General features: G+C 73.3%; 206 protein-coding genes, 3 tRNA genes and 1 pseudogene (2 of these 210 cut by a window edge). 113 read left to right on the forward strand and 97 right to left on the reverse strand.

Features of this window, described 5'->3' with window-relative positions; translation table 11 throughout:
- On the forward strand, positions 1–1048 hold the 3' portion of the coding sequence (gene araA, locus CRP30_RS11665) for an L-arabinose isomerase (RefSeq protein ID WP_235003347.1). Its footprint begins 461 nt before the window's first position; only the last 1048 of its 1509 coding nucleotides appear in the window; its start codon lies off the left edge, out of view; the stop codon is at positions 1046–1048.
- An 84-nt stretch (positions 1049–1132) separates the two neighbouring features.
- Here araA and CRP30_RS11670 read toward each other — a convergent pair whose 3' ends face one another.
- The 9 genes from CRP30_RS11670 to CRP30_RS11715 all read right to left on the reverse strand — a co-directional run bounded on the left by CRP30_RS11670 (position 1133) and on the right by CRP30_RS11715 (position 12498).
- Positions 1133–2566, reverse strand: coding sequence for a M20/M25/M40 family metallo-hydrolase (locus tag CRP30_RS11670; RefSeq protein WP_200814710.1), 1434 nt, complete (start codon positions 2564–2566; stop codon positions 1133–1135).
- Entirely contained in the window at positions 2563–4062 is a 1500-nt protein-coding gene (locus tag CRP30_RS11675) for an MFS transporter (protein WP_097184184.1), read from the reverse strand. The genes CRP30_RS11670 and CRP30_RS11675 overlap by 4 nt, the downstream gene beginning before the upstream one ends.
- 117 nt (positions 4063–4179) lie before the next feature.
- Positions 4180–4758, reverse strand: coding sequence for an excalibur calcium-binding domain-containing protein (locus CRP30_RS11680; RefSeq protein ID WP_200814711.1), 579 nt, complete (start codon positions 4756–4758; stop codon positions 4180–4182).
- A gap of 537 nt (positions 4759–5295) precedes the next feature.
- Complete coding sequence (locus tag CRP30_RS11690; RefSeq protein ID WP_097184911.1) at positions 5296–6525, reverse strand: arginine deiminase; 1230 nt, start codon at positions 6523–6525, stop codon at positions 5296–5298.
- A 64-nt stretch (positions 6526–6589) separates the two neighbouring features.
- A complete protein-coding gene (locus CRP30_RS11695; protein ID WP_200814712.1) occupies positions 6590–7666 on the reverse strand; it encodes a LacI family DNA-binding transcriptional regulator in 1077 nt (358 codons plus the stop codon).
- Complete coding sequence (yjfF, locus tag CRP30_RS11700; protein ID WP_097184186.1) at positions 7663–8715, reverse strand: galactofuranose ABC transporter, permease protein YjfF; 1053 nt, start codon at positions 8713–8715, stop codon at positions 7663–7665. The genes CRP30_RS11695 and yjfF overlap by 4 nt, the downstream gene beginning before the upstream one ends.
- The gene (locus CRP30_RS11705; RefSeq protein ID WP_097184187.1) at positions 8712–9890 is read right to left on the reverse strand and encodes an ABC transporter permease; all 1179 of its coding nucleotides are present in this window, start codon (positions 9888–9890) and stop codon (positions 8712–8714) included. Before CRP30_RS11705 ends, yjfF begins: the two co-directional genes overlap by 4 nt.
- Entirely contained in the window at positions 9887–11431 is a 1545-nt protein-coding gene (locus CRP30_RS11710; protein WP_200814713.1) for a sugar ABC transporter ATP-binding protein, read from the reverse strand. The genes CRP30_RS11705 and CRP30_RS11710 overlap by 4 nt, the downstream gene beginning before the upstream one ends.
- 77 nt (positions 11432–11508) lie before the next feature.
- Positions 11509–12498 carry an ABC transporter substrate-binding protein gene (locus tag CRP30_RS11715; RefSeq protein ID WP_200814714.1) on the reverse strand — a complete coding sequence of 330 codons (990 nt, stop codon included), beginning with the start codon at positions 12496–12498 and terminating at the stop codon, positions 11509–11511.
- 492 nt (positions 12499–12990) lie between these two features.
- Here CRP30_RS11715 and CRP30_RS11720 point away from each other — a divergent pair, with 492 nt between their 5' ends.
- Positions 12991–13758, forward strand: a complete 768-nt coding sequence (locus CRP30_RS11720) for an SDR family oxidoreductase (protein WP_097184189.1) — start codon at positions 12991–12993, stop codon at positions 13756–13758.
- Between the two features lie 67 nt (positions 13759–13825).
- Here CRP30_RS11720 and CRP30_RS11725 read toward each other — a convergent pair whose 3' ends face one another.
- The gene (locus CRP30_RS11725; protein WP_143278451.1) at positions 13826–17182 is read right to left on the reverse strand and encodes an ATP-binding protein; all 3357 of its coding nucleotides are present in this window, start codon (positions 17180–17182) and stop codon (positions 13826–13828) included.
- A gap of 251 nt (positions 17183–17433) precedes the next feature.
- Between CRP30_RS11725 and CRP30_RS11730 the strand changes: the two genes are divergently transcribed.
- Positions 17434–18876: an FAD-binding oxidoreductase gene (locus CRP30_RS11730; RefSeq protein WP_200814715.1), complete on the forward strand. Its 1443-nt coding sequence runs from the start codon at positions 17434–17436 to the stop codon at positions 18874–18876.
- 120 nt (positions 18877–18996) lie between these two features.
- Here the strand turns inward: CRP30_RS11730 and CRP30_RS11735 are convergent, their stop codons facing one another.
- The gene (locus CRP30_RS11735) at positions 18997–20658 is read right to left on the reverse strand and encodes an FAD-binding oxidoreductase (protein WP_097184191.1); all 1662 of its coding nucleotides are present in this window, start codon (positions 20656–20658) and stop codon (positions 18997–18999) included.
- Positions 20659–20693: 35 nt separating this feature from the next.
- Here CRP30_RS11735 and CRP30_RS11740 point away from each other — a divergent pair, with 35 nt between their 5' ends.
- The 3 genes from CRP30_RS11740 to CRP30_RS11750 all read left to right on the forward strand — a co-directional run bounded on the left by CRP30_RS11740 (position 20694) and on the right by CRP30_RS11750 (position 23790).
- Positions 20694–22214, forward strand: coding sequence for a glycerol-3-phosphate dehydrogenase/oxidase (locus tag CRP30_RS11740; RefSeq protein WP_097184192.1), 1521 nt, complete (start codon positions 20694–20696; stop codon positions 22212–22214).
- Between the two features lie 60 nt (positions 22215–22274).
- Entirely contained in the window at positions 22275–23072 is a 798-nt protein-coding gene (locus CRP30_RS11745) for a methyltransferase domain-containing protein (RefSeq protein ID WP_097184193.1), read from the forward strand.
- An 88-nt stretch (positions 23073–23160) separates the two neighbouring features.
- Entirely contained in the window at positions 23161–23790 is a 630-nt protein-coding gene (locus CRP30_RS11750) for a TMEM175 family protein (RefSeq protein WP_097184194.1), read from the forward strand.
- Between the two features lie 52 nt (positions 23791–23842).
- Here the strand turns inward: CRP30_RS11750 and CRP30_RS11755 are convergent, their stop codons facing one another.
- The 3 genes from CRP30_RS11755 to CRP30_RS11765 all read right to left on the reverse strand — a co-directional run bounded on the left by CRP30_RS11755 (position 23843) and on the right by CRP30_RS11765 (position 26830).
- Positions 23843–24595 (reverse strand): MerR family transcriptional regulator, encoded by a 753-nt coding sequence (locus CRP30_RS11755; protein ID WP_097184195.1) that lies wholly within the window; start codon positions 24593–24595, stop codon positions 23843–23845.
- 67 nt (positions 24596–24662) lie between these two features.
- Complete coding sequence (locus CRP30_RS11760) at positions 24663–26126, reverse strand: sensor domain-containing diguanylate cyclase (protein WP_143278452.1); 1464 nt, start codon at positions 26124–26126, stop codon at positions 24663–24665.
- Between the two features lie 107 nt (positions 26127–26233).
- A complete protein-coding gene (locus CRP30_RS11765; RefSeq protein ID WP_097184197.1) occupies positions 26234–26830 on the reverse strand; it encodes a TMEM165/GDT1 family protein in 597 nt (198 codons plus the stop codon).
- Between the two features lie 303 nt (positions 26831–27133).
- Between CRP30_RS11765 and CRP30_RS11770 the strand changes: the two genes are divergently transcribed.
- Both CRP30_RS11770 and CRP30_RS11775 read left to right on the forward strand, forming a co-directional pair.
- Entirely contained in the window at positions 27134–28243 is a 1110-nt protein-coding gene (locus CRP30_RS11770; RefSeq protein WP_097184198.1) for an MFS transporter, read from the forward strand.
- An 89-nt stretch (positions 28244–28332) separates the two neighbouring features.
- Positions 28333–29013 (forward strand): alpha/beta hydrolase, encoded by a 681-nt coding sequence (locus CRP30_RS11775; RefSeq protein WP_097184199.1) that lies wholly within the window; start codon positions 28333–28335, stop codon positions 29011–29013.
- A 4-nt stretch (positions 29014–29017) separates the two neighbouring features.
- Here the strand turns inward: CRP30_RS11775 and CRP30_RS11780 are convergent, their stop codons facing one another.
- A complete protein-coding gene (locus CRP30_RS11780) occupies positions 29018–29878 on the reverse strand; it encodes a helix-turn-helix domain-containing protein (RefSeq protein WP_097184200.1) in 861 nt (286 codons plus the stop codon).
- Between the two features lie 27 nt (positions 29879–29905).
- Here CRP30_RS11780 and CRP30_RS11785 point away from each other — a divergent pair, with 27 nt between their 5' ends.
- Positions 29906–30379 (forward strand): VOC family protein, encoded by a 474-nt coding sequence (locus CRP30_RS11785; protein WP_097184201.1) that lies wholly within the window; start codon positions 29906–29908, stop codon positions 30377–30379.
- Here CRP30_RS11785 and yczE read toward each other — a convergent pair.
- From yczE to CRP30_RS11800, 3 genes are all read right to left on the reverse strand, one after another.
- Complete coding sequence (gene yczE / locus CRP30_RS11790) at positions 30324–30968, reverse strand: membrane protein YczE (protein WP_200814716.1); 645 nt, start codon at positions 30966–30968, stop codon at positions 30324–30326. The genes CRP30_RS11785 and yczE overlap by 56 nt on opposite strands.
- Positions 30969–31044: 76 nt before the next feature.
- Complete coding sequence (larC, locus tag CRP30_RS11795; protein WP_097184203.1) at positions 31045–32217, reverse strand: nickel pincer cofactor biosynthesis protein LarC; 1173 nt, start codon at positions 32215–32217, stop codon at positions 31045–31047.
- Positions 32218–32246: 29 nt separating this feature from the next.
- Positions 32247–33059, reverse strand: coding sequence for a putative hydro-lyase (locus CRP30_RS11800; protein ID WP_097184204.1), 813 nt, complete (start codon positions 33057–33059; stop codon positions 32247–32249).
- A 156-nt stretch (positions 33060–33215) separates the two neighbouring features.
- Here CRP30_RS11800 and CRP30_RS11805 point away from each other — a divergent pair, with 156 nt between their 5' ends.
- The 4 genes from CRP30_RS11805 to CRP30_RS11820 are packed head-to-tail and all read left to right on the forward strand — an operon-like array spanning position 33216 to position 36706.
- A complete protein-coding gene (locus CRP30_RS11805; RefSeq protein WP_097184205.1) occupies positions 33216–34454 on the forward strand; it encodes an NRAMP family divalent metal transporter in 1239 nt (412 codons plus the stop codon).
- A gap of 7 nt (positions 34455–34461) precedes the next feature.
- A complete protein-coding gene (locus tag CRP30_RS11810) occupies positions 34462–35223 on the forward strand; it encodes a LamB/YcsF family protein (protein WP_097184206.1) in 762 nt (253 codons plus the stop codon).
- Complete coding sequence (locus CRP30_RS11815; RefSeq protein ID WP_097184915.1) at positions 35223–35849, forward strand: 5-oxoprolinase subunit B family protein; 627 nt, start codon at positions 35223–35225, stop codon at positions 35847–35849. Before CRP30_RS11810 ends, CRP30_RS11815 begins: the two co-directional genes overlap by 1 nt.
- Complete coding sequence (locus CRP30_RS11820) at positions 35846–36706, forward strand: 5-oxoprolinase subunit C family protein (RefSeq protein WP_097184207.1); 861 nt, start codon at positions 35846–35848, stop codon at positions 36704–36706. The genes CRP30_RS11815 and CRP30_RS11820 overlap by 4 nt, the downstream gene beginning before the upstream one ends.
- Here the strand turns inward: CRP30_RS11820 and CRP30_RS11825 are convergent.
- Both CRP30_RS11825 and CRP30_RS11830 read right to left on the reverse strand, forming a co-directional pair.
- Positions 36690–39392, reverse strand: a complete 2703-nt coding sequence (locus tag CRP30_RS11825) for a diguanylate cyclase domain-containing protein (protein WP_235003349.1) — start codon at positions 39390–39392, stop codon at positions 36690–36692. The two genes, CRP30_RS11820 and CRP30_RS11825, sit on opposite strands and share 17 nt — an antisense overlap.
- A 125-nt stretch (positions 39393–39517) precedes the next feature.
- A complete protein-coding gene (locus tag CRP30_RS11830) occupies positions 39518–41254 on the reverse strand; it encodes a GGDEF domain-containing protein (protein ID WP_097184209.1) in 1737 nt (578 codons plus the stop codon).
- A gap of 122 nt (positions 41255–41376) precedes the next feature.
- On the opposite strand from CRP30_RS11830, the gene pheA reads away from it, so the two are divergent.
- A complete protein-coding gene (gene pheA / locus CRP30_RS11835) occupies positions 41377–42312 on the forward strand; it encodes a prephenate dehydratase (protein ID WP_097184916.1) in 936 nt (311 codons plus the stop codon).
- 16 nt (positions 42313–42328) lie between these two features.
- Here the strand turns inward: pheA and CRP30_RS11840 are convergent, their stop codons facing one another.
- Both CRP30_RS11840 and CRP30_RS11845 read right to left on the reverse strand, forming a co-directional pair.
- On the reverse strand, positions 42329–43207 hold the full coding sequence (locus tag CRP30_RS11840; RefSeq protein WP_235003350.1) for a ketopantoate reductase family protein: 879 nt from the start codon (positions 43205–43207) through the stop codon (positions 42329–42331).
- Between the two features lie 92 nt (positions 43208–43299).
- Entirely contained in the window at positions 43300–45450 is a 2151-nt protein-coding gene (locus tag CRP30_RS11845) for an MMPL family transporter (protein WP_097184210.1), read from the reverse strand.
- Positions 45451–45527: 77 nt separating this feature from the next.
- Between CRP30_RS11845 and CRP30_RS11850 the strand changes: the two genes are divergently transcribed.
- Entirely contained in the window at positions 45528–45986 is a 459-nt protein-coding gene (locus CRP30_RS11850) for a MarR family winged helix-turn-helix transcriptional regulator (RefSeq protein ID WP_097184918.1), read from the forward strand.
- 67 nt (positions 45987–46053) lie between these two features.
- Here the strand turns inward: CRP30_RS11850 and CRP30_RS11855 are convergent, their stop codons facing one another.
- Genes CRP30_RS11855 through CRP30_RS11865 form a run of 3 tightly spaced genes read right to left on the reverse strand, consistent with a single transcriptional unit; the run spans position 46054 to position 48219 of the window.
- A complete protein-coding gene (locus tag CRP30_RS11855) occupies positions 46054–46392 on the reverse strand; it encodes a GroES family chaperonin (protein WP_235003351.1) in 339 nt (112 codons plus the stop codon).
- 55 nt (positions 46393–46447) lie between these two features.
- The gene (locus CRP30_RS11860) at positions 46448–46795 is read right to left on the reverse strand and encodes a metallopeptidase family protein (protein ID WP_097184211.1); all 348 of its coding nucleotides are present in this window, start codon (positions 46793–46795) and stop codon (positions 46448–46450) included.
- Positions 46792–48219, reverse strand: a complete 1428-nt coding sequence (locus CRP30_RS11865) for a GuaB1 family IMP dehydrogenase-related protein (RefSeq protein WP_097184212.1) — start codon at positions 48217–48219, stop codon at positions 46792–46794. The genes CRP30_RS11860 and CRP30_RS11865 overlap by 4 nt, the downstream gene beginning before the upstream one ends.
- A gap of 195 nt (positions 48220–48414) precedes the next feature.
- Here CRP30_RS11865 and CRP30_RS11870 point away from each other — a divergent pair, with 195 nt between their 5' ends.
- A complete protein-coding gene (locus CRP30_RS11870; protein ID WP_097184213.1) occupies positions 48415–49269 on the forward strand; it encodes a hypothetical protein in 855 nt (284 codons plus the stop codon).
- Positions 49256–49672 carry a hypothetical protein gene (locus CRP30_RS11875; RefSeq protein WP_097184214.1) on the forward strand — a complete coding sequence of 139 codons (417 nt, stop codon included), beginning with the start codon at positions 49256–49258 and terminating at the stop codon, positions 49670–49672. Before CRP30_RS11870 ends, CRP30_RS11875 begins: the two co-directional genes overlap by 14 nt.
- On the opposite strand, the gene CRP30_RS11880 is transcribed toward CRP30_RS11875, so the two are convergent.
- Genes CRP30_RS11880 through CRP30_RS11890 form a run of 3 tightly spaced genes read right to left on the reverse strand, consistent with a single transcriptional unit; the run spans position 49669 to position 52609 of the window.
- Positions 49669–51162 carry a glycosyltransferase family 2 protein gene (locus CRP30_RS11880; RefSeq protein ID WP_097184215.1) on the reverse strand — a complete coding sequence of 498 codons (1494 nt, stop codon included), beginning with the start codon at positions 51160–51162 and terminating at the stop codon, positions 49669–49671. The genes CRP30_RS11875 and CRP30_RS11880 overlap by 4 nt on opposite strands.
- A complete protein-coding gene (locus tag CRP30_RS11885; RefSeq protein WP_097184216.1) occupies positions 51162–52226 on the reverse strand; it encodes a HEAT repeat domain-containing protein in 1065 nt (354 codons plus the stop codon). The genes CRP30_RS11880 and CRP30_RS11885 overlap by 1 nt, the downstream gene beginning before the upstream one ends.
- The gene (locus CRP30_RS11890; RefSeq protein ID WP_097184217.1) at positions 52223–52609 is read right to left on the reverse strand and encodes a response regulator transcription factor; all 387 of its coding nucleotides are present in this window, start codon (positions 52607–52609) and stop codon (positions 52223–52225) included. Before CRP30_RS11890 ends, CRP30_RS11885 begins: the two co-directional genes overlap by 4 nt.
- Before the next feature lie 245 nt (positions 52610–52854).
- Here CRP30_RS11890 and CRP30_RS11895 point away from each other — a divergent pair, with 245 nt between their 5' ends.
- The 6 genes from CRP30_RS11895 (at position 52855) to CRP30_RS11920 (ending at position 62257) form a co-directional block, all read left to right on the forward strand.
- Complete coding sequence (locus CRP30_RS11895) at positions 52855–55563, forward strand: response regulator (RefSeq protein ID WP_143278453.1); 2709 nt, start codon at positions 52855–52857, stop codon at positions 55561–55563.
- A gap of 40 nt (positions 55564–55603) precedes the next feature.
- Positions 55604–56905, forward strand: a complete 1302-nt coding sequence (serS, locus tag CRP30_RS11900) for a serine--tRNA ligase (protein ID WP_097184219.1) — start codon at positions 55604–55606, stop codon at positions 56903–56905.
- Positions 56902–57834, forward strand: coding sequence for an HAD family hydrolase (locus tag CRP30_RS11905; RefSeq protein WP_097184220.1), 933 nt, complete (start codon positions 56902–56904; stop codon positions 57832–57834). Before serS ends, CRP30_RS11905 begins: the two co-directional genes overlap by 4 nt.
- Positions 57827–58630 (forward strand): HAD family hydrolase, encoded by an 804-nt coding sequence (locus CRP30_RS11910; protein ID WP_097184221.1) that lies wholly within the window; start codon positions 57827–57829, stop codon positions 58628–58630. The genes CRP30_RS11905 and CRP30_RS11910 overlap by 8 nt, the downstream gene beginning before the upstream one ends.
- A 116-nt stretch (positions 58631–58746) precedes the next feature.
- The gene (locus tag CRP30_RS11915) at positions 58747–60402 is read left to right on the forward strand and encodes a methyl-accepting chemotaxis protein (protein ID WP_097184920.1); all 1656 of its coding nucleotides are present in this window, start codon (positions 58747–58749) and stop codon (positions 60400–60402) included.
- 205 nt (positions 60403–60607) lie between these two features.
- The gene (locus CRP30_RS11920) at positions 60608–62257 is read left to right on the forward strand and encodes a methyl-accepting chemotaxis protein (protein WP_097184222.1); all 1650 of its coding nucleotides are present in this window, start codon (positions 60608–60610) and stop codon (positions 62255–62257) included.
- Positions 62258–62359: 102 nt separating this feature from the next.
- Here CRP30_RS11920 and CRP30_RS22505 read toward each other — a convergent pair whose 3' ends face one another.
- The 3 genes from CRP30_RS22505 to CRP30_RS11935 all read right to left on the reverse strand — a co-directional run bounded on the left by CRP30_RS22505 (position 62360) and on the right by CRP30_RS11935 (position 64362).
- Positions 62360–62653 (reverse strand): hypothetical protein, encoded by a 294-nt coding sequence (locus CRP30_RS22505; RefSeq protein ID WP_097184223.1) that lies wholly within the window; start codon positions 62651–62653, stop codon positions 62360–62362.
- A 122-nt stretch (positions 62654–62775) separates the two neighbouring features.
- On the reverse strand, positions 62776–63324 hold the full coding sequence (locus CRP30_RS11930; protein ID WP_097184224.1) for a bacterial proteasome activator family protein: 549 nt from the start codon (positions 63322–63324) through the stop codon (positions 62776–62778).
- Positions 63325–63369: 45 nt separating this feature from the next.
- The gene (locus CRP30_RS11935; RefSeq protein WP_097184225.1) at positions 63370–64362 is read right to left on the reverse strand and encodes an NAD(P)H-quinone oxidoreductase; all 993 of its coding nucleotides are present in this window, start codon (positions 64360–64362) and stop codon (positions 63370–63372) included.
- Positions 64363–64594: 232 nt separating this feature from the next.
- Between CRP30_RS11935 and CRP30_RS11940 the strand changes: the two genes are divergently transcribed.
- A complete protein-coding gene (locus tag CRP30_RS11940; protein ID WP_097184226.1) occupies positions 64595–65458 on the forward strand; it encodes a hypothetical protein in 864 nt (287 codons plus the stop codon).
- On the opposite strand, the gene CRP30_RS11945 is transcribed toward CRP30_RS11940, so the two are convergent.
- The gene (locus tag CRP30_RS11945) at positions 65359–66111 is read right to left on the reverse strand and encodes an NAD(P)-dependent oxidoreductase (protein ID WP_097184227.1); all 753 of its coding nucleotides are present in this window, start codon (positions 66109–66111) and stop codon (positions 65359–65361) included. The genes CRP30_RS11940 and CRP30_RS11945 overlap by 100 nt on opposite strands.
- Positions 66112–66263: 152 nt before the next feature.
- Between CRP30_RS11945 and CRP30_RS11950 the strand changes: the two genes are divergently transcribed.
- Complete coding sequence (locus tag CRP30_RS11950; RefSeq protein WP_097184228.1) at positions 66264–67226, forward strand: AraC family transcriptional regulator; 963 nt, start codon at positions 66264–66266, stop codon at positions 67224–67226.
- 85 nt (positions 67227–67311) lie between these two features.
- Here the strand turns inward: CRP30_RS11950 and CRP30_RS11955 are convergent, their stop codons facing one another.
- A complete protein-coding gene (locus CRP30_RS11955; RefSeq protein ID WP_097184229.1) occupies positions 67312–68907 on the reverse strand; it encodes a 4-coumarate--CoA ligase family protein in 1596 nt (531 codons plus the stop codon).
- 83 nt (positions 68908–68990) lie between these two features.
- Entirely contained in the window at positions 68991–69416 is a 426-nt protein-coding gene (locus CRP30_RS11960) for a PaaI family thioesterase (RefSeq protein WP_097184230.1), read from the reverse strand.
- A gap of 75 nt (positions 69417–69491) precedes the next feature.
- On the opposite strand from CRP30_RS11960, the gene CRP30_RS11965 reads away from it, so the two are divergent.
- A complete protein-coding gene (locus tag CRP30_RS11965) occupies positions 69492–69992 on the forward strand; it encodes a cupin domain-containing protein (protein WP_097184231.1) in 501 nt (166 codons plus the stop codon).
- A 157-nt stretch (positions 69993–70149) separates the two neighbouring features.
- Here CRP30_RS11965 and folP read toward each other — a convergent pair whose 3' ends face one another.
- Positions 70150–71010, reverse strand: coding sequence for a dihydropteroate synthase (gene folP, locus CRP30_RS11970; RefSeq protein ID WP_097184232.1), 861 nt, complete (start codon positions 71008–71010; stop codon positions 70150–70152).
- 68 nt (positions 71011–71078) lie between these two features.
- Here folP and CRP30_RS11975 point away from each other — a divergent pair, with 68 nt between their 5' ends.
- Entirely contained in the window at positions 71079–71540 is a 462-nt protein-coding gene (locus CRP30_RS11975) for a MaoC family dehydratase (protein ID WP_097184233.1), read from the forward strand.
- A gap of 60 nt (positions 71541–71600) precedes the next feature.
- Here CRP30_RS11975 and CRP30_RS11980 read toward each other — a convergent pair whose 3' ends face one another.
- The 5 genes from CRP30_RS11980 to CRP30_RS12000 all read right to left on the reverse strand — a co-directional run bounded on the left by CRP30_RS11980 (position 71601) and on the right by CRP30_RS12000 (position 75399).
- Positions 71601–71933 (reverse strand): hypothetical protein, encoded by a 333-nt coding sequence (locus CRP30_RS11980; RefSeq protein ID WP_097184234.1) that lies wholly within the window; start codon positions 71931–71933, stop codon positions 71601–71603.
- A gap of 102 nt (positions 71934–72035) precedes the next feature.
- Positions 72036–73292 carry a serine hydrolase domain-containing protein gene (locus tag CRP30_RS11985; RefSeq protein WP_097184235.1) on the reverse strand — a complete coding sequence of 419 codons (1257 nt, stop codon included), beginning with the start codon at positions 73290–73292 and terminating at the stop codon, positions 72036–72038.
- Positions 73293–73482: 190 nt separating this feature from the next.
- Positions 73483–73767, reverse strand: a complete 285-nt coding sequence (locus CRP30_RS11990) for an HU family DNA-binding protein (RefSeq protein ID WP_097184236.1) — start codon at positions 73765–73767, stop codon at positions 73483–73485.
- Positions 73768–74064: 297 nt separating this feature from the next.
- Positions 74065–74238: a DUF1059 domain-containing protein gene (locus CRP30_RS11995; protein ID WP_097184237.1), complete on the reverse strand. Its 174-nt coding sequence runs from the start codon at positions 74236–74238 to the stop codon at positions 74065–74067.
- A 63-nt stretch (positions 74239–74301) separates the two neighbouring features.
- Positions 74302–75399, reverse strand: a complete 1098-nt coding sequence (locus CRP30_RS12000) for an EAL domain-containing protein (protein ID WP_097184238.1) — start codon at positions 75397–75399, stop codon at positions 74302–74304.
- Positions 75400–75588: 189 nt separating this feature from the next.
- Between CRP30_RS12000 and CRP30_RS12005 the strand changes: the two genes are divergently transcribed.
- Complete coding sequence (locus CRP30_RS12005; protein WP_097184239.1) at positions 75589–78318, forward strand: SpoIIE family protein phosphatase; 2730 nt, start codon at positions 75589–75591, stop codon at positions 78316–78318.
- Here CRP30_RS12005 and CRP30_RS12010 read toward each other — a convergent pair.
- The 3 genes from CRP30_RS12010 to CRP30_RS12020 form a co-directional block, all read right to left on the reverse strand.
- Complete coding sequence (locus CRP30_RS12010) at positions 78315–79013, reverse strand: trimeric intracellular cation channel family protein (RefSeq protein WP_097184240.1); 699 nt, start codon at positions 79011–79013, stop codon at positions 78315–78317. The two genes, CRP30_RS12005 and CRP30_RS12010, sit on opposite strands and share 4 nt — an antisense overlap.
- 166 nt (positions 79014–79179) lie before the next feature.
- Entirely contained in the window at positions 79180–81231 is a 2052-nt protein-coding gene (locus CRP30_RS12015) for an acyl-CoA dehydrogenase family protein (protein WP_097184241.1), read from the reverse strand.
- The gene (locus tag CRP30_RS12020) at positions 81228–81923 is read right to left on the reverse strand and encodes a TetR family transcriptional regulator (RefSeq protein WP_255407342.1); all 696 of its coding nucleotides are present in this window, start codon (positions 81921–81923) and stop codon (positions 81228–81230) included. The genes CRP30_RS12015 and CRP30_RS12020 overlap by 4 nt, the downstream gene beginning before the upstream one ends.
- Positions 81924–82041: 118 nt before the next feature.
- Between CRP30_RS12020 and CRP30_RS12025 the strand changes: the two genes are divergently transcribed.
- The 7 genes from CRP30_RS12025 (at position 82042) to CRP30_RS22770 (ending at position 89377) form a co-directional block, all read left to right on the forward strand.
- Positions 82042–83340: an acetyl-CoA C-acetyltransferase gene (locus tag CRP30_RS12025; RefSeq protein WP_097184243.1), complete on the forward strand. Its 1299-nt coding sequence runs from the start codon at positions 82042–82044 to the stop codon at positions 83338–83340.
- A gap of 73 nt (positions 83341–83413) precedes the next feature.
- Complete coding sequence (locus CRP30_RS12030; RefSeq protein ID WP_097184244.1) at positions 83414–84769, forward strand: 3-oxoacyl-ACP reductase; 1356 nt, start codon at positions 83414–83416, stop codon at positions 84767–84769.
- 1 nt (position 84770) lies between these two features.
- Positions 84771–85625, forward strand: coding sequence for a MaoC family dehydratase (locus CRP30_RS12035; protein ID WP_097184245.1), 855 nt, complete (start codon positions 84771–84773; stop codon positions 85623–85625).
- A 37-nt stretch (positions 85626–85662) separates the two neighbouring features.
- Entirely contained in the window at positions 85663–86877 is a 1215-nt protein-coding gene (locus tag CRP30_RS12040; RefSeq protein WP_097184246.1) for an acyl-CoA dehydrogenase family protein, read from the forward strand.
- Between the two features lie 256 nt (positions 86878–87133).
- The gene (locus CRP30_RS12045; RefSeq protein ID WP_097184247.1) at positions 87134–88312 is read left to right on the forward strand and encodes a fibronectin type III domain-containing protein; all 1179 of its coding nucleotides are present in this window, start codon (positions 87134–87136) and stop codon (positions 88310–88312) included.
- 144 nt (positions 88313–88456) lie between these two features.
- A complete protein-coding gene (locus CRP30_RS12050; RefSeq protein ID WP_235003353.1) occupies positions 88457–89206 on the forward strand; it encodes a class E sortase in 750 nt (249 codons plus the stop codon).
- Positions 89207–89218: 12 nt separating this feature from the next.
- Positions 89219–89377, forward strand: coding sequence for a hypothetical protein (locus CRP30_RS22770; RefSeq protein ID WP_097184248.1), 159 nt, complete (start codon positions 89219–89221; stop codon positions 89375–89377).
- A gap of 20 nt (positions 89378–89397) precedes the next feature.
- Here CRP30_RS22770 and CRP30_RS12060 read toward each other — a convergent pair whose 3' ends face one another.
- A complete protein-coding gene (locus CRP30_RS12060; protein WP_097184249.1) occupies positions 89398–90585 on the reverse strand; it encodes a hydroxymethylglutaryl-CoA reductase in 1188 nt (395 codons plus the stop codon).
- Positions 90586–90790: 205 nt separating this feature from the next.
- On the opposite strand from CRP30_RS12060, the gene CRP30_RS12065 reads away from it, so the two are divergent.
- From CRP30_RS12065 to CRP30_RS12085, 5 genes are all read left to right on the forward strand, one after another.
- On the forward strand, positions 90791–92317 hold the full coding sequence (locus tag CRP30_RS12065) for an ABC transporter substrate-binding protein (RefSeq protein ID WP_200814719.1): 1527 nt from the start codon (positions 90791–90793) through the stop codon (positions 92315–92317).
- Positions 92318–92325: 8 nt separating this feature from the next.
- A complete protein-coding gene (locus tag CRP30_RS12070; protein ID WP_255407360.1) occupies positions 92326–93255 on the forward strand; it encodes an ABC transporter permease in 930 nt (309 codons plus the stop codon).
- Between the two features lie 19 nt (positions 93256–93274).
- The gene (locus CRP30_RS12075) at positions 93275–94168 is read left to right on the forward strand and encodes an ABC transporter permease (protein WP_235003355.1); all 894 of its coding nucleotides are present in this window, start codon (positions 93275–93277) and stop codon (positions 94166–94168) included.
- Positions 94165–95193 carry an ABC transporter ATP-binding protein gene (locus CRP30_RS12080; protein WP_235003356.1) on the forward strand — a complete coding sequence of 343 codons (1029 nt, stop codon included), beginning with the start codon at positions 94165–94167 and terminating at the stop codon, positions 95191–95193. The genes CRP30_RS12075 and CRP30_RS12080 overlap by 4 nt, the downstream gene beginning before the upstream one ends.
- A 79-nt stretch (positions 95194–95272) precedes the next feature.
- Complete coding sequence (locus CRP30_RS12085) at positions 95273–96313, forward strand: ABC transporter ATP-binding protein (protein ID WP_097184253.1); 1041 nt, start codon at positions 95273–95275, stop codon at positions 96311–96313.
- A 71-nt stretch (positions 96314–96384) separates the two neighbouring features.
- Here the strand turns inward: CRP30_RS12085 and CRP30_RS12090 are convergent, their stop codons facing one another.
- Both CRP30_RS12090 and CRP30_RS12095 read right to left on the reverse strand, forming a co-directional pair.
- The gene (locus CRP30_RS12090) at positions 96385–97575 is read right to left on the reverse strand and encodes an MFS transporter (protein ID WP_097184254.1); all 1191 of its coding nucleotides are present in this window, start codon (positions 97573–97575) and stop codon (positions 96385–96387) included.
- On the reverse strand, positions 97572–98408 hold the full coding sequence (locus CRP30_RS12095; RefSeq protein WP_097184923.1) for an IclR family transcriptional regulator domain-containing protein: 837 nt from the start codon (positions 98406–98408) through the stop codon (positions 97572–97574). Before CRP30_RS12095 ends, CRP30_RS12090 begins: the two co-directional genes overlap by 4 nt.
- Positions 98409–98687: 279 nt before the next feature.
- On the opposite strand from CRP30_RS12095, the gene CRP30_RS12100 reads away from it, so the two are divergent.
- The 12 genes from CRP30_RS12100 (at position 98688) to CRP30_RS12155 (ending at position 109612) form a co-directional block, all read left to right on the forward strand.
- Positions 98688–99548: an ABC transporter permease gene (locus tag CRP30_RS12100; RefSeq protein WP_097184255.1), complete on the forward strand. Its 861-nt coding sequence runs from the start codon at positions 98688–98690 to the stop codon at positions 99546–99548.
- The gene (locus tag CRP30_RS12105; RefSeq protein ID WP_097184256.1) at positions 99545–100321 is read left to right on the forward strand and encodes an ABC transporter permease; all 777 of its coding nucleotides are present in this window, start codon (positions 99545–99547) and stop codon (positions 100319–100321) included. Before CRP30_RS12100 ends, CRP30_RS12105 begins: the two co-directional genes overlap by 4 nt.
- A gap of 20 nt (positions 100322–100341) precedes the next feature.
- Positions 100342–101178 carry an ABC transporter ATP-binding protein gene (locus tag CRP30_RS12110; protein ID WP_097184257.1) on the forward strand — a complete coding sequence of 279 codons (837 nt, stop codon included), beginning with the start codon at positions 100342–100344 and terminating at the stop codon, positions 101176–101178.
- Positions 101179–101315: 137 nt separating this feature from the next.
- Positions 101316–101403: transfer RNA gene (locus CRP30_RS12115), tRNA-Ser, on the forward strand.
- A 324-nt stretch (positions 101404–101727) separates the two neighbouring features.
- Positions 101728–102558, forward strand: a complete 831-nt coding sequence (locus tag CRP30_RS12120) for a hypothetical protein (protein ID WP_097184924.1) — start codon at positions 101728–101730, stop codon at positions 102556–102558.
- 175 nt (positions 102559–102733) lie between these two features.
- Positions 102734–103432, forward strand: coding sequence for a PIG-L deacetylase family protein (locus tag CRP30_RS12125; RefSeq protein ID WP_097184258.1), 699 nt, complete (start codon positions 102734–102736; stop codon positions 103430–103432).
- Positions 103429–104835, forward strand: coding sequence for a glycosyltransferase family 2 protein (locus CRP30_RS12130; RefSeq protein WP_097184259.1), 1407 nt, complete (start codon positions 103429–103431; stop codon positions 104833–104835). The genes CRP30_RS12125 and CRP30_RS12130 overlap by 4 nt, the downstream gene beginning before the upstream one ends.
- Complete coding sequence (locus CRP30_RS12135; RefSeq protein WP_097184260.1) at positions 104832–106049, forward strand: exosortase/archaeosortase family protein; 1218 nt, start codon at positions 104832–104834, stop codon at positions 106047–106049. The genes CRP30_RS12130 and CRP30_RS12135 overlap by 4 nt, the downstream gene beginning before the upstream one ends.
- Positions 106046–107119: an ATP-grasp domain-containing protein gene (locus tag CRP30_RS12140; protein WP_097184261.1), complete on the forward strand. Its 1074-nt coding sequence runs from the start codon at positions 106046–106048 to the stop codon at positions 107117–107119. The genes CRP30_RS12135 and CRP30_RS12140 overlap by 4 nt, the downstream gene beginning before the upstream one ends.
- The gene (gene wecB, locus CRP30_RS12145; RefSeq protein ID WP_097184262.1) at positions 107116–108264 is read left to right on the forward strand and encodes a non-hydrolyzing UDP-N-acetylglucosamine 2-epimerase; all 1149 of its coding nucleotides are present in this window, start codon (positions 107116–107118) and stop codon (positions 108262–108264) included. Before CRP30_RS12140 ends, wecB begins: the two co-directional genes overlap by 4 nt.
- Positions 108261–109007 (forward strand): HAD family hydrolase, encoded by a 747-nt coding sequence (locus CRP30_RS12150; protein WP_097184925.1) that lies wholly within the window; start codon positions 108261–108263, stop codon positions 109005–109007. The genes wecB and CRP30_RS12150 overlap by 4 nt, the downstream gene beginning before the upstream one ends.
- An 89-nt stretch (positions 109008–109096) precedes the next feature.
- A complete protein-coding gene (locus CRP30_RS12155) occupies positions 109097–109612 on the forward strand; it encodes a hypothetical protein (RefSeq protein ID WP_097184263.1) in 516 nt (171 codons plus the stop codon).
- Positions 109613–109735: 123 nt separating this feature from the next.
- On the opposite strand, the gene CRP30_RS12160 is transcribed toward CRP30_RS12155, so the two are convergent.
- Positions 109736–109984, reverse strand: a complete 249-nt coding sequence (locus tag CRP30_RS12160; protein WP_097184264.1) for an STAS domain-containing protein — start codon at positions 109982–109984, stop codon at positions 109736–109738.
- Positions 109984–110337 carry an STAS domain-containing protein gene (locus CRP30_RS12165; RefSeq protein WP_097184265.1) on the reverse strand — a complete coding sequence of 118 codons (354 nt, stop codon included), beginning with the start codon at positions 110335–110337 and terminating at the stop codon, positions 109984–109986. The genes CRP30_RS12160 and CRP30_RS12165 overlap by 1 nt, the downstream gene beginning before the upstream one ends.
- A 130-nt stretch (positions 110338–110467) precedes the next feature.
- On the opposite strand from CRP30_RS12165, the gene CRP30_RS12170 reads away from it, so the two are divergent.
- The 3 genes from CRP30_RS12170 to CRP30_RS12180 are packed head-to-tail and all read left to right on the forward strand — an operon-like array spanning position 110468 to position 113192.
- A complete protein-coding gene (locus CRP30_RS12170) occupies positions 110468–111172 on the forward strand; it encodes a response regulator (protein WP_097184926.1) in 705 nt (234 codons plus the stop codon).
- Positions 111169–112527, forward strand: a complete 1359-nt coding sequence (locus CRP30_RS12175; RefSeq protein ID WP_235003357.1) for a sensor histidine kinase — start codon at positions 111169–111171, stop codon at positions 112525–112527. The genes CRP30_RS12170 and CRP30_RS12175 overlap by 4 nt, the downstream gene beginning before the upstream one ends.
- Positions 112524–113192 (forward strand): GerMN domain-containing protein, encoded by a 669-nt coding sequence (locus CRP30_RS12180; RefSeq protein WP_097184266.1) that lies wholly within the window; start codon positions 112524–112526, stop codon positions 113190–113192. Before CRP30_RS12175 ends, CRP30_RS12180 begins: the two co-directional genes overlap by 4 nt.
- 37 nt (positions 113193–113229) lie before the next feature.
- Here the strand turns inward: CRP30_RS12180 and CRP30_RS22775 are convergent, their stop codons facing one another.
- The gene (locus CRP30_RS22775) at positions 113230–114144 is read right to left on the reverse strand and encodes an SHOCT domain-containing protein (protein WP_200814720.1); all 915 of its coding nucleotides are present in this window, start codon (positions 114142–114144) and stop codon (positions 113230–113232) included.
- Positions 114145–114355: 211 nt separating this feature from the next.
- On the opposite strand from CRP30_RS22775, the gene CRP30_RS12200 reads away from it, so the two are divergent.
- The 6 genes from CRP30_RS12200 (at position 114356) to nagB (ending at position 120665) form a co-directional block, all read left to right on the forward strand.
- Positions 114356–115528, forward strand: a complete 1173-nt coding sequence (locus CRP30_RS12200; RefSeq protein WP_200814721.1) for an ROK family transcriptional regulator — start codon at positions 114356–114358, stop codon at positions 115526–115528.
- 93 nt (positions 115529–115621) lie between these two features.
- The gene (locus CRP30_RS12205; protein ID WP_097184267.1) at positions 115622–116953 is read left to right on the forward strand and encodes an extracellular solute-binding protein; all 1332 of its coding nucleotides are present in this window, start codon (positions 115622–115624) and stop codon (positions 116951–116953) included.
- A 98-nt stretch (positions 116954–117051) separates the two neighbouring features.
- Positions 117052–118056 (forward strand): carbohydrate ABC transporter permease, encoded by a 1005-nt coding sequence (locus CRP30_RS12210; RefSeq protein ID WP_200814722.1) that lies wholly within the window; start codon positions 117052–117054, stop codon positions 118054–118056.
- On the forward strand, positions 118053–118904 hold the full coding sequence (locus tag CRP30_RS12215) for a carbohydrate ABC transporter permease (RefSeq protein WP_097184268.1): 852 nt from the start codon (positions 118053–118055) through the stop codon (positions 118902–118904). The genes CRP30_RS12210 and CRP30_RS12215 overlap by 4 nt, the downstream gene beginning before the upstream one ends.
- On the forward strand, positions 118901–119878 hold the full coding sequence (locus CRP30_RS12220; RefSeq protein WP_200814723.1) for an ROK family protein: 978 nt from the start codon (positions 118901–118903) through the stop codon (positions 119876–119878). Before CRP30_RS12215 ends, CRP30_RS12220 begins: the two co-directional genes overlap by 4 nt.
- Before the next feature lie 4 nt (positions 119879–119882).
- Positions 119883–120665, forward strand: a complete 783-nt coding sequence (gene nagB, locus CRP30_RS12225) for a glucosamine-6-phosphate deaminase (RefSeq protein ID WP_097184269.1) — start codon at positions 119883–119885, stop codon at positions 120663–120665.
- A gap of 6 nt (positions 120666–120671) precedes the next feature.
- On the opposite strand, the gene nagA is transcribed toward nagB, so the two are convergent.
- Together nagA and CRP30_RS12235 are read right to left on the reverse strand one after the other, a co-directional pair.
- A complete protein-coding gene (gene nagA, locus CRP30_RS12230; RefSeq protein WP_097184270.1) occupies positions 120672–121805 on the reverse strand; it encodes an N-acetylglucosamine-6-phosphate deacetylase in 1134 nt (377 codons plus the stop codon).
- On the reverse strand, positions 121802–123271 hold the full coding sequence (locus CRP30_RS12235; protein WP_097184271.1) for a glycoside hydrolase family 3 protein: 1470 nt from the start codon (positions 123269–123271) through the stop codon (positions 121802–121804). Before CRP30_RS12235 ends, nagA begins: the two co-directional genes overlap by 4 nt.
- A 261-nt stretch (positions 123272–123532) precedes the next feature.
- On the opposite strand from CRP30_RS12235, the gene CRP30_RS12240 reads away from it, so the two are divergent.
- On the forward strand, positions 123533–124603 hold the full coding sequence (locus CRP30_RS12240; protein WP_097184272.1) for an ABC transporter ATP-binding protein: 1071 nt from the start codon (positions 123533–123535) through the stop codon (positions 124601–124603).
- A 9-nt stretch (positions 124604–124612) separates the two neighbouring features.
- Here the strand turns inward: CRP30_RS12240 and CRP30_RS12245 are convergent, their stop codons facing one another.
- Entirely contained in the window at positions 124613–126535 is a 1923-nt protein-coding gene (locus CRP30_RS12245) for a helicase-related protein (RefSeq protein ID WP_235003358.1), read from the reverse strand.
- A gap of 125 nt (positions 126536–126660) precedes the next feature.
- Entirely contained in the window at positions 126661–127230 is a 570-nt protein-coding gene (locus tag CRP30_RS12250; RefSeq protein WP_097184274.1) for a hypothetical protein, read from the reverse strand.
- Positions 127231–127470: 240 nt separating this feature from the next.
- On the opposite strand from CRP30_RS12250, the gene CRP30_RS12255 reads away from it, so the two are divergent.
- Positions 127471–129165, forward strand: coding sequence for an alkaline phosphatase D family protein (locus CRP30_RS12255; RefSeq protein WP_200814724.1), 1695 nt, complete (start codon positions 127471–127473; stop codon positions 129163–129165).
- A 21-nt stretch (positions 129166–129186) separates the two neighbouring features.
- Here CRP30_RS12255 and CRP30_RS12260 read toward each other — a convergent pair whose 3' ends face one another.
- The 4 genes from CRP30_RS12260 to CRP30_RS12275 are packed head-to-tail and all read right to left on the reverse strand — an operon-like array spanning position 129187 to position 132381.
- Positions 129187–130317, reverse strand: a complete 1131-nt coding sequence (locus CRP30_RS12260; protein WP_097184276.1) for an NAD(P)/FAD-dependent oxidoreductase — start codon at positions 130315–130317, stop codon at positions 129187–129189.
- Positions 130318–130344: 27 nt separating this feature from the next.
- Complete coding sequence (locus CRP30_RS12265; RefSeq protein WP_097184277.1) at positions 130345–131280, reverse strand: alpha/beta fold hydrolase; 936 nt, start codon at positions 131278–131280, stop codon at positions 130345–130347.
- A 60-nt stretch (positions 131281–131340) separates the two neighbouring features.
- Positions 131341–131916, reverse strand: coding sequence for an LOG family protein (locus tag CRP30_RS12270; protein WP_097184278.1), 576 nt, complete (start codon positions 131914–131916; stop codon positions 131341–131343).
- Positions 131917–131919: 3 nt separating this feature from the next.
- The gene (locus CRP30_RS12275; RefSeq protein WP_097184279.1) at positions 131920–132381 is read right to left on the reverse strand and encodes a MaoC family dehydratase; all 462 of its coding nucleotides are present in this window, start codon (positions 132379–132381) and stop codon (positions 131920–131922) included.
- A 139-nt stretch (positions 132382–132520) separates the two neighbouring features.
- Between CRP30_RS12275 and CRP30_RS12280 the strand changes: the two genes are divergently transcribed.
- The 5 genes from CRP30_RS12280 (at position 132521) to CRP30_RS12300 (ending at position 135899) form a co-directional block, all read left to right on the forward strand.
- Positions 132521–132997 (forward strand): NUDIX domain-containing protein, encoded by a 477-nt coding sequence (locus tag CRP30_RS12280; RefSeq protein ID WP_097184280.1) that lies wholly within the window; start codon positions 132521–132523, stop codon positions 132995–132997.
- 83 nt (positions 132998–133080) lie between these two features.
- Positions 133081–133827, forward strand: coding sequence for a hypothetical protein (locus CRP30_RS12285; RefSeq protein ID WP_097184281.1), 747 nt, complete (start codon positions 133081–133083; stop codon positions 133825–133827).
- A 39-nt stretch (positions 133828–133866) separates the two neighbouring features.
- Positions 133867–134754 carry a 1,4-dihydroxy-2-naphthoyl-CoA synthase gene (locus CRP30_RS12290; RefSeq protein WP_097184932.1) on the forward strand — a complete coding sequence of 296 codons (888 nt, stop codon included), beginning with the start codon at positions 133867–133869 and terminating at the stop codon, positions 134752–134754.
- A gap of 53 nt (positions 134755–134807) precedes the next feature.
- A complete protein-coding gene (locus CRP30_RS12295; protein ID WP_097184282.1) occupies positions 134808–135140 on the forward strand; it encodes a hypothetical protein in 333 nt (110 codons plus the stop codon).
- Positions 135141–135287: 147 nt separating this feature from the next.
- Positions 135288–135899, forward strand: coding sequence for a TetR-like C-terminal domain-containing protein (locus CRP30_RS12300; protein ID WP_097184283.1), 612 nt, complete (start codon positions 135288–135290; stop codon positions 135897–135899).
- Positions 135900–135909: 10 nt separating this feature from the next.
- On the opposite strand, the gene CRP30_RS12305 is transcribed toward CRP30_RS12300, so the two are convergent.
- Both CRP30_RS12305 and CRP30_RS12310 read right to left on the reverse strand, forming a co-directional pair.
- Entirely contained in the window at positions 135910–136623 is a 714-nt protein-coding gene (locus CRP30_RS12305; RefSeq protein WP_097184284.1) for a TetR/AcrR family transcriptional regulator, read from the reverse strand.
- Positions 136624–136708: 85 nt separating this feature from the next.
- Positions 136709–137137, reverse strand: a complete 429-nt coding sequence (locus CRP30_RS12310; protein ID WP_097184285.1) for a DUF5946 family protein — start codon at positions 137135–137137, stop codon at positions 136709–136711.
- Between the two features lie 125 nt (positions 137138–137262).
- Between CRP30_RS12310 and CRP30_RS12315 the strand changes: the two genes are divergently transcribed.
- Both CRP30_RS12315 and CRP30_RS12320 read left to right on the forward strand, forming a co-directional pair.
- Complete coding sequence (locus tag CRP30_RS12315) at positions 137263–138381, forward strand: NDMA-dependent alcohol dehydrogenase (RefSeq protein WP_097184933.1); 1119 nt, start codon at positions 137263–137265, stop codon at positions 138379–138381.
- 39 nt (positions 138382–138420) lie between these two features.
- The gene (locus CRP30_RS12320) at positions 138421–139086 is read left to right on the forward strand and encodes an HAD family hydrolase (protein ID WP_097184286.1); all 666 of its coding nucleotides are present in this window, start codon (positions 138421–138423) and stop codon (positions 139084–139086) included.
- Positions 139087–139284: 198 nt separating this feature from the next.
- Here CRP30_RS12320 and CRP30_RS12325 read toward each other — a convergent pair whose 3' ends face one another.
- Together CRP30_RS12325 and CRP30_RS12330 are read right to left on the reverse strand one after the other, a co-directional pair.
- The gene (locus CRP30_RS12325; protein WP_097184287.1) at positions 139285–140127 is read right to left on the reverse strand and encodes a glycerophosphodiester phosphodiesterase; all 843 of its coding nucleotides are present in this window, start codon (positions 140125–140127) and stop codon (positions 139285–139287) included.
- Between the two features lie 115 nt (positions 140128–140242).
- Complete coding sequence (locus CRP30_RS12330) at positions 140243–141226, reverse strand: glucosyl-3-phosphoglycerate synthase (protein ID WP_097184934.1); 984 nt, start codon at positions 141224–141226, stop codon at positions 140243–140245.
- Between the two features lie 200 nt (positions 141227–141426).
- Here CRP30_RS12330 and CRP30_RS12335 point away from each other — a divergent pair, with 200 nt between their 5' ends.
- From CRP30_RS12335 to galE, 5 genes and pseudogenes are all read left to right on the forward strand, one after another.
- Complete coding sequence (locus tag CRP30_RS12335; RefSeq protein WP_097184288.1) at positions 141427–141618, forward strand: hypothetical protein; 192 nt, start codon at positions 141427–141429, stop codon at positions 141616–141618.
- A gap of 9 nt (positions 141619–141627) precedes the next feature.
- Positions 141628–141990, forward strand: coding sequence for an iron chaperone (locus tag CRP30_RS12340; protein WP_097184289.1), 363 nt, complete (start codon positions 141628–141630; stop codon positions 141988–141990).
- Positions 141991–142086: 96 nt separating this feature from the next.
- Entirely contained in the window at positions 142087–143064 is a 978-nt protein-coding gene (locus CRP30_RS12345; protein WP_097184290.1) for an intradiol ring-cleavage dioxygenase, read from the forward strand.
- A gap of 11 nt (positions 143065–143075) precedes the next feature.
- Positions 143076–143246 carry a twin-arginine translocase TatA/TatE family subunit gene (locus tag CRP30_RS12350; RefSeq protein ID WP_200814725.1) on the forward strand — a complete coding sequence of 57 codons (171 nt, stop codon included), beginning with the start codon at positions 143076–143078 and terminating at the stop codon, positions 143244–143246.
- 39 nt (positions 143247–143285) lie between these two features.
- A pseudogene (gene galE / locus CRP30_RS12355) lies at positions 143286–144224 on the forward strand (UDP-glucose 4-epimerase GalE); the annotation flags it as partial.
- 24 nt (positions 144225–144248) lie between these two features.
- Here the strand turns inward: galE and CRP30_RS12360 are convergent.
- The 6 genes from CRP30_RS12360 to CRP30_RS12385 form a co-directional block, all read right to left on the reverse strand.
- Complete coding sequence (locus CRP30_RS12360; RefSeq protein ID WP_097184292.1) at positions 144249–146387, reverse strand: phage holin family protein; 2139 nt, start codon at positions 146385–146387, stop codon at positions 144249–144251.
- Positions 146384–147019 (reverse strand): DedA family protein, encoded by a 636-nt coding sequence (locus CRP30_RS12365; RefSeq protein WP_097184293.1) that lies wholly within the window; start codon positions 147017–147019, stop codon positions 146384–146386. Before CRP30_RS12365 ends, CRP30_RS12360 begins: the two co-directional genes overlap by 4 nt.
- Positions 147016–147828 carry an MBL fold metallo-hydrolase gene (locus CRP30_RS12370; protein ID WP_097184294.1) on the reverse strand — a complete coding sequence of 271 codons (813 nt, stop codon included), beginning with the start codon at positions 147826–147828 and terminating at the stop codon, positions 147016–147018. Before CRP30_RS12370 ends, CRP30_RS12365 begins: the two co-directional genes overlap by 4 nt.
- A 138-nt stretch (positions 147829–147966) precedes the next feature.
- On the reverse strand, positions 147967–148428 hold the full coding sequence (locus CRP30_RS12375; protein WP_097184295.1) for a hypothetical protein: 462 nt from the start codon (positions 148426–148428) through the stop codon (positions 147967–147969).
- A gap of 368 nt (positions 148429–148796) precedes the next feature.
- On the reverse strand, positions 148797–151376 hold the full coding sequence (locus CRP30_RS12380; RefSeq protein ID WP_097184296.1) for a diguanylate cyclase domain-containing protein: 2580 nt from the start codon (positions 151374–151376) through the stop codon (positions 148797–148799).
- A complete protein-coding gene (locus CRP30_RS12385) occupies positions 151373–153262 on the reverse strand; it encodes a putative bifunctional diguanylate cyclase/phosphodiesterase (protein WP_159961710.1) in 1890 nt (629 codons plus the stop codon). Before CRP30_RS12385 ends, CRP30_RS12380 begins: the two co-directional genes overlap by 4 nt.
- Before the next feature lie 283 nt (positions 153263–153545).
- Here CRP30_RS12385 and CRP30_RS22160 point away from each other — a divergent pair, with 283 nt between their 5' ends.
- The 3 genes from CRP30_RS22160 (at position 153546) to CRP30_RS22510 (ending at position 155253) form a co-directional block, all read left to right on the forward strand.
- Positions 153546–154433 carry a hypothetical protein gene (locus CRP30_RS22160; RefSeq protein ID WP_143278455.1) on the forward strand — a complete coding sequence of 296 codons (888 nt, stop codon included), beginning with the start codon at positions 153546–153548 and terminating at the stop codon, positions 154431–154433.
- 61 nt (positions 154434–154494) lie between these two features.
- Complete coding sequence (locus CRP30_RS12395; protein WP_097184299.1) at positions 154495–154680, forward strand: hypothetical protein; 186 nt, start codon at positions 154495–154497, stop codon at positions 154678–154680.
- A 435-nt stretch (positions 154681–155115) separates the two neighbouring features.
- On the forward strand, positions 155116–155253 hold the full coding sequence (locus CRP30_RS22510; protein WP_159961712.1) for a hypothetical protein: 138 nt from the start codon (positions 155116–155118) through the stop codon (positions 155251–155253).
- Positions 155254–155558: 305 nt separating this feature from the next.
- On the opposite strand, the gene CRP30_RS12400 is transcribed toward CRP30_RS22510, so the two are convergent.
- Entirely contained in the window at positions 155559–156389 is an 831-nt protein-coding gene (locus CRP30_RS12400) for an SGNH/GDSL hydrolase family protein (RefSeq protein ID WP_097184300.1), read from the reverse strand.
- A 417-nt stretch (positions 156390–156806) separates the two neighbouring features.
- On the opposite strand from CRP30_RS12400, the gene CRP30_RS23470 reads away from it, so the two are divergent.
- The 6 genes from CRP30_RS23470 to CRP30_RS22280 all read left to right on the forward strand — a co-directional run bounded on the left by CRP30_RS23470 (position 156807) and on the right by CRP30_RS22280 (position 165029).
- Positions 156807–157379 (forward strand): molybdopterin-binding domain-containing protein, encoded by a 573-nt coding sequence (locus tag CRP30_RS23470; protein WP_097184301.1) that lies wholly within the window; start codon positions 156807–156809, stop codon positions 157377–157379.
- Positions 157380–157391: 12 nt separating this feature from the next.
- The gene (fdh, locus tag CRP30_RS12410; protein ID WP_097184302.1) at positions 157392–160109 is read left to right on the forward strand and encodes a formate dehydrogenase; all 2718 of its coding nucleotides are present in this window, start codon (positions 157392–157394) and stop codon (positions 160107–160109) included.
- On the forward strand, positions 160106–161176 hold the full coding sequence (locus CRP30_RS12415; RefSeq protein ID WP_097184303.1) for a 4Fe-4S dicluster domain-containing protein: 1071 nt from the start codon (positions 160106–160108) through the stop codon (positions 161174–161176). Before fdh ends, CRP30_RS12415 begins: the two co-directional genes overlap by 4 nt.
- Positions 161177–161181: 5 nt before the next feature.
- Positions 161182–162249 (forward strand): NrfD/PsrC family molybdoenzyme membrane anchor subunit, encoded by a 1068-nt coding sequence (nrfD, locus tag CRP30_RS12420; RefSeq protein WP_097184935.1) that lies wholly within the window; start codon positions 161182–161184, stop codon positions 162247–162249.
- A 735-nt stretch (positions 162250–162984) separates the two neighbouring features.
- Positions 162985–163725, forward strand: a complete 741-nt coding sequence (locus tag CRP30_RS22515) for a glycosyltransferase (RefSeq protein WP_255407361.1) — start codon at positions 162985–162987, stop codon at positions 163723–163725.
- Positions 163726–163769: 44 nt separating this feature from the next.
- Complete coding sequence (locus CRP30_RS22280) at positions 163770–165029, forward strand: hypothetical protein (RefSeq protein WP_143278456.1); 1260 nt, start codon at positions 163770–163772, stop codon at positions 165027–165029.
- Here CRP30_RS22280 and CRP30_RS23355 read toward each other — a convergent pair.
- From CRP30_RS23355 to CRP30_RS23365, 4 genes are all read right to left on the reverse strand, one after another.
- Positions 164991–165800, reverse strand: coding sequence for a glycosyltransferase (locus tag CRP30_RS23355; RefSeq protein ID WP_097184305.1), 810 nt, complete (start codon positions 165798–165800; stop codon positions 164991–164993). The two genes, CRP30_RS22280 and CRP30_RS23355, sit on opposite strands and share 39 nt — an antisense overlap.
- Positions 165766–167169 (reverse strand): O-antigen ligase family protein, encoded by a 1404-nt coding sequence (locus tag CRP30_RS12435; protein WP_097184306.1) that lies wholly within the window; start codon positions 167167–167169, stop codon positions 165766–165768. The genes CRP30_RS23355 and CRP30_RS12435 overlap by 35 nt, the downstream gene beginning before the upstream one ends.
- 20 nt (positions 167170–167189) lie before the next feature.
- Positions 167190–168146 (reverse strand): glycosyltransferase, encoded by a 957-nt coding sequence (locus CRP30_RS23360; RefSeq protein WP_159961716.1) that lies wholly within the window; start codon positions 168144–168146, stop codon positions 167190–167192.
- A gap of 68 nt (positions 168147–168214) precedes the next feature.
- On the reverse strand, positions 168215–168430 hold the full coding sequence (locus CRP30_RS23365) for a hypothetical protein (RefSeq protein WP_369406765.1): 216 nt from the start codon (positions 168428–168430) through the stop codon (positions 168215–168217).
- Here CRP30_RS23365 and CRP30_RS23025 point away from each other — a divergent pair.
- The 3 genes from CRP30_RS23025 to CRP30_RS12455 all read left to right on the forward strand — a co-directional run bounded on the left by CRP30_RS23025 (position 168335) and on the right by CRP30_RS12455 (position 172273).
- On the forward strand, positions 168335–168598 hold the full coding sequence (locus CRP30_RS23025) for a hypothetical protein (protein WP_235003359.1): 264 nt from the start codon (positions 168335–168337) through the stop codon (positions 168596–168598). The genes CRP30_RS23365 and CRP30_RS23025 overlap by 96 nt on opposite strands.
- A 590-nt stretch (positions 168599–169188) precedes the next feature.
- Positions 169189–170565 (forward strand): tyrosine-protein kinase domain-containing protein, encoded by a 1377-nt coding sequence (locus CRP30_RS12450; RefSeq protein WP_097184309.1) that lies wholly within the window; start codon positions 169189–169191, stop codon positions 170563–170565.
- Between the two features lie 202 nt (positions 170566–170767).
- Positions 170768–172273, forward strand: coding sequence for a sugar transferase (locus CRP30_RS12455; RefSeq protein ID WP_097184310.1), 1506 nt, complete (start codon positions 170768–170770; stop codon positions 172271–172273).
- 33 nt (positions 172274–172306) lie between these two features.
- Here CRP30_RS12455 and CRP30_RS12460 read toward each other — a convergent pair whose 3' ends face one another.
- Positions 172307–173437 (reverse strand): LCP family protein, encoded by a 1131-nt coding sequence (locus CRP30_RS12460; protein ID WP_235003360.1) that lies wholly within the window; start codon positions 173435–173437, stop codon positions 172307–172309.
- 87 nt (positions 173438–173524) lie between these two features.
- Positions 173525–173698, reverse strand: coding sequence for a hypothetical protein (locus CRP30_RS22520; protein ID WP_159961718.1), 174 nt, complete (start codon positions 173696–173698; stop codon positions 173525–173527).
- Between the two features lie 276 nt (positions 173699–173974).
- Between CRP30_RS22520 and CRP30_RS12465 the strand changes: the two genes are divergently transcribed.
- Both CRP30_RS12465 and CRP30_RS12470 read left to right on the forward strand, forming a co-directional pair.
- Positions 173975–175294, forward strand: coding sequence for a UDP-glucose dehydrogenase family protein (locus tag CRP30_RS12465; RefSeq protein ID WP_097184311.1), 1320 nt, complete (start codon positions 173975–173977; stop codon positions 175292–175294).
- A 6-nt stretch (positions 175295–175300) separates the two neighbouring features.
- Positions 175301–176089 (forward strand): 3'(2'),5'-bisphosphate nucleotidase CysQ, encoded by a 789-nt coding sequence (locus tag CRP30_RS12470; protein WP_097184312.1) that lies wholly within the window; start codon positions 175301–175303, stop codon positions 176087–176089.
- 505 nt (positions 176090–176594) lie between these two features.
- Here CRP30_RS12470 and CRP30_RS12475 read toward each other — a convergent pair.
- The 4 genes from CRP30_RS12475 to cysC all read right to left on the reverse strand — a co-directional run bounded on the left by CRP30_RS12475 (position 176595) and on the right by cysC (position 180073).
- Positions 176595–176936, reverse strand: a complete 342-nt coding sequence (locus CRP30_RS12475; RefSeq protein WP_235003361.1) for a cupin domain-containing protein — start codon at positions 176934–176936, stop codon at positions 176595–176597.
- 143 nt (positions 176937–177079) lie between these two features.
- The gene (locus tag CRP30_RS12480; protein ID WP_143278458.1) at positions 177080–177904 is read right to left on the reverse strand and encodes a DMT family transporter; all 825 of its coding nucleotides are present in this window, start codon (positions 177902–177904) and stop codon (positions 177080–177082) included.
- Between the two features lie 199 nt (positions 177905–178103).
- Positions 178104–178853 carry a GAF and ANTAR domain-containing protein gene (locus tag CRP30_RS12485; protein ID WP_097184314.1) on the reverse strand — a complete coding sequence of 250 codons (750 nt, stop codon included), beginning with the start codon at positions 178851–178853 and terminating at the stop codon, positions 178104–178106.
- Between the two features lie 191 nt (positions 178854–179044).
- Entirely contained in the window at positions 179045–180073 is a 1029-nt protein-coding gene (gene cysC / locus CRP30_RS12490; RefSeq protein WP_097184315.1) for an adenylyl-sulfate kinase, read from the reverse strand.
- A gap of 225 nt (positions 180074–180298) precedes the next feature.
- Between cysC and CRP30_RS12495 the strand changes: the two genes are divergently transcribed.
- The 5 genes from CRP30_RS12495 to CRP30_RS12515 all read left to right on the forward strand — a co-directional run bounded on the left by CRP30_RS12495 (position 180299) and on the right by CRP30_RS12515 (position 184545).
- Positions 180299–180913 carry an arsenate reductase/protein-tyrosine-phosphatase family protein gene (locus CRP30_RS12495; protein WP_200814726.1) on the forward strand — a complete coding sequence of 205 codons (615 nt, stop codon included), beginning with the start codon at positions 180299–180301 and terminating at the stop codon, positions 180911–180913.
- A gap of 64 nt (positions 180914–180977) precedes the next feature.
- Positions 180978–181973, forward strand: a complete 996-nt coding sequence (gene rfbB / locus CRP30_RS12500) for a dTDP-glucose 4,6-dehydratase (RefSeq protein WP_097184316.1) — start codon at positions 180978–180980, stop codon at positions 181971–181973.
- Entirely contained in the window at positions 181970–182812 is an 843-nt protein-coding gene (locus tag CRP30_RS12505) for an SDR family oxidoreductase (RefSeq protein WP_097184317.1), read from the forward strand. The genes rfbB and CRP30_RS12505 overlap by 4 nt, the downstream gene beginning before the upstream one ends.
- Before the next feature lie 347 nt (positions 182813–183159).
- Positions 183160–183546: a YciI family protein gene (locus tag CRP30_RS12510; RefSeq protein ID WP_200814727.1), complete on the forward strand. Its 387-nt coding sequence runs from the start codon at positions 183160–183162 to the stop codon at positions 183544–183546.
- A gap of 87 nt (positions 183547–183633) precedes the next feature.
- Positions 183634–184545, forward strand: coding sequence for a hypothetical protein (locus CRP30_RS12515; RefSeq protein ID WP_097184318.1), 912 nt, complete (start codon positions 183634–183636; stop codon positions 184543–184545).
- A gap of 46 nt (positions 184546–184591) precedes the next feature.
- Here CRP30_RS12515 and CRP30_RS12520 read toward each other — a convergent pair whose 3' ends face one another.
- The 7 genes from CRP30_RS12520 to CRP30_RS12550 all read right to left on the reverse strand — a co-directional run bounded on the left by CRP30_RS12520 (position 184592) and on the right by CRP30_RS12550 (position 192659).
- The gene (locus CRP30_RS12520; protein WP_097184319.1) at positions 184592–184930 is read right to left on the reverse strand and encodes a hypothetical protein; all 339 of its coding nucleotides are present in this window, start codon (positions 184928–184930) and stop codon (positions 184592–184594) included.
- A 114-nt stretch (positions 184931–185044) separates the two neighbouring features.
- Positions 185045–186124 carry a glycosyltransferase family 4 protein gene (locus tag CRP30_RS12525; RefSeq protein WP_159961720.1) on the reverse strand — a complete coding sequence of 360 codons (1080 nt, stop codon included), beginning with the start codon at positions 186122–186124 and terminating at the stop codon, positions 185045–185047.
- Entirely contained in the window at positions 186121–187533 is a 1413-nt protein-coding gene (locus tag CRP30_RS12530) for a sugar transferase (protein ID WP_159961722.1), read from the reverse strand. Before CRP30_RS12530 ends, CRP30_RS12525 begins: the two co-directional genes overlap by 4 nt.
- Before the next feature lie 250 nt (positions 187534–187783).
- Positions 187784–188839 carry a hypothetical protein gene (locus tag CRP30_RS22780; RefSeq protein WP_200814728.1) on the reverse strand — a complete coding sequence of 352 codons (1056 nt, stop codon included), beginning with the start codon at positions 188837–188839 and terminating at the stop codon, positions 187784–187786.
- A 347-nt stretch (positions 188840–189186) separates the two neighbouring features.
- Complete coding sequence (locus tag CRP30_RS12540; protein WP_159961724.1) at positions 189187–189876, reverse strand: arsenate reductase/protein-tyrosine-phosphatase family protein; 690 nt, start codon at positions 189874–189876, stop codon at positions 189187–189189.
- Between the two features lie 135 nt (positions 189877–190011).
- The gene (locus tag CRP30_RS12545; protein ID WP_097184323.1) at positions 190012–191403 is read right to left on the reverse strand and encodes a tyrosine-protein kinase domain-containing protein; all 1392 of its coding nucleotides are present in this window, start codon (positions 191401–191403) and stop codon (positions 190012–190014) included.
- Positions 191404–191501: 98 nt separating this feature from the next.
- On the reverse strand, positions 191502–192659 hold the full coding sequence (locus CRP30_RS12550) for a hypothetical protein (RefSeq protein WP_097184324.1): 1158 nt from the start codon (positions 192657–192659) through the stop codon (positions 191502–191504).
- A gap of 175 nt (positions 192660–192834) precedes the next feature.
- On the opposite strand from CRP30_RS12550, the gene CRP30_RS22295 reads away from it, so the two are divergent.
- The 4 genes from CRP30_RS22295 to CRP30_RS12565 all read left to right on the forward strand — a co-directional run bounded on the left by CRP30_RS22295 (position 192835) and on the right by CRP30_RS12565 (position 197950).
- Positions 192835–194367, forward strand: a complete 1533-nt coding sequence (locus tag CRP30_RS22295; RefSeq protein ID WP_143278461.1) for a right-handed parallel beta-helix repeat-containing protein — start codon at positions 192835–192837, stop codon at positions 194365–194367.
- A 76-nt stretch (positions 194368–194443) separates the two neighbouring features.
- Entirely contained in the window at positions 194444–195685 is a 1242-nt protein-coding gene (locus tag CRP30_RS12555; RefSeq protein WP_159961726.1) for a GNAT family N-acetyltransferase, read from the forward strand.
- Positions 195678–196817, forward strand: coding sequence for a GNAT family N-acetyltransferase (locus CRP30_RS12560; protein ID WP_097184325.1), 1140 nt, complete (start codon positions 195678–195680; stop codon positions 196815–196817). Before CRP30_RS12555 ends, CRP30_RS12560 begins: the two co-directional genes overlap by 8 nt.
- Positions 196814–197950, forward strand: coding sequence for a GNAT family N-acetyltransferase (locus CRP30_RS12565; protein ID WP_097184326.1), 1137 nt, complete (start codon positions 196814–196816; stop codon positions 197948–197950). The genes CRP30_RS12560 and CRP30_RS12565 overlap by 4 nt, the downstream gene beginning before the upstream one ends.
- 87 nt (positions 197951–198037) lie before the next feature.
- Here the strand turns inward: CRP30_RS12565 and murJ are convergent, their stop codons facing one another.
- From murJ to CRP30_RS12595, 6 genes are all read right to left on the reverse strand, one after another.
- Positions 198038–199648: a murein biosynthesis integral membrane protein MurJ gene (gene murJ, locus CRP30_RS12570; RefSeq protein ID WP_097184327.1), complete on the reverse strand. Its 1611-nt coding sequence runs from the start codon at positions 199646–199648 to the stop codon at positions 198038–198040.
- 139 nt (positions 199649–199787) lie between these two features.
- Positions 199788–200216 (reverse strand): VanZ family protein, encoded by a 429-nt coding sequence (locus tag CRP30_RS12575; RefSeq protein WP_097184328.1) that lies wholly within the window; start codon positions 200214–200216, stop codon positions 199788–199790.
- 11 nt (positions 200217–200227) lie between these two features.
- Positions 200228–201403, reverse strand: a complete 1176-nt coding sequence (locus CRP30_RS12580; RefSeq protein WP_097184329.1) for a glycosyltransferase — start codon at positions 201401–201403, stop codon at positions 200228–200230.
- Complete coding sequence (locus CRP30_RS12585) at positions 201400–202140, reverse strand: polysaccharide deacetylase family protein (protein WP_200814729.1); 741 nt, start codon at positions 202138–202140, stop codon at positions 201400–201402. Before CRP30_RS12585 ends, CRP30_RS12580 begins: the two co-directional genes overlap by 4 nt.
- Positions 202141–202236: 96 nt before the next feature.
- The gene (locus CRP30_RS12590) at positions 202237–203286 is read right to left on the reverse strand and encodes a PHP domain-containing protein (RefSeq protein ID WP_097184942.1); all 1050 of its coding nucleotides are present in this window, start codon (positions 203284–203286) and stop codon (positions 202237–202239) included.
- Between the two features lie 10 nt (positions 203287–203296).
- The gene (locus CRP30_RS12595; RefSeq protein ID WP_097184330.1) at positions 203297–203845 is read right to left on the reverse strand and encodes a DoxX family protein; all 549 of its coding nucleotides are present in this window, start codon (positions 203843–203845) and stop codon (positions 203297–203299) included.
- 197 nt (positions 203846–204042) lie between these two features.
- Between CRP30_RS12595 and CRP30_RS12600 the strand changes: the two genes are divergently transcribed.
- Positions 204043–205182 carry an acyltransferase family protein gene (locus CRP30_RS12600; RefSeq protein WP_097184331.1) on the forward strand — a complete coding sequence of 380 codons (1140 nt, stop codon included), beginning with the start codon at positions 204043–204045 and terminating at the stop codon, positions 205180–205182.
- A gap of 28 nt (positions 205183–205210) precedes the next feature.
- Here the strand turns inward: CRP30_RS12600 and CRP30_RS12605 are convergent, their stop codons facing one another.
- Both CRP30_RS12605 and CRP30_RS12610 read right to left on the reverse strand, forming a co-directional pair.
- Positions 205211–206647, reverse strand: coding sequence for a bifunctional phosphatase PAP2/diacylglycerol kinase family protein (locus tag CRP30_RS12605; protein WP_097184332.1), 1437 nt, complete (start codon positions 206645–206647; stop codon positions 205211–205213).
- A 63-nt stretch (positions 206648–206710) separates the two neighbouring features.
- Entirely contained in the window at positions 206711–207241 is a 531-nt protein-coding gene (locus tag CRP30_RS12610) for a CGNR zinc finger domain-containing protein (protein WP_097184333.1), read from the reverse strand.
- Between the two features lie 103 nt (positions 207242–207344).
- On the opposite strand from CRP30_RS12610, the gene CRP30_RS12615 reads away from it, so the two are divergent.
- From CRP30_RS12615 to CRP30_RS12630, 4 genes are all read left to right on the forward strand, one after another.
- A complete protein-coding gene (locus CRP30_RS12615) occupies positions 207345–208550 on the forward strand; it encodes an MFS transporter (RefSeq protein ID WP_097184334.1) in 1206 nt (401 codons plus the stop codon).
- A 149-nt stretch (positions 208551–208699) separates the two neighbouring features.
- Positions 208700–208788: transfer RNA gene (locus tag CRP30_RS12620), tRNA-Ser, on the forward strand.
- A 20-nt stretch (positions 208789–208808) separates the two neighbouring features.
- Positions 208809–208881 (forward strand) — tRNA-Arg (locus CRP30_RS12625).
- Positions 208882–209165: 284 nt separating this feature from the next.
- Positions 209166–211412: an MMPL family transporter gene (locus CRP30_RS12630; RefSeq protein WP_097184335.1), complete on the forward strand. Its 2247-nt coding sequence runs from the start codon at positions 209166–209168 to the stop codon at positions 211410–211412.
- 334 nt (positions 211413–211746) lie between these two features.
- On the opposite strand, the gene CRP30_RS12635 is transcribed toward CRP30_RS12630, so the two are convergent.
- On the reverse strand, positions 211747–213060 hold the full coding sequence (locus CRP30_RS12635) for an alpha-hydroxy-acid oxidizing protein (RefSeq protein WP_097184336.1): 1314 nt from the start codon (positions 213058–213060) through the stop codon (positions 211747–211749).
- A gap of 87 nt (positions 213061–213147) precedes the next feature.
- Here CRP30_RS12635 and CRP30_RS12640 point away from each other — a divergent pair, with 87 nt between their 5' ends.
- The 10 genes from CRP30_RS12640 (at position 213148) to CRP30_RS12685 (ending at position 223911) form a co-directional block, all read left to right on the forward strand.
- A complete protein-coding gene (locus CRP30_RS12640) occupies positions 213148–214437 on the forward strand; it encodes an Nramp family divalent metal transporter (RefSeq protein WP_097184337.1) in 1290 nt (429 codons plus the stop codon).
- Between the two features lie 213 nt (positions 214438–214650).
- Complete coding sequence (locus tag CRP30_RS12645) at positions 214651–215616, forward strand: hypothetical protein (RefSeq protein WP_143278463.1); 966 nt, start codon at positions 214651–214653, stop codon at positions 215614–215616.
- 25 nt (positions 215617–215641) lie between these two features.
- Positions 215642–216142 carry a MarR family winged helix-turn-helix transcriptional regulator gene (locus tag CRP30_RS12650; protein ID WP_097184339.1) on the forward strand — a complete coding sequence of 167 codons (501 nt, stop codon included), beginning with the start codon at positions 215642–215644 and terminating at the stop codon, positions 216140–216142.
- A gap of 110 nt (positions 216143–216252) precedes the next feature.
- The gene (locus CRP30_RS12655) at positions 216253–217722 is read left to right on the forward strand and encodes an HAD-IIIA family hydrolase (protein WP_235003362.1); all 1470 of its coding nucleotides are present in this window, start codon (positions 216253–216255) and stop codon (positions 217720–217722) included.
- Positions 217719–218726, forward strand: coding sequence for a glycosyltransferase family 9 protein (locus tag CRP30_RS12660; RefSeq protein ID WP_235003363.1), 1008 nt, complete (start codon positions 217719–217721; stop codon positions 218724–218726). Before CRP30_RS12655 ends, CRP30_RS12660 begins: the two co-directional genes overlap by 4 nt.
- The gene (locus CRP30_RS12665) at positions 218723–219703 is read left to right on the forward strand and encodes a glycosyltransferase (protein WP_097184341.1); all 981 of its coding nucleotides are present in this window, start codon (positions 218723–218725) and stop codon (positions 219701–219703) included. Before CRP30_RS12660 ends, CRP30_RS12665 begins: the two co-directional genes overlap by 4 nt.
- Complete coding sequence (locus tag CRP30_RS12670; protein ID WP_097184342.1) at positions 219700–220914, forward strand: glycosyltransferase; 1215 nt, start codon at positions 219700–219702, stop codon at positions 220912–220914. Before CRP30_RS12665 ends, CRP30_RS12670 begins: the two co-directional genes overlap by 4 nt.
- A complete protein-coding gene (locus CRP30_RS12675; protein WP_097184343.1) occupies positions 220911–221594 on the forward strand; it encodes a D-sedoheptulose-7-phosphate isomerase in 684 nt (227 codons plus the stop codon). The genes CRP30_RS12670 and CRP30_RS12675 overlap by 4 nt, the downstream gene beginning before the upstream one ends.
- Positions 221591–222964, forward strand: coding sequence for a D-glycero-beta-D-manno-heptose 1-phosphate adenylyltransferase (gene rfaE2 / locus CRP30_RS12680; RefSeq protein ID WP_097184344.1), 1374 nt, complete (start codon positions 221591–221593; stop codon positions 222962–222964). The genes CRP30_RS12675 and rfaE2 overlap by 4 nt, the downstream gene beginning before the upstream one ends.
- An 8-nt stretch (positions 222965–222972) precedes the next feature.
- Complete coding sequence (locus tag CRP30_RS12685; RefSeq protein ID WP_304528902.1) at positions 222973–223911, forward strand: glycosyltransferase family 9 protein; 939 nt, start codon at positions 222973–222975, stop codon at positions 223909–223911.
- Between the two features lie 78 nt (positions 223912–223989).
- Here the strand turns inward: CRP30_RS12685 and CRP30_RS12690 are convergent, their stop codons facing one another.
- From CRP30_RS12690 to CRP30_RS12700, 3 genes are all read right to left on the reverse strand, one after another.
- Positions 223990–225627, reverse strand: a complete 1638-nt coding sequence (locus CRP30_RS12690; protein ID WP_097184346.1) for a VWA domain-containing protein — start codon at positions 225625–225627, stop codon at positions 223990–223992.
- A 97-nt stretch (positions 225628–225724) separates the two neighbouring features.
- Complete coding sequence (locus tag CRP30_RS12695) at positions 225725–226717, reverse strand: UDP-glucuronic acid decarboxylase family protein (RefSeq protein ID WP_235003364.1); 993 nt, start codon at positions 226715–226717, stop codon at positions 225725–225727.
- Positions 226718–226922: 205 nt separating this feature from the next.
- Positions 226923–228056, reverse strand: partial view of an ABC transporter substrate-binding protein gene (locus tag CRP30_RS12700; RefSeq protein ID WP_235003365.1) — the 3' portion only. 228 nt of this gene lie beyond the right edge of the window; only the last 1134 of its 1362 coding nucleotides appear in the window; the start codon falls outside the window, past its right edge; it ends in the stop codon at positions 226923–226925.

A 228056-nucleotide genomic window follows, 5' to 3' on the forward strand; every position in this document is an offset into this window, starting at 1 on the left:
CCCGCGCGTCCGTGCCCGGGTCGGCTCCTGGGCGCGCGCGGCCGCCGGTGCGGCCGCCGCCCGCGGGCTGAAGCTGGCCCGGTTCGGCGACAACATGCGCAACGTCGCGGTGACCGAGGGCGACAAGGTGGAGGCGGAGATCCGCTTCGGCATGTCGGTCAACACGTGGGGCGTCAACGACCTGGTGGCCGTCGTGGACGCGGTGCAGGACTCCGCGGTCGACGAGCTGGTCGCGGAGTACGCCGACCTGTACGACATGTCCGCCGACGTCCTGCCGGGCGGGGACCAGCACGAGGCGGTGCGCTACCAGGCCCGCATCGAGGCCGGGCTGCGCTGGATCCTCGAGGAAGGTGGCTTCGGGGCCTTCACCACGAACTTCGAGGACCTGGGCGGTCTGCGCCAGCTCCCCGGCCTCGCCGTGCAGCGGCTGATGGCCGACGGCTACGGCTTCGGCGGCGAGGGCGACTGGAAGACCTCGGCGCTGCTCCACGTGCTGAAGGTCGCCGGCGCGGGCCTGCCGGGCGGGACGTCGTTCATGGAGGACTACACCTACGACCTCGAGGTGGGCAGCGAGAAGATCCTCGGCGCCCACATGCTCGAGGTCTGCCCGACCATCTCCGGCGGGAAGCCGCGGCTCGAGGTGCACCCGCTGGGGATCGGCGGCCGCGAGGACCCGGCCCGCCTGGTCTTCGACGCGGACCCGGCTCCCGGCGTCGTCATCGGGTGGTCCGACCTCGGTGACCGGTTCCGCTGGGTGGCCAACGAGATCGACGTCGTCGAGCCGGACGAGCCGCTGCCGAACCTGCCCGTGGCGCGCGCGGTCTGGGAGCCCCGGCCGGACTTCGCCACGGCGACCGAGGGCTGGCTGACGGCCGGCGGCCCGCACCACACGGTGCTGACCACCCAGCTGGGGGCCGACGAGCTGACCGACCTGGCCGAGGTGTTCTCCACCGAGCTGGTGCTCATCGACGCCGACACGACGCGTCGCTCGCTGGCCAAGGAGCTGCGCTGGAGCGCGGCGTACCACCGCCTCAACCAGCGCCTCTGATCCAAGGGCCAAAGTGGCCATTTCGGCCCGTCTCGTCGGACGTTCCGCTCCGGCAGATGGCCAAAATGGTCACTTTGGCCGCTCTCAGAGGTGGCGGATCAGGTACCGGTAGAAGCCGGCGCCGCGGTGCAGGGCCGCCACGGACAGCCGCTCGTCGGCGGCGTGCAGGGTGGCGAGCTCCTCGCGGCTCAGGTCGAACGGCATGAAGCGGTAGACGCTGTCGCACACCTGGCTGAAGTGGCGCGCGTCGCTGGCCTGCACCATCACGTACGGCGCCACGGCCGCGTCGGGGTAGACCGACCGGACGGCGGCGCCGATGAGCGCGAATGCCTCGTTGTCGGCCCGCGACACCGGTGAGGGGTCGTTCCCCGCGACCACGCGCAACTCCACCTCCGGGTCGTCCACGATCCGGCGCAGCCGCTCGAGGGTCGACTGCACCGTCTCGCCGAGCGCGATCCGGATGTTGGCGTGCGCCCGGGCGCGGGTCGCCAGCACGTTGCGCGCCTTGCTTCCCTCGAGCTGGGTGATCGCCACCGTCGTCCGGACCAGCGCGTTCGCCTCCCGGCTCGCGCGGGAGAGCACCGCCGCCAGGGCCGGCCGCAGGTACTCCGCGTGGGCGAACAGCGCCCGGTAGCCGGCGGGGGAGTGCCGGCCGAGCGCGTCCACCATCCCGAGGACGACGTCGTGCAGCCGGGCCGGGAAGGGGTGGTCGTCGATCCGCGTGATCGCCCTCGCCAGCCGGGCGGGGGCGCCGCCCCGCGCCGGGGACGAGGCGTGGCCACCGGCGTCGGTGGTGATGAGCTCGACGTCGAGCAGGCCCTTCTCGGCCAGCCCGACGACGGCGGTGGGGCGGGGCACGCCGGGGAAGACCCCGCGCACCACCGCGCCGCCCTCGTCGATGACCGCCCAGGGGCGGATGCCGCGGGCACCCAGCGCCTCCACCGCCAGCTGCGCCCCGACGCCGAAGACCTCCTCGTCGTTGCCGAAGGAGAGGTAGACGTCGCGGGCGGGGCTGACGCCGGCGGCGACCAGGGACTCCACCGCCTCGAGGACCGCGACCAGCGCGCCCTTGTCGTCGATGGCGCCGCGGCCGTGCACGACCCCGTCCTCGACCAGGCCGGAGAAGGGGTCGCGCGACCACTTCTGGCCGGCCACCGGGACGACGTCGTAGTGGGCCATGAGCACCAGCGGAGGGAGGTCGACGCCGCTGGACCACCGGTAGAGCAGCGCACCGTCGCCGAGCACCTCGCGCTCCAGCACGCGATGGGTCTCGGGATACAGCTCGGTGAGCCGCTGCCGGAAGAGCTCGAAGGCCTCGGTGTCCACCTCGCCGGGGGTCCGCGAGGAGATGGTCGGGATCCGCACCAGTTCGGCGAGCCGTTCGGCTGCGGCCTCGGCGTCCAAGCCGTCCAGGTCGGCCGGGTCCGGGTGCACCTCCGGCGGGCGGAAACGGGCCACCCTCCGCGCCGCGGCGGTCACGGCGGCACCGCAGGCCGCGGCCACCAGCGCCGCCCTCATGGCCGGAGCTCCGTCGCCGGCGCGACCGAGCGCAGGTCCGCGGCCGCCGGATCGTCGGAGAAGGCGAGCCGGGGGACGACGACGAGCGCGACGGCCGCGAGCAGCGCCGTGACGCCGCAGACCACCCAGACGGTGATGTAGCCGCCCAGCGAGCCCGCGGTCCCCTCGGAGCCGTCGACCATGGTGGGCGCGCCCGCGACGAGGGCGACGGCGAACGTCGCGGAGGCGAAGCTGCCACCGAGCACTTTGGTGGTGTTGGTCAGGCCGGTGGCCACACCGGTGCGGCCGGCCGGGGCGGCAGCGGCGGCGGCGGCCGGGAGCGCGGCCACCAGCGCGCCGGAGCCGAGCCCCGCGACCACCATGCAGGCGAGCACCTGGGGCAGGGAGCCGTGGAGCGGGACGAGCAGCAGGTAGCCGGCGCCGACCAGGAGCGCCGCGCCGATGAGGGTCGTCCGAGGGCTGGTGCGTGCGGAGATCCGGGAGAACTGGCTGGCGCCGATCAGCATGGAGATGACGTAGCCGCCGATGACGATCGACACCATGCTCGTCGAGAGACCCAGCCCGTAGCCGTACTCGTCCGGGTCGGTGCGCGCGAAGGTCGACAGCGGACCCTGCGCGCCCAGGACGCTGATGCCGAAGAGCCCGGCGGTGAGCTGCACCGGCCACATCGACGGGCTGCGGAGCACCCGGAAGTCGACCAGCGGGTCGGGGCGGCCGAGCTCGTAGCGGACGAACGGGATCACCAGCAGCAGGCCCAGCGCCGTGACCAGCCACGGCCAGGCCTCGCCGGCGCCGTTGATCCGCACGAAGGTCAGCCCGCCGGTGATGACGAGCAGGACGACGCTGAGCAGTGCCGCGCCGGTGGCGTCGACGCTGCCGGCCTGGCGGTCCACGCTCTCCGGCACCCGCAGTGCGACGACGGCGCAGACCCCGACGACGAGCAGCCCGGGGACGAGCAGGACGAGCCAGAACTGGTCGGCGAGGACGCTCCCCACCTGCCCACCGCCGAGGGCGCCGACGATCGCGCCGAACTGCAGAGCGGCGACGATCAGGCCGGTGGCGCGGCGGGTCTGCGCGGCCGGGTCGGCCAGCCCCCGTGACCGGTTGTAGATCAGCGCCACCTGCAGGGGCAGCCAGGCCGCGTAGATGCCCTGGACCGCCCAGGCCAGGAGGAACACCGGGAAGCTCTGCGCGAAGGCGAGGACGACGGTCGCCGCGGCGACCAGCGCCGCGGAGACGAGCAGCATCCGGCGGTGGCCGTGCAGGTCGCCGAGCTTCGCCAGGATCGGGACGGCGATCGCCGACAGCATCAGCTGCGCGGCCTCGAGCCAGTTGACGTCGGCGTCGTGGATGTCGAGGTGGCGTGCGACGTCGGTGAGCAGCGGGATGTAGTAGCCCTGGAGGACGCCGCTGGTGAACTCGACGAACACCAGGAAGCCGACCAGGCCCCCGCCGATGCCCGCGATCCGCCCGCTCGCCCGGTCCGTTCCCGTCACCCGTCGTCCTTTCCCGCTGCACCATCGGCGATGGCGCGGAGGGATCGGAGCGTAATGGCCGAGCCGTCCGGGCGGACCCCCTGAGCCTGGGGTCCGCCCGGACGGATTGCGGAGTGGTCAGGCCCGGCGGCGTCCGGAGAGGATCAACCACGCGCCGGAGGCCAGCAGCGCCGCACCCCACGCGACGAGCGGCTCGGTCGCCACACCGGTGTACGCGAGCTTCCCGCCGTCGCCGGAGTAGGCGACCGGCTGTGCCACCGGGGCTGCGGTCTCCTCGCAGCCGGTCCCGTCGGAGTCGCTGTCGAGGTGGCTGCCGTAGCCGTAGGTCCCGGCGTACACGGGTGCGGCACCGTGCGCGCGGGCCTCGTCGCAGTTCTTGTACTGGAAGGCGGCCGGCTGCTGGGCCGGAGGCGTGTAGTAGCCCGAGGACTTCGTCGGCGCGGTGGTCTGCGTGCCGCCACCCGTCGGGGGCGTGGGCAGGCACTTCTGCAGGTCCTCACCCGCCTTGGTCAGGATGAGCTCGCCTTCCGTGGACAGGTCCTCTCCCTGCTCGGCGAGCAGGTCGGGCAGCGTCGCGAGGAAGGCCGGAAGGTTCGCCGCATTCGCCGGGTCGAGGGCGTCCTCGAGCAGGCCGGCGAATTCCTCACCGTTGGCGCCGAGAGCCGCTTGCAGGTCGGTCGCCAGCTTCTGCACCACGCCCGCGATGCAGGTCCCGGGATTTGCCGGGCTGCTCGAGCTGGTCGAGGAGCTGGAGCTGGAGCTCGAACTGGAACTGGATGAGCTCTCGCCCTCGACGAGAGCGCCGGCACCCTCACCCAGCCCTGCGATTCGGCCGGCCGGCGGCGGTGGGGCGGTCCGGGTAGCCGTCGCAGCGCCGCTGCTCTCCGACTCCGTGGAGCTGCCGGTGGCCCCTGGGCCGCTCGTCTCCGCCGTCCCACTGGCCGTGGTGCCGGTGAGGGAGTCGAGGATCTCCGAGGTCGTCGGGCCTGCGGGCTCCGTCTCGTCCCCCGGCAGAGCGCTCGCGGGCACCACCCACAGCAGGGCCATCGCGAATGCGGCGATCAGGACGAGTGGTGCTCTGACGTGCTTGGACATCTATCCCCCGGGGGTTCACTGCAGCAGTGCAGTGAGCTGTATCACGGGTAACAGTTAATCGCCGGCACGAGTTCCAGGTACCGAGCGAACCGGTCCGTCACCACGCCGCGCGCCGCAACGCGGAGTAGCGCTTCGACCTCAAACCTGGTCGCGCGCCACCGGACAGGACATGCAGCGCGGCCCGCCGCGACCACTGCCGAGTTCCGACCCCGCGATGCGCACGACCTCGATGCCGGCCGCCTCCAGCGCCGCGTTGGTGACCGTGTTCCGCTCGTAGGCGACCGCCAGCCGGGGGGCCAGCGCGAGGGTGTTGTTCCCGTCGTCCCACTGCTCGCGTTCGGCCGTCACCGGGTCCAGGCCGGTGTCGATGACCCGCAGCCGGTCGATCCCCATGGCGGCCGCGGCCGCGGTCAGGAAGGGCTGCGGGCCGCTCACCGCGAGCTCGGTTGTGTCGGCGTCGTCGGCCGGGTGGGCGGGGGAGCCGTCGGGCGCGGTGACGGTCCAGGCGACGAGGGAGTCGGCGACCGCGGGGTACATGACCATCGCGTCGACGTCGACCATGGTCGCGATGGTGTCGAGGTGCATCGTCGCCCGCTGCTGGGCGATCGGGACGACCAGCACCGTGTGCGCCAGTCGGCGTGCGAACAGCCGGCGGGCGAGCCGCTCCGCTCCGCCGGGCGTCGTCCGCTCCCCGACCCCGACCGCCACCACCCCCGCGGCCAGCAGCAGGACGTCCCCGCCCTCCAGGTGCTCCAGGCGCGCCCCGTACAGCTGCTCGACCCCGGCGAACCGGGGGTGGTGCGCGTAGACCGCGGCGGTGATCGTGCTCTCCCGGTGGCGGGCCGGCATGGCCAGCGAGGTCACGGCCACCTCGTCGGCCACCCAGACCGAGGAGTCGCGGGTGAACAGCAGATTGGGCAGCGGGGGGACGACGAAGTCGCCGCGGTCCATGACCTCGTAGGCGAGCCCCTTGCCACCGCGCAGCTCGTCATGGGCGAGCCCGGCGATCAGCGTGTTGGCCAGCACCTCGGGATCCATGTCGGACAGGTGCGCCGTGGTGGACCGCTGCAGGGTGGCGCCCAGCCGCGGGTCGTCGACCGCCGCCGAGATGAGCTCCGTCCGCGCCGAGGGGAAGGACAGCACCTCGGCCAGCAGCCGGTCCAGGTGCAGCACCTCGACCCCGCGGTCGGTCAGGGCCTGGGCGAACGCGTCGTGCTCCTCCTGCGCGCGGTCCACCCACGGGACGCCGTCGAAGAGCAGCTGGTCGTTGTTGCGCGGGGTCAGCCGGCGCAGCTCGGCACCCGGTCGGTGGAGCAGCACCGTGCGCAGCCGGCCGACCTCGCTGGTGACGGAGCAGGGGGCGGTCATGCGACGAGCCTCGCCGATGGCCTCCGAGCCGGCCAACCCGGGTCGCCGTCGCGCGGGCACCCGCTCAGGGCTGCGGAGGTGGGTTCCGCGGCGGCGCGGTGGAGTCGCGGACGAGCAGCTGCGCCGGGACGACCACCGGTGGACCGTCGAACCAGGTGACCTCGGTGGCGATCCGGGCCAGCAGGACGTCGACGCAGCGCCGTCCCACCTCGGCGAAGTCCTGCCGCACCGTGGTCAGCGGCGGGCGGAGGAACTCGGCCTCCGCGATGTCGTCGAACCCGACCACGCTCATGTCCTCCGGAACCCGTATCCCGGCCTCGGACACCGCCCGGATCAGCCCGAGCGCCATGTGGTCGTTGGCGACGAACACCGCCGTCGTGTCCGGGAGCTCGGTGAGCAGCCGGCGACCCGCCTCGTAGCCCGATCGCGGACTCCAGTCCCCGGCGAGCGGAGGGGGCACCGCGAGGCCGGCCGCCGTCAGCGTCTGCTCCCATCCGCGACGCCGGGCGTCGGCCTCGATCCAGTCCTCCCGGCCGGAGACGTGGGCGATCCGGCGGTGGCCGAGCTCGATCAGGTGCCGCGTGGCCGCCATGGCGCCCCCAACCTGGTCGACGACCACCGACGGGATCCCGGGGGCGGCCCCGCCCTCCACGGCCACGGCCGGCAGGTGCGGGGGCAGGCCGGTCATGACGCGGACGGCGGCGCGTTGCGGGGCCAGCACGACCACGCCGGTCACCGACTGCTCGAGGAGCCGGTCGACCGCTTCGGCGAAGGCGTCCTCGTCCGGGTCCTGAACGGTCACGACGCTCACCCGGTAGTCGCGGGCCCGGGCCGCCTCCTCCATGCTGAACAGGGTGCTGGCCGGCCCGTGCAGCGTGGTGTCGAAGGCGACGACACCGATGGTCGCGGTCGACCGGGTGACCAGTGCGCGCGCCGTGAGGTTGCGCCGGTAGCCCAGCTTGACCATCGCCTCGAGGACCCGCTCCCTCGTCTCCTGGCGGACGTGCGGATGGCCGTTGAGCACCCGGGACACCGTCTGGTGGGAGACCCCGGCCAACTGGGCGACGTCGGTCATGACCGCCGGGCGGGCCGCGCGTGCGGGCGTGCGACCGCCGTCGGTCCGCGGCAGCGTCCCGCTCACCCGCTGGACCCGGCGCTGCGGGTGGACAGCCGCTGGACGACGACGAAGGCCAGCAGCAGGACGCCGATGGTGATCCGGGTCCACCACGAGCTGAGGCCGCCGTCGAAGGAGATCAGCGCCTGGATGGTGCCCAGGACCAGCACGCCCAGCAGGGAGCCGAAGACGTAGCCGGCCCCACCGGTCAGCAGCGTGCCGCCGATCACCACCGCGGCGATGGCATCGAGCTCCATGCCGATCCCGTGCAGGCTGTAGCCCGACAGCATGTAGAGGCTGAACAGCAGGCCGGCCAGAGCGGAGCACGTGCCGCTGATGACGTAGACGCCGACCTTGGTGCGGCTGACCGCCAGGCCCATCAGGGCGGCGGAGTTCTCGTTCCCGCCGACCGCGTAGACCGTGCGGCCGAAGCGCGTGCGGTGCAGCACCCACATCGCGGCGATCAGGACCGTCAGCGCGATGAACACGCTGTAGGTGAGGAAGGTGCCTCCGGGGAGCTCGACGAAGTTCGTGGCCAGCGACGTGAACGCGGGATCGCGGATCGGGATGGACGGCACGCTGATCACGAAGCACAGGCCGCGGGCGAGGAACATCCCGGCGAGCGTCACGATGAACGGCTGGAGCTGCAGGTGGTGCACCGCGGCGCCCATGGCCCAGCCCAGCAGGGCGCCGGTGGCCAGCACCGCGAGGACGGTGAGCGGCGCCGACCAGCCGGCCTCGAGCATGCGCGCCGCCATGACCGTGGACAGGGCCACGACCGCCCCGGCGGACAGGTCGATGCCGCCGGTGAGGATCACGAAGGTCATGCCGACCGCGAGGACGATCAGGTGCGCGTTGTCGACGAACAGGTTCAGCACGACCTGCGGCGTCCCGAAGTTCTCGTACCGCACCGAGCCCGCGCCGAAGAGCACGACGAGCAGGACCGCGGTGACGAGCACCGAGAACGTCCGCGACCCCGTGGTGCTGGCCCGCAGCCAGGTCTGCCACGCGGGCGGCGGTGCGGGCGCGGTCGAGCCGGCCCCCTCGCTCGCGGGGCGGGTGTCGGAGACCGTCATCGGAGCGCTCCCTCGGCCGGGTCGTTCCCTGCTCCCACCACGGTCGAGCCGGACGGCTCCCTGCCGGTCGGGACCGCCGGTGCGCCGACGGCCGTCGGGGTGGGGCCGAGGTCAGTGCCCACCGGCACCGGGCCGGAGGGCAGGCCGCCGGAGGCGGGCGGGGGTGGTGCCGGGCGCCGACGCCGGCGCAGCGCCGCCCGCAGCCGCGGTGCCTGGAGGAGGAAGACCACGATGATGACGACGGCCTTGAACAGCGTCGAGTACTGCGACGGAATGCCGACGCTGTAGACCGTCGTGGTCAGCGTCTGCAGGACCAGGGCGCCGATGACCGTGCCGGTCAGCGAGTAGCGCCCACCGGCCAGCGAGGTGCCGCCGATCACCACCGCCAGGATGGCGTCGAGCTCGATGAACAGGCCCGCGCGGTTGGCGTCGGCGGCGTTCACCTGCGCACTGATCATCAGCCCCGCGACGGAGGCCGCGAAGGCGGCGAAGACGTAGACGGTCCAGGTGATGCTGCGCGAGCGGACGCCGGCGAGCCGGGCGGCGGCCGGGTTGATGCCGACCGCCTCGACCAGCATGCCCAGGGCGGTCCGCCGGGTGAGCACCGCGACCAGCAGCAGGATCAGCCCGGTCACCACCACCTGGGCCGGGAGGCCGAGCACGTGCCCACCGCCCAGCCACGAGTAGGTCTCGTTGTTCACCGTGATGATCTGGCCGTCGGTGATCAGCATGGCGATCCCGCGTCCGGCGGTCATCAGCACCAGCGTGGCGATGATCGGCTGGATGCCGAAGACCGAGACCAGCAGCCCGTTCCAGGCGCCGAGCAGCAGGCCCACCCCGATCGCCGACGTCATCGCGACGATGGCCGCGCCGGGGGAGGACGGGTCGTCGGCCGACGCGATGGAGGTGCAGGCGATCGCCGCCGAGATCGCGACGACGGCGCCGACGGACAGGTCGACCCCGCGACTGGCGATGACCAGCGTCATGCCCAGCGCGATGAGCAGCGTCGGGGAGCCGTTCTTGAGGACGTCGACGAGGGAGCCGAACAGGTGTCCGTCCTGGATGCGGACGGTGAAGAACCCCGGATTCACCACGAGGTTGAACAGGAGCAGCGCGAGCAGCGCCGCCAGCGGCCACAGCAACGGGGAACGGCTGATCCGCACCGGAAGCGTCATGACCGTCCTCCACGGGCGATGAGGTCGACGACATCGTCCACCGAGGTGTCGGCACCGTCGAGTTCGGCGATCTTGTGCCGGTCGCGCAGCACCACCACCCGGTCGCAGATCCGCACCACCTCCTCCAGTTCGGCCGAGACGAAGACCACCGACATCCCCTCGCCGGCGAGCTCGGCGACGAGTTGCTGGATCTGCGCCTTGGCGCCGATGTCGATGCCGCGGGTCGGTTCGTCGAGCAGCAGCAGCCGCGGTTCGGTGAGCAGCCACCGGGCGAGCAGGACCTTCTGCTGGTTGCCGCCGGAGAGGTTGCGCAGGAGCGCCTGCGGGTCGGCGGGGCGGATGTCGAGGGCGCGGATGTAGCGCTGGACCAGTTCGTCGCCGGTGCGTCGGGGGATCGGCCGCAGCCAGCCGCGGCGGGCCTGCATGGCCAGCAGCAGGTTGTCGCGGACGGTGAGGTCCCCGACGACGCCCTCGCCCTTGCGGTCCTCCGAGGAGAAGCCGATCCGCCGGGCGATGGCCGACCGGGGGGTGCGGAAGCGGACGGGTCGTCCGTCGACGTGCAGGTCACCGGTGCTGATCCGGTCGGCGCCGAAGAGCAGCCGGGTGAGCTCGGTGCGGCCCGAGCCGAGGAGGCCGGCGAGGCCCACGACCTGACCGGCGTGGACGTCGACGTCCACCGGAGCCAGGGCCCCGGCGCGTCCGACCCCGCGCGCGGACAGCCGGGGGACGGCGCCGGGCGGCACCTGGCGGGTGGCCGCGCGCTCGAGGTCCTCGAGCGTGGTCAGCTCGCGGCCGATCATCTCCTGGATGAGCTGCAATCGGGGCAGGTCGACGGTGCGGTGCTCGCCGACCAGCTGGCCGTTGCGCAGCACCGTCATCCGGTCGGAGATCTCGTAGACCTGGTCCAGGAAGTGGGAGACGAACAGGATCGCCACCCCCTCGTCGCGCAGGGCGCGGACGACCCGGAAGAGCTCGGCCACCTCGTCGGCGTCCAGGCTGGACGTCGGCTCGTCGAGCACCAGGACCCGGGCGTCGGTGTCGACGGCGCGCGCGATGGCGACCAGTTGCTGGACCGCGATCGGATGGGTGGCGAGCGTGGAGTCCGGGTCGATCCGGAGGTTGAGCCGCGCGAGGACGGCCCGCGCCCGCTCCCGTGCGGCGCGACGGTCGATGCGGCCCAGCCGGCGGGGCTCCCGGCCGAGCGTGATGTTCTCGGTCACCGAGAGGTTCGCGCAGAGGTTGACCTCCTGGTAGACCGTGCTGATCCCGGCCGCCTGGGCGTCGGCCGGCGAGCTGAACTCCCGCTGCTCGCCCGCCACGGTCACCGTCCCGGTGTCGTACGCGTAGACGCCGGTCAGGGCCTTGATCAAGGTGGACTTGCCGGCACCGTTTTCGCCCATGAGGGCATGCACCTCGCCGGGGAACAGCCGCAGGTCCACCGCCTGCAGGGCCTTGACGCCGGGGAACTCGACGGTGATGGCGGACATCTCCACGACGGGGGCATCGCGCCCGTCGGACGGCTGGAGCCTGGCTGAGGTCATCGGGCGCCCCTTCGGCGAGGTGCCCCGCCGCCCGCCTGGTCGCAGGCGGGCGGCGGGACGGGGTGGAGCGGTGCGGGTCAGTACTGCCGGTCGGGCAGTGCTTCCTTCGCCTGCTCCTGGGTGAAGGTCGTCTCCTCGGTCACCACCCGGCTCTCGACCTCTTCCCCGGCCACCACCTTCTTCGCCAGCTCCATCAGCTGGTCACCCAGCAGCGGGTTGCACTCGACGATGAAGTTGATCTTGCCGTCGGCGAGTGCCTGCATCCCGTCCTTCACCGCGTCGACGGTGATGATCTGGATGTCCTTGCCGGGCACCTTGCCCGCGGCCTCGATGGCCTCGATCGCCCCGAGTCCCATGTCGTCGTTGTGGGCGTACACGGCGTTGATCTCCGGGTTGGAGTTGAGCATCGCCTCCATGACCTCTCGGCCGCCGGAGCGGGTGAAGTCGCCCGTCTGGGAGGCGACGATCTTCAGGTTCGGGGTGTCGGCGATGGCGTCGGCGAAGCCCTCCTGCCGGTCGAGGGCCGGCGCTGCGCCCGTCGTGCCCTGCAGCTCGGCGATGTTGACCTGGCCCAGGGGACCCCAGTTCTCCACCGCCCACTCGCCGGCCTTGCGGCCCTCCTCGATGAAGTCCGACCCCAGGAAGGTCACGTAGAGGGACTCGTCCTCGGTGTCGACGGAGCGGTCGGTGAGGATGACGGGGATGTTGGCCCGCTTGGCCTCCAGCAGGACGGCGTCCCACCCCGTCTCGACCACCGGGCTGAAGGCGATGACGTCGACCTTCTGCTGGATGAACGAGCGGATCGCCGAGATCTGGTTCTCCTGCTTCTGCTGCGCGTCGGAGAACTGGAGCTCGATACCGGCGTCCTCGGCGGCCCGCTGGATGTCGGCGGTGTTGGCGGTCCGCCAGCCGCTCTCCGCGCCGACCTGGGCGAAGCCCATCGTGATCGTGTCGCCGCCACCACCACCGCCGCCGCTGCCGCTGTCGTCACCGTCGCCGCTCCCGCAGGCCGCGGTGCCCAGGGCCACCGCCGCCGCCATCGCGGCCACCATCGTCTTCTTGAACACAGGTCCTCCTCGTCGAGGTGTGCCGTGCGGGTCGTCCCGTCCGGTCCGGGGTGGTGCACGAACGCGCGGGTCGCAGCGAGGCGTGCCGCCGATGGCGGATGGCGCCGTGTACAGGGCGTCTCCGGCCGGGTCGCGCGACGTTGCTGGCTCGTTCGAGGCGGAAGTGTGAGCGCTATCACTCTGAGGTGTCAAGGCACCGGTGCGCCTCCTGATCGACCGCGTTTTCGCAGGTCACAGGTGTGTTGTGATCCTTGACACAGCGCTGTTATCGCTCACATAATGCGGTCCGGGTGCGAACGAGGCCGGCCGGCTGCCGGCCCGCTGCCGCGCGGGCCGGGGACCACCGGATCAGGCGTCGGCGGCGTCACCCATCGGCCCCCGTCGGGCCGTGCGGGCCGATGGCTTCTACACGCCGATGGCCCTCGCGCGCGGCTGGCTACAGTGCGGGCCGGGTCCTGCGGCGCGGCCGGACCCCCTGGACGGAGGCAGCTCGTGGACCTGTTCGATCTGACCGGCAAGGTGGCCGTCGTCACCGGTGGCACCCGCGGCATCGGGCTGATGATGGCGCGCGGACTGCTCCAGGCGGGGGCGCGCGTCTACATCAGTTCGCGCAAGGCCCAGGCCGGCGACGCCGCCGTCGCCGAGCTCGCCGAGTTCGGGACCGCCGTCTCCATCCCCGCGGACCTCTCCACCGAGGCCGAGTGCGTCCGGCTGGCCGAGGAGGTCGGCCGCACCGAGGAGCGGGTGCACGTCCTGGTCAACAACGCCGGGGCCACCTGGGGCGAACCGCTGGAGACCTTCCCCGAGTCGGCGTGGGACAAGCTGCTCGACCTCAACCTGAAGTCCCCGTTCTTCCTCACGCGCGCCTTCCTGCCGATGCTCGAGGCGGCGGCGGGCGAGGGTGACCCGGCGCGCATCGTGAACGTCGGCAGCATCGACGGCCTGCACGTCAACCCGATGCCGACCTACTCCTACGCCGCCAGCAAGGCCGGCCTGCACCAGCTCACCCGCGTCCTGGCCAAGGAGCTCGGCCCGAGGGGCATCACGGTCAACGCCGTCGCCCCCGGGCCGTTCGAGTCGAAGATGATGGCCGCCACCCTGGACGCGTTCGGTGCCGAGATCGCCGCCAAGTCACCGCTGGGCCGCATCGGCCGCCCCGACGACATGGCCGGCGTCGTCGTCTACCTGGCCAGCCGTGCCGGTGCCTACGTCACCGGCGCCGTCATCCCGGTCGACGGCGGGATCGCCACCACGGCGTAGCGGGTCGACCGCGCCGTACGGCTGCCGTCCGCGGGGTCTGCGGCGTGGTCGGCCGCCGTCCCCGCGGTCAGGGCGCGGTGGAGAGCGGTTCGGTCGGCCGCCGCGGGGCAGGGACGCCGTCGATCCGGGCCAGGTGCGAGTCGGCCAGTGCCACCTGGTGCGGCGAGCCGACCAGCACGCCCTGCTCACGGGCCGCGTCCCACCACTCGCGGGCGGCGGGCAGGTCGCCGCGGCGCTCGGCGATCCGGCCGAGCAGCTCGTCGTAGGCACCCAGCGAGAGGGCCGGCGTTCCCAGGACCGCCTGCCGTCCTTCGTAGGGGAGCAGCGCCTGGACCGCCGACGCCCACTCGGGCTCGTCGCCCAGCCGCAGGGCGGACTCGGCCTGCAGCAGGACGGCCACGTCGCTGGCCCAGTCGCGGATCCGGGTGCGTCCCCACCGCGCCCGCAACCGCCGGGCCTCGTCGACGTCTCCGGACTCCGCCGCCGCGAGCACGGCCATCTCCTGCAGCAGCGGGCTCCCTTCGTCGCCGGTCTCGACCAGCAGCGGGATGACGTCGCCCAGCCGGCCGTCGGCGCGGCGCAGGGTGAACTGGTGCGCGGCGTAGGCGTGCCGCGCGTGCGGGGTGACGCGGCGGTAGAGCTCGTACGCCTCGGTGGTCAGCTCCTCCGCGCGATCGGCGTTGCCCCGCAGCCAGGCCAGGCCGCCGGCCTGCCACAGCACGTGCGGCCGCACCTCCGGCCCGCCCAGCGACACCGCCAGTCGCCGGGCCTCGGCGTGGTCGGCCTCGAAGCCGGCGAGGTCGGTCAGGTGCAGCCGGATCGCCGCCCGGTGCAGCCGCGCGACGAACTCCGTCCACCGCGGCAGGCCGGAACCGGCCATCGCGAGGGACTCGTCGGCGGCAGCCAGCCGCAGCTCCGCCGCTCCCGGGCGACCCCAGACCGCGAGGCAGAAGTTGTTCAGCGTCCGGCCGAGCAGCTCCGGGTCGCCGGTGCCGCGGGCGATCCCGACCGCCTGCCGGGCGGCCTGCACGCCGCGGTCGTCCGGGCTGAAGGCCAGCTCCACGCCGAGCGTGCCGAGCAGCTGGGCGGTGGTCCGTTCGTCCGCGTCGTCGGCGAGCAGGTCCTCGAGCAGCGCGACCATGTCGTCGTCCACCACGCCGTGCGGACGCCAGTTCCAGACGGTGACGCTGCCCCACACCGCCGCGGCCCGAGCCAGGCAGGCCCGGTCGTCCAGCTGCCGGGCGACCGTGATGGCCTGGGCGACGACGTCGCGGGCCTCGGTGCGGGAGCCGCTGCGCAGCAGGTCGTTGCCGAGCGCGGTCAGCAGGTCGTGCCGGGTGCGCGCGGCGTCGGGCTCGGCGGGGTCGACGAGCTCCAGCGCACGGCGGGTGTGCACCGCGGCTTCGCCGTGGGCCAGACGAGCGCGGGCGGCACGGGCGGCGGCGGTCGAGTACATCCGCGCCGGCGCCGGGCCGGTGACCGGCAGCGCCTCGACGAAGTGGTGCGCCAGCCGCTCCACGAGGGCGTCGTCCGTGGTCGTGGCGATCCGGCGCTCCAGCGCCTCGCCCAGCCGGGCGTGCAGCCGCGCCCGGCGCAGCGCGGGCAGGTCGCCGACCAGCACCTCCTGGACCAGTGCGTGGGCGAACCGCCAGCTCCACGGCCGCCGGCCCTCGACGACCAGGCCGACCGCGACGGCGGAGTCCAGCGCGCCGAGCGCGTCCTCTGCGGGCATGCGTGCCGCCTCGAGCAGGTCCAGCGTCACCTCGCGGCCGGCCACCGCGCACAGCTCGAGCACCTCGCGGGTCGCTGCCGGTAGCCGGGCCACCCGGGTCCGCAGCACCTCGCCGACGGACGGCGGCACGGGCACGTGGTCCAGGTGCAGGTCGTGGGCGCCCACCATCCACCGGGAGAGCTCCACGACGAAGAACGGGTTGCCGCCGGTGCGGTCGTGCACCGCGGAGGCCAGCGACCGGTCGCCGGGGGAGCCCAGCTGGGCCGCCAGCAGCGCGGCGACGTCGTCGGCGTCCAGACCGGACAGCTGCAGGCAGGTGGCCGACGGCTCCCGGGCCAGGCGGGCGAGGCAGTCGGTGACCGCCTCCGGCAGCCGCTCGCCGACGGTCCGGGCGGTGACCACGAGCAGCACCGGGGCGCGCGGGAGGTGCCGGGCGAGCAGCCCGAGCAGCTGCACCGAGGTCGTGTCGGCCCCCTGCAGGTCGTCGAGCACGACGAGCACCGGACCCGTGCCGGCCGCGGCCTTCAGCCGGCCGCGGAGGTCCTGGAACAGCCGGAAGCGGGCGGCGTCCGGGTCGTCGTCGGTCTGCGACAGCGGGGTCAGCTCCTCCTGGCCGAGCTGCTCGAGGACCTGCGTCCACGGCCACAGTGCCGGCGCGCCGGTGTCGTCGGCGCAGCGGCTCCAGGCGACGGACCAGCCGGCCGCGCGGACGGCCTCCGCGGCGGCCTCGGCCAGCCGCGTCTTCCCGATGCCGGCCTCGCCCTGCAGGACGACGACGGCGCCACGTCCCGAGCCGACCTGCTCGGCCACGGCCTGGAGCCGGGACAGCTCGGCGCGTCGACCGACCAGCAGCTCGCTGCCGGGGGCGAGGGACGGGGCGGGCGGCTGGGCCTTGGTCGCGGGGAGGACCGGGCGCGGCACCCGCTCCAGCAGCCGCGGATCCTGCCGCAGCACGGCCTGCTCGAGGTCGCGCAGTTCCGGGCCGGGGTCGATGCCCAGCTCGTCCCGCAGCAGCTCGGCGCACCGGCGGAGGGCTTCCAGCGCCTCGGCCTGCCGGTCGGCGGCGTAGAGGGAGGTGACCAGTCGCGCCCAGAGCCGCTCGCGCAGCGGGTGCTCGGCGACCAGGTGCTGGAGGTCGGTGACGGCGGCGTCGGCCCGCCCCGCGGCGAGCAGGGCGTCGCACCGACGCTCGCGGGCCCGCACGTGCAGCTCGGTGAGGCGCAGCCGGTCGGTGGCCGCGGCGGGCAGGTCGCCCAGCTCGGCGAGCGGCTCGCCCCGCCACAGGCCGAGGGCCTCGTCCAGGAGTGCGATGCCCCGCTCCGGGTCGCCGGCGCCCACGGCCCGGTCGCCCGCCTCGACCAGCTCCGGGAACCGCAGCAGGTCCAGATCCGCGGCGTCGGTACGGATCAGGTAGCCGGGCGGACGGGTCAGCAGCACGGTCGGCGCCTCGCGCGGGCCGCGTTCCGGCTCGAGCACCCGTCGGAGGTGGGAGACGTATGCCTGCAGCGTGCCGGTCACCGTCGGGGGCGGGTCCTCGCCCCACAGCGCGCCGACGATGCGGTCGATGCCGACCACGCGCCCGGGCTCGGCCAGCAGGAGGGTCAGCAGGGCGCGCGGTTTGGCCCCGCCGACGTCCAGCGGGCTGCCGTCGGGCCCCGTGACCTCGAGCGGGCCGAGGACGCGGAATGGCACGGCCGGCGATGCTCCCAGTGCCGGCGCCCGGGCGGCACCCCTTTGCGTGCGCTGATGTGCGGCCCCCTGCAGGGTCCCGGGCGCGAGCTTGCGAGCGCTTGGGGGGCAGGGGGTCCTTTCGCAAGTCGGCCGCAAGTATCCGCCAAGGGGTCGTCGCGACTCTTCCTCCGTCCGAACGAGCTGCGCGGTCACCGCCGCGAGCCATCCGATCCGCGGTCACCGCCGCGGCCGCGAAGAGGAAAACCCCGCTGATGAGCCTCACCGAGAAGTCCGGGCCCCTGCCGTCCGCCGTCATGGGCGACGCCGTCCTCGACACCCTCGTGCCGTCGTTCCCGGCCGGCGCGATCGACGAGCTGCGCAGCCAGGTGCACGGCCCGGTCTACGCGGCGGGCGACGACGGCATGGCCGCCGAGGTCGCCACCTGGAACGTCGCGATCCAGCACACCCCCGCCGTCGCCGTCGGTGCCACCTGCGCCGAGGACGTCTCCGCCGCCGTCACCTGGGCCGTCGCGCACGACCTGCACGTCGCCGTCCAGGCCACCGGCCACGGGCCGGTCCGGAACGCTGCCGGCTCCCTGATGATCACCACCCGGCGGATGCAGGGCACGAGCGTCGACCCCGAGCGGCGCGTAGCCCGCGTCGAGGCCGGGGTGAAGTGGAAGAAGGTCCTCGAGGCCGCCGCCGACCACGGCCTCGCCGGGCTGTGCGGCTCGACCTCCGACGTCGGCGTCGTCGGCTACACCCTCGGCGGTGGCATGGGCTCGCTCGGCCGGCGGTTCGGCTTCGCGGCCGACCACGTGCAGGCCGTCGAGCTCGTCACCGCCGACGGCCGGCTGCGCCGTCTCTCTGCCGACAGCGAGCCCGAGCTGTTCTGGGCGGTGCGCGGCGGGAAGGGGAACTTCGGCATCGTCACCGCCATGGAGATCGACCTCGTGCCGGTCGGCTCCCTGTACGCCGGTGGCATCTTCTTCACCGGCGACGACGCCCCTGCCCTGCTGCACCGGTTCCGCCAGTGGGCGCCGACGCTGCCCGAGGAGGTCGGCACGTCGATCGCCGTCATGCGGATGCCTCCCATGGAGGAGCTGCCCCCGCCGCTGCGCGGGCAGACCGTCGTCCACCTGCGCTACGCCTACTCGGGCACCGACCACGCCGAGGCGGAGAAGCTGCTGTCGCCGATGAAGATCCTGGGCACGATCGTCATGGGCTACGTCGGACCGATCCGCACCGACGAGATGGACTCCATCCACATGGACCCGGTCGACCCGATGCCCGCGTGGGAGAAGGGCATGCTGCTCACCGACCTCCCCGAGGAGGCGGTCGACGCCCTGCTCGAGGCAGCCGGACCGCAGGTCGACATCCCCCTCTTCATGACCGAGATCCGGCTCATGGGTGGCGCGCTCGCCCGGCAGCCCAGGGTGCCGAACGCGGTGCCGGGCCGGAGCGGTGCCTTCGCCGTCGAGGTGGTCGGCCCCGGGATCCCGGAGCTCGCCCAGGTCGTGCCGATGGTCGGCAAGGGGGTGCTCGGGACGCTCGCCCCGTGGAAGGCCCCCGAGACGATGATCAACTTCCTGGGCGAGGTCTCCGGCCCGGAGGAGGTCGCGGCGGCCTACCTGCCCGAGACCATCGAGCGGCTGCGCGCGGTCAAGAGCCAGGTCGACCCGGCCGGGGTCTTCTCCTTCGGCCACGCCTTCTGAGGACGCCGGTGCCGTGGACCCCTGACCCCGGTCCGCGGCACCGGAAGGATCGACAGGACGAGATCTGCACACTCGCCCGCATCAGCGCGCTGAAGGCGGCGAGTGTGCAGATCTCGTCGGTCACTCGGGGAGCAGGACGCCCGGGTTGCAGATGCCGTTGGGGTCGAGCCGCTCCTTGACCGCGCGCAGCACCTCGACGCCCAGCGGGCCGATCTCGCGCTCCATCCACGGGCGGTGGTCGGCCCCGACGGCGTGGTGGTGGGTGAGCGTTCCGCCAGCGCCCAGCAGTGCATCGGTGGCGGCGCGCTTGGCCGTGAGCCACTGCTGGATGGGCAGCGTCTCGTCGCGGTCGGCCAGCACGGTCACGTACAGCGAGGCGCCGGTCGGATACCCGTGCGAGACGTGGCTCATGATCAGCGGCCGCCGCCCCGCCCGGGTCAGCGACTCGCGCAGGGCCCGGCGGACGGCGTCGTAGACGGTGGGCAGCGCCGACCACGTGGCCGCCGTCTCCAGCGTCTCCACCAGCAGGCCGCCGTCCATGAGCTGGTCGCGCAGGTAGGGGCCGTGGAACCGGTTCTTCTTCCACGCCTGGCCGACCTTCGGACCGAGCCGGATCGCGCCGCCGTCCCGGAGCGAGGCAGCGGCCGCCTTCATCCGCGCGCGCACCAGCGGAGGCAGGCCCTCCCAGCCGAGCACGAGCAGGCAGCCGTCCGCGTGACCCCGGGCCCGCAGGCTGCCGCGCAGCAGCTTCGCCCCCGTGCCGGATGCCATGAGCAGGTTGGCCCGCGTCTCGTCGGCGTCGGAGAGCCGGACGACGTCGGGCAGCAGGTCGTGGCGGGCGAGCTGCTGGAGCGCGGCGAGCCCGGCCACCCAGGAGCGGAACGACCAGCCCTCGTAGGAGCTCGTCGCCGGCTTCGGCCGCACCCGCAGGGACAGCTCGGTGATGATGCCGAGGGTCCCCTCCGACCCCAGGGCGACGCCGAGCAGGTCCGGGCCGGCCGCCGTCGCCGGGGGATGCCCCAGCTCCAGGACACCGGACGGCGTGGTCAGGGTCAGACCGGCCACCAGCTCGTCGAAGCGGCCGACGCCGGTGCTGCTCTGCCCCGCCGACCGCGTGGCCGCGTAGCCGCCGAGGGTGGCGAACTCCCAGCTCTGCGGCAGGTGGCCGAAGGTGAGCCCGTGCTCGTCGAGCGCCTGCTCCAGCGCCGGGCCGCGCATGCCGGGGCCGACGGTCACCAGGGACGACGGCACGTCGAGCGACTGCACCGACGACATGCGGGACAGATCGACGGAGATGGACGGCCGGTCGTCGGGGTCCACGCCCGCCAGCCCGCCCACGACGCTGGTGCCCCCACCGAACGGGACGACGACGATGCCGAGCTCGCTGCAGAGGCTCAGCAGTGCGGCGGTCTCCTCGGTGCTGCCCGGCAGGACGACCGCGCACGGTGCGTCGGACGCATCGCCCTCTCGACGGCGGAGGAGGTCCAGGTAGCTCTTGCCCCCGGCCCGGCGCAGCCGCGACTCGCGGTCGGTGCGGACGTTGTCCTCGCCGAGCAGCTCGACCAGCCGGGTCCGGGCCTGCTCGGGGAGGCGGGACGGCCCCAGCCGGATGTCGGCGACGGCGACCGGCGGTGTCGGCCGAGGGGACCAGCCCAGCTCGCGGGTCAGGTAGCGGCGGGCGGCCTTGGGCAGCGTGTCGCTCAGGTCGCTGTCGGGCGCGCTGGACGGCAGGGGGTCGGCCGGACCCCAGCCCTGGATCGTCAGTTCCGGCTGCGTTGCCACGGCTACAGTCTGCCGGTGCTGCTCCCCGAGCGATCATGGTGACCGCCGCGCTGCCCGGGACGCTGTCCCCGGCCCGCCGCGCGGAGGACCTGGCCGAGCTCGCCGGTGGCTCCGTCGACGTCCTCGTGGTGGGTGGGGGAGTGACCGGCGCCGGGGTCGCCCTGGACGCCGCGAGCCGCGGCCTTTCGGTGGCCCTGCTCGAGCGCACCGACCTCGCGGCCGGCACCAGCCGGTGGTCGTCGAAGCTGGTGCACGGCGGCCTGCGGTACCTCGCGCACGGCGAGATCGGCCTGGCGCGGGAGAGCGCCCGCGAGCGCGCCGTCCTCATGGGATCGACGGCGCCGCACCTGGTCCGGCGGCTGCCGTTCCTGGTCCCCGACGTCGCAGGGCGGGACGTGACCGCCCTGGCCGCGGCGGGCGGCCGGCTGGGCGACGCGGTGCGGCTGTCGGTGCCCGGCGGCCGCGGCTCGCTGCCCTCGACCCGGCGGGTGTCCGCCGACGAGGTGTCGCGGCTCGTCCCCGGTGTGCGGGCCGGCCGCGGCGGCGTCGTCTTCTGGGACGGGCAGCTCGTGGACGACGCCCGGCTCGTGGTCGCGCTGACCAGGACTGCCGCTGCGTACGGCGCGCGGGTGCTCACCGGCGCGACCGTGACCGCGGTGGACGGCGCTGAGGTGCACGCGGTCGTGGACGGGGTCTCGCTGACGCTGCGGGCCGGGGTGGTCGTGAACGCCGCCGGGGTGTGGGCGCAGCGCCTGGCGCCGTCGATCCGGCTGGTGCCGTCGCGAGGGTCGCACCTGGTGGTGCCGGGGACGCTGCTCGGCTCGCCGACGGCGGCGCTGACCGTGCCGCTGCCCGGCTCGCGGTCCCGCTACGTGTTCGCGCTGCCGCAGGCCGACGGGCTGGTCTACCTCGGCCTCACCGACGAGCCGGTCGAGGGCCCGGTGCCCGACGAGGACCCCGTGCCCAGCGACGCCGAGGTCACGCAGCTGCTCGAGACGGTCAACCAGGTGCTGGCGACGCCGCTGACCCGTGACGATCTCGTCGGCGCCTACGCGGGGTTCCGGCCCCTGGTGCTGCCCGCGTCGGCCGGCACCGGTCCCGGGGACGCGACCGCGGACCTCTCGCGCAGGCACCTGCTGACGTGGGACGGAACGGTCCTGTCCGTGGTGGGCGGGAAGCTGACCACCTACCGGGCCATGGCCGAGGAGGCGGTGGACGCCGTGGTCGCGCGCCTGGGCCGCGGTGCCGCGCGCTCGCTGACCGGTCGGCTGCCGCTGGTGGGCGCGGCGCCGCGGTCGGCGCTCGAGCGGGTGCACGCGCCCGGACGGCTCGTGGCCCGGTACGGGACGGAGGCGCCGGTCGTGGAGGCGCTCGGGCCGGCGGCCGTCGTCGCCGGGCGGCCCGAGACGGTGGGGGAGCTGCGGTTCGCCGTCCGGCACGAGGGTGCCCGGACCGTCGACGACCTGCTGGACCGGCGGACCCGCTTCGGCCTGGTGCCGGCCGAGCGGGCGCGGGCCGTGCCCGAGGCCGAGAGGGTTCTGGCCGAGGAGCTGTAGTCGTCCCATCTCCTGGGAAGGCGGTTCCACTTTATGGGATAACGGGTCCACACTGCCGTCGTGGACACGTACACGCACGGCCATGCGGACTCGGTGCTGCAGTCGCACCGATGGCGGACGGCGGAGAACTCGGCCGCCTACCTGCTGTCCTCCCTGCGCCCCGGGCTCGACCTGCTCGACGTCGGCTGCGGGCCCGGGACCATCACGGTCGACCTCGCCGGTCGCGTCGCCCCCGGCCGGGTGGTGGGCCTCGACGTGTCAGCCGATCCGCTCGTGGAGGCCCGCGCGGCTGCCGAGCGCGCCGGTGTGGACGTGACCTTCGAGGTCGGGAGCGTCTACGCGCTGGCCGCCGCGGACGACTCCTTCGACGTGGTGCACGCCCACCAGGTGCTGCAGCACCTCACCGATCCGGTCGCGGCGCTCCGCGAGATGGCGCGGGTCTGCCGCCCGGGCGGTGTGATCGCCGTCCGGGACGTCGACTACGCCGCCTTCGTCACCTTCCCCGCCGACCCGGGCCTGGACCGATGGCTGGACCTGTACCACCGCGTCGCACGGGCGAACGGCGCCGAGCCCGATGCCGGGCGGCGGCTGCTGTCGTGGGCGCACGCGGCCGGGCTGCGGGACGTCACCGCGACCGCGAGCACCTACTGCTACGCCTCGGCCCGGGAGCGGGAGTGGTGGGGCCGGTCGTGGGCGGGCCGGGCGACGTCGTCGGCGTTCGCCGAGCAGGCGCTGGGCTACGGCCTGGCGACGGCGGACGACCTGGACGAGATCGCCGCGGCCTGGCTCCGGTGGTCCGAGGCCGACGACGGCTGGCTCGGCATGCTGCACGGCGAACTGCTCATCCACATCTGGTGAAGGACCCCGTCCTCCCCACCCCTCGCAAGCTCGGCGCGGGCCCCTGGACGGGGCCGACACGGACGACGCGCCCCTAGGCTCGCGGCGCATGGACGGCGGAACCGACACCCCCAGCCGGGACGTGACGCGGCTGGTCAACCTGAGCGATGCGGTGGTGGCCATCGCGGCCACGCTGCTCGTCCTGCCGCTGGTCGACCAGATCGACTCGATGCCCGGCGCGACGGTGGCGGAGATGCTCGGCGACGCCGGCCGGCAGTTCGGCGCCTTCGTGCTGAGCTTCGTCGTCGTCGGCCGGTTCTGGCTCATCCATCACGGCGTCTTCAACGACGTCCGCGAGATGACCGGGACGCTGTTCTGGCTGAACCTCGTCTGGCTCATCGGCATCGTGTTCCTGCCGTACCCGACCGAGCTCATCGGGGTCGTGGACTCCGACGACGTGTGGGCGCCGGTGCTCTACATCGGGACGTTGGCCGTCACGACGCTGGCGGGGCTCGGCATGGACGCCGTCATCGCGCGGTCGCCGGAGATCCGGCACCCCGGAGCGGTCGGGGACCGCGACCTCGTGTCGGGGCTGGTGACGGTCGCGGTGCTGCTGCTGGCGCTCGTCCTCGCCCTCGTGGCGCCCCGTGTCGGGATGGCGTCGCTGCTCCTGCTCGTCGTCGCACCGGCCGTCAGCCGCCTCCTGTCACGCGGGCGGCGTCCCGACGGGGGGCGCTGATGCGCAGTTCCGGGCCCGGGAACTGCGCATCAGCGCACAGTGGTGCCGTGCATCAGCCCTGACGGGCGGCGTTGGCCTGGACGGCGGTGCTGACGTACTGCGCCAGGCCGGGTGCGATCCGCTCGTAGTACGCGGTGAACCGCTCGTCCTCGACGTACATCCGGCCCAGGCCGGCGTGCATCTCGGGAGAGCAGTCGTAGAAGTTCCGGCTGATCTGCTGCCGGTGCTCCTCCGCGGCGTCCATCGCCCGCTCCGAGTCGGCCGGGACGCCGGCGTGCAGCGCCTCGGCGAAGCGACGCTCGACGGCGTCGCTCTCCGCCTTCACGCGCAGCCAGTCGTCCTTGGTCATGGCGCGGGTCCGCTGCTGGGACTGCGCCCAGGCCGCGGTGTCCCCCCACTTCTCCTCGGCCTCCGCGGCGTACTCCTCCGGCAGCCAGTCGCCGAACACCTCGAACCGCTCCTCCGGGGTCAGTGACATCCCCATCGATCGTGCCTCCATCTCCTTCTCGACGGCCGCCACCATCGCCGACGTCCGGTCCAGCCGGTCCCGCAGCAACCGGTGCTGCCGGCGCAGGTGCGCCTCGGGATCGGCGGCCGGGTCGTCGAGCAGGGTCGCGACCTCCTCGAGGGGAAACCCGAGCTCGCGGTAGAGCAGCACCTGGTGCAGCCGATCCAGATCGGACGGCGAGTACTGCCGGTAGCCCGTCGCCGTCCGCCCGGACGGCGACAGCAGCCCGATCCGGTCGTAGTGGTGCAGCGTGCGCACCGTGACGCCGGCGAGTGCGGCGACCTGACCCACGTTCACTCCGGTCCTCCCTCCTGTTGACGAGGAGAAGGGAACAGCCTGACGCAACGTCAGGGTCAAGCAGGATTCAGGCGCGCGAGGTCCGCGTGCGCCGACGGGAGGCCTTGACGAGGTACATCGCGGCGTCGGCGGCGTGCAGCGCGGACTCCGGGGTGTCGTCAGCCGAGCAGACGGCGACGCCGATGCTGATGCCGACGGCGTAGCCGGTGCCGTCCGTGGTGCGCAGCGGTTCGGCGAACGCCGCGGTCACCCGGTCGGCGATCTCCTGCGCCACCTCCTCGTCGCGCACGCTGGGGCAGAGGACGACGAACTCGTCCCCGCCGATGCGGGCCACCGTGTCGCCGGGGCGCACGGCCGACTCCAGCCGCCGCCCGGCCTCGGCCAGCACCTCGTCCCCGACCGCGTGGCCGGCCGTGTCGTTCACCGGCTTGAAGCCGTCGAGGTCGCAGTAGAGGAGCGCGGCCGGCTGGAGCGCCCGGCGGGCGGCGGACAGCGACTGCTCGAGCCGGTCGAGCAGCAGGCTGCGGTTGGGCAGCCCGGTCAGCGGGTCGTGCAGGGCCGCGGTGCGCAGGGCCTCCTCCAGCTTCCGCTGGGCGGTGATGTCGATCATGGTGACCAGGGCCCCGAGCAGCTGGTCGTCCTCGTCGCGGATCGTGGCGCCCGAGGCGGACAGGAGCCGGAGGGGCTGACCGGGGGCGGAGAGCCCCATCTCGGCGTCGGAGACCCGGCCCTCGCGGTAGACGCGGGTCAGGGGCACGCGGTCGGCGGGGAGCGGATCGCCCTTCCCGTCGGTGATGCAGAAGCTCGTGGGCAGGTCCTCGACGGCCACGGTCGGGTCGGCGTCGAGACCGTGCCATTCGCGGCTGACCTGGTTGAACAGCTCGACGCGCCCCTCGGCGTCGCCCGCGACGATCCCGACGGGCAGGGCCTCGAGCAGCGCACGGATGAACGCCTCGGACCGGACGAGGTCGGCGTGCGCGCGCTCCATGCCGACCCGGGCCACCTGGGCGGCGGCCGCCACGTCGGCCAGCTGCCCGGCCTGCTGCCGGGAGCGGAACAGCGAGACGGTGACGGCGGCGAGGTCGTCGAGGCGGTCGCACTCGGCCTGGGTGAACTCGTGCGGCTCCTCGTCGAAGACGCTCAGCGCCCCCAGCAGGACGTCGTCCACCACGATCGGCGCGCTCGCGTAGGCGCGCACGCGGCCGCGACGGCCGTCGACCCAGGGGTTGCCGGCGAACTCCGGTTCGGCGGCGAGGTCGGCCACGGCCTGGGTGCCGGAGCCGCGCTGGGCCAGGGCCGCGCCGATGGACTCGTCCCGCGGCGAGGCGGCGCCGCGGAAGCCGTGGGCGGCGAGCGCGTGCTTGACCGGCGTGTCGAGGGTGTTGACGGCGGCGCAGCGCAGGCCGGCCACCGCGGCGGCGATCCGCACGATGCCGTCCAGTTCGGCGTCCGCGCTCATGCCGGGGACGCCGAACTCGTGCACGAACGCGGGCTGGCGTGCCCGCGCGTGCTGCCGTCCGGTCGTCGTCACGTCCACTGCCTCCTGGCACGGCACCCCTCGTGGGTCCGTCTCGGTTCCGGGAACGGCAGGACTCGGTGTCGAGTTGAGGCGAGTCCCCCCATGGGGTGCCTGGCCGCTCAGCCGGTGAGGGCGCGGACGGTCTCGACGACGGCGAAGACCGCGAAGACGACGAAGAGCACGGCGGCGACCCGGCGGATGAGCGCGATGGGCAGCCGGTCGGCGAGCTTCTTCCCCAGGAAGACGGCGAGGCCGGAGACGACGAGCAGCGCGGCCCATGCGCCGATGAACACCGACAACGGCTCGTCGTAGCGCGCCGCGAGGCCGGCGGTGGCCAGCTGCGAGAGGTCGCCCCACTCGGCGGCGAACAGGACGCCGAAGGAGATGGCGGCCACGCGGAGGAACGAGGTGCCCTCCCTGGTCTCGTCCAGGTCCTCGTCCTCGGGCCCGCTGTTCGCGCTGCGCCACAGGATGACCGCGCCCACGAGGAAGAGCACCGCGACGACACCGCTCACCAGCGCCTCGGGAAGCAGGGAGAGCAGCGAGCCGGCGGTGACCGCGATCGCGACCTGGAGGCCGAACGCCGCGCCGACGCCGACGAACACCGGCAGCGGTGGGAAGCGGGTGGCGAGCACCAGGCTGGCGAACAGCGTCTTGTCCGGCAGCTCGACGGGGAGCACCAGGATGAACGCCGTCGCGATGACGGACAGGACCACGGGACTTCTCCTCCGCTGGGCGCTGCCGGGCGGAGACAGGGACGGCCTCCGACCGGGCAGCGCAGGGCTGCTGGTCGAAGGTCTCGCCCATCCACGAGGACGTGGACCCGCTGACCGGGCGCCCCGGGGGGCGCCAGCATGTCGACCAGCGGACGGGGGGCTACTCCCCTTCGCCACGTGAGGGTAGCGAGAAAACGGCTGCGGGAGCGCCGCTGCCGGAGTTAGCCTCCGCACATGCCGTTCCGTTGACGCCTCGCACCGAACACCCTCCCGCCCGCTGCCCGGCCGCTCGCCCGCCTGGCCGTGGGCTGGGCCGCGCTGTCCGAGCTGGTGCCCCTCTATCCGCTCTACGCACTGCTGTTCCTCGACACCGGGCTCTCCGGCGCGCAGATCTCGCTGCTCTTCGCCGTATGGTCGGTGACCTCCTTCGTCACCGAGGTGCCCGCCGGGGTCCTCGCCGACCGGTGGTCGCGGCGGGGCGTCGTGGTGCTGGCCGGGGTCCTGCAGGCGGCCGCGTTCGCCGTCTGGACGGCGGCGCCCGAGGCGTGGGCCTTCGCGGTCGGCTTCGTCGTCTGGGGTGTCTCCGGCGCGCTCGTCTCCGGAGCGAGCGAGGCGCTGGTCTACGACGGCCTGGTCGCCGTCGGCGCCGGGGACAGCTACGCCCGGGTCAACGGCTGGATGACCTCCGCGGAGCTGCTCGTCCAGGTGCCGACGGCGTTCGCCGCCGGCGCCCTGTTCGCCGTCGGCGGGTACGAGCTCGTGGGCTGGGCGAGCGTGGTCGCCTGCCTGGCCGCCGCCGCGCTCGCGCTGCGGTTCCCCGAGGCGCCCCGGACGACGGACGACGACGAGGAGGAGGAGCCGCTGCGCCGGGGCGTCGTCGAGGCGCTCCGGTCCCCGAGCCTGCGGGTGCTGGTGCTCGCCGTGGCGCTGGTCGGCGGCCTGGACGCGATCGAGGAGTACTTCCCCGTCCTCGCCGGCGACTGGGGCGTCCCGACCACCGCCGTCCCGGTGGCGGTCCTGGTGATCGCCCTCGCCGGTGCCGCCGGTGCGGCGCTGGGCGGCCGGGCCGACCGGCTCCCCGGGAACGCGTTGCTCGGGCTGCTGGTCGCCGCGGCCGGCTGCCTCTCCCTCGCCGCGGTGTGGGCCCGTCCGGCCGCGCTCGGCGCGGTCGCGATCTTCTACGCCCTCTACCTGGCGGTGCTCGTCGTCGCCGAGGCGCGGCTGCAGGAGGGCATCGCCAGCCGGCACCGGGCGACGATCACCTCCGTCGCGGGGCTGGGCATCGAGGTCGCCTCGCTGCTGGTCTTCGCCGCGTGGGCACTGGCGGGACCGTTCGCGGTGGTGGCGCTGGTACTGGCCGTGGTCCCCGTCGTCCGGGCGGGCCTGCGGACGAGCGGCCCCGTCCACCGCTGAGCCCGCCGGACGGGTGTGCGCGGGCGAGGTGCCGTGCCAGACTCCCCGCGGCCGGGGCCCCGGCCCTGATCCCGACGGAGGGAAGTGCGATGACCGCCACGCTGGTCCTCGTCCACGGTGCCTGGCACGGCTCCTGGTGCTGGGCGGAGCTCCTCGACGCGCTCGGGAACGTGCCGGTCACGACCGTCGACCTGCCCAGCGTGGGGGACGACCCGACCGCGCTGGGCGACCTGTACGCCGACGCGGCGGCGGTCCGGTCGGTGCTGTCCGGGATCGAGGGGCCGACCGTGGTGCTGGGGCACTCCTACGGCGGAGCGGTGATCACCGAGGCGGTCACCGCCGACAGCGGCGTCGCGCACCTGGTCTACCTGTGCGCCTTCCTCCTGGACGAGGGGGACTCCCTGCTCGGTGCCGTCGGTGGGAACCCGCCCCCGTGGTGGGACGTCCGTGGCGACCACGTCGCGGTGAGGACGCCGGCGGAGGTCTTCTACAACGGGGTCTCCCCAGAGCTGACCGAGCGGTCGGTCGCCCGCGTCGCGTCGCACTCCCTGGCCGCCTTCGAGCAGCCGCTGACGAACGCCGCGTGGAAGGTGGTGCCCAGCACCTACGTGGTCGCCGAGCAGGACCAGGCCATCCCCGCGTTCGCGCAGGAGGCGATGGCCCAGCGGGCCGGCGAGGTGCTCCGGATGGACACCGGCCACTCGCCGTTCCTCGCGCAGCCCCAGGCGCTCGCGGCGCTGCTGCGCCCGATCCTCGACCGGGCCGGCTGAGCCGCTAGGGAGCCGCTCGCGCCCGCTGGAGGTAGGCCGACGGCGTCATGCCGACGACGGCGCGGAAGTCGCGGCTGAAGTGCGCCTGGTCGAACCAGCCTAGGGACGCCGCCAGGCCGGCCAGGTCCTGCACCTCCCCCGCGTCCATCGCGGCGGCGGCGTCCTGCAGCCGGTAGCGGGCCAGCACCGCCTTGGGGCTCACCCCGACGTAGCCGGCGAACAGCCGCTGGAGCGAGCGCACGCCGAGGCCGCCCAGCGCCGCGACCTGGTCGACGCGGACAAGCCCGCGGTCGGAGATCATCGCGCCGATCAGCCCCAGCAGGTCGAGGTAGGCGTCCGGCGGATCCGTCGCCAGCGGCGCGAGGGCGCTGTCGAGGGCGGCGGCGCGGTCGTCGTCGTCCTCCGGTGCGGTCACCTCGGCCAGCAACCGGGCTGCCGGGACCCGGAGCTGGTCGCCCAGCGGCGCCACGGTGTTGCGCCCCGGAAGGGCGCCGGTGAGGGCGGTGAACCCGCCGGGGCGGAACTTCACCGCGGTCACCCGGCCGGCACCGGTCAGGTCGACGGTGAACCGCCGGGTGACGACGCCGTGCACGAGCACCGCGGGCATCTCGAAGCCGAAGCGCGGTTCGGTGCCGGACTCCACCGACACGTTCACGCTGGGGTGGCTCAGCACCTCCGACCGGAAGGGCGGCCTGCCGGTCAGGTCCCAGCGCACCGACCAGTACCGCTCGACGAAGGGCCGCAGCCCCTCGCTCACCGGCGCGTCGCGGCGCAGGTCGGCCTGCTCGGCGGTCTCGGCCGGGCGGAGGACGCCGCGCAGGGACGACGCCCGGTCGAGGGTTGTCGCGTTCTTCCAAGACGCCACGGCAGCAGCCTAGGCAGCATCGGGGACATGACGATCACGAATGGCAAGCCCGAGGGCTACACGACCCTGACCCCGTTCCTGGTCTGCTCCCCGGCGGCCGAGGCCATCCGCTTCTACGAGGACGTGTTCGGCGCGACGCTGGTCAGCCGGATGGACGGTCCCGGTGACACGGTCATGCACGCCGAACTCGACCTCGGGGACGGCCGCCTGCAGCTGTCCGACCCGAACGAGCAGTTCGGCCTCGTCGTCCCGGACCGGTCGGGTGACGCCGTCAGCGGCTCGACCTGCATCTACGTGCCCGACGTGGACGCCGTCTTCGCGAAAGCCGTCGAGCGCGGGGCAACCGTCCGCGAGAAGCCCGACACCTTCGTCACCGGCGACCGGTTCGCCTCCATCTACGACCCGTTCGGCCACCGCTGGGCGGTCATGACCAAGGTCGAGGACGTCAGCCCCGAGGAAGCGGAGCGGCGGCTGGCCGAGTGGGGCGCCCAGCAGGGCTGACAGAGAGCAGCGGCAGCAGGACCTGCACCAGCGGACCGATCGCCACCGCGTAGAGGACGGTGCCGATCCCGAGCGTGCCGCCGAGCAGCCAGCCGACGGCCACGACGGCGACCTCGATGGACGTACGGACCAGCCGCACCGACCGGCCGGTGCGCCGGACGAGACCGGTCATCAGCCCGTCGCGGGGACCGGGGCCCAGGTGCACCCCGATGTAGGCCGCGGTGGCGACGCCGTTCAGCAGGATCCCGGCGACCAGGAAGCCGGCCCGAGCGGGGAGGGACGTGGGGTCGGGCAGGACCGCGAGCGTCGCGTCCAGGACGAGCCCGAGGACGACGACGTTGCTGACCGTCCCCAGGCCCGGTCGCTGGCGGAGGGGGAGCCAGGCGAGCAGCACCAGCGCCCCGACGGCGATCGCCACGGTGCCGATGGACCGGTCCAGCCGGTCCGCGAGCCCCTGGTGCAGCACGTCCCACGGCATGTTGCCCAAGGTCGAGGTGACGATCAGCGCCATCGAGACGCCGTAGAGCGCCAGACCCGCGTAGAGCTGGACGAGGCGGCGGGGCAGTTGCCGACCGGTGGACTGGAGCACCTCCCGAGTTTCGCGCATGAGTGGCCTGCCGGCTCCGGGCCAATCGGCCCAGTGGCCTGGTCGTCGTGGCCTGACCTCAGCCGACGGGGTGGGCGGCCTCCGCGGCCGCGGTGGCGGCTCGGAGGACCTCCTTGACCGGCAGGCCGCGCTCGCGGGCCAGCGCGGCGACGTCCTCGTACTCGACGCTCACGTTGACCACCCGCCCGTCGTGGACGGCGACCTTGGCCCCCACGGTGCCCCCGAGCACCGCCACCGACGTGTGCTCCCGCTCGAGGGCGACCTTGCCGACCGGGACCATCCGCAGGCCGATGCTCGTCGTCGTCGCGAAGACCGCGGCCTGGACGGCCGCCACGGCGTCGGGGCGGCACAGCGCCGACAGGGTGTGCGCGGCGCGCCCCTTCTTCATCAGGATCGGCGTCAGCCAGGCGTCGGACGCCCCGGCCGCGAACAGCGCCTCGAGCACGCCGGGCCACAGGCGGGGATCGAGGTCGTCGACGTTGGTCTCCAGCACCACCGGGCCGGCCGGCTGCGGCCCGGCCGGTGAGCCCAGGACCAGCCGGACGACGTTCGGCAGCTCGACCGGATCGCGGCCACCGGCGCCCATGCCCACGCGCTCGACCCGCATGGGCGGCAGCGTCGTCCACTCGTGCACCCGGGCGGCGACCAGCGCGGCCCCGGTCGGCGTGCACATCTCCGCCGGGACGGGCCCCGCCACCACCGGGACGCCGGCCAGCAGTTCCAGCACGGCCGGGCCCGGGACCGGCACCACACCGTGCGCGCCGCGGGCCGACCCGCTGCCCAGCGCGACCGGGGAGGCGGTCAGCCGGCTCAGTCCCAGGTGCTCGAAGCCCGCGACCACCCCGACGACGTCGGCCAGGGCGTCGAGCGCGCCGACCTCGTGGAAGTGCACGTCCTCGGGGGAGACCCGGTGCACGCGGCCCTCGGCGACGGCGAGCCGCTCGAACACGGCCAGCGCGCCGTCCCGGACCGGCGTCGCGAGGTCCGCAGCGAGCAGCAGCTCCCGGACGGAGGCCCAGGTGCGGTGCTCCGAGGACGGCGGCGCGTGCACGTGCACCCGCGTGGCGCCCAGGCCGTGCCGGCTCGTCTGCTCGGTGACCAGCCGGATCTGCTCGACCGGCAGGGCGGCGACCGCGCCGGTGAGGACGTCCAGCGGCACCCCGACGTCGACCAGGGCACCCAGGAGCATGTCGCCCGAGGCGCCCGCCGAGAGGTCGAGCCAGCCGATCATGCGGTGATGATCGCGCACCGGCGGTCCGGTCAGGCTTCCTGGTAGGCAGCGTCCGGGACGTCGGTGACGAACATGTGGCCCGGCGCGTGCGTGATCGCGAACGGTGGGCGGGAGGCCATCAGCGCCGCCTGCGGGGTCACGCCGCATGCCCAGAACACCGGGACGTCACCCTCGGCGAACTCCACCGGGTCGCCGAAGTCCGGCCGCCCGAGGTCGGCGATGCCCAGGGACGCGGGTGCGCCCACGTGCACCGGCGCCCCGTGCACCTGCGGCATCCGCCCGGTGACCTGCACCGCGGCGACGACGTGCTCGGCCGGCACCGGGCGCATCGACACCACGAGCGGCCCGGAGAGCCGCCCGGCCGGTCGGCAGGCGCGGTTGGTCCGGTACATCGAGACGTTGCGACCCTGCTCGATGTTGCGGACCGGCACGCCGGCGTCCAGCAGGGCGGTCTCGAAGCTGAAGCTGCAGCCGATCAGGAAGGCGACCAGGTCGTCGGTCCACAGGTCGGTGACGTCGGTCGGCTCGTCGGCGAGTTCGCCGGCGCGCCAGACGCGGTACCGCGGCAGGTCGGACCGGAGATCGGCATCCGGGGCGAGGACGGTGCGGAACGAGCCCGGGTCGGTCACGTCGAGGAGTGGCACCGGCCGCGGGTTCCGCTGCCCGAACAGCAGCATGTCGAAGGCCCAGTCCCGGGGCACCACCACGAGGTTGGCCTGGGTGAAGCCGGGTGCCTCACCGGAGCTCGGCACCGCCAGGCCGGCGCGGTAGCGGGCACGGGCGTCGGCCGGCGTCCGGCCCGCGGACGTGCGGGCGGGCGCGGCAGCGCTGGTGGCGGTCACAGGAGGCTCCTCGGCAGGCTCGAATTGCCCGGCGTCCCACTCGAACCTACGGTCGGCGACGACGAGGCGAAAGCGCACAGTCGTCCCCGGCACCGGCGCCGGACCCGGAGATGCCGAACCACCCGGACCGCCGGCCGCGAGCTCTCAGGAGCGCCCATGTCGCACCCCCCGGACCAGCCGACCGCCACCGCGCCGTCGGGGAAGTTGGCCTCGAGCACCCGTTCCACCCTGCTGGGCGCCATGTTCCTCATGGCCACCTCGGCCATCGGACCGGGCTTCATCACCCAGACGACGGCGTTCACCGTGCAGCTCGGGGTCGCGTTCGCCTTCGCGATCGCCGTCTCCATCGTCATCGACATCGCACTGCAGCTGAACGTGTGGCGGGTCATCGGGGTCTCCGGCCGACGCGCCCAGGAGCTGGGCAACCTGGTCCTGCCGGGGCTCGGCTGGGTCATGGCCGCGTTCCTGCTCGTCGGCGGCCTGGTGTTCAACATCGGCAACGTCAGCGGCGCGGGCCTGGGCACCGACGCGATGTTCGGGCTCGACCCGAAGATCGGCGGAGCCCTGTCGGCCCTCATCGCGATCGGCGTCTTCCTCAGCAAGCGGGCAGGGGTCGCCGTCGACCGGATCGTCGTCGTCCTCGGGCTGCTGATGATCGTGCTGACCACCTACATCGCGATCACCTCCGGCCCGCCGGTGGGGGAGGCGCTGAAGAACGTCGTCCTCCCCGAGGAGGTGTCCTTCCTGGCGATCACGACGCTGGTCGGCGGCACCATCGGCGGCTACATCGTCTACGCGGGCGCCCACCGGCTGCTCGACTCCGGGGTCGCGGGACCCGAGCACGTCCGTGACATCACCCGGGGCTCGATCACCGGGATCGTCATCACCGGGATCATGCGCGTCGTCCTGTTCCTGGCCATCCTCGGCGTGGTCACCGGCGGTGCCGACCTCGGTGCCGAGAACCAGGCGGCGAACGCGTTCCAGCAGGCGGCCGGCGAGGTCGGCCTGCGCGTCTTCGGCGTCGTCCTGTGGGCGGCAGCGATCACCAGCGTGATCGGCGCCTCGTACACGTCGGTGTCCTTCGTGACGTCCCGTACCCGCACCAGCGACCGCACCCGGACGATCCTGGTGTGCGCCTTCATCGCGGTCACCACGCTGGCGTTCGTGCTGGCCGGCGCCGCGCCCACCACCCTCCTGGTGTTCGCCGGCGCTTTCAACGGGCTGCTCCTGCCGATCGGCATCGCCGTGCTGCTGTGGGTGGCGACGCGTCGGACCGACCTGCTGAACGGCTACCGGTACCCGCGGTGGCTGCTGGTCATCGGCTGGGCCGCCTGGCTGCTGACGCTCTACCTGGCGGTCAACTCGATCCGCCCCGTCATCGAGCTCTTCTCGTGAGCGCGCGATGACCGCCGTGGACCTGAACTCCGACCTCGGCGAAGGGTTCGGGCAGTGGATGCTCGGCGACGACGACGCCCTGCTCGGGATCGTCACCAGCGCCAACGTCGCGTGCGGATTCCACGCGAGCGACCCCTCGATCATGAGCCGGGTGTGCGCGCGGGCCGTCGAGTCCGGCGTCGCGATCGGCGCCCAGGTCGGCTACCGCGACCTGGCGGGGTTCGGCCGCCGGTTCATCGACATGGAGCCCGACGCGCTCACCGCCGACGTCATCTACCAGATCGGCGCGCTGGAGGCCTTCGCCCGCGTCGCCGGCGACCGGGTCCGCTACGTCAAGCCGCACGGCGCCCTCTACAACGCGATCGTCTCCCACGAGGAGCAGGCGGCCGCCGTCGTCCGGGCCGTCGTCGACTACGACCGGACGCTCCCGGTGCTGGGGCTGCCCGGCTCGGCCTGGCTCCGGCAGGCGGCCGACGCCGGGCTCACCGTGGTCCACGAGGCGTTCGCCGACCGCGCGTACACCCCCGAGGGCACCCTGGTGTCGCGGCGGCTGCCCGGTGCGGTCCTGCACGACCCGGACGAGATCGCCCGGCGCTGCGTCGCGATGGCGGCCGGCGAGCCGATCGCGGACGTCGAGGGCGGTCCCCTGAGCCTGCGACCGGGCTCCATCTGCGTGCACGGCGACACCCCGGGCGCGGTGGAGATCGCCCGGCAGGTGCGGGAGGCGCTCACCGCGGCCGGCGTGACCCTGACCCCGTTCGCAGCGTGATGCGGGTCCTGCCGAGCGGCACGACGGCGCTCCTCGTGGAGCTGGACGACCTTGATGCCGTGCTGGCCCTCTACGCCGCGCTCGCCGAGCAGCCGCCGGACGGCGTCGTCGACATCGTCCCTGCCGCGCGCACCGTGCTGCTGATCACCGATCCGGCCCGGTCCTCCCTGTCGGACGTGGCTGACGCGGTCCGGCGGACAGCGAGGTCCGGGCCGCGTCCCGATGCCCGGACCGGCGGAGATGTCGTCGAGCTGCCGGTGCACTACGACGGGGAGGACCTCGAGGAGCTCGCGGGCCTCCTGGACCTGACCCCGGAGGAGCTCGTGCGACGGCACACCGGCGGTGAGTGGACCGTCGCCTTCGGCGGGTTCGCCCCCGGCTTCGGCTACCTCACGCAGTCCGGCGGGGCGTGGGACGTGCCGCGCCGGTCGACGCCGCGCACCAAGGTGCCGCCGGGATCGGTCGCACTGGCCGGTGAGTTCAGCGGCGTCTACCCGCGCGAGTCGCCCGGCGGCTGGCAGCTCATCGGCCGGACCGACGTCGCGGTCTTCGACCTGGACCGCGACCCGCCCGCGCTGCTGCGGCCCGGGGCCCGGGTGCGCTTCGTCGAGGCGGGCCCGCGATGACGCGTGCCCTCACCGTCCTGGCCGCGGGCCCCCTGACCACCGTGCAGGACGCCGGCCGGCCCGGGCAGGGCGCGCTCGGCGTCGGCCGCTCCGGCGCCTGCGACCGCGCCGTGTACCGGCAGGCCAACCGGCTCGTGGGCAATCCCGAGGACCTCGCGGTCCTCGAGGTCACCTATGGCGGCCTGGCCCTGCGGGCGGAGGCCGACCTCCTGGTGGTGACGACGGGCGCGCGATGCGCGGGGCCGTTCCCGCATGCCGCGCCCACGTCGCTCCGGCGCGGAGCCGAGTTGCGACTGGGAGCCCCGGAGACCGGGCTGCGCACCTACCTCGCCGTCCGCGGGGGCATCGACGTCCCCCCGGTACTCGGGTCCCGCGCCACCGACGTGCTGTCCGGCCTGGGGCCGGCGGTGGTCGCCGACGGCGACGTGCTGCCGGTCGGTCCGCCGGTCGATCCGATGCCCGGGGTCGACGTCGCGCCGGTCCCCGGCATACCTGGCGGGGAGGTGACCGTGGCGGTGCTGCCCGGCCCGCGTGCGGACTGGTTCGGCGACGCGGGGTGGGCGGCGCTGACGGGGCAGGCCTGGACGGTCACCGACGAGAGCAACCGGGTCGGGCTGCGCCTGGCAGGCGTTCCCCTGGAACGGGTGCGGAACGGTGAGCTGCCGAGCGAGGGGATGGTCCGGGGGGCGCTGCAGGTGCCGCCGTCGGGAACGCCGGTGCTGTTCCTCGCCGACCACCCGGTCACCGGCGGCTATCCGGTGATCGGCTACGTGGCGGACGAGCCCGTCCGCAGCGACGTCGACCGGTGCGGGCAGCTGCGTCCAGGTCAGACGCTGCGTTTCAGGGCCTCGCAGTAGTCATCGCGCGGCGGGCCACGCGGGCGGCGAACACGCCGGCCGAGTAGCCGTTGTCGATGGCGCTGACCGCGACGCCCGGCGCGGCCGAGTTCAGCATCGTCATGAGCGCGCCCAGGCCGGCGAAGGCGTTGGGCGCACCGGTCGACGTCGGCACCGCGACCACCGGGACGTCGGCGGTCGCGCCGACCAGCGCGGCCAGCGAGGCGTCCATCCCGGCGACGACGACCAGGCAGTCGGCGTCGGCGAACAGCGAGCCGTCGGCCAGCAGCCCGCGGATCCGGCTGCCGGCGACGTCGTCCACGCGGACCACCTCCGAGCCCGCGATCCGGGTGACGAACGCGGCCTCGGCCGCCACCGGACCGTCGGCGCCACCGGCGCACAGCACGTGCACGCGCCCCACCGGTTCCGGGAGCGGCCCGACGGCTGCGGCCATCGCGGCGGCGTCCATCGTCGTGTAGGCGTCGTGCTCCGAGGCCACGGCGACGAGCGTCTCGGCGGCGGCCCGCAGCACCAGCGCCGGGCGGTCGGGGTGTTCGCGACGGGCCTCGCGGACCAGCGCGAGGACCTGCTCGGTGGTGCGGCCGGTCGCCCAGATGACCTCGGGCTCGACCGCCGGGGGACGGGGCGCCGCCACGTGCGCGACGACCTGCTCCGGCACCTGCTCCAGCACGACGGCGGGCTCGAGCACCGGCCCGAGCAGCGGCTCGGACGGTGTGCCCGAGCCGAGCGGCGGGTCGACCAGCACGGGGGCGAACGCGGCGGTCTCGGACGGCGCGGGGCGGGGATCCAGCGGGGAAGGCTGCACGGCCGCGACGGTAACCGCCGCGTCGTCCTCCTCCGGGGACTCCACCGGGGCCGTGTCGTCGGCCGGCCCGGTCGACGGAGGCGGGCCGAAGAGGGCGTCGAGCGGGCTGGTGCCGGGGGCCCGGGTCTGGGTCACGCCGGAGAGCCGTACGACGCGGTCGCGGCCGCTGCGCTTGGCGTCGTAGAGGACGCCGTCGGCGGCCGCGAACAGCGTCCGGCGGTCGTCGCCACGGGCGGCGGAGGCGATGCCGACGCTGATCGTGACCGGGATGTCGATGCCGAGCCGCGACCAGTCGTAGGTCGCCACGGCCCGGCGGATGCGCTCCAGCGCCCGCTCGCCCTGCTCGGCGGTCGTGTCGGGCAGCAGGATGACGAACTCGTCGCCGGCCCAGCGGCAGACCTCGTCGGTGTCGCGGACCCCGTCGACCAGCAGGTCGGCCACGGTGCGCAGGGCGGCGTCCCCGGCCGGGTGCCCGAAGGCGTCGTTGATCGTCTTGAACCGGTCCACGTCGACCACGGCGAGCGCGGGCGCCCCGCCGGTGGCGAGCAGGCCGTCCAGCCGGGCCTCGGCGTAGCGGCGGTTCGGCAGGTGGGTGAGCGGGTCCTCGTACGCCTGGCGGCGGAGCTGACCGGCGGCCCGCTCGGTCTCCAGCAGGCTCTTGCGCCGGCCGAAGAGCTCGACCCAGCGGGTCCGGCGCTCGTCGACCCGGTCGAGCTCGTCGGAGAGGTAGGCCTGCAGGTAGGGCAGCGCGCGGCCGGCGTCGTCCAGCTCGGCGTGCAGCGTGCAGAGCTCGCGCAGCGCGGCCCGGCGCAGGCGGGGGAGGCCGTGCTCGGTGGCCAGGTTCAGCGCGGAGACCAGGTGCTCGTCGGCCCCGCCGACGTCCCCCTGGCGGCGCAGCGCCCGGCCGAGGGCGAGCTGCGCGGAGGCGAGCTGGGCACGGTCGGCGGTCGCGGAGGTGATGCGGACGGCGGCGCGGAGCGGGCCGACGGCGGCGGCGTGCTCGCCGAGCCCGACGAGGGCCCAGCCGTGCACCACCTGTGCGGTGACGATGCCCGGGTGCTCCGGCGGCAGCAGGGCCAGGGCCTGCTCGGCGAGCGCGCGGGCCTCGGCGAAGTGCGGGACCGCCGACTCGGGGACGCCGTCGTCCAGCAGGCCCTCGCCCAGCTCGGCGCAGAGCTCGCCCAGGCTGGTGGCCGTGGTGGCGACCAGCACGTCGGGATCGCCGTCGTCCGGTCCCAGCGTGCCGGGCTCGGCGGCCGCGGTGATCGCGACCTCGTGGCCCCGGCGCTGGTAGTCCAGCGCCAGCGGCATGAGCTCCAGGTCGGCGAGCACGCCGGCGAGGGTGCCGAGGGTGTCCACGAGCAGCGCGCTCGGCGGCAGGACGGGGTCCAGGAGGCTGGCGGCCTCGACCGCCTCGTCCATGGCGGCGTCGATGCGCCGGGAGAGCAGCTCGATGCGCGCGTGCCGGGCCAGGCCGGCGGCGCGCTGCAGGTCGTCGTCGGTGGCGTCGAAGGCGGCCTTCGCCGACCGGACCAGCGCGATCGCGAGCGCGGCCCGGGAGGCGGACTCGGCGCGCGGGTCCTCGCCGCCGCCGTCGCCGTCGATCAGCTTCTCGACCCCGGCGTGCAGGTCCAGGGCCTCCTCGGAGGAGTCGCCGCCGGTGACCGGGTCGCCCACGAGCGTGAAGCCCGCGACGCGCAGCCGGCGGACCAGCAGCTCGGCGCGCAGCGTGTCGGCCCAGGCCTTGCCGAGCGAGACGGGGGCGTCGTCGGGCGCGTCGGCGCCCGGGTCCGCGGCCACGTAGGGCGACGGCTCCTGCTCGACGTCGGCGAGGAGGTCCTCGGCGTCGTCGAGCTGCCAGTTCGCCAGGGCGGCGGTCACCCGATGATGCAGAGCTCCGGGCGGCACGAGCGCACTGTGCACGGCGGGGGGAGCGGTGTCGAGCACCTGTTCGGGAACGCGCCGCAGGCCGCCCGATGCGTCCCACGCGTCCCACGCCGAGCGCGTCACGCGGGTGCCTCGTCGTCGGTCGGGTCGTCGGTCGGGTGGTCGTCGGTCGGGTGGTTGTCGGTCGGGTGGTGGCCGGACGGCTCCTCGCCGGCCGACGCCCCGGGGGCGCGGACGCGGTTGCGACCGCTCCGCTTGGCCGAGAACAGGTGCAGGTCGGCGGTGTCGAACAGCGCCTTCCAGCCCACGACGGTGGCCGGCTGGCCCTCGTCGACCGCCGGTGCTGTCGCGACGCCGATGCTGACCGTGACCGGGCCCGGGATCAGGTCGCTCCAGTCGGCCGCGGCGACCGCGGCGCGGAGCCGCTCCATCACCACGACGGCCTGTGCCTCCGTCGCGGTCGGGAGCACGACGAGGAACTCGTCGCCGGCCCAGCGGTAGACCTCGTCGCCGGTGCGGATGTGCTCGCGCAGCAGGTCGGCGACCCGGCGCAGGACGGCGTCCCCGTGGGTGTGGGAGGCCTCGTCGTTGACCTTCTTGAACCGGTCGACGTCCACGACCGCCAGCGACAGCGGCTCGTCGCCCAGCCGCATCGCCCCCAGGCGCCGCTCGGCGCTGCGGCGGTTGCCCAGCCCGGTCAGCGGGTCCTCCAGCGCGTGCCGGCGCAGCAGGGCCGCCTGGCGCTCGGCCTCCCGCAGCCGGCTGCGGCGGACGAACATCTCCGCCCACATCTCGCGGGAGCGCGAGTGCGCCCGGCCGCTGTCGGCGCGGTAGGCCTCCAGCCAGTGCAGCGCTTCGGCGGGGCGGCCCAGGTCGGCGGAGTTCTGGCCGAGTTCCAGCAGGCACTGCCGGTAGCGACGGCGGTCGCCGGAGGCGACGAAGCCACCGGCGGCGTCGACCAGCAGGCCGATCGCCTCTTCCCCGTACTCCTCGTCCTCGTCGCGCCGGGCCACCCGCACGAGCAACCGGGCCAGCACCAGGTCGGTGTAGGCGCGCAGCCACAGGCCGCCGTGCTCCTGCACCCGGCGGCGGACGCGGCGCAGCGGGCCGACGGCGCCGTCCAGGTCGTCGGAGCTGTTCAGGGCCCACGCCTGGACGACGTCGAGCAGGTCGGCGTCGGCGGGGTCGGGCTCCCACGCCATCTCGCGGGCCTCGGTCGCCTGGGCGATGGCGACGGCGGCCAGCGCCCGGGCGCGCTCGGAGTCCCCGCGACGGCGGAGGGTCTGGGCGAGCTCGGCGTGCTGCTGGGCGGAGAGCTGCAGCATCTGCCACTGGTCGGCCAGGTCGGGCAGCACGGCGGCGATCCGGTGGCCCCGGCCGGCGTGGCTGACGGCCAGCTCCTCGAGGTCCAGGCCCGACAGGGAGAGGGACAGCCAGCGGTGGGCCTGGTGCAGCGCCCGGGTGGGCTCCCCGGCGTTGGGGCCCTCCGTGAGCAGGCTGGCGTCGACGGCGAGGAGCATCGCGGCGTCGAAGTGGTCGGCGGTGACCTCGACGTGGGCCAGGTAGGCGAGCGTGAGCGCGGTGTCCGCCGACGGCGGGCACTTGTCGAGCGCCTCACGGGCGGCGGCGACCGCCTCGGCCGCGCCCTCCGGGTCGCTCTCGATCAGCGCGCGCCGGGCCGTGAACGCCTGACCCCAGGCGGTCCACCGGGGTTCGGTCGACTCCGCGAGCGCCCCGTCGGCGTCGTCGAGGAGGGTCAGGAAGGCGGTGGAGTCCTCGCGCGAGCTGGCATCGAGCAGGCGCCACAGCACGGCGGTCAGGTCGCCGGAGGCGACGCGTGCCGGGCCGGAGTTCAACGCTTCCCTCCACTGACGGGTCGGGCCGGCCGTCGCGGGCCGGGCGTGTCGGTGACGACGCAGTTCCCCCGGGCCGCCACCGTCGCCGACCCGCCCGCACTACCCTCCTCGGAATGTCCGGGATGCCACCCAGAACGCCCCCGACGAGGTTCGCCTATCTCGGGCCCGAGGGTACCTTCGCCGAAGCGGCGCTCCGCAGCGCCGTTGCCTCCTCCGAGGGAGCCCGGTACCCCCACCCGAGTGTGGCCGCCGCACTGGCCGCCGTCCGATCGGGCGACGCCGACGCCGCGCTGGTTCCGCTGGAGAACTCCGTCGAGGGTTCGGTGCCCGCCACGATGGACGGGCTGGCCGACGGCGAGCCGCTCGTCGTCACCCGCGAGGTGTTCCTGGACGTCGCGTTCGTCCTCGCCGTCCGGCCCGGCACCGCGCTCGGCGACGTGCGCTCGGTGGTCAGCCACCCCCACGCGCTGGCGCAGACCGCCGGGCGGCTGGCGGACCTGGTCCCCGACGTCGTCCCGCTGCCGCTGTCGTCCACCGCGGTCGCGGCCGCGGCCGTCGCCGCGGGGGAGTACGACGCCGCCGTGTGCGCCCCCATCGCGGCCGAGCGCTACGGGCTGGTGCCGCTGGTCGAGGACCTCGCCGACACCCCCGGCGCGGTGACCCGCTTCGTCCTGGTCGAGCCGGCCGGCGCGCTGCCGGCGCCGACGGGCAACGACAAGACCTCGCTGGTGGCGGTCGTGGAGGACCGCACCGGCGCGCTGCTCGACGTGCTGCGGGAGTTCGCCGTCCGCGGCATCAGCCTCTCCCGGATCGAGTCGCGCCCCACCCGGGACCGGCTCTGGGTGTACTCGTTCTCGCTGGACTGCGAGGGCCACGTCGCGGAGCGGCGGGTGGGCGAGGCGCTCGCCGCGCTGCACCGGGTCTGCGAGGACGTCCGCTTCCTCGGGTCCTACGCCCGCGCCGACGGCCGGGAGAACCGCCCCGTGCAGCCGGGGGCGGACGACGCGGCCTTCACCGAGGCCGACGCCTGGCTGGCCGCCATCCGCGGAACCGCCTGACCGGCTGCCCCGCCCGTCAGGCCGGCTGCGCGCGGAGGTGCTCGACGACGCGGGTCGTCACCGGCACGTCCACGCCGTGCCGGGCGGCCGCCCGCAGCACCGCGCCGCCGATGGCCTCCAACTCGGTCTCGTGGCCGGCCGCGGTGTCGCGCTGCAGCGACGACGTCATGGCGGCGGGGACGGTCTCCATGAACGCGAGCGTCGCGGCCGCGTCGGCCGGCGCGCCCTCGGCCCGGGCGACCGCCGCCACCTCCTCGACCAGGGCCCGCAGGTCGTCGCCGAGCTGCTCGCGGACGGCGCCCAGCGGCGCGTCGAGGGTCGTCGTCAGCAGGGCGACCGGAGCGAGGAAGGCGAGCTTGGCCCAGAGCAGGCCGGCCTCGTCGGGGCGGACGGTGACGTCGAGCCCGGCGTCGGCGAGGGCGTCGGCCAGCGCCTCGGCCCCCGGCGCCAGCTCGACGGCGGCGAGGGTGCCCTCGTGGCGCGCGACGCCCGGCGCCGGCCGGCTCGCGACCACCCGGATGGCACCGGCGACGACGCGGGCGTCGGGGTAGCGCCTCCGCAGCACGTCCATGTGCTCGACCCCGTTGAGCAGCGGCACCACGACGGCCTCGCCGAGCACGGGCGCGGGCACCCGCTCGAGGGCCTCGGTGAGCCGGGTGGCCTTGGGCGTCACCAGGACGACGTCGACCGGGTGGGTGAGCACCTCCGCACCGGAGGCGGGCGCGGTCACCTCCCCGTACCGGTCGCTGTCCAGCCGGAGCCCGTGCCGCTCGATGTGCGCCGCGGTGTCCGGTCGGGCCAGGCAGGTGACGGCGTGCCCCTGCCGGGCGAGCAGCGTGCCGAGCAGGCCACCGACGCCGCCCGGTCCCAGGACGGCCACGCGCAGGGTGCTCACAGCTGCCACCTTCCCCAGCGGGTCAAGGGGCCGAGTGATCGGTTGCGGTCGCCGCGCTCGGCGCGCCGGCGCGTGTCGGCGACACCGACTGCTCAGTCGGCGCGCGGTGTGCCGCGGAGCAGCTCCCGTTCCCGCTCGGGTTCCGGCGCGGTCGGGCCCTGCGCGAGCGCGCTGGGCCACCAGACCCGGTCCCCGAGCAGGTGGACGGCCGCCGGAACGAGCAGCGTGCGGACGACGAAGGTGTCCAGCAGGACGCCGAAGCCGACCAGGAAGCCGAGCTGGATCAGGATGACCAGCGGCAGCACGGTCAGCGCGCCGAAGGTGGCCGCGAGGACCAGCCCGGCCGACGTGATCACCCCGCCGGTGACGGCGAGCGCCCGCAGGACGCCGTCCCTCGTGCCGTGCCGGATCGACTCCTCCCGGGCCCGGGTCATCAGGAAGATGTTGTAGTCGATGCCCAGGGCGACCAGGAACACGAACCCGATGAGCAGCACCTGCGGATCGCTGCCCGGGAACCGGAACAGGTGGTCGAACACCAGCGCGCTGACGCCGACGGTCGCCGCCGTGCTGAGTGCCACCGTCGCGACGAGCAGCAGGGGCGCCAGGATCGCCCTCAGCAGCAGGGCCAGCACGACCGTGATGACCAGCAGGACCAGAGGGACGATCACCAGCAGGTCGCGGGCCGCGGTCTCCTGGGTGTCCAGGTCCCCGGCGCTGGAGCCACCGACGAGGGCGTCCGCGTCCACGTCGCCGACCGCCGTCCGCAGCGCGCCGACGGTGGCCTGTGCGGCCTCGCTGTCCGGGGCGTCGTCCAGCGTGGCGTCCAGCCGGACCAGGCCGTCGACCTCGATCGGCTGGGCCGCGCCGGCGCCGGGCGGTCCGCCCTGCTGCCCGGTGAAGGGCTCGACCCCGGCCACGCCGTCGGTCGCGGCGGCGGCATCGGCGACGTCCCGCCAGCCGTCGGCCGGGGTGATGATCACCGCGGGGCTGGCGGCGCCGGCCTCGTAGTGCCGGGCGAGGGCCTCCTGGCCCGCGCCGGACTCCGATCCGCCGCGCACGCCCTCCGACAGCGGGATGCCGCCGGAGTCGAACGTGGGCAGGAACAGCGCGAGGACGACGAGCGCGCCCACGCTGCCGAGCAGGTACCGGCCCGGGCGGCGTCCGACCGAGGCCGAGATGCCCTCCCGGCCGCGGCCGTGGGCGTGCTCCTCGCCGTGCTTCGGGCGGAACGGCCAGAACGCGGCCCGGCCGAACAGCACGAGCACCGCAGGCAGGAAGGTGAGGGCGGCCAGCATGGCGAACGCGATGCACACCGCGGAGATCGGGCCGAGGCCCCGGTTGGACCCGAGGTCGGAGAACAGCAGGCAGAGGACGCCGAGGATCACCGTGCCGCCCGAGGCGAGGACCGGCTCCCACGACTGCCGGAGGGCCACCCGCATCGCGGTGTACGCCGACTGCTCCCGGCGCAGCTCCTCGCGGTAGCGGGCGACCAGCAGGAGGCCGTAGTCGGTGGCCGCGCCGACGACCAGGATCGAGGCGATGCCCTGGCTCTGGCCGTTGACCGCGATCCAGCCCTGCTCCGCCAGGAAGTACGCCACGGCGAGCGAGACGACCAACGCCATGCCGGCGGTGCCGATGACCAGCAGCGGGAGGAGCGGGCTGCGGTAGACCACGAGCAGGATCAGCAGGACGACGCCGAAGGCGGCGAGCAGCAGCAGGCCGTCGATGCCGGCGAAGCCCGCCGCGAAGTCGGCGAACACCGCGCCGGGGCCGGTCACGAACGAGGTGGTGCCGTCGATCCCGGGCAACTCGCGGAGCTCGGCGATCACGTCGGGCAGCGCGTCGCCGAGGTCGGGGTCGAACGGCAGGACGGCCTGGACGGCCTCGCCGTCCTCCGACGGGATCGCCGGGGACGGGTCGCCCTCCAGGGCGTCGGCGTCCTCGGCGATGCCGACCGCCTCGTCGACGCGCTCCTGCGCCTCGGCCAGCGCGGCGGGGTCGAGCGCACCGTCCTCGCTCTCCCAGAGGAGGATCACCGGCAGCGTGCGCTCGGTCTGGAAGGTCCGCTGGAGCTCGGTGACCCGCGTGGACTCGGCGCTGTCGGGCAGGAAGGCGGCGGAATCGTTCTCCGAGACCTCCGCGAGCTTGCCGCCGAACGAGCCCAGCGGACCGGCGAGGGCCAGCCAGGCCACGGCGACGAGGGCCGGGACCAGCCAGCGGAGGACGGACGTCCGGCGAGGCATGAGTTTCCTTGATGGTCGATAATCTCGATTGTCGAGAGATTATGACGGAACGGGGCGCAGGGCGAATGGAGGCGGGCATGGCGGACGCCGACGAGCGGCGGGAGCTGGCACTGCTCCTTCGCCGGCTGAACGTCGAACTGGATGCAGTCGGTCAGCGATTCGCCGATCTGCACGGCCTCAACCGCACCGACGTGCGCGCGCTGGTGGCGATCATGGACGCCGCCCGGCGAGGGGAGGCGCTCACCGCGGGCCGGCTCGGGGACGCCGTGGACCTGCGGTCCGCGTCGGTCACCGCGCTGGTCGACCGGCTGGAGAAGGTCGGTCACGTGCGGCGCGTGCGCGACCCCCAGGACCGGCGCCGGGTGGCCCTGGAGATGTCGGACACCGCGATGGCGGCGGGGGCGGAGCACTTCGGCGCCCTCGCGCAGGACCTGACCGCCGCGATGGAGGACTACTCCGACGAGGAGCTCGCCGTCGTCCGCCGGTTCCTGACCGACATGACCGACGTGATCACCCGCCACTCCCGCGGGTCATGACCACTGTGCGCTGATCCACCTCATCCGACGCAGATGGGGTGGATGAGCGCACAGTCGCGCGGCCCCCCTACAGGTAGAGGCCGGTCGATTCCTCGATGCGCTCCGCGGCGACGGCGTGCACGTCGCGCTCGCGCAGGATGATCAGGTCCTCGCCGTGCACCTCGACCTCGTGCTGGTCCTCGGGGGAGAAGAGCACCTGGTCGCCGACCTTCACCTGGCGGACGCCCGCCCCCACGCCGCGGGCCTCGCCCCACACCAGCCGCTTGGCGACCTGTGCCGTCGCCGGGATGAGGATGCCGCCGGTGGAGCGGCGGTCGCCGTCGTCCTTGCGCAGCGCCACCAGGACGCGGTCGTGCAGCATCTTGATCGGCAGCTTGCCGACAGCGGGGGCGATGTCGTCGGGCACGTCGTCCCACGTTACGCGCGGGCGTCGAGGGCCTTCATGGCCACTATGGCCCTGATCAGCCCCAGCCGAGCTCGTGCAGGCGCTCCTCCTCGATGCCGAAGTGGTGGGCGATCTCGTGCACCACGGTGATCGTCACCTCGTCGACGACGTCCTCCGCGGTATCGCAGACGGCGCAGATCGCCTCGCGGTAGATCATGATCCGGTCCGGCAGCGCGCCGCCGTACTCCCAGCCGCGCTCGGTGAGCGCGAACCCGTCGTAGAGGCCGAGCAGGTCCGGCTCCTCGGGGTTCCGGTCCTCCACCAGGAAGACGACGTTGTCGACCAGGGCCATGAGCTCCGGGGGGACGGCGTCGAGGGCGTCGGCGACCAGGTCCTCGAAGACGGGCAGGGGGAGGGGCTTCACCAGCTGGTCGGCAGCGGGCGGCCCTCCTCGTACCCGGCCGCGCTCTGCACCCCCAGGACCGCGCGCTCGTGCAGCTGGTCGATCGTCCGGGCCCCGGCGTAGGTGCAGGAGGAGCGGACGCCGGCGACGATCTGGTCGACGAGGTCCTCCACCCCGGGCCGGGCGGGGTCCAGGTACATGCGGGACGACGAGATGCCCTCCTCGAACAGGCCTGCCCGCGCGCGCTCGAACCCCGACTGCGACGACGTCCGTGCCTTGACCGCCCGCGCCGACGCCATGCCGAAGCTCTCCTTGTAGAGCCGTCCCGAGCCGTCGTCGTGGATGTCGCCGGCGCTCTCGTAGGTGCCGGCGAACCAGGAACCGACCATCACGTTCGCCGCGCCGGCCGCCAGCGCCAGGGCGATGTCCCGCGGGTGCCGCACGCCGCCGTCGGCCCACACGTGCTTGCCCAGCGAGCGGGCCTCCGCGGCGCACTCCTCGACGGCGGAGAACTGCGGCCGGCCGACGCCGGTCATCATCCGGGTGGTGCACATGGCGCCGGGGCCCACGCCGACCTTGACGACGTCGGCGCCGGCCTCGATGAGGTCGCGGGTGCCCTCCGCCGTCACCACGTTGCCGGCGACGACCGGCGCCGACCCGGCCACCGAGCGCACGGCGCGCAGCGCCTCGATCGCCTTCTCCTGGTGGCCGTGCGCGGTGTCCACGACCAGCACGTCCACGCCGGCGGCCAGGAGCGCGCCCGCCTTGCCCGCGACGTCGCCGTTGATGCCGACCGCCGCGGAGGTGAGCAGCAGGCCCTCGTCGTTCACGGCCGGGGTGTAGATCGCCGAGCGCAGCGCGCCCTTCTTCGTGATGACGCCGACCAGCCGGTCGCCCTCGACGACGGGGGCGGCGCTCACCCGCTCACCGGACAGGACGTCGAAGATCTTGGGCAGGTCGGTGCCGGCGGGAATGGTGAGCGGCTCGCGGGTCATCACCTCGGACAGCTGGGTGAAGCGGTCGACGCCCTGGCACTGCCCGTCGGTGACCACACCGACCGGTGCGCCGCCCTCGACCACCACGACGATCCCGTGCGCCCGCTTCGTCAGCAGGGCCAGCGCCTCGCCGACCGTGGACGTCGGGGAGAGCGTGATCGGGGTGTCGTAGACCGGGTGCCGCGACTTCACCCACGACACGACCTCGCTGACGACGTCGACCGGGATGTCCTGCGGCAGGACGGCGAGCCCTCCGCGGCGGGCCACGGTCTCGGCCATGCGCCGCCCGGAGATCGCCGTCATGTTGGCGACGACGAGCGGGATGGTCGTGCCCACGCGGTCCGGCGTGGTCAGGTCGACCTCGAGCCGGGAGCCCACCGTCGAGTGGTTGGGCACCATGAAGACGTCGGCGTAGGTGAGGTCGTGATCGGGCCGCTGCAGGAAGCGCATGGCCCCATTGTCCCTGAACCGGCGCCGGGGGCGGGGCGGTCGGATGCGGTGCGCTGCGTCGGCGTCCCGATCGGCGGGTTCCATTTCGGCAGGAATTGCCCGCCGCGTGATCCGGTCGCGAGCAATCCGATCGCTACGGTTCCGCGACGAACGGGCTCCCACCGAGGTCTCCCGTCGGGGTGGACAGGGGGCAGCGTGGCGCTCGCGCGCAGATCCGGACGTCGGCGGGGTGCCGGTCTCGTCGTCGCGCTCGCCGCGGCCCTGGCCGCACCCCTGCTCGGCACGTCGCCGGCGGCCGCGGACGTGGACAGGACCGGCGTCCGCGCCGTCACCACGCAGACCGCCGCCGTCGTCCCCGGGCAGACGGCCTGGCTGTCGGTCGTGTGGACCAGCGACCAGACCGTGACGAACTGGTCGACGACGGTGAGCGCACCCGCCGGCGTGACCGTCAGCTACCCGACCACGCGCGGCGGAGCGGACACCTCGCTGTACGGCTCGGAGAGCCTCGTGGGCAGCACGCGCGACTTCACCGCGTTCAAGCTGCAGGTGCCCTACACGCAGCGGACGTCGTTCCCCCTCACCGTCGTGTCGACCTACACGAGCACCTGCGGCGACAACGGCCAGTGCAAGGAGGTCGGCGGCGGCAACGACGACAAGGCGCGGGACTTCAGCACCACGGTCACCGTCACGGTGCCGGTCGTCCCCGCCACCGGACCGGACTTCATCCAGGACACGACCAGCCTGACGGTCCCGGCCTCCAGCGACGCCTTCGCGCAGCTGGCCTTCAGCGCCGGGCAGGCGGACCTCGCGGACTTCACCGTCCGCGCCGGGCGGCTGCCCGCCGGGCTCGTCGTCGGCTATCCCGGCGATGCGCCGGCGAGCCGACCGGCAGGGGGCGCAGCGCTGATCGGGCGCTCCACCGACCAGGTCGCCCTCCGCCTGGACACCACGGGCATGGCCCGCGGGACCTACACGCTGCCGCTCGTCATCTCCTACACCGCCGCCACGCCGCGGACCGCATCCGGGACGGTGACCCTTGTCGTGCAGTGACCGCCGTCCGGCGCGGACCGTCGTCGCCCTGGCCGCGCTGGCGGTCCTCGGGACCACGGCCGCCTGCGGCGCCGAGGAGCCGGCGACCGGGCCCGCAGCGGCGACGCCGTCCAGCACGCCGTCCAGCACGCCGGCCGACGCGACGACCGGCCGGATCGCCGAGATCGAGTTCGCGCGGCAGTGCACGGTCGCGTCGGTGAACTACGCCGACGAGGCGCAGTTCACCATCGAGCTCGACACCCACCTCGCCGCCGCCGGCTTCTCGCACGAGCAGTGGAAGCAGTGGCACGACGCGCTCGTCGTCTCACCGGAGCTGGTCACCCAGTTCGCGGAGATCAGCGCCGCGGGCTGCCCCGCCGAGCCGACCGGCCGGACGCCGGCGGACGAGGAGCCGGCCGGCTAGGAGCCGACGGGCACCAGACGTTCGGCGGGCACCAGCACGTCGGCGGGCACGGGTCGTCCGGCGGATGCCGGGTGCCCGGAGAAGCCCACCCGGGGCATCGCCGTCCACACCGGCGACCGGCGGGTGAGCGCGGCCACCAGGCCCCGCAGCCGGTACCAGGAGTGCGCCCAGCGGAACCAGAGGTGCTCCACGAGGGCGGCGGCCATCAGTCCGAGCAGGTCCCGGCCGCGGCCGTAGCGGTGGTAGGTGAGCTCCTCGACCGCGATCGCGGTGGCCGAGAGCAGCACGCCGAGCGCGATGGCGAGGACCAAAACCGCTCCCGCGATCGCCGGCTCGACCAGCCCGAGGACCATCGAGGTCACGACGGCGGCGACACCCACGATCTCCACCACCGGCCCGAGCAGCTCGAAGAGCAGGAAGAACGGCAGGGCCAGCACGCCGATGGGGCCGTAGCGCGGGTTGCCGATCATCCGGCGGTGCTTCCAGAGCAGCTGACCGAGGCCGTGCGACCAGCGCTTGCGCTGCCGGCCCAGCACCTGCCAGCTCTCGGGCACCTCGGTCCAGCAGACGGTCTGGGGGACGAACACCACGCGGTGCGGGCGCCGCCGGCGGCGCAGGTGCTCCTGGATCGTGACGACGAGCTCGGCGTCCTCCGCGAGGGAGTTCGGGTCCATGCCGCCGACCTCGAGGACGACGTCGCGCCGGAAGAGCCCGAAGGCCCCGGAGATGATGAGCAGGGCCTGCGCGTCGGCCCAGCCAGTGCGCCCGAGCAGGAACGAGCGCAGGTACTCGATCACCTGGACCCGGACGACCCAGCGCCGGGAGAGCCGCGGCTCGAGCATCGTCCCGCGGTCGGTGAGCGCGCCGTTGGCGGCCCGGATGACCCCGCCGGCCGCGACGACGTTGTCCGGGTCCTCGACGAAGGGCCGGGAGACCTGCAGGAGGGCCTCGGTCTCCAGGAGCGAGTCGGCGTCGACCATGCACACCAGCGGGTGACGCGCGTGGTTCAGGGCGGCGTTGAGGGCGTCCGAGCGCCGGCCGACGCTGTGCTTGCGGAGAACCAGCAGCGGGTCACCGGTGGTGGCGCGGTGGACGGAGAGGATCTCGCCGTCGACCGGCAGGTCGGCGGTGGGCCGCGGCGCGACCTCGCGGAGCGCGTAGCGCGCGGCGACGAGGGCGAACGTGCGATCGGTGGAGCCGTCGTCCACGAGCACGACCTCGAGGGCCGGGTACTTCTGGCCCAGCGCCGCGGACAGCGTGTCCAGGATGCCGGCCTCCTCGTCGTGCGCGGGCACGAGGATCGAGACGGCGGGGGTCAGCGGGCTGGCGAAGGTCTCGTCGTGCCCCTCCACGCCGCGCCAGTGCCGGTTGCGCCAGACCCGCCGGGCACCCGCGAGGACGAGCAGCAGCGTGACCAGGTGGAACAGCGCGACGTGGGCGGTGAGGACCCAGCCGGCGGTGAGCAGGGCGTCGACGAGGAACTCGCGCATCAGGAGGCTCCGGCCAGCGAGCGCGGGGCCGCCGAGGAGACCGCGTCGAGAGCGGCGCGGGCAGCGGGGGCCGCGGGGCCGTCGAGGGCGCCGAGGGCGCGGAGCCGGTCCCGGCCCTCGGGCGTGATCGAGGCCAGCGCGTCGGCGCAGGCGGTCCGCACGCGCAGGTCGGACGCCGACATCCCGGCGGCCAGCGCCGGGACGCAGTCCGGGTCGCCGATGCGTCCCAGGGCCTCGGCCGCCGCCTGACGCAGCGCGGGATCGACGGCGAACACGGTCACCCGGCTGAGGGCGTCACCGGCCTGCGGGGCGCCGATGCGGCCCAGCGCTCCGGCCGCGGCGCGGCGGACGTGGGGAGGGGCGCCGGGATCGTCGAGGGCGGCGGTGAGCGCGGCCACGGCGGGGAGGTCACCGTGCAGGCCGAGCAGGCTGGCCGACAGCGCCCGCGCGGACGCGGTGCCGGAGTCCAGCGCGGTGCGCAGGGCCGGCAGGGCGGGCGTGCCGAGGTCGAGGACGGCCATGCCGACGATGCCGGAGGGCACCGGCCGGAACGTGGTGAGGGCCGCCAGGAGGTACGGCACGGCGGCGACGTCGCCGGCCTTGCCCAGCGCGCGCGTGGCGGCGGAGCGGACGTCGGGGGAGCGGTCCTCCAGCAGGGTGACCAGGTCCGGGGTGTGCCGCGTGCTGCCGGTGGCGCCGAGCAGCATCGCGGCGCGCCCGCGGCGCCACGGCGCACGGGCGGAGAGCTGCTCCGCGGCGCGGTCGACCACGCCGCGGGCGACGAGGAGGTCGCGCAGCACCTGACGGTCGTTGCCGCGCAGCTGCGGGAGCAGGTGCAGGACGACGTCGTCGAGCACGGCGGGGGCGTCGGCGAGCGACTGGGCGGTCTGCTCGCCGTCGAGAAGGTTGTAGACCAGCGGCGTCAGCGCCGCGCGACGGGACGCGTCCCGCTGCTCCCGGCGTCGGCGGGCCAGGTGGGCCCCGCCGACCGAGAGGAGCAGGAGCACGACCAGGCCGGTCACCCCGGTGCTGAGGAGCAGCACGGGGCCCGGCAACGCGGTCACGCCGGGATGCTGCCGGGCGGCAGCGCAGCGGTGACGCGGCTGATGAGCTCACGGGTGCTGAACGGCTTGGCGACGAAGTCGGTCGCCCCGGCGGCGAAGCCGCGCTCGAGGTCGGGCTCCTGCGCCTTGGCGGTGAGCAGCAGCACCGGCGTACGGGCGAGCCCGGCGTCGGCGTCGGCGCGCAGGGCGGCGCAGACCTCCAGGCCGTTCATCCGCGGCATCATCCAGTCGAGGACGACGAGGTCGGGGTGCAGTGCTCGGGCGGCCGCCAGGCCGGCCTCGCCGTCGGCCTCGACCGAGACCTCGAGGCCGAGCCGGCCGAGCCGGAAGGCGACGAGGTCGGCGATCACGGGATCGTCGTCGACGACCAGGACGTGGGGCATGGGGCTCCGATCAGAAAAGGTGTGGCACAACCAGCATCGGCACGTTGCTGGTGTCCCTGTAGCCCCGTGCGTCACACGGGCGGCCGCGCCGGCACCGGTTCGGGTGGAGGCGGCCCTGCACCGGTCGAGACAGAGGTGTGGCATTCCGGAACAGCGCTCACGACCGTGGTCTCCCCCGCCCGCTCGGAGTGCTGCTCCGCCGGCCCCTCGCCGTCGGCCTCGCGGCCCTCACGACGGTCGCGCTGATGACGCTGGGGCTGGCCCTCGTGGTCGTCACGGTCATCGGACCGCGCGTCGACCGGGCCAACGACATGCTCAGCGCCCTGCAGGACGGCCACATCGCCATGCTCAACCAGGAGACCGGCGTGCGCGCCTTCCTGGTGACCCGCGAGCCCCGCTTCCTCGAGCCGTACGTGAAGGGCGTGGAGGACCTCGAGCGGGCCGATGCGGCGCTGCGGGAGCTGCGGAACGACGTGCCGGACGTGGCCGAGCACCTCGTCGAGCTCGAGGAAGCGGAACGGGCCTTCACGCAGGGCTGGACGGTGCCCACGCTGGCCGCCCAGCCGGCCATCGGGGACATCGCGGCGCTGAACGAGCTGCTGCGCGAGGACAAGCGACTGTTCGACCGGTACCGCGAGGTCGAACTGCGCGTGCGGGGGCTGGTGGAGGAGGAGCGGAACGAGGCAGGCGCCCAGCGGACGTTCATGGTCGTCGCCGCCGCGCTCGCGGCGCTGGCCGTGGCCGCGGCCGTCGCGGTGGCGGTCCGGCGGGCCAACCGCCGACTCGCGGAGGAGCTGCTGCCGCCGATCGGGCAGGTCCGCGACACCCTCGCCGCGCTGACCACCGGGCAGATGGACCGCCGGGCCGTCGCGGCCGGCCCCGAGGAGCTGCGGGACATCGCCGAGGACGTGAACGCCCTGGGCGACGTCCTGCAGGAGCGCGTCGCCCTGGTCGAGGCGCGCGAGGAGGAGCTGGTCCGGGCCCGGGACGAGGCCGAGCGCGCCGGGCAGGCCAAGACGGCGTTCCTCGCGACCATGAGCCACGAGATCAGGACGCCGCTGAACGCCGTCCTCGGCCTCACCGACCTGCTGCTGACCACGGAGCTGACCGAGGAGCAGCGCGGCCACCTCGACACCGTGTCGCGCAGCGGGGACAGCCTGCTGATGCTGATCAACGACATCCTCGACTTCTCCAAGATCGAGGCCGGCGAGCTGGACCTCGAGGAGGCCCCGTTCCAGCTCGACGACGTCGTCTACGACGTCGCCCAGCTCCTGGCGCCGCAGGCGGCAGGCAAGGGCCTGGACCTGCTGGTCGACATCCCCGGCGACTGCGCCTGGCGGGTGGTGGGCGACGCCGGACGCCTCCGGCAGGTGGTGATGAACCTGGTCGGCAACGCCGTGAAGTTCACCTCGACCGGCCAGGTCGTCGTCGTCCTCACCAGCGACGACGGCGACCTCGACGACGACGGCACGCTGATGTGCCGGCTCTCCGTGATCGACACCGGCATCGGGATCACCCCCGAGCAGCAGCAGCGGCTCTTCCGGTCCTTCAGCCAGGGGGATGCCTCGATCACCCGGTCCTACGGCGGGACCGGGCTGGGCCTGGCCATCAGCCAGCGGATCGCCGAGGCCATGGGTGGCGGCATCAGCGTGTACAGCGACCTCGGTGCGGGCTCGACCTTCACCGTCAGCGTGCGACTGACCCCCGCGGCCGCCGACCGGGACCGCGCCGTGTCCACCGACCTGACGGGCCGCCGGCTGCTCGTCGTCGACGACAACGTGACCAACCTGCGCATCCTGGAGCACCAGCTGGGGCGCTTCGGAGCCACCACCGTGCTCGTGTCCTCCGGGGCCGAGGCGCTGGCCCGCTTCGATGCCGGCGAGCGGTTCGACGCGTGCCTGCTGGACCTGCACATGCCCGGCATGCCCGGCGACGTGCTGGCCACCCGGCTGCGGGCCCACCCGCGAGCGGCCGGCACGCCGTTGGTCCTGCTCAGCAGCTCCACCCGCCTGCACGCCACGGAGGCGGCGTCGTTCGCGGCGCGGATGCACAAGCCGGTCCGGCCCGAGCGCCTGCTCCTGACGCTGCTGTCCGTGCTGCACCCCGACGACGCACGCACGGCCGCACCGGCCGGCGGTCCGGCGGAGACCCCCTCCGGGGGCCGGCTGCGAGTCCTCGTCGCCGAGGACCACGCGGTCAACGCCCAGCTGATCGGGCTCTACCTCGCGCAGCTGGGGCACGACTGCGAGCGGGTCGTCAACGGGCGCGAGGCGGTCGAAGCCGTGCAGCGGTCGCGCTACGACGTCGTTCTCATGGACGCGCAGATGCCGGTGATGGGCGGCGTGGACGCCACGGCCGCCATCCGGGCGCTGCCGATCCCGCAGCCGCGGATCGTCGCCGTCACCGCCAGCGTCCTCGCCAGCGACCGCACGGCCTTCATGACGGCCGGCGCCGACGAGTTCCTGACCAAGCCGGTGCGCCTGGCCACGCTGGACGCGACGCTGCAGCGGTGGGCGTCGGCAGGCGCGAGCGCTCCGCTCCGGTCCGCGGTGGTCGTCCCTCTGCCCCGCGCCGGTGAGCCGGCGGGCCGGCTCCCGCACACCGACGTCCTGGACGCCGAGACCGTCGACGAGCTCCGGGACCTCGGGGACGAGGCCTTCGCGCACCTGTACGGGAAGTACGCGCACGGCCTGCCCGACACGCTCGCGGCCCTCGCCGCCGCCGCGGACGGCGGGTCCTGGTCCGAGGACGACGAGCTGTCGGTCCCCCGGCTCGCCCACCGGCTCAAGGGCAGCAGCGCAGCCATGGGCGCCGCCCGGATGGCCGAGCTCTGCGAGCTCCTGCAGACCGCCACCGGCGGAACCCCCGAGCTGGACCGCGCACTGACCGAGCTGCAGGAGGAGAGCCTGCGGGTGCAGGTGGCCGTCTCGGCCCTCCTGGGGACGGAACGCTGACCCCGGGCAGGCGGTACCGGCCCCTCCGTACGATCGGGTCGTGATCGACCTCCGGCTCGTGCGTGAGAACCCCGACCTCGTCCGTGCCAGCCAGCGGGCCCGGGGTGCCGACGAGTCCCTGGTGGACGCGCTGCTCGCCGCCGACGCCGCCCGCCGCGAGGTGGTGAAGCGGGCCGACGACCTGCGGGGCGAGCAGAAGAACGCGTCGCAGGCGGTCAAGAAGGCCACCCCCGAGGAGCGCCCCGCCGTCCTGGAGCGGGCCAAGGCCCTGGCCGCCGAGGTCAAGGACGCCGAGGAGGCGCAGCGGACCGCCGACGCCGCGCTGCGCGAGGCGCACCTGAGGATCCCGAACGTCGTGGCCGACGAGGTGCCGCCCGGCGGTGAGGACGACGCCGTGACCCTGCGGACGGTCGGCGAGGTCCCCGCGTACGACTTCCCGGTGCGCGACCACATCGAGATCGGCGAGGCGCTGGGCGCCATCGACATGGAGCGCGGGGCGAAGGTCTCGGGGGCCCGCTTCTACTTCCTCACCGGCCCCGGCGCGCTGCTGGAGTTCGCGCTGGCGCAGCTGGCCATCAGCCGGGCGGTCGCCGCGGGCTTCACGCCGGTCATCGCGCCCGCGCTGGTGAAGCCCGAGGCCATGGAGGGCACCGGTTTCCTCGGCGAGCACGACGAGGAGGTCTACCGGATCGAGCGCGACGACCTCTACCTCGTGGGCACGTCCGAGGTCGCGATCGCGGGCATGCACGCCAAGGAGGTGCTCGACCTCTCCGCCGGTCCGCGGCGGTACGCGGGCTGGTCCTCCTGCTTCCGCCGGGAGGCCGGCTCCTACGGCAAGGACACCCGCGGCATCATCCGCGTGCACTGGTTCGACAAGGTCGAGATGTTCAGCTTCTGCCGGCCGGAGCAGACCGAGGCGGAGCACCTGCGGCTGCTGCAGTGGGAGGAGGAGTTCCTCCAGGCCCTCGAGCTGCCCTACCGGGTGGTCGACATCGCGGCCGGTGACCTGGGCACCAGCGCCACCCGCAAGTACGACATCGAGGCGTGGTTCCCGACGCAGGGCACCTACCGCGAGCTCACCTCCACGTCGGACTGCACGACGTTCCAGGCCCGGCGGCTCAACATCCGCTACCGGGACGAGGACGGGAAGCCGCAGACGGCGGCCACGCTCAACGGCACCCTCTGCGCCATCGCCCGCACCATCGCCTGCCTGCTCGAGGTGCACCAGCAGGCCGACGGCTCGGTGCACGTCCCCGTCGCCCTGCGGCCCTGGCTCGGTGGCGTCGAGCGGCTCGCCCCCGGGATGACCCTGGTGCCGCCGGTCCCGGTGCCCACCGCATGACCGCGGAGCGACCGAAGGCACTCAAGGCGTACGGCGTGCTCGCCGACGCCGACCGCGTGGTCGAGCTGGACGCCGCCGCGGTCGGCTCCTGGCGTCCCAAGCTGGTCGCGACCGACCTCGACGGCACCCTGCTCGACTCCGACGGCGAGGTCGGCCCGCGCACCCGCGCCGCCCTGGAGGCGTGCTGGGACGCCGGCATCCCGGTCGTGGGTGTGACCGGACGCGGACCGCGGCTGCTCGAGAGCGTCCGCGCCGCCCTCGACGGCCGCGGCATCGCCGTCCTGGCGCAGGGCGGTTTCGTCGTCGACCTCGAACGCGACGAGGTGCTGCGCACCGTCGGGCTGCCCCGCGACCAGGCGCAGGCGGTGATCGAGCGCATCGAGGCGGTTGCCGGAGAGCTGATCGTCGCCGTCGAGGACGCCGCCGAGCAGAGCGAGGTCGCCGGTCCGCTGCGCGTGCAGCACGGGTTCGACTGGCCCTATCCCGAGCCGGCGCACCTGCTCCCGCGGCAGGAGGTGCTCCCCGAGGGCGCCGTCCTCAAGGTGTTCCTGCGCTCGGCGACGGTGGGCCAGGACGAGCTCCTGGCCCGCGCGAAGCGCGTCGTCGACCCGGTCGACGCGGAGGTGACCCACGCGGGGCTCGGCTTCATCGAGGTGCTGCCGCCCGGGATCACCAAGGCCACCGGCCTGGCGATCGCGTTGGAGCGGTACGGCGTGGGCTTCGGCGACGTGCTCGTCTTCGGCGACATGCCCAACGACCTGCCGATGATCGGCGCGGTGGCCGAGGCGGGCGGGCGGGCGATCGCCGTCGCCAACGCGCACCCGACCGTCCGCGCGGCAGCGACGGGCCTCACCAGCGGGCACGACGCCGACGGGGTGGCGCGCTACCTGGAGGCCCTGCTGTTCGACGGCGGGCCCAGCGATGTCTGACTGGAAGCCGCGGCTGATCGCCAGCGACATGGACGGCACGCTGCTGCGCTGGGACGACACGGTGAGCGACGCCACGGTGGCCGAGCTCGAGCGGTGGCGGGCCGACGGCGTCCCGGTGGTGCTGGCCACGGGCCGGCCGCCGCGCTGGATGTACCGCATCCGCGACGTCCTGGGCTCCGGGACGGCGGTCTGCTGCAACGGTGCGGTGATCATGGACCTGGAGCGGTTCGAGATCGTGCACGAGGAGCTCCTGCAGGCCGACGTCCTCCGCTCGGTCACCGACGGGCTGCGCCGGCGCCAGCCGGACACCTGGTTCGCGGTCGAGTACGGGCTGGAGTTCCGACACGAGCCGATCTACAAGCCGCGCTGGGACGTCGACGCCCCCGGGGTCGCGGAGGCGACCCTGGACGAGCTGGTCGCCCAGCCCGTGGCCAAGCTCCTCGCCCGGCACGAGGAGCTCCCGCGGGACGAGTTCGTCGCGCTGGTCGAGGACGTCGTCGCCGGGCGCGCGACGGTCACCCACAGCTCCACCGACGCCCTCGCCGAGATCTCCGCGGCCGGGGTCACGAAGGCGTCCGGCCTGGCGCGGGTCGCGGCGAGCCACGGCCTCGGTCCCGAGGACGTCGTCGTCTTCGGGGACATGCCCAACGACATCGCCGCCTTCGAGTGGGTGCGGGCCGCCGGTGGGCGCGCCGTGGCGATGGCGCACGCGCATCCCGACCTCCTGGCCGTCGCCACCGACGTCACCGGTACCAACGAGGACGACGGCGTCGCGTCCTTCCTGGCCTCCCTGTAGTCACTCCTCCGCTGGACCCGCTCCATGGATGGATCGACTCAACATCGACCGGAAGGTGCCGTCAATCCGGACAGATGACCGCCGAGGGGGCGGTCCAGGTTCGGAAGAGGGTCGGCATGGCCGCCGCCGTCACATCCCCGCACGACCCGGCGCTCGATGGACGGGAGAAGACCACGGAGGGGCTGTTCGCGCGCGTCGGCCTGCAGGGGCGGCTGCTCGTGGCCATCCTCCTGGTCGCCCTGACCACCCTCGCGGTCGGGCTCATCGGGGCCTCTCGCATGACCGTGCTCAGTGAGCGGGCCGAGCAGGTGTACGAGGAGGGGACGGTGCCTCTCGACGACATCCGGCTGCTGCAGTCGTACTGGTGGGAGTACCAGACGCATTCCGCGCGAGGCGCCATGACGACCCTCTCGCCGGACCTCCTGGCGGCGTCGCAGGCGAAGGGGGTCGAGGTGCAGGCCATCATCGAGGAGCTCACCGCGACCGTCGGCGCCGCGCCCCTCGGCCCCGAGGCCAGGGCGGCCTTCCAGCGCTTCGAGCCGGCGGTCGCCCGGTACTTCGAGGCGCTCGGCCGGCTGATCCAGGCGTCGCAGTCGGGCGCCCCGGCCCAGCTCGCCCAGGTCGGCACGTTCATCGCCGACCTGCAGGCTGCCGAGGTGGAGGCGGTCGCCGCGCTGACGGAGGCGGCTGACGCCCAGTCCGAGTCCGCCCACCGGGTGGCCGACGAAGCGATCGCGGCCGCGAAGTCCGCACGCACGCTGACCTTCCTCGTGATCGGCGTCGGCCTGGCGGTGTCGGTGGCGCTGGCAGTGCTGGTGGCGCGCAGCGTCAACCGGCCGGTCCAGCGGATCAGCGAGGTCCTCGACCGCGTCGCGGACGGCGACCTCACGGTCCGCGTCGGTCCCACGGGGGGCGCCGAGCTGTCCCGGGTCGCGGCGTCGCTGGACCGCACGCTGGACGCGATCAGCGGGATCCTCACCTTGGTCTCGGACTCTGCCGGGCGCCTCGGTGACGCCTCCCAGAAGCTCGACGGCGCCGCTGCCGGCATCGCCGCGAACGCGCGCACGGCCGCAGGCCAGGCCGAGGACGTCGTCGCCACGGCCGGCGCGGTGGCCACGAGTGTGGACACCGTGGCGACGGGCTCGTCGCAGATGGAGTCGGCGATCCGGGAGATCGCGCAGAACGCCAGCGAGGCCTCCCGGGTGGCCGGCCAGGCGGTGTCGGTCGCCGAGGACACCACGCGGACCGTCGGCAAGCTGGGCGACTCCTCGCAGGAGATCGCGACGGTGGTCAAGCTGATCAACGGGATCGCCGAGCAAACCAACCTGCTGGCGCTCAACGCCACCATCGAGGCGGCGCGGGCCGGTGAGGCCGGCAAGGGCTTCGCGGTCGTGGCCAGCGAGGTCAAGGAGCTGGCGCAGGAGACCGCGCGGGCGACCGAGGACATCTCCAAGCGGGTCGAGGCCATCCAGGCCGACACCGCCGGCGCCGTCGAGGCGATCAGCCGGATCTCCGGTGTGATCGGCGAGATCAACGACTTCCAGGCGACCATCGCCGCGGCGGTCGAGGAGCAGACGGCGACGACCAACGAGATGAACCGCAACGTGGCCGAGGCCGCCAGCGGCTCGCAGGACATCGCGGCCGCCATCACCGGGCTGGCAGCAGGAACGCAGGCCACCAACGAACGGGTCGAGGAGGCGCAGCGCGCCGCCGGCGAGCTGGCCCGCATGAGCGGGGACCTCCAGGAGGCCGTCAGCCGCTTCACCGTGTGAGGAGCTCGCTGCTGCGGCAGCGAGGCAGGACAGCGCGACGGCGCCGGACCCCGGGTGGGGTCCGGCGCCGTCGCGCTTCCGGCAGGTGAGCCGCCCGACTGGAGTGCGAGGTCGCGCTGCCGAAGAAGCTCAGGACGACAGGCGCGTCCTCCTGCACGGCGTGGGCGGACAGATGCGTCCTTCTACCGATGGAAGCGAGCAGGCGATGGATGACGAGCGCAATCCCGGGATCCCGGCGGCGGAGCAGCCGCCGGACGAGTCCCCCCGGCGGACCCTGGCCGACGTCGGTCTCCGCGCGCGGCTGCTGGGGGCCATCCTCGTCGTAGCCCTCACGACGGTCGCCGTCGGCGCGTTCGGCATCCAGCGGATGTCGGTCCTCAGCGACCAGGCGCAGGTGGTCTACGACGACGGCGCCCAACCCCTGGACGCGCTGCGCACCCTGCAGGCGGACTGGTGGCAGATGTCCACCAACACCGCGCGCGCGAACATCCCGTCGCTGCCGGCCGAGAGCCGCGTCCGGGCCCAGCAGGCAGCCCAGGAGCTCGGCCAGAAGCTGGTCGAGAACCGAGCCGCCGTGGCCGACATGCCGCTCTCCGCGGAGACCCGCGCCCACTTCACCGAGTTCGAGGGCGCCGTCGACACCTACCTCGGCGTTCTCCAGCAGCTGATCGCCAGTGCCGCAACGCCCGCCGCCCCGGCTCAGGTCGGCCAGCTCGTGGGGCAGCTGAGCGAGCAGGAGCTGATCATCGCCGACTCCATCGCGGCGGCCACCGAGTCGGCCTCGGTCACGGCCCAGGAGACAGCCACGGAGGCGCAGAACGCCTACGAGACCGCCCGCACGCTGACGCTGGTCATCATCGTCGCCGGCCTGCTGCTCTCCCTCGTCCTCGCTGTCCTCGTCTCCCGCAGCGTCACCCGCCCGGTCCAGCGGATCCGCGAGATCCTCGGTCAGGTGGCCGCCGGTGACCTCACCGTCCGCGCCGGCCGCACCGGCGGCGGGGAGCTCGGCGAGATGGCCGAGTCCCTCGACCAGACCCTCGACGCCCTCGGGTCCGTGCTGACCCTGGTCGGCGACTCCTCCACGCGGCTGGCCGCAGCGTCCTCGCAGTTGAAGAACGCCGCCGAGGGCATGCGCGTCAACGCGCAGACCGCCGCAGGCCAGGCCGACGAGGTCGTCACCTCCGCCGGCGCCGTCGCCTCCAGCGTCGACACCGTGGCCACGGGCTCCTCGCAGATGGAGTCGGCCATCCGCGAGATCGCCCACAACGCCACCGAGGCCGCCCGTGTCGCGGGTCAGGCCGTGGCGGTCGCGGAGAACACGACGAAGACCGTCGGCAAGCTGGGCGACTCCTCGCAGGAGATCGCGACCGTCATCAAGCTGATCAACGGGATCGCCGAGCAGACCAACCTGCTGGCGCTCAACGCCACCATCGAGGCGGCGCGGGCCGGCGAGGCGGGCAAGGGCTTCGCGGTCGTGGCCAGCGAGGTCAAGGAGCTGGCGCAGGAGACCGCGCGGGCGACCGAGGACATCTCCAAGCGGGTCGAGGCCATCCAGGCCGACACCGCCGGCGCCGTCGAGGCGATCAGTCAGATCTCCACCGTCATCGGCGAGATCAACGACTTCCAGGCGACCATCGCCGCGGCGGTCGAGGAGCAGACCGCGACGACCAACGAGATGAACCGCAACGTCGCCGAGGCCGCCACCGGCACCCAGGGCATCGCCGCGGCGATCTCCGGTCTGGCCGCGGGCACGCAGGAGACCAACCAGCAGGTCGCCGACGCCCAGCGCGCCGCCGGTGAGCTGGCCCGCATGAGCGGGGAGCTGCAGGAGGCCGTCGGCCGCTTCACCGTCTAGCAGGACCCCGCCGCCCCACCGCTCGCGGCGGGACCCATGCAGCGGGCCGTACACGACGGCGCCGGGCCCCCGCAGGGGTCCGGCGCCGTCGTGCGTCCTACCTCAGCTGGTGGTGGCGACGACCGCGGCGACGACGAGGATCGCCACGACGACGGCCAGCACGCCGAGGACCACGCCCGCGATGGCCAGGCCGGTCTTGGCCCCGGTCCGGCGGCCCTGCGAGATGCCGACGCCACCGAGGACCACGCCGAGGACACCGAGGATGATGCCGACGATCGGGATCACCCAGGACAGGCCGAGGCCCACCAGGCCGGTCACGAACCCGGCGACGGCCATGCCGTTGGGCCGGGTGCCGCTTCCCGTGGTCGTGGACGTGGTCGAGTGCTCTGTGGTCACGGTTCCTCCGCTTCCTGGTGACCGGGGTCTCCGGCCGGACGCCCCAGAGGGTGCGGACGCCGGGAACGGCGGGCAACCGGTGTTGCGGCCTTTCACCTGGTCGAGGGAACCGGTGCGTCTCGTTAGAGGTACTGACCCCCACCGGGGCGGAAGTCGGGCTGCTGTCCGGGCGCCTGCCCCCCGGGCAGGGCCTTGCGGCGGACCTCCTCGAGCTGCGCGCGGGCGGCCATCTGCTGGGCGAAGATCGCCGTCTGGATGCCGTGGAAGACGCCCTCCAGCCAGCCCACCAGCTGGGCCTGTGCGATGCGCAGCTCCGCGTCCGACGGCGTCTCGCCCTCGGTGAAGGGCAGCGTGATGCGCTCCAGCTCCTCGCGGAGCTCCGGCGCCAGCCCGTCCTCCAGCTCGCGGATCGAGGCGGCGTGGATGTCGCGCAGCCGGTTGCGGCTGGCGTCGTCCAGGGGAGCGGCGCGGACCTCCTCGAGCAGCTGCTTGATCATCGTGCCGATGCGCATGACCTTGGCCGGCTGCTCGACCATGTCGCCCACGCCGGCCGACCCGTCCCCGTCGCCGTCGTCGCCCTGCGGCATGGCGAGGGCGCCGACCGGCTGCCCGTCAGGGCCCACCACGACGACCTGCTGGGGGCGCTCGCTGCCGTTCCCGGGTGCAGTCATGCCTCCATCCTGCCCCGGCGCCGCCACCGCCGAACGGGGGGCCGGTCAGGCCTCCGGGAGGAGCAGCACCTTGCCGACGTGCTCGCTGGCCTCGACGACGCGGTGCGCCTCCGCCGCCCGCGACATGGGCAGCCGGCGGTCGATGATCGGGCGGACCACGCCGCGCTCGACGTCGGGCCACACGTCGTGGCGGACCGCCGTCACGATGTCGGCCTTCCCGCCCCGCCCGGTCGCCGGTCGCGACCGCAGGGCGGTGGCGTGCACCGAGGCGCGCTTGCCGAGCAGCGTGGCGATGTTCAGCTCCGCCTTGGTGCCGCCCTGCATGCCGATGATCACCAGGCGGCCACCGACGGCCAGGGCGTCGACGTTGCGGGCGAGGTACTTCCCGCCCATGTTGTCCAGGACGACGTCCACCCCACGGCCGCCGGTCTCCTCGCGGACGCGGTCGAGGAAGTCCTCGTCGCGGTAGTTGATGCCCACGTCGGCGCCCAGCTCCCGGCAGACGTCGAGCTTGGCCGCCGTCCCCGCGGTGGTGAGCACCCGGGCGCCCGCGCGGGCCGCGAGCTGGATCGCCATCGTCCCGATGCCGCTGGAGCCGCCGTGCACCAGGAACGTCTCCCCCCGCTGCAGGCCGGCGAGCTGGAAGACGTTGGACCAGACCGTGCAGGTGACCTCCGGGAGCCCGGCGGCGGTGGCCAGCTCCACCCCCGACGGGCGGGGGAGCAGCTGACCGGCCGGGACGGCGACCCGCTCGGCGTAGCCGCCGCCGGAGAGCAGCGCGCACACCTCGTCGCCCACGGTCCAGCCCTCGACCCCCGCGCCGACCTCGCTGATCACGCCGCTGCACTCCAGGCCGAGGATCTCGCTGGCGCCCTTCGGCGGCGGGTAGAAGCCCTGTCGCTGGAGGAGGTCCGCCCGGTTCACGGCGGTGGCCGCGACGTCGACGATCACCTCGCCGGGCCCGCAGACCGGGTCGGGGACCTCCGACCAGCTGAGCACCTCGGGTCCGCCGGGCTCGGTCACCGTCACCGCACGCATCCCCCGACCCTAAGGCCCGGTCCCTGGCCCGGTCCCGGCCCGGTTGCCCACCGGCGACGCGGCCGCTGACGGTCATGCCCCCTCACCGTCCGCGGCGACCGGCCGTCCGCGCCCGGCCCGGGTCGCCGGCCGGGACACCGGCACTGACGGGTACCCCTGCCGGTGCCAGGGTGGACGGACCGCCGGCACGCGCCGCGGCATCCGCGGCCCGGCGGCCGCCAGGAGGTGCCGCATGGCCGCCAACCCGTCAGCTGCGTGGGTCCCGCCACCGCCGCCGGCCCGGATGGGCGCCGGGCGGGTGCTCGCCGTGGTCCTCGGCGCCCTGGTGCTCCTGCCGGCGATCGGCCTGCTCACCGGCGGTGGGGTCCTGCTGTGGGCCGACACCTGGGGGCGCGAGGACGACGACTACCTGTTCACGGCCACCGATGAGTTCTCCACGGCCGGGCACGCGATGCAGAGCGACCGGATCGACCTCGAGACGGACGCCGACTGGGTGCCGTTGTCCGCGGCGCTGGGCACCGCACGCGTCGAGGTGACGAGCGCCGACGCCGGCGAGGACGTCTTCATCGGCGTCGGTCCGACCGCCGACGTCGAGGCGTACCTGGGCGGGGTCGAGCGCACCGTCATCGACGACCTGGGGCTGGACACGTCGGCCGGCCAGGAACTCCTCCCGGGAGGCGCCCCGTCCGGGCCGCCGACCCAGCAGGACTTCTGGACCGTGGAGGCCAGCGGTCCGGGCACGCAGCAGCTGAGCTGGGAACCGGCGGACGGTTCCTGGACGCTCGTCATCATGAACGCCGACGGCTCGGCGGGCGTCTCCGTCGACGCCCGCATCGGGGCGACCGCTCCGGCGCTCGGTGGACTGGCGTGGGGAATCCTGGCCGGGGGGCTGTTCCTCGGCCTCGTGTCCGTGCTCGTCCTGGTGCTCGCGGCCCGTCGTCGTCCGGCTGCCGCAACCGGGTCGACGTACGGCATGTCGCCCGGCGGTCCGCCTCCCTACTGGACCCCGCCCGCGCCGGTCGACCGGACGACGGCGGCCGACGCCGCGTCGTCGCCGGTTCCCGACCCGGCCGCCCGGCGGCCGCCGGACGCCTGACCTCCGGCCCCGGACACGGAGACGCAGGAACCGACGTCGTCGCTGCCGGTCGCGAGACGGGCGAGGACCCCGCCGACCGCGCGTCGGGACACCTTCATCCCCTCCACCGACCCGTCGATCGACACGGTGGCCCCCTCGTCGCCGTCGGTCAGGTAGACCGGCTGCACCAGGGTCCAGTCGAGCCCGCTGCGGCGGACCGTTCGCTCCTGCACCTCGTGATCGGCGATCTGCGGCTTGAGGAGGAGGCCGAAGACCACGCGGGAGGCGAACGGCAGCAGGCCGCGCGTGTCACCGACGCCGTAGGACGACTGCACCACCAGCCGGCGCACCCCGTGCTCACGCATCGCCGCCACCACGGCCGCGGTGCCCGGCGACCGCACGTCCAGCGGCGTCCCGGACGGCCCGCGCAGCCGGACCCGCACCGCGCTCTCGGCGATGCCCAGCGTCACCACGACGGCGTCCTGGCCGTGCACGGCCCGGGTCACGTCCGCTGCCGCCGTCGCGTCCCCGTCCACGGTGCGCACGCCCGGCAGTCCGCCGAGCGCCTCGCCGGCCCGCCGGGCGAGAGCGGTGACGTCGTGACCTCCCGCGAGCAGGGCGTCGACCGTCGCCCGTCCGGTACCGCCTGTTGCTCCGACCACGAGCACCTTCATGATCCGCTCCGTCCCTCGCCGGCTGCCGGCGATCGCCGGCAGACCCAGCCTGCGCGGACGACCAGTGCGTCGGAATGCCTGTGCCACCAGTTTCCATGACCGTTCGTCCACGGCGGGTGGACGGGCGGACGTCAGGGCGCAACCATCACGACATGACGGCGGACCGCGTCCTGCCCTGGAGCCCGAGCGACCCGCTCGGTGGCGTGCTCGGTGATCTGCGCATGCGCGGGACGTTCTACTGCCGGGCCGAGGGCGCCGCCCCCTGGGGCGTGGAGATGCCCGCGCTGGACGGCTGCATGAGCTTCCACGTCGTCACCGAGGGCAGCTGCCTGCTCGAGGTGGACGACGCGGTGCACGAGCTGCGGGCCGGGGACCTGGCGCTGGTCCCGCACGGCCGCGGGCACCTGCTCCGCAGCGGCCCGGGTGCCCCGATCGCCGGCCGCGCCGACCTGCTGCCGCAGGACTACCTCGGTGAGCACTACTCGGTGCTGCGGATCGACGGCGGCGGGGCGGAGGCCCGGCTGGTCTGCGGCGTCCTCGAGCCCGAGCGGCACGGAGCGGCGCACCTGCTGGACCTGCTGCCACCCGTGCTGCTGGTCGAGGCCGACGACGCGGCTCGCGGCGGCTGGCTGACCGTGCTGCTGGGGATGATCACCGACGAGGTCCGCCGCGACCGCCCCGGCGCGGAGGCCGTCGTCACCCGGCTCGCCGACGTGGTGGTCATCCAGGCGATCCGCGGTTGGCTGGACACCGGCGGCACCGGTCCCGGGTGGCTCCGCGCGCTGCGGGACCCGCAGGTCGGCGGGGCGGTGGCCCTGGTGCACCAGGACCCCGGCGCACCGTGGACGCTCGACCGGCTGGCGCGGGAGACCCGGATGTCCCGCTCGGCGTTCGCGGCCCGCTTCACCGAGCTCGCCGGCGAGCCCGCGCTGCGCTACGTCACCCGGTGGCGGATGCACCTCGCCACGGTGGAGCTGGCCCGCGGCGCCCGGGTGGGTGAGCTCGCCCGACGGCTGGGCTACGACTCGGAGGCGGCGTTCTCCCGGGCCTACAAGCGGGTGTCGGGCGTCCCCCCGGTGTCCGTCCGCGGCCGGCAGGACGCGGCGGCGGGCTGACACCCGACGCCGGACGACGACGGCGCCGGGACCGCCGGACGACGCTGTCCGGTGGTCCCGACGCCGTGGTCGGGTCTGCGCCGCGTCAGCGGGCCTTGAGGTCCTTGCGCAGGATCTTGCCGGCGGCCGACTTCGGCACCGCGTCGATGAACTCGACGAAGCGCACCTTCTTGTGCGGCGCGACCTTGACGGCCATGTACTCCATGACCGCCTCCTCCGTCAGCTCCGAACCCGGGGCGCGGACGACGAACGCCTTGGGCAGCTCCTCGCCGCTCTCCTTGTCCGGCACACCGATGACCGCCGCGTCGGCGATCTCGTCGTGGCCGATCAGCACGGCCTCGAGCTCGGCCGGGGCCACCTGGTAGCCCTTGTACTTGATCAGCTCCTTGACGCGGTCCACCACGGTGTAGCGGCCCTCGTCGTCGACGATCGCGACGTCCCCGGTGTGCAGCCAGCCCTCGCCGTCGACCGTGTTCGTCGTCGCCTCGGCGTTGTTGAGGTAGCCCTTCATCACCTGCGGGCCGCGGATCCACAGCTCACCGCGCTCGCCCGGGGCGGCGTCCTCGCCCGTGCCCGGGTCGATCAGCCGGCACTCGGTGTTGGGCACCGCGTAGCCGACCGAGCCCTTGGGGACGTCGGTCTGCGAGCCGGGCGGCTCGCAACCGGGGTCGGGGGACGTGTGCGAGACCGGGGACAGCTCGGTCATCCCGTAGCCCTGACCGACGTTGACGCCGTCCGCCGCGCCCTTGCGCAGCCGGTTCTGGGCGGCGAGCGCCAGCTGCTCGTCGAGCGGGGCGGCACCGGAGAGGATCGACGTCAGCGACGACAGGTCGTACTGGTCGACCAGCGGGTGCTTGGCCATGGCCAGCAGGATCGGCGGGGCGACGAATGCCCGGGTGATCTTCTGGTCCTGGATGGTGCGCAGGAAGTCCTCGAGGTCGAAGCGGGGAAGGGTCACCACCGCGCCGCCCCACGCCAGGCCCTGGTTCATCAGCACGGTCAGGCCGTAGATGTGGAAGAACGGCAGGACGGCGATGATCCGCTCGTCCTCGCCCAGGCTGATCAGCGGCCGGCACTGCGCCACGTTGGCCACCAGGTTGCGGTGGGTGAGCATGACGCCCTTGGGCAGGCCGGTCGTGCCGCTCGAGTAGGGCAGCGTGACCAGGTCGTTCGCCGGGTCGATGTCCACCTGGACCGACGGAGCGTCGGCGCCCAGCAGGTCGAACAGGTTGGCGTGCCCCTCGGCGCCGTCCAGCACGACGATTTCGTCGAGCGGCGACTTCTCGGCCGCCGCTTTCGCGCGGTCGAGGAACAGCGAGATGGTGATCAGGACCTTCGCGCCGGAGTCCTTGAGCTGGAACGCGATCTCGTCGGGCGTGTAGAGCGAGTTGATCGGGCTCATCACGCAGCCGGCGGCGGCGATCCCGTGGAAGACCACCGGGAACCAGGGCGTGTTGGGGCAGAACACCGCGACGACGTCGCCCTTGCGCAGGCCGCGGGCGTGCAGGTTCGCGGCGACCCGGTCGACGTAGGCGGCCAGCTGACCGTGCGTGATCACGTCACCCTTGAGGCCGTCGATCAGAGCGGGCGCGTCGGGCCGGTCCTTGCCGGCCGCGAGCACGAACTCGGGCACCGACAGGTTCGGGATCTCGACATCGGGATACGGGCTGGCCAGGGCCACGGTGGTCCTCCTCAGTGCTGGTGTGGCGCCAGTCTCACACCTGGAGTGTCCGCCGCCACAGGGGGGTTACCCGCCAGTTCGGTTCATCGGGGCCAGAGCACCGACTGCGTGCAGCGGAACAGCGCGAGCGTCTTCCCCGACTCCGCGTTCGTCACCACGGCGTCCCAGACCTGCGTCGTCCGGCCGGCGTGCACGTTGGTGGCGGTGCAGGCGATCCGCCCCTCGCGCGCCGTCCCCAGGTGGTTGCTCTTGAGCTCGATCGTGGTGAAGCCGCTGGCTCCCTCGGGCAGCAGCGCGCGGGTGGGCAGCCCGCAGCTGGTGTCGGCGAGCGTGACGACGGTGCCCGCGTGCAGGTAGCCGTTCGGGGCCAGCAGCTCGGGGCGGACGTCGAGGTGGCTGGTGAGCCGCCCCCGCTCGTGGGTGTCGATGACGATGCCCAGGAGCCCGGGGAAGGTGCCCGGGAGGAGGGCGTTGAGCTCGTCGGCGGTGTGGAACCCGGTGGCGGCCATGCGGGGCAACCTAACCCGGTCTCCCGGCACCCCGACGGCGGTAGCGTGCGCCCGCATCCCCTCGTGGAGGTCCCGATGGACGACGCGGTCATGGCAGCAGCGCGCATCCTCCGGGCGGGCGACGGCGAGCCGCTGGGCGACCCGGCCGGCGTCCGCGACCGGTTCATGATCGACGGCGGCGACGCGGGCGGCCGGTTCGCGCTCGTGCAGCACCTGTTCCCGCCGAGGGCCCTGCTCGCGCCGCTGCACCGGCACCACCTGGAGGACGAGTACTCCTACGTCCTGTCGGGGCGCATCGGCGGGATCCTGGGCGAGCAGGAGGTGGTCGCCGAGCCCGGAGACCTCGTGTTCAAGCCGCGCAACCAGTGGCACACGATGTGGAACGCCTCCGACGAGCCCGCGGCCGTCCTCGAGCTGATCTCCCCGGCGGGGCTCGAGCAGTTCTTCCGCTGGATCGACTCGCAGACGGAGTTCCCATCACCGGAGGAACTGGCCGAGAAGGGCGCGCCCTACCGGTGCGACGTCGACCCGGAGCGGACCGGCGCCCTGATCGAGCGGCACGGCCTGCGGTTCTGAGCCGCCGTCCTCGCCCTCGGTCCGCCGACCTCGCGTTGCAGGGTGAGGTCGGCGGCCGTACCGCGAGGTCGACGGGCTCAACGGCCTTCGTTCCGGTGCGGCGACGTCCTCCCGCGCGGTACGGAGCCCTGATCAGGAGACCTGATCAACAGCGCCGTCAGGCGAGGCCGCGGACGGTGCGGACGGGGGCCCGGTCGCCGCGGATCGAGGCCACCATGTCCAGCGTCTGCCGGGTGGCGGCGACGTCGTGCGCCCGGAAGACCCGCGCCCCCAGCCACGCGCTCACCGACGTCGCGGCGAGCGTGCCGGTGAGCCGCTCCTCGAGCGGGACGTCGAGGGTCTCGCCCACGAAGTCCTTGTTCGACAGCGCCACGAGCACCGGCCAGCCGGTCGCGACCAGCTCGTCGAGCCGGCGGGTGGCCTCCAGGGAGTGCCGGGTGTTCTTCCCGAAGTCGTGCCCCGGATCGACCAGCACGCGCTCGCGGTCGACCCCCGCGGCGACGGCGGCCTCGGCCAGCGCCGTCGTCCGGCGGACGATGTCGGCGACGACGTCGTCGTAGGCCACTCGATGCGGGCGGGTGCGTGGCGGCAGCCCGCCGGCGTGCGTGCAGACGATGCCCGCGCCCGCCTCGGCGGCGACGGCGGCCAGCTCCGGGTCGACCCCGCCCCAGGCGTCGTTGACGACGTCGGCGCCGGCGGCGAGGGCCTCCTTCGCGACGGACGCCCGCCAGGTGTCGATCGAGATCGGCAACGCGGGGTGGGCGGCACGGATCGCGGCGACCAGGTCGACGGTCCGGCGGATCTCCTCGGCGGCGTCGACGTCCTCGCCCGGCGCGGCCTTCACCCCGCCGACGTCGACCATGTCGGCGCCCTCGGCGACCACCCGGTCGACGCGCTCCAGCGCGGCTCCCATGGCGTACGTGGCCCCGCGGTCGTAGAACGAGTCGGGTGTCCGGTTCACGATCGCCATCAGCACGAACGCGCCGTGCGGCACGTCCAGCGCACCGATCCGGAGCAACCCGTGCCTCCCTCGACGACGCCGGTGTGGTGGAGTGCGCCAACGTAGTCGAGTCGGAGGAGACTTCCATGGCGCAGACCACCGTCGAAGGCATCGAGGGCGTGCAGGGACTGGTCGGGCAGCACCTCGGCCACAGCGACTGGGTGGAGATCACCCAGGAGCAGGTGAACCGGTTCGCCGACGCCACCGGCGACCACCAGTGGATCCACGTCGACCCCGAGCGGGCGGCGAAGGAGAGCCCGTTCGGCGGCCCGATCGCCCACGGCTACCTGACGCTGTCGCTGATCCCGTCGCTGGTTCCGCAGATCATCGAGATCACCGGCTTCCGCATGGGCGTGAACTACGGCACCGAGAGGGTGCGCTTCCCGTCGCCGGTACCCGTGGGCGCGCGCGTGCGCGCCGGTGCGACCCTCGAGGCCGCGACGCCGTTCGACGGCGGCGTCGCGATGAACCTCGGCGTCACGATGGAGATCGAGGGCGGGACCAAGCCGGCGATGGTCGCCACCGTCGTCTACCGCCGCTACCTCTGAGGCCCCCGGTGCAGGGGCCCGCCGCGCGCGTGCGAGCGGTGGGGGAAGCGGGGTCCTTCGTCACAGCTGGAGGATCTGCGCCGCGGTGAGGTAGGCCGCGGACACACCGTCCGGGTCGTGCAGATCCCCGGGATGCTCCACCGTCGCCCGGGCACGTCCGCGGACCGCGGCGCCGGGGTCCTCGGCCACGAGATCGATGCACAGCCCGGCGACGACGGCGTCGGCGTCGTGCTCGTCCAGGCCGTCCAGTGCGAGGCCGTCGTGGAGCAGTGTCGCCGCCTCGCGGAACACCTCACGGGCCAGTTCGGGGTCCACGTCGGGCCGCGCCCGTGCCACCGCCTCCGCGGCTGCGAGGAACTGGTCGAACGGCGGTCCCGCGGCGCCGAGGGCCATGCCGCGAAGGTCCCAGGGTGCCCCCGCCCCGGCAAGCGGTTATCGGCACCCTGCAGGGGCCCGACGCGAGCTTGCGAGTGGTGGGGGGCAGGGGGTCCCTTCTCAGTCGACGAGGGCCTGGTTGACCAGCTGCCGCAGGTGGTTGCGGATCGGCAGGGTGCTCGAGGGCAGCAGTTGCGTGTAGAAGGTGACGGTCACGTCCTCGACCGGGTCCACGTAGAACGCCGTCGACGCCGCCCCGCCCCAGCTGTAGTCGCCGAGGCTGGCGACGACGCCGTAGCGGGCGGGGTCGATGATCATCGAGAACCCGAGACCGAAGCCGACCCCGCGCAGCGGCGTCTCGGCGAACAGCGGCCGCCCGAACGTCTCGAGGTCCTGGTTGCCCGGGATGTGGTTGCCGACCATGTGCGCGATCGTGCGGGGCCCGAGCAGGCGGCCGCCGTCGTAGGAGCCGCCGCGGCGCAGCAGCTCCACGAACCGCAGGTAGTCGCCCGCGGTGGACACCAGCCCGCCGCCGCCGGACAGGAACGTCGGCTTGGCGCGCGCCGCGGCGTCGAACGCCTCGAGGAGGGCGAATCCGGTGGCCGCGCCGCCGGGCTCGCCGGGGACGGCGCCGTAGAGGCGGGCCAGCGACTCGCCGTCGTCCTCCGGGCGCAGGCCGAACGACGTCTCCCGCATCCCGAGCGGCGCGAAGATCCGAGAGGCGAAGAACTCGTCCAGCGGCTGCCCGGAGAGCACCTCCACCAGTCGGCCGAGCACATCGGTGGACACGCCGTAGTTCCACTCGGTGCCCGGCTGGAAGACCAGCGGGACCGAGGCCCACTGCCGGCAGACCTCGGCGGAGTCGGCACCGGGCGGGGTGCCCCACTCGTGCCCCATCGCCCGGTACATCGCGTCGACCGGGTGGGCGTGGTGGAAGCCGTAGGTGAGGCCGGACATGTGGGTGAGCAGGTGCCGCACGCGGATCGGCTCGACCTGCGGTGCGGTGACGGGCTTCATCGCCGATCCGGCCACGTAGACGCGGGTCTCGGCGAACTCCGGCAGCCACTTGGCGATGGGGTCGTTCAGCTCGAACGCGCCCTCCTCGTACAGCATCATCGCCGCGACCGAGGTGACCGGCTTGGTCATGGAGAAGATCCGCCAGCGGGTGTCCTCCTCCACCGGCAGGGCGTTCTCGACGTCCCGCAGGCCCTGTCGCCCGACGTGCACGAGCTTCCCGTGCCGCGCGACGGTGACCAGGAAGCCCGGGAGCTGCCCGTCGTCCACCCAGCGGGCCAGCCGTCGGTCGATGCGCCCGAGCCGGGCGGGGTCGAAGCCGACCTCTGCGGGGTCGGTGCTCACGGTCAGGTCGCTGGCCACGGGAGGCCCCCATGTCTGTCGATGGCGCCCGGAGGGCCGTCCGCCGTCGGGCGGCCCCTGCACCCGCATCCTGGCCCACGACGCTGTGGGCCGGACCACACGGGTCAGGAAGCCGCCCGACGGCGGAGGTGTGGCCCCGTCCGGAGGCTCGCCCTGAGCTTGCGAAGGGTGAGAGGGACGGGGTCCTTCGTCAGACCGGGACGGAGCTGGCGGCCTTCTTGAGGTTCGAGCCGGCGGTCACCTTGACGGTGTTCGCGGCGGGGATGTCGATCGACTCGCCGGTCTGCGGGTTGCGGCCGGTGCGCGCCGAGCGCTGCGTGCGCTCGACGGTCAGCAGGCCGGAGACGGCGACCTTGTCGCCGCGGGTGATCGCGTCGACGAGCTCCTCCTGGAGCCCGGCCAGGACGGAGTCCACGGTCGAGGCGGGGACGTCGGCGCGCTTGGCGATGGCGGAGACCAGTTCGGCCTTGTTCATGAGGTTCCTCTCGTGTGTGCGGTGGCAGGTGCCAGGGCTCGGCACGCGGCCGGCTTCTTCCCCCGGTGGGGACCACCCGGCGTCCGCGCACGGGGCGCGGGGCAGGGCTCGCCCCCCGGTCTTCTGGGAAGGCGGACCCCGGGCACCGTGCCATGTCCGCCTGGGTCCTGGCCACCCAGGGGTCCCCGGAAGGCCGCGTGACGACACGGGACGACACGCTGACCACACCCGTACCAGGCCGGGGAACGACGACGACCGGGCTGCGGACAGCCCGGTCGTCGGTGGTGCGTTGCTCGCTCAGACGCTGACGATGCGGTCCCGGACGGCCTGGACCAGCTCGGGCGTGATGCCGGTGACGCCGTGGTCGGCGGCCGCATGGCCGGCGACCTGGCCGAAGATGCCGTCCTCGTCGGCGGCGGAGAAGCGGGCGCCGCAGCCGGGGATGACGTCTCCGCAGGCGAAGGTCTTCATGGGGTGGACTCCTTGTCGTCGTGCTTCCGGGGTGAGCAGCCGGCCGAGGGCCGGGGCAGGGGGTCAGCTGCGCCGGGGGGCGGCGGCCGCGAGGTCCTCGATGCGCAGCAGGCCCAGCACGTGGCCGGACCGGTCGGTGCAGAGGACGGGGTCGAAACGGACGGCGGGCGGGCGGGTCAGGGCCCGCTGGAGCGCCTCGGTGATGTCGGTGGTCGGGTGGACGCGCAGGGAGACCGGGGCCTCGTAGGTGTCCCCGGTCCGGGGGTCGTGCAGCACCAGCACCGTCGGCTCGCCCTGGGCGCCGAGCAGCACGACGGGCGGGACGGCGGGCAGCTCCTCGTCCGGAGCGTGCTGGCGGATCGGGCGGATCAGCCCTGCCACGGTGTCGGAGAGCCGGGCCCGGGCCACCTGTGCCCGGACGAGCTCGGTGGCCTCGGCCGACAACGGCGCGAAACCGGCCGAGGGACGGCCGAGCAGCCAGCCCTGCGCCAGCGGGACGCCGAGCTGGGCGAAGGCGGCCAGCTCGGCGGGCGTCTCGATGCCCTCCGCGAGCAGCCAGGCGTCGATGCGCCCGGCGAACTCGCCGAGCATCTCGGCCAGTGCCACCCGCACCGGATCGGTGTCGGCGTCGCTGACCAGCGCGCGGTCGAGCTTCACCACCTGCGGGCGCAGGGCGGCGAGCTGCTGCAGGCCCGAGTAGCCGCTCCCGGCGTCGTCGAGCGCGATGAGGGCGCCGCGGGCACGCAGCTCGTCGCACTGGCGGCGGAGGGCGGTGAGGTCGTGGACCGGCGTGTGCTCGGTCAGCTCGACGACGACGCGGCGCAGGTCGGGGCGGGTGGCGAGAGCGTCCTGTACCGGGGTGGAGCCGAGGATGTGCGGGCTGACGTTCACGGTGAGGAAGGTGTCGGCGGGCAGGGCGTCGACGACGGCGAGCGCCTTGTGGACGGCCAGCGCCTCGAGCTCGGCGGCGATCCCGGCCTCGGCGGCGGCGGCGAACCAGACGTCGGGTCCCGCCGCGCCGGGGAACCGCGCCAGGGCCTCGTAGCCGGCGATCGTGGCGCCCGCGAGGTCGACGATGGGCTGGAAGACCAGCGTCAGGTCATCGGGGTCGGCGAGCAGCGGACGGCAGTCCGGGAGACGCGCCGTGTGCGTGCCGAGCATGGGAGTCCATCGGCCGGCGGGCCCGATTCCTTGACCTGGTGATTCGTGCCTCACCCCGCTGGGGGAACGCGTCACTGCGCGTCACGGCGATGGGCGCGGCCCCGGCAGGGGGCCCCGGGCGTGTCAGCATTACGCTCGACCAGCGCTCGGCCGGTCGTTCGCAAGGACAGCGGAGGGGGGCGGACAGCCATGTCCGAGGATGCCGCGCGCCCCGAACCGGATGCTCTCCGGGACCCGCACCGCATCGCGGCGGCGCGCCGCCTGCTCGCCGAGGTCTCCGGCCCGGCCGCCTACGACCGGCTCTCGAACCTGGCCGCCCGGCTGCTCGGCGTGGGGCACGCCAAGGTCACCATCTTCACCGACCAGGACACCGTCGTCGGCGGCTTCGGGCTGCCGCCGGGGGTGATCGGTGGGCCGGCGCTGCTGACCGGCGCGCTCTCGGCCATCACCGTGCGCCAGCGCCGCCCGCTCGCGATCGACTCCGCGCAGGACGACGAGCGGGTGGCCGACCTCCCCGCGGTCACCTCGGGACAGGTGCGGGCCTACCTGGGCGCCCCCCTCGTCGCGGACTCGGGCCACGTCGTCGGTGTGCTGGCGGTGTACGACACGGAGCGGCAGGCGTGGTCCGACGACGCCGCGGAACTGCTGGACGAGCTGGGGGCCTCCGTGGTCGCCGAGCTCGAACTGGCGGCCGCCCGCACCGCCATCGGCACGTCCCTGGCCCGGCTCGACGTCGCCCTCGAGGCCAGTTCGGTCGGCACCTGGGAGGTCGACCTCGTCCGCAACAGCATGGACTGGGACGAGCGGTGCGCCGCGATCTTCGGCTACGAGGGCGCGGTCAACCTGCCCATGGACCGGCTGTTCGCCGAGCACGTGCACCCTGACGACCGCGAGGCCGCGCAGGCCGCGATGCAGGCGGCGATCGAGGCCCGGGCCCAGTACACGGTGGAAGTGCGCGTCGTCCGGGCCGGCGACGGCGGCATCCGCTGGACGGTGTCCCGCGGCCGGGTCCTGGCGAACCCCGACGGCGAGCCGGTCCGGATCCTGGGCACCGTCCTCGACGTCACCGACGCCCGCGAGGAGTCGGCCTCCCGGCTGGCCGCCATCCAGCGCGCAGCGGCGATCGCCGAGGTGGCGGCGCAGGCCGCCAACGCGGCCAGCATCGCCGAGCTGGCCGACATCACGCTGCGCGGCGCCGCCGTCCTCGGCGCGGAATCCGGCGGCGTCGCGGTCTTCGACCCCGAGGACGGGCTGCTGCGGGTGCACCTGGGCCACCGGCTCATCGCGTCCGTCCAGGCCGAGACGCACGAGCCGGTCCCGGCGGGCGGCCTCGTCATCGACCTGGACGACACGCTGCCCACGCAGTACACCGCGCGGACGGGCGAGCGGGTGCTCCTCGGTTCGGCGGCGGCCGGCGCGGAGCGTTACCCGGCGATGGCCCGGGTCACCGAGATCCTCGGCATCCATGCCCTGGCGTCCCTGCCCCTGGTCGTCGAGGGGCAGGTGCTCGGCAGTTTCGTGGCCACCTGGACGACCGACCACCACTTCAGCGACGAGGACGTCGAACTGCTCGACGGCCTCACCGCGCAGATCGCCCTGAGCGTCTCTCGCCTGCAGGCGGACACGCAGCGGGCCGCCGCGGTGGCGGCGATGGCCGACGCGAACCGGCAGGTGCAGCTGCTGGCCGACGCCGGCCGGGTCCTCTCCGGGACGCTCGACATCGACCAGCAGATCGAGCAGCTGGCCGAGCTGGTCGTGCCCACGCTCAGCGACTGGTGCTGGATCATGGTCACCGACGAGCAGGGGCGGCTCAACGGGATCGCCTCGGGTCACGGCGATCCGGCCCGGCGCGAGGAGCTGGCGGCCTTCATCCGCCGGATGGTCGGGGTCATGACGGAGGACGCGGGCGCACGGATCGTGGCGAGCACCGGGCGCCCCATGGTCATGCCGACGATCGACCCGGCGCACGTCGAGCGGGCGCTGCCGGACGCCGACGTGCGCGCGGCCCTGGACCGGCTGGGCGCGGCCTCGGGCGCCATCGTCCCGCTGGCGGCCCGCGGCCAGTCGCTCGGTGCGCTGGGCCTCTTCAGCGGGCCGGAGCGGTCGCCGCTGACCGCCGCCGAGGTGGACACCGCGATCGAGATCGGCCGCCGGGCCGGGCTCTCGCTGCAGCACGCCCGGCTCTTCGGCCAGCAGCGGGCCCTCGCCGACGCCCTCCAGCGCAGCATGCTGACGGAGCCGCCGCTGATGGACGGCTGCGAGGTGGTCGTCCGGTACGTGCCGGCCGCCGAGGGGGCCGAGATCGGCGGCGACTGGTACGACGCCTTCTTCGACAGGTCGGGCCTCCCGGTGCTGGCCATCGGCGACGTCGTCGGCCACGACACCCGCGCCGCCGCGGCCATGGGTCAGGTCCGCGGGCTGCTGCGCGGGATCAGCTTCTCCAGCGGCGGGACGCCCGCCGAGGTGCTCCGCCGGGTGGACAAGGCGGTCGAGGGGCTCGCCCTGGACACCATGGCCACTGCCCTGGTCGCCCGTCTCGAGCGGGACGACGACGGTGGCGGGACCATCCTGCGCTGGTCGAACGCCGGGCATCCGTCCGCGGTCCTGATCGACGCGGCCGGCGAGATCACCGTGCTCGAACCCAAGCCGGCCGACCTGTTGCTGGGCGTCTCGCCCGAGGCCGCGCGCGAGGACCACATCGAGCTGCTCGAGCGCGGTGCCACGGTCCTGCTGTACACCGACGGACTGGTCGAGCGGCGGGACCGCGACATCGACGCCGGCACCGACGCGCTGGTCGAGGCGCTGCGGGAGTCGGCCCACCTGCCCCTGGAGCAGCTCTGCGACCGGGTGCTGGACCGCCTGGTGCGGCCCGACGCGGAGGACGACGTGGCGGTGCTCGCCCTCCGGCTGAGCCGCTAGCTGTCGTCGTGCCGCCGGCGACGGCGGCGCCCCAGCCGGTTGCGCGCGTGCAGCGGCAGGTCGACGGCCACCGGGGCCTCCCAGCCGCGCCAGACGGAGAGGATCCTCAGTACGGCGACCAGGACGATCACGATGGCGGCGACGGGCAGCGGGTCGAGGCCGACCGGCCCGGCGAGCACGGTCAGCGCGGCGGCCCCGATGAGGGCGGCCACGGCGTTGTAGGGCCCGGGTTGCACGATGTCGGCGCGCTGGGCGAGCAGGACGTCCCGGATCACGGCGCCGCCGACCGCGGTCAGCGTGCCGATGAAGACGACCGAGGCGCTGGGGAGCCCGACGAGCTGCGCCTTCTGCGCCCCGATCACGGTGAAGAAGCCCAGCGTGACGGCGTCGAGCCCGACCAGCAGGGCGGTGAGGCGGGACATCCACCCGGAGAAGAAGAAGGTGACGCCCGCGGTGATGGCGACCGTCGGCAGGTAGGCCGGGTTGGTGAGTGCGACGGGGGGTCCCTCGGCCAGCAGGACGTCGCGGATGAGTCCGCCGCCCAGCCCCGTGCTGACCGCCAGCAGGAGCACGCCCGAGACGGCGAAGCCCTCGCGCGCGGCGAGCAGCCCGCCGGTCAGGGCGCCGATGACGATGGCGGTCAGGTCGACCGCGGCAGGGACCCGCAGTGCCTCGGTCGCCGCAAGGATCTCCACGGGCCGTCATTCTCCGTGCCCGGCGCCGCCGGGGTGCGCAGGCTCCCACTCCCGGTACACGGGAGCCCCGCCAGGGCACCCCACGCGCAGTCGTGCTCTGAGTCATCGGCGACTCAGAGCACGACTGTCCGCAGGGTGGCCCCCTGGCCGGGCTCGGCAGCCTCCGCTACTGGGCGGGGGCGACCTCGAGGGCGGTCGCCGTCCCCTCGGGGGCGTCCTCCCCGGTCGCAGCCTTCAGCTCGGCGTCGCGCGCCGCCATGGCCTCCTGGCGGTCGCCCTCCTCCTCGAGGATCTGCGCGGCCTTCCACGTCGGCGGGATGGCGAACCCGTCGACCAGCGTCACCATGTGCGGACGCAGCTGCTTGAGCAGCTGGTTCACCGTGCTGGTCAGCACCTTGGCGCGGGCCGGCGTCAGCTGGCCGTGCTCCATGAACCACGCCTTGTCCGCCTCGATGGTGGACAGGGCGTACAGGTCGCAGAGGGTGTCCAGCAGCTGCTGGGCCGCGGGGTCGGTGGCGCGGTCCACCCCGGCCACGAACGACTCCAGCACGACCCGCTCGATGTGCGTCTGCGCCGTCTTGAGCACGTGGTCCTGGACGTCGTTGAACATGTCGAACGGCGCCATGCCCTCGGTGGTCGAGTTCTTCCGCAGCCGCTTGATGGCGCCCTCGAGCGCGTGCTTCTCGCGGAACTCGAACATCTTCAGCTGCCAGCCGCGGTCGAGCATCGGCACGTCGTCGTCCCGGCCGGGGACGGCGTCGACGAGACGGGCGATCAGCGCCCGGGCCGCCGTCCGCTCCAGCACGGTCTCCCGGACCATGTCCGCGATGAAGCCGACGCGACCCCAGCCGTCCAGCGAGCCGAAGGTGTCGCGGTAGCCGGTCAGCAGGCCCTTGGCGACCAGCTGGAGCAGGACGGTGTTGTCGCCCTCGAAGGTGGTGAAGACGTCGGTGTCGGCCTTGAGGTGCGGCAGCCGGTTCTCCTGCAGGTAGCCGGCACCTCCGCACGCCTCGCGGCACATCTGGATGGTCGCCGTCGCGTGTGCCGTCTGGGCCACCTTGAGCCCGGCGGCCCGCGACTCCAGCTCCCGCTGGGCGTTCTCGTCGACCTCCTCGCCGTGCACGTGGACGGCGGTCTGGACATCGTGCATCGTCTCGACCAGGTGGCCCTGCGCGAAGTGCAGCGCGTACGTCTTGGCCAGCGCGGGCAGCAGCTTGCGCTGGTGGACGAGGTAGTCGTTGATGACGATCTCGCGGTCCTCGCCGGGGGCGGCGAACTGGCGGCGCACGTCGCCGTACCGGACGGCGATGTCCAGGGCCAGCTTGGTGGCCGAGGACGCCGAGCCACCGACGCTGACCCGGCCGCGGACCAGGGTGCCCAGCATGGTGAAGAAGCGACGGGTCTCGTTCTCGATCGACGAGGTGTAGGTGCCATCGGCGGCGACCTGGCCGTAGCGGTCCAGCAGCATGTCGCGCGGGACCGTGACGTGGTCGAAGCTCAGCCGGCCGTTGTCCACGCCGGGGAGTCCTGCCTTGGGGCCGTCGTCCCCGATCGTGACGCCCTCGCACGGCGTCCCGTCCTCGTTGCGGATCGGCACCAGCCAGGCGTGCACGCCGTGGTTCGTGCCCTGGGTGACGAGCTGGGCGAAGACGACGGCCATGCGCCCGTCCTTGGCCGCGTTGCCGATGTAGTCCTTGCGCGCGGCCTGGTGCGGGGTGTGCAGGTCGAAGGTCTCGGTGGCCGGGTCGTAGGTGCACGTCGTCCGCAGCTGCTGGACGTCGGACCCGTGACCGGTCTCGGTCATCGCGAAGCAACCCGGCAGGTCGAAGCTCATGACGTCGCGCAGGTACTTCTCGTGCTGCCGGCGGGTGCCCAGGAGCTCGAGCGCACCCCCGAACAGACCCCACTGGACGCCCGCCTTGACCATGAGGGAGAGGTCGGCGAAGGCGAGCATCTCGATGGACGTCACCGACGCGCCCGAGTCGGCCTCGCCGCCGAACTCCTTCGGGAAGCCGAAGCCGACGCGGCCGGAGTCGGCCAGCTTCTTGGCCGCCCGCGTGACCCGCTCGCGGGCCTCCTGCATCGTCTCGCCGTAGACCGGCAGGAAGTCCTGGTCGCCGAGGTTCTCGCGGGCGTCGCGGCGGACGTGCGCCCAGCGGCCGTCCAGGACCTCCTGGAGCGCCTTCGGGTCGACCGACGTGGGCAGGCTGTTCGTCACGTGTCCTCCTTGATGCGAGATGCGGTGGCGCGGGGTGCGGGCGTTCCGACAGCCGACAGGCCGGCCCAGGCGAGATCGGTCAGGTGTGCGGTGAGCTCGGAGCGGAGCATGGGGTGCCCGGCGCGCAGCCACCAGTCGGCGGCCGAGCGGACCATGCCGACGACACCGTGCCCCCAGGGCGCGGCGGCCCGCCGGTCGTGGCCGGCCCGCTCGAGCGCCGGGCCCACGATGGCGGCGGCCTGCTCGCCGACGAGGTCGGAGAGGCTGCTGATCGGGTCGCGGCCGGCCGGCCGGTCGAGGGCCTGCTGGTGTACGACGAACCGGTAGAGCTCCGGGTCTGCCTCGAGGAAGCCCAGATAGGTGTCGATCGCGGCAGCGACCATCTCCCGGGGCTCGTCGCTGCTCCCGATCGCGTCCCGGAGCTTGGGCAGGAGCTGCGCGGCGACCCGGTTGCAGACGGCGACGTAGAGCTCGGTGCGGTCGGCGAAGTGCCGGTAGACGACGGTCTTGCTGGTTCCCGCCTCCGCCGCGATCTCGTCCATCCCGACGCCTGCGCCGTGCCGTGAGACGGCGGCCACTGTCGCCTGGACGAGTTGTTCGCGGCGCTCGCGCCGGTGGTCGTCCCATCTCGAGTCGCGGCGGTCGCGGGTGCGCGCTATGTGTTCTGGGGCGCGGAGGTCGTCCGCAGGCACGTCGGGCTGCGCATCGACCTGCGACGAGCGTCTCACCGCCTCCGCTTTCATGTGAACCACAGTACCGCGTACTCTCAGTACCGGCCAACCGGCCGTTCATCACACTCTGGAGGTTCCGATGGCTGACACCTCGAAGCCAGCGACTCGCAAGGCCGCGATCGTCGGCGGGAACCGGATCCCGTTCGCCCGCTCCAACTCCGCCTACGCGCAGGCGTCGAACCAGGACATGCTGACCGCGACCATCGACGGGCTCGTCGCCCGCTTCGGTCTGCAGGACAAGCAGCTGGGCGAGGTGGTCGCCGGCGCCGTCCTCAAGCACGCGCGCGACTTCAACTTGACCCGCGAGTCCGTGCTCGGCTCGAAGCTCTCGGCCACCACGCCGGCCTACGACGTCCAGCAGGCCTGCGGCACGGGCCTGGAGGCGGCCATCCTGGTCGCCAACAAGATCGCGCTCGGCCAGATCGAGTCCGGCATCGCCGGCGGCGTGGACACCACCTCCGACGCCCCGCTCGCGGTGAGCGACGACCTGCGCCGCGTGCTGATCTCGCTGAACAACGCCAAGACCGTGCAGGACCGGCTCAAGGCACTGGCGAAGATCCGCCCCGGCATGATCGCCCCGGAGATCCCGCGCAACGCCGAGCCCCGCACCGGCCTGGCGATGGGGGACCACGCGGCCATCACCGCCAAGGAGTGGGAGATTGGCCGCGAGGAGCAGGACGAGCTCGCCGTCCGTTCCCACCACAACATGGCCGCCGCCTACGACCGGGGCTTCTTCGACGACCTGGTGACGCCGTTCCTGGGGCTGTCGCGCGACAACAACCTGCGCCCGGACTCCTCGCTGGAGAAGCTCTCGACGCTCAAGCCCGTCTTCGGCAAGGGCGACCCGGCCGCGACGATGACGGCGGGCAACTCGACGCCGCTGACCGACGGTGCCTCCACCGTCCTGCTGGCCTCCGACGAGTGGGCCGCCGAGAACGGCCTGCCGGTGCTCGCCCACCTGGTCGACGCCCAGACCGCGGCCGTCGACTACGTGCACGGCGGGGAGGGCCTGCTCATGGCGCCGGTGTACGCGATGCCGGTGATGCTGGCCCGCAACGGCCTCACGCTGCAGGACTTCGACTACTACGAGATCCACGAGGCGTTCGCGTCGACCGTCCTCGCGACGATGAAGGCGTGGGAGGACCCGGCGTTCTGCAAGGGCAAGCTGGGCCTCGACTCCCCGCTCGGCCCGATCGACCGGTCGAAGCTCAACGTCAACGGCTCGTCGCTCGCGGCCGGGCACCCGTTCGCCGCGACCGGCGGCCGGATCGTCGCCCAGCTGGCCAAGATGCTGCACGAGAAGGGGCCGGGCTCCCGTGGCCTGATCTCCATCTGCGCGGCCGGCGGCCAGGGCGTCGTCGCCATCCTCGAGTCCTGACCACCCGCCCCGAGGGGCCGAAGTGGCCACTTCGGCCCCCCGGACGGCACCCCGATCGAAGGGAACCCATCTCGTGAGCGACTGGTACCGCGACTTCGCGAACTCCGGCTTCGGCACCACCCTGGTCAAGCAGCTCGGGCTGCCCCGGCCCGCCGTCCTGCGCCGGTTCGAGCCCGGCCAGCCGCTGCTGCCCGGCCCGGCGATCATCGGCTCCGCGGGGGAGGGGCGGCTCCGCGAGGCCCTGACCGAGCTCCTGCGGGCCGAGGGCGTGCACGTGCAGTCGCCGGTCACCGCCGACGGCGCGACCGACGGCGAGAAGCCGGCCGCGGTGATCCTCGACGCGACCGGGCTGCGCACCCCCGGCGACCTGGCCAGCGCGCACGACTTCCTGAGCCCGGCCGTGAAGCGGCTGCGGGCCACCGGCCGGGTGCTGATCCTGGCCGACCCGCCGTCCGACGCCGACTCCCCGGCCCAGGCAGCGGCGCGCCAGGCGCTGGACGGGCTGGTCCGCTCCATGGCGAAGGAGCTCCGCGGCGGTTCCACCGCGAACCTGGTCCACGTCCCCGAGGGGGCGGAGGCCTCGATCGCCTCGCCGGTGCGCTTCTTCCTCTCCGGCCGCTCGGCCTACGTCGACGGCCAGGTCATGTCGGTCTCGCCGGCCGAGCTGCCGAAGGCCGACGACGACGAGCAGCTGCTGGCCGGCAAGGTCGCCGTGGTCACGGGCGCGGCGCGGGGGATCGGCGCCGCCATCGCGAAGGTGATGGCCCGCGACGGCGCCCACGTGGTGGCCGTCGACATCCCGGCCGCCGGCGACAAGCTCGCCGAGGTGGCCAACGAGATCGGCGGGACGGCGCTCCAGCTCGACATCACCGCCGCCGACGCCCCACAGCGGCTGATCGAGCACCTGCGGGAGCGCCACGGCGGGGTCGACGTCGTCGTCCACAACGCCGGGATCACCCGCGACAAGCTGCTGGTCAACATGGACGCCGCCCGCTGGAACTCGGTGATGGCGGTGAACCTGCAGGCCCAGCTGGACATCACGCAGGCGCTGCTGGACACCGAGGGTGCGCTCAAGCCGAACGCCCGGGTGGTCTGCGTGAGCTCGCAGTCGGGCATCGCCGGCAACCGCGGGCAGACCAACTACGCGGCGTCGAAGGCCGGCGTCATCGGCATGGTGCGCGCCTGGGCGCCGCAGTTCGCCGAGCGGGGCGCCACGATCAACGCCGTCGCCCCGGGCTTCATCGTCACCGAGATGACGGCGAAGATGCCCTTCGGCACCCGTGAGGTGGGGTCCCGGATCAACTCGCTGCAGCAGGGCGGGCTCCCGGTCGACGTCGCCGAGACCATCGCCTGGCTCTCCCAGCCGGGCAGCGGTGGGGTCAACGGGCAGACCGTGCGGGTGTGCGGCCAGTCGATGCTGGGGGCCTGACGTGGCGGTCACCGTCCTCGACCAGGCCCCGAACCTCGGTCAGCTGTACGCCAAGGCCGCCGTCACGGCGCGCGGCCGGGGCGGCGACCTGCCCGACACGCGGCTCGCGCGCCACGGCGTCCAGGTCGACCCGGCGCACCTGGCCGCCTACGCGCGGGTGTGCGGGATGCCGCTGAGCGACGTCCTGCCGGCGACCTACCCGCACATGCTCACCTTCCCGCTGCAGATGGCGCTGATGAGCGACCGCTCGTTCCCGCTCGCGCTGCCCGGGCTGGTGCACGTGCGCAACCGGATCGAGGTGCTCCGGGCCGTGCGGGCCCACGAGCCGCTCGACCTGGAGGTGTGGGCCGAGAACCTCGCCGCCCACCGCAGCGGCGCCGTCGTCGACCTCCGCGCCACGGTGTCGGCCGGGGGTGAGGAGGTCTGGCGGTCCACGTCCAGCTACCTGGCCCGCGGGGCGACGGCTCCCGACGGCGCGCCGCAGGCCGACGTCGAGGTCTCCGTCGGCGGCCTGGAGCGGGTGGTCGCGACCTGGCGCGTCCCGGACGACGCCGGGCGCCGCTACGCCAAGGTCTCCGGTGACGTGAACCCGATCCACCTGTCGGGGCTCACCGCCAAGGCGTTCGGGTTCAAGCGGGCGATCGCGCACGGGATGTGGGTCAAGGCCCGGGTGCTCGGCGCGCTGGCGGGTCGGCTGCCCGACGCCGTGACGGTCGACGTCCGGTTCACGAAGCCGCTGTTCCTCCCCTCGACGGTCACCCTCGCGACGGAGCAGCACGACGGCGGGTGGGACGTCGCCGTCCGCAACGAGAAGAGCGGGACCGAGCACGTCGTCGGGACCGTCCGCCCGCTGTAGTCAGCTCGAGGACCCCGTCCGGAGGAAGGCCCATCCCATGCCCGTCTCGTTCGACCTCACCGAGGACCAGCTCGAGCTGCAGAAGTGGGTGCACGAGTTCGCCGCGAACGTCGTCCGTCCGGCGGCGCACGAGTACGACGAGCGGGAGGCGTTCCCGTGGGAGGTCCTGCAGGAGGCGGCGAAGATCGGCCTGTACTCCCTCGACTTCTTCGCCACCCAGTGGTTCGACGAGTCCGGGCTCGGCATCCCGCTCACCATGGAGGAGCTCTTCTGGGGTGACGCCGGCATCGGCCTGGCGATCGTCGGCACCACTCTCGCCGCGGCGTCCGTGCGGGCCAACGGCACCGACGAGCAGGTCGGGCAGTGGATCCCGGCCATGTTCGGCACGGAAGCCGAGCCGAAGGTCGCCGCGTTCTGCTCGAGCGAGCCCGACGCGGGGTCCGACGTCGGCGCGATGCGCACCCGGGCGGTCTACGACGAGGCCTCCGATGAATGGGTGCTCACCGGCACCAAGACCTGGGCGACCAACGGCGGGATCGCCGACATCCACGTGGTGACCGCCGTCGTCGACCCGGAGCTGAAGGCCCGCGGGCACGCGAGCTTCGTCGTCCCGCCGGGCACACCGGGCATCAGCCAGGGGCAGAAGTTCCTCAAGCACGGCATCCGGGCCTCGCACACCGCCGAGGTCGTCCTCGACGACTGCCGGATCCCCGGCGACTGCCTGCTCGGCGGCCGGGAGAAGCTCGAGGAGCGTCTGGCGCGCGCCCGCGAGGGCGCGAAGAGCGGCCGCACCCAGCCGTCGATGGCCACCTTCGAGCGCACCCGGCCGGCCGTCGGCGCGCAGGCCGTCGGCGTCGCCCGCGCGGCCTACGACTACGCGCTGGAGTACGCCAGGCAGCGGGTGCAGTTCGGCCGGCCGATCATCGAGAACCAGTCGATCGCGTTCATGCTCGCCGACATGAAGACGTCCATCGACGCCGCCCGGCTGCTGGTCTGGCGCGCCGCGTGGATGGCCCGCGTCGGTCAGCAGTTCACCGCCGCCGAGGGCTCGATGTCCAAGCTGGTCGCGGGCGAGACCGCGGTCCGGGTGACGGAGAAGGCGATGCAGATCCTCGGCGGCAACGGCTACACGCGGGAGTACCCGGTGGAGCGCATGGCCCGCGACGCCAAGATCTACACGATCTTCGAGGGCACGTCGGAGATCCAGCGCCTGGTCATCGCCCGCACGATCTCCGGCGTCCACGTGCGTTGACCGGAAGCCGGACGGCGGGTTGCCGTGAACCGTTGTGCACAACGCCCCTGCCTCGCCTTGTGACTTCTCGTCCTGGCTCTCCGGCGCCCTGACCTGCTGGTTCGGGCCGATGATCTCGATCGGATAACGCCGCGCCCCACTGGTGGACGGGAGCGTGGCGGCACGGTTCCGGCCCCGCTCCGCGTGATCTCGTGCACGCCGTCCGGACCGCCGGGCCACCGCCCCGGCGATTCCGGGTTCCTCTCAGGGAGTCGACGTGCAATTCACGTCATCACCCCGTCGTGCGCTCGGCATCCTGGCCGCCGGCACGATCGGGCTGTCCTCAGCACTGCTCGGCGTCGCCGGGGTCGCGAGCGCGACCCCGGGCGGCGCCGTGGCGACCGATGCCGAGGTCGCGGCGGCGCTGAGCGTCCCCGCCGCGCCCCAGTACCTGGAAGTCGACGGCGTCGGCGACGGCACCTTGGATGTCTCGTTCCTCGTGGGCTTCTACGACGCCGATGTGGAGTCCCCGACCACGGGATACGAGGTCAGCACGGACAACGGTTCGACCTGGGCCCCGCTGACCACCACGACGCCCTACGGCAACAACGAGCACGAGGGGACGGTGTCCGGCCTCACCAACAAGACCACCTACACCGTGATCGTGCGGGCGACCAGCGCTGCCGGTCCGAGCGCCAACAGCAACTCGGACACCGGCACCCCGGCCAAGCCCGTCGGCGCGCCCGTCGGACTCACCGTGACCACCTCCCCGGGCAAGGTGACCGCCAGCTGGACCGCACCCACGGTCGCCGGCTCGTACGAGGTGGACGGCTACGTCGCCTCGATCTTCCAGGGCGAGATGGGTGACCTCCTCTGCGCGACCACCGCGGCCGTCGTCACGTGCACCGGTGACGCGGACTTCGGTACCGAGTGGCAGATCGCCGTGGTCGCGATCGACACGGAGGGCAATGCGGGGGTTCGGTCGGCGCCCGTCGCGACCGGGGTCATCCCCTTCCCCGCCGCTGTCCCTGCGTCCGACGGACCCCTGACCCCCGTCGCCGGCTCGTCCGACAAGGTCGTCGCGGGCACGTCGATGACCGTGACCGGGAGCGGCTACGAGCCCGGCTCGACCGTCACCGTCCTGATCTACTCCTCGCCCCAGATCCTGACCACGGTCGTCGCCGACTCCTCCGGGAACTTCACCGCCACCGTCACCGTGCCGGCCGGTATCGCGCCCGGACAGCACACGCTGGTCGCCTCCGGTTACGACACGAACGGTGACTACCGATTCACCACGATGTCGGTCACGGTCTCCGCCGCCGGCGTCGCGACGGTCGCGACGCCCAAGCTGGCCGCGACCGGTGCCGACGTCACCGTCCCCGCGCTCGGTGGCATCGCCGTGCTGGGTCTGGGTGCGGGTCTCATCGCCGTCGCCCGCCGTCGCACGAACGCCTGACCCCACCAGCACCACCTGGGAGCCCGGGTCCGTTCCGTCACGGAGCGGACCCGGGCTCCCGGCGCGTGCGGCCCGGAACGGCGCGACCGCGCACCTAGCATCTGGAAGCAGGCGGCGAGGCCGCAGCTCGACTCGGGGAGTGACGTGCACACCTTGGACGCGGACGTGCGCAGTCCGGAACCGCGACCGGCGCCCGTGGAGCGGTGGCGCACGGTCGCCCAGGTGGTCGGCGAGGCGCTCGTGACCGCGGGGCTCGTCGTCCTGCTGTTCGTCGTCTACGAGCTCCTCGTGACCGACGTGATCACCGACCGCCGCCAGGACGAGCTGTCCCAGCAGCTCCACGAGGACTGGGACCGGTCACCGACCGTGCTGCCCGTCCACGAGAGCAAGGTCGGCGACGCCTTCGGGGTGCTGCACATCCCGCGCCTCGGCCTGGACTACGAGCGCGTCGTCCTCGAGGGCACGCAGGAGCGGCAGCTCTCCCAGGGCCCCGGCCACTACGAGGGCACGGCCATGCCGGGCGAGCAGGGCAACGTCTCCTTCGCCGGCCACCGCGTCGGCAAGGGATCCCCGTTCCTCGAGCTCGACATCCTGCAGGCCGGGGACCCGATCGTCGTCGAGACCTCCGACACCTGGTTCGTCTACCGGATGCTGGGCGACGCGGACCCCAGCGGCATCCCGGGACGGCAGATCGTGCGGCCCGAGGACATCGAGGTCATCTCGCCGACGCCGGGCGCCGCCGAGAACGCCCCGCCGACCGGGGCCTACCTGACCCTGACGACCTGCCACCCCCGCTACTCCGCGGAGCAGCGCATGATCATCCACGCGCGCCTGGACGCCACCGTCAGCAAGGCGGAGTCGCCCAACGGGCCCGCCGCCCTCAACGAGCGCTGAGCAGGAGGACGCATGTACGGCTGGATCTGGCGGCACCTGCCCGGCGCGACGCCCGTCAAGGCGCTGACCGCCCTCGTGCTGGTGCTCGCCGTCGTGGCGCTGCTGCTGTTCGTCGTCTTCCCGTGGGTCGAGCCGCACCTGCCCTTCAACGACGTGACCGTCGGCGGCTGACGGGCCGCTGACGGGCTGCCCTAGCGGTTGCGGCCGAGGGCGTCGTGGCTGGTGACCCAGTCGCCGGCCAGGATGGCCGAGGTCAGCGAGATGTCCCCGGCGAGGACGACGCCGGCGCAGATCTCGGCGAACTTCTGCACCTTGCCGGCGCCGTAGCAGCCCAGCATCTCCAGGCACTCCCGCTGGGTGGCCAGCCCGGTGCCCCCGCCGTAGGTCGCGACGATGAGCGACGTGAGGGTCGTCGACCAGTAGTAGTCGCCGTTCTCGCGCAGCTGCGTGTACGTGACGCCGGAGTGCGACTCGGCGACGTTGGCGACGTCCTGGCCGGTGGCGATGAACATCGCGGTCAGGCCGTTCGCCGCGTGCGCACCGTTGTAGGCCGCGCCCGACATGAACGCCCCCGCCATCCCGATCTGCCGGTACTCGAACAGCTGCCGGGTGTCGACGCCGGTGACGCGCCGGAGGACCTCGTCCGGGATCGTCACCTCGGCCACGACCCGCTTCCCCCGGGTCATGAGCATGTTGATCTGCGAGTGCTTCTTGTCCGTGTCGATGGCGCCCGACAGCACGTAGCGAGGGTGGTCGGGATGGTTCTCCCGGATCCACTCGCAGGCGGCCAGCGTCGCCTTGCCGGTCATGTTCTGCCCGGCCGCGTCGCCGGTCGTGTAGTTGACCCGCAGGTAGCGCAGCGGGCCGATCTGGTGCTGGCCGATGTAGGTGAGGCGGCCCGAGCGGGTCGTCGTCCCGGCGGCCGCCCGGATGCCGTCGAGGTGCTCGTCCACCCAGCGGCCGAACTCGCGCGCCTGCAGGGCGTCGTCGAACAGGAAGGCCGGCGCGCGCTGCATGTGGTCGTCGACGACGGTCGCGCGGACGCCGCCGCACTCGCCGATGAGCCGCATCCCGCGGTTGTAGCTGGCCACCAGGGTGCCCTCCGTGGTGGCCATCGGGACGAAGAAGTCGCCCTGGGCGTGCTCGCCCCGCATCGCCAGCGGCCCGGCGACGCCGATGGGCACCTGGGCGACGCCGGTGAAGTTCTCCACGTTGCCCGGCAGCACGGCCGGGTCGAACGAGTACCTGCCCACGTGGTGGAGGTCGGCGCCGGTCTGCTCGGCGACGAAGGACTGCCGCTGGTGGGCCATCTCGTCGGTGTAGTCGTGCTCCCGGTCGCGCGGGATGCGGGCCCGGTGCGTGGACTGGACGTCGGTCATGGGGCACCTTCTCGGGGCGACGGGCGGTCAGCTCCAGTGTGAGCCGGATCACTTCCGGCCGCTCGCCACCGGCTCATGCGCCCGCCGGACGCCCACATCTCGAAGCCGCAACGATCGCGACGGCGCCGGACTTGGGGTGGACGCCCCGGCCCCTGGGCGCGAAGGTCGGGGGCGGACCTGCACTTCCGAGCCCCGGGGGACCACCGTGCGCGCCTACCGACCACTCGCTCTCGCCGCTGCCGGCGGCCTCCTGCTCACCGCGTGCGGTGGAGGGGACAGCGTCGACACCGGCGGGGGCGGCGGGGGTGGCGGGGACAACGTCCTCGTCGCCGCCGTCAGCGCGCAGCCCGACCAGTTCGACCCGCACGTGACGAGCGCCTACCCGAGCTTCCAGGTGCTGGAGAACGTCTACGACACCCTGGTCGTCCCCAATGCCGAGGACCTCACGATGGAGGCGAGCCTGGCGGAGTCCTGGGAGACCAGCGAGGACGGCCTCACCTGGACGTTCGCCCTCCGCGAGGGCGTGACCTTCCACGACGGCAGCGAGTTCGACTCCGCCGACGTCGTCTACTCCTACAACCGGATCATCGACGAGGAGCTGGCCAACTCCTACCGGTTCGCCAACGTCACCGCCGTCGAGGCCGACGGCCCGCAGAGCGTCGTCATCCGGGTGAGCCAGCCGACCCCGAACCTGCTGTCGCTGATCGGCGCCTTCAAGGGCATGGCGATCCTGCCGGAGGGTGCCGCCGAGGACCTCGACCTGACGACGGAGGCCAACGGGACCGGCCCCTTCCAGCTGGAGAGCTCCGACGCGAGCAGCACCGTCCTCACCGCCTACGAGGACTACTGGGGCGGGGCGCCGGCCATCGACGGCGTCGAGTACCGCTACATCACCGAGCCGGCCGCCGCGCTCACCGCGCTGGAGAACGGTGAGGTCCAGTGGACCGACAACGTGCCGCCGCAGCAGGTGGAGTCCCTCGGTGAGAACGAGGACGTCGAGCTGGCCAGCACCCCGAGCGTCGACTACTGGTACATGTCGATGAACTACGCCCGGGAGCCCTTCGGCAACCCGCAGGTGCGCCGGGCCATCGCGACCGCCATCGACCGCGAGGAGGTCACCGAGGCGGCCCGCTTCGAGGCCGCCCGGGCCAACCAGACGGCGATCCCCGAGGACTCGTTCTTCTACTCCGACTACGCGCCGTTCGACGCCGACGAGGACGCCGCCCGTCAGCTGATGGAGGAGTCCGGCGTCACCACCCCGCTCACGATGGGGCTGATGGTCACCGACGAGTTCCCCGAGTCGGTCACCGCGGCGCAGGTCATCGCCAGCCAGCTCGAGGCGATCGGCATCACCGTCGAGGTGGAGGTGCTCGACTTCGCCACCTGGCTCGACCGCCAGGACCAGGGCGACTTCGACGCCTTCATGCTCAGCTGGCTCGGCAACATCGACCCCGCCGACTTCTACGAGGCCCAGCACATCACCGACGGGTCCAGCAACTACCAGGGCTACAGCAACCCGGAGGTCGACCGGCTGCTCACCGAGGCGTCCACCGAGACCGACCAGGACGCGCGCAAGCAGCTCTACGACCAGGCCGCGAAGCTGATCGTCGACGACGTCAGCTACCTGTACCTCTACAACCCCGACGTCGTGCAGGCCTGGGTCCCGGGTCTCGAGGGCTACCGGATCCGGGCCGACCGCGCGATCAACTTCGAGGAAGTGGAGCTGCCCTGACCGGGTTCCTGCTCCGGCGGGCCGGCCAGTCCCTCGTGGTCCTGGCTGGTGTCAGCGTGCTGGTCTTCTCGCTGATCCACCTGGTCAAGGGGGACCCGGTCCGCCGGGCGCTCGGCACGCGGTACTCCCAGGAGGCCTACGACGCCCTGCGGGCGCGCAACGGTCTGGACCTGCCGCTGGTCGAGCAGTACTTCACCTGGGCCGGGCGGGCGCTGACCGGCGACCTCGGGGTCAGCTTCCGCAGCGGTGAGCCGGTGACGACGCTGATCGCCGAGCGGCTGCCGGCGACGCTGACCCTGGCGCTCGCCGCCATCGTGCTGGCCCTGCTGATCGCCGTTCCGCTCGGGACGATCTCGGCGCTGCGGCCCCGGTCGGTCGTCGACCGGATCGCCACCGTGATCAGCCAGTTCGGCATCTCCGTGCCGGACTTCTGGCTGGCCATCGTGCTGATCCTGGTGTTCGCCGGGACACTGGGCTGGCTGCCGTCCGGCGGCTACGTGCCGCTGACGGAGAACCCGGTCGAGTGGGCCCAGCGGCTGATCCTCCCGGCGATCGCCACCGGTGTGGTCTCCGGTTCGGTGCTCACCCGGTTCGTGCGGTCCAGCGTGCTGGAGGCGCTCGGCTCCGACCACGTGCGGACGGCGCAGGCGAAGGGTCTCCCGACCCGGCAGGTCTTCACCTGGCACGTGCTGCGCAACGCCCTGCTGCCCCTGGTCACGGTGACCGGTGTCCAGCTGGCCTACCTGCTGTCCGGCGTCGTCGTCGTGGAGATCGTCTTCTCCTGGCCCGGGCTCGGCCAGCTGGCCCTGCAGGCGGTCGAGGCCCGCGACTACCCGGTGCTGCAGGGCGCCGTCCTGCTGTTCGCGCTGGTCTTCCTGGTGATCAACCTGCTCGTCGACCTGCTGTACACCCGGATCGACCCGAGGATCCGGCAATGACATTCAGCCGAGTCCTGCTGTGACCGCGGAACCCGTGCCGCTGCGGCCCGTCCGGCCGCGCTGGCGGGAGACCCTCGGGCTGCTCGTCCGCAACAAGGTCGCGCTCGGCGCGGCGCTGGTCCTGCTCGCGATCATCGTGGTGGCGGTCTTCGACCGGGCCTTCGCGCCGCAGTCGGCCAACGCGCAGGACATCGCCGACCGGCTGCAGGCGCCCAGCTGGAGCCATCCCTTCGGCACCGACAACCTCGGGCGCGACATCCTCAGCCGGGTGATCATCGGCGCCTCGGTGTCGCTGAAGGTGGGCTTCCTGTCCGTCGGGCTGGCCCTCGTGGTCGGCACCCTGCTGGGGCTGCTGGCGGGCTACTACGGCGGGTGGGTGGACGACGTCCTCATGCGGCTGATGGACATGCTGTTCGCGTTCCCCGCGGTGCTGCTGGCCATCGCGATCCTGGCGATCCGCGGCCCGGGGACGTCGAACACGATCATCGCGATCGCCGTCGTCTACGTGCCGATCTTCGCCCGCGTGACCCGGGCCAGCGTGCTCGGCGTCCGCGAGGAGGTCTACGTCCGCGCGTCCCGGTCGGTGGGCGCCTCGGACTTCCGGCTGCTGACCCGGCACGTGTTGCCCAACGCCGCGCCGCCGATCATCGTGCAGACGTCGGTCAGCCTCGCGTTCGCCGTCCTGGCCGAGGCGGCGCTGTCCTTCCTCGGGCTGGGCACCCAGCCGCCGAACCCGTCGTGGGGGCTCATGCTCGCCGAGGGCCGTGAGTTCATCGGGCTGGCCTGGTGGCTCGCCTTCTTCCCGGGCATGGCGATCGTGGTGACGGTGCTGTGCTTCAACCTGCTGGGCGACGGGCTGCGCGACGTGCTGGATCCGCGGCAGCGGACGCTGATGGCCGGTGGTGGGCGATGAGCGGGTCGATGGCCGGGCCCGTGCTCGAGGTCGATGACCTGCGGGTGCAGCTGCGCACCCCGCGGGGGACGGCGCACGTGGTGAACGGGCTCTCGTACACCGTCGGCCCGGGCGAGACGGTCGCGGTCGTGGGGGAGTCGGGCAGCGGCAAGAGCGTCTCGGTGCTGGCCCTGCTCGGGCTGCTGCCCCCGCGGGTGGCGACGGTGACCGGGCGGGCGCTGCTGGAGGGGGAGGACCTGCTGGCGATGTCGCCCGAGCGGCTGCGCCAGGTGCGTGGCCCCGGCGCCGGCATGGTGTTCCAGGACCCGATGACGTCGCTCAACCCCGTGCTGACGGTCGGCAAGCAGATCGTCGAGGGCCTGCGCGCGCACGCCGACGTCTCCAAGGAGGCGGCCCGCCGCCGGGCCGCGGAGCTGCTCGCCGAGGTGGGCCTGCCCGACCCGGAGGGCGCGCTGGACCGCTATCCGCACGAGCTGTCCGGCGGCATGCGCCAGCGCGTCGTGATCGCCATCGCGCTGTCGAACTCGCCGTCGCTGCTGATCGCCGACGAGGCCACCACGGCCCTCGACGTGACGGTGCAGGCGCAGATCATCGACCTGGTGGAGAAGCTGCAGGCCGACCACGGCACCGGCGTCATCTGGATCACCCACGACCTCGGCGTCGTCGCGGGCATCGCCGACCGGGTGCTGGTCATGTACGGCGGCCGTTGCGTGGAGGACGGCACGGTGGACGACGTCCTCGAGCGGCCGGCGCACCCGTACACGCGGGGCCTGCTCGGGTCGCTGCCCGACCTGGCGGCGCCGGTGGGGCCGGACGGCGAACTGCCGGACCTGACGACCGTGCCGGGCCTCCCGCCGGCACCCACCGATCTGCCCACCGGGTGCGTGTTCTGGCCGCGGTGCCCGGTGCGCGGTGATGCGCGGTGCGAGACCGAGCAGCCTCCGCTCGTCGTCGTCCCCAGGGGCCAGAAGGGCCATTTCGGCCCCGAGCTGCCGCACCGGGCGGCGACGTGGTGCGGCGGATGAGCGCTGTGAGAGCGACGGGCGAGCGAGCATCGCAGGGAGCGCCAGCGACCGAGGAGCGGAACGAGTCCGGAGCCGAACGATGAGCAACGTCCTGGTGTCGGCCCGCGGGCTGGAGGTGCACTTCCCGATCGGCGGCGGCGGGCTGCGGCGCACACCGGCCGGGCTGCTGCGCGCCGTCGACGGCGTCGACCTCGACATCCACCGCGGCGAGACGCTCGGCCTCGTGGGGGAGTCCGGGTGTGGGAAGTCGACGCTCGGCAACGCGCTGCTCAAGCTGGTGCCGTCCACCGGGGGGACGGTGACCTTCGACGGCACGGACATCACCTCGCTGGACCGCCGCGGGCTCAAGGAGATGCGCCGCCGGGCCGGGATGGTGTTCCAGGACCCGTTCGCCTCCCTCGACCCCCGCCGCACGGTGGCGCAGACGATCGCCGAGCCGCTGGAGGTGCACGGCCTGCACGGCGGGCGGCGGGAGCGGGCGGCGCGGGTGGGCGAGCTGCTGGAGCTGGTCGGCCTGGACCGCTCGGTGGCCGGCCGGTACCCGCACGAGTTCTCCGGCGGGCAGCGGCAGCGCGTCGGGATCGCCCGGGCACTGGCGGGGGAGCCGGACTTCCTGGTCTGCGACGAGGCGATCGCGTCCCTCGACGTCAGCGTGCAGGCGCAGGTGCTCAACCTGCTGCGGCGGCTGCAGCGCCGGCTCGGGCTGACGCTGCTCTTCATCTCCCACGACCTGTCCGCCGTCCGGCACCTGTCGGACCGGATCGCGGTCATGTACCTGGGGCGGGTCGTGGAGATCGGGCCGGCCGCGGCGGTCGGCTCGGACCCGCAGATGCCGTACACGCAGGCGTTGCTGTCCGCCGTCCCGCTCCCGCACCCGGCCATGGAGCGGGAGCGGAAGCGGATCGTCCTGCGGGGCGACGTGCCCTCGCCGGCCGCCGTCCCCAGCGGCTGCCGGTTCCGGACCCGCTGCCCGTACGCCTTCGAGCCCTGTCCGACGGTGGACCCGGCGCTGCAGCCGGCCGGCGCGGCCGGTCAGCTCGCGGCCTGCCACCTGCACGGCGTCGTCGGCCGCCCGGTGGACGAGGAGACGCCCCAGGGGATCGCCCCGGCGGCCGAGTGAGCAGTTGCGGTCGCCCGCACCGGCGGGTCGGCGCGTGTCGGCGACGTCAACTGCTCACTCGCCCAGGTGGCTCAGGCGTCGGCGCGCACCAGGAGGGGGCGGCCGGCCACCAGACCCGCGGCCACCTGACCGGCCAGCGCGACCAGCAGCAGGAGGAGGCTGGCGGTCCAGCCGCCGGTGACCTCGTGCAGGAGGCCGACGAACAGCGGGCCGGTCGCCGCCAGCAGGTAGCCCAGGCTCTGCGAGGCGGCGGACAGCCGGCCGGTCTGGGCGGCATCGCGGCTGCGCAGGAGGACCAGGGTCATGGCGAGGGGGAACGACGCGCCGGTACCCAGGCCGTACAGAACCGCCCACAGGGCCGGTGCCGCTTCGGGGGCGAGCAGGAGGCCCAGGATGCCGGCCGCGATGGGGACGGCGGCCCCCACGACCCAGACCACCTGGCTCGGACGGCGGGCGGCGAGCGGCGGGACGAGCAGGGACAGCGGGGCACCGACGAGCGCGGCGAGCGCCACCAGCGTTCCGGCGGTGACGGGGCCGACGCCCGCGTCGTCCTCGAGGATCGCGGCCAGCCAGGTGAGCAGGGCGTAGAAGGACAGCGACTGGAGACCGAAGAACGCCATCACGGCCAGGCCTACCCGGTCGCGCAGGATCGCGGTGCGTCGACCCGAGGCCGGAGGCGGAGCGGGGGCGGGGGGACGGCGGCGGACCAGCAGGGCGAGCGCAACGATGGCCAGCCCCACCGGGATCACCCAGAGCGCCAGCCCGCCCATCGCGCTCCCGGCCAGGACGGCCAGCGGCTGGGCCAGCCCCGCGCCGAGGCTGGCCGAGAGCGCCATCGACCCGACCACCGCCCCGACGACGGCGGCGCTGCGGCTGCCGTACTCGGCCCGGGCGACGGCGGGCAGCAGCACGTTCGCGATCGCAATGCCGCCGCTCAGGACGACGGTGCCGGCGAACAGGCCGACGCTGCCGGCCGAGCGCAGACCGATGCCGAGCGCGAGCGCCACGGCGCCGGCGAGGACGGCGCGGTGCAGCCCGATGCGGGCCGCGAGCGCCGGGGCGAAGGGGGAGAGCAGGCCGAAGCAGACCAGGGGCAGCGAGGTGACCACGGCCAGGGCGCCGGTGGACAGCGACACCTCGTCCCCGACGTCGCCCAGCACCGGCCCGACGGCGGCGAACGGGCCACGGAGGCACAGCGCGGTGAGGACGAGCACCGCCGCGGGGGCGACCACCGTCCAGCCGACGCGCCTCGCCGTCGTCACGCGGGGCGACCGAGGTCGCGGGAGATCTGTGCGGCGGTCTCGAGCAGCGGCGGCACGAACCGGTCCTCCAGGTGGCGCAGCGAGGTCCGGCTCGCGCTGACCGACAGGTTCACCGCCGCGACGACCGCACCCTCCCGGTTGCGCACCGGGGCGGCCGCGGAGCGCAGCCCCTCCTCCAGCTCCTGGTCCACCAGCGCGTACCCCTGGTCCCGCACCTGCTCCAGCATCGCCCCGAGCCTGCCCCGGTCGGTGACGGTCCGCGAGGTCAGGGGTGCCGGCTGGACCCGCGCCAGGTAGTCCGCCAGCTCCCGGGCGGGCAGTCCGGCCAGCAGCACCCGCCCCATCGACGTCGCGTGGGCCGGGAACCGGGTCCCGACCGTGATCATCACGGTCATGATCCGCTTCGTGTGCACCCGCGCCACGTAGACGACGTCGTCGCCGTCGAGGACCGACAGCGACGACGACTCGTCCACCCGGCCCACCAGCGACTCGAGGTGCGGCTGGGCCACCTCGGGCAGCGTCAGGCCGGACAGGTACGCGTACCCGAGCTCCAGCACACGGGGTCGGAGCGAGAACTCGCGCCCCTCGACCCGCACGTACCCGAGCTGCACGAGCGTCAGGAGGAAGCGGCGGGCGGCCGCCCGGGTCAGGCCGGTCTTCCGGGCGACCTCGCTGAGCGGGAGCCGGGGGTGCTGCGCGTCGAAGGCGCGGATCACCGCCAGCCCGCGGTCCAGGGACTGCACGAAGTTGCTGTCCCGCCCCGGTCCGGCGCCCGCGGCGACCGTCGCGACGCCCTCGGCGGCCGGTTCCACGGCGACCTCTTCCTCGATCATCACCCCGGACCCCAGCGCTCCGGCCACCCCGGTTGACGTGACGCCCCTCACCTGCGAGCGTCCACTGTGCACACACACGTTCGCAAAGCGAACGCCTGGACACAAGAACGAACGCCGGTCGGGGGAGGGTCCGATGCCTCGCGACAGCGGGACCGCGGTGCCGGACGTCGCAGCGGGGCTCGCGCGCCCCGAGCGCGCGGAGGAGCATGCGGACCACAGCGAACAGGTGGTGAAGGCAGCGATGACGCGTCCGGTGCCCGGCGCCCCGACGGTGGCGCGATGAGCGGCCCACCCGCGGTCGTGTCGCCCGCCGGGAGCCCGCCGGTCAGCGACACCTCCGCCGCCCTGCCCCGCGCCCCCCGGCGGCGCAGCGTCCCGCAGGTGGTGCTGGGCCTGCTGGGGCTGCTCGCGCTCGTCGCGCTCGTGGAGATCCTGCCGCGCATCGGCGTCCTGCCCCACGAGTACTTCCCGACGTCGTCGGAGATCGGCTCCGCCCTGGTCGAGCTGGTCGGGCAGTCCACCTTCTGGACGGCGGTGCTCGACACCCTGCAGGGCTGGGCGCTGGGCCTGGCGATCGCCGCGGTCGCCGGCGTGGTCCTGGGCATCCTCATCGGCAGCTCGCGCATCACCCGCGAGCTCACGGCGTCCACCATCGAGTTCCTGCGGCCGATCCCGTCGGTGGCGCTGATCCCGATCGCCGTCCTGCTCTTCGGCACCGAGATCGAGAGCAAGCTGCTGCTGGTCGTCTACGCGTCCTTCTGGCAGGTGCTCATCCAGGTCCTCTACGGGGTCCAGGACATCGACCCGGTCGCGCAGGACACCGCGCGCGCCTACGGGCTGGGCCGGTGGGCGCGGGTGCGCTACCTGACCTGGCCGACGGCGCTGCCGTACGTGATGACCGGCCTCCGGCTGGCCGCGGCGGTGGCGCTGATCCTGGCGGTGACCTCGGAACTGGTCATCGGCAACCCGGGGCTGGGCAAGCTGCTGGGCACCGCGCAGAGCAGCGGGGCCATCGCGCCGACCTACGCCATCGTCGTCGTCACCGGGATCCTGGGCGTGCTGGTCAACCTCGTGTTCCGGGCGATCGAACGCCGGGCGCTGTCCTGGCACCCGTCGCAGCGAGGGGAGCTGCCCGCATGACCGGGGTGCTGCGCCGGCTCGGGCTGGCCCTCGGCCTGCCGATCGTGCTGCTCGCCGCCTGGTGGTTCGCCAGCGCCAACAGCACCGACTTCTTCTTCCCCCCGCTGTCGGAGATCCTGCAGAGCCTGGTCGAGGAGTGGTTCGGACCGCGGCTGGCCGCCGACGTCGTCCCCAGCGTGCTGCGCCTGGCCGCCGGCTACGCCCTCGCCGTCGTGGTCTCCATCTCCCTCGGCGTCCTCATCGGGACGTCGCGGACGGTGCGGGGGCTGCTGGAGCCGGTCCTGGAGTTCTTCCGGGCGATCCCGCCGCCGGTGCTCGTGCCGATCTTCATGCTGCTGTTCGGCATCGGCGACGGGATGAAGGTCGTCGTCATCGCCTTCGGCTGCATGTGGCCGATCCTGCTCAACACCGTCGAGGGCGTCCGCGCCGTCGACACCGTGCTCAGCGACACCGCGCGGACCTACGGCATCACCGGCGCCGCGCGGTTGCGCACGCTGGTGCTCCCGGCGGCGAGTCCGCAGATCTTCGCCGGCCTCCGCCAGGGGCTGAGCGTCGCGATCATCCTCATGGTCATCAGCGAGCTGTTCGCGGCGTCGAACGGCCTCGGCTTCGCCGTCGTCCAGGCGCAGCGCAGCTTCGCCATCGCCGAGACGTGGGCCGGCATGTTGATGCTCGGCCTGCTCGGGTTCCTGCTGGCCCTGCTGTTCCGCGTCGTGGAGAACCGCCAGCTGCGCTGGTACCACGGCCTGCGCCGCGCCCAGCGCTCCTCCTGAACCTCTCGAAAGGCTGACCCGTGCTCGACGTCCGTGGCATCAAGAAGGTGTACGAGAGCAAGGACCGCACGGTCGAGGCGGTGCGCGACCTGACGTTCACCCTCCAGGCAGGCGAGCTCGCCTGCCTCGTGGGCCCGTCCGGCTGCGGCAAGACGACGCTGCTCAAGATCATGTCCGGGCTGCTGGAGCCGACGTCCGGCGAGGTGCTGCTCGAGGGCAAGCGCGTCGAGGGGCCGCCGCCGGGCATGGCCGTCGTCTTCCAGGAGTACGGCCGCAGCCTCTTCCCGTGGATGACCGTCCGCGAGAACGTGGAGCTGCCGCTCAAGCAGAAGAAGCTGGCCGCCGCCCGCCGCACGGAACTGGTCGAGGAGTCGCTGGCCGCGGTGGGGCTGGCGGAGGCGCACGCGGCCTACCCGTGGCAGCTGTCGGGCGGCATGCAGCAGCGCGTGGCCATCGCCCGCGCCGTGGCCTACGAGCCGCACGTCCTGCTGATGGACGAGCCGTTCGCCGCCGTCGACGCGCAGACCCGCGCCGACCTCGAGGACCTCATCCGCGACCTCTGGCACAAGTTCCAGGTCACGACCCTCTTCGTCACCCACGACATCGACGAGGCGGTCTACCTGGGGCAGCGGGTGCTGATCCTGTCCAACTCGCCGACGGTGATCCGCGACGACCTGGCGGTCGACCTGCCCGACCAGCGCGACCAGCTCACCACCCGGTCCTCGCCGCGGTTCGCCGAGCTGCGGGCGCGGGTCTACGAGCAGATCCACCGCGCGAAGACGCCGGCCGCCGAGCCGGTGGGCGCGGGTGCGACTGCGCTGCCGACGTCGGCCGACCACGGCAGCACGGAGTTCTGACCGCTGCGTCGGTCCCCTGATCAGCACTGGTCCACCGGGGTCTCGTCGCGATCGAGGGCCCGCTGGCCAGTGCTGATCACCTCCCGGACCCGCGCGCGGCGCCGAGCGGCAGCGGGGCACTAGCCTCGACGGCGCCAGGAGGGCTCGCCTAGTGGCCGATGGCGGCGGTCTTGAAAACCGCTAGGAGTTCACAGCTCCTCGTGGGTTCGAATCCCACGCCCTCCGCACTGCTGGACCGACGGCGTACGCATCCTCCGGGCGACTGCCGATAGGGAGAGAGCGCCCGACACGCCGCGGCGCGGGGTCGCCGGGGATGACCGCACGCCGAAACGCCGTGTTCGCGCTGGTGGGCGGGCGGTTTGTCGACAAGACGGCGACCCGGGAGACGGGTCACCGACCCCCCGGGACGGCGCTCGCAACGATCCGGTGACGGGCCCCTCCCCGCCCCGTCGCAGCCGGCCGTCAGCCACCCCCGCCGACCTACCTTTCCCCTTGTCCGCGGCACTTCCCCGCCGCGGCGACGGGGTACTGAGGAGTCCGCGCGTGGACATGGGTGTGACGGTGGGATGGCCGGCGACGGCGGTTCTGGGCTTCCTCGTTCTGACCGGTCTGGTGGTGGCTCTGGCCACCAGCTCGACCGCTCGCTACGAGTTCGAGCGCAACGGTGCGCGGGAGGCGCAGCGCTCGGCCGCGCAGCAGTCCGGCACGCACCCCGCCGGGAGCCGGCTCGGCAGCTGGGAGGCGGGTGCCACCGAGACGCAGGCGCGCCCCCACGCCGTCGACGCCGCCGTCGACGTCGCCGTCCGTCCCGGCCCGGCGCCGGCGGGCCGCGGGCCCGGCTGGTGGCTGGTCGACGACTCCGCGCAGGCCGTGGCCGGCCCGTTCGCCGACCGGATCGACGCCGACTGGGCGGCCCTGGCCGACGACCTGCCGGTGGTCGCGGTCTTCGGTGCCCGGCACGCCGACGGCACCGTGGCCCCGCGGCCCTCGCCGGAGGAGCGCGCCTGGCTGAGCGACCTCGGCGACCAGCTGGACCGGCTGCCCCGCGACTGGGACGAGCTGCTGTCGGACACCGACCCGCTGACGACGCTGGTCGTCGAGGTCGCGGCGGCCCTGATCGAGGCCGGCCTGCCGCTGCACGACCCGCAGGGTTCCCCGGCGGGCGGCGTCTGCCTGATGCCCGACACCGCCTTCTGCGGAGTCGTCGTCAGCTGGCGCGGCCACGACCGGATGACGGTGCACCAGCTGCGGGGCGCCGCGGCCGACGCCACGATCCAGCAGTCGATGAACGCCGCGATCGCCGACGTCCTCGCCAACCTGGGTTTCGTCCTCGAGCCGGTGGGCGGGACGGGCGGGTCGCTCGTCACGGCCCTCGGCTGACCCGCGCCGGACGACGGGGCACGACGTGACGGCCCAGCCGCCCGGGGGGTCGGACGCCCGATCCGGGCGTCGTTCCGGGACTTCGCGCTACAGGACTGCCGTCGACGTGCCGATCATCCGGCCGAGTGAGGGATGGGACGTCCTCCCAGAGCCGCTCAGTCGACAGGAAGAGACCATGGCCGGGAAGTCGGTACTGGCAGTCGGGGCCCATCCCGACGACATCGAGCTGGGATGCGGCGCGTCGCTGCTGGCGCACGCCGCGGCCGGTGACGTCGTGACCATGCTCGTGATGACCGGCGGGGAGAGCGGTCCGGGAGCCGGCGAGCGGCACGCCGAGCAGCGCACCGCCGCCCGCACCCTCGGCGCCGCCCTGCGCTGGGGCGGTCTGCGCGACTGCGCCGTCGTCTCCGACACGACCACCATCGGCATCATCGAGGCGGTCGTCGCGGAGACGCAGGCCGACCTGGTCTACGTGCACGCCCCCGAGGACAGCCACCAGGACCACCGGGCCACCGCCGCCGCCACCCTGTCGGCCGCCCGCCGCCTGTCCCGCGTCCTGCACTACCAGAGCCCCTCCACCCTGGCCTTCGCCCCGACGGTGTTCGTCGACATCACCGCCTTCCTCTCCGGCAAGCTCGCCGCCCTGGGCGCCCACGGCTCGCAGGTCGAGTTCTCCGCCATGGTGGAGCCGGACGCGGTCCAGGCGTCGGCGCGGCACTGGGGCGCCCAGGCCCGCATCGGCTACGCCGAGGCCTTCGCGCCCACCCGGATGGTCCTCGACCTCGCACCCGTCCCCGCCCGCCCCGCCGACCGCCGGCGGTCCGGGAGCCGGGTCGTGCCCGCGCCGCGTCGTCCGGCCGCCGCCGGCCGATGAGCGCAGCCCCGGCGACCGCCGATCACCTCGCGGCGCCGACCGCACCCCCGGCCCACGAGAGCCGGCCCGACGGCCGCCGCCTCGTCCTGGTGGCCTACGTGGTCCTGCTCGCGGCGTCGCTGGCCGCCTTCGGGGTCGACCCGGTGCTCGGGTACATCGCCGGCGCGCTCAACATCGTCTTCGCCATCTACTTCTTCCGGCACCTCGCCTTCGCGGTGTCGGCCGCCCGCTGGGCCGAGGCCGACCTGCTGGCCGCCGACGTCGACCTGGACGGGTACACCCCGTCGGTCGCGGTGCTGGTCGGCTGCAAGAACGAGGAACTCGTCGTCGACGGGATGCTGACCGCGCTGCTGGCGCTGGAGTACCCGGCGGACCGGCTCACCCTCGTCGTCGTGGACGACGGGTCCGACGACGGCACCGGCGCGGTCCTCGACGCCCGGGCGTCGGTCGAGCCGCGCCTGCGGGTGCTGCACCGCCCCCCGAACGCCGGTGGCGGCAAGTCCGGCGCGCTCAACGAGGCCCTGGCGACGATCGACGCCGAGGTCGTCCTGGTGTTCGACGCCGACCACGAACCGGAGCCGAACGCGCTGCGCCGCCTGGTCCGCCACTTCCGGGACCCGAGCGTCGGCGCGGTGATGGGCCGGTGCGTCATCCGCAACGGCAAGGAGTCGACGATGGCCACCACGGTCTTCGTCGACTTCCTCTCCGGTTACCTGGTCAACGAGTACGGCCGGCAGGCCCTGTTCGAGCTGCCCGCGTACGGCGGCGCGAACTGCGCGGTGCGGATGTCGACCCTCCGGGCCCTCGGGGGCTGGAACCTCGAGACGGTCACCGAGGACACCGACCTGACCCTCCGGGTGCTGCTCTCCGGCCAGCGCGTCCGCTACGACGTCTCGGCGATCGACTACGAGGAGGCGGTGGTCACCGCCCGGCGCTTCTGGACGCAGCGCTACCGCTGGGCCCGGGGCCACCAGAAGTGCTTCCGCGACTACTCGTGGCCGATGCTGCGCTCACCGCACCTCACGGTCATGGAGAAGATCGAGTCGCTGCTGTTCCTGCTCGGCTACCACGTGCCGGTGCTCAGCGGCATCGGCGTGCTGCTGACCGTCCTGCGCGCGTTCGACATCGGTGACCAGCCGATCATCGGCCTGCTGCCGCTGTCCATGCTGCTGTTCGTCGGTCCGCTGGCCGAGCTGACCGTCGGGCTGCTCGTCGGCCGGGTGGAGCGGCGCGCTGCCTGGTCGTTGCTCGGCTTCCTGCCCGCGTTCGCGCTCTCCATCTGGATCACCACCCGCGCCTACCTCGACGGGATGCTGGGCCGGCCCTACACCTGGGTCAAGACCACCCGCTCGGGATCGACGTCCACGGTCGCCCCAGTCCTCGTGGCGGTGCAGAAGCGATGACCGCCACCGTCGTCCCGCGGGAGATCCGCGGCCGCGTCGTGGTCCGCGGCGGTGCCCGGCGGCGCCTGGTGGTGCTCGTCGAGCTGATCGTCGCCGTTTCCATCTGCCTGGTCGGCTACCGCTACGGCGCCACGTGGTTCAAGGAGCACGAGGCCCGCTGGACCGTCGCGATCCTCCGGTTCTTCGGCGAGGAGCGCGTCTCTGCGGCGATCCCCGGCCACATCCTCATGTTCCGGGACGACGGCCAGATCCTCGACGGTGCGGTGACGACGTCCTGCTCGTCGATCCTGACCGTCATCGGGCTCACGGCCCTCACCGTCTCGGTGCTGCGCAAGCGGCGCTGGCACGCCGTCTACGGCCTGGCCGTCGGCCTCGTCGCGGTGGTGATCGCCAACGACCTGCGCCTGATCGCCTCGGCGCTGGCGGGCGTGCACTGGGGCCAGCCGGCGATGGTGCTCTTCCACGACTGGGTCGGCACGGTCTGGACCCTCGCGGCGACCCTCATGGGTTTCCTGATCATGGTCTGGCTGACGCTGCCGATCTCGGAGCGGGCCGAGCAGGACGTGGCCGGCCGGCACACCGCCCGCCGGCCCAACAGCTGGGCGCGTCCGGGCCTGGGCTACCGGACCGAGGAGCAGGAGGCCGGCCCGAACGCCCGCCGCCGCACGATCACCGGGCTGATGCACCGCTACGTCCTGCCGAGCCGGGTGTCGCGCCGGCTGGCGGCGCGCCGCGAGGCCGGCCGCATCGACTACCGGATCGGTCACCTCCCGCCGGAGGAGCGGGCCGCGACGGTGCGGGCCCTGGTCGCCGACGGCCTGGGCGCCCACATCGCCTCGCTGCTGGCGGTCGCCACCTACGAGGAGGACGTCACCGTCCTCGACGCCCTGGCCGACGCGATCGCCGCCCGTCAGTGGGAGCCGGTGACCAACGACCGCATCGCCGCGGTGCGCCTGTGGGCGCGCGGCTGGCTGTTCGGCCGCCGCAGCGGCCGCGCCGAAGCAGCGGCGGAGCACGCCGGGCTCGACGACGACACCCAGCAGTTCGCGGTCCCCCCGGACGACGACGGAACGCTGGTCCGGAGCGTGCGGGCCATCCCGCCCGTCCCCGTGCCCGCCCCCCGCCCCGTCCCGCGGCAGCCCGAGCGGCCGGCGCACCCCCGCAGCTTCGCCCGCCCCGCACCGGGCACCGCCCAGACCGAGGACGTCCGATGACCCGCATGCCCGTCCCGCTGCCGCCGGTGCCCCGGTCACCGCTCGACGCGCAGATCCCGTTCCATGCCCGGCCGTCCCGGGGCGCCGTCCTGGTGACCGGCTCCGGTGGTCCCGCGGGGATCGCGGTCATCCGTCGGCTCGTCGCCGTCGGGCACCGGGTCGTCGCGGCCGACGCCGACGGCGCGGCGGCCGGGGGAGCGCTGGCCCAGGCCGCCGTCACGGTGCCGACCGCCGACCACCCGCGGTTCCTGGACGCGCTGCTCGGTGCGGCCGCGGCCTACGGCGCGGACGCGCTGATCGGCACGGTCGCCGAGGAGCTGCCCGCGCTCACCGCCGGCGTCGACCGGCTGACCGCCGCCGGCGTGGCCACCTGGCTGCCCGGTCTCGCCGCGGTCGACGTCTGCTGCGACAAGGCGGCGTTCTCCACCCGGATGCGGGCCGCCGGCGTTCCCCACCCCCGGACGGCGACCCGGCCGGAGCAGGTCGCCCAGCTGCCCGGGCCGTGGATCGTGAAGCCGAACGCGGGGCGGGGCAGCCGCGGCCTGCAGCTGCTCGACAGCGGTCCGGACGTCGTCGCCGCCCTGGCCGCCGACCCGGGGCTGATCGCGCAGACCCGGCTGTCCGGCCGGGAGTTCACCGCCGACGCGCTGGTGGACCGCGACGGCCGGCTGGTGACCGTCGTCCCCCGCTGGCGGGACGAGACCAAGGCCGGGATCTCGGTCAAGGGGACGACCTTCTCCTCCGAGGCCGTCACCGACCTGGTCTCCGCAGCGCTCGCCGCGGTGCAGCTGACCGGGCCGGCGAACGTGCAGGGGTTCGTGGCCGACGACGGGACGGCGACGGTGGTCGAGATCAACCCGCGCTTCTCCGGCGGGCTGCCGCTCACCCTCGCCGCCGGTGCCGACGTCGTCTCCGCCTACCTGGCCGGCATCCGCGACCCCCAGGCGGAGCTGCCCTTCCTCTGGTTCACCCCGGGCGTGCGGATGAGCCGCTACTTCGCCGAGACCTACACCGGCCCCGACGGGTCGCCGGTCGCGGATCCGTCGTCCCCGCTCGCGGTCCTGGCGTGAGCCGGGTCCGGCACGTCCTGGTGCCGTTCGGCACCCGCCCGGAGGTCGTGAAGCTCGCTCCGGTCGTGGCCGCGCTCCGCGCCGCCGGGCACCGGGTGACGGCCGTGGACACCGGTCAGCACACCGACCCGGCGCTGAGCTCCCAGCTGCAGGACGTGCTGGGGCTGACCCCCACGTACCGGTTCACGCTGCCCACCGAGCAGCCGGCCCGCACCGGTGCCCTGCACGCCGACGCGGCGGAGGCCCTGACCCGCTCCCGGCCCGACCTCGTGCTGGCGCTCGGCGACACCAACACCGTGCCCGCCTACGCGCTGGCCGCCCGCGCCGCCGGGGTGCCCTTCGGGCACGTGGAGGCCGGGCTCCGCAGCCTCAACCAGCGCAGCGTCGAGGAGGTCAACCGCCGGGTCGCCGGGGCGATCGCCCAGGTGCACTTCGCACCGACCGCCCGCGCCGCCGCGTTCCTCGCCGCCGAGGGCGTGGCCCCGGAGCGGGTCTTCGTCGTCGGCAACCCGGTCATCGACACGCTCGTCCAGCGCGGGATCGCCCCCCGGCCGGTCGCGGACCGCGACGGCGTCCTGGTCACCGCGCACCGGCCGACCAACGTCGACGACCCCGCCCGGCTGGGTCGCCTGGTCGACGTGGTCCGCGGGCTGGCCGACCGGATCGGCCCGGTGACCTTCCCGGTGCACCCGCGGACGGCCCGGCGGCTGGAGGAGACCGGGCTCACCGGACGGCTCGTACACCCGAACGTCAGCGTGACGGAACCCATGGACTACGACACCCTGCTCGCGACCCTGGCCGGGTGCCGCCTGGCGGTCACCGACTCCGGCGGGATCCAGGAGGAGGCGGCGTTCCTCGGCGTTCCCGTCGTCGTCCTCCGGGCGTCGACGCCGCGCTGGGAGGGCGTCGAGGCCGGCACCACCACCCTGGCCGGGCTCGCCGACGACGACGCGCCCGCCGGGATCCTCGCGGCGGCGGAGGCGCACGCGACGCCGGAGGCCCAGGCCCGCGCCGCCGCGCTGCCCTGCCCGTACGGGGACGGCACGACCGGGGTGCGCGTCGCGGAGATCCTCGCCGATCCGCGCACCGACGCGCTGCTGGCCCTGACCGAGCCCGACTTCACCGACGGCCGGCTGCCGTGGTGACGGACCCATCCGCACCGCCGTGGGACGGCGCGCCTCCGCTGGGCGTCGTCGTGGACCTCGACGACACGCTGTACCCCCAGGCCGAGTACCTCGCCGGTGCGGCCGTGGCGGTGGGCCGGGCGGCGACCCGGCTGGGCCTGGACGGCGACGCGGTCGCCGGCGCCCTCGCCGCCTGCCTGGCCGCGGGCTCCGACGCCGGCGGCACCATCGACCGGGCGTTGCTGGCCGTGGGCGTGCCGGAGACCGACCTGCCCGGTCTGGTGCCGCCGCTGGTGACGGCGTTCACCGGGCACGCGCCGGCCCGGCTCAGCCCCTATCCGGGCGTGGAGGCGGCGTTGCGGTCGCTGCTCGCCGTCGTGCCGGTGGGCTGCCTGACCGACGGCAACCCGGACATCCAGGCGGCCAAGTTCGCCGCGACCGGCCTGGAGATCCCGTTCGTCGTCGTCACCGACGCACTGGGCGGTCGTGCGATGCGCAAGCCCGAGCCCGCGGGGTTGACCGCGCTGGCCGGGCGGATGGGCGTGCCGGCCGGACGGCTGCTGGTCATCGGCGACCGCCCCGGCAAGGACGTCGCCGTCGCGGCCGCGGTCGGGGCGCGGGCCGTCCGCATCCGCCAGGGCGAGTACGCGTCCGCGCCGGACGTCCCGCAGGCCTGGGCCGTCGTGGACTCCTTCCCGGCCGCGGCGGCACTGGCCCTGTCCGTGCTCCGGCGGCCGGCGGTGGCCGGTCACTCCTCCGGGTGACTCCGGTCGGCCGTCGCTACAGGAGCGCGCCGGAGGAGCCGATGGCGTTCCTACGGGTGGGACAGCCGCCCCTGAACAGAGGTGTGTCCATGAGTGCGGAGCCGACCCGTCGTACGAGGTCCCTCGGGGTCCTCGTCGTCGTCTGCCTCGCCGTGCTGCTGTCGGCCGTCCCCGGCGTCGCCTCGGCGGCCACGGTGACCCCGTTCGTCGACTGCTACCGGGCGAACGCCAACGGCACCATCACGGTGGTGCTCGGCTACACGAACCCCAACACGCGGAACACGGCCATCCCCCTCGGGACCCGGAACAGCATCACCCCGACCAAGTTCCAGGGCGCGCAGCCCACCGTCTTCAAGCCGGGGACCCAGCGCGGTGTCTTCTCCATCACGGCCACGCAGGCGGACATGTGGGCCAACCCCCGCTGGGTGCTCGACGGGAACACCCTGGACCAGTGGTCGGCCGGTTCGGTCGCACAGTGCTCGCCGTCCACGCCGCTCCCGGCCATCGGCAACGGGACGGGCCTCGCCGTCGCCCTGCTGGCCGGCGGAGCGTTCGGCGTCTTCTTCGTCCGCCGGCTGAGGCGCCGCGCGGCCGCCGCCGGCTGACGGCCGCCCCCAGACCCGAGTTCCTCCTCGGAGCAGGACTCCTGCCTGCGTGGCCCGGTTCCCCCGTGGGACCGGGCCACGTGGCATGTCCGGGGGATCCCGCGGTGCGGCGTGCGCCCGGGGTCAGGCCTCCGGGGCGCCGTGGACGACGAGCTCGCCGCCGCGCGCGGCGAGGTCCTCACCGAGGCCGCGGATGACCTCGAGGCCGGCGTCGTCGGCGTCGCGGACGTCGCGCAGGTCGAGGACGATCCGGTGGTGGCCGCTGCCGTGCAGGGATTCCGCGGTGCCGCGCAGCAGGTCGGCGCCGAGCACGGTGAGGCGCCCGCTGGCGCGGATGGACCCGGTGCGCCGGTCGACGGTCTCGCTGAGCATCAGGCGGCCCGGCCGCGGGCGGGCTCGAGCTCCAGGACCCGCCAGAGGCCCGTCCGGTGCAGCAGGTCCAGCGTCCGCCGGTTCGCCCCCCGCAGGACGACGCTCCCGCCACGGGCCCGGCAGGTGCGGTGGGCGGAGAGGAAGCTGGCCACGGCCGGGCTGGCGAGCTGCTGCACCCCGCTCAGGTCGATGACGAGCTGACGTGCCCCGGCGAGCAGGGCGTCGTGCAGCAGCCAGCGGACGTCGGCCAGCCCCTCGGCGAGCAGGGCGTCGTCCAGCCGGATCGTCACCTCGTCCAGGTCGGCGTCCAGCCGGCTGTGCGCCGCGGCGCGCACGGCGGTGGCTCCTGTCATCCCGCATCTCCTCCCGGCTCGGTGCGTGCCCCGAGCCTGGTCCGCGGACATTGCGATCCGCCGGGACGCGGCTTTGCGATTGCATGACGGCTGCCGTGCGCCCGACGGGGCGGTGGCAGCATGGGTGGCGATGGCGCTGCGACTGCTGGTGGTGGAGGACGACGACCACATCCGGACCGCGCTGCGGTGGGCGCTGGAGGACGAGGGCTACGACGTCGCCGAGGCCGGATCCGGCGAGGAGGCGTGCCAGGCCGTCGCGGTGAGCGCGCCCGACCTGATGATCGTGGACCTGATGCTCGGGTCGATGGACGGGTTCCAGGTGATCCGCCACGTCCGCCGGACCCTGGACCTGCCGATCATCGTGGTGAGCGCCCGCGCCGACACCAGCGACATCGAGACCGCGCTCGACGCGGGGGCCGACGACTACGTGACCAAGCCGTTCGCGGTCAAGGAGATCACCGCGCGGCTGCGGGCGCTGCGCCGCCGGGTGTCGCCCGTCCCAACCGAGCCCGAGCCGGAGGCCGTCGTGCTGGAGCACGACCCGGTGGCGCCGCTGGTGCTGCGGGAGGCGAGCGGCACGGTGCACCGCGGTGACGAGCTGCTGCCCCTGACGCTGACGGAGTTCCGGCTGCTCTGCGAGCTGGCGGCGGCGCCAAGCCGGGTCTTCAGCCGGCAGGCGCTGCTCGAGCGGGTGTGGCAGCACGGCTTCTTCGGCGACGAGCGGCTCGTCGACGTGCACGTGCGGCGGCTGCGCACCAAGGTCGAGCGCGACCCCGGCGCGCCGCGCGTGGTGGTCACCGTCCGCGGCCTGGGGTACCGGCTGGACCTCCAGTGAGGAAGGGCCTGCGGGCGCGCATCGTGCTCGGGTACGCCGCCGGCACGCTGATCGTCTCGATCGTCCTGGTGACCGTGACGTTCCTGCTGGCCCGCAGCTACCTGCTCGACCAGCGCGAGGCGTCGCTGACCCGGCAGGCCTTCGCCGACGCCAACGTCCTGGACAGCCGGCTGGCGACGGCGGGCACCGAGGTCGGCGACGTGCTCGACGAGTTGGTGCCGTCGGGCGGAGCCGACGTCGTCCTGCACAACGGCGACTCCTGGTACTCCTCCAGCCTGGACGTCGGCGCCCGGGACGTCCCCGCGGACCTGCGGGAACTGGTCGGGACCGAGCCCGCCGCGAGCGTCGTCGTGGAGACGGCGGACGGGCCCCGGCTCATCGTCGGGGTGACCCTGCGCAGCGCGGACGTGGAGTTCTACGAGCTGGCGCCGCTGACCGAGCTGCGGCAGGTGCTCAGCACGCTGGCCGCGGTGCTGGCCGCGGGGGCGCTGTCCGCGACCGCGGCGGGTGCGGCCTTCGGCGTGTGGGCCAGCCGCCGTGCCGTGCACCCCCTGGAGCAGGTCGCGGCGGCGGCGACCCGGATCGCCGGCGGGGAGCTGACCACCCGGCTGCCGGCCACCGACGACCCCGACCTGGTCGGGATCGTGGCCGGCTTCAACAGCATGGTGGACGCCCTGGCGGCGCGGATCGAGCGGGACGCCCGGTTCGTCGGCGACGTGAGCCACGAGCTGCGCAGCCCCCTGACCACGCTGGTCACCAGCGTCGAGGTCCTCGGGACCCGGCGGGACGAGCTGTCCCCGCGGAGCCGTGAGGCGCTGGGGATGGTGGAGGGGGAGCTGGCCCGCTTCCGCCGCACCCTGGACGACCTGCTGCAGCTCGCCCGCCTCGACGGGGCCGCCGTCCAGGAGTCCGCGCAGCCGGTGTGCCTCGCGGCCCTGGTGCGGCAGGTGCTCGCCGACAGCGACCGGCCGGCGGAGCTGCTCACGGTGCCCGGCGGCGGCGACACCACCGTCCGAGCGGACAAGACGAGCCTCGAGCGGGCCGTCCGCAACCTCCTGGACAACGCCGACCGGCACGCCGGGGGACCGCGCGCCGTCCGCGTGGAGCGCAGGGACGGCGCCGTCGTGGTCACCGTGGACGACGCCGGACCGGGTGTCGCGACGGCGGACCGCGAACGGATCTTCGAGCGGTTCGCCCGTGGGCCGCGGGCCGCCCGCCGCTCCCTGCCCGGCGCGGGCCTGGGCCTGGCGATCGTGGCGGAGACCGCGACCCGGCACGGCGGGGCCGCGTGGTGCTCCGACGCCCCGGACGGCGGAGCCCGCTTCACCCTGTCGGTCCCGGCGGTGCCGCGATGACCGGCGCTGCCGCGATGACCGGCGCTGCCGCGATGACGGCCGGCCGTGCGCTGCTGGTGACGGGCCTCGTGCTGGGCCTGACCGCCTGCGGGGTGCCCGCCGGCGGCCCGCCCCAGGCGATCCCGTCGTCGGAGGTCCCGTACGGGCTGGCCGACTCCCGCCCGTCGTCGAGCGCGCCGGCCACCACCGGAGCGGTGGAGGCGCCGTCCCAGGTGTTCCTGTTCGCGGCCGACGAGGTCCTCGTCGGCCGGCCCCGGGACGTGGAGGGGACGACGGTCCGCGAGCGGCTGACCGATCTGCTGGCCGCACTCGTCGAGGGCCCGACCACCGCGGAACGGGACGAGCAGCTGTCCACCCTGCTGACCCCGGACGTGCGGCTGACGGTGACCGACCTGACCCAGCGCACCGCGACCGTCGACATCGGGCAGCCCGCCGGAGCTCCGTCCGGCCCGGCAGGCCGCCGGGCCGTCGCGCAGCTGGTGCTGACCGCGACGAGCCTGCAGGGTGTCGACGCCGTCCAGCTGACCATCGGCGGCGACCCGGTGGAGGCGCCGCTGCCCATGGGCGAGCTGACGTCGGCGCCGCTCACCGCGGCGGACTACGCCGCGTTCCTGACCGCACCGGAGCCCCCGGCGGCCACCACCCCGCCGGCCCCGCCGTCCTGACGCCAGGGTGCCGCGGCGCGCGTCGCCGTCCGCGTGCTCAGGCGTTCAGGAGCTTCGCCTTCTGCGCGGCGAACTCCTCGTCGGTGAGGATGCCGGCGTCCCGCAGGTCGGCCAGCCTCCGGAGCTGATCCACCATGTCCGTCTGCGGTGGGGCGGCCGGCGGGGGAGCGGCGGGGGCGGGCGCACCGAACGCGGCGCCGGCCATGCCCGGGTTCACGTGCAGGTACTGCGACTGCCGCTCGACGGTCTTCTTCTGCCGCGCCTCGCTGATCAGCGGGGACAGGATGTCCATGACGGCGTAGGGGCTCTCGACGTTGTCGAGCACGACCTGGCCGGTCGTCGTCCCCTCGACGTTGCCGCTCAGGGAGAACATGTCGGCCTTCGCCCCGTAGGACGGGTCCTCGAGGTTGAGGACGACGTCGCCGATGTCGTTGCCGCGCTGCCAGACGGCCTGCCGCACGTCCATGTCGTTGATCGCCCACAGCGGGACGCTCTCGGTCCGGGTGCCCAGCAGTCCGCTCTCGATCCAGACCCGGTCGCGGGTGATCCGGTAGCGGGCCTTCGAGACGCCGGCCGCGCTGGTGGCAGCGTTCTTGCTCTCGCCGAACCACAGGGTGTTCGGGTCGTTCGCCCACTGCTCGGTGCGCTTGGCGTTCTGCTCGGCCAGCTTCTGCTTGCCCTGGTCGGCCATGGCCTTGCCCTGGTCGGCGACCTGCTTGAGGCGGTCCTTCCAGCTGACCTTGCCGCCCGCGGGCGCCGCGGTGGGGACCGTGTCGGCGGGGGGAGGGGTCGGCGGCGGAGGGAACGCGTCCGCCGGGGGCGGCAGCTCGGTGGTCAGGGGATCCTGTCCCGTCGTCCCCCGGTCGGAGACGTGCTCGGTCCAGGAGCTGCCGTTCCAGTACCGCAGCTCGTGCGCCCCGCTCGGGTCGCGCAGCCAGCTCGCATCCGCCATGGGTCTCTCCTCCGTGTCCGCGTGACGGCGAGAGGATGCCAGCGGAGGACCGTCTTCGGGGGGCCCTGACGCACGGCGAGATCTGCACATTCGCCCCCGTCAGGCAGCCGATGAGGGCGAGTGTGCAGATCTCTGGGGCAGAAGGTCACGATGAGGTCACGGGGCGGACCGCCTCTTGACAGCAGTTTGTAAGGACGGTGTCCTAACAAACGTGACGGCGGACACCCACTCCCAGCGGCGCCTCCTGCGCCCGACGTCCAAGGTGCTGCCCGAGCACGCCCGGGCGCACAACCGCTCGATGGTGCTGCAGCAGCTCTTCCACTCCGGGGAGCAGTCGCGGGCCGACCTGGCCCGGGCCACCGGCCTCACCCGCGTCACCGTCTCCGACCTGGTCGCCTCGCTGCTCGCCGAGGGGCTGGTCACCGAGCTGGAGCTGCGGGCCGAGGGGAAGGTCGGCAAGCCCGGCACACCGATCGGCCTGCGCGCCGACGCCTTCCAGATCGTGGCGGTCGACCTGGCCGACGACGAGCGCATGCACGGTGCGGTGCTCGATCTCTCCGGGAAGGTCCGCGAGCGGCGCTCGGCCGCCGTCGCCGGGCGGACCGGCCAGGCAGCAGTCGACGCACTGCTCGGGCTCTGCCGCGACCTCGTCGCCGCGGCCACCTGCCCCGTCCTCGGCGTCGGCGTGGGGTCACCCGGCGTCGTCGACCCGGCGGGCACGGTCGTGCAGGCGCCGAACCGCGGCTGGTACGACGTGGCGCTGGCCGCCGACCTCGGCGACGCCCTCGGGCTGCCGGTGCACGTGGCGAACGACGCGAACACCGCTGCGCTGGGGGAGTTCACCTACGGCGGCGCCGGCGGCGGCGGGCTGCTCGTCCTCACCGTGGGCGGCGGTGTCGGGGCCGGGATCGTGCTGGACGGCGCCCTGGTCCAGGGTCACGAGCACGCGGCCGGCGAGCTCGGCCACGTCACCGCGGTCGACGAGCGCGACGACATCGACGGCGCCCCGCTGGGCCGGCCGCAGCAGTGCGCGTGCGGCCGCTCCGGGTGCCTGGAGACCGTGCTCTCCGTCCCGGCGATCCGCCGCCGGATCGAGGGCCTGGCGCCCGAGGCCCGGGACGCCGCGCTGGCGTCGGTCGGCCGGCGGCTCGGCATCGTGCTGGCCCCGGTGGTCAGCGCGCTCAATCTCTCCGAGGTCGTGGTCAGCGGACCCCGGGAGCTCCTGGACGGCCCCTTGCGCTCCGCTGCGCTGGCGGCCCTCCGCGAGCGCACCATGCCGGTCATCAGCAGGGATCTGGATCTGCGGATGACCTCGCTCGGCGAGGACGGCGCCCTGTCCGGGGCCGCCGTGCTCGTGCTCTCCGGTCAGCTCGGGGTCTCGTGACGACCCCGAGCCGGCCAGTTGCAGGTCGGAGAACCCACACCCTCATGGCGGCGCTGTCCGGCACCGTCCGCGCAACGGGAAGGAACCCCAACGATGACCAGAGTACGTAAGGGCGGAGTGGCCGTCATGGCTGCCGCCCTGGTGGCGGTGAGCGCGTGCGGCGGCGGCGACGACGACGGCGGCGGCGGGTCCGGCGGCGACGAGGTCCGCCTCTGGCTCAGCGGCACCGACACCCCTCAGGAACTGCGGGACTACCTCGTCGAGACCTTCGAGGAGGAGACGGGCGCGACGCTCGTCATCGAGGAGCAGGACTGGAACGGTCTGGTGCCCCGGCTGCAGACCGCCCTGGCGTCGGAGGACCAGACGCCGGACCTGGTCGAGATCGGCAACACCCAGAGCCCCACCTTCACCTACGCCGGCGCGTTCGCCGACATCAGCGACCTCTACGAGGAGATCGGCGGCGAGAAGCTGCTCCCGGGCTTCGTCGAGGCCGGGACGGTCGACGACACCGTCTACGCGGTGCCCTACTACTCGGGAGCCCGGGCGGTGTTCTACCGCAAGGACTTCTTCGCCGCCGCGAACGTCCAGGTGCCCACCACGCTCGACGAGTTCGCCGCCGCCGCGGTCGCCCTCCAGGCGGCCAACCCCGCCGGCAAGCCCAACTTCTCGGGCTTCTGGTTCCCCGGCCAGGACTGGTACAACGGCATCGCCTGGATCTTCTCCGCCGGCGGTGACCTCGCCGTGCAGGAGGGCGACCAGTGGGTCGGCGCGCTGTCGAGCCCCGAGTCCCAGGCGGGGCTGGCCCAGGTCCAGCAGCTGTTCTCCAGCGCGACGGCGGCCCCGCGCGACGCCGACTCCGAGGAGCCGTGGATCCCGTTCAACAACGGCGAGTCGGCGATGTTCTCCGCACCCACCTGGGCCCGCTGGAGCATCGACCTCCCCGAGTGCAACAAGGGCGTCGACCCGGAGGACGAGTCCGCGGAGGCCGAGGCGCTGCTGGCCGAGCAGCAGGCCTGCAACGAGGAGAAGACCGGGGTCTTCCCGCTGCCGGGCAACCAGCCGGGCGAGGCGGCGGCCGTCTTCGCCGGCGGCTCGAACATCGCGATCCCGGCGAAGTCGGGCAACCAGGAGCTGGCCCGCGACCTGATGCGGATCATCTTCAGCGCGGAGTACCAGACGATGCTCGCCGAGAACGGGCTGATCCCCGGCAACCAGGACTACGCCGGCGCCCTCGGTGACGACGTCTACGCCCAGGCCGCGCTCGCGGCGGGGGTCGACGCGAAGCTCACCCCGGCGGCCGAGAAGTGGGCCGACGTGGAGGGCGCCCGCATCCTCGAGGACTTCTTCCAGGAGATCGCGAGCGGGACCGACCCTGCCGAGGCGGCGGCCGAGGCGGACCAGCTCATCAGCGACACGCTCAACTGACCGGCTGACGTCGACGAGATCTGCACACTCGCCCGCTTCGGGCGTCCGATGAGGGCGAATGTGCAGATCTCGTCCGGTCCTTCCTGGGGAGCCCGCCCGTGACCGCTCCACGCTCACCCGTGCCCACCGCTCCGGTGGCGCCGGTGGCCGCCCCGCCGGTGCCGGTCCCGCGGGTGCCGGCCGTCGCCCCACCGGAGGCCCCCGCGTCGAGGCGTAAGCCGCTGCGCTCGCGGCTCGGGCCCTACCTCCTGCTCGTCCCGGCACTCGTGCCGATCGTGGTGGGGCTCGGCTACCCGCTGGTCCGGCAGTTCGTCATCTCCTTCCAGGAGTTCGGTCTCGCGCAGCAGTTCGGCCGGCCGGCCGAGTGGGTGGGCCTGCAGAACTACGTCGAGCTGCTCGGCGACTCCTACGTCTGGGGCGTGATCGCCCGGTCGATCGCCTTCTGCCTGGTCAACGCCGCCCTGACGATGGTGGTGGGGGTCGCCCTCGCGGTGCTCATGACCAAGGTGGGCCGGGCCGCCCGGATCACGCTCCAGGTCGGGATGCTGCTGGCCTGGGGCACCCCTGTCCTGGCCACCATGACCGTCTGGCAGTGGCTGTTCGACTCGCAGTACGGCGTCGTCAACTGGCTGCTGGCCGAGCCGCTCGGCATGGAGTCCATGCGGTACCACTCCTGGCTCATCGAGCCGCTGTCCTTCTACGGGGTGGCCACGGTCATCGTGGTCTGGATGAGCGTCCCGTTCGTCGTGTTCACCGTCTACGCCGGGCTGCTCCAGGTTCCCGAGGAGTGCATGGAGGCCGCGCAGCTCGACGGCGCCAACGCCTGGCAGCGGCTGTGGAACCTGGCCATCCCCATGGTGAAGCCGGTGCTCTTCGTGGTGGCCCTGCTCCAGATCATCTGGGACCTGCGGGTCTTCACCCAGATCTACGTGCTCCAGCGCGCGGGCGCCCCGACGCGCGAGACGCACCTGCTGGGCACCTACATCTACTCACTGGCGAAGGAGTTCTCGATGGCCGGCGCCATGGCCACGATCATGCTGGTGATCACCCTGGGGCTGACCACCTTCTACATCCGCCGGATGCTGCGGCAGGAGGAGGTGTGAGCGCCCCCGTCCGCCGCCGCCGGCCGTCCGCCGGCCGTCGGCTGCTCGGCGTCCTCGCGGTCGTCGTCGCGCTGGTATGGGTCTTCCCGGTCTACTGGATGGTGAGCAGCGCCTTCCTGCCGACCAACCGGCTGCGGACCGCCGAGCCCACCTTCTTCCCGGTGGACGGCACGCTGTCCAACTTCCGGCGGGTCTTCGCCGATCCGGCGTTCCTCGACTCGTTCCGGGTCTCGCTCGCCGTCACGGCGCTGACCCTTGCCGCGGCCATCCTGTTCGCATTCGTCGCGGCACTGGCGATCAGCCGTTTCCGGTTCCGCGGCAGGAAGACATTCATCGTGACCATTCTCGTGGTCCAGATGATCCCGGCCGAGGGCTTGTTCATCTCGCAGTACCAATTGCTCGACGGATGGGGGCTCGTGAATGCAGTCCTCGGCCTCACCATCGTGTACGTCGCCGCCATTCTGCCGTTCACCATCTGGATGCTGCGCGGATTCGTGAGCGGCGTCCCGATCGAGCTGGAGGAGGCGGCGATGGTCGACGGCCTGTCGCGCACCGCGGCGTTCTTCCGGATCACCTTCCCGCTGCTGGCGCCGGGCCTGGTCGCCTCGGGCGTCTACGGTTTCCTGCAGGCGTGGAACGAGTACACCCTCGCCCTGGTGGTCATGACCGATCCCGGGCAGCGCACCGTCCCGCTGTGGCTGCAGGGCCTGGTCGAGGCGAACCGGGCAACCGACTGGGGGGTCGTCATGGCCGGGGCCACGCTGGTCACGGTGCCGGTCATCGTGTTCTTCCTCTTCGTGCAGCGCAGGATGAGCGCCGGCCTCGTCGCCGGGGCGGTGAAGGGGTGACCGCCGACGGGCACCCGTCCGGTTCCTGGTCGATCGGGCTCGACATCGGCGGCACGAAGGTCCTCGGGGTCCTCCTGGACGACGACGCCACGGTGCGCGGCAGCGTCCGGGTGCCCACCCGGCTGGGCACCGACGGCGTGGTCGCGGCGGCGGCCGAGGTGGTCGAGCGGCTCTGCGGGGCGGCCGGCATCACCCCGGCGGAGCTCGCCGGCGTGGGAGCGGGCGTCCCCGGGCTGGTCGACCCGGTGACCGGGGAGGTGTCGCACGCGCTCAACCTGGACATCCACGAGCACGGCGTGCGGCTGGCCCCGCTGCTCGCCGCCGAGCTGCAGGGTGTCCCGGTGAGCGTGGAGAACGACCTGAACGTGGCGGCGGTCGGCGCCGCGCGGGTCCTGGGCCTGCGCGGTGACCTGGCCTTCCTCGCCCTGGGCACCGGGGTCGCGGCCGGTCTGCTGCTCGGCGGCGAGCTGCGCCGGGGCCACGGGGGCGGGGCGGGGGAGATCGGGCACCTGCCCTACGACTCCACCGGCCCGCTGTGCCCGTGCGGTCAGCGGGGCTGCCTCGAGCTGTACGCCTCCGGGTCCGCGATCGACGCCGCGTGGCCCAGCCGCACCGGGCGTCCAGCCGCCGCCGAGGTGTTCGCCGCTGCCTCCGAGGGCGACGCCACCGCGATCGGCATCCGCGACCGGTTCACCGATGCCGTGGCCGCGGCGGTGCGGCTGCTGGTGCTGACCTGCGACGTCGAGCACGTCGTGCTCGGCGGGGGCGTGGCGGAGGTCGGCGCACCGCTGCTGGACGCCGTCTGCCGGCAGGTGCGTGCCCAGGCCGACGGCTCGCCGTTCCTCCGCAGCTTCCGGATCGCCGACCGCGTCCAGGTCGTGCCCGGCGGCGTCCCGGTGGCACCGATCGGTGCGGCCCTCACCGCGCGGGGTGCGGTGCGCCGCCGGTCGTCGGTGGAGCCGGTCGGGTCGTGACCGCGTGGAGGTGATCATCCTGCCGGGCCCGGAGGAGGTGGGCCGCCTCGGCGCCGACCGGGTCGCGGCGGTCGTCGCCCGCAACCCGCGGGCGGTACTCGGCCTGGCCACGGGGTCCTCGCCGACCGGCATCTACGCCGAGCTCGCCCGGCGGGTGGCGGCCGGCACGCTGGACCTCTCCGGCGTCAGCGGGTTCGCCCTGGACGAGTACGTCGGCATCCCGGCGGACCATCCCGAGAGCTACTCCGCGGTGATCGACCGGGAGGTGGTCGGCCCGTTGGGGCTGGACCCCGCGCGCGTCCGGGTGCCCGACGGCCGGGCCGCCGACCTCGCGGCCGCGGCGGAGGAGTACGACGCGGCGATCGCGGCGGCCGGTGGCGTGGACCTCCAGCTCCTCGGCATCGGCACCAACGGCCACATCGGGTTCAACGAGCCGACGTCGTCCTTCGCGTCGCGCACCCGCATCAAGACCCTCGCGCCGCGGACGCGCACGGACAACGCCCGGTTCTTCGCCTCGCCCGCGGAGGTGCCCACCCACTGCCTCACCCAGGGTCTCGGGACGATCCTCGAGGCCCGGGAGCTGCTGCTCGTCGCGCAGGGGGAGGGCAAGGCCGACGCGGTGGCGGCTGCCGTGGAGGGGCCGCTGAGCAGCATGTGCCCGGCCTCGGCGCTGCAGCTGCACCGGCGGGCGAGCGTCGTCGTCGACGAGGCGGCCGCGTCGCGGCTCCGGCTGGCCGACTACTACCGCTTCACGCACGAGCACAAGCCGCGCTGGCAGGGGCCCTAGCAGGGATCAGCGGGGGACCGGCTCCCCGTCCGCCCAGACCGCCCGGACCGACCAGTCGTCGCCCAGGACGACGGCGTCCGCGGCGTAGCCCGGCGCCAGCCGTCCGAAGCGGTTCCCGAGGCCGATGGCCCGGGCCGGCGTGGCCGTCAGCGCCGTCACCGTGGTGACCGGGTCCAGGCCCGCGACGTCGACGGCGAGCCGCAGCGCGGTGTCCAGGGTGAGCGTGGAGCCGGCGATCGTGCCGGTTCCCTCGAGCACGGCGCGCCCGTCCCGCACGTCGACGCGCAGGCCGCCGAGCGCGTAGCTGCCGTCGCCCGTGCCCGCGGCCGCCATCGCGTCGCTGACCAGCGCGATCCGGCCCGGCGCCCCGGCCGCCAGCAGGGCCACGAGGCCCGGGTGCACGTGCACGCCGTCCAGGACCACCTCCAGGGTGACCCGCTCGTCGGCGACGGCGGCCAGCACCGGCCCCGGCGCGCGGTGGTGCAACCCCGGCATGGCGTTGAAGGCGTGGGTGAGCAGGCGCGCGCCGGCGTCGAACGCCCGGCCGGTGGTCGCGAGATCGGCCTCGGTGTGGCCGACCGCGACGGTGACGCCGGCGGCGGCGAGCTGCTCGATCGCCGCGACCGCCCCGGGCAGCTCGGGCGCGACCGTGAGCTGGCGCAGCGTGCCGCGGGCGGCGTCCAGCAGCCGGTCGACGTCGGCGACGGCCGGGGTGCGCAGGAACCGCGGGTCGTGCGCACCGCAGCGGGACGGCGCGAGGAACGGCCCCTCGAGGTGGGCGCCGAGCACGCCGTGGGTTCCGGTCAGGCCGGCGATCTCGTCCAGCCGCGCCTCGAGGACCTCCAGGGGGTTCGCGACCAGGCTCACCACCGAGCGCGTGGTGCCGTGCGCGCGGTGCGTGCGGAGCGCGGCGACGATGCTCGCCGTTCCGTCGTCGAACGCGGAGCCACCGCCGCCGTGCAGGTGCAGGTCGACGAACCCGGGCGTCAGCCAGGCGCCCGCCAGGTCGACGGCGCGGTCCGCCGGGGGCGGCTCCCCGGTTCCGGTCGCGGCGATCAGCGGCCCGTCGAAGAGCACCCACCCGTCCGCGACGATCCCCGCGGCGTCGAGGACGCGGGCGCCGTGCAGCAGGACGGTCACGGTGCCGTCCCGGCCAGCAGCTCCGCCGCCGCGTCGGTGTTCACCCGGCCCGCGCCGTGGGTCAGGACCACCGGCCCGGGGGCGAGCGCGGCGTCGTCGGGCATGCCGACGGCGACGACGACCGCGTCGGGCCGCTGCTCGCCCAGGCGGCGCAGCCACGCGCGCTGCCAGTCGCTGCGGTAGGCGTCCCGGACCGCGACCACGAGCGGCGTCCCGGCCGCGGCGGCCAGGACGTCCTCGACCGTTCCGTCCTCGTGGACCGTCCGGACGGCGGCGGCCAGGCCGGCGCGCGCCAGCGGCTCGGCCACGCTCCACTTGGCGGAGCCGACGGCCATGTTGGTCCCCGCCCGCAGCTCCACCACGAGCGCGGGGGCGGTCAGCGCCACCGGTTCCCGCGTCCGGAGGGCGCGGCGGGCCGCATCCAGGCCGACGTCGCCGTCGGGTGCCTCGGCTCCCTCGTCGTGGGCGGCCAGCCGGGCGCGCAGCGCGGCGACCCGGTCGGCGGCCTCCCGCAGGCGCGACTCCGGGACGGTGCCCTCGCGGACGGCGTCGCCGATCGCCCGGCGCAGGTCGGCGCAGTGCTGCTCGCCGTCCTCCGCGCCCAGGAGCAGCAGGTCGGCGCCGGCCGCCAGGGCGAGGACGCCGGCGCCGGCCAGGCCGTGCGCCGCCCGCACCCCGGCCATGTCGAGCGCATCGGTGACGACGACCCCGGCGAACCCGAGTTCGTCGCGCAGCAGGTCGACCAGCAGCCGGCGGCTCAGGGTGGCCGGGTGCTCGTCGAGCGCGGGGAAGACCACGTGCGACGTCATCACCAGCTCGACGCCGGCCCGGACGGCGGCGGTGAAGGGCGGCAGCTCCCGGCGGCGGAACGTCGCCTCGTCCGCGTCGATGGTCGGCAGCCCGAGGTGGGAGTCGACGGTGGTGGCCCCGTGCCCGGGGAAGTGCTTGGCGGTGGCGGCGACGCCGGCCGACTGCAGTCCGCGCAGGTAGGCGACGCCGTGCCGCGCCACCGCCCCGGGGTCGGGGCCGAACGAGCGGACGCCGATCACCGGGTTGCGGCTGTCGCTGTTCACGTCGACCGACGGCGCGAAGTCCACCGTCACGCCCGCACGGCGCAGGTCGGCACCGATGGCGGCGGCCACGGCGGTGGTGGTCGCCTCGTCGTCGACCACCCCGAGGGCGAGGTTGCCCGGGTAGCTGCTGCCGGTCAGGTACTCGAGGCGGGTCACGTCCCCGCCCTCCTCGTCGAGGGCCACCAGGGCGTCGGAGCGCACCGCCCGGATCCGGGCGCCCAGGTCGGTCACCTGCTCCGCGGCCGAGCCGGCCCGGCCGCCGGTGAGGTTGTCGCCGTACAGGCAGACGCCCGCCAGACCGTGCCCGAGGGCGTCCTCGACCCACCCCGGGACGACGGGTCCGGCGAAGCCGGGCATGAGGCAGGAATTGACGAGCTCGTCCAGTTCCGACATGGTCCTCTGCTTCGTCGACGGAGCCTGCCCGGCGGTCATCCGCGCATTTCCGGCACCGCCATTCCCGGAGCCTCGGACGGGGCGAGAATAGACGACCGGGGAAGCATTTCGCGCGACCCCGGCAACAATCCGTCCGGAGCCGCGGGTACGCCCCTCCGCGCTGCACTTTCCAACGTTGTCGAGCGGCGGTATCTTCGCCGCACCCGGAAAGGCGCGGGCTCTCGGCACGCAGGCCTTCCACGACCGCTCGGAGGACGCCCGATGGCGACTGTGACCTACGACCGCACGAGCTGTGTCTACCCGGGGGCCGAGCGGCCGGCGGTGGACGAGCTGGACCTGCAGGTGGAGGACGGGGAGTTCCTCGTCCTCGTCGGGCCGTCCGGGTGCGGCAAGTCGACGTCGTTGCGGATGCTCGCCGGCCTGGAGGACGTCACCGACGGGCGCATCCTGATCGGTGACCGCGACGTCACCGGTGTGCCGCCCAAGGACCGGGACATCGCGATGGTGTTCCAGAACTACGCGCTGTACCCGCACATGACCGTGGCCGACAACATGGGCTTCGCGCTGAAGATCGCCGGGCTGAACAAGAGCGAGATCAGCAGCCGCGTGCACGAGGCCGCGACGCTGCTGGACCTGGAGCCCTACCTGGACCGCAAGCCCAAGGCGCTGTCGGGCGGGCAGCGGCAGCGGGTCGCGATGGGCCGGGCGATCGTGCGCCAGCCGCAGGTGTTCTGCATGGACGAGCCGCTGTCCAACCTCGACGCCAAGCTGCGGGTGCAGACCCGCACCCAGATCGCCCAGCTGCAGCGCCGCCTGGGCGTGACCACCGTCTACGTCACCCACGACCAGGTCGAGGCCATGACCATGGGCGACCGGGTCTGCGTGCTCAAGGACGGCCTGCTCATGCAGGTCGGCAAGCCGCGCGAGCTCTACGACCGCCCGAGCAACGTCTTCGTGGCGGGGTTCCTCGGCTCTCCGGCGATGAACCTGTTCACCCTGCCGGTGGTCGACGGCGGCGTCGAGTTCGGTGACACCGTCCACCCGGTGGAGCGCAGCGTCCTCGCGGGCGCCCGGGACACGGTGATCGTCGGCGTCCGGCCCGAGGACCTGGAGCCGTCCGAGCACGGCCTCCGCATGGAGGTGGACCTCGTCGAGGAGCTCGGCTCGGACGCCTACGCGTACGGCCGGGTGACGCTCGGCGACGAGCAGCCGACCATCACCGCCCGCGTCGACGCGCGCCGCCCGCCGCAGAAGGGCGACGTCCTGCACGTCATGCCGCGGGCCGGGCAGGTGCACATCTTCGGCGAGGACGGTCAGCGCCTGAACGACTGACCCGGCGGATCAGCGGGCCCGGCCGGACCGCCCCGTCCCGGGACGGCCGCGGGTCGTCGGGGCCGCTCCGCGGCCGCGTCGTCCCCCCTCGGAGGCCGCTGCCCGGCCGCCACCGCTCCGGGACTGGCGCGGATGGCGGTCGTGCCCGTCGTGGTGGCGGTCGCCCGTGTGGTGTCCGGTGCGCTCGCGTCCCGGGCCGCGGCCGGCCGAGCCCACCGAGCAGTCGCGGCAGGTGCTGAACCAGGGCGCGATCCCGGCGCCGCACGACGTGCACCGTCCGGACGAGGACAGCCCGATGGCCTCGGGCAGCAGTTCGGTGATCCGGTCGGCGCAGGCGTCCTCGACGTCGGCGGCGTCCTCGCTGGTCAGGCCGGCCACACCGGGGAAGGACCGGAGCAGCGTCTGCGCGTCGCGCGCGGCCGCGGCGGCCTGCTCGTAGTCCTCGACCATGCCCTTGGCCGGCATGGGCTCGAGGACGGACTCCGGGTCCACGGCCAGCCCGGCGGCGTGCCGCAGGGCTGCCTTGGCCAGCACCAGCCACCGGGTGCGCCGCGGCGGGTTGTAGTCGATCGGCAGGTTGATCAGCCGCCACACCGTCCAGAGGTCGCCGGCCGCACCGAGCGGGCCGCGCAGCAGCGGCAGCAGGGCGTGCACGCGGACGATCAGGCTGGTGACGTCGTCGGCGGTCATGGCCGCGCCCTGGTCCTTGGTCGCCTCGCGGGCCCACGCCATCCAGCGGGTGAGCGCCTCGGGCAGGTCGACCGGCTCGAACGCACCCAGGTCGTCCAGCTCCGGGCGCAGGCGGGGACGGCGCTTGGGGAGGTCGCTCATCGCGTCGCCGCGGGCCACCTCGGCGCCGGCCTTGAGCAGCCCGGCGTCGGCACGCATGCCGGTGACGCCGGCCAGGACGCCGACCGCGCCGTGGCCGGTCAGCCCGTAGCGCCCGGCCCGGCCGGCGATCTGCGCGGTCTCCCAGGTGCGCAGCGCGCGGCGTTCCACGCCGTCGAACTTCGTCGTCTCGGCGAAGAGCACGGTGGTGGCGGGGACGTTGATGCCGTGACCGATGACGTCGGTGGTCACCAGGACCTCGGTCTCGCCGCGGGTGAACCGGTCGATGACGTCGCGGCGCGTGGCCGGCGGCAGCGCGCCGTAGAGGACGCCGACCTTGCCGGGACGGTACGGGTCGAGAGCGGCGGCGACGCCGTACACGGCCTTGCGGGAGAAGGCGACGACGAGCGTCTGCGGCCGGACGCCGTCGGCGCGGACCGGCGCCTTGAGGACGTCGAGGCGCGACAACCGCTTGTGGTTGACGACGGTGATCTTCTTCGCGTCCGCCACCAGCGGCTTCAGCAGCAGGTAGGCCTCGGCCGCGGAGATCAGGTGCATCTCGCGGTAGTCGCCGGTCAGGACCAGGCGGGCCCAGTGGTGGCCGCGGTCGGGGTCGGCGACCCAGTGCGACTCGTCCAGCACCAGGAGGTCGCCGCGCATCGGCGCCTTCTCCACGGTGCAGCAGACGATCGGCGCGTCGGGGTCGATCTCCTCCTCGCCGGTGGAGAGGCCGACGGTGCCGGGCGGGAGCTGCGCGGACAGCCGGGTGTACGCCTCGTGGGCGAGCTGGCGCAGGGGCGCGGCGTAGACGCCGGACCGGTTCTCGGCCAGCGCGACGAGGGACTCGTAGGTCTTGCCGGAGTTCGTGGGGCCGAGGTGGAAGACCACGTTCTCGGGACGGGTGGTGCGGACGGGGAGCTCGGGCTCGGCGCCGTCCACCCAGCTCTGCTGGGCGAGCGTCTCGACGCGCGCGGCCGCGCGGTCGTCGTCGCGGACGCGGAGGTCGCGCGCGACGTTGCGCTTACGGCGCCGGTCGGGGCGGCGTGGATCCGAGTGCTGTCGATCCGGGTGCTGTCGATCGGGGAACTGCGGGGGAACACTCACAGTGCGGATGCGGCCTTTGGTCGGCGGAGGTCGGGGCGGGTCCGCACGCGTGGCGGTGCCAGCTGCCGCGGACCCTACGGAGGGCAACACCGGGGACCGGCCGAACATGCCCGGACGGCGTGGGTTCAGGCCGCACGCTGTTCCGTCCCGAGCGCCGCGAGGAGCCGGACCTCGATGACCAGGTCGCGGAGCTCGACGACCTCGGTCAGCGTTCGCGGCGGGACGAGCAGCGGACCGGTGGCCGAGCCGAACCCGATGCGCACGGGGCAGACGACGGCGTCGGTGACGTCCCGGAGCCGAGCGCGGGCGGTCGTCCGGACGGGGAGCACCCGGTCGGCGACGTCGGACCACCCCGCGGCGGTCCGGGGGACGCCGACGAGCAGGGCCAGGTCGCCGAAGACCCCGGCCGAGTTCTCGACCAGCAGCCGGTGCGGCCGCTCCCGCGGCCACGGCGTCGCCGGCTGGACGACCTGGACGCGGATGCCCAGCGCGGTGAGCAGGTTGGCGGCGCCGCAGACCTGCAGGGCCCGGCGGCGCTGCACCGAGGTGGCGGGCAGGATCGCCGCCCGGGTGCGGATGCCGGCGAGGGTGGCCTGGAAGCGCAGCCGGCGCTGCTGCTGCGTGGTGGGGGTGACCCGGCCGGGCCTGATCCGGGGCCTGGTCCGGGGCTGGGTGCGGGGCGGGGCGGAGGTCATGGCTCTCCTCGCGGACCGGGGGCCGGGGCCGGCCCTGAACGCGATCAGCGTCCCCCCGAGGAGTGACCGGCTCGTGGCGCCCGGGCGACGCCCGGAAAACCGCCGGAAAAACACCGCGAGAAGTCGCCTGAGCACGGTGCGTGACAAGTGAGGTTTCTGAGGTCACGGGTACGGGTGAATCGATTGTTGACCCTTTCGTGATCTGCGCATACTTCGCGACCTTCCGTGAAGGGACGGTCCGTGGCCACCCGTATGCACAAGCTCACCCGCCGACAGGTACTCCAGATGAGTGCCGTCGCCGGTGTCGGGTTGATGGTGGCCACCGCCGATCCCGCCACCGCCGACCCGGTCTCCGTCGACCCCGTCTCCACCGGTGGCGTGGCCACGGGTGGATCGGTCTTCGTCCACGGTGTCGCCTCCGGGGACCCACTGCCGGACGCGATCCTGCTCTGGACCCGGGTGACCCCGCGGCCGGAGGACGTCCCCGGATCGGGCACCGGCCCGGACGTCTCCGTGCGCTGGGAGGTGGCCACCGACCCCCGCTTCGAGGAGATCGTCCGGAGCGGGACGGTGCGGACCGGTCCCGGCCGCGACCACACGGTCAAGGTCGACGTCACCGGCCTGGAGCCGGGCACCGACTACTGGTACCGCTTCCGGTACGGCGGCGTGGGCTCGCCCGTCGGCCGTTCGCACACCGCGCCCGCGCCCGGCGCCGCCGTCGACAAGCTGACGATGGCGGTCGTGTCCTGCGCCAACCTGCAGGCCGGGTGGTTCGCGGCGTACCGGCACCTGGCCGCCCGTGAGGACCTCGACCTGGTGGTGCACCTCGGCGACTACTTCTACGAGTACGGCCCGGGCACGTACCAGGCGCGCGACGTCGTCGTCCGCCCCCACGACCCGCCGCACGAGCTGTTCACCCTCTCCGACTACCGGCGCCGGCACGCGCAGTACAAGTCCGACGCCGACCTGCAGGCGCTGCACGCCGCCGCTCCGTGGGTGGTGACCTGGGACGACCACGAGACGGCCAACGACGCCTGGTCCGGCGGCGCCCAGGGCCACACCGCCGGCGTCGAGGGGGAGTGGCAGAGCCGCCGCGCCATCGCGCAGCAGGCCTACGCCGAGTGGATGCCCGTGCGGTACACCCCCGGCGGCCGGCTGTACCGGCGGCTGACGTTCGGGCGGCTGGCCAGCCTGTCGATGCTGGACCTGCGCAGCTACCGCGACGAGCAGGTGCTCACCCCGGACGACCCCGCCCTGGACGACAGCGACCGCACCATGACCGGGGCGCGGCAGATGGACTTCCTGCTCGACTCGCTGGACGACGGGGAGGTGCAGTGGAAGCTCGTCGGCAACCCCGTGATGATGTCGCCGCTGAAGTACCCGCCGCTCCTGGACGCCGAGGTGATCGACCACATGGCGAAGATGGTCGGCTTCCCGGTGCCGCCGGTCGAGGGGCAGCCCTACAGCCTCGACCAGTGGGACGGCTACCCGGCCGACCGGGCGCGGATCGTCGACCACCTGCGCGAGGAGCAGATCCGCGACGTGGTCTTCCTGACCGGTGACATCCACTCCGGCTGGGCGAACGAGATCCCGGCCGACCCCGCGACCTACCGGAGCACCCGGGAGACCGTCGCGGTGGAGCTGGTGTGCGCCTCGGTCACCAGCGACAACCTCGACGACGGTCTGCGCACGGCGCCGCGGACGTCGTCGCTGGTGGTGGAGCGGACGGTCCGGGCCACCAACCCGCACGTGAAGTACGTCGACCTCGACTCCCACGGCTACTCCGTGCTGCAGCTGACGGAGGACGGGGCGCAGATGGACTGGTTCGTGCTCACCGACCGGACCGATCCGCACTCGGCCGCCATCTGGTCGACGTCGCGGCGGGTGCCCGCCGGATCGAGCCGCGTGCAGTCCGCGGAGCGGCGCCTGCCCTGACGGGTGCCGGCCGCCCGCGCGTCAGCGCAGGCGGCGGGCCGCCGCGGCGAGCGTCCGAGCGGTGAGCCGGCCGTCGGCCAGCCCCAGGTCGACGACGTCGTCGAACACCCGCTGGTCGTCGTCGGCGGCGCGGAAGACGGCGTCCATCACCCGCGGCCAGCGGCTCGCCCAGGACGCCGTCGACGAGTGCCGCAGGTGCCGGCCGAGCCGCCGGTGCAGTGCCGCGCGGTACTCCGCACCCGCGGCGGCGCCCCGCACCGCTGCCGCACCGGCCAGCGCGCCGGAGAGGACGGCGTAGAAGATCCCCTCCCCGGTGAGCGGGTTGATCAGCGACGCGGCGTCCCCCGCGAGGAGCACCCGTCCGTCCGGCAGCCGGGGCCGGCCGGTCGAGAGCGGCAGGCGGTGGGCCTTGAGCTCGGCCGCCCCGACGTCCGGCAGCAGCCGCTCGAGCCCGGCCAGCAGCCCCTCGCGGTTGACGCCGCCGGAGACCAGCTCGCCGTAACCGACGTTCGCCCGCCCGTCCCCGATCGGGAACGACCACGCGTACGCCGGCCAGCGCTGCTCGGTCGTCGCGATCAGCTGCACGTCCTCCAGGCCGGCCGGCACCGGCGCGTAGCCGCGGATGGCGATCGCCAGCCGGCTCGGTCCGTTCGGGGCGATGCCGAGCGCCCGCCGGACGACGGACTCCGCGCCGTCGGCACCGACCAGGACGTCCGCGCTCAGGACGCCGTCGATCTGCACGCCGTCCGGGCGCACCTCGATCCGGCGGACGACGTGCCGGCGGAACTGCGCGCCCGTGGCGAGCGCCGCGTCCAGCAGCCGGGCGTCGAGGACGGCGCGGGGGACCACCCGTGCCGGCCGGTGCATCGTCCGCTCGACGGTGGCTCCGCCGGGCGAGCGGAGCCGCAGCCGCGGGATGCTCGCGTAGCCCTCCGTCAGCGCGTCCGGATCGAGCCCCAGCCCGGCCAGGACGTCGAGGGCCTCCGGGGCGATGCCGTCGCCGCAGACCTTGTCGCGGGGGAACTCGGCGCGGTCGAGCACGAGCACGCGCGCGGCCGGGTCGGCCCGGCGGGCGGCCGTGGCGCAGGCCGCGCCGGCGGGCCCGCCGCCCACGACGACGACGTCCCAGTGCTCGGCGCCGGTGGACTGCATGGCAGGAACGCTAGGCAGTGCCGGCGGTCACTGCCCGACCGGCCGCGCGACGCCGTCCCAGTTCTGGGCGAGCAGCCGCCGCCAGCTGTCCAGGTCGTGCGCCGCGGGCTCGGTGCCGCCGATCCAGTCCAGCAGGACGTCGCAGAAGCGGTCGGGGTCGTCGAGGTGCGGCCAGTGGCCGGCGCCGTCGAAGACCTCGATGCGGGCGCTGGGCACCAGTGACCGCACGGTCTCGGCGTGCTGGGCGGGGACGATCGGGTCGCGGCTGCCCCAGATGACGAGCAGCGGGATGGAGTCGGCGAGGTACAGCCGGTCCAGCGCGGTGACCGCCTGGCCGCGGGCGTCCACGACCCCGCGCAGGGTGCGCAGGAAGGCCCGGCGCGCCTCCACGTCCTTCAGGGCCAGCAGGGCGTCGCCGGCCTCGGCGAGATCGCCGACCCGACGCCAGCCCGCCGCCCGGCCGACCTTCTCCACGGCCTGCAGGCCGAACCGCAGGGGGCCGGAGACGCTCGCCAGGGCGGTGACGACCAGCTCGGCGCCGGGCAGGGTGGCGGCACGCAGGCCCGCCGAGAGCTCGGGGCCGAGGCCGCCGCTGCCCACCAGAGCCAGCCGCTGGCAGCGCTCGGGGAACTGGTAGGCGAACTGCAGTGCGATGCCGCCGCCGAGGGAGTGGCCGACGACCGTCGCCTGCTCGATGTCCAGGACGGAGAGCAGGTCGCGCATCCCGTTGGCGTAGGCGGCGATGGAGTAGTCGCCGCGGGGCTTGTCGGAGTTGCCGTGGCCCAGGAGGTCCGGCGCGATGACGGTGTAGGTCTCGGCCAGCCGGTCGATGACCCCGGCCCAGGTCTGGCAGTTGTTCCCGATGCCGTGCAGGAGCAGCAGCGCGGGACCGTCGCCCGCCCGGATGAAGGCTCGTCTGTGCCCGTGGACCACTCGGGTCTCGGACACCTGGCGGGGCGGCATGCCTCCAGTGCACCACGAACCTGTTGCCGACGAGTTACAGGCAACCCCGGCGGACGTCGTTCAGGCGCGCTTCTGTGGGGCGGTCCACTTGCGCGGCGGGTGCTCGTAGCCCTCGACGAACGTGAGCAGGCCCTGCGCGTCGGACACGACGCCGAACGCGTCGAGGCGGGCGGCGTCCAGGTACCCGTCGTCGACCATGCGGTGCAACTGCGCGATCAGCGGCTGCCAGAAGCCGTCGACGTCGAACAGCGCGGTGGGCTTGGCGTGCAGGCCCAGCATCCCCCAGGTCCACGCCTCGAAGAGCTCCTCGAGGGTGCCCGCGGCGCCGGGGAGAGCGACGAAGGCGTCCGCGAGGTCGGCCATCACCGCCTTGCGCTCGTGCATCGACTGCACGACCTCCAGCCGCGGCAGGCCGGGGTGGGCCACCTCGTCGTCGACCAGGTGCTGGGGGATCACGCCGACGACCTCGCCGCCGGCGGCCAGGGCAGCGTCGGCGACGACGCCCATCATCCCGACGTGCCCGCCGCCGTAGACGATGCCGACGCCGGCCTCGGCGAGCTCACGGGCGAAGGTGGCCGCCGCTTCGGCGTGCGACGGCGGACCGGCGTGTGAACCGGTGAAGACCGCGACGCGCATGCGTCAGCCGCCGTAGTAGCGGTAGACCGGCTCGGCGATGCAGACCGGCTTCTCCCCGCCCTCGCGCTCGATGACGGCCGAGAGCGTCAGCTGCAGCCCGCCGGTGACCTCCTCGACCGACTTCAGGGTCGCCGTCAGCCGCACCTTGGCGCCCACCGGCACCGGCGAGGGGAAGCGCACCTTGTTCAGGCCGTAGTTGACGCCCATGACCGTGTCGGTGACGACGAGGACCTGCGAGGACAGCGGCGCCAGCAGCGACAACGTCAGGTAGCCGTGGGCGATCGGGCCGCCGAAGGGGCTCTCGGCCTTGGCGCGCTCGACGTCGACGTGGATCCACTGGTGGTCACCGGTCGCCTCGGCGAACTGGTTCACGTGCTCCTGGGTGACCTCGTGCCAGTCGCTGCTGCCGAGTTCGGTGCCGACCAGTCCGGGGACCTCGGCCATGGTCGTCGTGGTCGTCGTCATGCGGGAACGGTCCTCCAGGTGGTGCGGGCGGGGGGTCTCCCAGCAACCTAGTGCTCTGAGTCCCCCGCGACTCAGAGCCCGAGGTTCCGCAGGACCCCACCGCACCGCGGAGGTTGCGCGGACCGGGTTCACTGGTCGGGTGCTCGCCTCCACCGACGGCTGGACGTCCTGCGCCCAGGGCCACCGCCACTGGGGTCGCGCCGGGGCGGCCGGCCTGCTCCTGCACCGGGACGGCGCCGACGGGCCGGAGGTGCTGCTCCAGCACCGTGCCTGGTGGTCCCACCACGGCGGCACCTGGGGAACGCCCGGAGGCGCGCTGCACGACGGCGAATCGGTGGATGACGGCGCGCTGCGCGAGGTGCGCGAGGAGCTGGGCCTGACCTCCGACGACGTCGTCCTCGGCGCGCGGTCGGTCGACGACCACGGCGGCTGGGCCTACACGACCGTGCTCGCCCGCCCGGCGCGGCCGATCGAGGCCGGCGACCTGCAGCTGGACGGCGAGAGCACCGGTGTGGCGTGGGTGCCGCTCGCCCGGCTGGACGAGGTGGACCTGCACCCGGGGCTCGCCGCGTCCCTGACGAGGTTGCGGCAGCTCCTGGGACATCCGGAACGGTAGTTGGGCGTGGCGGGAATGAGGTGGCTCTCCGTGGGTAGGCGGTCACAGCTTCCCTGCACCACCCGTACGTGAAGGAGCCGGCCTTGTCCCGCGTCCACCGGCATCGCGCCCCCGGTTCCGCCACTCGTGGCGCCACCCGGCTGGCGACCGCACGCACCGCGGTGCAGCGCAGCCGCGCCCGGATCATCCTGGTGCTCGGCATGGCCTGCGCGGCGCTGCTCGTCGCCGCCCCGCTGGCGCTCTTCCTCTCCGGCGGTCCGGCGAGCGGCGGGAGTTCCCGTGATCCCGAGGGCGTCTTCACGGGCGACCCGAACACCGGCGTCGGCGGCGGCCCCGGACCCTCGTCGCCCGGTGTCGTCACCGGCTCCTCGCAGTCGCCGGCGCCCGGGGACCCGCCCGTGGACACGGCGGCCGACGGTTCGTCCGGCGGTGCCGCCGGCGGCGCGGGCGCTGCTGCCGGGGGTGAGGCAGCGGCTGCTGGGGCGGCTGCCGGTGGGCCCGCGGGCTCTGGTGTCCCCGCGGGCTCCGGGAGCGGCGGCAGCGCGGTCCAGCCCGGCACGGCCGCGGGGCAGCCGGCCGGTGGTGGCGGCTGGACGGCCCCGGCACAGCAGGGTCAGCAGCCCGCCTCCCAGCAGCCGGCCCAGCAGCAGCCCACGCAGCAGCAGCCCACCCAGCAGCAGCCCACCCAGCAGCCGGCGCCGCAACAGCCGGAGCCGCAGCCGGCGCCCCCGCCGAGCACGGACGCGAACGGCGTCCCGTGCCCGTGCACCGTGATCAACGGCGTCCTGACCAGCCTGTCGAAGCTGCCCGGCGGGCTGCTGGGCCAGTGACCCGGCGGCCCCGTCCGGGGCCCGGATAGGTTCGTGGGCATGAGCGCCCGCGACGACGTCTCCGAGATCTTCCACAGCTCCGCCTGGGCGCCGGTCGACGGCTTCGACTTCTCCGACATCACCTACCACCGCGCGGTCGACGCGGGCGTCGTCCGCATCGCCTTCGACCGGCCCGAGGTGCGCAATGCGTTCCGGCCGCAGTCGGTCGACGAGCTGATCACGGCGCTGGAGCACGCCCGGCTGTCCACCGACGTCGGCTGCGTGATCCTCACCGGCAACGGACCCAGCCCCAAGGACGGCGGCTGGGCGTTCTGCTCCGGCGGCGACCAGCGGGTCCGTGGGAAGTACGGCTACGAGCACGCGCAGGGTTCCAGCGGCCGGCTGCACATCCTCGAGGCGCAGCGGTTGATCCGCTTCATGCCCAAGGTCGTCATCTGCGTCGTCCCCGGGTGGGCCGCCGGCGGCGGGCACAGCCTGCACGTCGTCTCCGACCTGACGCTCGCGAGCGCCGAGCACGCCCGGTTCAAGCAGACCGACGCCGACGTCGGCAGCTTCGACGGCGGCTTCGGCTCCGCCTACCTCGCCCGCCAGGTCGGCCAGAAGTTCGCCCGCGAGATCTTCTTCCTGGGCGACGAGTACACCGCGCAGGACGCCCACGCCATGGGCATGGTCAACCGCGTCGTCCCGCACGCCGAGCTCGAGGCCACGGCGCTGGACTGGGGCCGGAAGATCGTGGCCAAGAGCCCGACCGCCCAGCGGATGCTCAAGTACTCGTTCAACCTGATCGACGACGGCCTGGTCGGGCAGCAGCTCTTCGCGGGGGAGACGACCCGGCTGGCCTACATGGCCGAGGAGGCCGTCGAGGGGCGCGACGCCTTCCTCGAGAAGCGCGCCCCCGACTTCAGCCGCTTCCCGTGGCATGTGTAAGGGCCTTTGTGGCCATAAAGGCCCGGTAGAGGGCCCATGACGAGGAGGACAACGTGATCGTCGAGGTCGTGACGGGCACCGAGGAGCGTCCGGAGGCGCGGGTCGTCGACGTCGACGACCTGGGCCGGCTGCACCTGGCCCTCGGCCAGGTGACCGACGAGGAGGCCGCGCAGGTGCTGGAGCGAGCCGGCCTCGGCCGGATCCAGGACAGCGAGACGGCGTTCCTGGACGTCGCCGCCCTGCACGCCGCCGCGCAGCCCCGCGCCACCGGTCCCGACTGGCAGGCCGACTGGGACCGGATGATCGCCCATGCCCGCACCCAGGGCTGGCTGTCCGAGGACGGGGCGACCGTCAGGGTGCACGTGGAGAGCGCCGCCGGCGCCTGAACGGACTCCCGGAGCGGGATTTCGCGCGGTACGCCAGAATTCAAGTACTCAGGTACCCAACAGTTGTGCCCCGCGGATCATTGTGGTCGGTCCGCCGACACGCCAGGATGTCGCGGTGCGTATGACGTCGGGACACGGAATCTGGTCATGAGCGGGACGCCCGGGCGCCCGCTCAGCTCGGAGCTGTCCGAGCAGCTGCTCTCGGTGGCGGTGGACATCCTCGCCGAGGAGGGCTGGGGGCGGCTCAACAGCGACCGGATCGCTGCCCGGGCCCGGGCGGGCAAAGCGGGGATCTACCGCCGATGGCCCACCATGGCGGCCCTCGCCCGCCACGCCGTGGGTCGGTTCCGGCTGGTCACCGTCCCCGACGACGGCGGGTCGCTTCGGGCGGACCTCGTCTCGCTGGTCTCCCGGTGGACCCTGCCGCTGGACCGCGAAGAGCGGGCCGTGGCGAGCATCGTCGGAGCGGCGCGGCACGAGGAGCAGCTGCGGGAGGGTCTCGACGACGCACTCGTCCACCCGCTCGCCGCGGCCGTGGACGAGCTGGCCCGGCGGTCGGCCGCCCGGGGTGAGCCCGTCGATCCCGACCGGTTGGCCCTGCTGGGATCGGTGCTGCAGGCCTTCTGGTGGCAGCGGTACACCGCCGCCGGCGACGGCGCGATGAGTGGCGAGGCCGTGGAACTGGTGGTCGACGACGTCCTGGTGCCGATCGTGGCCCTGACGTCGGGCGCGCGCCGGCCGGAGCCGGCGACCGTCTGACCCGTGCCGGTCAGCCGGCCCGGCGGATCGCGGCCGGGGGCCAGCCCGTCTCGGAGCCGTCGCCCGCGCCGGTGACGCTGCCGATCTGGGACTGGATGCCGGCGAGCACCCGGTCGATCAGCTGCTCGAGGGCGGCCACCCGGTCGGGGACGTCGCCGTGGACGGTGTCCTGGCGGCGATGCTCGACGAACACCACCCGGGAGGCGGCCAGCCAGATGGCGGCGGTCAGCGGCGCGACGATCGCCGACGACGAGAGGTGGGGCGCGCCGGGCTCGGGATCGGTCAGCCACGCCTCGGCCAGCGCAGCGCTCAGGCGGCGCTCGGCCTCCTGGATGACCCGCTGCTCGTGCGCGGCCAGGGCCGGGCAGGCGGCCAGCGCGGCCGTGAACGACCGGCCCTCCGCGGACAGGTGCAGGGTGCCGAAGTGCCCGGCACCCTCCACGAGGTGCCGGCGCAGGGCGGTCAGCGGTGAGGTCCCGGGCGGCCTGCCGCGGACCGCCTCGGCCGGAGCCTCGACCCAGGGGAGACGGCCGTCGAAGAACAGGTCTTCCTTGGTCACGAAGTGGTTGAAGACCGTCTGGACGGCGACGTCCGCCTCGCGGGCGATGTCGGCGATCGTGACCGCGTCGAAGCCGCCGTCGGCGAACATCCGCTGGGCGACGTCGCGGATGTGTCGTCGCGTGTGGGCCTTCTTCGCGGCGCGACGGTCCTGGATCTCACTCACCGTCGCAGCATAGGCACAGAAAGTATCCGCTGCTGGATGGCGACACGGGCGCCGGCCGACATTTCGTTACGAACCGGGGCCGTTATCAGCGGGACGCCGGCTCGGCGGCCCAGTCGTCGCGCACCGACCGCGCCCAGGACTCGACGAGGGCGGGCAGGTCGATGACGTCGAGGTCGGCGGCGACGTCCGCGATCGTCATCCGCCACACCCGCGGGCGCCGGGTCGCGTCGACGTCCCCGGCGGCACCGAGACGGTCGAGGGCCGCCCGCAACCGCTCGTCGTCCCCGGGCACGGGGTGCTGGGCGTCGTAGGCGGCGTCGGCAAGCTCGACGGCCGAGGCCGTCCCCGCGTGCGTGCCGGCCTCCTCCCGGAGGCCGTGCAGGGTCACCTCGAAGAGCCGGGTGCAGGCGGGGGACCCGCCCGGATGGGACGGGCCGCCGTCGGTCAGCGGGACGAGGACCGCACCGCACCCCGGACAGCTCTGCGTGGGCTGGGGCAGGTGGTCGTCGGGCACTCGACCGATGGTGCCGCACGCGGACCGGTGTCGCGGGTCCGGGGCTGCCGCGGAGGCCGGTGCGGTGGGGTCGGTGCGGAGGGGTCGGTGCGGCACCCGGTGCCCGGCCAGGCAGCATGGCGACCGTGCGAACGCGAGCTGCAGTCCTGCGCCGGCCCGAGACCGAGTACGAGATGGTGGAGCTCGAGGTCCTCGACCCTGGCCCGGGCGAGGTGCTGGTCGAGATGGCCTACGCCGGTCTGTGCCACTCCGACGAGCACCTGCGGCACTCCAACCCGGGCGGGCGGTACCCGATCGTCGGCGGGCACGAGGGGTCCGGCGTCGTCCTCGCCGTGGGTCCCGGCGTCCTCTCCGTCGCCCCGGGGGACCACGTCGTCACCAGCTTCCTGCCCGCCTGCGGGCACTGCCGGTTCTGCGCGCAGGGCCGCTCCAACCTCTGCGACAAGGGCGCGACGATCGCCAAGGGCGAGCTGCCGACCGGCACGTACCCCTTCCGGCTGGACGGCGAGCCGCTCGGCGGGTTCTGCATGATCGGGGCCTTCGCCCGGCACAGCCTGCTCAGCGAGTTCTCCTGCGTGCGGATCGATCCCTGGATCGCCCTGGACACCGCGGCCCTGGTCGCGTGCAGCGTGCCGACCGGCTGGGGTTCGGCGGTGTACTCGGGCGGGGTGCGCCCCGGCGACACCGTGGTCGTCGTGGGGCTCGGCGGGGTCGGGATCAACGCCGTCCAGGGCGCCGTGCACGCGGGCGCGATGAACGTCGTCGGCGTCGACCCGGTGGCGATGAAGCGCGAGTTCGCCGGGTCGGTGGGTGCCACGCACACGGTGGCCGGCACGGACGAGGCCGCCGGCCTCGCCCGTCAGCTGTCGCGGGGCACCGGTGCCGACGTCGTGATCGTGACCGTGGGGAAGATGTCCGCCGAGGCCTATGCCGGCGCGTCGTCGTCGCTGGGCAAGGGCGGGACGCTGGTGCTCACGGCCCTGGCGGACCGGCCGGAGGACGGCAACGTCTCCCTGGGCGGGCAGCTGGCCACCGTCTTCGAGCAGCGCATCCAGGGGTCGCTGTTCGGGTCGTGCAACCCCTTCAAGGACATCCCGATGCTGCTGCGCATGCACGAGGAGGGCCGGCTGGAGCTCGACCGGCTGATCACCCGGCGGTACTCGCTGGACCAGCTCAACGAGGGCTACCGCGACCAGGCGGCGGGCGAGACCATCCGCGGGCTGCTGGACCATTCCCTGACCTGAGCCCGGTTGGACGGCGCGGGGGCTGGGCAGCTCCCGCGCATGAGTGAAGCGCGCATCGCCGTCCTCGACGTCGACGGCACCCTGGTCGACACCAACTACCAGCACGCGCTGGCCTGGTACCGCGCGCTGCGGTCGCTGGGGGAGACCTACCCCGTGTGGCGGGTCCACCGGCTGATCGGGATGGGTGGCGATCAGCTGGTCAGCGCGCTCGGTGGCGACGAGGTCGAGGAGCGGATCGGCGACGCCGCCCGCGAGCGCTGGGTCGAGGAGGTCGACCCGATGATGGGCGAGACCGAGCTGCTGCCCGGCGCGCGCGAGCTGATCGTCGCCCTCAAGGAGCGCGGCCACCGGGTCGTGCTGGCCAGCTCCGGCAAGCCGCACCACGTCGAGCGCGCCCTGGACCTGCTCGACGCCCGCGAGCTGGCCGACGCGTGGACCACCAGCGAGGACGTGGAGGCGACGAAGCCGGCGCCGGACCTGCTGCAGGTGGCGCTGAAGAAGCTCGGCGAACCCGTGGACGCGCCGGCCATGGTCATCGGCGACTCGGTCTACGACGTCGAGGCGGCCAAGAACGCCGGGATGCCGGCGATCGTCGTCCGGTCCGGCGGGTTCGGCGACGACGAGCTGCGCGACGCCGGCGCCCTGGGCATCTACGACACCCCGGCCGACCTCACCGCCGCGCTGGACGAGACCGACCTCTCCTGACCCGGCCTGTGGTCTGCGGTCCGCCGTCGGGGGCCTGCGGGCAAGGGCCCGCTGCCTCTGGGCGGTGGGGTGCTCGCAACCTCGTGCTCTGAGTCGGTGGTGACTCAGAGCACGAGCTTCGGGAAGGGGCTGCGGGAAGGGGCTCGAAAATGGGGCTTCGGGAAGGCATCGCGCAGGAGTCGCCGTCCGGAGAGCTGCTCAGGAGGCGGCTGAGTTCCGGCCGAGGCGGCGCAGCAGCTCGACCGGGTCGTCGGTGATGGCCGCGTCCACGCCGAGCCGCTGCACGAGGTCCATGTCGGCGGGCCGGTTGACCGTCCACACGTGCACCTCCTTGCCGGCTGCGTGCGCGTCGGCGACGAACTGGGGGTCGGAGCGGATCACCGAGATCCCGGGCCCCACCGCCGTCGCGCTCCCGTTCAGCAGCTCCCGGCGCACCGGCCGCAGCCGCTTGCCGATCAGCTGCACGGTCGGGATCGCCGGCGCCAGCGCGCTCATCCGGCGCACGGCGAGCTGGGAGAAGCTCATCATCCGGACGGCGGGCTTGCCCGCCCACTCGACCGGCCGCCCGTTGCCCAGCAGGCCGTAGCGGCGCAGGCAGTCCACCAGCGCCTCCTCGACCTTGCCGGTGTGCCGGGTCGGGTGCTTGGTCTCGATCGCCAGCCGGACGGTGCCCGGGGAGGCGGTGATGTACTCCAGCAGCCGGTCCAGCGTGAGGACCAGGCCGTTCTCGACGTCGGGCTCGTCGGTCACCGCGAGGATCTCGTCGTCCGCCCAGCGGTGGACGACCTTCCGGGGCTTCCGCGAGCCGAACTGGTACTGCTCGAGCTCGGCGAGGTGCAGCGCCGACACGATGCCCCGCCCGTTGGACGTGTGCCGGATCTGCCGGTCGTGCACGCAGACGAGGACGCCGTCGCGGGTCAGCCGCACGTCGCACTCGACCGCGTCGGCACCCACGGCGGCGGCCTGCCGGTAGGCGGCGAGCGTGTGCTCGGGCGCCGCGGACGTGGCGCCGCGGTGGGCGACGACCTCGGGAGCGGTCAACGGAGCGAGGCGGAGGGAGCGAGCGGCACCGGGTGATCTTCCCCTGTCGGGGACCCGGTCGCGCGTCCGAGCGACGTCCCGATCACGCTCAGCCACGAAGTCGCAGGTAAGGCGCTCAGCCGGCGCGCAGGACCCGGTACTCGGCGACGGTCGCCATGGGCGGCCGCTCGTCGACGGCCACCGCGCGGCTGCGCGGCACGAACCCGGTGCCGTCGTGCCGGAACTGGGTGAGCAGCCCGCTGGCGGTGAGCGGCTGGTGCCCGGGCCGGCCGCACTCGGCGCGGGCCAGCACCGTGGACACGACCTCCCCGGCCATGGCGCCGAGCGCCTCCTGCGACTGCGAGGTGTGCCGGCGGACGCCGAGGTCGACCTGGGCGAGCGAGGAGAGCCCGCCCAGCCGGAGCAGGTCGATGAGCAGTCCCACCTCGACGCCGTAGGCGGACACGAACGGCACCTGCTCCAGGACCGAGCGCCGCCCGGCGTACTCGCCGCCGAGCGGCTGGACGAAGCCCGCGAGCTCCGGCCAGAGCGCGTTCAGCAGCGGCCGGGCGGTCAGCTCGGTGACCCGGCCCCCGCCTGCCGGCTGCACGTGCCCGTCGACCTCGAGCGGCCGGGTGTAGCAGCCCTTGACGTAGCTGACCTGCGGGTCGGCCAGCAGCGGTCCGAGCAGGCCCGGCACGTAATGGGCGACGTCGCCGATCAGGTCGGAGTCCAGGAAGACGACGAGGTCGCCGGTGGTGGCGGCGAGCGACTTCCAGAGCGCCTCGCCCTTGCCCGGCCGGGTGCCGTGATCGGCGAGCACCTCGGTGGTGGCGACGACGTCCGCGCCGGCGGCCCGGGCGACGGCGGCGGTGGCGTCGGTGGAGTCGGAGTCGACGACCAGGAGCTCGTCGATCAGCGGCAGCCGGACCATCCAGCGTTCGCGCAGATCGGCCACCAGCCGTCCGACCGAGGCCTCCTCGTTCCGGGCCGGCAGGACGACGCTGACGCGGTGCCCGCCCCGACGCTTGGCGCGCAGCAGGGCGTCCAGATCGATCTCGGCCAGCGAGGTGGCGGAGGTCGTGCGGCTCTGGAACCAGGCGCGGGCGTCGGGTCTCATCACGTCACTGTCGACGAGGACACCGGAGCACGCCAGGACGGCGCTCGGGTGTTCACGCGTTCGTCACCGGAAATCGTCCGGCTGGACGCCGACTTCTTGCGGATCCCTTGCGGTTCCCGAGCGCTGCGCCTGCGGTTGGCCCGGCAAGGTCGTCCCTGCACCACCCAGGGGGAACCGCCGCCCGGACCGAGGAGACCACGATGAACCGCACCGACGCAGCCCTGTCCCGCCGCGTCACCGGTGCGCGTCTCGCCGTGGCCGCCTCGGTCCTGGGCGGCACTCTCGCCCTCGCGGGCCTCGGCGCCTTCGGTGACCTGGCCTCCGCGCCGGCCGGCGACGTCGGCCCCGGCATCGCGACGGTGGAGCTGTCGCAGCCGGTCGGCACCCGGTAGGAACACCCCATGACCGGCCGGTCCGAGGACGTCGACGAGTACGTCGCCGCGCTCCCCGACGACGCCCGGACGGTGATGGAGGACGTGCGCCGCGTCGTCCACCGGCTCGTGCCCGGCGTCGCCGAGACGATCAGCTACCGGATGCCCACGTTCGTCCTGGACGGCCTGCCGCTCGTGCACGTCGCCGCCTGGAAGAAGCACCTGGGCCTGTACCCGCTGCCCCCGATGGACGGCGAGCTGGCCGCGCAGGTGGAGCCGTACCGCGGTGCCAAGGACGCGATGCAGCTGCGCTACGACCGGCCGGTGCCCTACGACCTGGTGGAACGCGTCGTCGCCGTACTCCTGGAGCAGCGGCACCGCGGGAACGACTGACGTCCGCCCACAGCGCACGCACAGCCGCGGTACAGCCGGGAGCCGGGTCCCCTTCCTAGCGTCGGTATCGAAGCCGACCCACGAGGGAGAACGACCATGGGCACCCCGCCTCCGCACGCCGCCACCCCGACCCTGCCCCCGACCTACGAGGGCCGGGCGCTGCCCCGACCCGACGAGGAGGTGGTCGACCAGGGGCTGCGCTTCGACGTCGACACGCTGCTCAGCCGCCGCCGGATGCTGGCCTTCCTGGGCATCGGGAGCGCGACGCTGGGGCTGGCCGCCTGTGGCGCCGGTCCGGGGAGCTCCGCGGCCTCGACGTCGTCGTCCGCCGCGTCGTCGGCCGCGGCCGGCACCGGGAGCGAGATCCCCGAAGAGACCGCCGGCCCCTACCCCGGGGACGGCTCCAACGGCCCGAACGTGCTCGAGGAGAGCGGCATCGTCCGCAGCGACATCCGCTCCAGCTTCGGCGAGATGAGCGGCACCGCCGAGGGCGTGCCCATGACGCTGGAGCTGTCGATCGCCGATCTGGCCAACGGGGGTATCCCCTTCGAGGGCGTGGCCGTGTACGTGTGGCACTGCACCCGCGAGGGCGGCTACTCGCTGTACTCCGACGGCATCACCGACCAGAACTACCTGCGCGGTGTCCAGGTCGCCGATGCGTCGGGGACGGTGCGCTTCACCAGCGTCTTCCCCGCTTGCTACGACGGCCGCTGGCCGCACATCCACTTCGAGGTCTATCCCGACCAGGCCGGCATCACCGACTCGGCCAACGTCATCGCCACCTCGCAGGTCGCGCTGCCGCAGGACGTCTGCGCGACGGTCTACGCGGAGGAGGGCTACGAGGCCTCGGTGTCGAACCTGTCCGGGGTGAGCCTCAGCGGCGACAACGTCTTCGGGGACGACGGCGGGGCGAGTCAGCTGGCCACGGTGACCGGGAACGTGCGCTCCGGGTACACGGTGACGCTGCCGGTGCGGATCGACACCACGACGACGCCGACCGGCGGTGGCACGGGCGGCGACGGAGCTCCGTCGGGCGCTCCGGGCGGCGGCAACCCCGGCGGGCCGCCGAGGTGAGCCTCGGACCGATGGAGATCGGGCTGATCGTGCTGGCCGTCATGCTGCTGTTCGGCTACCGGAAGCTGCCGGACGCGTCCCGGTCGCTGGGCCGGTCGGTGCGCATCCTGAGGAGCGAGATCGGCGCTGCTCCGGTGGAGGGTGAGGTGCCTGGGACCACGGGGACGACATCGACCGGATGACCTGTGCCACACGCCCGGCGCGGAGTACGGTCCCGCCTCATGACATGGCTGGTCACAGGGGGTGCCGGGTACATCGGCGCCCACGTGGTCAGGGCCATGCAGGAGGCCGGCGACGACGTGGTCGTGCTCGACGACCTGTCCTCCGGTGAGCAGTGCCGCATCCCCGACGTCCCGCTGGTGGTGGGCAGCACCCTCGACGCCGAGTTCGTGCAGCGGACCCTGCAGGGGCACCGGGTGCGCGGGATCGTGCACCTGGCGGCGAAGAAGTCCGTCGAGGAGTCGGTCCGGGAGCCGCTGCGCTACTACCGGGAGAACGTCGAGGGCCTGCGGGTGCTGCTCGAGGCGGCGACGTCGTCCGGTGTCGAGTCGTTCGTCTTCTCCTCGAGCGCGGCGGTCTACGGCGCCCCCGACGTGGACCTGGTCGCCGAGAGCACGACGTGCGCGCCGGTGAACCCCTACGGACAGACGAAGCTCATCGGTGAGCGCCTGGTCGCCGACGTGGCTGCTGCGACCGGCCTCCGGTACGCCGCCCTGCGCTACTTCAACGTGGCGGGTTGCGACCTCCCGGAGCTCGTCGACCGCGGGTCGGCCAACCTCGTCCCGATGGTGTTCGACCGGCTGGCCTCGGGGCGGGCCCCGCTGATCTTCGGCGGCGACTACGCGACCCCCGACGGCAGCTGCATCCGCGACTTCGTGCACGTCGCCGACATCGCCTCGGCGCACGTGGCGGCGGCGCGGGCCCTGGCCGAGAGCAGCGTGACCGGGTTGGTGGCCAACATCGGCCGCGGCGAGGGCATCTCCGTGCGCGAGATGGTGGCGACCATCCGCGAGGTCACCGGCACCGCGGACGACGCGTGGGCCGAGCCGGTGGTGCACCCGCGGCGTCCCGGCGACCCACCGCGGGTGGTCGCGGCCGCCGACACGATCGAGCGGGTCCTGGGCTGGACGGCCCGGTACGGGGTGCGCGAGATGGTCGAGTCGGCGTGGGCCGGCCGGCCGGTCTCAGCGGGCGACGGCGTCCCGCGCCAGAGCCGTGGGGCTGTCCTCGCCGACCGCCGCGCCCTCTCCGGTGGGCGCGGGGTGGCCGAGGTCGGTGAGCCAACCGCGCAGCACGCGGTGGAGCTGCTCGGCGCCGACGATCTCGCCGGGCGCCTGCCAGGCCCGCGGGTAGGCCAGGAGCGCATGCTGCTGCGGTCCACCCAGCCCGCCGTGTGAGCCCACGTGCGGCTCGAACGGTGACGCCTCGTCGGTGTCGGGGTCGTAGCGGCTGTTGATCACGACGTCCGCGCAGTGCGGGAACGTCGAGACGCGGGCGACCAGCGCCGCGGCGTGCTCGCCGTAGGGGAGCAGCGGGTCGGTGCCGATGACGACGCCGGTCGCCAGCCGGTGCAGGCCGTCGCGGCCGAGCACCACCGGCCCGAACTCCTCGGAGTGCACCAGCGCGAAGCCGACGCCGTCGTGGTCGACCAGGCCGGGCAGCAGGCCGGGCCAGTGCCGCTCCATCTCCTCCAGCGAGACCCGGCCGGGGATGTCGGGGAAGGACACCATCGCCTGGTGGCCGGAGACGACGCAGACGACGCCGGGGGCCACCCGCGGCACCTCCCCGGTCAGCCCGGGCTCGAACGCGTGCTCGTGGTGCACGGCGGAGGCCCGCTCGACCCGGTCGCGCAGCCGGCGGGCGATGAGCCCACCGCTCTCGCCGAGGGCGGTGGCCACCTGCCAGCTCTCGACGGGGCGGCGGCTGTCGCGGGTCCCGGTGGTCGGCTGGGCGCCCGGTGAGCCGCACAACCGTCCGACGAGCTCCTCGATCGACTCCCCGAACCGGTCGGTGAAGGCCCAGCCCTGCGTCTGGCCATGGTCGGAGAGGACGACCAGGTGGTACTCCCGCGGCGCCACCGACGCGGCGCGGTGCAGGCGCCCGAGCTGCTGGTCGATGGTGCGCAGCACGGCCAGGCTGTCGGCGCGCTCGAGGCCGCCGTGGTGGGCGGCCTCGTCGTAGCCGAGGAAGTCGGAGTAGACGACGGGGCGGCCGGCGAGCATGTCGTCCAGCAGCGCGAAGACGACGACGTCGCGGGAGATGACCGTGACCCCGGGGCGGGCCAGCGGGTAGATGCCGCCGCGGCTGACCCGCGGCCGGACGTCGTCCCGGCGCTCGCGGGCGGCGGCGGCGAGCTCGCGGACGATGTCGACCAGCGAGACGCCGATGGTGCGCAGCGCGTTCACCGGGCTGGCGAAGTAGGCGTAGTACCCGGAGCCGACGCGCTCGCGGGTGCGCCGGGTGACGCGCGACGACGCCGGGACGACGTGCGACAGCGAGCTCATCGTGAGGCTGACGTGGGCGGCGTCGCCGGTGAACAGGTTGCCGCGGCCGGCGCCGTCCGGGGCGAGCAGGCCGCGCCCGTCGGAGTGCCGGCGCTCGACCTCCACCGCGTCGGCCGGGTGCGAGACGCGGGTGATGTGGTCCCGGTCCTTCTCGTACCAGCGGAACCCGAGGATGTCGTGGTTGGAGCCGTGCAGGATGCCGCTCACCGCCGCGCCGGTCTGCGAGCTCCAGTCGGTGTGCCAGGAGGTCATGGTGTGGCTGCCCGAGCGGAGCCAGGACGCGAGGTTCGGCATCCAGCCGTCGCGGACGGCGCGGCGCGCGGTGTCGTAGGACAGCGCGTCGATCTGGAGGAACAGCACGCCGGGCGGGCGATCCGCGGAGGGGACGGCGCCCGCCCGGCGGCGGGCCCGGCGGAAGAAGATCTCGTCCTCGTCGACGGCGAGCAGGCTGCTGACCACGCCGGACACGGCGGCGAGCACGAGGGCCACCCACACCGCGACCTTCAGGTTGTCCATCTGCACGCCGGGGACGGCGTAGGAGACGGCGAGCACCAGGGCGCCGAGGAGCAGGAAGCTGCCGAGGCCGAGGGTGAAGAAGGCGACGGGCAGGGCCACCCGCATGATCACCGGCCAGGCCACCGCGGACAGGACACCCAGGGTCAGCGCCATCACCGGCGCCTGCCACGCCGACGACAGCTCGAAGCCGTCCAGCCGGTCGCTGAGCACGACCAGCGTCCCGGTGACCGCCGCCCAGGTGACGACGACGCGGGCCAGGGTGCGGCCGGTGCGCAGCAGCCGGCCGGGGGTGGGGGCGGTCATGCGGTCTCGCAGCGCTCGGGCTCGCGGGCGGCGACGACCGCTGCCGTGCGGCGACGCCGCGTGCTCACCTGGTTGGTGATCGCGCTGACGGCGAGCACCAGGACGGTGGCCACCAGCATCGCGATCAGCGGGGAGTCGAAGATGCCGCCGCTGATCACGCCGAGCAGCGAGTAGGCCAGCGCCCACAGGAAGGCGGCGAGGAGGGACGCCGGCACCAGCCGGCGCCACGGATAGGCCAGGGCGCCGGCGGCGACCAGCACCGGGATGCGCCCGGCGGGGAGCAGCCGGCCGGCGACGATGATCTGCCAGCCGTGCACCCGGAACTGCTCGCGCACCTCGTCGACCCGTTCGGCGTGCTGACCGCGGACGAGCCACCGGACCGCCGACGGGCCGCCGAACCGGGCGATCGCGAAGGTGATCAGGTCGCCGGTCAGCGCGCCCAGGGTGGCCAGGAGCAGCACCAGCGGCAGGCCGAGGCTGCCGGCGGCCATGGCGAACGCGGCCGCGGCGCCGACGACCAGGCCGGTGGGCACCACCGGCACGACGGAGCCCAGCAGCACCAGCCCGAACAGCAGCGGATAGCCGATCTGGGTGCCCTCGGACCAGGGCGCGGTGAGCAGGTCGACGGTCATGCCGCGGCCCTCGGCGCGGTCAGGTCGACGGCGGAACCGGGCTCGGTGACCACGACGCGCGTCGGCAGCCCGCGCGCGGCCACCTCGGTGGCGAAGGCGTGGGGCGGATCGACCAGCAACCGCCGCATACGAGCGCGCAACGGGGACGGGAACGAGGCCATTCCGGCGACGGCGAGCGTGCCCCAGTGGACGGGGACGGCGATCCGCGGCCGGACGAGCGCGACGGCGTCGGCGGCGGTCACCGGGTCGAGGTGGCCGGGGCCCAGCGTCGGCCCCCAGCCCCACACGGGCAGGAGCGCGACGTCGACGGCGCGGCCGCCGAGGACCGCCATGCCGTCGTACAGGCCGGTGTCGCCGCTGACGTAGACGCGTGCGCCGCCGCCCTCGAGCAGGAAGCCGATGGACTCGGTGGCGGGGCCATGGGTGGAGCGGGGGCCCCAGCGGTGGCCGCTGTGCTCGGCGCGGACGGCGGTGACGCGCAGGCCGCCGTCGGACACCGCCTCGCCGGCCGAGAGCTCGTCGACGTGGGGGAAGCCGCGGCCGCGCAGCCAGGCGGCGGCGCCCCGCGGCACCACGATGCGGGTGCGCGGGCCGACCGTGCGCAGCGACGGGATGTGCAGGTGGTCGCCGTGCAGGTGGCTGATCAGGACCAGGTCGACGCCGGCCCAGGTGGCGGGGTCGGGGAGGGGCACCACGCGGCGCAGCGCGCCGACGGTGGGCGCGAGGAGGGGGTCGGTGAGCACGGTGCGGCCGGCCAGCTCGATCCGGACGGTCGAGTGGCCCAGGAAGTGCAGCTCCGGGCTCGTCACGCGGTCAGTCTGCTCGCGGGCAGGGACGGTTCCCAAGGCGTTTGCACCCGTCTGGGGGCTGCCGGGCGTGGAAATGGGGGAGAACCCTGAGCCGGCCAGTCGAGGATTCGGCTGGTCCCCGAGTGGGGACCGGTCCGGTCACGTGATCGGCGTCGCCTCGCGCAGTGGATGGTCCGCGTCCGCCGACTCGACGCTGACGCGTGCTGACGGGAGGGCCGGGGCGTCGCGGCCGCGCCCCCGGCAGCCCGAGGCGTGGACGGCTCGCTCCCACACGACACCGTCGGCTCCGTAGCGGATCAGCGACGTCCAAGAGCCGTCCCGTCGCCGGACCCAGGCGATGTGGCGGCCCCGGTGCCATGCCCCGTCGGTGTGCCGCACCTCGACGTCGGCGGGCGGGGCGTGCAGGAACGTGTCGGCCGCGACCGCGAGGTGCACCGCGATCCGCACGTCCTCCCGGGGGAGCTGGGTGGCCGCTGCCGCCAGCGCCACGGCCGTCGCGTGCACGTCGTTGGGTTCCGGTACCGGCCCGCCGACGGCGAGGGCAGGCAGGTAGACGCTCCAGTTCAGAAGATGTCGCTCGACGATGGCCGCGAACCGCACGATGGGTGCTCCTTGCGAACGGGAGAGGCGTCCGTCCGTGTCGACGGATCGGGGCGCCTCGCTGCGGCTGCGGTCGACAGCTCGGGGCCGACCGGCGCAGTGCATGGGTCCAGGAGGCACGCGGCGCGTGCCGGCCGGAGGGAAGTCGCTGACGCTCCTGGAGCCCCGAGGGGATGCCCAGCCTGGCGTTGCGGGGGCGGTACTGGCGGCTGTGACTTCAACCGAGAGGACCTGAGTCCGCGGAGCTTCGCAGCGCGTGAGGACCTGTGACGGACTGTCCTCGGAACTGTGCGGATAAGCAAGACCCGCCGCCCCTCGGCGAGCCCGGCACTCAGGGACCGGCCGTAACCCCGTTCGTGGCGGCTCGGTCAGCCGACGGCCGGGACGGCGACCAGTGCGGCGACGTCGTCGATGGTCAGGTCGTGCGGCTGGGTGCGGCCGTTCAGCAGCTCCACGCCGGTGTCGAGGACGGCGGCGTGCAGGGCCGGGGTGCTGATGCCCCCGGCGATGGCGATCAGGCCGAAGTCCTTCGTCGTCCGCAGGATGGCGCTGAACACCTGCATGGCGCGCCCGGTGTCGTCGCGGGAGGCCAGGGCGGCGACGTCGACGCGGACCATGTCGAGGGGGACGCGCGCGAGCAGCGCGAACAGGCTGTGCCCCATGCCGTAGTTGTCGAGGCAGAGCTTGACGCCGCTGCGGCGCACCGCCTCGAGCTCGGGCACCAGTGCCGCGGACGCGGTCAGCAGCGTCTCCTCGGTGAAGGAGAGCAGCAGCCGGTGCGCCGGGAGACCGGAGGCGTTGAGTGCGCCGGCGACCTCGCCGGCCAGGCCGTCGGCCGTGGCGAAGCCGGCCGGCAGGCTCACCGCGACGCCGATGTCCTCGGCGGACAGGCCGGCGACCGCGCGGGTGGCCTCGTGCAGCAGCCAGGTCAGCAGCTCCGCCGCCCGGCCCTGCCGCTCGGCGAAGCCCCACAGCTCGAGGCCGCGCACCTCGGCGTGCTCGGGGTGGGACCACGTCGGGACGGCGTGCAGCCACTCGATGCGGCCGTCGGGGGTGCAGGCGGCGTCCAGGCGCACGGCGAAGACGCCCTCGGCGACGACGTCGTGGAAGTCGGGCTGGCTCTCGACGCCCGCGTTGGCGGTCTCGACGCCGGCGAGCCGCACGCAGCCCTTGCCGGCGGCCTTGGCCTCGCGCAGCGCGGCGTCGGCCTCGCGGAAGGCCACCTGGCCTCCGGCCGCGCCGATCGTCGCGACGCCGACGCTGGCACCGACCGCGAAGGCCCCGTCGCTGGTGCGGTGGGGCATGCCGAGGGTGTCCACGACGCGCCGGGCGACGTCGTCGGCCTCGGCGAGGGTGCCGGTGACGAGGACGGCGAACTCGTCGCCGCCGAGGCGGGCGACCAGGTCGTCCTCGCGGACGACGGTGTGCAGCCGGCGGGCCACCTCGACCAGCAGCTGGTCGCCGGCCTCGTGCCCGGCGACGTCGTTGACGGCCTTGAAGCCGTCGAGGTCCAGGACGAGCAGGCAGCGCTGGTCGTGGGACGGGGTGCCCAGCTCCTTGAAGAGCATGGCGCGGTTGGGCAGCGCGGTCAGGTGGTCGGTGTAGGCCATGCGCTCGAGCTCGCGCTCGCGGTGGCGGCGGGTGGTGACGTCGCGCAGGTAGAGCACGCGCCGTCCGCTCCCCGGGCGCTCGGTGGCGGTGGCCTCGATCTCCCGGGACGGGCCGTCGGCGCGGACCACCGAGAAGTGCAGCGGCGGGCCGTCCCCGCCGGGAACGTGGAGGGTGCCCGCTCGGACGGCGTCGCGGTCGCCGGCGTCGACGAGGTCGAGCAGGCAGACCTCGTCCTCGGCGTCGGCACCGAGACCGAGCAGGCTGCGGGCGGCCGGTGAGGTGAACAGGAGGCGGAACTCCCCGTCCATGATGGCGATGCCGTCGGAACTGGCCTCGATCAGCTCGCGGAAGTCCTCCTCGCTGCGGACGAGGTCCTCGGTCATCCGGCCGTCCTCGCGCATGCGCAGCACGAGGCGGACCGCCATGAGGGTGAGGACGACCGCGATACCGATCTCGGCGGCGGTGGAGTGCGAGTGCTCCCGCCACTCCATCAGCCCGATGGCGACGGGGAGGGACAGCAGCGCGCCGACGACGAGCGCCATGCCGATCGGGCTGACGACGGGGGCGGAGGCCTTGGCGGTGTGGTCGGCGAACCGCCGGGGCGCGAAGCTCGCCGCCAGGACGACGGTCTGCAGGCCCATGGCGACCGAGACGTCGGACACCGCCGTCCACAGGGCCGAGGGGTCGACGATGGCCATGGCCTCGGCGACGCCCGCGGTGGCCTGCCAGGCGACGGCGCCGATGAGGATGCTGGCCGAGCGGCGCAGCGCCGCCGTCGACACGGTGCACAGCGCACCGGCGCCACCGAGCATCGCGGCGCCGTAGGCGCCGTACATGAGCACGAGGGAGCGCAGGTCCTCCGGGGCGTCGGCGGGGTTGACCAGCGGAGTCCGGAGCACCTCGGTGACGACGAGCAGGGCGACGGTGATGACCAGGCCGTCGACGACGAGCGCGAGCCAGCGGGTGCGCCTGACCCGGCGGGCCAGCAGCCCGCAGATCAGCAGCGGGGCGGTGGCGCCGGCGAAGAGGAGGACGTCGTCGAAGCCGAAGCCGTCCAGCTCCGGGCCCGGGAAGCCCGCGGCGAGCCACTGGGCGGTCATGAAGAGGAGCGAGGCGTACCCGAGGATGCGCCACGGGCGGCCGGCGTCGCGGGCCATGGGCCGGGCGATGCGGAAGGCCTCCCACGACGAGGAGGCGGCGACGGCGCCGAGGACGATCTCGTCCCACTGCATGCCGGTGCCGTCGGGCGCGCTGAACGGGACGGTGAGCGCGAGGCCGAGGAGGCCCAGCGGCACCGTCCAGCGGACGCTCCGGGGGATGTCGCGCAGGCCGATCACGGCGTCACCGCCGGGAGGGCGGCGACGTCGGGGAGGGCGGGGACGTCCGGTACGTCCCACGCGCCGGCGGCCAGCTGGGCGGCCTCGAGCGGGCGGGCGAAGACGTAGCCCTGCAGGTAGCGGTGCCCCATGTCGCGCAGCAGGGTCAGGACGGCGGCGTTGGTGACCCCCTCGACGATGACGGGCAGGTCGAGGCTGGAGCCGAGCTGGAGGACCGCGCGGCACATGGCGCGGCGGGCGGGGTCGTGCTCGACGTTGGACAGGAAGTACTGGTCCATCTTGAGCACGTCGATCGGCATACCGACCAGGTAGGCCAGCGACGACCAGCCGGTGCCGAAGTCGTCGACGGCGACGCGGACGCCGAGCCGGCGGAGGGCGGTGAGGTCCTCGATGACGTGCGAGTCGTCGAGCAGCACCGACTCGGTGATCTCGACGATCAGCCGCGAGGCGGGCAGGGCGCTGACCTCCAGGGCGGCGAGGACGTCGGGGACGAGCTCGCCGCTGCGCACCTGGTGGGCCGACACGTTGACCGCGACGCCCAGGTCGGTCCCGTCGAGCGCGGCGACCGTGCTGCACGCCTCGCGGAGCACCCACCGGCCGACCTCGGTGATCAGCGGCGACTCCTCGGCGAGCGGCACGAACTCGGTGGGGGAGACGTCGCCGTAGAGCGGGTGGCGCCAGCGCAGCAGCGCCTCCACCGACACGGTGCGGTGCAGGACGACGTCGACGACGGGCTGGAAGACCAGGCGCAGTTCGCCGCGTCCGAGGGCGTGTTCGAGGTCCGCGCGCAGGACGGCGCGCCGGTCCTCCTCGACGCGCAGGGCATCGTCGTACCGGTGGACGCAGCCCGGGCCGGCGGTGGCGGCACTGCGCAGGGCGAGCTCGCCGCGGCGCAGCGCCTCGCCGGTGTCGATCCCGGCGCTGAGGGTGGTCACACCCGCGACGGCGGACAGGCGGAGGGAGCCGCCCGGGACGGGGACCGGCCCGACGGCGTCCACCAGGCGGGCGCCCACGGTCTCGGCGTCGGCGATCGTGCCCTCGACGAGGACGACGAAGTCGCCGTCCTTGCCGCGGGCCAGCCAGTCCTCCCCGCGCAGCGCGCGGGTGAGCCGGGCGGTGAGCGCGCGCAGGACGGCGGTCTCGGTGTCGGGCGCGAGGACCTCGGTGGCCAGGCCGCTGATGCGGACGAGGGCGAGGCTGGTCGGCCGGCTCTGCGCGTCGCGGTGCACCGCGCCCAGGCGGCGGACGAGGGCGGCGCGGTTGGGCAGGCCGGTGACGGGGTCGGTGAGGGAGAACTCGGACAGGTCCGCGTCGAGCCCGGTCACGGGCCCGCGCGGGCTGATGTCGCGGCAGTAGAGCACCAGCGCGCCGACGTCGGGGTCGTCGCGCAGGTCGCGGACGGTGGCCTGGATGAGGCGCCATCGCCCGTCGGCGTGCCGGACCCGGGCGGTGCGGACGGCCAGCTCCTCCGGGCGGCTGCGGTCGGCGTTCAGGGCGCCGACCAGGGCGGCGCGGTCGTCGGGGTGCACGACGGAGGCGACGGGCCGGCCGTGGACCGCCGCCGGGTCGAAGCCCAGCAGGTCGGCGATGCCCTGGGACGCGAACGTGATGCGGAGCCGGTCGTCGAGGATGACCACCGGGTCGACGCTGCTCTTCACGAGCGTGCGGAAGGAGGACTGGCTGCGCTGCAGGGCGCCGGTCAGGCGTCGCTGGCGGGTCCAGAGCGTGGCCTGGAAGCCGACCAGGACGGCCAGCCCGGCGGCGGCCAGGACGGCGCCGAGACCGGTGGGCACGGCCACGAGGCCGCCGACGACGAGGGAGACGGCGACCACGGCCGCGGGAACGGCGACGAGCCCGGTGCGCCCCGAGGGGGACGCCGGGAGCACAGGCCCTGGCTGCCCCAGGACGGGGGCGGTGGTCACACGGCTCTGATCGGGAACTGTGGAGGTCCGCTGCAGCGTCGTTACCGATTCGTCACCCGGGTGGGTGACGCCGCGTTCGCCGTCTTCTCCGGAAGTTGCGGGTGTGTGTGGCCCGGGTGAGGGGTACGAGGGGGTTTCGTTCCGCCCGTCCGGCGATGCCTCGTTCCTGGGTCGTCGGAGGACGAGCGTCGGGGAGCAGTGAAGGTCGTGCTGCTGTCGGCGAGCGGCAGCGGTGGGGGAGGGAATCATGAGCCAGCACCAGGGGCGACACCGCATCCGCCGCGAGGAGCCCACTCGCGAAGGCGTCCGGGAGCGGGTGGTCCCCGCGCTCTGGGGCGCCAACGGCACGCTGGTCGCCGCCGCGGTCGTGACCCTCCTCGTCGGGGGCGCGGAGCCGAGGGACGTGCTGGCGGATCCGCCGACGTTCGGGCCGTCGGAGACGGGGCCCAGGGGCTCGGGCGGGGACTCGGGCGGGGACGCGGGCGGGGACGCGGGAATCGTCCCGGTGGCGAGCGAGGTGCCGGAAGGTGGCGGCATGGGCCGCAGCTGGCCCGGTGCCGGCTGGTCCGCGCTGTGGGCGGACAGCTCGACGCCCGGCAGTTTCGCGGCGCTGTGCGACGGGCTGACGTCCGTGCGGCTGCAGCCGGCATCGGCGGCCACGGCGGCCTGGGTGGCCGGTCCGGTGAGCGGGCAGCCGGCGTCGGGTGTCCCCGCTCCGGCCGGTGCGCCGCCGGCTACGGGCGCCGCTCCCGCCGGTGCACCGCCGGCGTCATCCGGCGGGTCGACCGGGTCGACCGGGTCGTCACCGACCGCACCGACGGTTCCCCAGAGCGGGACGCCGGTGGTGACCGCGCCGGAGCCGGTGACGTCGACCATCGACCCCGTGGTCGACGCGGCGGAGCCGGTCGTCGAGACCGTCACGGACCCGGTGGTCGAGGTGGCGCAGCCGGTGGTCGAGGCTGCCCAGCCGGTCGTCGAGGCGGCGGAGCCGGTCGTCGAGACCGTCACGGAACCGGTGGTCGACGCCGTCGAGCCGGTGACGGAGCCGGTGACGGCTCCGGTCGAGAAGGTGCTGCCCGCCCCGGTCACCCAGACCGTCGAGGAGCTGCCGGTGGTCGGCGGGCTGGTGGGCTGACGCGACCGCGGAGCCTCGCGGGTCGCGCGCCGGAAAGCCTCGGTGTGACACCCTCCCGCGCATGGGGAAGCTCGCCGCGGTTCTCCTGACGGTGCTCGTGATCGTGGAGCTGATCCTGATCGTGGGCATCGCCGGAGCGCTCTTCTGGGTCGGTGCGACGGGGACGATCGTCGCCGCCGCAGCCATGCTGGTCGTCGCTCTGGTGGCCGGGGTCGTCGCGCTGCGTGCGATGCGCGCCAGGCAGTGACGAAGATTTCGCTGGCGCCCAGCCGAATCCGCCGTCCGGGTGCTTGCCGGACGACCTCCGGGGGCGGAAGCTCCCCTCGTGATCGGTGACGCGGAGGTCCTGGACCCGGTTCAGCGCGACGCGGACCGCGTCGTCTTCTGCCGCTGCGGCGGTGCGGGGCGGTGGTCCACGTGCCGGTCAACCAGCCCGGGGAACCCGAAATCTACGTGCGCTCCACCTTCACGTGCACCTGGGACCGGCCCGGACCCCACGAGCCGCTGCTGCCCCCGCGTCGTCGCTGACGGAGTGAACCGGCCGGGAGCTCCCGGCCGGTCCAGCCGAGCACATAACGGATGCCGGACGTCGCGCACCGCTGGTCACAACCGCCACATCCGTCGGTCTCCGGACACCGCTCGCCGCTAGGTTTCCTGGCCTACGACGACGGGAGCGGGAGCCATGACGACGACGAGCCGGCGCGCTGAGCACCATCACGTGGACGTCGTCCGCAAGTGCTGCACCGTCGCCTTCTGGCTGCTCGCCGCAGGCGCCTCCGCCGTCCTCGGCCTCGACCTGGAGTCCGACGCCGGGTTCTAGCCCGGGCGGTCCGACGACCGCCGCTCTCGCTCGCCGATTCCCGGTGGCGCGGCGCAGGTGCTGACAGCACCCCCACGGGGTGAGGCGCGCTCACGGAGCGTTGTCATCACCCGTCCCGATCGGCCACCGTTCACCGGATCGGGGGTGGTGTGGGCCATGGCGTGGTGGCAGTGGGTGATGGTGGGCTGGCTGGCCCTGGCCGTCGTGGTGCCGCTGTTCCTGCTGACTGTGGCGGCACGCGACTGGCTGCGCGCAGGACGCACCCGCGAGAAGAGACGAGGCAGCAGGCGGCTCCGACGCCAGGCTTAGCCCGTCGGTCCAACCGTCTCGCTGGACGGGCTCGTCGCGTTCTCCTCCAGCACTTGCCGCACGAACGGTTCGATGCGATCGGCGAGGTACCGGTGGCCCTCGTCGGTCGGGCTGATGACATCCGCGCCGATGAGCTCCGGGTTGTCGAAGAACCACCGCTCCTCGAGCGGGTCGACGAACGTCGCTCCGACGGCGGCTGCTGCCTGCCGCACCGCGTCGGTCACCGGCGGAAGCTCGGGTGGCACGTCGGCATCGGTCCAGGCCGGGCCGATCACGAGGAGTTCCGTCTCCGGGGCCGTGGCCCGGATGGTCTCGAGCGTGCGGGTGGCAGCTGCGGTGATCTCGGCCGGCGCGGCCGAGTAGTCGTTCCGGCTGCCGAAGACGACCGTGACGTCGGCCCTGGGCTCCGGGAAGTTCTCGGCGAGGCTCAGGAAGGTGTCGCCCGTCCGGTCGGACGCCGCGACGTACCCGGCATCCGTGACGGCGTGCGGCTCGGTGGCCTGGGCGCCAAGGCGCTGGCTCACGATCGCGGGCCAGCCGGCCGGTCCTGCGCCGCCCAGTGCCGTGCCGGACACGTACCAGTCGCCGTAGACGGCGAGGCCGGGCGGCTCATCGTTCGGCGGGGTGGCCGTCGGGGGCGGAGCGCCGGCCTCCGCGGCGTCGTCCGGGGAGTCGAAGGCCGGGGTCGTCCGGGTGCCGGCGTACCAGGCAGCTGCTCCGACGGCGATCGCCGTGACCAGGAGGACGACGAGGATGACGATGCCCTCGGTGCGGCCCGGGAGGGGTAGCCGGGCGAACGGTCCTGGCCGGCCCGGACCCCTCGCCATGGGCGAACGGTACGGCCCATTCCGGTACCCCGCCGGTCGTGCGGCCAGGGCCGACGGTGTGTGCGACACCGCGCTCAGGACACGCCGATCGGGCTACCGCGCCGTCACTCTGTGCTGCCAACATGAGGGCCATGGAGGTGCGGCAACGACGGGCGACGCAAATCGGACCCAGCCACCGGCCCTGCGGGGTCTGCGGCAGTGTCAACGTGGTCGCGATGGAGTCCCGTGCCGTGCGTACGGGCGCCGCGCGGCTGAACCCGTTGTTCGACGCGGCGCCCAGAACGCACGATCTCTGCCGCGACTGCGGCGCGAAGCACCGTACGGAGAACGGCCTGCGCATCTGAGTCAGCCTGTCGAGGTGGACACGCGCGCAACTCCGTCGTGCCGGACCCGGTTTCGGGTGGCAGAGTTCCGCCTGTGAAGACGTGGCTCGACGCCTGGCCGGTGTACCGGCAGCTGACCGGCTCTGATCCCTTGGGGCGCGGCAAGGCTGCGCGCAGCAAGGCGACCGATGCGGTGGTGTCGCGCACCGCGACCGCCGACAAGGTGGTCAAGAGCGTGTGCCCGTACTGCGCGGTGGGTTGCGCGCAGAACGTCTACGTGAAGGACGAGAAGATCGTCCAGATCGAGGGCGACCCGAACTCGCCGATCAACCGCGGCCGGCTGTGCCCCAAGGGCAGCGCCAGCAAGCAGCTGGTCACCAGCCCGACCCGCGTCACCACGGTCAAGTACCGCCGTCCGTACGGGACGGAGTGGGAGGACCTCGACCTCGACACGGCGATGGAGATGATCGCCGACCGCGTCCTGGAGGCCCGCCGCAAGGGCTGGCAGGACGAGGACGGTCCGGCGGACAACCGGCACCGGGTCAACCGCACGATGGGCATCGCGAGCCTCGGAGGGGCGACCCTCGACAACGAGGAGAACTACCTCATGAAGAAGCTGTACAGCGCGATGGGCGCTGTGCAGATCGAGAACCAGGCCCGCATATAGCACTCTGCGACGGTGCCCGGTCTGGGTGCCTCGTTCGGCCGTGGTGGCGCAACCAACTTCCTGGAAGACCTCGCGAACTCCGACTGCATCGTCATCGAGGGTTCGAACATGGCCGAGTGCCATCCCGTCGGTTTCCAGTGGGTGACCGAGGCGAAGGCCCGCGGCGCCAAGGTCATCCACATCGACCCGCGCTTCACCCGCACCAGCGCGATCGCCGACCTGCACGTTCCGCTGCGCATCGGCACCGACATCGCGTTCCTCGGCGGCCTGATCAAGTACGTGCTCGACAACGAGCTGTACTTCAAGGACTACGTCGTCGCCTACACGAACGCGGCCGCGCTGGTCGGTGAGGACTTCGTCGACGCGGAGGACATGGACGGCCTGTTCTCCGGCTTCGACGCCGAGAACCGCATGTACGACGAGGACAGCTGGCAGTACGAGCCCGAGGAGGCGGAGCACTCGGGCGCCGAGCAGCCGGCGGAGGCCGCCGAGCAGGAGCAGAGCGACGACCACCCGGACGTCAAGAAGTCCGACCGTGCGCAGGCGGCCGGCAGCGGCGGCCCGACGATCCCGTCGAAGCCCAAGCGCGACGAGACGCTGCAGCACCCGCGCTCTGTTTTCCAGGTGCTCAAGCGGCACTTCGCCCGCTACACGCCGGAGATGGTGTCCGAGGTCTGCGGCGTCGAGCCGGAGGTCTTCGAGCAGGTCGCGAAGTGGGTCACGTCCAATAGCGGCCGCGACCGGACGACGGCCTGGGTGTACTCGGTGGGCTGGACGCAGCACAGCGTCGGCGCGCAGTACATCCGCACCTGCTCGATCCTGCAGACGCTGCTCGGCAACATCGGCCGTCCCGGCGGCGGGATCATGGCCCTGCGCGGGCACGCCAGCATCCAGGGCTCGACCGACGTCCCGACGCTGTACAACCTGCTGCCCGGCTACCTGCCGATGCCGCACGCCATGCAGCACTCGACCCTCGACGAGTACGTGGCCGACGCCGCCGGCAAGGCCGGCTTCTGGGGCAACAAGCGGTCGTACATGACCAGCCTGCTCAAGGCATGGTGGGGCGAGCACGCGACGGCGGAGAACGACTTTGCCTTCGACTACCTGCCGAAGATCAACGGCGACCACAGCTCGTACCGCACGATCGCCGACATGATCCAGGGCAAGGTGTCGGGCTACTTCCTGGTCGGGGAGAACCCGACGGTGGGGCACCCCAACAGCCGGATGAACCGGTTCGGGCTGGCCAACCTCGACTGGCTGGTCGTTCGCGACCTGCAGATGATCGAGTCGGCGACCTTCTGGAAGGAAGGCCCGGAGATCGAGACGGGAGAGCTGGCCCCCGAGACGATCGGCACCGAGATCTTCTTCATGCCGGCGGCGACGCACGTGGAGAAGGAAGGCACCTTCACGCAGACCCAGCGGGTGCTGCAGTGGCGGCACAAGGCGGTCGAGCCGCCGAACGACGCCCGGAGCGACCTGTGGTTCTTCTTCCACCTGGGCCGGATGCTGCGCGAGCGGCTGAAGGACTCGACCGACCCGCGGGACCGTCCGCTGCTCGAGCTCACCTGGGACTACCCGGTCGAGGGCGAGACGCAGGACCCGAGTGCCGATGCGGTGCTCCGCGAGATCAACGGCTTCGGTGCTGACGGCGAGCTGCTGAACTCCTACATGCAGATGAAGGACGACGGCTCGACCACCGGCGGGTGCTGGATCTACACCGGCGTCTACGCCGACGGGGTCAACCAGGCCGCGCGGCGCAAGCCGGCCAAGGAGCAGGGCGCCGTCGCCTCGGAGTGGGGCTGGGCCTGGCCGCTGAACCGCCGCATGCTCTACAACCGCGCCTCGGCCGACCCGGACGGCAAGCCGTGGAGCGAGCGCAAGAAGTACGTGTGGTGGGACGAGGCCAACGGCGAGTGGACCGGCCTGGACATCCCGGACTTCGAGAAGAACAAGCGCCCGGACTACGTGCCGCCCGAGGGTGCCAAGGCGCAGGACGCGCTCGCCGGCAACGACCCGTTCGTCATGCAGGGCGACGGCAAGGCGTGGCTGTTCGCGCCGGCCGGTGTCGTCGACGGTCCGCTGCCGACGCACTACGAGCCGGCCGAGTCGGTGGTCGAGAACGGTCTCTACAAGCAGCAGGCGAACCCGACCCTGGAGATGATCGAGGGGCCGTGGAACCGGGCGAACCCGGCGCACAGCGACGTCTTCCCGTTCCAGGTGACCACCTACCGGCTCACCGAGCACCACACGGCCGGGGCGATGAGCCGCACGCTGCCCTATCTCGCCGAGCTGCAGCCGGAGTTCTTCGTCGAGGTGAGCCCGGAGCTGGCGCAGCTGCGCGGGCTGACGCACAACGACTACGCGACGCTGGTCAGCTCCCGGACAGCGATCGAGGCGAAGGTGCTGGTGACCGAGCGGGTGCGGCCGATCAAGCTGCGCGACGGCACCGTCGTCCACCAGATCGGCATGCCCTACCACTGGTCCTACAGCGGCATCTCCACCGGAGACGCGGCCAACGACCTGCTGGGCATCGTCATGGACCCCAACACCCACATCCAGGAATCGAAGGTCTCCTCCTGCGACATCGTCGCCGGGCGGCGGCCGCGCGGACCGGAGATGCTCGAGCTGGTGGAGTCCTACCGCCGGCGGGCGGGCGTGGACTCCGGCCGGGTCGGGGTGAACGGCCGCGATCCGGTGGCCGCTGACGCAGGAGAGGGCTCGACGCTGTGACGACGATCAGTTCGGCGAGCGCGGCCTTCACGGGCAACGACCCCGGGAACCGGCTGTACGGGCCGGTGCCCGACGTGTCGGAGCAGGCCGGCTACGTGGACGAGCACCCGAAGCGGGTCGGGTTCTTCACCGACACGTCGGTCTGCATCGGCTGCAAGGCCTGCGAGGTGGCGTGCAAGGAGTGGAACACGCTCCCGATGGACGACGCCCACGGCAAGCGGGACGCCATCGGCATGTCGGGCATGTCCTACGACAACACCGGGATGCTCGGCGCCAACTCGTGGCGGCACGTCGCCTTCATCGAGCAGACCCGCACGGTGGACCTGCCGATGCCGTCGATCGGCCTGCCGGGGGAGAAGAACCGGCCCGAACTGGCCGACCTGCCGGCCCCGGACACCGGCGACCTGGACACCACCGCCAAGGCGCAGGCCAGCGTGCTCAACGCCGAGGCGCTGAGCGAGTTCGACCCGCAGACCGGTCAGACCGGGGCGGACAAGCAGATCCGCTGGCTGATGAGCTCCGACGTCTGCAAACACTGCACCCACGCCGGTTGCCTCGACGTCTGCCCGACCGGTGCGCTGTTCCGCACCGAGTTCGGCACGGTGGTCGTGCAGCAGGACATCTGCAACGGCTGCGGCTACTGCGTGCCCTCCTGCCCGTACGGGGTCATCGACCAGCGCAAGGACGACGGCCGGGTCTTCAAGTGCACGATGTGCTACGACCGGCTGACCGACGGGCTTCAGCCGGCGTGTGCCTCCGCGTGCCCCACCCAGTCGATCCAGTTCGGCGACCTCGACGAACTCCAGGCGCGGGCCGACGCCCGGCTGGCGACGCTCCAGGAGCAGGGCGTGGAGACGGCGCGGCTCTACGGGCGCGACGAGAACGACGGCGTCGGGGGAGCGGGAGCGTTCTTCCTGTTGCTCGACGAGCCGGAGGTCTACGGCCTGCCGCCGGACCCGATCGTCACCACCCGCGACCTGCCGGCCATGTGGAAGGCGGCCGGCAAGGCGACGCTGATGATGATCGGTGTCGCGGCGACGGCGATCCTCGGTTCGCGGAGGCGATGACGGCGATGACGCAGGGGATCACGACGCCCGGGGCGGGCTGGCGGCGGGCGGACGGACCGCCGGCGCAGAAGACGCAGAAGCGGCGCCGCAAGGGCGGCGGGCGGCGCGGCCGCAACGCCGAGATCGCGATGGTCGACGAGGTCGAGTTCACCTCGTACTACGGCCGGCCGATTATCAAACCGCCGGTGTGGAAGACGCCGGACGTGCCGCTGTACCTGTTCCTCGGGGGAGCGGCCGGCTCGTCGTCGATCCTCGCCGCGATGGCGGACCTGACGGATCGTCCGGCGCTGACGCGGGTCGCCCGGGTGACCGCCGGCGCGGGGTCGATCCTCTCGGTCGTGGCGCTGGTGCACGACCTGGGGCGGCCCGAGCGCTTCCTGCACATGCTGCGCGTGTTCAAGGTGACCTCGCCCCTGTCGGTGGGGACGTACATCCTGTCGCCGTTCAGCGCGGCGGCCGGCGCGACGGCGGCGGTGGAGCTGCTCGGCTGGTTCCCGCGGCTGAAGCGCTTCGGGGGAGTGGTCTCGGCACTGTTCGGCGGGCCGCTGGCCACCTACACCGGCGTGCTGCTGGCCAACACCGCGGTGCCGTCGTGGCACCACTTCCACACGAAGCTGCCGTTCGTGTTCGGCGGCTCGGGCATGGCCGCGGGTGGCGGCATCTGCATGGCGTTCACGCCTGTCGACCAGGCCGGGCCCGCACGAAAGATGGCGGTGACCGGCGCGGTGATCGAGCTGGCCGTGGTGCACCAGGTGGAGAACGACATGAGCATCGTCTCGGAGCCATACCACGAGGGGCGGGCCGGCAAGCTGATGCGGGCCGCGAAGGCGTGCACCGCCGCGGGCGCCGGGCTGACCGTGCTGGCAGGACGCACCCGGGCCGGGGCAGTTGCGTCGGGGACCCTTCTGGCGGCCGGCTCGCTGCTCACCCGCTTCGGCGTCTTCGACGCCGGCATGGCCAGCGCGCGGGACCCGAAGTACACGGTCATCCCCCAGCGCGAGCGGGTCAAGGGTGCTGGCGACGGCAGCCTTCCAACAGGTACGAGCGTGCCAGCGCCCGACGTTGTCCTGTAGTTCCACTCAAATCGTCGTCGCGCCCCCCACTACGCGAATGCCGACGATGCTCGGGAAGAACGCCTTTGCGGACGTCCGCAAACGACTAAGGACATCCACCGGCGGATGCTGTAGCCAACAAACCCGACACGCAGGCATCCCAATTCGCCTGCCGTGTAAGCATCCTGTGCGAAGCCGCGCTCGTGACCGCGCTAGCGTCTTGGTCACGCGCGACGCGCGGAGCCGCTTTCGCAGCAGCCGAGCGCATGGACGTCGGCGCAACAACCGACGCTTCGCCACCTGGACGAGTCGGGGAACAGACAGTGCTCTAGGTTTGTAGTTGTAGATACAGTCGAATCCCACGAGCCGCTCGAAGAAGCGACCCAGGTAGGAGCAATGGAAGCAGGCACGAAACGACGCCTCCGAGTGTGGGACGAGCTCCGCACCGCGTACATCGAGCAGCTTCCCTACATGGACCCGGGCACGCTCCTTTATCGCCGGCGAAACTACAGCTTTGACGAGAATCAGGCTCGCCAAGTCGGAGCCAAGCGAGCGGGAATACTTAGAAGCGTCTGGGCCATCTTGGCGCAGGACTACGATATCCTTGAGTTGAACGAGCCACTATGGGTGCGCCGGTGGACTGCACTTCTGCCCTATGTTTTGGCCGTGCGAGTGCGACGCCTGTTGTTCAGGCGCCCCATAACCGTCGTGGCATACGCAATGGAGAATAACGACATCCCAGCGGCCATTGGCAGAATGCTGCCCTACGCTGGGGCCATAGCATCGCGCATCGCGCGGTTGCTCTTCCCCATCATCGCGGGCCAGTATTCACGGATCGCTTTCGCCACTAGAGAGGCGCAAGAGAATTACGAGCTTCTCGGCCTACCAAGTCGAGTCGAGAGGACCACTATATGGCCCATCCCAACAAGATGCGATTGCCTTGGGGCCCTAGAAAAGCAGCCGGAAGTGTTGTTCTTGTCCACCCTGGAGCCGCATAAAGGCATCGATCTGATGTTCGAATTATGGCGAAGTTCGGAGCAGGTGCGGGGCGCATACGGGTACAAGTTGCGCGTTGTAGGCAAGGGTGGTTTGGAAGAGCGCGTTGTGAACTTGGCCGCCGAAATTGGCGATGTCATTGTGGAGATAGATCCTCCGCGAGCGCGCGTGCATGAGCTTCTGCGGCGAGCGAAGATTGTTCTACTGCTGTCGCAGCCGCACCGCTATTGGAAGGAGCAAGTCGGGCTCTCCCTCACGGAAGGGCTTGCTCATGGATGCACCATCATTGCCACCGGCGAGACAGGACTAGCGCCATGGCTGGCCGACCATGGTCATGCCATTGTCGACGCGTCCTCGCCGCCATCGAAACTCGCAGAGACCTTACGGGCTCGATGCGAAACCCCAGTCGATCCCCACGCCGTTCTCAGTTCCCTGTCCGGGATCGACGGCCGGCTTGTGGCCGACCGCTGGATGGCTAACGGAATAATCGTCGGCAACTAGCGGCGCGACCTTCCGATCCTCACAACCGCTACCGTGTCCCCATCATGATTTCCATTCTGCGCGAACGATCCGTGGACAGACTGCGCCGCTACGGACCGACAGTGTTGGGGAGCCTCGCATCTCAGGCATTCTCAGTGCTCGCCATCGCCGCGACGGTCAGCCTCGGTCTGGATACATCGGACGCGTACTCCATCGGCATGCAGATCGGCAACACCGCTCTCACGACTATCGTGCTGAGTGTCTTGTACCTGGCGGTCATCGGCCGACCCTCGTTCCGAGCGTGGGGCGCGGCTAGCGCAGCTACGTTCTCTGTTTCGATGATCCTCGGGTTGATAGTTGTCTTTGCAGTGAGCTCGGCAGCCTCCAGTTCTAACGCCGAGGAGAGTCACTACGGGATTCACTTGATCTTCGCAGCTGGGGGAGCAGCCCTCGCCCTCGCCGGCGTTCACGGTGTTCGCTTGGCGTGCCACGGGCGGCCATTCCTGCTCAGCCTTGTTACTGTGATACCTAACGCTGCCCTGCTGTTGGGCGTCCTTACGACCAGGGTTCTTTCTGGGGGCGACGGCAATGCCTCACTCGTTCTCCCAGCAGTGTGCTGGGCATTGGGGGCGTGCGTTGCAGCGGCGATTTACTGGGTGCTCGCGACTCGGCTTCCCCATGTCGCGGCAATTCCACAATTCAACGAGTCGCTTAAGAGTAAGTCCCTGCATGTCTCAGCGTTGGCATGGTCGGCAGGGAACATCGGTCTAGCGAGCGTTGTCCTCCTTGCATCCACGAGCCAGCTCGACCCCGGCACAACTACGGCGCTATTCCTGATATCGCGTGCAGGGACGTCCATCGTTACCACAGGCGTTAACGCCATCCTTGCGGTTCGCTACAACTGGGTGAGCGCAGCGAACGTGCCGGCACATAGGGTGAGTCGGACACTTTGGCTTCTCGTTGGACTCTTGGCCGTAACCATTGGCGTCATACTAGTGGGAGGAGAGTCGGGCGTTGCCTTGTTCCCGATCGCCATCTTATGGCTCTATGCGATCGTCGTAACACCTATTGCATCTCGGGAAGCGAATGCCCGTAGAAGGGGTGGACGCTTGATCGCGAAAGCTGCTCTGGAGACAATCGTCGGCGGGTTCGCTGTCTTGTGGGTTTACCTAAACCCAACGCCTAGTGGCTTCTTCGCTGCCTGGACCGTAATCTCCCTTGCAGGCCTTGCGGCACTCACGTGGAGGGCGCGCGATCGCTCCCTCGCAGTCATGGCTCTCTTGCCCCTACCTATGGCGGTTGCGTGCTTGCTTCTCGCCACGTGATGACGCAGAAACCGGAGCGGTACTCAAACCGCTCGGACGCCGTCCAACGAGCAATCCGGGGTGGCGAAGGAAGAACCGCACGGCGGACCTTAGATGCAGGCGGAAAGCGACAGATCTCCAACTATGAGATTGTCTTGCCCAGGCATGAATCCAGCGAACTTCTTCGTTCAGCAGAACGGGCACGCCATGCTTCCAAGCCCGCATACAAAGTTCCGCGTCTTCGTAGTAGAGAAAGAACTCCTTCGGCCAGCCGCCCAATCCGGTAATAGTTTCACGTTCGCATGCGATGGCGGCACCGAGAACCCAGGGAACCTCTCCCGCGGGCCCGAGCGGGGGCCAATTATATGCCTCATTTGACCGATGCGATAGGCGGTTCCGCACCTGCTTGGCTAAGAACGGCAATCCGCGCCCATTCGCCTGGGGCTCCCCATCCGGCCCAACAAGTCGAGGCGCAACAAGAGATCGATGCTGCCGGAGAGTGCTCTCCAGAGTGCGAAGGCCGTCGCGGGTGAGCCGAACATCTGGATTCAAGAAGAGCACAAAGCGGGCGGATGTGTTCCTCAGCCCCAGGTTGTTTCCTCGAGAGAGACCTCCATTGTCGGTGCGAATGACGCGACCGAATAACTTCCTCGCCAACGGATAACTATTGTCTGTGCTGGCGTTGTCAACGGCGCACACCCTTTCACGAACTTCCGCGGGTATCTCTGGCCAGATAGTGCCAAGTTCCAACTCGCTGTTATGCAGTACGACGATTACGTCCCAGTCTTGCATTGTTCTCCTCCTGGTTAAACGCTTCGCTGCCGACAGCGGCGTCGGCTGCCGGTCCCGACCGGCCTGTTCTGATCGAGTCCGAGACGGCGGGGTAGACCGACAGGAGGGCCATATAGGGAAGTACCTCTATGGATTGGTAGAAGACACTTTCCACCGCTGCAGCTATGAGGCCCGAGATGAGCCAGGCGTGCGAACGATCAATGCGCCTCGTTCCCGAGAGAAGTACCAAATAGAATAGACCAGCACCAAGGAGGCCGAAATTCAGCATCTGTTGAAGAAGCCCGGACTCGACGATGATTCCGGACCCGCCACCGAGATTGCTAGCCGCATTGGTCACAACCCCGACATATCCGCCAACGAGGAGTGGTGAGTCCAGCCACATCTCCCAGCCTTGCTGCCACAGAGCTACTCGGCCGGTGTTCCCTGACGCCGACAAACTGCCGGCATCGAGCACTCGTTCCAAATAGGCATTCTGCGACCAGGTGACAGGAAGTAGCGCTAGGACGGCGAAGAAGAGGCTCAGCGTCGCAAAGGGGACCCATGCGCGTCGAACAAGTAGCCAGACGAGACATCCTCCAATTAGAATTAGGAGCCCGGATCGGCTCAGCGACAGTACGAGCGCCACCGTGCCGATTGCGCCGACTAGGAAGGATATGGTGCTCCGACGAGCGCTGTACTGGAATAGCGGAAACAGAAGAACCGCTAGCGCTAGGGGGTAGTGGAGGTAACTCCCGGTTATCGATGCGGGACGAATGTAACCGGCAACGCTGAAGGTGTCATTCCCCGGCAGGTAGCCGAACAGGCTCGTGTACTGCTGGAAGAGGGCGACGATAACTATCGTGATCGTGATGGCGGCCAGAGTGGAGGAGTTGATCCAATAGCCTATGTGTGCAAATCGAAAACTGGAGAAGGCCCAGAAGAGGCCGAGGTAGAACGTCATGACGATGACGTAGACGAGTCCACTGGACCCTGTCGGCCCCATAGCGGTCACGATCGATGATGTCACGAAGACAATAATTGCCGCATAAGCTACGGCGCTGGTCCCCCGACGTGGTTGCCGACGCTCGGGTCTGCCCACGGCGAAGAGAACGACTAGCGCGGCACCAAGGAGCGCAAACTGCACAGCGTAAGCAACAAGTTTCGGGCCAAAGCTCTCAAGAACGCCGCGGCCCGTGGCGGCAAACAAGAACGCAGTGCCCGCGATGCACAGGGCCAGTCGCGTGGAGAGTGGGGGAGTGTCCACGCTGCCGTAGCGCCAGTCTGGGCTGGGCGGAAGGGGATGGACGGGACGGACTGGGCGGGCTTGTCGGGCGTCCGTCGCGACGGCGAGCGTTCTCCCAGTGGGCTTCACAGTCTCGTGCTCTGTCATGTTGGGACGAATTCCCGACCTCAGCGTTGGGGTGTCCGGCGCACATTATGCGCCTGCCCCTTGGCATACCCGACCATCTTGCTGTAGTCGCCTACGACCTGTACCACTATGGCTGACCCGAGCTTCCGAGCGAAGCTCCAACTGGCGGTGCTCGGGTGCTCTGCTAGGCGTCGCAGGGGTCGACGAAGCAATGCTCCCCAGGCCATTATGGACAGACAGCGACCAAGCCCGCCGTGTGTGCAGACTGCGGCAGTGGCGAGGTAGAACGTAGGACGACCCAAGTTCCTCACGGCATATAGGCCAGCCATCGCGTCACCGCGGGCGTAGTTCTGGTACTGCTTGGAGTAGTGGCGAAGGCTTGGGCGGGCATCCCATGTGATGGCGGGATCATCTACTCGGTGGGGCGGACCATTTAGGTCCCGGAGCCGCTTGAAGAAGACGACATCCTCGGTGTGATCGAGATCGGTCGGAAACTTGCCAACTGAGAGAAAATCATCGCGTCGGAAGGCCGAGCCGCGGGCGCTCGGAAGGACTTTGTCCGCAGCGAACTCTCCAGCCGAGGGAGTGATGACCGAACTTATGGCAGCATGCCAGCCGTCAGCGTGCAACTGCGGACGGTATCGGGCGCGACAGGAACGAGCCTCGCCCTCCAGGAGCGGGGCAGCCATCGCGTGCACCCAGTTGGGAGGCAGTCGGACGCCTGCGTCGGTTGTGACGATGAGTTCGGCATTTGACAGTTCTATGGCCGCGTTCCTCCCCACCGAGATGTTTCCCGCGACTTGATTCACAGTCATACGACCATCGAACTCGTGCGCTCTGTCCCTAAGTAGTTCGTAGGTACCGTCGGTGGAGTGAGCGTCTACGGCACTGATGAGAAAGTCTTGCCAGTCTTGTCCGCGGAGGTCGTCCAGTAAGGCACTCGTCTCGTGTAATGCGTTCCTGACGGTGAAGCAGACTGCCGTCCTCGCGTCTGACACTTCATGTCCTCCAAGAAGCTCTGCACTTTGAATGCATCAAGTCCTAGTAGCTATCGAGCGACAGGCGCCTAGACAGTAGGTAGGGTGCGTTCGCCGTGCGTGTACCGATGAACCGCGCCGAGGGGCTTAAGTGTTGCGGGCGCGCCTACGGCCAAGTGGCGCGGCGGGACGTCCCGAACGACGAGTGAGTGGGCAGCTACGACAGCACCATCGCCGATGCTAACCGGCCCGAGAATGCTGGCGTTCGCGAAGACGGTTACGTCGTCGCCGAGGGTCGGTTGCAGGCCTTCCTCCCCGCGCCGGCCGTTATCGCCGAGAGTGACCCCCTGGTACAGACGCAGGTTCTTGCCTGCGCGTACTCCGTCGCCGACAACTATGCCGGAACTGTGAACGATGCACAGGCCCGGCCCGATCCGGGATCGGACCCCCAACTCGGCGCCAGAGATGCGTAGCGCGCGGCCAGTGGCCCAAAGAGCGAGCGGTTTCAGCTTCAGTCTGAGGAGCAACTGTGCCGCCCGATACAACAGTAGGGTCTGGACACGTGGCACAAGCAGCACGTTCATGATCATTCGCCCGAGCGAGTACTTGGGCACCGTGGCCATGAGGTCGCTTCGCAGGACATGCACGCCGGTAGTAAACACTCGTGCCTGGTTCCAGCACTCGGCCAGTTGCCCCCCGTCCCTCGGAAGTGGTCCTGGCAGACGGTCGGTCGAGGCGCCGCCGAAGCTTCCGCCTGTGTTCGGCAGCGCATGCCCCTCAGGGTGGCAATGACGCCATTCGAGCGGCTCGAGGCCACGGCGACGGGGTGTGACCGCGCGCGCCAGCCGTCCGCTGGCACGCCCCGGCTGGCGGGGAGGGCCGGCCCACGGTCCATCCCTCCCTCGGGCTGATTCGAGCTGTGCGACGTGCAGCTTGCGCGGGTTTCATGATGATGTACGGGGCGGCAAGCCTGTAGGCGCTTGTCGAGATCTCTATCCTTGCCGCACTGAGCCGGTGGCTGGGTTGACGTAGCGACGGGAAGCGAGCGCACCATACCGTGGAAATGAGCGATATCGTCAAGCCTCTCCGCGCTGCGTGGTGGTTGCCACTCCTGGGCCTGTTGGTGGGCGGGGCATGCGCTTTAGCCATTAGCCTGCTGCAGACTCCCCTCTATACTGCTTCGACGCAGTTGTTTGTTTCACCTCGCGAATCCGTGTCGACGTCTGATGCTTTTCAAGGAAGCCAGCTTTCACAGCAGCGCGTCACCTCGTACGCCAGGCTCCTTTCGGGGGATGAAATGGCCCGCCGAGTCATCGAGCGCCTGGATCTCGACGACTCGACATCTGACCTGCGCGGCAGGATCACGGCTACGGCCGTCGCCGACACCGTGTTGATCGACGTGTCGGTCAGAGACGAGTCGCCGCGTCAAGCGCAAGGCCTGGCGGAAACCGTCGGGAGTGAGTTCATTGCTTTTGTTGCAGAGCTTGAATCCCCCGAAGGAGGGGGGGCTCCTCCCGTTACTGTCACGGTCGCAGATCAACCCGAAGTGCCGGACTCTCCGAGTTCCCCGCAGGTGAGCCGGAATACAGCCCTGGGACTCCTGCTGGGCCTCCTGGTGGGTGCAGGTCTCGCCGTGCTGCGAACCAGTCTGGACCGATCAGTCACCGATCCGAACGCGGCCTCAACCCTTGCGGGCGCTCCGGTGATCGGCACCATCCTTCGGGACGGGCTGCTTGAGAAGCGGCACCTAGTGGTTCGCAGCGGCCCCGGTCGCGCTGCCGAAGACTATAGGCAATTGCGGACCAATCTACAGTTTTTGAGCGTGGATAATCCGCCTCGCGTGATAATGGTCTCCAGTGCCGTTCCGTCCGAAGGCAAAACAACAGTTGTCGTAAACCTTGGGCTAGCTCTCGTTGACGCCGGTCACCGGGTCACGATCATCGAGGCGGACCTGCGCAAGCCGAAGGTCACCCGATACCTGGGCATGGTGGGTGGGGCTGGCCTGACGAACATCTTGGCTGGAACCGCGGAAGTTGAGGATGTGGTGCAGCACTACGGCTCTGGTGAGTTGAAGGTGATCGCGGCGGGACCCACGCCACCGAATCCAGGGGAACTGCTTTCGTCCAGTCACATGACTGGGCTGGTGGAGCGTCTGCGGTCGGACAGCGACTTCGTCCTCGTTGATGCCCCGCCACTCTTGCCCGTCGCGGATTCTTCGGGGCTCGCGGTGATCATGGACGGCGTACTGCTATCTGTCCGCTACGGGAGCACCAGGCAAGATCAGCTTCGCCAGGCAGCATCTACGTTGGAACGGGTCGGCGCAAAGACTCTGGGCGTGATCCTCAACATCGTGCCGCCGAAAGCCGAAGTGGCTTCTGCTTACGGCTACGGGTACACCTACGAGGCGGTCACGCCCGACGGAAAGCACAAGAGCCCCTAAGCGTCGGCCGCAGACTTCCGGTGGGCCTAAGTGTTTCGCAGGCGCCCCGGGTGGTGCGACGTGTCACAGATGTCTTCGGCCCCTCCCGCGACCGCTAACGAGCCTGTACGGTCCCCTTGCCGGTTGAACGATGAAGTTCCCAGTTGTCCGGGGGGATCAGGGGCGCTCGCGCCCAGTAGGTGCACGGGGGTGCCCTGTTTCGATGCTCGACGTTCGCGGCGGCCTACCCAAGCACGACCAGCGGTCGGTGACGCGCGGCTGGTACTCCTACGCCGCCCGCTTCCGCGGTGAAGGCACCGAGGCCCGACGCGCTTGGCGGCATACTTACGTCCTGCGCATCCTGATCGGTGACGTCGTCTCCGCAGCGCTCGCCGGACTGGCCGGCTACCTCGTTCGGTTCGGTGCTGAGACGACGGCCACGCACGCGTCCACTTGGGCCGCTGCCGCGCTCCCGGTGATTTGGGTCGGCTCCATGCTGATCGCCCGGAGCTACGAGGAGCGCTTCCTCTGGGTCGGGGCGGAGGAGTTCCGGCGGGTCTTCTTCGCGGCCATGATGCTGCTCGCCACGCTGGGCACCGTCTCCTGGGCGTTCCGTCTCGACGTCGCCCGCGGGTTCGTCATCCTCGCTGTTCCTCTGGCCCTTCTGCTGACTTTGGCGCAGCGCTACGCCCATCGGCAGAGGCTGCACCAGGCGCGCGGCCGTGGACAGCACCTGCAGACCACGCTCCTAGTCGGGCATCGCAACGCCGTGGCTGCCCTCGACGAGCAGCTCGACCGGGAGGCCTTCCACGGCTACCGCGTCATCGGTTGCTGCCTGCCGACCCGTCAGTTTGACCCGGCGGCCGACGCCTTCAATGGCCTGCCCGTGCTCGGTGGGATCGACGAGGTCGCCGACGTCGTCAAGCGCTACGAGGTCGACACGGTTGCAGTCCTGCCCTGCCCCGAACTCGACGGGCCAGCGCTCCGCCGGCTCGGCTGGGACCTCGAGAAGACCCGGGCGGAGTTGCTGTTGGCCCCGGCCATCACGGAGATCGTCGGCACGCGGGTGCGCATCCGCCCGGTGTGCGGGCTGCCGCTTATGCACATGGAGCGTCCGGAGTTGACCGGTCACCGCCGGCTCACCAAGGAGCTGTTCGACAAAACCGCGGCAGGCCTGGGCGTGTTGTTCCTGCTTCCCGTCCTGCTCGGCATCGCCCTGGCCGTCAAGGTCACCAGCGCCGGCCCAGTCTTCTTCCGGCAGGAGCGCGTCGGCCGCGATGGGCGGACCTTTCCCATGCTGAAGTTCCGCAGCATGGTGCCCGGCGCCGATCGCATGGTCGAGGAGCTCTCCGACGACAGCGACGGTAACGGCGTCCTGTTCAAGAAGAGGGACGACCCACGCATTACCCGGGTCGGCAAGCTCCTGCGCCGGTACTCCCTCGACGAGCTGCCTCAGCTCCTCAATGTGATCCGCGGCGACATGTCCCTCGTCGGCCCGCGCCCGCCGCTGCCGACCGAGGTCGAGAAGTACGGCTTCGACATGCACCGCCGATTCCTGGTGAAGCCGGGCCTCACTGGCCTGTGGCAGGTCAGTGGTCGGTCGGACCTCTCCTGGGACGACTCGGTGCGCATCGACGTCCGGTACGTCGAGAACTGGTCGCTCACCTTCGACTTCATGATTCTTTGGAAGACCGTCGGCGCGGTGATCCGCGGCTCCGGAGCCTACTGAGCCGTTGGCTTGGCCGGGGCGGCTCGGCCGAGATCAGCGCGGGACGTCGGGCAGCGCGTCGTCGGCGAACTCGGCAGCGTTCGGGGCAAGAGAGTCGCTCCGCAGGTACGTCCACATCCGCTCGCCGGCGACGGCGTCCAGGTAGACCACGGAGGCGGGGCCCTCCATGCCTGTCCCCAGGACGGGCGCGGTGAAGAAGTTGATGCTGTCCGGTGTGACGTTGCGGAGCGAGTAAGCCAGCGCCAGCAGGTCGCCATTGCCGAGCGTGTCGTCCACCGTAACGGCACTCGTGACGGCGAGCAGGGCCGAGTCGAGCCGGCCAGGGTCGGTAAAGGTCCCCGAGCTGAACAGCTTGCCGAACATCGACTGCAGATACTGCTGCTGGCGCTTCACGCGGTCGAAGTCGCCGCCGGGCAGGTCGTAGCGCTGGCCGAGGTACCAACGGGCCTGGTCGCCGTTGAGGTGGTTGGTGCCGGCCGGGAACGTGTACGGCCCGTTGCTGGTCGTCTCCGCCACCACAACATCGACCCCGCCGAGGTCGTCGGTCACCTGGATGAGGCCGTCGAAGTCGATAGTCACGTAGTGATCGACGCGCACCTTGGTCAGCTGCTCGACCGTCTGGATGAGCAGCGTCGGGCCACCGAAGGCGTAGCTGGCATTGATCTTGTTCCGGCCGTGGCCCGGGATGTCCACCCAGGAGTCGCGGGGGATGGATATCAGCTGTGCGTGCTGCCGGTCGGCGGTGAAGCGGGCCAGCATGATGGCGTCCGACCGGCCGTCCGGCGTCTCCCCGGGCTGGAGCTCCGCGCGGGTATCGGAGCCGACCAGGAGGAAGGTGACCGGCTCCTCGCCGGCCGGAGCCTCCGGGGTGGCCGGTGCCGGGCGCGCTTCCTCGTCGAGCCCCTCGAAGACGTCACCGACGCGGTCGATGTTGCCGGCGTAGCGCTCGGTCAGGAACCAGAGGCCGCCGCCGCCCACGAGGGCGAGGACGAGCGCGAGGACGCCCAAGCTGACCAGCACGCGACGCATCGGCCGGCGCGGCTCGTCCTGCTCGTCGTCGTCCCAGTCGAGGGCATCTGCCTGTGCCGACCGCTCGACGTACTCCTGCGAAGCATCGAAGCGGTGTGCGCTCCGGCCCGAACCGATCGGTTCGTCGGCGCTCATGGGACCCCCCCGTCCGTTCGACTGCGAAATCGAGCGTACGGGCGGTCACGCGACAGCGGCCGTCACCTCACTCGGGCGAGCGAGGCGTCAGCGAGGCTCGGCTGCCGACGCCACCCAGTGAGCGGGGACGAAGTCTGGGATCGTCGGGTGGGGGGATGAGGGCGCGGGCTCGTCCGCACGACGGATCGACGATCCGATCAGCAGCGCCAGGGGCACGGCGACCGAGACCCAGACGATCGCGACAACCAGCAACCAGCTCATGAGACCTTCTTAAGGGGAAGGCGGACCGCTCTTCCTGTCCGCCGCAGGCAGAACGTGCCGAATCAAGGCCCTCGGTTGTGTCGGCGCTTTTGCACTGTCACATGAGTGCGCAGGCGTCCCACCTCGGACGGCCCCGTTCTAGCTGGGGTGACCTCACCTTCGGGGGTCACTCGCCGCCCTGGGTGGCCTCGCGGTTGAGGAACGATCTAACGTCCGGAGCGATCAACGGCGCGGTCGGACATGCGCCGTCGCTGTCCTCGGATGGGAGCAGGACACATGAGGATCTCGGTCATCGGCTGCGGCTACTTGGGAGCCGTGCACGCAGCCTCGATGGCGGAGCTCGGCCATAACGTCGTCGGTATCGACGTCGACCAGCCCAAGATTCAGCTGCTGTCCGAAGCGAAGGCGCCGTTCTACGAGCCGGGCTTCGAGGAGTTGCTCGCCCGTACCCTCGCGACGGGGCGGCTGCGCTTCTCCACCGACTTCGCCGACGCCGCCGGCTCGGCCGTCCACTTCGTCTGCGTCGGCACCCCGCAGAAGCGCGGTGAGTACGCCGCCGACATGCGCTACGTGCAGGGCGCCGTCGAGTCGCTGCTGGGAGTTCTGTCGCCCGGCGAGCTGGTCGTGGGGAAGTCGACAGTCCCGGTCGGTACCGCCGCTGGGCTCGCTGAGCTTGTGGCCTCGAAGGTGCCCGGCGCTCTGCTGGCGTGGAACCCGGAATTCCTCCGCGAGGGCTTCGCCGTACAGGACACGCTGCACCCTGACCGCCTGGTGTACGGCCTGCCCGCGGGAGACGACGCGCAGACCGCCCGGGCGCTGCTCGACGAGGTCTACGCGCCGATCGTCGAGCGCGGGACCCCCAAGGTCGAAAGCGACTACGCCACCGCCGAGATGGTCAAGACCGCGGCGAACTCCTTCCTCGCCACGAAGATCTCCTTCATCAACGCCATGGCCGAACTGTGCGAGGCCACCGGAGCGGACGTGAAGCTGCTCGCCGACGCCATCGGCTACGACGACCGCATCGGCCGCAAGTTCCTCAACGCCGGCCTCGGCTTCGGTGGTGGGTGCCTGCCCAAGGACATCCGCGCCTTCATGGCTCGTGCCGGCGAGCTCGGTGCCGACCAGGCGCTGACTTTCTTGCGCGAGGTCGACAACATCAACATGCGTCGCCGCATCCGCATGGTCGAGCTGGCCCGCGAGGTCTGCGACGGCTCGCTCCTGGGGAAGCGGGTCGCCGTCCTGGGCGCCGCCTTCAAGCCCGACAGTGACGACATCCGCGACTCCCCGGCCCTCAACGTCGCTGCTCAGCTGCAGTTGCAGGGCGCGGTAGTGCAGGTGACCGACCCGGCGGCGGGCGACAACATCCGCCGAAGCTGGCCACAGCTTGACGTTGTCGACACCGCTGAGCTGGCTGCAGACCGGGCCGACGCGGTGCTGCTGCTCACCGAGTGGAAGCAGTACCGGGAGCTCGACCCGGTCGCCTTCGGCCGCATCGTCAGGCAGAAGCGTGTGCTCGATGGGCGCAACGCCCTCGACCGCGAGGCTTGGACGGCCGCAGGGTGGAGCTACCGCGCCCTAGGTCGCCGGGCCGGCTGAGTACGAGTGCCGCCCCGCAACGATCACGAGCTGGCTCGCGACTTCGCCGAGTCCGCCGGCGCCCTGCTCGTCCAGGTGCGCGGCAGAACTTTTGCCGACGCCTCGGCCCGCAAGGGCGCCGGGGACGCGGAGTCGCACCGGTTTCTCAGCGAGCGCCTGGGAGAGCTCTGCCCCGACGACGCCGTCCTCTCCGAGGAGGGCGCCGACGACGCCGCCCGCCTGGACGCCGACCGGGTGTGGATCGTCGACCCGCTAGACGGCACCCGGGAGTTCTCCGAGCCCTACCGCACCGACTGGGCCGTCCACGTCGCCCTCTGGGAGCGCGGCGAGCTGGCCGCCGGCGCCGTCGCCATCCCCGCCGAAGGGCTGACGCTGCACACCGGCGAAGCGCCGGCCCTCCCGGCCGCCGTGGACGCGCCCGTCCGGTTGGCCGTGAGCCGCAGCCGCCCGCCGGCGCTCGTGCAGGACCTCGCCGCCCAACTGGGCGGCGAACTGGTGCCCATGGGCTCGGCAGGCGTCAAAGCGATGGCCGTCGTCCGCGGTCAGGCCGATGCATACGTGCACGGCGGCGGCCAGTACGAGTGGGACTCCGCCGCGCCCGTCGCCGTCGCCCGCGCCGCGGGACTGCACACCAGCCGGCTCGACGGCACACCGCTGCGCTACAACCAGCCTGATCCGTGGCTGCCCGACCTGCTGATCTGCCGCCCCGAGCTGGCCGACCGCCTGCTGGCGGCGATCGCCGAGATGCCCCGAGAGGCGGCACCGTCGCGTCCCAGCCACGGCGGCGCGCACTGACCGGAAGGACGGGCTAGCGGCGGAGGCCGGCCGCTCGTCGTCCTCGCATGCTCGGCTCAGGCTCCTGGACCCGAGGGTGCTTCCGGCGGTCCACCCCGCCGCGGCGCAGCCATTCACGATCTTCGGCCAGCCGGATCGCGAGGGCGAGCCACAGGGCGACGGCGCAGGCGATCACCGTCCATGCCGCGAGCAGCCAACCCCACCACGCCATCGGATCGTCCTTGATCCTCGATTCCTGTGCGTCATGGACGATCCTCCGCAGGTGCGTTGCCCGCAAGGAGGTCGCGCGTCGTACGTGCAGCCCACCCGCTCGTCGCGTCGGAAGCCGGGTCAGCGGCCCGCGAGCGCCTGGAGCACCTGGCGGGCGCACTCGTCCACGCTGCGGCCGGCGGGCTCCACGGCCGTAGTCGGCTGCGTCGGTGTAGGGCGCTGACACCGCGGTCATCCCCCGTGGGGCCGCAGTGTCGCCGGGGGACGGCTCCGGCGAGGCTTCGCGCCCGAGGGGCTACGGGGTGGGGCCCGGCGGGGAGAACACCGCCACGACACGGAGGTCCTCACTGATCTCCATGAAGCGGTGCGGTTCACCGGCCGGCAGGTAGGCGATGGAGCCGGCGGCCACCGGCGTCCGGGTTCCCCCGATCTCGAGCACTGCCCGGCCGGCCACCACGAGATACACCTCGTCCTGCTCGTGCGGCTGCTGTGTGTCCACGTGCCCGGGGGCGGGTGCGAACAGCCCCAACGACATCACCGGCACACGCAGGAACTCCCGGTACGCCCGGACCCCCTGCTCGGCCAAGAGCGCGTCGACGGTCGTGACCAGGGGCCGCTCGCTGCTGGGGGTGCTCACGGGCGGAACATGTCATGAGACAGCGCGCCTGTCGCCTCAGCCGTCCACTCCGTGGGCCGCGAAGTGTCAGCCGTCATTCGCCGAGCCGGCAAGGCGCAGACCGTCCACTCGGTCCAGCTCGGGACTGCCGCAGGAATCCGACGTCATCCACTCACGATCAGCAGCACGCCCGCGAAAGCCAGTGAGGCGCCGGCCCATTGGGATGGGCGAAGGCGCTCGTGCAGCACGAAGCGAGCGAACGCGACGGTGACGGCCGGGTAGACGCTGGCGAGCACACCGGCCAATGACAGCAGCGAGCGGGCGCTGGCGAAGGTGTAGGCCAGGTTGGCACCGGTGTCCAGCAAGCCGACCATCGCGGCGGCCGGAAGGTCCCGCGCCGGCGCGGAAGCTCGGCTGAGCATCAGCACGATCACGAGCACCGCGACGCTCATGGCGCGACTGGCCGCCACCCCGGTCAACGCGTCGACCGCACCGGCCCGCTGCAGCGCCACCAGCTGCGCACCAGCGAAGACCGCCGCGACCACAGCCAGGACGACGCTGAGGCGGTGATTCTCCGGCGGCTCGTGCGCCATCTGCCTACTGACGAGCACGATCCCGGTCAGAGCCACCGCAATGCCGGCCGCGGCCACGGTTCCCGGCCGCTCACCTTCGACGACGCCCGCCAACACGGGCACCGCGGCAGACGTAGCCACCAGGGGCGCGACAACGCTCATCGTTCCCACAGCCAACGCTCGGTAGAAGCACGTGACGCTGCCCAGCGAGAGCAGCCCGGCCACGACGCCCCAACCGACCGCCCCGACAGCTGGGTGCCCGCGCACGAGCAGCACGATCGTCAACGCCACCAGTCCCGCGCCCTGACTGCAGGTGACCACGATCAGCAATGGCAGGCGCCGACTCAACCGCCCCCCGGCGAAGTCGGCGCTTCCCCAGAGAATCCCGGCAGACAGCGCCATGAGCAGGCCGGCCATCACCCCGACACCGTGCGCGACAGGCCCGGCAGCGGGAAGTCGCTGGCGCTACTGGTGCTGGTACTACCACGGCCTGCTCGACATGCCAGGCGTGCGCCGGCGACCGGCCAGTGCCGCCCGGGACCGAGGTGACGCGGAGCATCGGCACGGCAGCGACGTCGCCGACCGGAATCCCTCGACAGGATCTGCCGAGTGAGCGTCAGCGGCTGAGGGTGCCGCTGTGGGTCAGGTCGGCGGCGACGACGTACAGCTTGCGGTTGGTCTGCTGGCTGGCCGTGACGAGCAGGTGGAACGCCTCGTCGGCGGTGATCTTGAAGCGCTCCATGAGGATCCCCTTGGCCTGACCGATGATGTCCCGGTTGGCCAGTGCCGATCTGACGTTCTCCAACTCCTGCGCGTCGGCGAGCGCGATGGCTGCGTGGGTGGCGAACAGCAGCCCCACGCGCTCGGACTCGTCGCTGAATGTGCCCGGGTCGGTGGCCAGGACGTCCAGAGAGCCGAGGGTGTTGCCGGTGACGAACAGCTGGAAGCACACCATGCTGCGCGCGCCCAGTTCCTCGGCTCGGGCGGCCAGGTCCGGCCACCGCTCCTCGGTGGACAGGTCGTCCACCCGCACCGTCTCCTGCTCGAACAACGCGTCCAGGCACGGGCCCTGGCTGGTCTCGGACTGGAGGACGTCGAACAAGCGCGCCCGGTCGCTGCTGGCCGCCGCCGACCGCGCGGTCTTCCGCTGCTGCGCGACGGTGATCGTGGCGTCCTGAGCGCCGGGCACCATCTCCACGACCGTGGACACGATGTGGTCCAGCACCTCCTGCGAGGAGGAGAACCGCTGCAGGTCCCGGGCCAGCACCGTCAGTCGCTGGGCCAGGTCGTCCGCATGCGAGCTCGTGCCGGTGTCGTGCGCCGAAGGCCGGCCCGCTGTGGCCGAGATCGTGTCGTTGTGTGCCATGGGGAACGCTTTCGTGCGATGGCGTACTGGGGACTGGTGGAGCTGGGGCGGCCCTGCGGGCGCCGTGCCGGACACGCAGGCCAAGGCCTGGTCGCGCCATGGTCCGCGACGGGCTGCTCGATCCCACCACACCGTCAGCAGCGTCTCGCCGGAGCAGGCGCCGGATGGCAGCACCGGCCCCAGCTGACCGGTCAGCGGCCCGCGAGCGCCTCGAGCACCTGGCGGGCGCACTCGTCGACGCTCCGGCCGGCGGTCTCCACCGTGACCTCCGCGTCGGTCGGCACCTCGTACGGGTCGCTGATCCCGGTGAACGTCGGGATCTCCCCGCGCCGGGCCTTGGCGTACAGGCCCTTGCGGTCGCGGGCCTCGCAGTCGGCCAGCGAGGTCGCGACGTGCACCAGCACGAAGCTCTCCGGCCCCGCCTGCGTCTCCACCTCCCGGCGTACGGCGTCGCGCACCTCGGCGTAGGGCGCGATCGGCGCGCACACCGCGATCCCGCCGTGCTTGGCGATCTGCGCAGCCACCCAGCCGATCCGCAGCACGTTGGTGTCGCGGTCGGCGCGCGAGAAGCCCAGCCCGGCCGACAGGTGGTGCCGCACCTCGTCGCCGTCCAGCAGCGTGACCGTGCGCCCTTCCTCCACCAGCAGCTCCACCACGCGCGCGGCGATGGTCGACTTCCCGGCCCCCGACAGCCCGGTGAAGAGCAGCACCCGGCCCCCGGTCCGGTGCGGCGACACCCCGAGTCCGCTACCGGCCAGACTCGCCCCGTACGCGGCGGCCAGCTCGGCGACCGGGATCTCCGGGAAGTACGGGGACAGGGGCACCGGCACGACGACGACCTCGCGGCCTCCGGTCCGTGCTCCGTTCCACGCGCCGGCCCGGGCCGACAGCTCCGCCGAGTCGGGCGGCGTGCCTCCGGCCGTGAGCAGGACGACGAGTCGCTCGGGCAGCACCGACACGTCGTCCGGCGGGGCGTCCACCCAGGCGGTGGGGAAGGTCCAGCCCTGCTCGCGCAGCCGGGCAGCCACCGCCGCCGGCGCCTCCCAGCGCGGCACCTCCACCACGGTGAGGCTCTCGCCGTCCGACGTCGCCACCAGGACGCCCTGCGTGTCCTCGTACTCCTCGGCGGGCGGCAGCTCCGGCAGGCCGGCGAGGCCGAACGCGTACCGGGCCACCTCGGCCACCTGCGCATCGCTGAGACGTATCCGGGCGGTCGGCATGCCGCCATCCTGCCGGGGCGGTGCAGCGCGACCGCACCGGACGGTCGGTCGGCGGCGTCCCTCCGAGGGAGGAGGGATGATTGCGGGGACCGCGAGCGCCGATCAGCCTGGACCGTGCTCCGGCGTGCCGCCGGGAAGATCCAGGCGAACTCGGAGGTGTCCTGCGTGGGTGCAGTCAGCCTGTGCGGGCCCGGCCGTGCCGGGTCACCCGAGGCGGAGCCTCCCGTGGCTGATCAGCCGTGGCCCTTCACCGTTCTCCTCGTCTGCACGGGGAACATCTGCCGCTCGGCCCTCGCCGAGCGGCTGGGCCGCGCCTACCTGACCGAGCGGCTCGGAGCCGACGCCGCCGCCGTCCGCCTGGAGAGCGCCGGCACCCGGGCCGTCGTCGGCTCGGCGATGCACCCCGACAGCGCTCTGGTGCTCCAGGGGTACGGCGCCGAGGCCGGCGACTTCCGCGCCCGGCAGCTCGCCGACGGCATGAGCGCGGACGCGGACCTGACTCTCACCATGACCCGCGTGCACCGGCGAGAGGTGCTGCGGGCCGCCCCCCGCGCGCTGCAGCGCACCTTCACCCTGCGCGAGGCCGCCGACCTCGCCCAGCTGCTAGACCCGGCCCGCCGGCTGGACGGCGCCGACCTGCCCAGCCGCGCCCGCTCCCTGGTCAAGGAGATGGCCGCGGCCCGCTCGCTGCGCCACGGCGGTGACGAGGACGACGTTCCCGATCCGATCGGCAAACCGCTGCACGTGCACGAGCAGGTGGGGGAGCTGATCGTCGGCGCCCTGCTCCCCGTGCTGAGCCGCATCGCCGACCTCCGCGACGCCACACCCGCCGGCGTCTGACGCTGCTTCCCTCCGCGGTGGGGCAAGCTTCTCCCGTCGCCCCACCGACCACCCAGGAGTACCTGTGCGACTGCTCGTCACCGGCGGAGCCGGGTTCATCGGCGCGAACTTCGTCCACTACACACTGCGCCGGCACCCCGAGCACCAGATCACCGTGCTCGACGCGCTCACCTACGCGGGCAACGAGGCGTCCCTCGCGCCGGTGCGCGACAGCATCGAGTTCGTGCGCGGCTCGGTGGCCGACGCCGCCGTCGTCGACGAGCTCGTCGGCCGCAGCGACGCCGTGGTCCACTTCGCCGCCGAGAGCCACAACGACAACTCGCTGCGCGACCCGTCGCCGTTCCTGACGACCAACATCATCGGGACGTACACGATCCTCGAGGCGGTGCGGAAGCACGGCGTCCGGCTGCACCACATCTCCACCGACGAGGTCTACGGCGACCTGGAGCTAGACGACCCGGCGAAGTTCACCCCCGAGACGCCGTACAACCCCTCGAGCCCCTACTCCTCGACCAAGGCCGGCTCCGACCTGCTGGTGCGCGCCTGGGTGCGGTCCTTCGGCATCGAGGCCACCATCTCCAACTGCTCCAACAACTACGGGCCCTACCAGCACATCGAGAAGTTCATCCCGCGCCAGATCACCAACGTGCTGGCCGGCCTGCGCCCCAAGCTCTACGGCCAGGGCGAGAACGTCCGCGACTGGATCCACGTCGACGACCACAACTCCGCCGTCCACGCGATCCTCGACAAGGGCCGCTCCGGCGAGACCTACCTGATCGGGTCCGACGGCGAGCGGAACAACCGCGAGGTCCTGAGCATGATCCTCGAGCTGCTCGGCCAACCCGGTGATGCCTTCGACCAGGTGACCGACCGCGCCGGGCACGACCTGCGGTACGCGATCGACGCGTCCAAGCTGCGCGACGAGCTGGGCTGGAAGCCGCAGTTCACCGACTTCCGTGACGGCCTCGCCGCCACGGTCGACTGGTACCGCGACAACGAGGCGTGGTGGGGACCGCTGAAGAAGCAGGTCGAGGCCAAGTACGCGGCCCAGGGCCAATGACCGTCGTCATCGTCGGCGCCGGCGGCCAGCTCGGCCGCGCGCTGCAGGAGCAGTTCCCGGACGCCGTCGCGCTCGACCGGTCCGCGCTCGACGTCACCGACGCCGCCGCGGTCCGCGACTACCGCTGGGGCGACGTCGACGTCGTCCTCAACGCCGCGGCCTGGACCGCCGTCGACGCGGCCGAGGACCCGGCCAACCACGACGCCGTCCGCGCCGCCAACGTCGACGCCGTCGGCTACCTGGCACGCGCCGTGCGCACCTGCGGCGCCACCCTCGTGCACGTCTCCAGCGAGTACGTCTTCGACGGCCGGCACGAGGGACCGCACCCCGAGGACTGGCCGCCGAACCCGCTGTCGGTCTACGGCCGGAGCAAGGCCGACGGCGACACCCAGGCCTCCTACGTGACCAAGCACTACCTGGTGCGCACCACCTGGGTCGTCGGCGAGGGCGGCAACTTCGTGGCCACGATGGCCGGGCTCGCCGACCGCGGCGTCTCCCCGACCGTGGTCGACGACCAGATCGGCCGCCCCACCTTCACCGAGGACCTCGCCGCCGGCATCGCGCACCTGCTGCGCACCCAGGCGCCGTTCGGCACCTACAACCTCACCAACGACGGCGACGCCGTGTCCTGGGCCGACGTCGCCGCCGCCGTCTTCGCCGCCCGCGGCCGCTCGGCCGACGACGTCGGGCGGACCAGCACCGAGGACTACTTCGCGGACAAGCCAGGAGCCGCCGTTCGCCCCTTGAACAGCGTGCTGGATCTGGGCAGAATCACCGCCGCCGGGTTTCAGCCTCGCGACTGGCGCGCGGCCCTGGACGACTACCTGGCCCGCCACTGACGTCGGGCCGACTGGAGACGCTGTGGACGCCGACCGGTACCGCCCCCCGGTGGACGCCGGTCGCCCACCCGGCGTTCACGTGCGCGACAGCTCCGGCCGCTACGCAGGACCCATGGCGGTCATGACCGAGGTTGCTCGACACGTGCGGCGGCACATCCACCGGTTCCGGTGGGCCGAGGACGGCCCCTTCGGCAGCCTCTATGCCTGCCGCTGCGGAGAGGTGCGCCCCGGCCTCTGACGCCGCCGGCCGGCCCGCGGAGTGCGGCGGACGCGCTCTCCGTTCCGACCGATGAGTTGTCGCAGGGCGTGCGGTCAACCGTTCGGCAAGCGCGGCCCGACGGGCCGCCATGACGATCCCGGAGGATCCCGTGACGCAGTACCTGCTCTCCCTGCCGCACGACTCGGCGGAGGAACCCACGATGGCGACGATGGAACCCGCCGAGCTCGAGGCCGCTATGGCGGCCGCCGGCGCGTTCATGGAAGAACTGGTGTCGTCCGGCGCGCTGGTCTTCGCGGGCGGACTGCACCCGCCGTCGACGGCGGTCACCGTCGACCACACCGGCGACGAACTCGTCCTCGCCGACGAGCCGTTCACCGTGGCCCCGGAGTACCTCGGCGGCCTCTGGGTGATCGAGGCGCCCGACCAGGATGCTGCCGTCGCCTGGGCCGCGAAGGCGTCCAAGGGGCTCGGTGGCCGGATCGAGGTCCGGGCCTTCCAAGAGGTCCCGGCGTAGCGCGGCGAGTGCCCCCGGCGTTCACACGATCGGGGGATCTGTGACACAGCGGTCACGTTCGTCCGCGCGGCTGCCGATGACCAGTTCGTGTGGTGGCTCTGGGTCGTGGGTGTGCTGGTCGCGTGGCTCGTCGTGGCCTCGGTTTTCGGGGTCGTCGTCGGCCGGAGCATCCGGCTGGCCGACGCGCGCCGTCCCGGCGTCGCGCGGGACGTCACCGCCGCCGACCTGACGCCGGAGCTCGCCACCAGCCTGGCCCGTGCCGCCACCGCCCCCCGCGCCCGCCGCCGCGCCCTCCCGCTGCCGCCGCTGGGCATCGCCCTCGCCGCGATCGCCGTCGCCCTGGAGACCGGCGGGTACCTCGTCCGGCTCACCGGCGGCACCGGTGACGTCGCCCAGGTGATGTCCATGGACGCCCCCTTCTCCCTGCCCCGGCTGTACGTCGCCGCACTGTTCGCCGCCGCGGCGATGGCGGCGCTCGCCGGAGCCTCCAACATCCCCGGACGCCGGACCTGGTGGACCGCCGTCGGCGTGGTCGCCGCCGGCGTGGCCGTGGTCAAGACCGGCAGCACCGTGCACTCCGACGCGATGACGATCCTCGAGGACGCCGTCGGGGGAGTGGGCGCCGTCCTCGTGAGCGTCGCTGTCGCTGCCGCCGTGGTCGGCGGGCTGTGGTTCCTCAGCCGCACCGAGCGCCGTGACCGGCGGCGGGTGCTCGGGGTGCTGGCCCTCTATGCCGTTGCCTCGGTCGGCCTGTCGGCCTTGTCCGTCGTAGCCGGCCAGAACTTCGGCGGTGCCAGCAACCTGACCGCCGCCGTCACCTTCCTCGAGGAGTCCGGCGAGGCGCTCGCCGGGGTCGCGTTCCTCGTCGCCGTCCTCGTCGGTGTCGCGCCCCGCCTGGTGCTGCCCGCCGAATGGGCACTGCGCCGGCAGGCCGACGCGCAGACCCTGGACCTGCCCGAGCTCGTTCCCGGCCGGAGCGAGGGCACCGCTCGCGGCTGAGATGGCCCGCATCTGAGGGCACGGCCCGCGACTGGATCCGCGGGCGTCAGGCGACCCTCGGCACCTGACTGGGACGCGTGTCGTCGGACCCCGCGAGCGGCCGCTGCTCGGGGCGGGCGGTCGGAACCGCTTGACCCGACGGGTCGCTCATCGGCCGTGCCGTCCCGGGCGGGACCGCCGGCACCTCGGCGTCCGGCGACACGGCGTCCGGAGACACGGCGTCTCGCGCCATGTCGGCGAGCGCGGCCATGTCGGCGAGCGCGGCGTCGTCGAGCATGGGGTCGTCCGGATCCAGTCCGGCCCGACGGATGGCTCGGCCGATCAGGAGGCCGGCGCACAGGGCGAGGGCGAGCCACACCGACGCGACGGCGAGCACCGTGTCCATCAGTCACTCCAGCGAGCGCGGTGGGAGCACCTACCATCCCGTGGCTGGAGTGAGATCCCCGCCCACCGCGACGTCCGCGCTCACTGTCCCCCGCGAAAGGCGTTCAGACCAGAGTCATCCGGCGTTCGTTCCGGGGGAGTACGACGCGAGCAGCCCGGCCCGCTGGTCCTCGCGGGTGTTCCGGGCGAGCACCTGGGCCCAGGCCGCCACGTTGTCCGCCGCCACCGCGTCGTCGTCCAGGAGCGACACGGCCGCGTCCACCTGTGGATCCGCGGTCAGGGTGAGGGCGGCCGGGACGCCGGCGAAGCACGGAAGCCGGCGGACGAGCGTGGGAACACCCAGGGCGGCGGCCTCGGCCACCATCAAGGGGAAGCCCTCCCAGCGCGCGGAGTGCAGGTACAGGTCCGCTGCGCCCAGGACCTCCGTCACGGCGTCGCGGGGCAACCATCCCGACACCTCCACGCCGTCGTCCTCCAGCGACGCCCGCCACGACGGATCGCCGTCACCCAGCCAGACCGCCCGCACCCCGGGACGGGCCTCCCGGAGCTGGTGCACGACCCGGAGGAAGTACGCCGGGTCCTTCTGGGGTGAGAGGCGGCCGCCGCCGACCACCAGGCGCGTCGTCCCCCGCTCGTCGGGTCGGGAAGGGCGGTGCAGCGGCGCGATGTTGGGCACCAGGTGCCGAGGTGCGCCGTGCGTGAGCCAGCGGGCGAGCTGCCACTCGCGGGGCGAGCAGGCCGCGACCGCGGAGGTGTTGAGCGCCAGCAACGCCTCCAGCCCCCAGAAGCCGGCACGGACGGGCCCCGAGACGTCGCGGCGCTCGAAGGCGTAGCAGTGCGGTGTGTAGACCAGGTGCGCGCGACGGCGCGAGACTGCGAGCCGCGCGTAGGCACCTCCGTGGCTGGAGTGCGCATGCACGACGTCGGGCCGCAGCTCGTCGATCACCTCCCGGACCCGTCGGATCCGGGCGACATGCCCGCCGTCCATCCGGTGCACGGACGCGAAGTCGCCCTGCTGCGCCAGGTCCCCCTCGGCGTCCACGGGCGTGCCGGAGAGCAGGTGGTGCTCCACCTCGGACACCGTGTGCGTGTACTGGGCGATGGCCGAGCCCACCCCGCTGCTGAACTTCTGCACCACGTGCAGCACCCGGGTGCCGGCGAGGTCGACGCGGTCGTCCGGTGACTCGGAGGTCACCGACCGGCGCCCCGGAGCACCGAGCTGAACGTGCGCAGGATGATCTTCATGTCGAGCCACAGGGACCAGTTCTCGATGTAGTAGTTGTCGAAGCGGGCGCGGTCGGCGATGGAGGTGTCCCCTCGCAGCCCGTGCACCTGCGCCCACCCGGTGAGGCCCGACGGCACCCGGTGGCGCGCGTCGTAGCTCGGGTAGAGGCTCTGGAACTGGCTGACGAAGTGCGGCCGCTCGGGGCGCGGCCCGACGAGGCTCATGTCACCGCGCAGGATGTTGTACAGCTGCGGCAGCTCGTCCAGCGACGTCGACCGCAGGAATCGGCCCACCCGGGTGACCCGCGGGTCGTCGCCGATGTTCCACTTCGTCTGGGACTCCATCTCCGTCGCGGGCCGCAGCGATCGGAACTTCAGCAGCTGGAAGTGGTGCCCGTCGACGCCGACCCGCTCCTGCCGGAAGAGGATGTCGCCCTTGCCGTCGAGGCGGACCGCCAGCGAGATCAGGGCGAGCACCGGCGCGAGCAGCACGATCGTGAAGCCGGAGACCAGGATGTCCATGGCCCGCTTCATCGCCCACGCCTGGCTGCGGTAGGTCGCCCGGCGCAGCCGCACCAGCGGGAAGCCCCAGGCGTTGTCCATGGAGCTCTCCACCTGGTGCAGCTCGAAGAGCCGCGGCACGACGAACAGCTCGCAGCTGAGCCGGTCACAGGTCCGGATGAGGCTGACCATCTGCGACTCCTTCATCGAGGAGAACGCCACGACCACGGTGCGGACGCCGCCCTGCAGCAGGACGCGGGAGAAGGCCTCCGGCCCGCCGAGCACCGGCAGGATGCGCGGCTGCTCGGTCTCCGGCGGGTCGGCGTCCAGGAAGCCGATCGGGTGCAGTCCGTACTCGGGATGCGCGCGCAGGACCTCGGCCACCTGGTTGCCGACGCGACCCGCGCCGAGGATGAGGGTGCGGTGGGCGACCATCCGGTGCGCGCGCATCCGGCGGACGACGGAGTACCCGACGGCCCGGAAGAGGATGACGGCGACGGTCACGATCGTCGCGCCGCCGAGGTAGGACCAGTTGACGTCGTAGACCGTCGAGGTCAGCTCCGCCCAGGCGATCTGCGCGACGGCGGACAGCGCGGCGGCGGCGAGCGCACGGCCGGCGAGCGCGGGCAGGTCGTCGAGGGCCGACAGCGACAGCCGCGACCGGTAGAGGCCACCGGACCACAGGCCGATGAGGAAGAAGGCACCGAAGGACAGCGTCTTGACCGTCGGGCTGTCGAACCCGAGGCCGCCGACGACGAGCTCGAGGACCACGATGCCGACCGCGATCGCGGCGACGTCGAGCGCCACCAGGAGGGGCCGGACGCTGAAGCGGGTGAACCGCGCCCAGCGAGCGGGCGTGGTTGGGGCGGGCTCCGTCATCTCCGCCCAGTCGAGCGGCGTGACGGACGGGTGGGCGGCGCCGGGCGAAGCGCCCGGTGCGGTTGAAGGGGAGGACTCCGCGCCAGGTTTGACGGAGTGCAGGCTCTTGGTCATTTGAGGTTTTCCTCGGCATATCGCTGGACGTGCTTGAGCGCGGACACGGCGGTCCGGGGGAAGGCACGCGGCGGCGTACCTCTGGTGGCGCGGAGGGTCCGGCGCCGTCGAGGCGTCGGTCAGAGGGGTGCCGAGGTCAATCGGGGCTGTCGCCCGGGTCGTCGGCGCCGCCGACGACATGGCCTGCGGCGCTCGAGGCGGCGCGGGCCGACTCGCGGGCGAGCGAGGCGGTCACCGCGTCGCCGAGCACCGCGAGGGGGGAGTGGATCTCGTCGTGCGCGCCGCCGGCCGACGAGGCGCCGGAGGGGGCTGCTGTGCACGGTCCGGACGGCGCGGGGGCCGGTGCGGGCGCGGCCGGAGGCGGGGGTGCCGGCGGAGCCGGCTCAGGCGCATCCGCAGGTGTCGAGGGGAGGAGGACCGGAGCCTTCTCCTCGAGCTGGGAGACGTCGCGGGGCGTCGGGTCGGACTCCACCCGGCCATCGGTGCCGGACGCGAGCCGGTCCTTGCTGCACCCTGAGTCCCCGACCTCGGCCGGCGCGGGGGCGGGCTCCGTCACGGGCGGCTTCGTCGCGGGGGCCGTCGCGGCAGTCATCGCGGTAGCAGGCGTCGCAGCGCCGGCCTCGACGCCGGTTCCCTCGACCGACGGGCCGGCCGCCGGCTGGCGTGCGGGCGGCTTCGTGGTCGACCCGGCTTGCGCGGGCTGGCCGAGTGCCTCGCTCGGCGGATCCCCGCCGTCGCTCGGCGGCTGGCCGGCGTCATCGTCCGTCCCCGTCGCGGGAGGAAGCGGCATCGGCGGAGCGGGGTCGACCCCGACCGGGTCCCTCCCGGTGCCGTTGCCCTGGTCGGTGCCGTTGCCCTGGTCGGTGCCGTTGCCCTGGCCGTTGCCCGGGTCGTTGCCCGGGTCGGTGCCGGTGCCCTGGCCAGTGCCGTTGTCCTGGTCGGTGCCGGTGCCGGTGCCGGTGCCGGTGCCGGTGCCCTGGCCGGTGCCGGTTGCCGTGCCGTTGCCGGGTGGACCGCTGGGTGCGGGATCCGGCGGCGGGACGTCGACCACCGACTCGACCGCCGGCGCCACCCTGCCCGGAGCGCTCGCGGACCGGCCGCGGTCGTCGTTCCCGGCGTGGGCGTGCGGGGACAGGGCGGCCAGCAGCACCCCGAACCCGACCACGGCGAGGAGGACGACTACGAGGCGCAACCGGCGGGATCGTGTCCGGAGGTCACCGTCGAAGGGGTCGGCGAGGTGCGAACGTGTGGTGGGGCCACAGGGCATCGCGCGTCACTCCCCCCTAGGTGTCCCCCGCGCGTCGCTGAGCTGGAGTTATCGCCATGATGCTGCATCAGGTGCGTGTGCCGGTCGTCTTCCACGATCGAGTGGTCGCCCACCACGGTGATGACAGCCGGAGAGTCGGCCCGGCGTCACCCTCTGTGAGAGAACGATCGATGAACCTTCATGCTCGTCGCCGTGCCGGACGAGAGTTCGTCCGCGCCGCAGGAAGAGGTTCACCCCGTTGCGTCGTGGGACGACGAGCGTGATCGAGCGGGTCAGCTCACACCGGTCGGCGGGTGGGCCACTGACGTTTCGGGCCGTCCCCTGCGCTCGGCCAACTCGACTCCGGCAGGCCGGGTAGGCGCCTGCCGCGACAGGACGTCAGCCCGCTCCGTCGGAGGTCGGACCTCGAACAGGACGCTGCTCAGTGGCTGCACCAGCCGCGCGATCTGCTCCACTGACCTCGCATAGGCCCTCCGCCGCCGGCCGGACGGTTCCGGCAGGTCGTAGGAGTCGGCCGGCATGCGGAGGGGGCGCGCCGCGTCCAGCAGCCGGGCCAGCTCGCGGGCACGGTCGGGCAGGTCGAGCGTCGCGAGGCCGTCCGTCGGCACGCCGGTCAGCAGCTCGGTCGCCTCGACCAGTGTGAACGTGCGCCGCAGCAGTCGCGGGCGCGCTTCCAGGACCCGGCGCCGCTGTTCGCCGGTCATGCAGAGGACGAGGTCGGCCGACTCGGCCAACTCCACGCTGAAGGGCCGCGAGCGTGGATCGCCGACCTGGATGCGCCGTCGTGCCAGTGCCGCCAGCATCCGCTGGTCGACGGGCTCGCCCACCGTGGCGGTCAGTCCGGCGCTGGACACCTGCACCTGCCCGCTGCCCACGGCCACGCGCTGGGCTCGCTCCAGGCACAGCAGTTCCGCGGCCGGGGAGCGGCGGACGTTGCCGTCGCCGACGAACAGGAGGTGCACGCGGCGCACCCTAGGGCTCCCCGCGGGCGCGGCGAGGAGCAACAGCTCCACACAGCCGCTTCCCTGGTGCGTTGCCGCGCACCGTGAGGATCTGGTGTCAGCGCGTGCTCGCGGGACTGGGTAGGACCAACCCGGTCAGCGGTTGTTGCGCCGCCCGCGGCCGGCGAACGTGCGCCGGAACCAACCGGTCGAGGCGTCGTCGCCGTCGTAGTAGTAGTTCCGCGCCGTCCGGCGCGGGGCGAAGGTGAGCACCGCACCGAGCACCGCCACGCCGGCCCGGTCGAGCAGCTCGCGGCACCGGCGCAAGCGGTCGACCGGCGTGCTTCCCCAACGGACGGTGAGGATCACCCCGTCGACGAGCGCTGCCAGTCCGGCCGAGTCGGCGACCGGCAGCAGCGGGGCCGCGTCGACCAGGACCACGTCGTAGGACTCCGCCAGCTTGCCGAGGAGGGTGGCCATCGCGTCGGAGGCCAGCAGCTCACCGGGGTTCGGCGGTGTCGCTCCGGCCGCGAGCACGGTCAGACCGGCGGTGCCCTGCGGCTGGAGGACGTCCTCGACGTCCGCGGTCTCCGTGAGGACGCTGGTCAACCCGGCGCCCGCGACCAGGCCCAGCTGCCGGGTCAGCCGCGGACGGCGCAGGTCGGCCTCGATCAGCAGGACGTTCTGCCCCGCCTGGGCGAGCGCCATGCCCAGCTGGATCGTGGTCGTGGTCTTGCCCTCGGACTGGTCCGCGCTCGTGACCATGAGGACGCGCGGGCGGGCGTCGACGGAGACGAACTTCAGATTGGTGCGCACGAGCCGGTAGGCCTCGGCGACGGGTCCGGTGGTGACCTCGGCGATGCGCACGTCGCGGGACACCAGGTCCGGGATCGCACCCAGCACCGGCACCCGTGCGGCGTCCGTGACCTCGGACTCCTCGCGGACGCTCGTGTCCAGCCTGTCACGGGCGACCGCACCCAGGCCACCGAGCAGCAGGCCCGCGAACATCCCGGCGGCGAGGATCCGGACGGGGTCGGGTGATGCGGGTTCCGACGGCAGCAGCGGTGCAGCCACCACGCTGACCTGGACCGGCGCGACAGCGGCGCCCCGGGGCGTCTCGAGCCGCTCCACCAGTGCGCTGAACTGCTCACCCACGGACCGGGCGATCGCCAGGGCCCGCTCGGGCGACTCGTCGGTCACCGTGACGTCGAGGATGACGGTCTCGGGCAGGACCTGGGCGCTGATCTGGCTCGGGAGCTGGTCCGGCGTCGTCTCGAGACCGAGGTCCGCGATCACGAGAGCAGCGAGGTCGCGGCCGATGAGGAGCTGGGCGTAGGAGGCTGCGCGCTGCTGGGAGAACTGCTCGCCCTGCGCGACGGCGCTCAGATCGGTCGCGCCCGCGGTCGAGACGAACAGCTGGGTGTTCGATGCGTACTGCGGGGTCATCAACTGGAGGACGCCCGCCGCCGCGGCCGCGCCCAGCGCCAGGCCGATCACGAGGTAGTACCACCGGCGCAGCAAACTGCCCGCGTACCGCGATATGCCCACCGGTGCCTCCCCCCGCCGAACGTCGTTCGCGACGCTCTGTCACGCCCAAGACTGCCAGGCCTGCGGCCCGTTGAGCTCATCCCATCCCTCGGAAGGGGTTACTCCCGGGCGCTGCCCACACTCCCCGGTGCCGGTCGAGCGGCCTCCGCGCGTGCGTCGGCGGCCGGTCGGGACGCGGACCGGAGCGCCACCGCGATGAGCAACGGCATGACCGGGGTCAGATGCTTGAGGTAGGAGCCGTAGTCCGGTTCGAAGAGGCACTGTGTCGTCAGGACGGCGATGGCGAACAGTGCTGCGCGCAGCAGCTTGGGGTCGGCGTCGCGGGCCGGCCCGCCGTCCAGCAGCCGGCCGGGACCCCACACCGCCGACCGGGCGAACAGGGCCCACATGGCCACGATCACGACGGCGAAGACGAGGTACTGCGGCGAGCCGAGGGCCGCCAGTGGCACCGGAACGGCCAGCTCGACGAGCGCGACGACGTTCTCGATGCTGTCGGCGATGGGGTTGGCTCCCAGTTCCGGCGGGGCGATCAGGGTCGTCGCGTCCGGGTTGAGCACGCGGTCGAGGTTCACGGATTGCCGGTAGGTCTGGATGGACTCGCCGAGCGCGACGGGCGCCAGGACGGTCACGCCCACGACGACTCCCACCACCGACCCGACCACCCGCCTGCGCCGGAGCGCGGAGGACGTGACGATCCGCAGGCCCACGTAGACGACCAGGATGAGCGCCCAGTAGGTGCGGAAGAAGTAGGCGTAGGTCAGCGCAGCGGCAACGATCGCGAGTTCTCCCCGCAGGCCACGACCGGCGACCAGCACCACGAACACGACCGGGAGGACCCACACCTCCTTGGAGTACTGCCCCAGGTACGCGCTGACGGTGACGACGTAGAGCCCCACCAGGAAGCCGGCGCGCAGGGTCACCGGGCCGCGGGCGCCGAGCAACGCCGGATAGAGGGCCATCGCGGCGAACGAACTGCCGATCAGCGCGGCGAGCCAGGGCCGGTCGGCCGCGCCCAGGAACTCGTACAGCCGCCCGACGTAGAGGTAGGAGGTGTCCTCGAAGGGGTGGTACTCACGGCGGGCGATCGACGCGATGGTGTTGCTGTCGTAGGAGTACCGGTCGGGTAGCAGCGCGCGTGCCACCACGATCATCGGGAGCAGCGCGACCACCGCTGCGACGTAGAGGTCGCCGAGCCCCTCGACGGGCCCGGACGGGGTCCGACGCAGGCGGTCCAGCGACGCGGAGAGACGGTTCACCCGCGTTCGCTCCCCTTCTCGGTCGGTTCGTGCACACGTCGATCATCGCCTGCCGCGGCCCGGACGACGAGCCTTCCCACCCCACCGGGGCGGTGCGGACCCGCCGCGGGGCACCCGCCCCTCGTACGATCGGCGACGGCTGGGCCGGGCATCCAGCAGCGGAGGAGGCGGCACGGTGGATCGCACGGCCGGGCTGTCGCGCCGCGCCTTCGGCCTCGGCGTCGTCGGCACCGCCGCGGTGACCGCGGCCGCCGTGGCCACCGGCACCGTCGTCCTGCTCGACGGGGACGACGTCGACCCCACCGGGGCGGCCGACTCCTCCGGCGGCATCCAGCGTCGGATCGACGACGCCCCCGACGGTGCGGTCATCGCGATCCCTGCCGGCGCCGTGCTCCGGTGCACCTCCACCATCACCCTCGGCGGCACCGGGAAGAGCCTCGTCGGCCCGGGCGAGCTGCGCTTCACCGAGGGGGTGGACGACGCAGCGGCGCTGCTCGTGACCGGGAACGGCAGCCGCATCGCCCAGGTCACGGTGACCAACCCGAACGAGCTCATCGGCACCCCCGACGGCCGGCGCAGCTCGGGCATCGACATCAACGCCCACGACGTGACGGTGACCGACTGCCGGGTCGACCGGTTCAACCACGGCATCGTCGTGGCGGCCGACGGGGAGTGGCTCGGGGCCCAGATCCTGGGCAACCGGGTGACCAACGTCGTCGGCGCCGGGGGAGGCCGGGGCAGCGACTCGCCGGAGGGCGAGGACCGGGGGGACGGGATCACCGTCTGGGGCGCGCAGGCCACCGTCGTGGGGAACGTCGTCTCGGCGCTGCCCGGCACGGACGCGCGCATCGGCATCCATGCCGAGGCGCTCGGCGACGGCGCGGAGGAGCGGCCGCCGCACAGCGACGCGATGGTGACCATCAGCGGCAACGTCGTGACCGGGCCGTTCCGGCGCTCCATCGTCCTCGAGGAGATCGATTCCGGCACGGTCGTGGGCAACACCTGCGCGGACGCGACATGGTGGTCCATCGCGCTGATCTCGGGGTCGGCCTGTCTCGTCGCCGACAACACCATCCGCTACTCGCGGACCGCCGACGACGACCAGGGGTACGCCTACAGCCCGGTGCGCGCGGCGGTCCAGGTCTACGGCGGCCGAGGCCACGTGGTCCGCGGCAACACCGTGACCGTCACCGGGGACGCCGACGCGTTCGTCGTCCTGACCGAGCTGGGATCCCCGCCGGAGGACGCGCTGGTGTCCGGCAACTCGTGCCAGGTCGCCGAGGGTGGGAGCTGCACCCGGGGCGTCAGCATGGTCGGCGACCGGGGTCCGGTGCGGCCCCGCGTCACGGGCAACGTGTTCAGCGGGATGTCGACGGCGGGCATCTACCTCGGCGGTGCGACGAGCCCGGACGTCGAGGGCAACACCGTCGTGGGGGGAGCGGGGTGCGAGCACGGCGTGCTCGGTGACGCCGCGGCCAACTCGGGAGCGGCTGTCCTCGGGAACCGGATCGTGGACTGCGGGACCGGCATCGGACTGTTCTTCGTCACCTCCGCCCTGGTCTCCGCCAACACGACGCAGGGCTGCGCCACCGCGATCGACCTGTTCGAGAGCGGTGGCGTGGTGGCCGTGGGGAACCTCTCCATCGGGGCCGGCTCCGCCGTGGCGAACCGCGGCACCAACACCGTGCTCCCGGAGCCGGCCGGCTGACCGGCACCTCCCCCCAACTGGTACCTCTGCCTCCGGATACGGCCGGCCGGCCGTGCCCGGCAACTACTCTGCGCACGTGATCTCGCCCCAGGCCGCGTCCCCGGCGCCCACGCCCCAGGCCGCGGTACGAGGGGTCGGGTCGCTGGTCTGCCGGTTCGTTCCCGACGCCGCCATCGACGATGCGCTCGTCAGGGCCTGGCAGGACCTCGCAACGCGGGCTGCCGAGCCGAACCCCTTCGCCGAGGCGGAGGTCGTCGCGCCGGCGCTGCGCCACCTCGGGGACGGCAGGCGCACCGGCATCCTCGCCGTCGGCGACGGTGCGAGGCTGCTGGCGGTGCTGCCGGTCGTGTGGCCGGTCGTCGCTCCCCTGGGGCCGCGCGGCCGGCTCCCGCTGCCCCTGGCGCAGGTGCCGGTCCAGCCCTACCGCCCGCTCGGCACGCCTTTGGTCGACGCCGACGAACCCGTCGCGGCGCTCGATGCGCTGCTGCGCCCGCCGCGCTCCTTCCCCGCGCCGGCGCTGCTGATCCGCAACTTCGGGGAGGACGGACCGGTCGCTGCGGCGCTCGACCAGGCGCTCGCCGCCCGGGGGCAGCGGGCACTGCGCACCAAGACCTACGAGCGGGCGCTGCTCGAGCGCGAGGGCGGTCCGACGCCGAACAAGAACCGCAAGAACCGGTACAACCGCCTCCGCCGGCACCGGGCAGATCTGGCCGAGGCGCTCGGCGAGGTCGCCGTCGTCGACCGCTCGGAGGACCCGGCCGCCATCGAGGACTTCCTGCGGCTGGAGGACAGCGGCTGGAAGGGGCGGGCCGGGACGGCGCTGGCTGCCGCCGGGAGCCACGCCACCTGGTTCCGCGAGGTTACCGCCGCATGGCGCGCGCAGGGCCGGCTCGAGGTGCTCTCGCTCGAGGTGGCCGGGCGGTCGGCGGCCATGATCTGCAACGTCAGCGTCGGCACGGCTTCCTTCCACCTCAAGTCCGCCTACGACGAGTCGTTGAGCGATCACCGCCCCGGCTCGCTCCTGGTCCTGCACTGCGTCGAGACCGTCGCCGGCGGGCCGTTCGACTGGCGCGACTCCTGCACCGTCCCGGACAACACCCTGTTCAACCAGCTGTGGCCCAGCCGCCGGCGGCTGTCGACGGTCGTGGTGCCGATGCGTGGCCGGACCGGGACCGTCGCGGTCACGGGCATCGAGGGAGCCCGGTGGGTGGGGCGACTGCCGGGGAGAGCGAGGGCGGCGCTCGCCGCCCGCGACGCGGACGACGCGGGCCCCACCCCCGCACTCGGCGTCGTCGAGGAGGCCCTGCGGCATGTCTAGGTCGCCGTCGGCCGGCCATGTCACCCGTGTCCTGGAGCGCCCCGACGCGCACCTGATCGCGCAGTGGCGGGATCTCGCCACCCGCGCCGCCGAGGCCAATCCCTTCGCCGAACCCGACGTCGTCGTCCCGGCCATGCGGCATCTCGACGGGCGGGACGCAGCCCTGCTCACCGTCTGGGACGGGGACCGCCTCGACGCGCTCCTGCCGGTGCGCTGGCCGATGCGCATCCCCCTGCCCGGCGGGCGCTGGCTGCCGTTGCCGGCCTGGGAGGCCACCACGCTGCCCTACCGCCCGCTGGGCACCCCACTGCTCGACCGGACGCGAGCGGTCGACGCGGCGGCGGCCCTGCTCCGGCCGCCGGTGAGCGCGCGCCGACCCGCTGCGATGCTGGGCGTCCGCGCCTTCTCCGACGACGGTCCCGTGGCGGCTGCCTTCGACGAGGCCCTGGCCGGCGGCGGCCGGACCGTGCTGCGGCTGAAGACGTACCAGCGGGCCGTGTTCCTGAGCGACAGCGGCACGACGCCGGGCAAGAGCGGGCGGCGCCGGTACCGGCAGGTGCGGGCCGCGCGCGAGAAGTTGGACCAGCAGGTCGGGGTGAGCACGATCCTCGACCGCTCCGGCGACCCGTCCGCCGTCGAGGACTTCCTGCGCCTGGAGGCCTCCGGCTGGAAGGGCCGGGCAGGCAGCGCACTCGCCTGCCGGCCGGAGCACGCCGACTGGTTCCGCGAGATGTGCGCCGGACTCGCTGCGCAGGGCCGGCTGGAGCTGCTGTCGCTGCGGGCGGGTGGCAAGGACCTGGCGATGGAGTGCTGCCTGCTCGCCGGTGAGGACGCCTTCCACCTGAAAGCTGCCTACGACGAGGCCTACGCCGACTACGTGCCTGGCATGCAGCCGCTGCTCCACGTCATCGACGGACAGGGGGGCAAGGCGCACCGGCGTGATTCGTGCACGCTGCCCGACAACGCGTTGATGAACTCCCTCTGGCCGGACCGTCGCACTCTGTCCACCGTGCTGCTGCCGTTGCACGGTGCGGTCGGCGGCGCCACCCTGGGCCTGGTCCGAGGTGCCCGCCGGACAGTCGGTCGCGGGCGGGCCGCGGTAGGCCGCCTGCGGAAGCGGAGCGAGGCGTGAGCGCGGCGGCCCTGCGCGTCGACGTGGTCACCGACGACGCAGCCTTCGAAGCGATGGCGGTGGCCTGGGACGAGCTGGTCGCGTCGTGCGCCACCTCGACGCCGTTCCAGGCCCATCCCTGGCTGACCTCCTGGTGGCGGTCCTACGGCTCACCCGGGCGGCTGCGCGTCGTGCGCGTCCACGACGGCGACCGGATGGTCGCGGCGGCGGCCCTCGTCGTCGAGCGCCGTGGGCCCGTGCGCCTGCTCCGGCCGGTGGGCGCCGGGATCTCCGACTTCGGCGACGTCCTCCTTGCCGACGACGTCGCGTCCAGGACCGCCGCGCTGGAGGCGCTGGTGGGGGCGCTGCTCGCGCTGGACGGCTGGGACGCGCTCGACGTCCCCGAGGCCCGGCCCGGGTCCGTGATGTCGGAGCTGGCGGCCCGCTGGGCGGGCGGCCGGGCGGTCATCCCCGCCTCCACGTGCCTCGAGCTGCCGGTGCTGCCGCTGCCCGAGCTGCTCTCCGGATTGCCCGGCAAGACCGCCAAGCACATCCGCCGCAAGCTGCGCCGGATCGACGAGGTCGGGGTCGAGGCGGTCGTCGTGGCCCCTGCCGAGGCGGCCGACGCCGTCGACGAGCTGCTGGCCCTGCATGCCGCCCAGTGGTCGGGGCGCGGGATGAACCCCGAGCACGGACGGGACCGCTTCCGCCGGCACCTCCGCGGCGCCGTCTCGGCCATGGCCGGCGACGGACGTGCGGTGCTGGTGCGCTACCTGCACGACGGTCGGACGGCGGGACTGCGCCTCAACGTCGCCGACCAGCGGCTCGCGGGCGCCTACCTCGCCGGCGTGGACCCCGCGCTCCGCGAAGCGGTCGACGTCGCCACCCTGATGATGCGGCACAACCTCGAGCTGGCCGAGGCGGCCGGCGTCGGGACGCTGAGCCTCCTGCGGGGCGAGGAGGAGTACAAGTTCCGGTGGCGCCCGGACGCCGTCCGCAACGAGCGCATCGTGCTCGGGCGGCCGAGGAGCCTGCCGGCCGTCGTCCACCTGGCCGCTGTTCGCGGGCGTGGCCGCGCGGTCCCGTGGGTCAAAGCGCGGGCGCCGTGGGTGCGGGAGATCCGCGACCGCGCCCTGAAGACCCTGCGCCGCTAGCCAGGCCCTGCGCTGCTGGGCAGGCCCAGCGCCGCTGGACACACCCTGCGCCGCTGGACCAGGCCGGGCGTGCGGGCGGCTGCGGGGTCAGTCGGCCGCGCGGCCGCGCGTGCGCCGGACAAGAGCGGTCGCGCCGGCCCTCACCTCGGGCACCTGCAGCACCCACGTGGTCGCGCCGTACACGGCGGCCACGACGAGCCCGCCGACGACCACCGCCGGCGCCACCGGGAGGCTGTCGCCCACGCCGCGCAGCACCGCCCAGGCGGCGAGCCCGGCCGCGCCGCCGGCGACGGTCGCTCGGGCCAGCAGGCCGAGCAGCGGGGTGTACGGGAGCGCGACGACCCGCGAGCGCAAGCCCACCAGGAGCAGTGCGGCGGCGACGGTGATCCCCACCGCGTTGGCCAGGGCGAGTCCGGTGGCACCGAGGGGCCCGACGGCCAGGACGCTCACGCCGACCGTGGCGGCCAGCCCGCTGGCCGTCGCCACGGCCGGCCACCACGTCCGCTGCGCCCGGGACCAGTAGCAGGTGGCGAGGACGCCGACCAGCGTCTGCCCGAGCAGGCCAACTGCGTACACCCGCATGATCACGGCCGTCTCGGCCACGTCGCCGGCGGTGAACTCACCGCGCAGGAACAGGAACTGGATGACCTGCGGCGCGCAGGCGACGAGCGCGGCGATCGCCGGGAGGATCACCAGGACGGCCAGCCGGAGGGTCTGCTCGACCCCGGCGCGCAGCTCGTCGGTCCGGCCACCCGCGGCGTGCCTGGCCAGCGAGGGCATGGACACCATCGCGATGGCCATGGCGAGGGCCAGCGGGATCTGCGCCACCTTCGTCGCGTAGTTGAGGTGCGAGATCGTGCCGGCGTCCAGCGTGCTGCCGAAGAACCGCTCGACCACGACCTGCGCCTGCCGGCCCAGCGTGTAGAGACCGACCGGCAGGAAGGCCACCGCCGCGAGCAGCAGCCCCCGGTCCAGCCCCAGACGGAGGTTGCGCACGTGCACCCGGCGCAGGAACGGGCCGAGCTGCAGCGCGACCATGCCGGCGGCCCCGACGCTGAGCCCGAGGGCCGCGGCGAAGATCCCGAGCCGGTCGTGCAGCAGGAGCAGGCAGGCGAGGATGCCGACGTTGTAGACGACGTACACCCAGGCCGGCACGAGGAAGCGCTGGTGCGCGCGCAGCGTGGCCATGAGCACGCCCGAGAGCCCCAGGAAGAGGATGGTCGGTGCCGCGGCCCGCACGCAGCGCACGGCCAGCTCGGGCTCGGCCAGGCCGGGGGCGAGGACGGCGACCAGCCCCGGCGCCAGGAGGGCGACCAGCGCGGTGAGGCCCGCCAGGAGCAGGCCGAGCGGGATCACGCTGCGGTCGAGGACCCGCTGCACGGTGCCGCGCAACTCCAGCTCGCGCGCCAGCCGGGGCACGAGGAGGTAGGCGAGCGCACCCTCCATGAGCAGCGGGCTGGCCGTCTCCGGGATCATCCACGCGACGAGGAAGGCGTCGGTCTCCGCGCTGGCCCCGAAGTAGTGGGCGAGCAGGACGTCGCGCAGCAGGCCGAGGACGGCACCGATGATCTCGATGGCGGTGACCAGGCCGGCGGTGTAGAGCAGCCGGACCTTGTGCGTCATGCCCGGCCGCGCGCCCGCGTCGGCACGCTCGGGCGCCACGGCGGCCTCGTCGGCCGCCCGGGCCGGCCCCGTCACGGACGCCACCGCGCGGGCAGGACGGAGCAGGGCGTCACGCGCTGCCCGCCCGGTCGGCGTCCGGCATGGTGCATCCCCCTACGGTCCGGGCCACGGTAGCCGGGCCGCGGACCGGGAGGCCCGCTCGTCGTTCCCGGCCTCACTCGTGCGGGGAGCACGGAGCAGGCCCGCCCGGGCGCTGCGCACGCCGCCGCCGGACGGCGCGCAGCAGCAGCACGCCCACCGCCGCGCCGGCCGAGTTGGCGAGCACGTCGGTCACGGTCGGCTGCCGGTCGGGCAGTACCGTCTGCACGACCTCGACCAGCAGCGAGGCCCCGGAGCACAGGGCCCACACCTGCCATGCCGGGGTGCGCGGCAGAGCGGCCGCCAGCAGCAGCCCGATCGGCACGAAGAGCAGCACGTTGGCCACGAGCTCCACGCGCTCGAAGCTCACGGACGAGATCCCCGCGTCCGTGCGCGCCGTCTCGGTGACCAGTTGGATCAACTCGGCCGGCGAGGGGCCGAGGGTGCTCGCGCCGACCAGGACCGCGAACAGCACCAGCGCGCGGAGGGCCCACCGCGGTGTCATGGCCGGCCAACCTAGCGGTCCTCCCTGCGAGCCGGCTGGGACCGCTGCCCCACGCGCGGTCCGGTCCGGGTCCGGCGCCGGCCGGGTCGGCCGCCGCGGCCGGCCGGATCGTCGTGGAGCTCGTCGTAGAGGTCGTCGATCCGGGCGGCGACGGAACGGATGTCCAGGGCGCGCAGGGCGGGCGGGCAGGTGCGGTCACCGGCGCCGCGGGCGAGGGCGTCTTCCACCGCGGGGAGGAGCGCGTCGCCGACCCCGATGCGCGCGGCGCCGGCCACCTCGGCGTCCAGCTCCTCGAGGCCCGGGCAGCGCCGGTAGACGACCGGCAGGCCGGCGGCCAGCCCCTCCAGCACGGCCAGGCCGAACGTCTCGTAGTGCGACGGCGAGACGAGCACGTCCATCGCCGGCAGCACCTCGGCGACCGGTTGCTCGCCGACCAGGTGTACCGCGGTTGCGACGCCGAGCCGCTCGGCCAGCGCCGCCAGCTCCGGGCGGGACGCGCCCTCGCCCACCACCACCAGCTGCCGGTCGCGGCCCAGCGACGGCGCCAGCGCGGTGATCAGCTCGTCGAATCGCTTGCCGGCGTGCAGGCGGCCGACGGCGCCCACCAGCTGCGCGCCGTCGGCCAGGCCCAGCGCGGACCGGGCACGCTCGCGCCGGCCGGCGTCGAAGGCCACGGCGTCGAGGTCCAGGCCGTTGGGCACCGTGACGACGCGGTCCGCGGCGATGCCCCAGCCCAGGAGGTTGGCGCGCACGGCGGAGGAGACCGCGACCGTGCGCCTGCCCAGGCGCTCGGCGGCCAGGTACAGCAGCCGGACGGGCCGGGTCGCCGGTCGGCCCTCCAGCTGGTCGTCCAGCAGGGAGTGCTCGGTGGCCACCACGACCGGCACCCCGGCCAGGCGCGCGGCCAGCCGCCCGTAGAGGCCGGCCCGGTAGAGGTGCGTGTGCACGACGTCGTACCGGCCGCGCCGCACCAGCCGGGCCAGCCGCAGCACTGCGCCGACCTCCGTGTTGCTGCGCATGCCGAGGTCGGTCACCGGAACGCCGTCGGCCCGCAGCTGGTCGGCGACCGAGCCCGCGTTGTACAGGGCGACGACATCCGCGTCGTGCCGCGCGTGCTGCAGGAGCAGCCGGAGCTGGCTCTCCGCCCCCCCGGCGGCCAGCCCGGTGATGACGTGCAGGACCTTCACCTCGGCCCTGACCGTCTCCGCACGATGTGGTGGCGGGCCAGCTTGGCCGCGAGGCGCGGGCCGGTGTCGCGGTCGCCGACGTAGAAGCGGGGGAGGGTGTGCCGGTCGGCGACGGAGTAGTCGCGGGTGACGCAGGCGTGGTCGTAGCCGGCCGCGCGCACCGCGTCCGCCGCGGCGGCGTCGAAGTCGCCGTAGGGGTAGCAGAAACCGCGCACCGGGGCGTCGAGGACCTCCTCGAGCACCCGGCGGCTCTCGGCGACCTCGTTCCGCAGCGTTCCGGCGTCCAGCCCGGCGAGGTGGGCGTGGGTGGAGGAGTGGCTGCCCACCTCGTGGCCGAGCGCGGCCACCTGGCGGACCTGGTCGGCGGACAGCAGGTCCAGCCGCGGGCCCTCGTCCCAGTCGTTCTGCCCGGCCAGCCGCCCCGCGACGACGTACACCGTGCCGGTCATGCCGTGCCGGTCCAGGATCGGCACCGCGTGCTCGAGGAAGTCCACGTAGCCGTCGTCGAACGTGAGCCCGACCAGCCGCGCGCCCTCACCGCGGTCGTGGGCGTCGACCAGCTCGGCCAGGGAGACCCCGGTCAGGCCCAGGCGCCGGAGTGTGCGGAGCTGGGCGTCGAGCCGCTCCGGGTGCACCCGGAGCAGGTTCGGGTCGGCGGTCTGCGCCGGGCTGATGGAGTGGTACATCAGCACCGTCGGCAGCGGGCGCGGTGCAGCGCCCGGACGATCGTCGGCCATGCCCCACCTTCTCCGGAGAAGTCGTCACCCAGCGTAGTGCGGCGGGTGCCCAGAACAGGACCGCGTGGGGCGAGTGCACCCCGTCGGGGGCAGGTCTCAGCCGCCGGTCCAGGCCAGCAGGTCGTCGGCGTCCCGGGTGTTGATCACGCGGTCCACCGGCACGGCGCACTCGATCGCGCGCTCGACCCCGTTGTACTGCCAGTCCAGCTGGCCGGGGGCGTGCGCGTCGGTGTCGATCGCGAACTCGCAGCCGATGTCCACGGCCAGCGAGAGCAGCCGCTTGGGCGGGTCGAGGCGCTCGGGCCGGGAGTTGATCTCCACCGCGGTGCCGAACTCGACGCAGGCGCCGAACACCGCCTCGGCGTCGAACTGGCTCTCCGGCCGGGGCTTCTGCTCGCCGTTGCGCTGCCGGCGGCCGATGACCAGCCGTCCGGTGCAGTGCCCGAGGACGTCGGTGTGCGGGTTGGCCACGGCGGTGAGCATCCGCTCGGTCATCTGGGCGCTCGGGGCGCGCAGCTCGGAGTGCACGCTGGCGACGACGACGTCGAGCCGGCCGAGCAGCTCGTCGGTCTGGTCGAGGCTGCCGTCGACGTTGATGTCGCACTCGATGCCGGTGAGGATCCGGAAGGGGCTGAGCTCCTCGTTGAGTGCTGCGACGACGTCGAGCTGCTTCTCCAGCCGCTGCGGGGAGAGCCCGTTGGCGACGGTCAGCCGGGGGGAGTGGTCGGTCAGCGCCATGTACTCGTGGCCGATCGCCATGGCGGCCTCGGCCATCTCCCGGATCGGGCTGCCGCCGTCGGACCAGTCGCTGTGCAGGTGCAGGTCACCGCGCAGCGCGGCCCGGAACTCCGCGACGTCGTCGGCCAGCGGGACCAGCTCGGCGTAGGCGTCCTCGAGCTTCGTCAGGTACTCGGGCACCTCGCCCTTGTGCGCCTGGACGACGACGGCCGCCGTCTTGGGCCCGACGCCCTTGAGGTCCTTGAGCGTGTTCGTCCGGATCTTCAGGTCGAGCTGCTCGGCGGTGAGGCCGTCGACCACGGCCGCCGCCGTCCGGAACGCCCCGACCCGGTAACTGGGCTCGCGGGCGCGCTCCAGAAGGAAGGCGATCCTCCGGAGCGCGGCCGCGGGCTCGAGCGGTGTGCTCAGTGCCGGCCCCTCAGGACCGGGTCTTCTTGATGCGCTTCTCGGACTTCCGCTGTGCCTTGGCGGCACGCTTCTGGGCCTTCTCGAAGCTCTTCTCGGTGTTGTTCGCGGCCTTCTTGGCGGCGCGGCGGGCGCGGTAGCCGACCGACGGCTTCCCCTCCGTGTCGACGGCGGCCAGCAGCAGCCCGCCGAGGAGGCCGGTGTTCTTCAGGAAGTTCGAGATCTGCCCGAACTGCTCGGTCGGGTCGTCGTGCTCCCAGAAGCGGTGCCCGGCCAGCGTGGTCGGCACGATGGACGCCGACAGGACCAGGGCGGTCAGCCGGGGCATCTTGCCCAGTGCGAACAGCGAGCCCGCGGCCACCTTGACGGCGGCATCGGCCTGCACCCACTGCTGGACGTCGCGCGGCACCTGCACGGGCAGCTGCTTGTCGGCCGTCTCCGCGATCTTCTCGACGACCGGGGCGGCCCCGGGTACGCGGTCCTCTGGCTTGCGCAGGGTGCTGATGCCGCCGTAGATGAACGGGGCGGCGAGCAATGGCCGGGCGATCCGGCGGACCAGCATGGTTGTCCTCTTTCCCTCGGTTACCGGTGATGAGTCGAGGCGTGCACTGCCCGGAAGATCGTCCGGGCAACCCAGGCGGTACTCGACTGACCGTAGCGACCGGGTCCGGCAGCCGTCCGCCGGGCGTCTCCCGCCTCGGGGTGAAACGTGCTCCCCGGCCTGGCGAGCGGGCCGCACGGGTGGGAACGTGACGCCCCATGGGTCAGGACGGCGGCGCGCAGTGGCCCGTGGCGCCGGCCACGGGGCTGCCGGAACCGCCCCGGCCGACCATCGACGCGCTCACGGGACTGCGCATCCTCGCGGCCGTCTGGGTGGTCCTCTTCCACCTCCGGTCCACCGACGTGATGCCGGGGCTCTTGCCCGCCTCCGAACGGCTCGCCTGGTTCGTCGGGGGCGGCTACGTCGGGGTAGACCTGTTCTTCACCCTCAGCGGCTTCGTCATCGCCTACAACTACCTCGACGGTTTCCAGCGCCTGAGCGGCCGGGCGTATGTGCGCTTCCTCTACCTGCGTCTGGCGCGCATCTACCCGCTGCACCTCGCCACCCTGCTCGCCGTGCTGCTGCTCGTCGTCGTGGCCCGGGTGATCCACGTCGCGCTGTCGGACGAGAGCGCGTTCGGGGTGGGCAGCTTCGTGGCCAACGTCTTCCTCGTCCACGCCTGGGGCGGTGAGGAGACGTCGTGGAACTACCCCGCGTGGTCGATCAGCGCCGAGTGGTTCGCCTACCTGCTCTTCCCGCTCATCGCCGTGGCCTTCGCCCGGTTCGGCGTGCGGACCGCCGCCCGCGCGGCGGTCGGCGTCCTGGTCACGCTCGCGCTGGGCCTTCCGCTGATCGATGCGACCGCGGACAGCGAGGGGATCCCGTTGGTGCGGGTCTCGGTCGAATTCCTCGCCGGCTGCTTCCTGTTCGTGCTGCACCGGCACAGTCGCCGACGCGGCGGCCTGCACGCCTGGCTGCTGCCCGTGGCGTTCCTGCTGGTGGGAGTGCTCACATGGTGGTCGGACGCCCGCACGATGGTCGTCGCGCCGGCCCTGGTCCTCGTCGTCTGGAGCGCCAGCCTCGCGTCCGGCCCCGTGGCGGCCTGGCTGGCCTCCCGGCCGATGGTCTTCGCGGGGCAGGTGTCGTTCGCCCTCTACATGACCCACGCCATCGTGCTCCTGGTGCTGAAGAACCTCGTTCCACCCGAGGCCTTCGCCGGCACACCGCTCGTCGTCCGGTGCTCGGTGCTGGCCGGGTACTGCGTGGTGATGGCCGTGACCGCGGTGGCCGCGTACCTGGTGGTCGAGCGGCCGAGCCAGGCGTGGATGCGTCGACGCCTCGCCCGGTCCGCCGGCTGACCCCGACCGCGGTCCTTTCGAAGGCGGTTCAGCCGGTGCGGGCGCAGTACACGGTGAGCGGCGCCCGCTTGCTGAACAGGAACTCCGCCGACCGATCGCCCATCTCGCCGTCGTAGGCCACCTGGCGCAGCCCCGAGCGGGACTCGACGGTGACCTCGGTCGCGGTGAAGTGCCCGTAGCTGCCGGTGTGCTCGCTGACCCCGAGCAGGGTGGCGAGCACGGCGCGGGTCCGGCCGAATCGCAGGTCGGCGCGCAGGTACTGGACGTCGAGCAGCCCGTCCTCCAGCCGCGGCCGCCAGGCGGGGGACAGGCCGCGCGGGGTGTAGAGGCAGTTGCCGACGAAGATGATCCAGACCGACAGCGGGCGGCCGTTCACGACCAGCTCCACCGGTGACTGCCGCCGCAGCGTCTGCGCCACGGCGACCGTCAGTGCCAGCCACTTCCCGAGGCGGCCAGACAGGTGGTCGCGGCGGCGCACCATCTCGGGGTAGGCGCCGATGCTCGAGGTGTTGAGGAACGGCGTCCCGTTGACGTCGGCGACGTCGACCTTCACCGCCTGGCCGGAGACGACGGCCTCGGCGGTGTCGTGCGGCGTCTCCAGCCCGACGTCCCGGGCGAAGTGGTTGAGCGTGCCGGCCGCGATGACGGCCAGGGGCAGCCCGTGCTCGATGGCCACCGCCGCGGCCGCGGCGACGCTGCCGTCGCCGCCCGCGACGCCCAGCGCCTTCGCGCGGCCGGACGACGCCGCCTCGCCGAGGAGATCGGCGACCCCGGCGTCCTCCGTCATCTCGAGCACCTCCGCGCGCGGCAGGATGCGGCGGATGTCGGCGGCCGGGTCGTAGTCGTCGGGGCCCGATCGGGGGTTCACCGCCACGACCAGGCCGGCACCCCCGGGCAGGGCCGGGGCCTCGGCGGTGTCGCGCACCCGCGCGGGATCCCGCGGGCGCACCCGCCACCAGTGCTGCGTGGCGGCGGCCACCGCGGTGCCCACCGCGAGCCCGGCGACGACGTCGCCCGGATAGTGCACGCCGACGTGCACGCGGGAGTAGCCGACACCGAGCGCGAGCGGCACCACCGCGGCGCCGGCCAGCGGGCTCTCCATGGCCACGCCGGTCGCGAACGCCGCGGCCGAGGACGAGTGCCCGCTGGGGAAGGACAGGGTGACGGGGGAGCGGCGGAGCTTGCGATCCGTGCGCAGGTTCTCGAAGTCGGGCCGGACGCGGCCGAAGACCCGCTTGAGGACGACGTTCACCACGGCGCTGGAGAAGAGCATCGACCCGACGCCCCGGATCGCCCCCCGGCGCAGGGGGCCCTTGCGGGCGCCGAGCACCGCGGCGATCAGCAGCCAGAGCCGGCCGTGGTTGGCGGCGGTGGAGATCCGGCGCAGCCAGCGGTCGGCGGGGGTGGTGGGCAGACCGCCGACCCAGGCGTGCAGTCGTCGGTCGAGCTGCCGGGGGGAGGCCACGCCGCGGACGCTAGCCGACGGGGCCCCTGACGATCAGGTCACCTGATCACCGTGGGCCGGGCTTCAGGTCTTCTGGCGGGCGCGGTAGGCGGCGACGGTCGAGCGGCTGGCGCAGGTGTTGGAGCAGTACCGGCGGCTGGCGTTGCGCGAGGTGTCCACGTAGACGTCGTCGCAGTTCTCCGCCGAGCAGACGCCCAGCCGCTGCCAGCCGTGCTGGACGACGACCTGCGACAGCCCCATCGCCACAGTCGTCGTCAGCTGCTCGAGCACCGGCGCGTCCGGGCGCGCGTAGTGCAGGTGCAGCTCCCCGTCGTGGTCGGTGGCGTAGGGCCGGGGCCGGGCGATGGCCAGCAGCTGGTTGAGCCGGGCGAGGACGTCGTCCTGCGTCTCCGCCAGCGCGACGGCGCGGACGATCTCGGCGGTGGCGCCGGCCTTGTGCGTCTCGCCGGGCGACAGCTCCAGCGGCGTCCCGGGCGTGAACCAGTCGTCGTGGGAGGCGAGGAACCGGCGCGCCCACTCCGGGTCGCTGCGGTCGGCGTTGGCCAGTTCGATGGCCAGCTCGACCGCCGTCGACCCGTAGGTGTCGTAATCCATGTGACTCCCTACCCCTGGGTGATAGCCTCGGGACGTTGTAGGGGGTTAACTCCGTTAGACCCCCTACAGATTCCTTCCCTGCAAGTGTGAAACGAGTGCAGTCGTGCGTGCCTACCTGTCCGTGTGGCGGCTTCCCTCCGCCCCGGTCCTCCTCCTTGCCGGCTTCGCCGGTCGTCTGCCGTCGGCCATGGTGCCGCTCGCGCTCCTGCTGATGGTGCAGCAGCAGACCGGTTCCTACGCGGTTGCAGGGCTGGCCTCAGCCACATTGGGTATCGCCTCCGCCGTCATGGCCCCGATCCTGGGCCGGCTGGCCGACCGGCGGGGTCCGCGTCCGATCCTCTTCACGCAGGCGGCCGTGTACCCGCTGCTGCTGGCGCTGCTCATCGCCGTCGTCCTGGGCGGTGCGGCCGATCTCGTCGTGATCGCGGCCGCGGCGCTGGCCGGCATGGCCACGCCGCTGGTGTCGGGCACCGTCCGCGCCCTCTGGTCGCGGGTCGACGTCCGGGTGCGCCCCACCGCCTACGCCCTCGACGCCACCGCCACCGAGCTGGTCTTCGTCGTGGGTCCGTCGCTGGTGGCCGCCCTCGCCGTGTTCGTCTCGCCTGCCGCGGGTGTGGGCCTCGCCGGCGTCCTCGGCATCCTCGGCGCCCTGGGCATCGCGACGTCCGCGGCGACCCGTGCCTACGAGCCCGTGGTCGGCGCCCGCGCCGGGCTGTTCTCCACCGTGCTCACCCCCGGCATGCCGCGCCTGCTGCTCAGCGGTGCCGCGCTCATGCTCGGCTTCGGCGCGCTCGAGGTGGCCATCCCGGCGTTCGCGGACTCCACCGGGTCGCCCGGCCTGTCCGGCCTGCTGCTGGCGCTGTGGGCGCTCGGCTCGGTCGTCGGCGGCCTGTGGTTCGGCGCCCGCGTGCTGAGCAGCTCGCTGCCCCGGCAGTACCGCCTGCTGCTGCTCGGCGTGACCATCGGCCTCGCCCCGCTGGCCTGGATCTCCAGCCCCTGGGCGCTCGGCGTGCTGCTCTTCCTGGGTGGGACGGCGATCGCGCCCACGCTGACGGTGCAGAACACGCTGGTCGGCTCGATGGCGCCGGTGCACGCCACGACCGAGGCCTTCACCTGGCTGTCGACCATCACCGTCGGCGCCTCGGCCATCGGCGCGGCCCTGGGCGGTGCGCTCATCGAGGGGTCGTCCGGCGTGCCGGGGAGCCTGGTGCTCGCGACCGCGGGCGCGGCGCTCGCCGTCGTCGTCACCCTGGTGCCCGGCCGCCGCCCGTCGGTGCCGGCCGCCGCACGGGAGTCCGTGCCCGCCTGACCCGCGACGAGATCTGCACACTCGCCCCCATCAGCGCCCTGACCAGGGCGAGTGTGCAGATCTCGCCGGGCGGCCGGACCCGGGCTGGGAGGCGTCTCCGGGCCGCTGGTAGTCTTCCTCCTCGGTGGTTCCGAGGAACTCGGACCCCGGGAGGCTTCGCCTAGTCCGGTCTATGGCGCCGCACTGCTAATGCGGTTTGGGTTAATCCCCATCCCGGGTTCAAATCCCGGAGCCTCCGCGCACGACAACTGAACACAGGCACCCGTAGCTCAACGGATAGAGCATCTGACTACGGATCAGAAGGTTAGGGGTTCGAATCCCTTCGGGTGCACGTCTGGTTGAGACACCGATCTGCCGCGCCATCCCCGACGGGGGAGGGCGCGGCAGATTCGTTTCCGGGGATGCCCCGAGCGCTGAACCAGGGACCGCTCCGGGTCCTCCCTGATGTCCCTGCCCCGGGCCGGCCGCCAGGCTCCTCGGCGGGCAGCGGTGGCCCTCCGACCTGCGGGTTCGGGCTGGCCCGACCATCGATCGGCCAGCTGGCGGGATCGGTCGGGAGCCGCTGCCCCGCAAGAGTCGATGCGGCACATCACCCGGAGACAGAGGGGCACTCCCATGCAGACATCCCGCAACCTCGCCGCCCGCATGGGCAGGTGGAGCGCGCGACATCGGAAGACGGCGGTCTTCGGCTGGCTGGCGTTCGTCGCCCTGGCCGTCCTCGCCTCGGTACTGGTTCCCCAGGCCCAGCTCGAGGACGGCGAGGAGCTGGTCGGCGCACCCGCCCAGGCCCAGGTGATCCTCGAGGAGAACGGCTGGGAGGACCCGGCGTCGGAGATGGTCCTGGTGCAGCGCGCGGACGACGTCAGCGACGCGACCGCCACGGCGGCGCTCACCGACCTGGTTGCCACCCTGGAGGACACCCCGGAGGTGGCGAACGTGGTCAGCCCGCTGGCCGGCGCCCCGCTCGTCTCCGCCGACGGCCGGTCCGCGCTGGTGACCTTCGACATCCGCGGCTCGCCGGACGACGCCGACGAGCGGATCGGCGCCATCCAGGCCACCGTCGGCGAGGTGGCCGACCGGCACGGCGACGTCCGCGTGGAGCAGTTCGGCGGCACCAGCGCCGACCTCGCCCTCGACGAGGCGCTCGACTCCGACTTCCAGCAGGCCGAGCTGCTGTCGCTCCCGATCATCCTCGCGGTGCTGATGCTCACCTTCGGCGCGCTCGTCGCCGCGGTACTGCCCCTGGTGTTCGCGATCACCGCGTTCGTCGCCGCGTTCGGCCTGCTCAGCCTCACCAGCCAGCTCTGGCACGTCGACGGCACCACCCCGACGGTGATGCTGCTCATCGGCCTGGCCGTCGGCGTCGACTACTCGCTCTTCTACCTCAAGCGCGAACGCGAGGAGCGGGCCCGCGGGCTCTCCGCCGCGGACGCCCTGGAGGTCGCCGCGGCCACCTCGGGCCGCTCGGTGCTCATCTCCGGCATCACCGTGGTCGTCGCGATGGCCGGCATGTTCCTCACCGGGTTCGCCTCGTTCACCGCGGTCGGGGTGGGGACGATCCTCGTCGTCGCCACCTCGGTGCTCGGGTCGCTCACCGTCCTGCCCGCGCTGATGTCGTGGCTCGGCGACCGGGTGGAGAAGGGCCGGCTGCCGTTCATCGGCCGCCGCCGGGCGGCCGGTCCCGGGCGGTTCTGGCCCACGGTGCTGGGCGTCGTCCTCCGCCGGCCGCTGGTCGCGGCGCTCGTGTCCGCCGGCCTGCTGGTCGGGCTGGCCGTCCCCGCCGTCGGGCTGTCGCTGCGCAACAACGGGATCACCGACCTCCCGGGCGACCTCCCGGTGATCCAGACCTACGAGCGGATCGCCGAGGCGTTCCCGGGCGGGTCCGACCCCGCGCAGGTCGTGCTCGAGGCCGACGACGTCACCGCGCCCGCCGTGCAGGCGGCGATCGCCGACCTGCGGAGGACGGCGCTGGCCACCGGCGACATGTTCGAGCCGATCGGCGTCGAGACGAACGAGGCGGGCACCGTCGCCGTCGTCTCCGTGCCGCTGGTGGGCGACGGCGAGGAGCAGGCCTCCCGCGACGCGCTGGCCATGCTCATCGACGACGTCGTCCCCGCGACCGTGGGCCAGCTGGACGGCGTCACCGCGGTGGTCACCGGCAGCACCGCCTGGTCGGTGGCCTTCGAGGAGCTCCTGGCCGAGCGGACGCCGTGGGTGTTCGGGTTCGTGCTGGTGCTGGCCTTCCTGCTGCTGCTCGTGTCGTTCCGGTCAGTGGTGGTCGCGGTGACCGCCATCGTCCTGAACCTGCTGTCGGTGGCGGCGGCCTACGGCGCGATGGTGCTGGTCTTCCAGGAGGGCTGGGGCGCCGACCTCATCGGCCTGGAGTCCACCGGACCGATCGTGAACTGGATCCCGCTGTTCCTCTTCGTCATCCTGTTCGGCCTCTCGATGGACTACCACGTGTTCATCCTCAGCCGGATCCGCGAGGCGCGGGACCGCGGGCTCTCCACGCGGGAGGCGATCGCCTCGGGCATCACGTCGTCGGCCGGGGTTGTGACCAGCGCCGCGATGATCATGGTGTTCGTCTTCCTCTGCTTCGTGGGGCTGTCGATGACCTCGATGAAGCAGATCGGGCTGGGGCTGGCGCTCGCGGTGCTGCTCGACGCGACGCTGGTGCGGGCGGTGCTGCTGCCGGCGGTCATGCGGCTGCTGGGCGAGGCCAACTGGTACCTGCCGCGGTGGCTGGACTGGCTGCCGACGATGTCCCACGACGTCGGGCCGGACCGCCCGGCGGCCGTCGTCCCGGCGCAGGGCGGACGGCGGGCCGGGGACGACGTGCCGCAGCTGGTCGCCACCGACTGACCGCGCCGACGAGATCTGCACACTCGCCGTCATCGGGCCGCTGATGGGGGCGAGTGTGCAGATCTCGTCAGTGGGTGCCCCTGCGGGCCGCGCTGAGGTGGCCGCGGGTGGCGCGGCGCGCGGCCATCTGGATGCCCGGACGGAGGATGTGGGGGCGGGAGGCCGGGCCTGACGGTCTGGCCGCGTTGGTCGGTCTACCCAGCAGTGGATAGCCACTCTGTAGCCGGCTCTCCCGCCCCGCGATCACTGTGAGCCCGGTCACACCGATCCGTCAAGGTGACCCGGGAGTGTCGTTTCCGGCGCGCCGTCCCTGCCCCGGCGGCGCCAGGACGGGTCAGCCCACGCGCCGCAGGATGTCCGGTGAGAGCTGGTCCACGGCGGTGTGCCCGGTCAGGCCGAGGGTGAGGTCGAACTCCCCGAGGACGTCGCCGATCACCTGGCGCACACCCTCCTCGCCGCCCAGCGCCAGCCCCCAGGCGAACGGCCGGCCGAGCAGGACCGCCGTCGCGCCGAGCGCCACGGCGGTGAAGACGTCGGCGCCGGTGCGGATGCCGCTGTCCAGCAGCACCGGTGCCCGCCCGGCGACGGCGCCGAGCACCTCGGGCAGCGCGTCGAGCGCGGAGATGGAGCGGTCTACCTGCCGGCCGCCGTGGGTGCTGACGACGAGGCCGTCGACGCCCTCGTCGAGCGCGCGCCGGGCGTCGTCCGGGTGGAGGACGCCCTTGAGCAGGATCGGCAGCCGAGTCCGCGACCGCAGCCAGGCCAGGTCGTCCCAGGTGATGGAGGGCCGCGAGTAGATGCCGAGGAACGTCTCGACGGCGGCCCGGGGGAGCGGCGACCTCAGGTTGTCGCGGAACGAGCCGGGCCACGCCTTCGCCATGCCGACGAGGGCGCGCACCGCGGCGGGGGTCGGCCGTGGCTGCTTGTCGCGCTCCGCCGAGGCGGCCGGGTCGGCGGGTGCCGGGGCGCCGGCCGAGGCGACCCGCTCCTCGACCAGCCGGCGGAACACCGGGTCCGACGTGTACTGCGCGATGCCCTTGCCCAGGGCGAACGGCAGGTGCCCGAGATCGAGGTCGCGGGGCCGCCAGCCGAGCATCGTCGTGTCGAGGGTGACCGCGATCGCGTCGCACCCGGCCGCCTCCGCCCGGCCGACCAGGCTCTCGACGAGCTCGTCGGACGTCGACCAGTACAGCTGGAACCAGCGGGGGGAGTCGCCCATGACCGCCGCGCACTCCTCCATGGAGTACGACGCCTGGTTGGAGAAGACCATGGGGACGCCGGTGGCCGCCGCGGCCCGCGCGACCGCGAGGTCGGCCTCGTCGTGCACCAGCTCCAGCGCCCCGACCGGGCCCAGCAGCAGCGGGGCCGGGAGGCGCCGGCCGAAGAGCTCGATCGAGGTGTCCCGGTTGCTGACGTCCCGGAGCACCCGGGGGACGACCGCCCACCGGTCGAAGGCGGCCCGGTTGGCCCGCTGCGTGACCTCGTCGCCCGCGCCGCCGGCCACGTAGGCGTAGGCGCGCGCGTTCAGCGCCTTCTTCGCCGCCTCCTGCAGCCTGCGCGCCCCGACCGGCACCCGGGGTGAACGGCCGTACACCCCGGCCCGGTAGACCTCGTTCTGCCGACGGCGGCCCACGCCTGGTTCGTCCACGCGGCCACCGTAGTGACCCGGCTCTCACCCGCCGGTTGCGAGGTCCTCCGCCCTGGACTGGACTGGCTGCGACACCCGGGAGGCAGCGTGGCCGAGGAGACCGAACGACTGGGTGAGGACGTCGATCCGCGCCCCGCCGCGGACCAGCAGCAGACCCGCCGGTGGCGCCTGGTCGGCCCCGGCATCGTCGTCGCGGCCACCGCGGTGGGCGCCGGCGACCTCGTCGCCACCCTCATCGCCGGCTCGCGGTTCGGGTACGCGCTCCTCTGGGCGGTCGTGCTGGGCGTCGCCGTCAAGATCGCGCTGGCCGAGGCGACCGGGCGCTGGCACCTCGCCACGGGCTCCACGATCTTCGTCGGCTGGCGGTCGCTGGGCGCCTGGACGTCGGTCTACTTCGCCGTCTACGTGGCGATCTGGGGGTTCGTCTACGGCGCGACGGCGATGACGTCGTCGGCGCTGCCCCTGGCCGCGCTCTTCCCCGTGCTGCCACTGGAGGCGTGGGCGATCCTCTCCGGCCTCGTCGGGCTGGCGTTCGTGTGGTTCGGCAACTACCGGGTGTTCGAGAAGGTCATGACCGCCCTGATCGGCGTCATGTTCGTGATCGTCGTGGGCCTGGCGGTGCTCGTCGTCCCCGATCTCGGCGCCACCCTCTCCGGCCTGGTGCCGCGGCTGCCGGAGGGGTCGGCCGTCTACACCCTGGGCCTGGTCGGCGGGGTGGGCGGAACCATCACCATGGCGGCCTACGGCTACTGGGTGAACGCCAAGGGCTGGCGCGACGCGTCGTGGATGCGCGTGATGCGCCTGGACAACCGGGTCGCCTACATCACCACCGGCGTCTTCGTCGTCGCCATGCTCATCGTCGGCGCCGACCTGCTGTACCGGTCCGGCATCACGCTGACGGAGGGCGACCGCGGCCTGCTCGACCTCGACGAGATCCTGCGGGACCGCTTCGGGCGCGTCGTCTCCACGCTGTTCCTGGTCGGCTTCTGGGCGACGTCGTTCTCGTCGCTGCTCGGCGTCTGGCAGGGGGTGAGCCTGCTGTTCACCGACTTCGTGCGCACGCGGCGCGAGGCGCGCGGGCAGCTGAGCGAGGGGCCTGCCGAGCGCAGCCTGCCCTACCGCGGCTACGTCCTCTGGCTGACCTTCCCCCCGATGGTGCTGGTCTTCCTGGGGCAGCCCTTCGCGATCGTGGTGGCCTACGGCGCTCTGGGGGCCTTCTTCATGCCGTTCCTGGCGCTCACGCTCGTCTGGCTGCTCAACAGCAGCCGCACACCCGAGCAGTGGCGCAACGGCTGGCTCTCCAACGGGCTGCTCGTCGCGGCGGCCCTGCTCTTCGTGGTGCTGTGCGTCAACGAACTGGTCGGCCTGGGCAGCTGAACCCGGGGTTCTTCCCGACACGCCGCACGACACGCTCGAACTGCCGAGTAACGGGCTGGCAACGAAGCGTCACATCCGTCATAGTTCGAGCGAAGTTGCACCACGCTTGGGGGAGCACGTATCAGGACCACCCAGTGGCCCGTCGCGGAGAACCGCGCGACGTCCGCCCGCCACGTCCGACCGGCCGCATCGGCCGGAGTGCTCTCGAGCCTCGTGCTCCTCCTCCTCGGTGCCGCGCTGGCCTCGGCGGCTCCCGCCGCCGCGATCGACGACCCCACCCGTCCCGACGCGCGGGTGACCCACGGCCCGAGCTGCCGCCCGGGCGGGCTGGTGGTCGAGGTGGTCGCCGGCACGGTCCCCTACGCCGTCCGGCTGGCGACCACGCGCACCCCGGCCGGCGAGGACGAGGCGCAGCTGGCCCCGGGGGAGACCGTGGTGCTCCGCACCGGTGACGTCGCCTGGGGCGAGACGATCGACGGGCGGCTGGAGTTCACCGCGGGCGACGGCTCGGGCACGGCCTTCACCGACGAGCTCGAGGAGTACAGCTTCACCCGGCCCACCCGCGAGGACTGCGACGCGGTGGCCCAGCCGACGAACCCCGACCCGACCCCGCCCCCCTCGGCGGCCCCCACCGCCGCGCCGACGGAGACCCCGGACGCGGGGTCCGACTCCGGCCCGGGCGCCGACCCGACCCCGGGCACGCCGTCGCCGACACCGACGCCGTCGGCGGAACCGCGCCCGTCGGGGTCGGTGTCCCCCTCGCCCGCGGACCGGAGCAGCGAGGCGCCCGTCCGTGCGGTCAGTCCCGGGGGGACCGTCACCGTCTCCGCCGGTGGCTTCCTGCCCGGCGAAGAGGTCTCCATCCAGCTGCACGAGGGCGGCGAGGTCCTCGGCACCGCGACCGCCGGTCGCGACGGCCGGGTCGAGGCGGAGATCCGCATCCCCGACGGTGCCGCGGCCGGCCGGACGACCGTGAGCCTCGTCGGCGCGGAGTCGGCGGTGGTGGCCGACGTCGAACTGCGCATTGCCGGTGCCGACCGCGTGGTGGCCACCCAGGACTGGCGGGACCTCGTGCCGCTGACCAGCGCGGCCGTCGCCCTGGTGGGCACCGTCTCCACGCTGGTCTCCGTCCTGGGCCAGCGCGGATCGCGCCGGCGCTCTCCCATCAGGAGCGCCTGAGGCCGCCATCGGCGACGATGGAGCCGTGCCCCGCCCCGAGGACGCGCTCGCGCGCGGTGTCCCCCGGGACGCAGGCGCCGTCCCGGGGGCCGTGCCCCGCCCCGCCGAGACCTGGCTGCGCATCGTCCAGGTGCACGACCGGATCACCCGGCGGGTGGACTCCGCACTGCACCGGGAGCACGACCTGTCGCTCACCGGCTTCGAGGCGCTGCGCCGGCTCGCCGAGACACCCGGCGAGCGCGTCAGCATGGGGGACCTCGCCGAGGCCCTGGGCCTGTCCCGCGCCGGCGTCACCAGCACGGTGAACCGTCTCGTGGCCGACGGCCTGGTGCTGCGCGAGCGCGGCGACGGGGACCGGCGGTTGCTCCTGGCGCGGCTGACGCCGGCCGGCCGGTCGCGCGTCGAGCAGGCGGCGGGAACGCACGACGGCCTCGTCGCCCACCTGCTGAGCATGCTGGGGGACGACGCCCCCGTGGTCACCGACGCCCTCGCGCGGGTGTCGGCCGCCACCCGTTCACGGCGGTGACCGCAGCGGCGCCCGGAGCGTTCGGCGAAGCTTCAAGCCCGTAGTGTTTCTCGCCCAACTGGATCGGGCACGAGGCGATCATGTCGCCGGCGCTCGAACGGAGCAGCGTCGTGGTCCCGACCATCGGTCGGCCGTCGCTGGACGTGCTCCTCGATGCCCTGGCCGCCGCTCCCGGGCCGCGGCCGGCCGAGCTGATCGTGGTCGACGACCGGCCCACCGGTGAGCCGTTGCGCCCCGAGCGCCCGGGCCTGCCGCCGGTCCGGGTGGTGCGCACCGGGGGCGGTGGCCCGGCCCGCGCCCGCAACCTCGGCTGGCGCACCGCGCGCACGGAGTGGATCGCCTTCCTCGACGACGACGTCGTCCCCGACGCCGACTGGTACCAGCGCCTCGAGCACGACCTCGCCGACCTCCCGGCCGACGTGGCGGGCAGCCAGGGCCGGGTGCGCGTGCCGTTGCCCGACGACCGCCCGCCGACCGACTGGGAGCGCGGCACCGCGGGCCTGGCCACCAGCAGCTGGATCACCGCCGACCTCGCCTACCGCCGCGCCGCGCTGGCCGCGGTCGGCGGCTTCGACGAGCGCTTCCCCCGTGCCTTCCGCGAGGACTCCGACCTGGCGCTGCGGGTGATGGACACCGGCGCCCGCCTGGTGCGCGGCGAACGCTGGATCACCCACCCCGTCCGGCCCGCCGACCGCTGGATCAGCACCCGCGTGCAGGCCGGCAACGCCGACGACGTCCTGATGCGGCGGCTGCATGGACCCGACTGGCGCGACCGCGCCGACGCCGCGCTGGGCCGCCGTCCGCAGCACACCGCGGTGACGACGGCCGCGGTGGCGGCGCTCGGGTTCGCGGCCGCGGGACGACCGCGGGCAGCGGCGCTCGCGGCCGCCTGCTGGCTCGCCGGGACCGCCGAGTTCGCCTGGGCGCGGATCGCATCCGGACCGCGCACCCGCGACGAGGTGACCACGATGCTCCTCACCAGTGCCGCCATTCCCCCGCTGGCGACGTGGCACTGGCTCGCGGGCGTCGTGCGGCACCGCGGCGTGCGGGCCTGGCGCGGGCTGCCCGACCTCGTGCTGTTCGACCGGGACGGCACGCTGGTCCACGACGTGCCCTACAACGGCGACCCGCAGGAGGTGTGGCCGGTCGACGGCGCGAAGGAGGCGCTGGACCGGCTTCGCGCCCGGGGTGTCCGGGTGGGCGTGGTCAGCAACCAGTCCGGCGTCGCCCGTGGGCTGATCACCCGTGCCCAGGTCGAGGCCTGCATGGATCGGCTGGCCGAGCTGCTCGGCCCGTTCGACACGGTGCAGTACTGCCCGCACGGTCCCGAGGACGGCTGCACCTGCCGGAAGCCCGCGCCGGGCATGGTGAAGGCCGCCTGTGCCGAGCTCGACGTCGACCCGGCCCGCTGCGTCGTCATCGGCGACATCGGCGCCGACGTCGAGGCCGCGACGGCCGCGGGCGCGGTCGGCATGCTGGTGCCCACGTCGGTGACCCGGGACGAGGAGCTCGCCGCGAGCGACTGGGTGCTCGCGTCCGTGACCGAAGCGGTGGACGTGGTCCTGGACGGGCAGTGGTGAGGCCTGCCCGCACGGTGCTCGTCGCCCGGCTCGACAACGCCGGCGACGTCCTCCTGCAGGGACCGCTGGTCCGCGCCGTCGCCGCCGGCGCCGACCGCGTGGTGTTCCTCGCGGGTCCGGCGGGGGCGGACGCCGCCGGGCTGCTGCCCGGGGTGGACGAGGTCTGGACCTGGCGCTGCCCCTGGATCCTGGGCGACCCGCCGCCGGTCGACGCCGACGACCTCGCCGTCCTGACCGAACGCGTGCGCGCCCTCGCGCCGGACGAGGCCGTCGTCTCCACGTCGTTCCACCAGTCGCCGCTGCCGCTGGCGCTGCTGCTGCGCACCGCCGGGGTGCCCCGGATCGCCGCGATCAGCGTCGACTACCCCGGCACGCTGCTCGACGTCCGCCACCGGGTCGACGACGAGCTCCCCGAGCCCGAGCGCGCGCTCTCCCTGGCCCGGGCGGCCAGGTTCGAGCTCCCCGAGGGGGACGACGGCCGGCTCGCGGTCCGGCGTCCGCTGCCGGCCGTCGCGCACGAGCCCGGCTACGTCGTCCTCCATCCGGGCGCCTCCGTGCCCGCCCGGGCCTGGCCGGCGGATCGGTGCGCGGAGGCCGTCGAGGCGCTGACGGCGGCGGGCCACCGCGTGCTGGTCACCGGCGGTCCGGGGGAGCGGGCCCTGACCGCGGCGGTGGCCGGGTCCGCGGGCGTCGACCTCGGCGGGGCGACGTCGCTGCCGGAGATGGCGGCGCTGCTCGACGGTGCCGCGGCCGTCGTCGTCGGCAACACCGGCCCCGCACACCTGGCCGCCGCGGTCGGGACGCCCGTGGTCTCGCTGTTCGCGCCCGTCGTCCCGGCCGCGCGGTGGGCGCCGTACGGCGTGCCGACCGTCCTGCTCGGGGACCAGGACGCCCCGTGCCGCGACACCCGGGCCCGCGAGTGCCCGGTGCCCGGCCATCCCTGCCTGACCTCGGTGACCGCGGCGGACGTGGTCGCCGCGGTGGAGAAGCTGGTGACGTCGTGAAGGTCCTGATCTGGCACGTGCACGGCTCCTGGACGACGGCGTTCGTCCAGGGCGAGCACGAGTACCTGCTGCCCGTCACCCCCGGTCGGGACGGCGACGGCCTGGGCCGGGCCCGCACCTGGGACTGGCCCGCCGCCGCCCGGGAGGTGACACCCGAGGCCCTGCGGGACGAGCAGATCGACGTCGTCGTCCTCCAGCGGACCCGCGACCTCGAGCTGGTCCGGGAGTGGCTGGGGCGCGAGCCGGGCCGGGACCTGCCCGCGGTGTTCCTGGAGCACAACGCACCCGGGCTGGAGCCCGACGACGGTCCGGTCCCGCACACCCGGCACCCGCTGGCCGACCGCGACGACATCCCGATCGCGCACGTCACGCACTTCAACCGGCTCTTCTACGACAACGGCCGCGCCCCGACGACGGTCATCGAGCACGGCATCGTCGATCCGGGGGAGCGGTACACCGGCGAGCTCGCGCGCGCCGCCGTCGTCGTCAACGAGCCGGTCCGCCGGGGCCGCACCGTGGGGGCCGACCTGCTGCCCGGGCTGGCGGCGGCCGCGCCGGTCGACGTCTTCGGCATGGGGCTGCCGGGCCTGCACGAGACGTACGGCCTCGACCCCTCGCGCGTGAGCCTGTTCGACGACCCGCCGCAGTCGGCGATGCACGCCGAGCTGGCCCGCCGGCGCGTCTACGTGCACCCGGTGCGCTGGACCTCGCTCGGGCTCTCGCTGCTCGAGGCCATGCACCTGGGCATGCCGGTCGTCGGGCTCGCCACGACCGAGGCGGTGGAGGCCGTGCCCACCGAGGCGGGGGTGCTGTCCACCCGCCCGGAGCGGCTGTGGGAGGCGGTCCGGCACTTCGTGCGCGACGAGGACGCCGCCCGGCTGGCCGGGAAGGCCGCCCGCGCCGCCGCCCTCGAGCGCTACGGGCTCGACCGCTTCCTGCGCGACTGGGACGCGCTGCTGGAGGAGGTCACGCGATGAGGATCGACCTGGTCAGCGAGCACGCGAGTCCGCTCGCCGCCATCGGCGGCGTCGACGCCGGCGGGCAGAACGTGCACGTCGCAGCACTGGCCGCCGGCCTGGCCGAGCGCGGGCACGACGTCACCGTGCACACCCGCCGGGACGACGCGTCGCTGCCCGAGCGGGTGGTCGTGCAGGACGGCTACAACGTGGTGCACGTGACCGCCGGCCCGCCGGAGCCGCTGGCCAAGGACGAGCTGCTCCGGCACATGCCGGCCTTCGCCCGGGTCCTCCGGGACGGCTGGGCGGCCGCGCGGCCCGATGTCGTGCACGCGCACTTCTGGATGAGCGGCCTGGCGTCGGTCGAGGCCGCCGCCGGCCTGCTGTCCCCGGTGCCGGTGCTGCAGACGTTCCACGCCCTCGGCTCGGTCAAGCGCCGCCACCAGGGCGGGGCGGACACCTCGCCGGACGACCGGATCGACCTGGAGCGCGGGCTGTGCCGCGACGTGAGCCACGTGGTGGCCACCTGCTCCGACGAGGTCGTCGAGCTGCGCCGTCTCGGCCTGGCCACGGACCGCGTCTCGATCGTGCCCTGCGGCGTCGACACCGCGGTGTTCACGCCGCGCGGGCCGGTGGCTCCCCGCGGGGAGCGCGCGCGGCTGCTGGTCCTCGGCCGGCTGGTGGAGCGCAAGGGTCAGGACGACGCCGTCCGGGCCCTGCGCGCCGTCCCCGACGCCGAGCTCGTGGTGGTCGGCGGACCCCCGACCGACGCCGTCGACGGAGATCCGGAGGTGCGCCGGCTGCGGGCCATCGCCGCCGAGGCGGGGGTCGCCGACCGGCTGGTCTTCGCGGGCTCCGTGGCCCGGGCCGACGTGCCGGGGTGGATCCGCTCGGCCGACGTGGTCCTGGCCGTCCCCTGGTACGAGCCGTTCGGCATCACCCCGCTCGAGGCCATGGCCTGCGGCCGCCCCGTCGTCGCCACGGCCGTCGGCGGGCTGCAGGACAGCGTGGCCGACGGCGTCACCGGCGACCTCGTCCCCCCGCGCGACCCCGAGCGGCTCGGCGAGGTCCTCGCGGCGCTGCTCGCCGACGACGAGCGGCGTGCGGCCTACGGCGCGGCCGGGGTGCGCCGCGCGCGCAGCCGCTACCGCTGGAGCCGCGTCGTCGCGGACACCGAGACCGTCTACCGGCAGGTGCTCGCCCGCCGCACTCCCGTGGAGGCCACCCGATGAGCGTCACCCCGCACTCCTTCTTCGAGAACGTGGCGGCCCACGTCCCCTCGCCGGACACGTGCACGCACCTCACCGGGGCCGAACACGTCGCCTCGCTGACCGCCGCGATCGGCTCGCTGAACGGCCAGCTCGACGCCCTCGACCGCTGGGGCCGGCACCTGGCCGACGTGCTGTGCGGCTCGGGCCGCGGACGCCTGCTGGCCGCCGGGAACGGGGGCAGCGCCGCGCAGGCGCAGCACCTGACCGCGGAACTCGTCGGCAGGTACCGCGCCGACCGGCCCCCGTTCTCCGCCATCTGCCTGACCGCGGAGACCTCGTCGCTGACCGCGATCGCGAACGACTACCCGGCCGACGAGCTGTTCGCCCGCCAGGTGGAGGCCCACGGCCGCGCCGGTGACGTGCTGGTCCTGCTCTCCACCTCGGGACGCTCCCCGAACGCGGTGGCCGCCGCCCGCCGGGCCCGCGACTGCGGGATCACCGTGCTGGCGCTCACCGGACCGGCGCCCAACCCGTTGACGGCGGTCGCCGACGACGCCGTTTGCATCGACTCCCCGTGGACGGCGACCGTGCAGGAGTGCCACCTGGTCGCGTTGCACCTGGTGTGCGCCGCCTTCGACGCCGCGGTGCTGGCCGAGCCGTCGCGGGTGCCCAGCGGCCCGTCGCTCGGGAGCGCGTCATGAGCGGGCCGCTGGTCGTCGTCGGCGACGCGCTGCTCGACGTCGACCTGGTCGGGACGGCCTCTCGGCTGACCCCGGACGCTCCCGTCCCCGTGGTCGAGGACGTGGAGACCCGGGAGCGCCCCGGAGGTGCGGCCCTGGCCGCGGTGATCGCGGCCGCCGCCACGTCGCGCGAGGTGGTGCTGGTCGCCCCGATCGACACCGACGACGGCGCGCGGCGGCTCACCGCGCTGCTCGACGGCCGGGTGCGGCTGCTGCCCATCCCGGCCTCGGGTGGGACGGCGGTCAAGCAGCGGGTGCGGGTGGGGGACCACTCCGTCGTGCGGCTGGACAGCGGGGCGCCGGTGGCGACGCTGGGCGCGCTGCCGGACGAGGCCGCCGCGGCCATCCGCGACGCGGCGGCGGTGCTCGTCGCGGACTACGGCCGGGGCACCACGTCCGCGCCCGATGTCCGCGCGGCGCTGGCCGCCGCGGGCGGTCCGGTCGTGTGGGATCCGCACCCGCGGGGGGCCGACCCGGTGCCCAACGCCCGTCTGGTCACCCCCAACGGCGCCGAGGCGGCCCGGGTGGCGGGCGCCGTCACCGCCGCCGGGCAGGGCCTGGCCGCCGTGGGTGCACGGGCCGAGGCGCTCATCCGGACCTGGGGAGTGGGGGCGGTCGCCGTGACCCTGGGTGCCCGCGGCGCGCTGCTCTCCTACGGCGAGGGGGCGCCCATGGTGGTGCCGGCGGTCGCCGTCAGCGGAGGAGACGCCTGCGGTGCCGGTGACTCGTTCGCGGCGGCGGCAGCGCTCGCCCTGGCCGACGGCGCGGTGACCGGGGAAGCGGTGGCGGCGGCAGTGGCGGCCGCCTCGGCGTTCGTCGCGCGCGGTGGCGCCAGTGCCTGGGACAGCGACGCCCGGCCGGAGCCGGAGCCGGTCCCCGCCGGGTCGTCGGCCGACGCGCTGCTGGCGCGGGTGCGGGCCGCCGGGGGGACCGTGGTGGCGACCGGCGGCTGCTTCGACCTGCTGCACGCCGGGCACGTCGCCACGCTGCGGGCGGCCCGCGGGCTGGGGAACTGCCTGATCGTCTGCATCAACTCCGACGAGTCGGTGCGTCGCCTGAAGGGACCGACCCGGCCGCTGGTCAGCGCACCGGACCGCGCGCGGGTGCTGGAGGCGCTGGAGTTCGTGGACGCCGTCGTCGTCTTCGACGAGGACACCCCCACGGCGGTACTGGATCGACTGCGGCCCGACGTCTGGGCCAAGGGTGGCGACTACGCCGGTGCGGACCTGCCGGAGGCGGCCGTGCTGCGGACCTGGGGCGGGCAGGCCGTCGTGCTGCCCTACCTCGACGGGCACTCGACGACGGCGCTGGTCGAGCGCTCCCAAGTGTGAAGACCGCCGTGGTGTTGCGACCGCTGGGGCTGGGGGACCTGCTGACCGGGGTGCCGGCCATCCGGGCGGTGCGGGCGGCGGTGCCCGACCACCGGCTGGTGCTCGCCACGACGGAGGCGCTGCGTCCGCTGGCCGGGCTGATCGACGCCGTCGACGAGGTGCTGCCCGCGCGCGAGCTGGAACCGCTGGACTGGAGCGGGCCGCCACCCGAGGTGGCCGTCGACCTGCACGGCAAGGGGCCGGCCTCGCACGTGATCGTGGCCGACCTGCGTCCGGAGCGGCTGCTGACCTTCGACAGCCCGGGCTATCCGGGCCCGACGTGGTACGCCGACGAGCACGAGGTCCGGCGCTGGTGCCGGCTGGTCTCCGAAGGCCTGGGCGTCGACGCCGATCCGGACGCCCTCGACCTCGCCGCCCCGGCCGGGCCGCCGCCGGCGTCCGGGGTCACCGTCGTCCACCCCGGGGCGGCCCATCCCGGCCGGCGCTGGCCGCCCGCGCGCTTCGCCGCGGTCGCCCGCCACCTCGCCGCGCAGGGCCACGACGTCCGGATCACCGGCGGGCCGGCCGAGGTGGAGCTGGCCCGCACGGTCGCCTCGGTGGCCGGACTGGGGGAGGAGGCGGTGCTCGCCGGCCGGACCTCGTCGCTCGAGCTGGCGGCCGTCGTGGCCGCCGCCCGGCTGGTGGTGTGCGGCGACACCGGCGTCGCGCACCTGGCGTCGGCGTACCGCCGTCCCTCGGTGGTGCTGTTCGGACCGGTGTCGCCGGCACTGTGGGGACCGCCGGCCCGCGCCGGGCTGGGCGGAGGAGCACTGCACGCCGTCCTCTGGCACGGCGACGTCCACCAGGGCACCGGCGACCCGTGGGGCACCGAGCTGGACCCGGCGCTGGCGGCGATCACGGTCGACGAGGTCATCGAGGCGCTGCACGCCCTGCCGGCTGCGGTCTGACACCACGTCCGCGGAACCTCGTGCTCTGAGTCGGTGGCGACTCAGAGCACGAGGTTCCCGACAGCGGGTCGGTCGGTGCTACCCCCGCTGGCGGAGGGCGTCGAACAGGACCGTCTGCAGGTCGGCGGGGTCGACGGCCGAGTAGGCCGCTCCGGCGGTCGCCTCGGCGATCTGCTCCAGCGCGCCGAGGTCGGCGTCCGGCCCCAGGGCCACCCCGATCACCTTGATCGGCCGCTCGGGGTTCGCCTCGCTGCGCAGCGTCTCCAGCAGCGCGTCGAGCTGCAGACCCGACTCGTCGTCCTCGTTCGTGCCGTCGGTCAGCACCAGGACGCTGTTGACGGCGGTCGGGTCGTAGTTGTCCCGCGCCGCGCGGACGGCTGCCAGCGTCGTGTCGTACAGGCCCGTGCCGCCGGGCGTGAGCCGCTCGGGGATGGTGTCGAGCTGGCTGTCGAGGACGTCGCGCTGCGGACGGCCCCCGGCGTCGGCGTCGAGCTCCTGCGTCGGCACGAGCTCGGTCCAGTCCTGGCCATCGGCCAGCTGGTAGGCGAACACCCACAGCCCGAGCGCGTAGTCGCCCGGGACCAGGGACAGCGTGGCCTTGGCCGCGTCCCGCGCCAGGGTGGCGCGGGTGCCGTCGCCCACCGGGGCCTCCATCGACGTGGAGACGTCGAAGACCGCCAGGATCCGGGACGGCGACGCCAGGCTGGACAGCCGGGCGAGCAGGGCCTGCACGCCGGCCGGGTCCAGGCCCAGCGGGGTGGGGGCGGTCGCCTGGATCCCGGTGCCGTCCGCGTCGGCGGGCGCCGTGCCGTCGGCGTCGCGGAAGCCGGCGTCCAGGGCGGCCGTCCGTGCGGTGTCCGACGTCAGCCGGCTCACCACGGCGTCCACGGCGGTGGCGGCGCTGCCGGACGGGGAACCGATCCGCACGACCGGGTAGTCCAGCGACGGGCTGCCCTCGGCCGGGTAGACGGCGACGAGCGAGGAGGAGTCGGCGCCCTGGTTGGTCGCGACCACCTCCTGCTCGCTGACCGGCACGAGCGGGGCGTCGGCGCCACCGTCCCGCCCGGCGGCCAGCCCGTCGGCCACCGAGAGCGCTGCCCCGCGCTGGGCGGCCAGCACGGCCTGGACGACGGCGTTGTCGGCATCGGCGTCGGCGCCGAGCGCGGTGCGGACGGCGCTCAGTGCGGCCAGGCCCTCGGCGCTGGTCGCGAGGTCCGGCACGGCCAGCGGCTGCTGGCCGGCGAGGGCCTGACCCCAGCCGGGCGGGGTGGCGTTCCAGCCGAGGGCCTCGACCGCCTCGCTGCTGGTGGCCAGGACGACGGGGGACGTGGCGGCGGACCCGACCGGCTCGAGTGGGGCGTCGCCGGCCCGCGCCACCCACAGGGAGGAGTCGGGCACCCATACGTCGGGCAGGGCGCCGTCCTCCAGCGCCGCCAGGTCACCGACGGTCTGCAGCGGCTGCTGCGCGGTGACCGCCGCCTCGGCGCAGACCTCGCCGTCGAGCTCGATCGGCTCGGCCAGCAGCTGCGCGGCGACCGGCTCGAACTCGGGCGCCACCGTGACGGCGACGGACTCGCGTGTCCCGCACGGGCCGTCCGATCCGGTCAGCCACCAGGCCAGTCCGCCGGCGACCAGGAGGACGACGACCCCCGCGGCGACGAGGAGGGGGAGGGGCGCCCTGCGGCGTGTGGCAGTGGGATCGGCGTGGCGGCCCATGCTCGCTCTCTGTGGTTCGACTCGGGGGGACGCGGCTCCCCCGAGTCCGCACGGGCCAGCTTAGTTGGCCCACGGCGAACTCAGTGTGCTGTTTCGCTCACCCCGCGCGAACGGCTCCGCGTTCCCGCTGAGCGGCGAACCAGTCGACCGTGCGGCGCAGCCCCTCCTCCGACGGGACCGTGGGCCGCCAGTCCAGCAGCTCCTCCGCGCGGGTGGTGTCGGGACGACGCACCTTCGGGTCGTCCACCGGCAGGTCGATGAACTCGACGGCCGAGTCCGAGCCGGTCAGCTCGGCGATCCACTGCGCCAGCCGGAGCATGGAGAGCTCGTCGGGGTTGCCGATGTTGACGGGTCCGGCGTGGTTCGAGAACGCCATGGCGAGGATGCCGCGGACGGTGTCGTCGACGTAGCAGATGGACCGTGTCTGGGAGCCGTCGCCGGCGACGGTCAGGGGACGGCCGTCCAGGGCCTGGCCGACGAAGGCGGGGATGGCCCGGCCGTCGTCGGCGCGCATCCGCGGGCCGTAGGTGTTGAAGATCCGCACGATGCCCGTGTCCGTGCCCTTGGACGTCCGGTAGGCCGTCGTCATCGCCTCGCCGAACCGCTTGGCCTCGTCGTAGACGCCGCGGGGGCCGACCGGGTTGACGTTCCCCCAGTACTCCTCGCGCTGGGGGTGCTCCAGCGGGTCGCCGTAGACCTCCGACGTGGAGGCCAGCACGTAGCGGGCGCCCTTCTCGTGGGCCAGGCCGAGGGTGTGCAGCGTGCCGAGGCTGCCGACCTTCAGCGTCTCGATGGGCATCTTGAGGTAGTCGATCGGGCTGGCGGGGGAGGCGAAGTGCAGGACCAGGTCGACCGGCCCGGGGACGTGCACGAAGTCGGTGACGTCGCAGCGGATGAGCCGGAAGCCGGGGTGCTCCATGAGGTGCACGACGTTCTCGGGGGAGCCGGTGAGGAAGTTGTCGAGGCAGACGACCTCGACCCCGCGCTCGAGCAACTGCTCGCACAGGTGCGATCCGAGGAACCCGGCCCCACCGGTGACCACGGCCCGGCGGATGGTGCGGGCCTCGCGGACCGGCATCGGCTGTGACATCGCTGCACCTCTCACCCTCGGCTGACGTGCCCGCGCCCTCCTACCCGGAGATCAACTGCACACACTTCGGAACCGAAGTGTCCGCGGACGCCGGCGGGCCGCCGGCCTCCCGAAGGAGACCGACGGCCCACGTGACCTGCTGGAACGGCCTCGTGCAGGGTCCCGGCCCGAGCGGAGCGAGGGTCGGGGGGCACGAGGTCCTTTTTCAGTCGACGGCGGACTCCTCGTCGGGGATGCCGTTCTCCGGCGGGGCCGAGGCCTCGCCGTCGAACTCCTCGATCTCCGCGTCACCGATGTCGGTGATGCGGACCGGCTGGACCTCCTCGGAGCCGTTGCCCACGATGCGCTCGATCGACATGCCGCTCGTGCCCATGTGGCTGTCGGCCGAGTAGCGGTACGGCGCGAACACCGGTCCCTGCCAGTCGGCACCGGCGGTCTCGATGGCCTCGACGATGCCGTCGCGGGTCGGGTTCTGACCGGCGGCCTGCAGCGCCTGGACCGTGGTGTACGCCTGCGACATGCCGTAGACGCGGTAGTTCGTCAGCTCACCTTCCTGACCCGAGGCCTCCCAGATCTCCTGGAACTGCTGGATCCAGGGGTTGTCCGTCTGGTCGACCGTCGGCAGGTAGCCGGTGGTCAGCGCGCCGTCGAGCAGGCTGGCGTCCGTCACCGACCCCTGCGAGAACCGGGCCAGCAGCGAGCCGACCAGCGCGGGGTCCGACCCGACGTTCGAGTAGAACCACTGCTCGGGCTGGTAGCCGAGCTGCAGGGCGGTCAGCTGCGACAGCGCGGTGTAGCTGGGCACGTTGAAGCCGACGACGAAGTCGGCCCCGGCGGCCTGCAGCTCGGAGATCTGCGGAGCCACGTTCGTGTTGCCCGGCGTGTAGCGGACCGCCGCGACGATCTGGTCGTCGATGTACTCGCGGATGCCCTCCTCGCCGTCCTCGCCGAAGTCGTCGTCCTGGAGGAACAGACCCACCTTGGCGTCCGGGAACTCCTCGGCGATGTACTCGCCGATGATCTTGCCCTCGCTGGTGTAGTCGGTCTGCCAGCCGAAGGTGTACGGGTTCGCCTCCGGGTCGTCGCCCCAGAGCAGGGAGCCGGAGGAGACGAACAGGTCGGGCACGCCCTCGCTGTTCAGGAAGTCCAGGACGGCGCTGTGGGTCGGGGTGCCCAGACCGCCGACGATCGCGAAGACCTCGTCCTCCAGCACCAGCTGGTTGACGACCTGCGTCGTGTTGGTCGGGTTGTAGGCGTCGTCGCGGTAGATGTACTCGATCTGCCGGCCGTTGACCCCGCCGTTGTCGTTGACCCAGTCGAAGTACGCCTGGACGCCGGT

Source organism: Blastococcus haudaquaticus, from assembly GCF_900230285.1.
GTDB classification, from domain to species: Bacteria; Actinomycetota; Actinomycetes; order Mycobacteriales; family Geodermatophilaceae; genus Blastococcus_B; species Blastococcus_B haudaquaticus.

Excerpts from the sequence above, each read along its gene's own strand:
- CRP30_RS11670 (WP_200814710.1), bottom strand. The coding sequence starts at position 2,566 with ATGAGGGCGGCGCTGGTGGCCGCGGCCTGCGGTGCCGCCGTGACCGCC.
- CRP30_RS11690 (WP_097184911.1), bottom strand. The coding sequence starts at position 6,525 with ATGACCGCCCCCTGCTCCGTCACCAGCGAGGTCGGCCGGCTGCGCACG.
- yjfF (WP_097184186.1), bottom strand. The coding sequence starts at position 8,715 with ATGACGGTCTCCGACACCCGCCCCGCGAGCGAGGGGGCCGGCTCGACC.
- CRP30_RS11705 (WP_097184187.1), bottom strand. The coding sequence starts at position 9,890 with ATGACGCTTCCGGTGCGGATCAGCCGTTCCCCGTTGCTGTGGCCGCTG.
- CRP30_RS11710 (WP_200814713.1), bottom strand. The coding sequence starts at position 11,431 with ATGACCTCAGCCAGGCTCCAGCCGTCCGACGGGCGCGATGCCCCCGTC.
- CRP30_RS11730 (WP_200814715.1), top strand. The coding sequence starts at position 17,434 with ATGAGCCTCACCGAGAAGTCCGGGCCCCTGCCGTCCGCCGTCATGGGC.
- CRP30_RS11740 (WP_097184192.1), top strand. The coding sequence starts at position 20,694 with ATGGTGACCGCCGCGCTGCCCGGGACGCTGTCCCCGGCCCGCCGCGCG.
- CRP30_RS11750 (WP_097184194.1), top strand. The coding sequence starts at position 23,161 with ATGGACGGCGGAACCGACACCCCCAGCCGGGACGTGACGCGGCTGGTC.
- CRP30_RS11775 (WP_097184199.1), top strand. The coding sequence starts at position 28,333 with ATGACCGCCACGCTGGTCCTCGTCCACGGTGCCTGGCACGGCTCCTGG.
- CRP30_RS11785 (WP_097184201.1), top strand. The coding sequence starts at position 29,906 with ATGACGATCACGAATGGCAAGCCCGAGGGCTACACGACCCTGACCCCG.
- larC (WP_097184203.1), bottom strand. The coding sequence starts at position 32,217 with ATGATCGGCTGGCTCGACCTCTCGGCGGGCGCCTCGGGCGACATGCTC.
- CRP30_RS11805 (WP_097184205.1), top strand. The coding sequence starts at position 33,216 with ATGTCGCACCCCCCGGACCAGCCGACCGCCACCGCGCCGTCGGGGAAG.
- CRP30_RS11810 (WP_097184206.1), top strand. The coding sequence starts at position 34,462 with ATGACCGCCGTGGACCTGAACTCCGACCTCGGCGAAGGGTTCGGGCAG.
- CRP30_RS11815 (WP_097184915.1), top strand. The coding sequence starts at position 35,223 with ATGCGGGTCCTGCCGAGCGGCACGACGGCGCTCCTCGTGGAGCTGGAC.
- CRP30_RS11820 (WP_097184207.1), top strand. The coding sequence starts at position 35,846 with ATGACGCGTGCCCTCACCGTCCTGGCCGCGGGCCCCCTGACCACCGTG.
- pheA (WP_097184916.1), top strand. The coding sequence starts at position 41,377 with ATGCCACCCAGAACGCCCCCGACGAGGTTCGCCTATCTCGGGCCCGAG.
- CRP30_RS11845 (WP_097184210.1), bottom strand. The coding sequence starts at position 45,450 with ATGCCTCGCCGGACGTCCGTCCTCCGCTGGCTGGTCCCGGCCCTCGTC.
- CRP30_RS11850 (WP_097184918.1), top strand. The coding sequence starts at position 45,528 with ATGGCGGACGCCGACGAGCGGCGGGAGCTGGCACTGCTCCTTCGCCGG.
- CRP30_RS11865 (WP_097184212.1), bottom strand. The coding sequence starts at position 48,219 with ATGCGCTTCCTGCAGCGGCCCGATCACGACCTCACCTACGCCGACGTC.
- CRP30_RS11880 (WP_097184215.1), bottom strand. The coding sequence starts at position 51,162 with ATGCGCGAGTTCCTCGTCGACGCCCTGCTCACCGCCGGCTGGGTCCTC.
- CRP30_RS11890 (WP_097184217.1), bottom strand. The coding sequence starts at position 52,609 with ATGCCCCACGTCCTGGTCGTCGACGACGATCCCGTGATCGCCGACCTC.
- CRP30_RS11895 (WP_143278453.1), top strand. The coding sequence starts at position 52,855 with ATGACGCTGGGGCTGGCCCTCGTGGTCGTCACGGTCATCGGACCGCGC.
- CRP30_RS11905 (WP_097184220.1), top strand. The coding sequence starts at position 56,902 with ATGACCGCGGAGCGACCGAAGGCACTCAAGGCGTACGGCGTGCTCGCC.
- CRP30_RS11910 (WP_097184221.1), top strand. The coding sequence starts at position 57,827 with ATGTCTGACTGGAAGCCGCGGCTGATCGCCAGCGACATGGACGGCACG.
- CRP30_RS11915 (WP_097184920.1), top strand. The coding sequence starts at position 58,747 with ATGGCCGCCGCCGTCACATCCCCGCACGACCCGGCGCTCGATGGACGG.
- CRP30_RS11920 (WP_097184222.1), top strand. The coding sequence starts at position 60,608 with ATGGATGACGAGCGCAATCCCGGGATCCCGGCGGCGGAGCAGCCGCCG.
- CRP30_RS11930 (WP_097184224.1), bottom strand. The coding sequence starts at position 63,324 with ATGACTGCACCCGGGAACGGCAGCGAGCGCCCCCAGCAGGTCGTCGTG.
- CRP30_RS11935 (WP_097184225.1), bottom strand. The coding sequence starts at position 64,362 with ATGCGTGCGGTGACGGTGACCGAGCCCGGCGGACCCGAGGTGCTCAGC.
- CRP30_RS11940 (WP_097184226.1), top strand. The coding sequence starts at position 64,595 with ATGGCCGCCAACCCGTCAGCTGCGTGGGTCCCGCCACCGCCGCCGGCC.
- CRP30_RS11945 (WP_097184227.1), bottom strand. The coding sequence starts at position 66,111 with ATGAAGGTGCTCGTGGTCGGAGCAACAGGCGGTACCGGACGGGCGACG.
- CRP30_RS11950 (WP_097184228.1), top strand. The coding sequence starts at position 66,264 with ATGACGGCGGACCGCGTCCTGCCCTGGAGCCCGAGCGACCCGCTCGGT.
- CRP30_RS11960 (WP_097184230.1), bottom strand. The coding sequence starts at position 69,416 with ATGGCCGCCACCGGGTTCCACACCGCCGACGAGCTCAACGCCCTCCTC.
- CRP30_RS11965 (WP_097184231.1), top strand. The coding sequence starts at position 69,492 with ATGGACGACGCGGTCATGGCAGCAGCGCGCATCCTCCGGGCGGGCGAC.
- CRP30_RS11975 (WP_097184233.1), top strand. The coding sequence starts at position 71,079 with ATGGCGCAGACCACCGTCGAAGGCATCGAGGGCGTGCAGGGACTGGTC.
- CRP30_RS11980 (WP_097184234.1), bottom strand. The coding sequence starts at position 71,933 with ATGGCCCTCGGCGCCGCGGGACCGCCGTTCGACCAGTTCCTCGCAGCC.
- CRP30_RS11990 (WP_097184236.1), bottom strand. The coding sequence starts at position 73,767 with ATGAACAAGGCCGAACTGGTCTCCGCCATCGCCAAGCGCGCCGACGTC.
- CRP30_RS11995 (WP_097184237.1), bottom strand. The coding sequence starts at position 74,238 with ATGAAGACCTTCGCCTGCGGAGACGTCATCCCCGGCTGCGGCGCCCGC.
- CRP30_RS12000 (WP_097184238.1), bottom strand. The coding sequence starts at position 75,399 with ATGCTCGGCACGCACACGGCGCGTCTCCCGGACTGCCGTCCGCTGCTC.
- CRP30_RS12005 (WP_097184239.1), top strand. The coding sequence starts at position 75,589 with ATGTCCGAGGATGCCGCGCGCCCCGAACCGGATGCTCTCCGGGACCCG.
- CRP30_RS12025 (WP_097184243.1), top strand. The coding sequence starts at position 82,042 with ATGGCTGACACCTCGAAGCCAGCGACTCGCAAGGCCGCGATCGTCGGC.
- CRP30_RS12040 (WP_097184246.1), top strand. The coding sequence starts at position 85,663 with ATGCCCGTCTCGTTCGACCTCACCGAGGACCAGCTCGAGCTGCAGAAG.
- CRP30_RS22770 (WP_097184248.1), top strand. The coding sequence starts at position 89,219 with ATGTACGGCTGGATCTGGCGGCACCTGCCCGGCGCGACGCCCGTCAAG.
- CRP30_RS12060 (WP_097184249.1), bottom strand. The coding sequence starts at position 90,585 with ATGACCGACGTCCAGTCCACGCACCGGGCCCGCATCCCGCGCGACCGG.
- CRP30_RS12080 (WP_235003356.1), top strand. The coding sequence starts at position 94,165 with ATGAGCGGGTCGATGGCCGGGCCCGTGCTCGAGGTCGATGACCTGCGG.
- CRP30_RS12085 (WP_097184253.1), top strand. The coding sequence starts at position 95,273 with ATGAGCAACGTCCTGGTGTCGGCCCGCGGGCTGGAGGTGCACTTCCCG.
- CRP30_RS12095 (WP_097184923.1), bottom strand. The coding sequence starts at position 98,408 with ATGATCGAGGAAGAGGTCGCCGTGGAACCGGCCGCCGAGGGCGTCGCG.
- CRP30_RS12100 (WP_097184255.1), top strand. The coding sequence starts at position 98,688 with ATGAGCGGCCCACCCGCGGTCGTGTCGCCCGCCGGGAGCCCGCCGGTC.
- CRP30_RS12105 (WP_097184256.1), top strand. The coding sequence starts at position 99,545 with ATGACCGGGGTGCTGCGCCGGCTCGGGCTGGCCCTCGGCCTGCCGATC.
- CRP30_RS12120 (WP_097184924.1), top strand. The coding sequence starts at position 101,728 with ATGGGTGTGACGGTGGGATGGCCGGCGACGGCGGTTCTGGGCTTCCTC.
- CRP30_RS12125 (WP_097184258.1), top strand. The coding sequence starts at position 102,734 with ATGGCCGGGAAGTCGGTACTGGCAGTCGGGGCCCATCCCGACGACATC.
- CRP30_RS12130 (WP_097184259.1), top strand. The coding sequence starts at position 103,429 with ATGAGCGCAGCCCCGGCGACCGCCGATCACCTCGCGGCGCCGACCGCA.
- CRP30_RS12135 (WP_097184260.1), top strand. The coding sequence starts at position 104,832 with ATGACCGCCACCGTCGTCCCGCGGGAGATCCGCGGCCGCGTCGTGGTC.
- CRP30_RS12140 (WP_097184261.1), top strand. The coding sequence starts at position 106,046 with ATGACCCGCATGCCCGTCCCGCTGCCGCCGGTGCCCCGGTCACCGCTC.
- CRP30_RS12155 (WP_097184263.1), top strand. The coding sequence starts at position 109,097 with ATGAGTGCGGAGCCGACCCGTCGTACGAGGTCCCTCGGGGTCCTCGTC.
- CRP30_RS12160 (WP_097184264.1), bottom strand. The coding sequence starts at position 109,984 with ATGCTCAGCGAGACCGTCGACCGGCGCACCGGGTCCATCCGCGCCAGC.
- CRP30_RS12165 (WP_097184265.1), bottom strand. The coding sequence starts at position 110,337 with ATGACAGGAGCCACCGCCGTGCGCGCCGCGGCGCACAGCCGGCTGGAC.
- CRP30_RS12170 (WP_097184926.1), top strand. The coding sequence starts at position 110,468 with ATGGCGCTGCGACTGCTGGTGGTGGAGGACGACGACCACATCCGGACC.
- CRP30_RS12180 (WP_097184266.1), top strand. The coding sequence starts at position 112,524 with ATGACCGGCGCTGCCGCGATGACCGGCGCTGCCGCGATGACGGCCGGC.
- CRP30_RS22775 (WP_200814720.1), bottom strand. The coding sequence starts at position 114,144 with ATGGCGGATGCGAGCTGGCTGCGCGACCCGAGCGGGGCGCACGAGCTG.
- CRP30_RS12205 (WP_097184267.1), top strand. The coding sequence starts at position 115,622 with ATGACCAGAGTACGTAAGGGCGGAGTGGCCGTCATGGCTGCCGCCCTG.
- CRP30_RS12235 (WP_097184271.1), bottom strand. The coding sequence starts at position 123,271 with ATGTCGGAACTGGACGAGCTCGTCAATTCCTGCCTCATGCCCGGCTTC.
- CRP30_RS12240 (WP_097184272.1), top strand. The coding sequence starts at position 123,533 with ATGGCGACTGTGACCTACGACCGCACGAGCTGTGTCTACCCGGGGGCC.
- CRP30_RS12250 (WP_097184274.1), bottom strand. The coding sequence starts at position 127,230 with ATGACCTCCGCCCCGCCCCGCACCCAGCCCCGGACCAGGCCCCGGATC.
- CRP30_RS12260 (WP_097184276.1), bottom strand. The coding sequence starts at position 130,317 with ATGCAGTCCACCGGCGCCGAGCACTGGGACGTCGTCGTCGTGGGCGGC.
- CRP30_RS12265 (WP_097184277.1), bottom strand. The coding sequence starts at position 131,280 with ATGCCGCCCCGCCAGGTGTCCGAGACCCGAGTGGTCCACGGGCACAGA.
- CRP30_RS12270 (WP_097184278.1), bottom strand. The coding sequence starts at position 131,916 with ATGCGCGTCGCGGTCTTCACCGGTTCACACGCCGGTCCGCCGTCGCAC.
- CRP30_RS12275 (WP_097184279.1), bottom strand. The coding sequence starts at position 132,381 with ATGACGACGACCACGACGACCATGGCCGAGGTCCCCGGACTGGTCGGC.
- CRP30_RS12290 (WP_097184932.1), top strand. The coding sequence starts at position 133,867 with ATGAGCGCCCGCGACGACGTCTCCGAGATCTTCCACAGCTCCGCCTGG.
- CRP30_RS12300 (WP_097184283.1), top strand. The coding sequence starts at position 135,288 with ATGAGCGGGACGCCCGGGCGCCCGCTCAGCTCGGAGCTGTCCGAGCAG.
- CRP30_RS12320 (WP_097184286.1), top strand. The coding sequence starts at position 138,421 with ATGAGTGAAGCGCGCATCGCCGTCCTCGACGTCGACGGCACCCTGGTC.
- CRP30_RS12330 (WP_097184934.1), bottom strand. The coding sequence starts at position 141,226 with ATGAGACCCGACGCCCGCGCCTGGTTCCAGAGCCGCACGACCTCCGCC.
- CRP30_RS12335 (WP_097184288.1), top strand. The coding sequence starts at position 141,427 with ATGAACCGCACCGACGCAGCCCTGTCCCGCCGCGTCACCGGTGCGCGT.
- CRP30_RS12340 (WP_097184289.1), top strand. The coding sequence starts at position 141,628 with ATGACCGGCCGGTCCGAGGACGTCGACGAGTACGTCGCCGCGCTCCCC.
- CRP30_RS12345 (WP_097184290.1), top strand. The coding sequence starts at position 142,087 with ATGGGCACCCCGCCTCCGCACGCCGCCACCCCGACCCTGCCCCCGACC.
- CRP30_RS12350 (WP_200814725.1), top strand. The coding sequence starts at position 143,076 with ATGGAGATCGGGCTGATCGTGCTGGCCGTCATGCTGCTGTTCGGCTAC.
- CRP30_RS12360 (WP_097184292.1), bottom strand. The coding sequence starts at position 146,387 with ATGACCGCCCCCACCCCCGGCCGGCTGCTGCGCACCGGCCGCACCCTG.
- CRP30_RS12365 (WP_097184293.1), bottom strand. The coding sequence starts at position 147,019 with ATGACCGTCGACCTGCTCACCGCGCCCTGGTCCGAGGGCACCCAGATC.
- CRP30_RS22160 (WP_143278455.1), top strand. The coding sequence starts at position 153,546 with ATGAGCCAGCACCAGGGGCGACACCGCATCCGCCGCGAGGAGCCCACT.
- CRP30_RS12395 (WP_097184299.1), top strand. The coding sequence starts at position 154,495 with ATGGGGAAGCTCGCCGCGGTTCTCCTGACGGTGCTCGTGATCGTGGAG.
- CRP30_RS22510 (WP_159961712.1), top strand. The coding sequence starts at position 155,116 with ATGACGACGACGAGCCGGCGCGCTGAGCACCATCACGTGGACGTCGTC.
- CRP30_RS12400 (WP_097184300.1), bottom strand. The coding sequence starts at position 156,389 with ATGGCGAGGGGTCCGGGCCGGCCAGGACCGTTCGCCCGGCTACCCCTC.
- nrfD (WP_097184935.1), top strand. The coding sequence starts at position 161,182 with ATGACGCAGGGGATCACGACGCCCGGGGCGGGCTGGCGGCGGGCGGAC.
- CRP30_RS22515 (WP_255407361.1), top strand. The coding sequence starts at position 162,985 with ATGCTGCCCTACGCTGGGGCCATAGCATCGCGCATCGCGCGGTTGCTC.
- CRP30_RS22280 (WP_143278456.1), top strand. The coding sequence starts at position 163,770 with ATGATTTCCATTCTGCGCGAACGATCCGTGGACAGACTGCGCCGCTAC.
- CRP30_RS23355 (WP_097184305.1), bottom strand. The coding sequence starts at position 165,800 with ATGCAAGACTGGGACGTAATCGTCGTACTGCATAACAGCGAGTTGGAA.
- CRP30_RS12435 (WP_097184306.1), bottom strand. The coding sequence starts at position 167,169 with ATGACAGAGCACGAGACTGTGAAGCCCACTGGGAGAACGCTCGCCGTC.
- CRP30_RS12450 (WP_097184309.1), top strand. The coding sequence starts at position 169,189 with ATGAGCGATATCGTCAAGCCTCTCCGCGCTGCGTGGTGGTTGCCACTC.
- CRP30_RS12455 (WP_097184310.1), top strand. The coding sequence starts at position 170,768 with ATGCTCGACGTTCGCGGCGGCCTACCCAAGCACGACCAGCGGTCGGTG.
- CRP30_RS12460 (WP_235003360.1), bottom strand. The coding sequence starts at position 173,437 with ATGAGCGCCGACGAACCGATCGGTTCGGGCCGGAGCGCACACCGCTTC.
- CRP30_RS22520 (WP_159961718.1), bottom strand. The coding sequence starts at position 173,698 with ATGAGCTGGTTGCTGGTTGTCGCGATCGTCTGGGTCTCGGTCGCCGTG.
- CRP30_RS12465 (WP_097184311.1), top strand. The coding sequence starts at position 173,975 with ATGAGGATCTCGGTCATCGGCTGCGGCTACTTGGGAGCCGTGCACGCA.
- CRP30_RS12480 (WP_143278458.1), bottom strand. The coding sequence starts at position 177,904 with ATGGCCGGCCTGCTCATGGCGCTGTCTGCCGGGATTCTCTGGGGAAGC.
- CRP30_RS12485 (WP_097184314.1), bottom strand. The coding sequence starts at position 178,853 with ATGGCACACAACGACACGATCTCGGCCACAGCGGGCCGGCCTTCGGCG.
- cysC (WP_097184315.1), bottom strand. The coding sequence starts at position 180,073 with ATGCCGACCGCCCGGATACGTCTCAGCGATGCGCAGGTGGCCGAGGTG.
- CRP30_RS12505 (WP_097184317.1), top strand. The coding sequence starts at position 181,970 with ATGACCGTCGTCATCGTCGGCGCCGGCGGCCAGCTCGGCCGCGCGCTG.
- CRP30_RS12510 (WP_200814727.1), top strand. The coding sequence starts at position 183,160 with ATGACGATCCCGGAGGATCCCGTGACGCAGTACCTGCTCTCCCTGCCG.
- CRP30_RS12520 (WP_097184319.1), bottom strand. The coding sequence starts at position 184,930 with ATGGACACGGTGCTCGCCGTCGCGTCGGTGTGGCTCGCCCTCGCCCTG.
- CRP30_RS12530 (WP_159961722.1), bottom strand. The coding sequence starts at position 187,533 with ATGACGGAGCCCGCCCCAACCACGCCCGCTCGCTGGGCGCGGTTCACC.
- CRP30_RS12560 (WP_097184325.1), top strand. The coding sequence starts at position 195,678 with ATGTCTAGGTCGCCGTCGGCCGGCCATGTCACCCGTGTCCTGGAGCGC.
- CRP30_RS12575 (WP_097184328.1), bottom strand. The coding sequence starts at position 200,216 with ATGACACCGCGGTGGGCCCTCCGCGCGCTGGTGCTGTTCGCGGTCCTG.
- CRP30_RS12585 (WP_200814729.1), bottom strand. The coding sequence starts at position 202,140 with ATGGCCGACGATCGTCCGGGCGCTGCACCGCGCCCGCTGCCGACGGTG.
- CRP30_RS12595 (WP_097184330.1), bottom strand. The coding sequence starts at position 203,845 with ATGCTGGTCCGCCGGATCGCCCGGCCATTGCTCGCCGCCCCGTTCATC.
- CRP30_RS12600 (WP_097184331.1), top strand. The coding sequence starts at position 204,043 with ATGGGTCAGGACGGCGGCGCGCAGTGGCCCGTGGCGCCGGCCACGGGG.
- CRP30_RS12610 (WP_097184333.1), bottom strand. The coding sequence starts at position 207,241 with ATGGATTACGACACCTACGGGTCGACGGCGGTCGAGCTGGCCATCGAA.
- CRP30_RS12630 (WP_097184335.1), top strand. The coding sequence starts at position 209,166 with ATGCAGACATCCCGCAACCTCGCCGCCCGCATGGGCAGGTGGAGCGCG.
- CRP30_RS12670 (WP_097184342.1), top strand. The coding sequence starts at position 219,700 with ATGAGGATCGACCTGGTCAGCGAGCACGCGAGTCCGCTCGCCGCCATC.
- CRP30_RS12675 (WP_097184343.1), top strand. The coding sequence starts at position 220,911 with ATGAGCGTCACCCCGCACTCCTTCTTCGAGAACGTGGCGGCCCACGTC.
- rfaE2 (WP_097184344.1), top strand. The coding sequence starts at position 221,591 with ATGAGCGGGCCGCTGGTCGTCGTCGGCGACGCGCTGCTCGACGTCGAC.
- CRP30_RS12690 (WP_097184346.1), bottom strand. The coding sequence starts at position 225,627 with ATGGGCCGCCACGCCGATCCCACTGCCACACGCCGCAGGGCGCCCCTC.
- CRP30_RS12695 (WP_235003364.1), bottom strand. The coding sequence starts at position 226,717 with ATGTCACAGCCGATGCCGGTCCGCGAGGCCCGCACCATCCGCCGGGCC.